The sequence below is a fragment of the Escherichia sp. WS1450 genome (assembly GCF_046487395.1).
In the GTDB taxonomy this organism is placed as follows: Bacteria; Pseudomonadota; Gammaproteobacteria; order Enterobacterales; family Enterobacteriaceae; genus Escherichia; species Escherichia coli.
Map to the genome: position 1 here is coordinate 114,699 of NZ_JBJQJO010000006.1, position 184,261 is coordinate 298,959.

Sequence of the window (184,261 nt, forward strand, 5' to 3'; positions counted from 1 at the left end):
GCGGTAAATCGGGGATCGTTAAGCACCCTTTACTCCTTGTCCTGGACTTCCGGCAGTTGCCAGAAATCGAAAAAATTAAACCAGTCGAGGGGCGACTGGAGCGCGTAATGTTCCAGACGCGCGGCGTAATGATCGATAGCGTTTTGCAGCGCCTGCTGGCGTTCGCCACGCGGCAACAGCAGCGGGTCGGCAAAGGTTTCGCAGTGAATATGCAGCTTGCCGTGCTGGCGCAGGGCGAAAATCAGATTCACCGGGCAGCGCAAAATAGACGCAAGAATAAACGGCCCCTGTGGGAAAGGCGCAGGCTGGCCCATAAACGGACTCCAGCAGACGCGCCAGTCGCCGCCGCGTTGCGGGTTGACGGCGATGCGGTCACCGACAATCGCCACCCATTCGCCGTTATCCAGCTTCTCTTTCAGCAGGATGGCGGTTTCCGGGCCGATATCTGTTACCGGGAGCAGGTTGATGCCTGCCTGCGGGGCCATCTCCTGCATTATCTGTTTAAAGCGTTGGGCGTTTTCGCTAAACACCAGCGCGTTAATGGTTTTGTAGCCCTGAATTTTTGCCAGCGCCCGGCACACTTCCACATCGCCAAGATGCGAGGCCAGCAGCAATTTGCCGCGCGGATCGCTGACGTTAAGTGCCGCTTCTGCGCCTGGTGCAAACAGCACATCACGCCCGAGTTGCAGCTCGCCGCGCCAGCTGGCGATTTTGTCGAGCATGGCGTTGCCGAAACGTAGAAAATGCTGATAGCTGTTGAGTTTTGCTGCCTGTGGTTGTTGTTGGCGCACACGGGCGAGCCAGTCTTGCGACGCTTTACGTGCACGAGCAGCGGTGAGCCAGTAGACGCCCACCACCGGGTAAAGCAGCGCGGTAAACGCAGTTCTTCCCAGCAGACGCCAGACCAGCAGCATCAGGCGCATTCCCCATAACCCTTTCACTTCGCTCTGCCGCGCCCAGTGGCTGGAAGAGTGGCGCATCAGCAGTGAAGGAATACGCGGCAACATGCCGAAAAACAGACGTGTGTGCATCAGCGAGATGCGGACGTTATCTTTCAGGGCATCAAAATGCGAAAGCCCGTCCAGCGGATAGGTGACGCGGGTCGGCACGAAATAACTGGTATTTCCCTGCCAGTAGAGGCGCACCATCACTTCGGTGTCAAAATCCATCCGCTTGCCGATGGTAGCGTATTTTGCCAGTTGCAGCGTTGGCGCAACCGGATAAACGCGAAAGCCGCACATACTGTCTTTCAGTTGCAGGGAGAGCGTTTCGATCCATACCCACACGTGGGTGACCCAGCGCCCGTACAGCCGTGAGCGGGGGATGGAGTCATCGTAAATCGGCTGGCCGGAGATCAGCGCCGCAGGCTGCTGTTCAGCGAGTGCCAGCAGTTTAGGGATGTCTTCAATCGAGTGCTGACCGTCAGCATCCACCTGCACCGCATGGCTGAAGCCCGCGTCTGCCGCTGCCTGTAAGCCACGCATCACTGCCGCGCCTTTGCCTGCGTTTTCTGCCAGGCGAATTAAGGTCACGCCAGGCTGTTCGGCAACCAGATTATCCAGTTGCTGTTGCGTGGCGGCATCGCTGCCGTCATCCACTACAATACAGGGCAGATTAAATGGCTTAAGACGCGCCAGCACGCCCGGCATCATCGCGCCGTGGTTGTAGCAGGGGATCAACACGCAGGGAGAAAAGTTTACCGACATAGGCGGATCTTACCGCTACTGGCGGTGTGGCGGGCGTCACCGTCGTGACGCTGATAGCTAAAGCTCAGAATCTGGCGTTCTTCCTGCCAGTTAAGCGTGAGCGTGACGCGGTTGTCCGGCAGCAACGGGGACTGGAATTTGATGTTCTGAATAGAGTGAAAACGCCAGCCAGGCGCGAGCAGAGTGAGCGCGTAGCTCATCGCCCAGTCGATTTGTGCAACTCCTGGGAGTAACGGCTGCACGGCAAAATGGCCGCGAAACCAGAACAGATCTGCCCTGAGATGCAAAACAATCTCAAGGTGATTCGCTTGTGCCTGATGGCGCTCGATTTCATGGGGCTTCATGAAATAACTCCTGTAATTGCGCATAGACACGCTTGTTCATACTGTTTACTGGCATTTCATCAATAACGCGCCAGTAACGCGGAATAGCAACTGGCTCCAGCGTCGGGCGCAGTAATCGCCGCCAGGTCATTTCCTGGCTATGCCCGCCGCCGTTCTGCCATTGCAGGCGAGCTTCGTCATCCAGCACCAGCAAAACGCCGATGCTCTGACGCCCGCCGCGCGTAACGGGAACTGCCGCCGCCTCGCGAATGCCGTCCAGCGCCAGCAGACGTTGTTCTACTTCCTGCAGAGAAATACGTTTTTCTTCAATCTTAACGATGCGCCCACGACGCCCCATCAGATGGAACTGACCGTCCTGGCTAAACTGCAAGAGATCATCGAGTAACAGGCCGTTATCTTCCGCTATCAGCGGTGAAAAGAGACGAAATGCTTCACCTTCGGCCTGGAAGTGCATACCTGGAAAGGGCAGCCAGCGGCGTTGCTCTTGTTCGCGGTAACGCCAGGCAATGACGCCGGTTTCCGTGCTGCCGTAGATTTCATCAGGCCAGACGCGCAGCCAGCTCGCGGTGTGTTTTACGTCCTGCCACGGCAGCTCACCGCCAGCAGAGAGAAGCACCTGAACGGGCGGCGGAGAAAGCTGGGTATCCAGCCGTTTCAAAAATGCCGGGCTGCTGATGAAGATATAGCGATGCTGGTGACTCAATGCGGCAAACTGTTCGACATACCAGAGCATGGCGGCGTGCAGCGGTAATCCCAGCGCCATTGGCAGGAAAACGCGAAAAGTCAGGCCGTACAGATGCTGCGGCAATACGGAACCGACGACACGACATCCGGCAAGACGTGCGCCTAATCGTTCAGCCAGCAGTTCTGCTTCACGGTCCAGCAAATGAACAGGTTTAATTACCCGCTTTGGCTGCCCCGTAGAACCGGAGGTAAATAGCTCGATATAAGCGTCTGGCGCTATAGCGGCAAAGGTGAATGATTGTGTCGCGACTTGTGGGGAACTTGCTACCAACAGCAATGAACCTTGCCAGTTAAGATCGCTGTCGCTAAGTACACCATCGAACAGTTCACGTTGTTCATTAAGCTGGATGACACGGTTATGCCCCGGAAGCACCGGCGTTTTTCCGGCGTGTAGCGTGGCAAGCAGGGCAACGATAAACAAATAACTGTTCTCAAAGCACAGCGCCCAGCGTTCACCCGGCTGTTGCTGCAAGCGGCAGATAAGTTGCGCGACATCGTGACGCAAATCGCCCAGTGTCCACGAGCTTTCGTCCAGCCACGCAATGGGCGTGTCATCAGGGCGTGGCGCAGTCAGCCAGCGTGCAAGCGGTAAGGTCTGCTTCATGAGCGATCTCTTTTTATCACCTGACGGCGCACCAGCCATTCACCTGCCATTAACGTTCCCATCAAAAAATAAGCAATCATGCCGTTCCAGGCGGTCCATAACGACATATCGCCATAAAGCGCGGTAAAGAGGGCAATTCCGCCGTTAATGATGAAAAAGCCGCACCAGATTTGCGTGACACGGCGGGTATAGCGCACGCCCTTTTCCGGGAGGTCTGGCTCCTGCAAACGTGCCAGCCGCTCAACTATCGGCATTGTCGACCACAGCGAACCGCCAAAAACCGCCAGCATGATCGCGTTAACCACTACCGGGTAAAACAGCAGTAGCTGGTGCGTTTTCAACAGAAAGCTGGCGACACACAATGCGATGCCCACGACAGCGACGATTTGTGTGACGGCTTGTAGCGGCCCCGCCCGGCGACGGGTCTGGCGCAGGCGCAACAATAGCAGCAACGCTATTAGCGGCAACAACCAGTGCAGGCCGTTATGCGCCAGGCCAAACCAAATCACAAACGGCCAGGCGAGCAGCAATAATCCAGTCAGCAGCTTAATCATCGGTAGCGAGCGAATGCCCGACATCAGATCAGGCTTCTTGTAGCAGGCGTTCTACAGCCTCTACGACATCCTGAACTGTGCGCACTGCTTTAAACTCTTCCGGCTTGATTTTCTTACCGGTTTTCTTTTGCAGGTGCACAATCATGTCAACGGCGTCGATGCTGTCCAGTTCCAGATCTTCGTACAGGCGCGCTTCAGGTTTGATGTCCTGCGGATCGATTTCAAACAGCTTAACCAGCAGGGCTGAGACTTCCTGATAGACGGTTTGTTGTTCTGTCATGATGGCTTTCCTCAGGCGCGTTGCGCAGCAATGAAAGAGGCCAGAGTGGCGACGGAGAAAAAGTGCTGACGCATCTCTTCGCTTTCGGCTGAGAGCACCACGCCGTACTCATTTTTTACTGCCAGTCCCAGTTCCAGGGCATCGATGGAATCCAGTCCTAAACCGTCGCCGAACAGCGGCGCATCGGTCTCGATATCATCAGGAGTCAACTCGTCCAGATTGAGGGTGCTGATGATGAGGTTTTTAATTTCCAGATAAAGCGCTTGCATTATTTATTCCTGAGAGAGGTAAACAACCTTGTTGTAATAGAAGCAAAAGATGCCGGTTTAACTGCCTTGCTGTCAGCGCCGGTTCTTGTGAAGTTGCATCGTAAAATTTATTGATTTCAACCCGACCATGGACTTCAACCGTAAAAAACGGCCGGTCAGGTGGAACGTCATACCATTTACTTTGTTTATCCAGCAGATGCTCGCTACAGCCGATCGTCACGATGCGTAAATCGCTGGCACAGCGCACGGCAATATTCGCCGCCCCGCGCTGCAGCGTCATTTTTTCACCGGGCTTCGTTCGCGTGCCTTCGGGGAAAATCAGGATAGTGTCACCCTGTGCCAGTCGCTGTTGGCAGCGGGGTAACAGGGTTTCAGCTTCGCTGTTGATTAAATAATCTGCCGCCCGCACGACGCCGCCAAGAAAAGGATTTTTTAACAGCGCGCTTTTCACCAGGCAGTCAGTTTCTGGCATGACTGACGCCAGCAGCACGTAATCGATCAGCGTGGGATGATTGGCTACGACGAGGCAACCGCGTTCCTGACGTAAAATTTCAGCGCCATCAATACGATAATCCAGCACGCCAAGCCCTTTCGCGACAGTTAAAAACAGGCGAAAACTGGCGGCAATGCTGCGACGCGCCAAACGACGGCGGCGGGAAGTATCCCACACCAAAACTAACAATATGTTAAACCACACGACAGAAAGCAGCAGGCCGCCGAGACCAAACAGGGCAAAACATAACCCGGTCATGACCAGTCGCCAGGTCCACTCCAGACGTGACATCAGCTTACTCATCTGCGGCTCCAGCGCCATTGCACGCGCTCGCCAGGCAGTGAAAATGCGTCTGCATTTTGTAAATAATGCTGTAAAAACAACATGCTTTGCGGCAGTGATGTTTCATTGCCCGCAATGGCTGACTGCGTTTCACATTGCCAGTCATCGCCAGATTCAATCACCAGCGCGACGGCGTACGGCCAGGTCGGCATTTCTGATGGCAGTTGTGGGTGATAAAACTCGGGCAGAAAACCGTCAAAATCGACCATCAACACGCGCTGGTATCCCGCTTGTAACAGGCTAAGCACTTCACACAAACCTTGCTGGAAAGTGTCGCGACCAGCAGAAAGCGATGACGAAACTATCGGCTGTTTGGCCGCAATGGTCAGGTTACCCACGGAAGAGTTGTGTACGGAGAGCGCGAAGTCGGTCGGAGAAAGCGCCTGTTCGGTTGCCAGTGCATGAACAATGCGGTAATTGCGCTCCAGTTCGCCATGACGACTGGTATACAAAACGGCGTCTGGCTGATGGCGGCGTAGCATTGCCAGACCGCATTCAACAGCCAGTTTGCTGCCTGAACTAAGGCGGCGGGCGGTCATCATTGGCAGTTCACTTAATTTTGCCAACGGCGCGGCAGGGTCAATCGCCCACGGCTGGCGCGACCATGCTTGCCATTGCTGCGCTTCGCTAAGTCCAGGCGCCAGTGCCTGCCAGTCGGTAATATTTAATGTAAATTTCATCAACGCGCGCCCGCGGTAAACCAAAATTATTAAGTGACGATTATTTCTTTTGGCATATCAAAAGTGTATGCCCAACGCCTAAATTATCGTGGCGCTCTGCTACCTGGAATCCTGCTTTATTCAGATAGTCGTAAAATTTCTCTGCACTATAGAAACGGCTGTTACCGTTTGCCATGCAGGTAAAATAAAGTGAGGACGCGTTCAGGCTAAATGATGCTGCTTCAAACCGCTGCGCATCCCAGAACAACTCCATGATGCAAACTTTTGCGCCAGGCTTCATTACGCTGGCGATTTTGCTGAGTATGCTAATTATTTGTTCGGGTGAAAAACAGTCTAAAAATTGGCTCATCCACCAGATATCAGCCTCGCCCGGTAATGGGGCATCGCTTAGCATATCCACCGCATGGAAATCTATGCGATCAGAAAAACCTGCATTCGCGATATTTTCTTTCGCTAGTACGATTTGTTGTGGCAGATCTAATAACGTCACGGCGATGTTTTCATTGTATTTGCAGCAACGCAAAGCCCACTTACCCGTATTGCCGCCTACATCGTACAATGTTGTGGGGTTGTTGGCGAATACATAAGGCAGTGCGGCGTTAAATGCGCCATCTGAATAGTAATGATCAAACGCAAACCAGCTTTCACGAGCGGCGTCTGGTAATTGTGAAAGTGCCGGATATATCGTCGACCAGTCGCCAAATACTTTTAACCCGGACGGTTTTCCTTCATTGAGTGAATCGGCGAGGAAGAAGAGCCCCTGGTAACAGACATCCTGGGTGAAATCCATATTCACGCGAGTCATAGTGTCATGCAGGAGGTAATGACCGATTTTCGCCAGGTAATACATTCCCTCTTTACAGGTAATAATTCGCCCGCTTAAGCCCATATCTAACAGAACGCTGGCCGCATATTCGTTGATATGGCTATGTTCGGTGATATCAGCCAGCGTTGCGCCATGTTTGCCTTGCCGATCCAGATATGAAAGTACACCCGCATTACGTAGGCAGAGTGCTGTTTGAAAAAGCATAGGGGCAAAGGCAATGCGTTGAGCTTCGGTAATCGCATCCAGTGCGCTAAGAGAATCCTGTTCGTACATGTTGGGCACAACCTGTTAAGAGGGAATTAAATTATTATCGGACCGCAGCGGCCCGACTTTAGGAAGAATTATAAATCTGCGCCCGCTGACAAATTCAGTTGAATATCTTTGTCGAGATTGCGGACCCAGCGATTGTAGTTTTTATGAATTTGTCCGCCTGACGCTTGTAGGTTCTGGCTATTTTCATAATTGATATCGTAGCTGGATGCCGTGTAGTTAATGCGAATTTCGGCTGAATGATCGCGTGACTGTTGACGTGCTTTAATTACGCCTTGTCCGGCTTCGGACATAATCCATTTGCGTTCAACGCCAGCTTTCAGAATCGCTTTTTTCACTTGTTCCTGGGTATGACCAGCGCTGACGGTTGAGTGAACCTGATCAATTGGCGCAGTACGCGCGCAACCCGCTAAAGCACCCACAACAGCAATAGCCGCAAACCATTTCATGTAATGTCTCATTAGAACCCCATTAAAGTATTGTTTTTACGAGTAAAGCAAGATTTAACTGTAATTGCTGGCATCACTATTCTTTATTTAGCGAAAAAATTACTTGTGAGATAAGTCAGTAAGTGCACATCAGAGTAAAAATTTCTGAAATGACTAAATTACTGCCAGCGGGGACCAACTATAAGTGAGTGAGAAAAATGAGGCAATAAAAATAACACAATGTTATCAGTGCATTCTTTGAGAAGGATTTAATCGCTATTCGGCGTTTATATATATTTGACTTAAGGAATGGTTTTTATAAATTAATTGTCTGAATAATGTTTCTTCATTTCCTCAAATCAAATGGCCACTGTTAGATAAACGGTGGCCATTGCCTGCTCAGGAGGTGCTATTAACCCGGTAATCGACTTTTCGGTCTGCCCGGTCCCAGTAAAATCGCCAGTTTGCTACCGCCTTTGGTGGTTTCCATCCAGATTTTACACACGCTGGTTAATGGTACCGAAAGTAGCATCCCTACCGGGCCGAGCAGCCATCCCCAAATTAACAATGAAAGAAATACCACCATGGTGGACATCCCCAGGCGATGGCCCATCATCCGTGGTTCTAAAATATTGCCGATGACCATATGGACCACTAAAAACAATGCGCCGACCAGAATACATTCGTAAACGCCATTAAACAGCAGCACCTGAATCATTGGCGGTACGGCGGAAATTACCGCGCCGATATTGGGCACGTAGTTGAGCAAAAACGCCAGTACTGCCCACATCAGCGCAAACTGTACGCCCATTAGCGCCAGCCCCAGCCAGACGATTACGCCTGTCCATAAACTTAGCAGCGTCTTTAACGCCAGATAATGCGAAACACCTTTTAAGGCGCGGTGTAGTCCGGCGATGTGAATCTGTGGATTATTCAACGCAAAACGCATTTTGTAAGGGACGTGGCGCACTTCAAACAGCATGAAAACTACGGTCATCACCAGCAAAAGCACGCTCGCCATTGCCCCGGAAAGCCCGGTCATTAGCGCCGTGGTGAAGGTAACCACTTTTTCCGAGTCCATCCGCTGCAGCATTCGCTCCGGTGACATATGCAAATTAAGAAAAGGCAACATCTCCTGCAATTTAAAAAGTTTGCGCGTTAGCTCTTTATTAAACTTCGGCAGCATAGAGATAAATTCGTTAAACGATGCCGCCAGTACGCCGACCAGCGCAGTTAGTGCGATCAGCATCACCACCACCACAATCGTAATGGCAACGGGGCGTTGTACTCCCCGACGAATAAACCAGGTGACGAGCGGGTTGAGGACGATGGCAAAAAACAGCGCCAGTAACAGCTGCACAATGATATCTGCCGCTGCGTGAATGCCCGCGAGGATCACTACCAGCGAGGCCAGCTTGAGCAGAATGTGCATGCCCGTTTTATCGGGTTGAGGGGTTTCCATTGGGGCTTCCTTGTGACTTTTTGTATTAAGTGTAGCGGGAGTCACGCCAGCAATATTCTGATTCTTACTGCTGATTTTCACGTCAGCACGTGGTAAAAATGAAACACTGTTGTAAAAATGTGGTGATCCTCATGCCCGAACCCGTAGCCGAACCCGCGCTAAACGGATTGCGCCTGAATTTGCGCATTGTCTCTATAGTCATGTTTAACTTCGCCAGCTACCTCACCATCGGGTTACCGCTCGCTGTATTACCGGGCTATGTCCATGATGTGATGGGCTTTAGCGCTTTCTGGGCAGGATTGGTTATCAGCCTGCAATATTTCGCCACCTTGCTGAGCCGTCCTCATGCCGGACGTTACGCCGATTTGCTGGGGCCCAAAAAGATTGTCGTCTTCGGTTTGTGCGGCTGCTTTTTGAGCGGTCTGGGGTATCTGACGGCAGGATTAACCGCCAGTCTGCCCGTCATCAGCCTGTTATTACTTTGCCTGGGGCGCGTCATCCTTGGGATTGGGCAAAGTTTTGCCGGAACGGGATCGACCCTGTGGGGCGTTGGCGTGGTTGGCTCGCTGCATATCGGACGGGTGATTTCGTGGAACGGCATTGTCACTTACGGGGCGATGGCGATGGGTGCGCCGTTAGGTGTCGTGTTTTATCACTGGGGCGGCTTGCAGGCGTTAGCGTTAATCATTATGGGCGTGGCGCTGGTGGCCATTTTGTTGGCGATCCCGCGTCCGACGGTAAAAGCCAGTAAAGGCAAACCGCTGCCGTTTCGCGCGGTGCTTGGGCGCGTCTGGCTGTACGGTATGGCGCTGGCACTGGCTTCCGCCGGATTTGGCGTTATTGCCACCTTTATCACGCTGTTTTATGACGCTAAAGGTTGGGACGGTGCGGCTTTCGCGCTGACGCTGTTTAGCTGTGCGTTTGTCGGTACGCGTTTGTTATTCCCTAACGGCATTAACCGTATCGGCGGCTTAAACGTAGCGATGATTTGCTTTAGCGTTGAGATAATCGGCCTGCTACTGGTTGGCGTGGCGACTATGCCGTGGATGGCGAAAATCGGCGTCTTGCTGGCGGGGGCCGGGTTTTCACTGGTGTTCCCGGCATTGGGCGTAGTGGCGGTAAAAGCGGTTCCGCAGCAAAATCAGGGGGCGGCGCTGGCAACTTACACCGTATTTATGGATTTATCGCTTGGCGTGACCGGACCACTGGCTGGGCTGGTGATGAGCTGGGCGGGCGTCCCGGTGATTTATCTGGCGGCGGCGGGACTGGTCGCAATCGCGTTATTACTGACGTGGCGATTAAAAAAACGGCCTCCGGTGGAAGTTCCTGAGGCCATCTCATCATCTTAAAACTTACTGAATAACCAGCGTATTAATGATGTTTTCTGCGGTGGTCTGTGCTTTTTGCTGATCGTCAGCTGGCAGCGTAATTTGCATGGTCAGCAGTTGATTACCCACGTTACCCAGAATAACGGAAGAGTACGCCGTCTGGCCTTTCGCGGAGATAATGCTGTCTAACTGCTGCATTTTGTGACCTTTCAGCTCAATGGCTTTATTGGTTACCACTTGCAGCTGCGGATCGCGGCTACGTTGCTGATCTTCCAGGCGCTTCGCCAGCACCGCCAGATCTTCTTTCGGATCATCGCCCATGATGACGATGACTGCTTTTTGCCCGGTGGCGTCGGACCAGACATGCATGTTATTAGCCTGCGTTCCCAGCTTACCGCTCTGGTCGGTCATATCCGCTGGCAGCGAGAAACTTAACTTGCCATCAAGCAGGTTGACGGGATTCCCGGTAGCGTTACTTTCCGCGACCGAACCCTGCGCCGTAGCGTTAGTGTCTTTATCATCACAGGCCGCAAGCCCCATAACCAGCAGGCCAATTCCGACATATTTAACCAGATTGCGCATTGACTTCTTCCTTTCGATAAACGGCCATAACGGCTCATTCATCCATCTTATCACAACTCTGATAACGAACCTTTAACTCGCCTGCAAAGCGTTGATTTCGGATTTATCTGCCAGTCTTTTCAACAGCATATTGAGTAATACGCCATACATTGGTAGGAAGAAAACGATACTGATTAACACTTTGAAACAGTAATCGACCAGCGCGATTTCCATCCAGTGTTCAGCCATAAAGGCATCCGGGCTACGCCAGAAGGCAATGAAGAAAAAGGCCAGCGTGTCGCTGACGTTACCGAACAGTGTGGAAGCCGTCGGTGCCAGCCACCAGCGGCGACTCTGACGCAGGCGGTTAAAAACGTGCACGTCGAGGATTTGCCCCAGCGCGTAGGCCATGAAACTGGCGGTGGCGATACGGGCGACAAACAGGTTGAAGTGGGCGAGCGCGCCGAATCCCTGCCAGGAACCCATATAGAACAGCGACGAGATGACGTAGGAGATCAGTAACGCCGGGATCATCACCGCAAAGATGATACGACGGGCCAGCGGTGCGCCAAAAATACGCACGGTCAGGTCGGTAGCAAGGAAAATAAACGGAAAGCTAAACGCGCCCCAGGTGGTATGGAAACCAAAAATGGAGACGGGAAGCTGAACCAGATAGTTACTGGAGGTGATCACCAAAAGATGAAATAACGATAACCAGAACAACGCCTTATAGCGTTGAGTTTGCGAGAAAACGTTCATATTGTACCTTTTTGATTAACCATTGGGGTGAGGGAACCCAATACGTACGACACGTCTGTTACCTTAACATAATAACGTGCTGACCCTTTTTTCGAGCCGCCGCATGATACTGCTTTACGTTGACAATGCAATGGTTAATTTTCACGCAATCGTTAACCTGGTTTGCTTACGGACTCACAGGGCGTAAACTAGCGCCGTTTTTTTATGTGATGAGAAGAAAATGACCGATCTCTTTTCCAGCCCTGACCACACACTCGACGCGCTTGGCCTGCGCTGCCCGGAACCAGTAATGATGGTGCGCAAAACTGTGCGCAATATGCAGCCAGGTGAAACGTTGCTGATTATTGCTGACGATCCGGCGACGACCCGCGATATTCCTGGGTTTTGTACCTTTATGGAACATGAGCTGGTTGCTAAAGAGACGGATGAACTGCCTTATCGTTATTTGATTCGCAAATCGGGGTAAGGTGGATCAGGCTAGCGGACCGATCGCGCTCAATTTTGCGGCTTGCAACCGGTTTGTAGGACGGATAAAACGTTCAAGCTGCATCTGGCGATACGGTGCGCAATGCCTGATGCGACGCTGTCGCGTTTTATCATGGCTACGAGTTCGATGCCCTGTGTAGGCTGGATAAGGCGTTTACGCCGCATCCGGCAAGCAAGTGTAATGGAATGCACAAATGGATTATTTAATTCCAGTTTGTCTGGCATTGCTGGGATTACTCGCGATCTTCACCCCCAATTGGCTGATCCCTGTTTTTATCGTCGTGGGGGGATGGCTGGGGGTACTTGCCTGGGGTTGGCTCTGGCTAATGATTTTTTTACCTTTACTTAACGGTGTCGGGCTTGCTTATGCCCTGTGGTTGATGTTCAAAAGGCCATCTATAGCATCCCGCCTGGTTGCTGCATGCTGTGTTGTCTCTGTCATTCTGATGTTAGCGCTTTATTATGCTTTCCTGACTATGCCGCCGTTCCCGCCTCAGCACTAAGCCTGATAGCCAGAGGCTATCAGGCAACACTTTTACTTCCTGCGCAACAGCCTTAACGCATTCGCTGTCACCAGCACCGTCGCACCCGTATCTGCCAGCACCGCCAGCCATAGTCCGGTCATCCCTAACAGCGTGGTGACGAGGAAGATCCCTTTCAGCCCCAGCGCAATGGTGATGTTCTGGCGGATATTGGCGTGAGTGGCGCGTGCCAGTTCAATCATTTGCACCAGGCCGCGCAGGTGGTTATGGGTTAATGCTGCATCGGCGGTTTCCAGCGCCACGTCTGTGCCACTGCCCATTGCAATCCCAATGGTGGCGGCTTTCATCGCTGGCGCGTCGTTAATACCGTCACCGACCATCGCCAGCGGCGCATGTTGATTCAGCTCGGTCACCGCTTTGACTTTATCTTCCGGCAACAGGCCCGCTTTAAACTCCAGCCCCAGTTCCCCGGCAATTGCCGCCGCTGCGCGTGGATTATCGCCGGTGAGGATCACCCCTTTGACGCCCAGCGCGTTCAGTTCACTGATGGCAGTTGCAGCATCGGCGCGCAGGGTATCCTGCAATGCAATTACGCCAAGCACGTCATCGTTACGCACTACCAGCACTACCGTTTGCCCGGCGCTTTCCAGTTCATTAATCAAACCAGCAAATGCAACAGCCGGATGTTTTCCGGCAGCGCATATCAACACGCGCTCACCGTTAACCTGCGCTTCAATGCCAGACCCGACCAGCGCCCGCTGTGATTCGGCGGCGGGAATGGCGAGTTCAGCAACCTGTGCTTCGCGTACGATGGCTTGCGCCAGTGGATGCGTCGCGCCTTGCTCGACCGCCGCTGCCAGTGTCAGCAGTTCAGATTCACTAATACCCGTTGCCGGATGAATCGCGGTAACGCGCGGTTTACCGACGGTCAGCGTACCGGTTTTATCAAACGCCACCTGGGTAACACGACCTAGTTGTTCCAGCGCCGCACCGCCTTTAATCAACGCCCCACGACGCGCTGCTGCTGCCAGCCCGGAGGTTATCGCCGCAGGCGTTGAGATAACTAACGCACACGGGCAACCAATCAGCAGCAGCGTCAGCCCTTTATAAATCCACTCTTGCCAGCTGGCCGCAAACAGCAGCGGCGGCACCAGCGTTACCAGCAGGGCGACGGCCATAATCGCGGGCGTGTAGATACGGCTGAAACGGTCGATAAACCGCTCAATGGGTGCGCGACGCTCTTCGGCTTCTTCGATCAGTTTCAGAATCCGGTCAATGGCGCTGGCACCCGGTTCTGACAGCACTTCCAGCGTTACCAGACGGTCTACGCTGGTGGCTCCTGCAGGAACTTTATCACCCGTCGCGCGCTCCACCGGAATGGATTCGCCGGTCAGGGCGCTTTCATCAAAACTGGCAAACGGTGAGAGCAGTTTACCGTCGGCAGGCAAACGCCCGCCTGCGGCAACTTCAATCACATCGCCAGGGCGCAGGCTGTTAATCGCCACCTCTTCACGCTCACCGTTACGCAGGCGCGTGGCGGTTTCTGGTTTCAGTGCCATTAACGCGCTAACGCCCTGACGCGCGCGGCTGGCGGCCCAGCCTTCCAGTCGTTCACCAATCAAAAACAGCAGCAACACCATCGCAGCTTCAGCCGTTGCGCCAATAAACAGCGCACCAATAGCGGCTACGCTCATTAAGGTTTCAATAGCGAAGTAGCTGCCGGATTTGATCAGCCGTAATGCCTGACGAGCAATCGGGTACAGTCCAACCAGCGTGGTCGCGATAAACGCCAGTTGCCCGAACGGATGATTAAACTGCTCCAGTCCCCAACTTACCGCCATCATCACGATAAGCGTAATCAGCGGCAAATTCTCTTTCAGGCGTGATGCTTGCGGTTCGTCGGCGGCCTGTTCATCGCGCAGGGAATAGCCCGCTTTTTGCACCGCAGATTCAACCTGGGCACGGATGTCATTGTCGGCATCGACCACCAGTTTTTCGGTGGCGAACAACACCTGCACCTGATTCACGCCTGCAAGCTGGCGCACGGCATTTTCTACCTTGCGCGCACAGGCGGCGCAGTCCATGCCGCTGACTTTCCAGCTATAGCGGGTGCCGGAGACGTTTTCAGAGAGCGTTGGCGTGCTGGAACATGCGCCGTCGCAGCAACAGTCGTTGGCGTTCTGTGCCGTGGTTAGCGGTTTGAACGCAGCAAAGTGAGGGGCTTTCTTGCCGTGATTGTCAGGAGTCGACATGGCATCCTCCGGTTAAGTTTTTTCTCATTAACCGAAGGATACACTCTGGAGTCGACTCCAGAGTCAAGTTTTATCAGAGATACAGCGAGCGAACGATGAGGAAATGACCGGCAAAGTAGCAGGCCGCAGCAATAGCGTTGTCCGCACGGAAGCGTCGGCGATAGTGACTACCCAGCCAGACAAAGTTACTGATAAACAGCAACGAAGCGCCGACAAACGCAGAGAGCGCCGGAGCGGTCGGACGGAAGAACCACAGTTCACCTGCCAGCCACACCATCACCAGCGTCATGCCGATAAACGTGCAGATAGGCCAACGATACTCTTCCAGACGCGTCCAGATAATCGCCAGTAACAGCGCGCCCAGAACCAGCAACACCAGTGGCAGAGGCCAGAAGAAAGAGAGCGTCATCTGACTGGCGAAATAGATGGTGTACAGCAGGTGCGAGAGGAAAAACGCGCCGATGGCGTACATCAGACGTTGACGTGGCAACAGGGTTAGCGCATCGCCCAGCAGTGAGGCGCACAGCCCCGCCAGCACCAGATAGCTAATGGCGTCGAACATTGGCGCTTGCCAGGCCAGTAACAGCAGGAGAAGAAGGGTTAACGGTTTAAACACCCAGCGTTGCCAGGTTGGCCCACGATACGATGCATCCACAGATAGCCATGCGGAAAGACAGACAGCGATAAACGACCAAAGCATCTTAGTTCCTTGAATTCGTTATTTTTTCGTAAGCGGAATGCCTACGGTCTTGCTTCCAGTTTAGTGGCGAGGGTGGACGGATGACAACACCATAACTGGCAGGGTATGCTTAATTCCGCATTTTCCGATGAGGGATAAAGATGAGCAAACCACCTCTTTTCTTTATTGTTATCATTGGCTTAATCATCGTCGCCGCATCGTTTCGTTTTATGCAACAACGACGGGAAAAAGCTGATAATGATATGGCACCGCTCCAGCAAAAGCTGGTGGTGGTGAGCAACAAGCGGGAAAAACCGATTAACGATCGCCGTTCGCGCCAGCAGGAAGTGACTCCGGCAGGCACCAGTATGCGCTATGAGGCAAGCTTCAAACCGCAAAGCGGAGGAATGGAGCAGACGTTTCGCCTCGACGCCCAGCAGTACCACGCCCTGACAATGGGCGATAAAGGTACGCTGAGCTATAAAGGAACGCGCTTTGTCAGCTTTGTTGGCGAACAATAAGGTTATTTTTTAACTTTAAATTTCTTCTGCCAGACCAGCAGTTCAAACACGCCGAAAAGGAAAATCCGCACCTTTTCGGCGGTGGTCATCTGCGGGCCATCTTTCGGTAAAGTGGATTTCAATAGCGCCAGTTGCATACCATGCATCAGCACGGTAAAAATCAGCGCCACGTTAACGAAAATATTCAGCGGACGCGGGAAGGGATGCACCAGGTTGAGGATTAAAAATCCCCAAACGCAGAGCATTAACAAACGTCCAATATTAATCAACATCACTTTCTCCTTGTGCTTCGCGTTGATACAGCCGATAAGCCACCTGACCCGCCACTTTTTCCCGATGTAATGACCAGTTTGCCGGAACAGTGGGCAGACCGTTTTCGACTTCGCTTTCGACATAAATCAGGGCTTCGTCAGCCAGCCAGCCGTTATCTTCCAGTAAATTTATCGTCTCTTCTAACAAGCCACGGCGGAACGGTGGATCGACAAACACGATATTATGCGGTGTGCCTTTTTGCGCCAGGAATGACATCGCGTTGCTGTTCACCACGCGTGCATTGCCTGCTTTTAGTGTCGCCAGATTCTTAATTAACTGCTGAGAAACCGCGCGATCCATTTCAATCAATGTGGCCCCCGCAGCGTAGCGCGATAACGCTTCCAGCCCCAGCGCGCCGCTCCCGGCGAAGCAATCCAGACATTGGGCGTCAACAATGACCGGAGCCAGCCAGTTAAACAACGTTTCGCGTACGCGGTCTGTGGTGGGGCGCAGACCTGGGCTCTCAGGAACCGGGAGTTTACGGCCTCGCCACTGCCCGCCAATAATGCGGATCTGGCCGCTGCCGGAATGATTCGGTTTTTTCATGATAAATTGCTCAATCCGCCAGATAACACATACTTGCAGGCGGTGATGTGAATTAAGTTAAGTGATAGACTATTTCATCATTTTTTTAGCTGCTATGTACATAGCGTTAACGCTGTGCCATGAAGCAACAGCGAGGAGTGTAGTCGCAAATGGCGAAAGAAAAAAAACGTGGCTTTTTTTCCTGGCTGGGCTTTGGTCAAAAAGAGCAGACCCCGGAAAAAGAGACAGAAGTTCAGAATGAACAACCGGTTGTAGAAGAAATCGTTCCGGCGCAAGAGCCTGCGAAGGCTTCTGAACAAGCCGTTGAAGAGCAGCCGCAGGCGCATACTGAAGCCGAGGCGGAAACTTTTGCTGCCGACGTTGTGGAAGTCACTGAACAGGTTGCTGAAAGTGAAAAAGCGCAGCCTGAAGCGGAAGTCGTTGCACAGCCGGAACCGGTCGTAGAAGAAACGCCGGAGCCAGTGGTTATCGAGCGTGAAGAGCTGCCGTTGCCGGAAGACGTCAACGCCGAAGAGGTTTCGCCAGAAGAGTGGCAGGCCGAAGCGGAAACCGTAGAGATTGTCGAAGCGGCGGAAGAAGAAGCGGCTAAAGAAGAAATCACCGACGAAGAGCTGGAAGCACAGGCGCTGGCTGCCGAAGCGGCAGAAGAGGCGGTGATGGTGGTTCCTCCGGCAGAAGAAGAGCAGCCGGTGGAAGAAATCGCTCAGGAGCAGGAAAAACCGACCAAAGAAGGTTTCTTCGCGCGCCTGAAACGCAGCCTGTTAAAAACCAAAGAAAACCTCGGTTCCGGATTTATCAGCCTGTTCCGCGGTAAAAAAATCGACGATGATCTGTTTGAAGAGCTGGAAGAGCAGCTGTTGATCGCCGATGTGGGCGTGGAAACCACACGTAAAATTATCACCAATCTGACGGAAGGCGCATCCCGCAAGCAGCTTCGTGATGCCGAGGCGCTCTATGGCCTGCTGAAAGAAGAGATGGGCGAGATTCTGGCGAAAGTCGATGAGCCGCTGAATGTTGAAGGTAAAACGCCGTTCGTGATCCTGATGGTAGGCGTCAACGGTGTGGGTAAAACCACGACGATTGGTAAGCTGGCGCGTCAGTTTGAGCAGCAGGGTAAATCGGTGATGCTGGCGGCGGGCGATACTTTCCGTGCGGCAGCGGTTGAACAGCTTCAGGTCTGGGGTCAGCGCAACAATATTCCGGTGATTGCCCAGCATACCGGTGCGGATTCCGCCTCTGTTATCTTCGACGCCATTCAGGCCGCTAAAGCGCGTAATATCGACGTCCTGATTGCCGATACCGCCGGACGCCTGCAGAACAAATCGCACCTGATGGAAGAGTTGAAGAAAATCGTCCGCGTGATGAAGAAACTCGACGTTGAAGCGCCGCATGAGGTTATGCTGACTATTGATGCCAGCACCGGGCAGAACGCGGTAAGCCAGGCCAAACTGTTTCACGAAGCCGTTGGCTTAACCGGCATCACGCTAACGAAACTGGACGGCACGGCGAAAGGCGGGGTAATTTTCTCGGTGGCTGACCAGTTTGGTATCCCTATCCGCTACATTGGTGTCGGCGAACGTATTGAGGATTTGCGTCCGTTTAAGGCGGACGACTTTATAGAGGCACTTTTTGCCCGAGAGGATTAACAATGATTCGCTTTGAACATGTCAGCAAGGCTTATCTCGGTGGGAGACAGGCGCTGCAGGGCGTTACGTTCCATATGCAGCCGGGTGAGATGGCGTTTCTGACCGGTCATTCCGGCGCAGGGAAAAGTACCCTCCTGAAGCTGATCTGTGGGATTGAGCGGCCCAGCGCCGGGAAAATCTGGTTTAGCGGCCATGACATCACGCGTCTGAAAAACCGTGAAGTTCCGTTTCTGCGCCGCCAGATTGGCATGATTTTCCAGGATCACCATCTACTGATGGACCGTACTGTCTACGATAACGTGGCGATCCCGCTGATTATCGCCGGTGCCAGCGGTGACGATATTCGTCGCCGGGTGTCGGCGGCACTGGATAAAGTCGGGCTACTGGACAAAGCGAAGAACTTTCCTATTCAGCTTTCCGGCGGTGAACAACAACGTGTTGGCATTGCCCGCGCGGTGGTGAACAAGCCCGCGGTACTGCTGGCGGACGAACCAACTGGTAACCTGGACGACGCGTTGTCGGAAGGGATTCTACGTCTGTTTGAAGAGTTTAACCGCGTTGGGGTAACCGTATTGATGGCAACGCACGACATCAACCTGATCTCGCGGCGTTCCTATCGCATGCTCACCCTGAGCGATGGTCACTTGCATGGAGGCGTGGGCCATGAATAAGCGCGATGCAATCAATCATATTCGGCAGTTTGGCGGGCGTCTGGATCGCTTCCGTAAATCGGTCGGTGGCTCTGGCGACGGCGGTCGTAACGCGCCGAAACGCGCGAAATCCTCGCCAAAACCGGTAAATCGCAAAACCAACGTTTTCAACGAACAGGTGCGCTATGCCTTCCACGGCGCATTGCAGGATCTGAAAAGCAAACCGTTCGCCACGTTTTTAACGGTGATGGTTATCGCCATCTCCCTGACGCTGCCCAGCGTCTGCTATATGGTTTACAAAAACGTTAACCAGGCGGCGACGCAGTATTATCCGTCACCGCAAATCACCGTTTATCTCCAAAAAACGCTGGACGATGATGCCGCAGCAGGCGTGGTGGCGCAGCTACAGGCCGAGCAGGGCGTGGAGAAAGTGAACTATCTTTCTCGTGAAGACGCGCTGGGCGAGTTCCGTAACTGGTCTGGTTTTGGTGGTGCGCTGGATATGCTGGAAGAAAACCCGCTTCCGGCAGTGGCGGTGGTGATCCCGAAACTCGATTTTCAGGGGACGGAATCACTGAATACGCTGCGTGATCGTATCACCCAGATCAACGGCATTGACGAAGTGCGGATGGATGACAGCTGGTTTGCCCGTCTGGCGGCGTTAACCGGGCTGGTCGGGCGCGTTTCCGCGATGATCGGCGTGTTGATGGTGGCAGCAGTGTTCCTCGTCATCGGCAACAGTGTGCGTCTGAGCATCTTTGCTCGCCGTGACTCCATTAACGTACAAAAACTGATTGGTGCGACGGATGGTTTCATCCTGCGCCCGTTCCTGTACGGAGGCGCATTGCTGGGATTTTCTGGCGCATTGCTGTCATTAATTTTGTCAGAAATTCTGGTACTGCGTTTGTCATCGGCGGTTGCAGAAGTGGCACAGGTTTTCGGAACGAAGTTTGATATCAATGGCTTATCGTTCGATGAATGCCTGCTGTTGCTGCTGGTATGCTCGATGATTGGCTGGGTGGCAGCGTGGCTTGCCACGGTACAACATTTACGCCACTTTACGCCTGAATAATAAAAGCGTGTTATACTCTTTCCCTGCAATGGGTTCCGTAGCAGGGAAAGAGACCCCGTTGTCTCTTCCCGGTATTTCATCTCTATGTCACATTTTGTGCGTAATTTATTCACAAGCTTGCATTGAACTTGTGGATAAAATCACGGTCTGATAAAACAGTGAATGATAACCTCGTTGCTCTTAAGCTCTGGCACAGTTGTTGCTACCACTGAAGCGCCAGAAGATATCGATTGAGAGGATTTGAATGACTGACAAAATGCAAAGTTTAGCTTTAGCCCCAGTTGGCAACCTGGATTCCTACATCCGGGCAGCTAACGCGTGGCCGATGTTGTCGGCTGACGAGGAGCGGGCGCTGGCTGAAAAGCTGCATTACCATGGCGATCTGGAAGCAGCTAAAACGCTGATCCTGTCTCACCTGCGGTTTGTTGTTCATATTGCTCGTAATTATGCGGGCTATGGCCTGCCACAGGCGGATTTGATTCAGGAAGGTAACATCGGCCTGATGAAAGCAGTGCGCCGTTTTAACCCGGAAGTGGGTGTGCGCCTGGTCTCCTTCGCCGTCCACTGGATCAAAGCAGAGATCCACGAATACGTTCTGCGTAACTGGCGTATCGTCAAAGTTGCGACCACCAAAGCGCAGCGCAAACTGTTCTTCAACCTGCGTAAAACCAAGCAGCGTCTGGGCTGGTTTAACCAGGATGAAGTTGAAATGGTGGCCCGTGAACTGGGCGTAACCAGCAAAGACGTACGTGAGATGGAGTCGCGTATGGCGGCACAGGACATGACCTTTGACCTGTCTTCCGACGACGATTCCGACAGCCAGCCGATGGCTCCGGTGCTCTATCTGCAGGATAAATCATCTAACTTTGCTGACGGCATTGAAGATGATAACTGGGAAGAGCAGGCGGCAAACCGTCTGACCGACGCGATGCAAGGTCTGGACGAGCGTAGCCAGGATATCATCCGCGCGCGCTGGCTGGACGAAGACAACAAGTCCACGTTGCAGGAACTGGCTGACCGTTACGGTGTTTCCGCTGAGCGTGTGCGCCAGCTGGAAAAGAACGCGATGAAAAAATTGCGTGCTGCCATTGAAGCGTAATTTCCGCTATTAAGCAGAGAACCCTGGATGAGAATCCGGGGTTTTTGTTTTTTGGGCCTCTGCAATAATCAGTTTCCCCCTCCGGCAAAACGCCAATCCCCACGCAGATTGTTAATAAACTGTCAAAATAGCTATTCCAATATCATAAAAATCGGGTATGTTTTAGCAGAGTATGCTGCTAAAGCACGGGTAGTCATGCATAAAACGAAATAAAGTGCTGAACAACAACATCACAACACACGTAATAACCAGAAGAATGGGGATTCTCAGGATGAATATAAAGGGTAAAGCGTTACTGGCAGGATGTATCGCGCTGGCATTCAGCAATATGGCTCTGGCAGAAGATATTAAAGTCGCGGTCGTGGGCGCAATGTCCGGTCCGGTGGCCCAGTACGGTGACCAGGAGTTTACTGGTGCTGAGCAGGCGGTTGCGGATATCAATGCTAAAGGTGGTATCAAAGGCAACAAACTGCAAATCGTGAAATATGACGATGCCTGTGACCCGAAACAGGCGGTTGCGGTGGCGAACAAAGTCGTTAACGACGGCATTAAATATGTGATTGGTCACCTCTGTTCTTCATCAACGCAGCCAGCGTCAGACATCTATGAAGATGAAGGCATTTTAATGATCACCCCAGCGGCAACCGCGCCAGAGCTGACCGCTCGTGGCTATCAGCTGATCCTGCGCACTACCGGCCTGGACTCCGACCAGGGGCCGACGGCGGCGAAATATATTCTTGATAAAGTGAAACCGCAGCGTATTGCTATCGTCCACGACAAACAGCAATACGGCGAAGGTCTGGCGCGTGCGGTGCAGGACGGCCTGAAGAAAGGCAATGCTAACGTGGTGTTCTTTGATGGCATCACCGCCGGGGAAAAAGATTTCTCTACGCTGGTGGCGCGTCTGAAAAAAGAGAATATCGACTTCGTTTACTACGGCGGTTATCACCCGGAAATGGGGCAAATCCTGCGTCAGGCACGCGCGGCGGGGCTGAAAACTCAGTTTATGGGGCCGGAAGGCGTGGCTAACGTCTCGCTGTCTAACATTGCGGGCGAATCAGCGGAAGGGCTGCTGGTGACTAAGCCGAAGAACTACGATCAGGTTCCGGCGAACAAACCAATTGTTGACGCGATCAAAGCGAAGAAACAGGACCCAAGCGGCGCGTTCGTCTGGACCACCTACGCCGCGCTGCAATCTTTGCAGGCGGGTCTGAATCAGTCTGACGATCCGGCTGAAATCGCCAAATACCTGAAAGCGAACTCCGTGGATACGGTGATGGGGCCGCTGACCTGGGATGAGAAAGGCGATCTGAAAGGCTTTGAGTTCGGCGTATTTGACTGGCACGCCAACGGCACGGCGACCGATGCGAAGTAATCATTAATCGGCAACTTGGAGTTGCCGCCAAATTGCTAATATCGAGTACGTTGCTTCATGCCGGATGCGGCGTATACGCCTTATCCGGCCTACAAGATCCAAAGAAATCAGTAAATTGCAGCACACATTGTAGGCCTGATAAGCGTAGCGCATCAGGCAATTTCTCGTTGGTCGTCACTTTTGAAATCAAACTTGACGATTAACGCTTCTCCCAGCCGCCCTGTTGTGCCGTAAATCCCAGAGCCTGCATAAACGCTGTCATCACACCGCGATCTTCCACGCCAGCATCCGCCATCCACCAGCCTAAAACGCCAGGATTGGTACGCAAAACCTCTTCCAGCAGATATTGCCCCACACCGCGACGGCGGGTGACTTCCCGCACACGTAGAGAATCCAGTGCCCCCTCGGTGCCGCTTAAGGTTACCCGCACGGCCGCTAGGAGGCGCTCGTTAAAACGCGCGGCGTAGATACGGTGGTTATCGTCAACCTGTAAAGAGGAAGGGGAATACTCCGGCCAGATCTTTTGCAGGTCAATCCGGTCCTGGTCGCTAAAGTTTTCTAATCGAATGATGGTCAGCTTCATGGGTAACCCGTGTAAATCACAAAAGAGGAACCAGTGTAGCGAAATAATTTAATCGGAGGCTTTCTCTTTTTTATTTCTTTTGGCAGGTGATTAATTTTTTTTCAGCAATAATTACAAAGTTAAAACATTAGAGAATGAAAAATGTCCAGCATAATCCCCTGAATGGTAGTGAATTATTCTGCCCTTTGTTCCGTTATTTTATGCTGACAACGGTGCTTTTTTCTGTTTATCTATCAATTAATTCAGAATATTATCTGTTCTTAATCGACTGAAAAATAGGGATTTTAATCGCTATTATCACAAAATACTGCGCTAAACCCTTAATCAGACAGGTAAAAACAGCGCAGTATAAAAAAAGAACAGCCTGATTTGTTAACACATAAAAACAAAGCAACACAACATTACGAGTGGGGATTTTTGACTATGAAACGGAATGCGAAAACTATCATCGCAGGGATGATTGCACTGGCAATTTCACACACCGCTTTAGCCGACGATATTAAAGTTGCCGTTGTCGGCGCGATGTCCGGTCCGATTGCTCAGTGGGGCGATATGGAATTTAACGGCGCGCGTCAGGCCATTAAAGACATTAATGCCAAAGGGGGAATTAAGGGCGATAAGCTGGTGGGCGTGGAATATGACGACGCCTGCGATCCGAAACAAGCCGTTGCGGTCGCCAACAAAATCGTTAACGACGGCATTAAATACGTCATCGGCCATCTGTGTTCCTCCTCTACCCAGCCTGCTTCAGATATCTACGAAGACGAAGGTATTCTGATGATCTCGCCGGGAGCGACCAACCCGGAGCTGACCCAACGCGGTTATCAACACATCATGCGCACTGCCGGGCTGGACTCTTCCCAGGGGCCAACGGCGGCAAAATACATTCTTGAGACGGTGAAGCCCCAGCGCATCGCGATCATTCACGACAAACAACAGTATGGTGAAGGGCTGGCGCGTTCGGTGCAGGACGGATTGAAAGCAGCCAATGCCAACGTCGTTTTCTTCGACGGTATTACCGCCGGGGAGAAAGATTTCTCCGCGCTGATCGCCCGCCTGAAAAAAGAAAACATCGACTTCGTTTACTACGGCGGTTACTACCCGGAAATGGGGCAGATGCTGCGCCAGGCCCGTTCCGTTGGCCTGAAAACTCAGTTTATGGGGCCGGAAGGTGTGGGTAATGCGTCGTTGTCGAATATTGCTGGCGATGCTGCCGAAGGCATGTTGGTCACTATGCCAAAACGCTATGACCAGGATCCGGCAAACCAGGGCATTGTTGATGCGTTGAAAGCAGACAAGAAAGATCCGTCCGGGCCTTATGTCTGGATCACTTACGCGGCGGTGCAATCTCTGGCGACTGCCCTTGAGCGTACCGGCAGCGATGAGCCGCTGGCACTGGTGAAAGATTTAAAAGCTAACGGTGCGAACACCGTGATTGGGCCGCTGAACTGGGATGAAAAAGGCGATCTTAAGGGATTTGATTTTGGTGTCTTCCAGTGGCACGCCGACGGTTCATCCACGGCAGCCAAGTGATCATCCCACCGCCCGTGAAAAACGGGCGGGTTTAGAAAGGTTACCTTATGTCTGAGCAGTTTTTGTATTTCTTGCAGCAGATGTTTAACGGCGTCACGCTGGGCAGTACCTACGCGCTGATAGCCATCGGCTACACCATGGTTTACGGCATTATCGGCATGATCAACTTCGCCCACGGCGAGGTTTATATGATTGGTAGCTATGTCTCCTTTATGATCATCGCCGCACTGATGATGCTGGGCATTGATACCGGCTGGCTACTGGTGGCGGCGGGATTCGTCGGCGCAATCGTCATTGCCAGCGCCTACGGCTGGAGTATCGAACGGGTGGCCTATCGCCCGGTGCGTAACTCTAAGCGCCTGATTGCGCTCATTTCCGCAATCGGCATGTCCATCTTCCTGCAAAACTATGTCAGTCTGACCGAAGGTTCGCGCGACGTGGCGCTGCCCAGTCTGTTTAACGGTCAGTGGGTGGTGGGCCATAGCGAAAACTTCTCTGCCTCTATTACCACCATGCAGGCGGTGATATGGATTGTTACTTTCCTCGCCATGCTGGCGCTGACGATTTTCATTCGCTATTCCCGTATGGGGCGCGCCTGCCGTGCCTGCGCGGAAGATCTGAAAATGGCGAGCCTGCTTGGCATCAACACCGATCGGGTGATTGCGCTGACCTTTGTGATTGGCGCGGCGATGGCGGCGGTGGCGGGTGTGCTACTCGGTCAGTTCTACGGCGTCATTAACCCCTACATCGGCTTTATGGCCGGGATGAAAGCCTTTACCGCTGCGGTGCTCGGTGGGATTGGCAGCATTCCGGGAGCGATGATTGGCGGGCTGATCCTGGGGATTGCGGAGGCGCTCTCTTCTGCCTATCTGAGTACGGAATATAAAGATGTGGTCTCATTCGCCCTGCTGATTCTTGTGTTGCTGGTGATGCCGACCGGTATTCTGGGTCGCCCGGAGGTAGAGAAAGTATGAAACCGATGCATATTGCAATGGCGTTGCTCTCTGCCGCGATGTTCTTTGTCCTCGCTGGCGTCTTTATGGGCGTGCAACTGGAGCTGGATGGCACCAAACTGGTGGTCGACACGGCTTCAGACATCCGTTGGCAGTGGGTGTTTATCGGCACGGCGGTGGTCTTTTTCTTCCAGCTTTTGCGACCGGCTTTCCAGAAAGGGCTGAAAAGCGTTTCCGGACCGAAGTTTATTCTGCCCGCGATTGATGGCTCCACGGTGAAACAGAAACTGTTCCTCGTGGCGCTGTTGGTGCTTGCGGTGGCGTGGCCGTTTATGGTTTCACGCGGGACGGTGGATATTGCCACCCTGACCATGATCTACATTATCCTTGGCCTCGGGCTGAACGTGGTGGTAGGTCTTTCTGGTCTGCTGGTGCTGGGGTACGGCGGCTTTTACGCCATCGGCGCTTACACTTTTGCGCTGCTCAATCACTATTACGGTCTGGGCTTCTGGACCTGTCTGCCGATTGCCGGGTTAATGGCGGCGGCGGCGGGCTTCCTGCTCGGCTTTCCGGTGCTGCGTCTGCGCGGTGACTATCTGGCGATCGTTACCCTCGGTTTCGGCGAAATTGTGCGCATATTGCTGCTCAATAACACTGAAATCACTGGTGGCCCGAACGGAATTAGTCAGATCCCGAAACCGACTTTCTTCGGCCTCGAGTTCAGCCGTACCGCCCGCGAAGGCGGCTGGGACACGTTCAGTAATTTCTTTGGCCTGAAATACGATCCCTCCGATCGCGTTATCTTCCTGTACCTGGTGGCGTTGCTGCTGGTGGTATTAAGCCTGTTTGTCATTAACCGCCTGCTGCGGATGCCGCTGGGCCGTGCGTGGGAAGCGTTGCGTGAAGACGAGATCGCCTGCCGTTCGCTGGGCTTAAGCCCGCGTCGTATCAAGCTGACTGCCTTTACCATTAGCGCTGCGTTTGCCGGTTTTGCCGGAACGCTGTTTGCTGCGCGTCAGGGCTTTGTCAGCCCGGAATCCTTCACCTTTGCCGAATCGGCGTTTGTGCTGGCGATAGTGGTGCTTGGCGGTATGGGCTCGCAATTTGCGGTAATTCTGGCGGCAATTTTGCTGGTGGTGTCGCGCGAATTGATGCGTGATTTCAACGAATACAGCATGTTAATGCTCGGTGGTTTGATGGTGCTGATGATGATCTGGCGTCCGCAGGGCTTGCTGCCCATGACGCGCCCGCAACTGAAGCTGAAAAACGGCGCAGCGAAAGGAGAGCAGGCATGAGTCAGCCATTATTATCCGTTAACGGCCTGATGATGCGCTTCGGCGGCCTGCTGGCGGTGAACAACGTCAATCTTGAACTGTACCCGCAGGAGATCGTCTCGTTAATCGGACCTAACGGTGCCGGAAAAACCACGGTCTTCAACTGCCTGACTGGATTCTATAAACCCACCGGCGGCACTATTTTACTGCGCGATCAGCATCTGGAAGGTTTACCGGGGCAGCAAATTGCCCGCATGGGCGTGGTGCGTACCTTCCAGCATGTGCGTCTGTTCCGTGAAATGACGGTAATTGAAAACCTGCTGGTGGCACAGCATCAGCAACTGAAAACCGGGCTGTTCTCCGGCCTGTTGAAAACGCCTTCTTTCCGTCGCGCCCAGAGCGAAGCGCTCGACCGCGCCGCTACCTGGCTTGAGCGCATTGGTTTGCTGGAACATGCCAACCGTCAGGCGAGTAACCTGGCCTATGGTGACCAGCGTCGTCTGGAGATTGCCCGCTGCATGGTGACGCAGCCGGAGATTTTAATGCTCGACGAACCTGCGGCAGGTCTTAACCCGAAAGAGACGAAAGAGCTGGATGAGCTGATTGCCGAACTGCGCAATCATCACAACACCACTATCTTGTTAATTGAACACGATATGAAGCTGGTGATGGGAATTTCGGACCGAATTTACGTGGTCAATCAGGGGACGCCACTGGCAAACGGTACGCCGGAGCAAATCCGTAATAACCCGGACGTGATCCGTGCCTATTTAGGTGAGGCATAAGATGGAAAAAGTCATGTTGTCCTTTGACAAAGTCAGCGCCCACTACGGCAAAATCCAGGCGCTGCATGAGGTGAGCCTGCATATCAATCAGGGCGAGATTGTCACCCTTATTGGCGCGAACGGGGCGGGGAAAACCACCTTGCTCGGCACATTATGCGGCGACCCGCGCGCCACCAGCGGGCGAATTGTGTTTGATGATAAAGACATTACCGACTGGCAGACGGCGAAAATCATGCGCGAAGCGGTGGCGATTGTCCCGGAAGGGCGTCGTGTTTTCTCGCGGATGACGGTGGAAGAGAACCTGGCGATGGGCGGTTTTTTTGCTGAACGTGACCAGTTCCAGGAACGCATAAAGTGGGTGTATGAACTGTTTCCGCGTCTCCATGAACGCCGTGTTCAGCGGGCGGGCACCATGTCCGGCGGTGAGCAGCAGATGCTGGCGATTGGTCGCGCGCTGATGAGCAACCCGCGTTTATTGTTGCTTGATGAGCCATCGCTCGGTCTTGCGCCGATTATCATCCAGCAAATTTTCGACACCATCGAGCAGCTGCGTGAGCAGGGGATGACCATCTTCCTCGTCGAGCAGAACGCCAACCAGGCGCTAAAGCTGGCGGATCGCGGCTACGTGCTGGAAAACGGTCATGTAGTGCTCTCCGATACCGGCGACGCGCTGCTGGCGAATGAAGCGGTGAGAAGTGCGTATTTAGGCGGGTAATAACACGTTGATTGATAAGGAGTCAAAAGACTCCTTTGAGACAGGTTACAAATGTAAAATTGCCTGATGCGCTGCGCTTATCAGGCCTACTGGGTGAGTTGCAATATATTGAATTTGCACGATCTTGTAGGCCGGATAAGGCGTTTACGCCGCATCCGGCATGAAACGATGAGCAATCTGTAGAGTTTGATTCAGACCTTCTATTTTTCCCGCTTATCCGTGCCCCATCTCCCATTTTCCCTCACCCGTACCGTCACCGCCTTGTCATCTTTCTGACACCTTACTATCTTACAAATGTAACAAAAAAGTTATTTTTCTGTAATTCGAGCATGTCATGTTACCCCGCGAGCATAAAACGCGTGAATTCGCGCATTCGGTACAACAAGAGAGATAAACGATGAAACCGTTACATTATACAGCTTCAGCACTGGCGCTCGGACTGGCGTTAATGGGGAATGCACAGGCAGTGACGACCATTCCGTTCTGGCATTCTATGGAAGGGGAACTGGGTAAAGAGGTGGATTCTCTGGCCCAACGTTTTAACGCCGAAAACCCGGATTACAAAATTGTACCGACCTATAAAGGCAACTACGAACAGAATTTAAGCGCGGGGATTGCCGCATTTCGTACCGGCAACGCGCCTGCTATTTTGCAGGTTTATGAAGTTGGCACCGCCACCATGATGGCGTCGAAAGCCATTAAACCAGTATATGACGTGTTTAAAGAGGCGGGGATTCAGTTCGATGAGTCGCAGTTTGTGCCGACGGTTTCAGGTTACTACTCCGACAGCAAAACCGGCCACTTACTCTCCCAGCCGTTCAACAGCTCGACTCCCGTTCTCTATTACAACAAAGACGCCTTCAAGAAAGCCGGTTTAGACCCGGAACAGCCGCCGAAAACCTGGCAGGATCTGGCGGACTATGCCGCGAAACTGAAAGCCTCCGGTATGAAGTGCGGCTACGCCAGCGGCTGGCAGGGCTGGATCCAACTGGAAAACTTTAGCGCCTGGAACGGTCTGCCGTTTGCCAGCAAAAACAACGGCTTTGACGGCACAGACGCGGTGCTGGAGTTCAACAAGCCGGAGCAGGTGAAACACATCACTATGCTCGAAGAGATGAACAAGAAGGGCGATTTCAGCTACGTCGGGCGTAAGGATGAATCCACTGAGAAGTTCTATAACGGTGATTGCGCGATGACCACTGCCTCTTCCGGTTCTCTTGCCAACATTCGCGAGTACGCCAAATTTAACTACGGCGTAGGCATGATGCCTTACGACGCCGATGCGAAAGATGCACCGCAAAATGCCATTATCGGTGGAGCCAGCCTGTGGGTAATGCAGGGTAAAGATAAAGAAACTTATACGGGTGTGGCGAAGTTCCTCGACTTCCTCGCGAAGCCAGAAAACGCTGCCGAGTGGCATCAGAAAACTGGTTATCTGCCAATCACCAAAGCGGCGTATGACCTGACCCGTGAGCAGGGCTTTTATGAGAAAAACCCAGGGGCGGATACCGCGACGCGTCAGATGCTGAACAAGCCGCCGTTGCCGTTCACCAAAGGGTTGCGTCTGGGCAATATGCCGCAGATCCGCGTGATTGTGGATGAAGAGCTGGAGAGCGTGTGGACCGGTAAGAAGACGCCACAGCAGGCGCTGGATACTGCCGTTGAGCGTGGAAATCAGTTGCTGCGCCGTTTTGAGAAATCGACGAAGTCTTAATCAGTGTAATGTCGGATGCGTTTCGCTTATCTGACCTGGCATCGCGTGTAGGCCGGATAAGCGAAGCGCATCCGGCACAGTTCAGGAATTAACCGTAATGTCATCATCCCGTCCGGTGTTCCGCTCGCGCTGGCTGCCTTATTTGCTGGTCGCGCCGCAGCTCATCATCACCGTTATCTTTTTTATCTGGCCTGCGGGCGAAGCGTTGTGGTACTCGCTACAAAGCGTCGATCCGTTTGGTTTCTCCAGCCAGTTTGTCGGCCTGGATAACTTCGTCACGTTGTTTCATGACAGCTACTATCTCGACTCCTTCTGGACGACGATAAAATTCAGCACCTTTGTCACCGTCAGCGGTTTGCTGGTATCGCTGTTCTTCGCAGCGCTGGTGGAGTACATCGTGCGCGGCAGCCGTTTATATCAAACCTTAATGCTGCTGCCGTATGCCGTGGCTCCCGCCGTTGCCGCCGTATTATGGATCTTCCTGTTTAACCCCGGTCGCGGGCTGATCACCCATTTTCTCGCTGAGTTCGGCTACGACTGGAACCACGCGCAAAACAGCGGTCAGGCGATGTTTCTGGTGGTGTTTGCCTCGGTGTGGAAGCAAATTAGCTACAACTTCCTGTTCTTCTATGCCGCGCTGCAATCCATACCCCGTTCGTTGATCGAAGCCGCAGCCATCGACGGTGCAGGCCCGATTCGCCGCTTCTTTAAGATTGCGCTGCCGCTTATCGCTCCGGTGAGTTTCTTCCTGCTGGTGGTGAACCTGGTATACGCCTTCTTCGACACCTTCCCGGTGATCGACGCCGCCACGTCCGGCGGGCCGGTTCAGGCCACCACGACGCTGATTTATAAGATTTACCGCGAAGGCTTTACCGGACTGGATCTGGCTTCGTCTGCCGCGCAGTCGGTGGTGTTGATGTTCCTCGTCATCGTGCTGACGGTGGTGCAGTTCCGCTATGTTGAAAGCAAGGTGCGTTACCAATGATTGAGAACCGTCCGTGGCTGACAATATTCAGCCATACCATGCTGATCCTCGGGATCGCGGTGATCCTCTTCCCGCTGTACGTGGCGTTTGTCGCGGCGACGCTGGATAAACAGGCCGTCTACGCCGCGCCGATGACGCTCATCCCCGGCACGCATCTGCTGGAAAATATCCACAACATCTGGGTAAACGGGGTAGGTACGAATAGCGCGCCGTTCTGGCGGATGTTGCTTAACAGCTTTGTGATGGCGTTCAGCATTACGCTCGGCAAAATTACCGTCTCGATGCTCTCGGCATTTGCCATTGTCTGGTTTCGTTTTCCGCTGCGTAACCTCTTCTTCTGGATGATTTTTATCACTCTGATGTTGCCGGTTGAAGTGCGTATTTTCCCGACGGTGGAAGTCATCGCCAATCTGAAGATGCTCGACAGCTACGCCGGCTTAACGCTGCCGCTGATGGCCTCGGCGACCGCCACCTTCCTGTTCCGCCAGTTCTTTATGACGCTGCCGGATGAGCTGGTGGAAGCCGCGCGGATCGACGGCGCATCACCCATGCGTTTCTTTTGCGACATCGTTTTTCCGCTGTCCAAAACCAATCTGGCGGCGCTGTTTGTGATCACCTTTATCTACGGCTGGAACCAGTATTTGTGGCCGTTGTTGATTATTACCGATGTGGATCTCGGCACCACCGTGGCAGGGATTAAAGGGATGATCGCCACTGGCGAAGGCACCACGGAATGGAACTCGGTGATGGCGGCGATGTTGTTAACGCTGATCCCTCCGGTGGTGATTGTTTTAGTGATGCAGCGTGCCTTCGTGCGCGGCCTGGTCGATAGTGAGAAATAAGATGGCAGGACTGAAATTACAGGCAGTAACCAAAAGCTGGGATGGCAAAACCCAGGTCATTAAACCGCTGACCCTTGATGTGGCGGATGGCGAATTTATCGTGATGGTCGGGCCGTCTGGCTGCGGGAAATCGACGTTATTGCGAATGGTGGCCGGACTGGAGCGGGTAACGACGGGCGATATCTGGATCGACCGCAAGCGTGTCACCGAAATGGAGCCGAAAGATCGCGGGATTGCGATGGTGTTCCAGAACTACGCGCTCTATCCGCATATGAGCGTAGAGGAGAATATGGCGTGGGGGCTGAAAATTCGCGGCATGGGCAAGCAACAAATTGCCGAACGTGTTAAAGAAGCGGCGCGCATTCTGGAGCTGGACGGCCTGCTTAAGCGCCGCCCGCGTGAGCTATCTGGCGGTCAGCGTCAGCGTGTGGCGATGGGGCGTGCGATTGTGCGTGAGCCGGCAGTGTTCCTGTTTGATGAGCCGCTCTCTAACCTCGATGCCAAGTTGCGTGTGCAGATGCGTCTTGAACTGCAACAGCTGCACCGTCGCCTGAAAACGACTTCACTCTACGTTACCCACGATCAGGTTGAGGCGATGACGCTCGCCCAGCGAGTAATGGTGATGAACGGCGGCGTTGCCGAACAGATTGGCACGCCAGTTGAAGTGTACGAAAAGCCCGCCAGCCTGTTTGTGGCGAGTTTTATCGGCAGTCCGGCGATGAATCTGCTGGCAGGGCGTGTGAATAACGAAGGTACGCATTTCGAACTGGACGGCGGTATCGCGCTGCCGCTAAACGGTGGCTACCGTCAGTATGCTGGACGTAAAATGACTCTCGGCATTCGCCCGGAACATATTACGCTACGTTCGCAGGCTGAAGGTGGCGTGCCGCTGGTGATGGACACGCTGGAGATCCTCGGCGCAGATAACCTGGCGCACGGACGCTGGGGCGAACAGAAGCTGGTGGTGCGACTGGCGCATCAGGAGCGCCCGACGGCAGGCAGCACGCTGTGGCTGCATCTGCCGGAAAATCAGCTACATCTTTTTGATGGTGAAACAGGACAACGAGTATGAGTAACTGGCCTTATCCCCGCATCGTCGCCCATCGTGGCGGCGGTAAACTGGCCCCGGAGAACACCCTGGCAGCAATCGACGTCGGGGCAAAATACGGTCATAAGATGATCGAATTTGACGCGAAGTTATCGAAAGATGGCGAGATCTTCCTGCTCCATGACGACAATCTTGAACGCACCAGCAACGGCTGGGGCGTCGCGGGCGATCTGAACTGGCAGGATTTACTGCGCGTGGATGCAGGCAGTTGGTACAGCAAAGCGTTTAAAGGTGAGCCGCTACCGTTGCTTTCGCAGGTGGCGGAACGCTGTCGCGAACACGGGATGATGGCGAATATCGAAATCAAACCCACCACTGGCACCGGGCCATTAACGGGCAAAATGGTGGCGCTGGCGGCACGCGAACTGTGGGCCGATATGACGCCGCCGCTGCTGTCATCGTTTGAGATTGATGCTTTAGAAGCTGCACAACAGGCTGCACCGGAACTGCCGCGCGGTTTGTTGTTGGATGAGTGGCGCGACGACTGGCGAGAACTGACCGCGCGACTGGGCTGCGTCTCTATTCATCTCAATCATAAGTTGCTTGATAAAGCGCGAGTGATGCAGTTGAAAGACGCCGGATTACGGATTCTGGTTTATACCGTCAATAAACCCCAGCGCGCGGCAGAGTTGCTGCGCTGGGGCGTGGATTGCATCTGCACCGATGCGATTGACGTGATTGGTCCGAACTTTACGGCCCAATAGTTTTCAACGGTATATCAGGCTGCGGCGTGCTGGGCTGATTCAGCATGTCGCCGTTTCTCCTCTCCGGCAACATATGCTGCTGATTCAACGAACTATCCGGATTACGGTTGCTGTTTAACATCCCGCCGTTGGTATTGGGCAGCATTTGCTGCCGGGCGGGATTTCGCTCCCCCGGCTGTGACTGCAACACCCGCTGAGAATTATTGTTTATCTGGTTTTCTAAATGCTGTTGTTGCAACTGAGTTTGCGTTTTCAGTTGCTGATTCAGCATCCCTTTTTGCTGGATTTGCTGCGTCTGCATTTGAGTCTGCATCCGCTGCTGACTGGGGATCTGATACCCCGGCTGGTTAGGGTTGTTCAGAGTATTAATGGGCTGTGCAAAGCCGACAAACGGCAGGAGTGCCGTAAGAATCAGAAGTCGTTTCATCGCGTATCCTCCTCTGAAGATATTCTTTAAGTTTACTCCTTTCCTGCAATCATCAGGATTAATTCAGAGTTATATACCAGGCTTAGCTGGGGTCGCCCCTTAATCTCTGGAGAATAACGATGATAAAACCGACGTTTTTACGCCGGGTGGCCATTGCTGCTCTGCTCTCAGGAAGTTGTTTTAGCGCCGCCGCCGCGCCTCCTCCGCCACCTGTTTCTTATGGCGTGGAGGACGATGTCTTTCATCCGGTACGCGCGAAACAGGGGATGGTGGCGTCTGTAGATGCTACTGCCACTCAGGTGGGGGTGGATATCCTCAAGGAGGGTGGGAATGCCGTTGATGCCGCCGTGGCGGTGGGCTACGCGCTGGCGGTAACGCATCCGCAGGCAGGGAATCTGGGCGGTGGTGGTTTTATGCTGATCCGCTCGAAAAATGGCAATACCACCGCTATCGATTTCCGCGAAATGGCACCCGCCAAAGCGACCCGCGATATGTTCCTCGATGACCAGGGCAACCCGGACAGCAAAAAATCACTCACTTCGCATCTGGCCTCCGGTACGCCAGGTACGGTCGCAGGTTTCTCGCTGGCGCTGGAGAAGTACGGCACCATGCCGTTAAATAAAGTGGTGCAGCCGGCGTTTAAACTGGCACGCGATGGTTTTATCGTTAATGACGCGCTGGCTGACGATCTCAAAACCTACGGTAGCGAAGTGTTGCCGAATCACGAAAACAGCAAGGCTATCTTCTGGAAAGAGGGCGCGCCGCTGAAAAAGGGCGACAAGCTGGTGCAGGCGAACCTGGCAAAGAGCCTGGAGATGATTGCCGAAAACGGCCCGGACGAATTCTACAAAGGCACGATAGCGGAACAGATTGCCCAGGAGATGCAGAAAAACGGTGGCTTGATCACTAAAGAAGATTTAGCGGCGTATAAAGCGGTCGAACGTACACCGATTAGCGGCGATTATCGCGGGTATCAGGTTTACTCCATGCCACCGCCATCTTCCGGCGGGATCCATATCGTACAAATCCTCAATATTCTGGAAAACTTCGATATGAAGAAATACGGCTTTGGCAGCGCCGACGCGATGCAAATCATGGCAGAAGCTGAGAAATATGCCTACGCCGACCGCTCGGAATATCTTGGCGACCCGGATTTTGTCAAAGTTCCGTGGCAGGCGCTGACCAATAAAGCCTATGCCAAATCTATTGCCGATCAAATCGATATCAATAAAGCGAAGCCATCCAGCGAAATTCGCCCCGGCAAGCTTGCGCCTTATGAGAGTAATCAAACTACCCATTACTCAGTGGTGGATAAAGACGGCAACGCGGTAGCGGTGACCTATACGCTGAACACCACCTTCGGGACGGGCATTGTCGCGGGCGAGAGCGGTATTCTGCTTAATAACCAGATGGATGATTTCTCCGCCAAACCTGGCGTACCGAACGTTTACGGGCTGGTGGGTGGTGACGCCAACGCGGTCGGGCCGAATAAACGCCCGCTGTCGTCGATGTCCCCAACCATTGTGGTGAAAGACGGTAAAACCTGGTTAGTGACTGGTAGCCCAGGCGGTAGCCGGATCATCACTACCGTGCTGCAAATGGTGGTGAACAGCATCGATTATGGTATGAATGTCGCCGAAGCGACCAATGCACCGCGTTTCCACCATCAGTGGTTGCCGGACGAACTGCGCGTCGAGAAAGGATTTAGCCCGGATACGCTCAAGCTGCTGGAAGAAAAAGGTCAGAAAGTAGCGCTGAAAGAGGCGATGGGCAGCACACAAAGCATTATGGTTGGGCCGGACGGCGAGTTGTACGGCGCATCCGATCCGCGCTCGGTGGATGATTTAACGGCGGGGTATTAAGGTTAGCGGCCCTCTTCGTGGGAAGAGGGCCGTATTGTCAGGGCAAGCCGAAGGTAGCCTTTTTTATTTCATAATCCTGTAGATATTCTTCCAGCGGCTTTGCCGTTCCAAGGGAATGAATTTCACCACTGTCTTTATCAATAATAAAAGGTGCGTTACCGGCTAAGCGCGCGGCCTCATCACCAGATTCAAGAAATTCTTGTGATTCGAAACAGAAATACCAGCCCTGGCTAAAACGTCCATGCAGAGTGATGACGACAGGGAGATCTGCATCATCAAGGTAATGGTTCGCTTTCGCGAATGCGTCGTGATAAGTAATCATAATTATAATAAATATTATTGTTGAACGTTATATTATTATTCTTGCGTTATACTTTGAGAAAAGGCGTGTTCATCTTCGTCAAAGATATTATTAAATGCTGGTTTTGAAAAAAGTTCATCGGATAATATACAGTCACGAAATAAGTATCTGCTAATATTTTGTGATTTCTTTTTCAGAACGTCGAACGGGATTTTCTTATTTAAGATATCAGAATCTTATGATTCGGGTGAAATTCTAACTAAATCAACATGTCACTAAAATCATCATAGCCATTAGCTATTTCGGCTAAAATAGAGATTACATGTCTTCGGTCCATCTCACTTAAGGAGTGTAGTTCCGTTGTAAGTTTTTCCATAGCTTGCATTGCTAAGTTTCGAACAAGGAATTTTCTGCTGGTAATCTCTAAAAAGATGGCATGGTTTACAATGATTTTTGTTATCTTTTGATTATTATGAACAACTGTCCATGATTTCGTTTAAGAATGAAGAGAAATCACTAAACGAACTGAATATATTTTCGGTGTCAATATTATCTCTAATTTCAAAAAAGTTATTTTTAATGTCATAAGTAAATATTGAAATGCTATCATCCCCGATCACTAACCGTTCTTGTAGATCAGGGTTTATGAAATCATCATTATTTCTATAAAATTCATTTACGGTAAAAAGGTTTTTAACTGAAGGTTCTGGAATCGAGAGGCTAAATAATCGTAATCCATTAACTTCGAATCCATCCATTGCTCTTAAAAAAGTAAGATAATCAGGTTGATTCTTAAAAAGAATACTAACTTCATTACATAACTTCTCCAGGCAATTAGTTGAATTAGAATTAAATTCTATTTGGATTATACTTTCAATAAATGATTCCTTGAGCGGTGCTTCAAATGGATAGTCTAAATCATTCATCATTTTTTTTAATTTATTTATTTGGGTTTTAGTCATCATTTTGTGGGTTCCATAATATTTTTCATGGGAGGATAAATTGAGCCAGATGGAATGGCCCAGGGAGTGATTTTGCTTTCACCTACTAATATTCCCTTAGCTATTCGTGATTGCATGTTAGTAAAAACTTTATGATATGGTTCGTTTTCGATTAATACTAAATTTTCGAAATCATTAGTACCACCATCATCTAGAGATAGTTTATGGTGAACATTATAATTTAGAGGAACATTGCCCTTTCTCATTCTTAAAAGGTCTTCGGCGTTGAATCTTCCAGATGCTTCGGAGGTTTTTGCAAGTTTGATAAGAAAATTTTTTCTTACAGTTTTATTAAACTCCTTTCGTAAGTTAGCTAAGTCTTTTGAAGGTCTCTTAATGTATATTATTTCTATTATGTCTATACCATCAAGAAGTTTTTGTTGACCTCTAAGTTTGCCTAAATAACTATTTATTTCTGTATATGTATCAACATTAGAACGCTTTGTTAAAAGAATAGATGCTGTTGCTATCGCTATGCCCGCTGTTTTTTCATTTAGTATTTGATCATAGCCTTTTATTGCATCTCCACCCAGTTTTTCCGCAGTATCTCTGAATCCTTCAATGTTCCCATTGTATACGCCACCAGCAGCAAGTAGCCTGCCAATAGCTTTGCTGTTTAACGTTTTGAAACGATTATTTGTTTGGTTTTTTGAATTTGGTAAAAACAAACGGTTATAATTTTCAGGGAGTGCCAAATAGCTGAACTCGGTATTTGCGATAAGATGTTGACAGAGGATAAATTCATAACTAACAGTTATTGTTTCTGTATCCAGTTGATTTTCAATGATCTGATGATGAATAGCCGATAAAAAAGCGCCTCTTAGTTGTATATAATAATACTTTTCCCATCTACCAAATCTATTGATTCTATAAAAGTCAAATTCCATAAATAATTGCTCATTATTGTTAATGGAATTAATAAGTAATGGAGTGCTTTTATCAATTAATTTACAAAATGTCATACCCTGTAACTGTGAACCAAGTCCCGTATTAGTAATTCTATTTGCGAGTGAGAATGTAAATATTTCATCCTCATGCCCACTCTGCCAGCGATTACCTATAGATTCAGTAGTCCCACAACCTGCGGAGATGTTTCCTTGTTGTTCTCCCGTTACTGTCAGGTAAACAATATTACTCATCCCTGAAAAGTCCTTTTATGGCATGCTATTTTATTAATGGCACTATTATGCTTGTTAATTGTTATTTATTTACTCCAGGAAATTGTAGGCGTATATATTAATAATAAAATATTACACTTTAGGACGTAATTATGAGGTAAATCTCAATATATTTATTGGGCAAATAAATACATTAAAGGAAGATATGCCGATTTTGAATGACGCCCTTTTTCCATCTCAGAAAAAGGGCACTATCTTACTTCACCCGTGCCATATAATACGCATCGACATATTCACCATTACGTAATGCGTACTTTTTGCCAGTCCCTTCAATCTCAAAGCCGAATTTTTTATAGACCTTAATTGCTGGCGCGTTATCGACGAACACCGTTAGCTCAATACGATCTACCCGCAACCAGTTGTCGCACATTTCAATCATCTCTCGCATCAGGGCGCTGGCGACGCCGTGATTCTTCCAGCGGGCGTCGACACAGATACCAAAATCGGCAACATGACTGCGGCGCGGGCGTTGTTGCACGTCAATGGTGAGATGTCCTACGACGATTCCATCAATACAGGCGACTAACTGCTTGATGCCGGGACGATCGGCGAGTCGCTCCTGCCACATATGATCGGAAGGATGAGGCACCTGTAGTGTGTTGCAATACACCTCCGGCTGGGCGTGAATCTGCCTGATGGCCTCGTAATCGCGCGTTTCAGCATGGCGTATCACTATCTCACTCATTCCTTTGTCCTCTTTGGGGTAAATGTCCCTTTCAACATCATTGACTTTCAAATGCGAGTCAAATGCATTTTTTTGCAAAAAGTGTTGGACAAGTGCGAATGAGAATGATTATTATTGTCTCGCGATCAGGAAGACCCTCGCGGAGAACCTGAAAGCACGACATTGCTCACATTGCTTCCAGTATTACTTAGCCAGCCGGGTGCTGGCTTTTTTTTTGATCTTTCGTTTTCAATTTATCCACGGGAAGTGCTTGTGTTCGTTATGCGCACTCCAGTAGGAACCACGTCCGCTTTGCGCTAAGGTATAAATAACCACCTTAAAAAGGACGAAATCATGGTCATCAACTGCGCCTTTATTGGCTTCGGCAAAAGCACCACCCGTTACCATCTGCCGTATGTACTTAACCGCAAGGATAGCTGGCATGTCGCGCATATTTTTCGCCGCCATGCGAAGCCGGAAGAACAGGCTCCCATTTACTCTCATATCCATTTCACCAGCGATCTCGACGAAGTGCTAAACGATCCCGATGTTAAGCTGGTTGTCGTCTGCACCCACGCGGATAGTCATTTCGAATACGCGAAACGCGCGCTGGAAGCCGGGAAAAATGTGCTGGTCGAAAAACCGTTTACTCCGACAATTGCGCAGGCGAAAGAGCTGTTTGCGCTGGCGAAAAGCAAAGGGCTGACCGTCACGCCGTATCAGAATCGTCGCTTTGATTCCTGCTTCCTGACGGCGAAAAGAGCGATTGAAAGCGGTAAGCTGGGAGAGATTGTTGAAGTGGAAAGCCATTTTGACTATTACCGCCCGGTGGCAGAAACCAAACCTGGGTTGCCGCAGGATGGCGCGTTCTATGGCCTTGGTGTGCATACGATGGACCAGATTATTTCTCTGTTCGGTCGCCCGGATCACGTCGCTTATGACATCCGCAGCCTGCGCAATAAAGCCAATCCTGACGACACCTTTGAAGCGCAACTGTTTTATGGCGACCTGAAAGCCATCGTCAAAACCAGCCATCTGGTGAAAATCGATTATCCGAAATTTATCGTTCACGGTAAGAAAGGTTCGTTTATTAAATACGGTATCGACCAGCAGGAAACCAGCCTCAAGGCTAATATTATGCCGGGCGAACCGGGATTCGCGGCGGATGATTCGGTCGGTGTGCTGGAGTATGTCAATGACGAGGGTGTGACGGTCAGAGAAGAGATGAAGCCGGAGATGGGCGATTACGGGCGCGTTTATGATGCGTTGTATCAAACCATCACCAACGGTGCGCCAAATTACGTCAAGGAATCTGAAGTTCTTACCAATCTGGAAATCCTTGAACGAGGATTTGAGCAAGCCTCTCCCTCCACAGTGACTCTCGCGAAGTAAGTTTGATGGCCCCTCGAATAGTTCAATTTTTTTGAACAGAGGGGGCAATTTTCACCCTCTATCATCCCAGGCGGATCGGGTCCACACTAAGCCCATCGAAATCATTCAGGGGGCGAATAAAAATGATCTACTTACGCAAAGCAAATGAACGTGGTCATGCAAATCATGGCTGGCTGGACTCCTGGCATACTTTCTCTTTTGCCAACTATTACGATCCGAACTTTATGGGCTTCTCCGCGCTGCGCGTGATTAACGACGACGTGATTGAAGCAGGGCAGGGCTTCGGCACTCACCCGCATAAAGATATGGAAATTTTGACCTACGTGCTGGAAGGTACTGTTGAGCATCAGGACAGCATGGGCAATAAAGAGCAGGTTCCGGCGGGTGAGTTCCAGATTATGAGTGCGGGTACGGGTATTCGTCACTCAGAGTACAACCCAAGCAGCACCGAGCGTCTGCATCTGTATCAGATCTGGATCATGCCTGAAGAAAACGGTATTACGCCGCGTTATGAACAGCGTCGCTTCGATGCCGTACAGGGCAAACAGCTGGTGCTCTCGCCGGATGCGCGTGATGGTTCGCTGAAAGTGTATCAGGATATGGAACTGTACCGCTGGGCGCTGGTAAAAGATGAGCAGTCGGTGCATCAGATTGCCGCTGAACGCCGCGTCTGGATTCAGGTGGTGAAAGGCAATGTCACCATTAACGGCGTGAAAGCCTCGACCAGCGATGGTCTGGCAATCTGGGATGAGCAGGCAATCTCCATTCATGCGGATAGCGACAGCGAAGTGTTACTGTTCGATCTGCCGCCGGTTTAAAACTCAACGGCATCTTTGAAGCCTGCCTTTTTGCAGGCTTCCTCACTCGCTCCGGTCGCGTGCTGATGTACGCTTCCGGGGTTTTGCCGCGTCGTTAGCACAATGCGATGCAATTGATTTAGTGTATATCTAATAATTGTAAACAAGCACTGTTTTCCCCGGGAAGGTTCTGATGCGTCCGTGTTAAACTAAGAGAATCTATCTCTTTTGTACCTTCAGGACGATGAAAAAGAAAAGACCCGTACTTCAGGATGTGGCTGACCGTGTAGGCGTGACCAAAATGACGGTCAGCCGTTTTTTACGCAACCCGGAGCAGGTTTCCGTCGCTCTACGCGGCAAGATTGCCGCCGCTCTTGATGAACTGGGTTATATTCCCAATCGCGCGCCCGATATCCTCTCTAATGCCACCAGCCGGGCGATTGGCGTCCTGTTACCTTCTCTCACCAACCAGGTTTTCGCGGAAGTATTACGCGGAATCGAAAGCGTCACCGACGCGCACGGTTATCAAACTATGCTGGCGCACTACGGTTATAAACCGGAAATGGAGCAAGAACGCCTCGAATCAATGCTCTCATGGAATATCGATGGACTGATCCTCACCGAACGTACCCACACGCCACGCACCTTAAAGATGATTGAAGTGGCGGGGATTCCGGTGGTGGAGTTGATGGACAGCAAGTCGCCGTGCCTCGATATTGCCGTCGGTTTTGATAACTTTGAAGCGGCACGCCAGATGACCACCGCCATTATTGCTCGCGGGCATCGCCACATTGCCTATCTCGGCGCACGTCTCGACGAACGTACTATCATCAAACAGAAGGGATACGAACAGGCGATGCTGGATGCAGGCCTGGTGCCGTATAGCGTGATGGTTGAGCAATCTTCTTCTTACTCTTCCGGTATTGAACTGATTCGCCAGGCGAGGCGGGAATATCCGCAGCTGGATGGCGTGTTCTGTACTAATGATGACCTGGCGGTCGGCGCGGCGTTTGAATGCCAGCGTCTGGGGTTGAAAGTTCCTGACGATATGGCGATTGCCGGTTTCCACGGTCATGATATTGGTCAGGTGATGGAGCCACGACTGGCGAGCGTGCTGACGCCGCGTGAGCGGATGGGCAGTATTGGCGCTGAACGCCTGCTGGCGCGTATTCGTGGCGAATCTGTGACACCGAAAATGTTAGATTTAGGTTTCACCTTGTCACCGGGCGGATCTATTTAAGCCCACAAATTTGAAGTAGCTCACACTTATACACTTAAGGCACGGATGGATATTGCTTCTGATATTGTCCGGCCGGACAATGTTACCGATAACAGTTACCCGTAACATTTTTATTTCTTGTATTGTGGGGGCACCACTTTGAGCACGACTAACCATGATCACCACATTTACGTCTTGATGGGCGTATCGGGCAGCGGCAAATCTGCGGTCGCCAGTGAAGTGGCGCATCAACTTCATGCCGCGTTTCTTGATGGCGATTTCCTCCATCCGCGCTGCAATATCGAAAAAATGGCGTCTGGCGAACCGCTGAATGACGACGATCGCAAACCGTGGTTGCAGGCGCTGAACGACGCCGCGTTTGCTATGCAGCGCACTAATAAAGTGTCGCTGATTGTCTGTTCTGCACTGAAAAAACACTATCGCGACCTGCTACGCGCGGGTAATCCGAATCTCTCTTTCATCTACCTGAAAGGCGATTTTGATGTGATTGAAAGCCGCCTGAAAGCGCGCAAAGGCCATTTCTTTAAAACCCAAATGTTGGTGACGCAGTTTGAAACGCTGCAGGAGCCGGGTGCGGACGAAACCGATGTACTGGTGGTAGATATCGATCAACCGCTGGAAGGTGTTGTGGCAAGCACCATTGAGGTTATTAAAAAAGGCAAATAAGTAGTGACTACATTAACGCTTGTTTTAACAGCAGTAGGGTCTGTTTTACTGCTGCTGTTTTTAGTCATGAAGGCGCGTATGCACGCTTTCCTGGCTTTGATGGTGGTGTCCATGGGGGCTGGCCTTTTTTCCGGTATGCCGCTCGATAAAATCGCAGCGACGATGGAAAAAGGGATGGGAGGCACCCTCGGCTTCCTGGCGGTGGTTGTCGCCCTGGGAGCTATGTTTGGCAAGATCTTACATGAAACTGGCGCAGTCGATCAGATTGCCGTCAAAATGCTCAAATCCTTCGGTCACAGCCGAGCACATTATGCCATCGGCCTTGCGGGGCTGGTTTGTGCGCTACCGCTGTTCTTTGAAGTGGCGATTGTTCTGCTGATTAGCGTTGCTTTCTCAATGGCGCGCCACACCGGTACGAACCTGGTGAAACTGGTAATCCCATTATTCGCAGGCGTGGCGGCCGCGGCTGCGTTCCTGGTACCGGGGCCAGCGCCAATGCTGCTGGCATCGCAGATGAACGCCGACTTTGGCTGGATGATCCTGATTGGCCTGTGTGCGGCAATTCCGGGAATGATTATTGCCGGGCCGCTGTGGGGTAATTTCATCAGCCGCTACGTGGAGTTGCATATTCCTGACGACATCAGCGAACCGCATCTCGGCGAAGGCAAAATGCCATCTTTCGGATTCAGCCTGTCGCTGATCCTGTTGCCGCTGGTGCTGGTAGGGCTGAAAACCATTGCCGCGCGTTTTGTGCCAGAAGGCTCTACCGCTTACGAATGGTTCGAGTTTATTGGTCATCCGTTTACCGCGATTCTGGTTGCTTGTCTGGTAGCGATTTATGGCCTGGCAATGCGTCAGGGCATGCCAAAAGACAAAGTGATGGAGATTTGCGGTCACGCGCTGCAACCGGCGGGGATCATTCTGCTGGTGATTGGTGCAGGCGGCGTGTTCAAACAGGTGCTGGTTGACTCTGGCGTAGGTCCGGCACTGGGCGAAGCGTTAACCGGCATGGGCCTGCCGATTGCCATCACCTGCTTTGTGCTGGCTGCGGCGGTGCGTATCATTCAGGGTTCTGCCACCGTTGCCTGTTTAACGGCGGTGGGACTGGTGATGCCGGTTATTGAACAACTGAACTACTCCGGTGCGCAAATGGCGGCGCTGTCGATTTGTATCGCCGGTGGTTCGATTGTTGTCAGCCACGTTAACGACGCCGGTTTCTGGTTGTTCGGTAAATTTACCGGCGCGACCGAAGCCGAAACGCTGAAAACCTGGACCATGATGGAAACCATCCTCGGCACTGTTGGTGCCATCGTTGGGATGATTGCTTTCCAGCTGTTGAGTTAAGTTTGTTCGCCCGGTAGTTGTGACGCTACCGGGCTCTTTTCGAAAAACTCTCCTCGTTACCCCTTCATCCACATTCGAATGCCGTCGAGGAACATCTGAGTTGCCATCATCACCAGAATCAATCCCATCAGGCGTTCAAGTGCGTTCACCCCTTTCTCGCCCAGCAGACGTAAAAATAGCGAAGACTGTAGCAGGATGACAAAGGTGCCGCCCCAGGCCAGTAGCAGAGCAATTACCAGATGTCCCATCTGATTCGGGTACTGATGAGACAACAACATCAGCGTGGCGAGAATAGTCGGCCCGGCGACTAACGGAATTGCCAACGGCACGATAAACGGCTCTTCACCTGCCGGAAGCCCGCTGCTATTTCCTGAAGCACTGGGGAAAATCATCTTAATGGCGATCAGAAACAGAATGATGCCGCCAGAAATGGAGACGGTTTCTGCCCGCAGGCTAAGAAATGCCAGAATTTTCTCACCCGCAAACAGGAACACCAGCATCACCAGGAGAGCAATAAGCAACTCTCGCACCATGATTGCCCGCCGTCTTTTCGGTTCAGTATGTTTCAGTACGGACATGAAAATAGGTAGGTTTCCGAGCGGATCCATAATCAGGATCAATAAAACTGCTGCAGAAATGATTTCATTCATAACTCAAATTCCCTGATAATTGCCGCGGACTTTCTGCGTGCTAACAAAGCAGGATAAGTCGCATTACTGATGGCTTCGCTATCATTGATTAATTTCACTTGCGACTTTGGCTGCTTTTTGTATGGTGAAAGATGTGCCAAGAGGAGACCGGCACATTTATACAGCACACATCTTTGCAGGAAAAAACGCTTATGAAAAATGTTGGTTTTATCGGCTGGCGCGGTATGGTCGGCTCCGTTCTCATGCAACGCATGGTTGAAGAGCGCGACTTCGACGCCATTCGCCCTGTCTTCTTTTCTACTTCTCAGCTTGGTCAGGCTGCGCCGTCTTTTGGCGGAACCACTGGCACACTTCAGGATGCCTTTGATCTGGAGGCGCTAAAGGCCCTCGATATCATTGTGACCTGTCAGGGCGGCGATTATACCAACGAAATCTATCCAAAGCTTCGTGAAAGCGGATGGCAAGGTTACTGGATTGACGCAGCATCGTCTCTGCGCATGAAAGATGACGCCATCATCATTCTTGACCCCGTCAATCAGGACGTCATTACCGACGGATTAAATAATGGCATCAGGACTTTTGTTGGCGGTAACTGTACCGTAAGCCTGATGTTGATGTCGTTGGGTGGTTTATTCGCCAATGATCTTGTTGATTGGGTGTCCGTTGCCACCTACCAGGCCGCTTCCGGCGGTGGTGCGCGACATATGCGTGAGTTATTAACCCAGATGGGCCATCTGTATGGCCATGTGGCAGATGAACTCGCGACCCCGTCCTCTGCTATTCTCGATATCGAACGCAAAGTCACAACTTTAACCCGTAGCGGTGAGCTGCCGGTGGATAACTTTGGCGTGCCGCTGGCGGGTAGCCTGATTCCGTGGATCGACAAACAGCTCGATAACGGTCAGAGCCGCGAAGAATGGAAAGGGCAGGCGGAAACCAACAAGATCCTCAACACATCTTCCGTAATTCCGGTAGATGGTTTATGTGTGCGTGTCGGGGCATTGCGCTGCCACAGCCAGGCATTCACTATTAAATTGAAAAAAGATGTGTCTATTCCGACCGTGGAAGAACTGCTGGCTGCGCACAATCCGTGGGCGAAAGTCGTTCCGAACGATCGGGAAATCACTATGCGTGAGCTAACCCCAGCTGCCGTTACCGGCACGCTGACCACGCCGGTAGGCCGCCTGCGTAAGCTGAATATGGGACCAGAGTTCCTGTCAGCCTTTACCGTGGGCGACCAGCTGCTGTGGGGGGCCGCGGAGCCGCTGCGTCGGATGCTTCGTCAACTGGCGTAATCTTTATTCATTAAATCTGGGGCGCGATGCCGCCCTGTTAGTGCGTAATACAGGAGTAAGCGCAGATGTTTCATGATTTACCGGGAGTTAAATAGAGCATTGGCTATTCTTTAAGGGTGGCGGAATACATGAGTATTCACAGCCTTACCTGAAGTGAGGACGACGCAGAGAGGATGCACAGAGTGCTGCGCCGTTCAGGTCAAAAAAATGTCACAACCAGAAGTCAAAAATCCAGTTGGATGGGGTGACACAATAAAACAGGAAGACAAGCATGTCCGATCGTATCGATAGAGACGTGATTAACGCGCTAATTGCAGGCCATTTTGCGGATCCTTTTTCCGTACTGGGGATGCATAAAACCACCGCGGGACTGGAAGTCCGTGCCCTTTTACCCGACGCTACCGATGTGTGGGTGATTGAACCGAAAACCGGGCGCAAACTCGCAAAACTGGAGTGTCTCGACTCCCGTGGATTCTTTAGCGGTGTCATTCCGCGACGTAAGAATTTTTTCCGCTATCAGTTGGCTGTTGTCTGGCATGGTCAGCAAAACCTGATAGATGATCCTTACCGTTTTGGTCCGCTAATCCAGGAAATGGATGCCTGGCTATTATCTGAAGGTACTCACCTGCGCCCGTATGAAACCTTAGGCGCGCATGCAGATACTATGGATGGCGTCACAGGTACGCGTTTTTCTGTCTGGGCTCCAAACGCCCGTCGGGTCTCGGTGGTTGGGCAATTCAACTACTGGGACGGTCGCCGTCATCCGATGCGCCTGCGTAAAGAGAGCGGCATCTGGGAACTGTTTATCCCTGGGGCGCATAACGGTCAGCTCTATAAATACGAGATGATTGATGCCAATGGCAACTTGCGTCTGAAGTCCGACCCTTATGCCTTCGAAGCGCAAATGCGCCCGGAAACCGCGTCTCTTATTTGCGGGCTACCGGAAAAGGTTGTGCAGACTGAAGAGCGCAAAAAAGCGAATCAGTTTGATGCGCCAATCTCTATTTATGAAGTTCACCTGGGCTCCTGGCGTCGCCACACCGACAACAATTTCTGGTTAAGCTACCGCGAGCTGGCCGATCAACTGGTGCCTTATGCTAAATGGATGGGCTTTACCCACCTCGAACTGCTGCCCATTAACGAGCATCCGTTCGATGGCAGTTGGGGTTATCAGCCAACCGGCCTGTATGCACCGACCCGCCGTTTTGGTACCCGCGACGACTTCCGTTATTTCATTGATGCCGCACACGCAGCTGGTCTGAACGTGATTCTCGACTGGGTGCCAGGCCACTTCCCGACCGATGACTTTGCGCTTGCCGAATTTGATGGCACGAACTTGTATGAACACAGCGATCCGCGCGAAGGCTATCATCAGGACTGGAATACGCTGATCTACAACTATGGTCGCCGTGAAGTCAGTAACTTCCTTGTCGGTAACGCGCTTTACTGGATCGAACGTTTTGGTATTGATGCGCTGCGCGTCGATGCGGTGGCGTCAATGATTTATCGCGACTACAGCCGTAAAGAGGGGGAGTGGATCCCGAACGAATTTGGCGGGCGCGAGAATCTTGAAGCGATTGAATTCTTGCGTAATACCAACCGTATTCTTGGTGAGCAGGTTTCCGGTGCGGTGACAATGGCGGAGGAGTCTACCGATTTCCCTGGCGTTTCTCGTCCGCAGGACATGGGCGGTCTGGGCTTCTGGTACAAGTGGAACCTAGGCTGGATGCATGACACCCTGGACTACATGAAGCTCGACCCGGTTTATCGTCAGTATCATCACGATAAACTGACCTTCGGGATGCTCTACAACTACACTGAAAACTTCGTCCTGCCGTTGTCGCATGATGAAGTGGTCCACGGTAAAAAATCGATTCTCGACCGGATGCCGGGCGACGCATGGCAGAAATTCGCTAACCTGCGCGCCTACTACGGCTGGATGTGGGCATTCCCGGGCAAGAAACTGCTGTTCATGGGGAACGAATTTGCCCAGGGCCGCGAGTGGAACCATGACGCCAGCCTCGACTGGCATCTGTTGGAAGGCGGCGATAACTGGCACCACGGTGTCCAGCGTCTGGTGCGCGATCTGAACCTCACCTACCGCCACCATAAAGCGATGCATGAACTGGATTTTGACCCGTACGGTTTTGAATGGCTGGTAGTGGATGACAAAGAACGCTCGGTGCTGATCTTTGTGCGTCGCGATAAAGAGGGTAACGAAATCATCGTTGCCAGTAACTTTACTCCGGTGCCGCGTCATGATTATCGCTTCGGCATTAACCAGCCGGGCAAATGGCGTGAAATCCTCAATACCGATTCCATGCACTATCACGGCAGTAATGCCGGCAATGGCGGCACGGTACACAGCGATGAGATTGCCAGCCACGGTCGTCAGCATTCATTAAGCCTGACACTACCACCGCTGGCCACTATCTGGCTGGTTCGGGAGGCAGAATGACACAACTCGCCATTGGCAAACCCGCACCCCTCGGCGCGCATTACGACGGTCAGGGCGTCAACTTCACACTTTTCTCCGCTCATGCCGAGCGGGTAGAACTGTGTATCTTTGACGCCAATGGCCAGGAACATCGCTATGACTTGCCAGGGCACAGTGGCGACATTTGGCACGGTTATCTGCCGGATGCGCGTCCGGGTTTGCGTTATGGTTATCGCGTTCATGGCCCCTGGCAACCCGCCGAGGGGCATCGCTTTAACCCGGCGAAGTTGTTGATTGATCCTTGCGCGCGGCAAATTGACGGGGAATTTAAAGATAACCCGCTGCTGCACGCCGGTCATAATGAACCTGACTATCGCGACAACGCCGCCATTGCGCCGAAATGCGTAGTGGTGGTTGATCACTATGACTGGGAAGATGATGCCCCGCCGCGCACGCCGTGGGGCAGCACCATCATTTATGAAGCCCATGTCAAAGGATTAACGTACCTGCATCCGGAGATCCCGGTCGAGATCCGTGGCACTTATAAAGCCCTGGGGCATCCGGTGATGATCAACTATTTGAAACAGTTGGGCATTACCGCGCTGGAACTGCTGCCGGTGGCGCAGTTTGCCAGCGAACCACGCCTGCAACGTATGGGTCTAAGTAACTACTGGGGTTATAACCCGGTGGCGATGTTTGCGCTGCATCCGGCGTATGCCTGCTCCCCAGAAACGGCGCTGGATGAGTTTCGCGATGCAATCAAAGCACTGCATAAAGCGGGTATCGAAGTCATTCTTGATATCGTGCTCAACCATAGTGCGGAACTGGACCTCGACGGCCCGTTATTCTCTCTGCGTGGGATCGACAACCGTAGCTATTATTGGATAAGAGAAGACGGCGATTATCACAACTGGACCGGTTGTGGCAACACGCTCAATTTGAGTCATCCGGCGGTAGTGGATTATGCCAGCGCTTGCCTGCGTTATTGGGTAGAAACCTGCCACGTCGATGGTTTCCGCTTTGATCTGGCGGCAGTCATGGGCCGTACGCCAGAGTTCCGTCAGGATGCGCCGTTGTTTACCGCTATCCAGAACTGCCCGGTGCTCTCGCAGGTGAAGTTAATTGCTGAACCGTGGGATATTGCTCCTGGTGGTTATCAGGTGGGAAATTTCCCGCCGCTGTTTGCCGAGTGGAACGATCATTTCCGCGATGCTGCCCGTCGTTTCTGGCTTCATTATGATTTGCCTCTGGGGGCGTTTGCCGGGCGTTTTGCTGCCTCCAGCGATGTTTTTAAACGTAATGGTCGTCTGCCGAGTGCCGCGATTAATCTCGTCACCGCGCATGACGGTTTTACGCTTCGCGACTGCGTTTGCTTCAACCATAAACATAATGAAGCAAACGGAGAAGAAAATCGCGACGGGACCAACAACAATTACAGTAACAATCATGGTAAAGAAGGGTTAGGCGGTACTCTTGACCTGGTTGAACGGCGTCGCGACAGCATTCACGCCCTGTTAACAACGTTGTTGCTCTCCCAGGGTACGCCGATGTTACTGGCCGGTGACGAACATGGTCACAGCCAGCATGGCAATAACAATGCCTACTGTCAGGATAACCAATTAACCTGGTTGGACTGGTCGCAGGCAAGCAGTGGTTTAACCGCATTTACCGCCGCGTTAATCCATCTGCGCAAGCGCATTCCCGCTTTGGTGGAGAATCGCTGGTGGGAAGAAGGCGACGGCAATGTCCGTTGGCTAAATCGATATGCTCAACCTTTAAGCACGGATGAGTGGCAAAACGGGCCGAAACAGCTGCAAATTCTGCTCTCGGATCGCTTTTTGATCGCAATTAACGCCACGCTTGAGGTAACAGAGATTGTTTTACCTGCTGGGGAGTGGCACGCCATTCCCCCATTCGCTGGAGAGGATAACCCAGTGATTACGGCTGTCTGGCAGGGACCTGCACACGGATTGTGTGTGTTCCAGAGATGATAAAAAAGGAGTTAGTCATGGTTAGTTTAGAGAAGAACGATCACTTAATGTTGGCGCGCCAGCTGCCATTGAAATCTGTTGCCCTGATACTGGCGGGAGGACGTGGTACCCGCCTGAAGGATTTAACCAATAAGCGAGCAAAACCGGCCGTACACTTCGGCGGTAAGTTCCGCATTATCGACTTTGCGCTGTCTAACTGCATCAACTCCGGGATCCGTCGTATGGGCGTAATCACCCAGTACCAGTCCCACACTCTGGTGCAGCACATTCAGCGCGGCTGGTCATTCTTCAATGAAGAAATGAACGAGTTTGTCGATCTGCTGCCAGCACAGCAGAGAATGAAAGGGGAAAACTGGTATCGCGGCACCGCAGATGCAGTTACCCAAAACCTCGACATTATCCGCCGTTATAAAGCGGAATACGTGGTGATCCTGGCGGGCGACCATATCTACAAGCAAGACTACTCGCGTATGCTTATTGACCACGTCGAAAAAGGCGCACGTTGCACCGTTGCTTGTATGCCAGTACCGATTGAAGAAGCCTCCGCATTTGGCGTTATGGCGGTTGATGAGAACGATAAAATTATCGAATTCGTTGAAAAACCTGCTAACCCACCGTCAATGCCGAACGATCCGAGCAAATCTCTGGCGAGTATGGGTATCTACGTCTTTGACGCCGACTATCTGTATGAACTGCTGGAAGAAGACGATCGCGATGAGAACTCCAGCCACGACTTTGGCAAAGATTTGATTCCCAAGATCACCGAAGCCGGTCTGGCCTATGCACACCCATTCCCGCTCTCTTGCGTACAATCCGACCCGGATGCCGAGCCGTACTGGCGCGATGTGGGTACGCTGGAAGCTTACTGGAAAGCGAACCTCGATCTGGCCTCTGTGGTGCCGGAACTGGATATGTACGATCGCAATTGGCCAATTCGCACCTACAATGAATCATTACCGCCAGCGAAATTCGTGCAGGATCGCTCCGGTAGCCACGGGATGACCCTTAACTCACTGGTATCCGGCGGTTGTGTGATCTCCGGTTCGGTGGTGGTGCAGTCCGTTCTGTTCTCGCGCGTTCGCGTGAATTCATTCTGCAACATTGATTCCGCCGTATTGTTACCGGAAGTATGGGTAGGTCGCTCGTGCCGTCTGCGCCGCTGCGTCATCGATCGTGCTTGTGTTATTCCGGAAGGCATGGTGATTGGTGAAAACGCAGAGGAAGATGCACGTCGTTTCTATCGTTCAGAAGAAGGCATCGTGCTGGTAACGCGCGAAATGCTACGGAAGTTAGGGCATAAACAGGAGCGATAATGCAGGTTTTACATGTATGTTCAGAGATGTTCCCGCTGCTTAAAACCGGCGGTCTGGCTGATGTTATTGGGGCATTACCCGCAGCACAAATCGCAGATGGCGTTGACGCTCGCGTACTGTTGCCTGCATTTCCCGATATTCGCCGTGGCGTGACCGATGCGCAGGTAGTATCCCGACGTGATACCTTCGCCGGACATATCACGCTGTTGTTCGGTCATTACAACGGGGTTGGCATTTACCTGATTGACGCGCCGCATCTCTATGATCGTCCGGGAAGCCCGTATCACGATACCAACTTATTTGCCTATACCGACAACGTATTGCGTTTTGCGCTGCTGGGGTGGGTTGGGGCAGAAATGGCCAGCGGGCTTGACCCATTCTGGCGTCCTGATGTGGTGCATGCGCACGACTGGCATGCAGGCCTTGCGCCTGCGTATCTGGCGGCGCGCGGGCGTCCGGCGAAGTCGGTGTTTACTGTGCACAACCTGGCCTATCAAGGCATGTTTTATGCACATCACATGAATGACATCCAATTGCCATGGTCATTCTTTAATATTCATGGGCTGGAATTCAACGGACAAATCTCTTTTCTGAAGGCCGGTCTGTACTATGCCGATCACATTACGGCAGTCAGTCCAACCTACGCTCGCGAGATCACCGAACCGCAGTTTGCCTACGGTATGGAAGGTCTGTTGCAACAGCGTCACCGTGAAGGGCGTCTTTCCGGCGTACTGAACGGCGTGGACGAGAAAATCTGGAGTCCAGAGACGGACTTACTGTTGGCCTCGCGTTACACCCGCGATACGTTGGAAGATAAAGCGGAAAATAAGCGCCAGTTACAAATCGCAATGGGGCTTAAGGTTGACGATAAAGTGCCGCTTTTTGCAGTGGTGAGCCGTCTGACCAGCCAGAAAGGTCTCGACCTGGTGCTGGAGGCCTTACCGGGTCTTCTGGAGCAGGGCGGGCAACTGGCGCTACTCGGCGCGGGCGATCCTGTGCTGCAGGAAGGTTTCCTTGCGGCGGCAGCGGAATACCCCGGCCAGGTGGGCGTTCAGATTGGCTATCACGAAGCATTTTCGCATCGCATTATGGGCGGCGCGGACGTCATTCTGGTGCCCAGCCGTTTTGAACCGTGCGGCTTAACGCAACTTTATGGATTGAAGTACGGTACGCTGCCGTTAGTGCGGCGCACCGGTGGGCTTGCTGATACGGTTTCTGATTGTTCTCTTGAGAACCTTGCAGATGGCGTCGCCAGTGGGTTTGTCTTTGAAGATAGTAATGCCTGGTCGCTGTTACGGGCTATTCGACGTGCTTTTGTACTGTGGTCCCGTCCTTCACTGTGGCGGTTTGTGCAACGTCAGGCTATGGCAATGGATTTTAGCTGGCAGGTCGCGGCGAAGTCGTACCGTGAGCTTTACTATCGCTTGAAATAGTTTTCAGGAAACGCCTATATGAATGCTCCGTTTACATATTCATCGCCCACGCTTAGCGTAGAAGCTCTTAAGCACTCTATCGCTTACAAGCTGATGTTTACGATTGGAAAGGACCCGGTCGTCGCCAATAAACATGAATGGCTGAACGCAACGTTATTTGCTGTGCGCGATCGTCTCGTGGAGCGCTGGTTACGTTCAAACCGTGCCCAGTTGTCGCAAGAAACTCGTCAGGTTTACTACCTGTCGATGGAGTTTTTGATTGGCCGTACGCTTTCCAACGCCATGTTGTCGCTAGGAATTTACGAAGATGTACAGGGCGCACTGGAAGCGATGGGGTTAAATCTCGAAGAGCTGATTGATGAAGAAAATGACCCGGGCCTCGGTAACGGTGGCCTGGGACGTCTGGCGGCTTGCTTCCTCGATTCTCTGGCGACGTTAGGGTTGCCGGGGCGCGGTTACGGCATCCGCTATGACTACGGTATGTTCAAGCAGAACATCGTTAACGGTAGCCAGAAAGAGTCGCCAGACTACTGGCTGGAATACGGTAACCCGTGGGAATTCAAACGCCACAACACGCGCTATAAAGTCCGTTTTGGCGGTCGCATTCAGCAGGAAGGTAAAAAAACGCGCTGGATTGAAACCGAAGAGATTCTGGGCGTGGCTTACGATCAGATTATCCCGGGTTACGACACTGACGCGACCAACACGCTGCGTTTGTGGAGTGCGCAAGCCAGTAGCGAAATTAACCTCGGTAAATTCAACCAGGGTGACTACTTCGCGGCAGTGGAAGATAAAAACCACTCCGAGAACGTATCTCGCGTACTGTATCCGGACGACTCCACCTACTCCGGGCGTGAGCTGCGCCTGCGTCAGGAATACTTCCTGGTTTCCTCGACCATTCAGGACATTTTAAGCCGCCATTATCAGTTGCATAAAACCTACGATAACCTGGCGGATAAAATCGCGATTCATCTCAACGATACCCATCCGGTGTTGTCGATTCCTGAGTTGATGCGCCTGCTGATTGATGAGCACCAATTTAGTTGGGACGACGCGTTTGGGGTCTGTTGCGAGGTTTTCTCTTACACCAACCACACGCTGATGAGCGAGGCGCTGGAAACCTGGCCGGTTGATATGCTGGGTAAAATTCTGCCGCGTCATCTGCAGATCATCTTTGAAATTAATGACTATTTCCTGAAAACCTTGCAGGAACAGTATCCGAACGATACCGATCTGCTGGGACGGGCGTCGATCATTGATGAATCCAACGGTCGTCGTGTGCGTATGGCCTGGCTGGCGGTTGTGGTGAGCCACAAAGTTAACGGTGTATCGGAACTGCACTCTAACCTGATGGTGCAATCGTTGTTTGCCGACTTTGCGAAAATCTTCCCGGGTCGTTTCACCAACGTTACCAACGGTGTGACCCCGCGTCGCTGGCTGGCGGTAGCGAACCCATCGCTTTCAGCTGTGCTGGACGAACACCTGGGCCGTAACTGGCGCACCGACCTTAGCCTGCTTAATGAGCTGCAACAACACTGTGATTTCCCAATGGTTAATCACGCGGTGCATCAGGCGAAGCTGGAGAACAAAAAGCGTCTGGCGGAGTATATCGCCCAGCAGCTGAATGTGGTGGTGAATCCAAAGGCGTTGTTCGATGTGCAAATCAAACGTATTCACGAATACAAACGTCAATTGATGAATGTGTTGCACGTGATCACCCGCTATAACCGCATCAAGGCCGACCCGGATGCGAAGTGGGTACCGCGCGTGAATATTTTTGGCGGTAAGGCGGCTTCAGCCTATTACATGGCGAAGCACATTATTCATTTGATCAATGACGTAGCGAAAGTGATCAACAACGATCCGCAGATTGGCGACAAGCTGAAAGTCGTGTTCATCCCGAACTACAGCGTTAGCCTGGCGCAGTTGATCATTCCGGCGGCCGATCTGTCTGAACAGATTTCGCTGGCGGGGACGGAAGCTTCCGGCACCAGTAACATGAAGTTTGCGCTTAACGGCGCGCTGACCATCGGTACGCTGGACGGTGCGAATGTCGAGATGCTGGATCATGTCGGTGCTGACAATATCTTTATCTTTGGTAATACAGCGGAAGAAGTGGAAGAACTGCGTCGTCAGGGCTACAAACCGCGTGAATACTACGAGAAAGATGAGGAGCTGCATCAGGTGCTGACGCAAATCGGCAGCGGTGTATTCAGTCCGGAAGATCCGGGTCGCTATCGCGATCTGGTTGATTCGCTGATCAACTTCGGCGATCACTACCAGGTACTGGCGGATTATCGCAGCTATGTCGATTGTCAGGATAAAGTCGACGAACTCTACGAGCTTCAGGAAGAGTGGACCGCAAAAGCGATGCTAAACATTGCCAATATGGGCTACTTCTCTTCTGACCGTACGATCAAAGAGTACGCCGATCATATCTGGCATATTGATCCAGTGAGATTGTAAGTTCGCAAAGTGGTAACTGCCGTGTGTTCTCTTAAAGCTATCGTTAATGGGCACACGGCATTTTTATATCAGATAAACGATATGTCATGACAATTTACAGACAGTATCGATATATAATTCATATTTATTAATTTTTAATAATGATTCTCATCTGAGTATGTATCATACAATAAGCATTATAAATAACTAATAAATTATTTATTATATTTATATATTGCCCCACTCTTCAGTTATCCTGTCTAAAATAAATCTCTTTGTTTTCAAATGACTGTATTTTTATATAAAGTCAATCATTGCGAGCATGGATTCTTTTAGTTATATTACCAAGCAGCTCATATAATATTTTCAAGCCATTCTATCTCTTATTTTTTCTGTGGTTAACTACACCAGCTTTATTCATTTAAATAATTTGACTTATTAAAGCTGAATGTAAAAATAATCGCCAATATTGCTTGGATTTTTTAACAAAAGGAAAGGTATAAATGAAATTCAATCTATCTAATTTATCCGCAGTTTTACTCGCATCAGGTATGCTGATGTCAACTGTAGTAACCGCTGCGCCAGGCGATGCATCACAATTTGGTGGTGCGGATACAGACTGGAGCACCGTTGATTATCCAAAACTCACCGATATGGATAACAACACCGATGCGATGGGCGGAAACATCCGCTTTACTGGTCGTGTGGTTAAAGCGACGTGTAAGGTTGCTACAGAATCGAAACAGATTGAAGTGGTACTGCCAGTCGTACCTTCTAACGCTTTCACGGGCATTGATACCGAAGCAACGGGTGCCAGTAACCAGACTGACTTCAACATTAAACTGACTGATTGTAGCAATACGGACAGTCAAAATATTGAATTTCGTTTTACTGGCGTAGCAGACGGTGCCAACCAGACGCTTGCCAATGAAGTGGAAGGAGCTGCTGATGCTGATGGTACTGGCGAAGCGGGAGCTACGGGTGTAGGGATTCGTATTTATTCTAAAAACACGACAACTGATGGCCTGATTAAGCTGAACACACAAACTCCCCAGGGGAGTAGTTCTTCCGCAGCCTACGTGATTCCTGGCGATGCTGCCACTCATGATTTTACTGCGGCATTTACCGCGGGCTATGCTCAGAACGGTAGTACCGTTGCACCAGGTCTGGTGAAATCGACGGCAAGTTTCGTCGTGCTGTACGAATAATTACAGCAAGATAATTTCAGGTTACAGTTACTTGTAACCTGAAATTAATATTACATGTTTATTGTAATAAATAGACACGTATCAGTAATTAAAAATTAGTTTCATCTACAAGGATGCAGTATGAGATGGATTTCAAAAAATAAATGTTTTTCGAATAGAAACATTAATTCTTTGCTGAAGACCCAATATGTCATAAGGGCCGGTGCTCTATTTTTACTATCCGCCATATCTATCAATGCTATTGCTGCGGGTGGCTTCGGTCTTGGTTCTACGCGTCTGGTTTATCCATCTGACAGTCAGCAAATTACGCTAAGTGTACAGAATGGTGGGGCTAACACCAGCTATTTAATCCAGTCATGGATTGATGACAATCAAAGCAGTAAAAAAAGTCAGGATTTTGTGGTTACGCCTCCTTTATTTATGTTACCAACGCGAAAAGAAGCCTCATTGAGGATAATGTTTATTGGTAAATCACAGTTACCGACTGATCGCGAAACATTATTCTGGATGAATGTGAAAGCGATTCCGCCAACGGATGAGAAGAATACCCAGAAAAACACGTTACAACTGGCGTTACAAAACAGAATTAAATTATTTTACCGTCCGACTAATTTACCCGTTCAAGCTGGTAAAGCACGGGATATGCTGCGATTTAAATACGAAGGTAAACAGCTGAGAGTCATTAACCCTTCTCCCTATTATCTGACGGTGACTGGAATCAGGGTGCAAGGGGCAAAATTACCTAATGCGTTTGTTCCACCGAAAAGTGACGTAACAGTGTCTTCACCAGTGACGTTAGCCGGTGAAATTACTTATCAAACTATCAATGATTACGGTGCCACAACGGCCAGGCAAAAGGGAACGTTGCAATAAACCTGGAAGATTAGAACGTTAAAGCAACTCAGGTCAGGGATATGAACCTAAAGCTCAAAAAACTCGAACACTGGATAGCAAGGCACAAGCAGATGGGACGGAGTATACCGCTCCTGCTCACACTTTTGCCTGCGTGTTCAGTGGCGGGTATGCGCTTTAACCCTGCATTCCTGTCGGGTGATACAGAAGCTGTTGCTGATTTATCTCGTTTTGAGAAAGGGATGACATATCTACCTGGTAGTTATGAGGTTGAAATATGGGTCAATGATTCGCCTTTGACATCACGTAAGGTTACTTTCAAAGCTGATGAGCAGAATCAGTTGATCCCCTGTTTTTCGCTCGATGAGTTAGTTACTTTAGGAATTAACAAAAGTGCATTGCCGGAACAGGCGCAAGCAGAGGGAAATAATTGTCTCGATTTACGTATATGGTTCGCAGAAGTTCAATACACTCCTGAACTGGATGCGCAACGACTCAAACTGACCTTTCCGCAGGCAATATTAAAGCATGAAGCCCGTGGTTATATTCCACCTGAGGAATGGGATAATGGTATCCCGGCCATTCTTATTAATTATGATTTTTCTGGCAACAGTGATCGTGGAGACTATGCGTCTGATAGTTATTATTTAAATCTCCGTTCAGGTTTAAATTTAGGGGCGTGGCGTTTTCGCGATTATTCTACATGGAGTCGTTCAGGTAATTCACCGGGTAAAATTGCACATGTGAGTAGTACGTTACAACGAGTAATTATTCCTTTTAAAAGTGAATTAACACTAGGTGATACCTGGTCTTCATCGGATGTTTTCGACAGTGTGAGTATTCGTGGTGCTAAACTTGAATCCGATGAAAACATGCTACCCGATAGCCAAAGTGGTTTTGCCCCCACTGTGCGCGGTATTGCTAAAAGCAATGCTCAGGTAACGATCAAACAAAATGGCTATGTTATTTATCAGACATATACTCCACCGGGACCCTTTGAAATCAACGATCTGAACCCTACGTCTTCCGCTGGGGATTTGGAAGTTACGATCAAAGAGTCTGATAATTCCGAAACTATCTATACCATTCCTTACGCCGCTGTTCCCATTCTTCAACGCGAAGGGCATATTAAATATTCGGCAACTGCCGGTAAATATCGTAGCAATAGCTATAATCAAAACAGTCCGAATGTCTTTCAAGGAGATTTGATTTGGGGGTTACCCTGGGATATTACCGCCTACGGAGGGATGCAATACTCAAATAATTATCGGGCAATAGCACTCGGGCTTGGGTTCAACCTTGGTATGTTTGGTGCGACGTCATTTGATTTAACGCAAGCCAATAGCACGCTTGCCGATGGCAGTAAACATCAAGGGCAATCGTACCGTTTCCTATATTCAAAATCGTTAGTGCAGACAGGTACGGCTTTTCAGATTATTGGTTATCGCTATTCGACGGAGGGATTTTATTCGTTGAGTGATACCACATACAAACAAATGTCGGGTACGGTTATCGATCCAGATACCCTTAATGAAAAAGACTATGTTTATAACTGGAATGATTTTTATAATTTACGTTATAACAAAAGAGGAAAGTTTCAGGCAAATATATCGCAACCATTGGGCGAATATGGCTCTATGTATTTGGCGGCAAGTCAACAAACTTACTGGAATACGAATAATAAAGATACCTTGTATCAGGTCGGCTATAATACGAGTGTACATGGGATTTATTTAAATATTGCTTATAATTATAGTAAGTCACCAGGTTCAGATGCGGACAGAATCTTATCCGTAAATGTCTCATTGCCGATCAGCAATTGGTTATCACTAGCTGTCGATGGGCGTACTGCGACAAATTCTATGACAGCAACTTATGGTTATAGTCAGGATAATAGCGGTCATGTAAATCAGTATGCCGGAGTATCTGGATCGCTGCTGGAACAACATAATCTCAACTATAATATTCAACAAAATTTTGCCAACCAGAATAATGGCGAAAATGGCTCGGTAGGGATAAATTACCGTGGTACATATGGTTCACTAAATTCTGGATACAGCTACGATAATAATGGTAACCAGCAATTTAACTATGGTTTAAGTGGTGCCCTGGTTATTCACGAAAATGGTCTCACGTTAAGCCAGCCGTTAGGAGAAACAAATATACTGATAAAAGCACCTGGGGCAAACAATGTAAATGTGGAACGCGGAACGGGGGTTAAAACAGACTGGCGTGGCTATGCTGTCGTACCTTATGCCACGGAATATCGGCGTAATAATATCTCTTTAGACCCTATGTCTATGAGTATGCATACAGAATTAGATGCTACTACTATGGAAGTGATACCCAGCAAAGGTGCTTTAGTTCGTGCTGAGTTTAATGCACATGTCGGTATTCGAGGTTTATTTAATGTTCACTATCGTAATAAACCAGTTCCATTTGGTGCGACGGTCAGTGTACCCACTGAGGGGACAACTCAGATTACAGGAATAGTGGGTGACAGTGGGCAGGTTTATCTCTCCGGTTTGCCTTTACAAGGCATAATAAATATACAGTGGGGAGAAAGTGCTTATCAGCAATGTCGGGCAAGTTATCAATTACCGAAAAGCGAACTGGATAATGCCATTAGCTATGCAAATCTGGAGTGCCGCTAATGAATATATTACAAAAATTTATTCTATTAATGTTTAGATCATTGTTCATGATGGTGATTTCATATAACGCACTGGCTAACGATACTGTAGTGGTCACATTTACAGGACAATTATTAGCAAAAACGTGTGATATTACAACTGGAAGTAAAGACCAGCCAGTAAACATGGGAACTTATGACGTCAATGATTTTTTGAATGTAGGGGATGTTTCTGGCAGCCATACATTTACGATCAATCTGGAAGGATGTCCTACAACAACCAGTACTGTTTATAGTTCAGGAGTAAGTGCTAATGTGCAGTTAGCCGGGGATGCTGATGCTATAAATACCACTTTATTACGCCTTACTTCCAGCGCGGATAGTGCAACTGGAGTGGGCATCGAAATTTTAGACAGTAATGATAAAATTATAGCAATTAATAGTGAGTCAGGATTCAAAGAGTTAATTTTAAATAATAATGGCGATGCCAGTTTAACCTTTAAACTCCGCTATAAGTCAACTCAGCAAAACGTACATGCGGGACAGGCGAACGCACTATTGTACTTTGATATAGACTATCAGTGAGGTTAATATGACACGATATTGGAATTTAATTGCCCTATTATTCTCTGTGATATCTATGTCATCCATTGCTGATGATACAACACATACAGGTGTTGTACGTATAGAAGGAATCATAACGGCAAAGACTTGTATTGTTGCCGATGAATCTAAAAATTTCACAGTTAACATGCCTGATGTTCCCAGCTATATGGTGAGAAATTCAGGGAGTGTTACTGAAAAAATTGGTTTCTCTGTAAAGTTAACCCGTTGTGGCAGTGATGTCAGTCATGCCAATGTCACGTTTGATGGAATACCAGTTAGTGAAGACGCAGCCCTATATAAACTGGAAGAGGGCTCAGTCGATGGGTTAGCACTGGCTATTTTTGATAACAACAGACAAAGTATTAGTAATGGTATAAAGAGTACAAGTTATGCCCTTACACCATTGGTAGATAATACATTGCATTTCTTTGCTGCTTATAAAGCTATAAAAAATGATGTACAACCAGGAGATGCGAATGCATCAGTTTCCTTTATCGTCACTTATGATTAACGTGCTGATATGCATTTTAATATGTTGCACAAATGCGCAGGCAGGAGTTGTTGTTGGCGGTACTCGTTTTGTTTACCCAGAAAAGCAGTCATCAATTTCGGTCGAGCTTAAAAATACTGCCAGTAAAGATATGCTGGTTAAAATTTCCGTGACACCTGATGATGGACGTCAGTTAAAAGGGACACTGGAATCCCAGCCTTTACTTCCAGATAAGGCGTTTATTGCCACACCACCATTATTGGTACTTAAACAAGATAAAAATACCAAAATAAGAATCAATCGCGTGGGGGGCAGTTACCTATAGATCGTGAGAGTTTATTTATACTGAATATTGCAGCGTTACCTGCTCAGGAACAAAACTCACAGCTTAAGAATGAAAATCAACTCCAGGTGGCTGTACGTAATAGGATGAAAATATTTTACCGCCCAGAGACGTTATCAGGTAATCCACTTGACGCTTATCAACAGTTACGCTGGTCGCGAAAGAATGAAGCTGTCACCGTTTTTAACCCTACGCCCTGGTATGTGACACTCTATAATTTATCTATTGATGGTAAAAGCATAAATGGTGGCATGGTTGCACCGTTTAGTCATCGCCAACAGGATTGGTGTCAGCGGCAAGGATATTGTGAGATTAACTGGCAAACACTAGATCTTTACAATAATGCCTTACCCGTATGGAGCGTAAAATTAAATGTTTTACAAAATAATGTGATGAGTGCAGTAGCGATACATGGATAACTGGAGAAGCATGATGCTTACTTATTTTTGGGGAAATATAAAAGCAATTTGTATATTGTTTGTTCTTTTAGTCAGTAGCTGCTATAACATAGTATATGCTGAAGATATGGGACGGGATCGCGCCTTTTGTTATCCTGGTGCACCAGGTAATAATACTACTCCTGCGACATTTTCTTATAATTTTGGTACGGTAATTGTCTCAGATGTTAATAATAATTCGCCTGGGACAGTATTACCCTCGCAGGACTGGAAAATAGGGCATTATAAGGCTTATTGTAATTCTCTGGATGATTATGAGGTTTATTTTTCTGGTGTTTCTGGGATTGATCCGTCAGGAGCGTCTGGTGATCATCAGGGGAGCGATATATTTATTCCTTTGACTCATGAAATATCTGTCTCGACACATGTAAAGCTCTATAATAAAAATGGCACAATGACAGATAAGGCAGTACCTTTTGACAACTATAGCACCAATTATCCAGCAGACAGAAGTAAACCATCAAGTTGGGCCTCAGGAACAGAAGGTTATATAAAAATCAGACTTGATAAAAAAATAATATCCGATATATCAATAAATAACGTATTGCTGGTTTCTTTGTATGTCAGCCAGTTTCCAACAGAGCACGGACCAATTCCAGTATTTAATGCTTATATTGGCAACTTAAATATTGAAGTTCCACAAGGTTGCACAATTAATGAGGGAACTAGTTTTACCGTTAATATGCCGGATGTCTGGGCCAGCGAATTAAGTCGGGCTGGTGCTGGAGTGAAGCCCACGGGCGTTTCTCCAGTGGCAACCACTATTCCGATAAACTGTACGAACAAAGATATTGATGCCGTAATGACGCTGGTTTTTGATGGCAATATTTCATCAACGAGAGATGTTAATGGTCGGCAAAGCATTATTCAGGCGGAGGATAACCCCGACGTTGGTATTATGATTATGGATAGCCAACAGGAATCCGTAGACTTGAACGCTCTTGCTGCGCATGTTGGTGTGCCATTTAAGTTAGTTGAAAACCGGGCTGAGTCAGCTCAGACGGCAGATGTGACTTTTCTGTCTCTCCCTGTAAGTACCACAGGGCGACGCCCTGCTGCGGGTCGTTATAATGCCCTGGCTGTTTTGCGGGTGGAATACCAGTGATGTGTGAGTCAGTGCAGAATCGGATTAGCCCGTTTTTAGCCATCGGTAGGGTAAAGTTTGATGGAAAATATGGGTTATGTGCCGATGTATCCCACAATGAAATAACCCTCGAGGGAAAGGAATCAGCGCGATGAACAAATTCACGGTGTTTTGCTGCTAGGTGTGGTATTTCTCGGCTTTATTATTGTACCGTTCTTGATATGGCCGACGGTGGTTGCGCTGGCTGCTTGTATTATTACGCTGAGTTTTCTGGGGAGATACTGTTCTCTATCCCGCTCATGATCAGGCGTATTTCACTTCTGGAATTACAACTTTGGTTATCGGTTGTATATGCGCTTTGTCCATGCCGGATGCGACGTGAACGTCTTATTGGTCTACAAAATCATGCAAATTCAATATATTGCATAAACCACGTAGGCCTGATAAGCGTAGCGCATCAGGCAGTTTTTTTGTTTATCATCAGTCTCAGGTCAGATTGAAATCTGACCTGACCACCTTACGTTAAATCACGAAGCCAGCGATAACCTCTGCTGCGTATACTCCACTAGCCACTGACTCACACGAGATTGTTGATCCGCATTCAGCCACATGCCTTGTTTTGTGCGACGCCACAGGGCATCGTCGGCGCGACGGACCCATTCGTGATCCACCAGGTATTTCAGTTCCGCTTCGTAGAACTCATGACCGAAATCCTCCCCGAGGTCGCTTATCGCTCCCGCATTGCAGAGCAGCAGCTCGCTGTTGCTGCCGTAAGTGCGCGCGTAGTGACGTGCCAGCGATTCGGTCAGGAATGGGTAACGACGGCGCAGACGAGCTGCGTAATCGTCGCGGTCGCCTTCAATGGCACCACCCGGCAGCACGCTCTCTTTCGTCCATGCCGGGCCAATGCCCTGATAATACGGCGTCAGTTTTTCCAGCGCATGTTCCGCCAGTTTGCGGTAGGTGGTCAACTTACCGCCGAATACCGACAGCAGCGGCGCTTTGCCGTTTTCATCATGGATATCAAGGGTGTAATCACGAGTGATAGCCTGCGGCGAATCGGACTCATCATCACACAGCGGACGCACGCCGGAGTAGGTCCAGACGATATCGTCCCGGCTTAACTGCTTTTTAAAGTGCGTGTTATACACTTTCAGCAGGTAATTGATTTCACTCTCTTCAATTTTTACTGCTTTTGGATCACCTTTGTATTCCACATCGGTGGTGCCGATGATGGAAAACTCGTCCATCCACGGGATCACGAAGACAATACGTTTATCTTCGTTTTGCAGAATGTAGGCCTGCTTTTGTGTATGCACACGCGGCACCACAATATGGCTGCCTTTGATCAGGCGAATGCCATAAGGTGAGGGTAGATGCATCCCGTCGTCGAAGAACTGCTTCACCCACGGGCCGGTGGCGTTCACGAGGCCGCGCGCTTGCCAGCTATATTTTTTGCCGGTATCGATATCTTCCGCTTCCACAATCCACAGGCCGTTTTCGCGGCGAGCAGAAGTGGCACGAGTACGGGTAAGCACTTCACCGCCTTTACGCACCACCATCTGGGCGTTGGCGAGTACCAGACGGGCGTCGTCTACCCAACAGTCGGAATATTCGAATCCGCGCTTAATTTCCGGTTTTAACACTGAATTTGCGCCAAAACGCAAACCGGTTGATCCCGGTAGGCTGGTGCGTTTACCCAGATGATCGTACATAAACAGACCAATCCGAATCATCCACGCCGGGCGCAGATGCGGACGATGCGGCAGGCGAAAACGCATCGGGAAGGCGATATGCGGGGCCATTTTCAGTAGCACTTCACGTTCAGCCAGCGCCTCGCTGACCAGGCGGAATTCATAGTGCTCAAGGTAGCGCAGGCCACCGTGAATGAGTTTTGAACTGGCGGAAGAGGTCGCGCAAGCGAGATCCTGCGCCTCCAGCATCAGCACGGATAAACCGCGTCCAGCGGCGTCTGCCGCGATACCAGCACCATTGATGCCGCCACCTATCACAATCAGATCTTTGGTTTCCATGCTGCCCTCATTCACTTTCGTTAAAGCTCATAAATGTTCGTTATCGAACATATTAGCAAAGAATCGCGCTTTAGGTAACATTGAAAAAACATTTTAGAGTGATATGTATAACATTATGGCGTTTATCTTCCGCTTCGACGTAAACTGTGCGGTAAATTTGCCCACTTGTTTGTAAATAAAGAGAGACGCATGGATCAGTTCGAATGTATTAACGTTGCCGACGCGCACCAGAAGTTGCAGGAAAAAGAGGCGGTGCTGGTCGATATTCGCGATCCACAGAGTTTCGCAATGGGGCATGCGGTGCAGGCTTTCCATTTAACCAACGACACACTGGGCGCGTTTATGCGTGATAACGACTTTGACACTCCGGTGATGGTGATGTGTTACCACGGCAATAGCAGCAAAGGCGCGGCGCAGTATCTGCTGCAACAGGGCTACGATGTGGTCTATAGCATTGACGGCGGCTTTGAAGCCTGGCAGCGTCAGTTTCCTGCAGAGGTGGCGTACGGCGCGTAACGCTTTATACTGTCCCCTTTTGTGTGGAATAAGCGACAGCAACGATGTTGATGATTACCTCTTTTGCTAACCCCCGCGTGGCGCAGGCGTTTGTTGATTACATGGCGACGCAGGGTGTTATCCTCACGATTCAACAACATAACCAAAGCGATGTCTGGCTGGCGGATGAGTCCCAGGCCGAGCGCGTGCGGGCGGAGCTGGCGCGTTTTCTCGAAAACCCGGCAGATCCGCGTTATCTGGCGGCCAGCTGGCAGGCGGGCCATACCGGCAGTGGCCTGCATTATCGCCGTTATCCTTTCTTTGCTGCCTTGCGTGAACGCGCAGGTCCGGTAACCTGGGTGATGATGATCGCCTGCGTGGTGGTGTTTATTGCCATGCAAATTCTCGGCGATCAGGAAGTGATGTTATGGCTGGCCTGGCCATTCGACCCAACACTGAAATTTGAGTTCTGGCGTTACTTCACCCACGCGTTAATGCACTTCTCGCTGATGCATATCCTCTTTAACCTGCTCTGGTGGTGGTATCTCGGCGGTGCGGTGGAAAAACGCCTCGGTAGCGGTAAGCTAATTGTCATTACTCTCATTAGCGCCCTGTTAAGCGGCTATGTGCAGCAAAAATTCAGCGGGCCGTGGTTTGGCGGGCTTTCTGGCGTGGTGTATGCGCTGATGGGCTACGTCTGGCTACGTGGCGAACGCGATCCGCAAAGTGGCATTTACCTGCAACGTGGGTTAATTATCTTTGCGCTGATCTGGATTGTCGCCGGATGGTTTGATTTGTTTGGGATGTCGATGGCGAACGGAGCACACATCGCCGGGTTAGCCGTGGGTTTAGCGATGGCTTTTGTTGATTCGCTCAATGCGCGAAAACGAAAATAATTCCAGGGATTTATAAATGAAACAAACACAACGTCACAACGGTATAATCGAACTGGTTAAACAGCAGGGTTATGTCAGTACCGAGGAACTGGTGGAGCACTTCTCCGTCAGCCCGCAGACTATTCGCCGCGACCTCAACGAACTGGCGGAGCAAAACCTGATCCTGCGCCATCATGGCGGCGCGGCGCTGCCTTCCAGTTCGGTTAACACGCCGTGGCACGATCGCAAGGCCACCCAGACCGAAGAAAAAGAGCGCATCGCCCGCAAAGTGGCGGAGCAAATCCCCAACGGCTCGACGCTGTTTATCGATATCGGCACCACCCCGGAAGCGGTGGCGCACGCGCTGCTTAATCACAGCAATTTGCGCATTGTGACTAACAATCTCAACGTTGCTAACACGCTGATGGTAAAAGAGGATTTCCGTATTATTCTCGCCGGTGGCGAATTACGCAGCCGCGATGGCGGGATCATAGGCGAAGCGACGCTCGATTTTATCTCCCAGTTCCGCCTTGATTTCGGCATTCTGGGGATCAGCGGCATCGATAGCGACGGCTCGTTGCTGGAATTCGATTACCACGAAGTTCGCACCAAACGCGCTATTATTGAGAACTCGCGCCACGTTATGCTGGTTGTCGATCACTCGAAATTTGGCCGTAATGCGATGGTCAATATGGGGAGCATCAGCATGGTTGATGCTGTCTACACCGACGCCCCGCCGCCAGTAAGCGTCATGCAGGTGCTGACGGACCATCATATTCAACTGGAGCTGTGCTGATCCTGCAAGGCTTCCCACGTCAGACCAAAACGCGCCAGGTATTTGCGTAGCCGATCCGCGTCATTGACGCTGGCTTTGCCCTGGCGCGAAACGTCAAAAAGCTGGCGTCCGGCAGCAGAAAGTGACTTTGCCTGGCGGCAGATGGCTATTACGTGTTCCAGTTGCAGTCGATCAAAGAGGTCGATGTTTTCTGCCTCAGCGCCCAGCAACGCCGGAAGCGCGGAGGGGCGACTCTCCTGCCAGTTATAGCGCAGACGGTTTATCTCATCTTCTACGGTTTCCAGAGTAATGCGCCCGCTATCGGCAAAGGTTGCCATCCGCGTGACGCTGGCAGAAAGTTCTCGAAAGTTACCGCGCCATGTTGCCTGGGGAGATGTCGCAAAAGCCAGCCAGGCGCGCCGTGCTTCGGTGTTCAAACGCACGCTGTCGCCAGTAAGCGCGGCGTGGCGCTCCACTTCATAATCCAGGTTCGGTTCGATATCTTCCTGGCGCTGGCGCAGCCCCGGCAGGGTGAAGGTCCAGAGATTAATGCGTGCGTACAGGTCTTCGCGAAATTTGCCTTCGGCAACCAGCTGGCGCAAATCGCGCACCGTTCCGGCGATCAGCTGAAAATCACTGCTCACCTGGCGATCGCTGCCAAATGGGTAAAAGGTTTTCTCTTCAATGGCTTTCAGCAACATCGCCTGTTCGTCTGCGCCCAGTTCGCCAATCTCATCAAGAAATAACATCCCGCCGTTGGCGCTGCGTAATAATCCTTCCCGCGACTCCCGCGCCCCGGTAAACGCGCCTTTCACATGACCAAACAGCGTCGACATGGCGGTATCGCCACGCAGGGTGGCGCAGTTCACTTCCACAAACGCGCCGCTAAACTGATGCCGCGCCTGTTTCAATTCAAAGATGCGTCGCGCCAGAAATGACTTACCCGCCCCGGTCGGGCCGTTGAGCAGGATCGGTGCGCGGGATTTAATCGCCACTTTTTCGATCTGCTCAATCATGCGGTTGAAGTGGGGGTTACGCGTGGCAATGCCGGATTTGAGGAAATCGAGGGTTTGCTGGCGTTCCTCGGCAAAGCGGCTGGCGATGGCGTTATAACGGCTTAAATCGAGATCGATAATCGTCACTTCACCTGCGCCGCGCGGTTGTTCTTTTTTGCGCGGTGGTGAAGATTGTATCAACCGGGCGGGTAGATAACGCGCTTCTGCCAGCAGAAACCAGCAAATCTGCGCGACGTGGGTACCGGTGGTGATGTGAATTAAATAGTCTTCTTTTTCTGGCTGGAACGCGTAACCACGGGCGAAATCATGCAGGCAGGCGTAGACCTCTTCGAAATCCCACGGGTTATGCAGTTCTATCTCAACGCCCACCACTTCTGTTTCTGGCGAAACGCTGGCGATATCGCGTTTAAGCGTTTCAAATAGCGAGCGCGAGCGGGCGTCATGCAATAATTCCAGTCGATCGATGACCAACGATTCTTGCTGGCATAAACAAAGCGTCGGACGCCATTTCGACCAGCGCTGACTGCCGCGCCCGGCATAATCCAGCACCGTTCCGACAAAACCAAAAGCCACTGTTTTACGCATCTCTAGATATCCTTATAAAAGACGATATTTCATTATCGGTAAATTGGCTTTGCGGGAAATCTCCGTTTACGGACGTAAAGATTTAATCTATTAAAAACAATAAATTAAAAAATTAAGCTGCTTATTTAATTTTCTGGCACGACGGTTGCAATTATCAGGACAGCAAACAACGAAAAGAGAAAAACAAAATGAATTACGAATTACTGACCACTGAAAATGCCCCGGTAAAAATGTGGACCAAAGGCGTGCCGGTAGAGGCCGATGCGCGTCAGCAACTTATTAATACGGCGAAGATGCCGTTTATTTTCAAACATATTGCGGTAATGCCTGATGTACACCTGGGTAAAGGTTCCACCATTGGTAGCGTGATCCCAACCAAAGGGGCGATTATTCCGGCGGCGGTGGGCGTGGATATCGGTTGTGGAATGAACGCGCTGCGTACCGCGTTAACGGCGGCAGACCTGCCGGAAAACCTGGCGGAGCTGCGTCAGGCAATTGAAACTGCCGTGCCGCACGGGCGTACTACCGGGCGTTGTAAACGTGATAAAGGCGCATGGGAAAACCCGCCTGTTAACGTCGATGCGAAATGGGCTGAGCTTGAAGCCGGTTATCAGTGGTTAACGCAAAAATATCCCCGTTTCCTTAACACTAACAACTATAAACACCTGGGAACGCTGGGAACGGGTAACCACTTTATTGAAATCTGCCTTGATGAGTCGGACCAGGTGTGGATTATGCTGCACTCCGGTTCACGCGGAATCGGTAATGCCATCGGAACTTACTTTATCGATCTGGCGCAAAAAGAGATGCAGGAAACGCTTGAAACATTGCCGTCGCGTGATCTGGCGTACTTTATGGAAGGTACGGAATACTTTGATGATTACCTGAAAGCCGTGGCCTGGGCGCAGCTTTTTGCCAGCCTTAACCGCGATGCGATGATGGAAAACGTGGTAACGGCGTTGCAGAGCATTACGCAGAAAACGGTCAGACAGCCACAAACGCTGGCGATGGAAGAGATCAACTGTCACCACAACTATGTGCAAAAAGAACAGCACTTTGGTGAAGAGATCTACGTGACGCGTAAAGGCGCGGTGTCTGCGCGTGCTGGTCAATATGGAATTATTCCCGGTTCGATGGGGGCGAAGAGCTTTATCGTCCGTGGGCTGGGAAATGAAGAGTCGTTCTGTTCGTGCAGCCACGGTGCCGGGCGGGTTATGAGCCGTACTAAAGCGAAAAAAATGTTCAGCGTGGAAGATCAAATTCGTGCCACCGCGCATGTGGAATGCCGTAAAGATGCCGAAGTGATCGACGAAATCCCGATGGCGTATAAAGATATTGATGCGGTGATGGCGGCACAAAGCGATCTGGTGGAAGTTATCTATACCCTGCGTCAGGTGGTGTGCGTAAAAGGATAAATGATGAAAAGGATGATTGCGCTGGATGGCGCACAGGGCGAAGGCGGCGGGCAGATCCTGCGCTCGGCGCTGAGCCTGTCGATGATAACTGGCCAGCCATTTACCATCACTGACATTCGTGCCGGGCGGGCGAAACCGGGGCTGTTGCGCCAGCATCTGACCGCGGTTAAGGCGGCGACGGAAATTTGCCGAGCAACGGTGGAAGGCGCGGAGCTGAGGGCGCAGCGTCTGATCTTCCGGCCCGGCACCGTGCGCGGCGGCGATTACCGCTTTGCTATCGGAAGCGCCGGAAGCAGCACGCTGGTGCTGCAAACGGTGCTACCCGCGCTGTGGTTTGCTGATGGGCCTTCGCGTGTTGAAGTGAGCGGCGGCACCGATAACCCGTCGGCACCGCCTGCGGATTTTATCCGCCGGGTGCTGGAGCCGCTGCTGGCGAAAATGGGCATTCATCAGCAAACCACATTATTACGCCACGGTTTTTATCCTGCTGGAGGCGGGGTGGTGGCAACGGAAGTCTCGCCCGTGGCATTGTTTAACACCTTGCAACTTGGCGAGCGCGGGAACATTGTGCAGATGCGTGGAGAGGTGCTATTAGCTGGCGTGCCGAGGCATGTTGCTGAGCGTGAAATCGCTACGCTGGCGGGTAGTTTTTCCCTGCATGAGCAGAATATTCATAACCTGCCGCGTGACCAGGGGCCGGGTAATACCGTCTCGCTTGAAGTCGAAAGTGAAAATATCACCGAACGCTTTTTTGTCGTCGGTGAAAAGCGCATCAGTGCCGAAGTGGTCGCGGCACAGTTGGTGAAAGAGGTGAAACGCTACCTGGCAAGCCCGGCGGCGGTGGGGGAATATCTCGCCGACCAGCTGGTACTGCCGATGGCGCTGGCGGGCGCGGGAGAATTTACGGTCGCCCATCCCTCATGCCATCTGCTGACCAATATTGCGGTGGTGGAGCGTTTCTTGCCAGTGCGGTTTAGTCTGGTGGAGGCGGATGGCGTAACGCGGGTGAGCATTGAATGATATAAAGATGTAAGCCGGATCCGACGTATTATCCGGCTAAACTCACACTCCATATCCCATCATCTTCAGCAGTTTTTGCGCGTGCTGCACGGCAGCCTGACGGTGGGCGACGCCGAGTTTTTGGTACAGATTGCGGATATGCGTCTTGATGGTGGTTGCCGCCACTTCCAGTTCGCCTGCAATTTGTTCGTTGCTGTAACCGGAGTAAATCAGCCCCAGGACCTGCCATTCACGTTGGGTCAGCGGGCTGGTGCGGATCAGTTCTGGCACTTCCGGATGATTTAGCAGACGTTCAACGAAATTCTCATCGAAATGGGCGAATTTATGCCGATGATGTTGATTGATTTCTCGCAGAATACGCTGCGCACGATGCTGTTCCAGTTCCGGCAGCGTATTGAGTTGAATCAGCTGGCGCAGTTGTTGCGCCATCGCTTCGCCTTCGATGACAAAATGACTGATAAATCCGGTGCGATTCGCCAGTTTTAATGCGTCCAGCAACACACGCTGGGCGTCACTTTTACGTCCGGCCTGCCAGTACAGTTGATTAAGCAGCAACAGGTTACGGTTGAGATCGCTCATCAACCGCAGACTGCGGGCGTTTTCATTGAGTTCTTCGAGAACAATTTCTGCCGGTTCAAACTCGCCCAGCAAGATTTGTGCACGGGCAATGTTGCGCCATTGACCTTGCAGGAAGTGGTTGTTCGCAAACTCTGGTTTAGCCGTATGACGCAACCAGTTGGCAGCGGCGGCTTTATCGCCGGTCATTTGCCAGTAAATCACCCGGACTTTGTTGGCGTTAGAGATCCAGTCGCTGTGATATTTGCCATTTCCCAGCAGGTTTTCCAGACGGTTCAGCTGGCTACGGGCGTTATCTAAATCACCACGGGCCAGCGAGCATTGAATCAACATTGCCAGGCACTGAAGCTGTTGCTGTGGCTGATAAGACGACAAGACTTCAATCCCGCTACGCGCCGACGCTTCGGCTTCATCCAGCCGCGCCCAGGCCCATAACAGCTGCGCACGAATGCGCACCAGAAACTCATGCATTGGCAGCTGTTCCAGATGCTGCTCGTTGATCAGCTGGAACGCTTTTTCCTGCGTTTCCCACGCGGTTTGCAGGAACCCTTGGGCAAACAGAATTTCACTTTGCTGGATTAAACTCCATAAGGCGTAGTGCCAGACATCGTGCTGGCGCGCCATCTGTTCGGTTTGCTGCATTAACGCCAGTGAGCGGGTCAATTCGCCTTTGCAGTGCAATACTTCACCCAGCACTGAGGTTGCTACAATGCGGCTATAGAACCAGCCCGGAGGCAGTTCTTCCAGTGCCAGTTTTGCCAGCCGTTCCGCTTCATCCGGATTACCATCGTTAATCGCTACCTGGGCGCGCAGAGCGTTAAATTCTGCGTGCATGGTGCCTTCTCTGATGTCCTTGATTTCATGTTCAGCACGGGCTAGCAGGGTGTTAACTTCGCCGTAGCGATGTTGGCTTTGCATCAGCCACGCCTGCAATAACACTAACTGCGGATTTTCCAGCAAACTGTCCCACGGCAGGGCCTTAAGCGACTCTTCCAGCAGCGACAGTTCGCTATGGTTGAACAGACTCCAGGCGTGATTAAGCAGAATATCGCGCAGCATCAGCGCATCGCCTGCCGCCAACGCATGATGAATCGCTTCGCTGGGAAATCCCTGGGCCATCCAGCTTTCTGCGGCGGCACGGTGGATTTCCGGCAGCTCCGCCGCCAGTTCCCACTGGCAGCGCTGGCGCAGGAAGTTACCAAACAGCGGGTGATAGCAGAACCACTCGCCGGTATCATCCATCCGCTGTAAAAACAGCCCCTGACGCTCAATCTCTTCGAGGCGCATTTGCCCGTTTTCTTCGCCGGTCACACGGGGGATGAGTGCATCGTTCATTGAGCGCAAAATGGCGCTTTTCAACAGAAAATGGCGCGTTGCGAGATCGACGTTATCCAAAACCTCATCGACCAGATAATCCGAAAGATGGCTGGCATTGATTCCCGCCAGGCGGCGTGCCGACTTATGGGCTGAGTGGGTATTCTGCCGGGCGGAGAGGGCGATTAGCTGCAGTGCCGTCGCCCAACCGGAAACGTCATCACAAATCCGACTGCTTTCTGCGGCTTCAATCGGCGATGACAGACGGCAATCAAAAAACTGCTTCGCTTCCTGATGGGTAAATGCCAGTTGCTGACTGCCAATTTCCAGCAGTTGATCACGAACACGCAGATTGGCAATGCCCAGTTGCGGAAGGTTGCGTGACAACACCACCAGGGTGAGATTTTCTGGTTGATGGCGAATAAAGAAGCGCATTGACTCGTGGATCACTGGATTAGTGATCAGATGATAGTCATCGATGACCAGATAAAGTGGGCTATGCCATTCCGCCAGCTCAATGAAAAGCTGGGCGAAGAGTGACGTCAGACTGGCATATTGCCGTTTTTGCGCCATCGTCTCACATATCGCACAGTGACCGTTGGTTGCCTGCTGCACGGCGGCAATGAGATAGCTGGCGAAACGCTCTTGCTGGTTATCACCTTCATCCAGCGAGTACCAGCCGATATCGTTTTTGCCTGCCGCCCACTGGGAAATGAGCGTGGTCTTTCCGTAGCCCGCAGGACTTGTGATCAGCGCCAGCCGGAAGTTGTTCGCGCCGGAAAGTTTAGCCAGCAGGCGCTCACGAACCACGGTATGGTCGAGTCGAACCGGACGACTTAATTTTGACGGAATCAGCATAGTTAATCACTTCACTGTGGAAAATGAGGAAATATTATTTTTTTTGCGCTTCGTAATTAATGGTTATAAGGTCGGCCAGAAACCTTTCTAATGCAAGCGATGACGTTTTTTTATGTGTCTGAATTTGCACTCTGTCACAATTCCAAATCTTTATTAATGACTCACCTAAAACGACGCTGATACAGCGTGAATGCTGGGTTGTACGGTATTTCCCTTATGTTCATCAGATTCATTTAAGCAAGGGTTTCTTCTTCATTCCTGATGAAAGTGCTATCTAAAAAGATGATCTTAATAAATCTATTAAGAATGAGATGGAGCACACTGGATATTTTACTTATGAAACTGTTTCACTCCTTTACTTAATTTATAGAGTTACCTTCCGCTTTTTGAAAATACGCAACGGCCATTTTTTGCACTTAGATACAGATTTTCTGCGCTGTATGGCATTGATTTGCTGCTAATCCTGTGGTTTGCACTAGCTTTAAGTGGTCGAGATCACATTTCCTTGCTCATCCCCGCAACTCCTCCCTGCCTAATCCCCCGCAGGATGAGGAAGGTCAACATCGAGCCTGGCAAACTAGCGATAACGTTGTGTTGAAAATCTAAGAAAAGTGGAACTCCTATGTCACAACCTATTTTTAACGATAAGCAATTTCAGGAAGCGCTTTCACGTCAGTGGCAGCGTTATGGCTTAAATTCTGCGGCTGAAATGACTCCTCGCCAGTGGTGGCTGGCAGTGAGTGAAGCACTGGCCGAAATGCTGCGTGCTCAGCCATTCGCCAAACCGGTGGCGAATCAGCGACATGTTAACTACATCTCAATGGAGTTTTTGATTGGTCGTCTGACGGGCAACAACCTGTTGAATCTCGGCTGGTATCAGGATGTACAGGATTCGTTGAAGGCTTATGACATCAACCTGACTGACTTGCTGGAAGAAGAGATCGACCCGGCGCTGGGTAACGGTGGTCTGGGACGTCTGGCGGCGTGCTTCCTCGACTCAATGGCAACTGTCGGGCAGTCAGCTACTGGCTACGGCCTTAATTATCAATATGGCTTGTTCCGCCAGTCATTTGTCGATGGCAAACAGGTTGAAGCGCCGGATGACTGGCATCGCAGTAACTACCCGTGGTTCCGCCACAATGAAGCACTGGATGTGCAGGTAGGAATTGGCGGTAAAGTGACGAAAGACGGACGCTGGGAGCCGGAATTTACCATTACCGGTCAAGCGTGGGATCTCCCCGTTGTCGGCTATCGTAATGGCGTGGCGCAGCCGCTGCGTCTGTGGCAGGCGACGCATGCACATCCGTTTGATCTGACTAAATTTAACGACGGTGATTTCCTGCGCGCCGAACAGCTGGGTATCAACGCGGAAAAACTGACCAAAGTTCTCTATCCAAACGACAACCATACTGCCGGTAAAAAGCTGCGCCTGATGCAGCAATACTTCCAGTGTGCCTGCTCGGTAGCGGATATTTTGCGTCGCCATCATCTGGCGGGGCGTAAACTGCACGAACTGGCGGATTATGAAGTTATTCAGCTGAACGATACCCACCCAACTATCGCGATTCCAGAACTGCTGCGCGTGCTGATCGATGAGCACCAGATGAGCTGGGATGACGCCTGGGCCATCACCAGTAAAACTTTTGCTTACACTAACCATACCCTGATGCCAGAAGCGCTGGAACGCTGGGATGTGAAACTGGTGAAAGGCTTACTGCCGCGCCACATGCAGATTATTAAAGAAATTAATACACGCTTTAAAACGCTGGTGGAAAAAACCTGGCCGGGCGATGAAAAAGTGTGGGCCAAACTGGCGGTGGTACACGACAAACAAGTGCATATGGCGAACCTGTGTGTGGTTGGCGGTTTCGCGGTAAACGGTGTTGCGGCGCTGCACTCGGATCTGGTAGTGAAAGATCTGTTCCCGGAATATCACCAGCTATGGCCGAACAAATTCCATAACGTCACCAACGGTATTACCCCACGTCGCTGGATCAAACAGTGCAACCCGGCACTGGCGGCTCTGTTGGATAAATCACTGAAAAAAGAGTGGGCTAACGATCTCGATCAACTGATCAATCTGGAAAAATTCGCTGATGATGCGAAATTCCGTCAGCAATATCGCGAGATCAAGCAGGCGAATAAAGTCCGTCTGGCAGAGTTTGTGAAAGTTCGTACCGGTATTGAGATCAATCCACAGGCGATTTTCGATATTCAGATTAAACGTCTGCATGAGTACAAACGCCAGCACCTGAATCTGCTGCATATTCTGGCGTTGTACAAAGAAATTCGTGAAAACCCGCAGGCTGATCGCGTACCGCGCGTCTTCCTCTTCGGCGCGAAAGCAGCACCGGGCTACTACCTGGCGAAAAACATTATCTTTGCGATCAACAAAGTGGCTGACGTGATCAACAACGATCCGCTGGTTGGCGACAAGTTGAAGGTGGTGTTCTTGCCGGATTATTGTGTTTCGGCGGCGGAAAAACTGATCCCGGCGGCGGATATCTCCGAACAAATTTCGACGGCAGGTAAAGAAGCTTCCGGTACCGGCAATATGAAACTGGCGCTCAATGGTGCGCTTACTGTCGGTACGCTGGATGGTGCGAACGTTGAAATCGCCGAGAAAGTTGGTGAAGAAAATATCTTTATTTTTGGTCATACCGTGGAACAAGTGAAGGCAATTCTGGCCAAAGGCTACGACCCGGTGAAATGGCGGAAGAAAGATAAGGTGCTGGACGCAGTATTGAAAGAGCTGGAAAGCGGCAAATACAGCGACGGCGATAAGCATGCCTTCGACCAGATGCTGCACAGTATCGGCAAACAGGGCGGCGATCCGTATCTGGTGATGGCGGATTTCGCAGCCTATGTAGAGGCACAAAAGCAGGTGGATGTGCTGTACCGCGACCAGGAGGCCTGGACTCGCGCGGCGATCCTCAATACCGCCCGCTGCGGTATGTTTAGCTCGGATCGCTCTATTCGCGATTATCAGGCTCGTATCTGGCAGGCAAAACGCTAAGGAAGCTCGATGGAAAGCAAACGTCTGGATAATGCCGCGCTGGCGGCGGGGATTAGCCCCAATTACATCAATGCCCACGGTAAACCGCAGTCGATTAGCGCCGAAACCAAACGGCGTTTGCTTGACGCGATGCATCAACGTACCGCCACGAAAGTGGCGGTAACGCCAGTCCCGAATGTCATGGTTTATACCAGCGGCAAAAAAATGCCGATGGTGGTGGAGGGCTGCGGCGAATATAGCTGGCTGCTGACCACCGAAGAAGGAACGCAGTACAAAGGCCATGTAACGGGGGGCAAAGCGTTCAATCTACCGACGAAGCTACCGGAAGGTTATCACACGCTGACACTCACCCAGGACGACCAGCGCGCGCATTGCCGGGTGATTGTCGCCCCGAAACGCTGTTACGAACCGCAGGCGTTGCTGAACAAACAAAAGCTGTGGGGTGCCTGCGTTCAGCTTTATACGCTGCGATCGGAAAAAAACTGGGGTATTGGGGATTTTGGCGATCTCAAAGCGATGCTGGTGGATGTGGCAAAACGTGGCGGGTCGTTCATCGGTCTGAACCCGATTCATGCCCTCTATCCGGCAAATCCGGAAAGTGCCAGCCCATACAGCCCGTCTTCTCGCCGTTGGCTGAATGTGATTTATATCGACGTTAACGCCGTCGAAGATTTCCATCTTAGCGAAGAGGCTCAGGCCTGGTGGAAGTTGCCGACCACGCAACAGACGCTGCAACAGGCGCGGGATGCCGACTGGGTCGATTACTCCACGGTTACCGCCCTAAAAATGACAGCATTACGAATGGCGTGGAAAGGTTTCGCGCAACGTGATGATGAACAGATGGCCGCGTTTCGCCAGTTTGTTGCAGAGCAAGGCGACAGCCTGTTCTGGCAGGCGGCGTTTGACGCACTACATGCCCAGCAAGTGAAAGAGGACGAAATGCGCTGGGGCTGGCCTGCATGGCCAGAGATGTATCAGAACGTGGATTCACCAGAAGTGCGCCAGTTCTGCGAAGAACATCGTGATGACGTCGATTTTTATCTCTGGTTGCAGTGGCTGGCTTACAGCCAGTTTGCCGACTGCTGGGAGATAAGCCAGGGCTATGAAATGCCGATTGGCTTGTATCGTGACCTGGCCGTTGGTGTAGCAGAGGGTGGAGCAGAAACCTGGTGCGACCGGGAGTTGTATTGCCTGAAAGCGTCGGTTGGCGCGCCGCCGGATATCCTCGGCCCGTTGGGGCAGAACTGGGGATTGCCGCCAATGGACCCGCATATTATCACCGCGCGTGCCTATGAACCGTTTATCGAGCTGTTGCGTGCCAATATGCAAAACTGCGGCGCATTACGAATTGACCATGTGATGTCGATGCTGCGTTTGTGGTGGATACCGTATGGCGAGACGGCGGATCAGGGCGCGTATGTACACTATCCGGTGGATGATCTGCTCTCGATTCTGGCACTCGAAAGTAAACGTCATCGCTGCATGGTGATTGGTGAAGATCTCGGCACGGTACCGGTAGAGATTGTCGGTAAGCTGCGCAGCAGTGGTGTGTACTCCTACAAAGTGCTCTATTTCGAAAACGACCACGAGAAGACGTTCCGTGCACCGAAAGCGTATCCGGAGCAGTCGATGGCGGTTGCGGCGACACACGACCTGCCAACGCTGCGTGGTTACTGGGAGAGCGGGGATCTAACGCTGGGTAAAACCCTGGGGTTGTATCCGGATGAAGTGGTACTGCGCGGTCTGTATCAGGATCGCGAACTGGCGAAGCAAGGACTACTGGATGCTCTGCATAAATATGGTTGTCTGCCAAAACGTGCCGGGCATAAGGCATCGTTGATGTCGATGACGCCGACGCTGAATCGTGGCTTACAGCGCTACATCGCCGATAGCAACAGCGCCCTGTTAGGACTACAGCCAGAAGACTGGCTGGATATGGCGGACCCGGTAAATATTCCCGGCACCAGTTACCAGTATAAAAACTGGCGGCGCAAGCTCTCCGCAACGCTTGAGGCGATGTTTGCCGATGATGGCGTGAACAAGTTGCTGAAGGATTTGGACAGACGGCGCAGAGCGGCAGCGAAGAAGTAGTAGGGTGCGGTTGATGCCGGATGCGATGCATCCGGCAGTCAGTGTTATTAAATCACCATATTCAGCAGCAGACAGCCTACCAGACCGCACACCGAGATAATGGTTTCCAGCATCGACCAGGATTTGATGGTCTCGCCGATAGTCAGGTTAAAGTACTCTTTGAACAGCCAGAAGCCCGGATCGTTCACGTGAGAGAAAATCACACTACCGGAACCAACCGCAATAACCATCAGCTCCGGGCTAACACCCGTCGTTGCAATCAGCGGTGCCGCGATACCACCCGCAGTGATTGCCGCAACGGTTGCGGAACCCAGCGCGATACGCAGTACGGCAGCAATCGACCAGGCCATCAGCAGCGGAGAAATGTTGGTTTCGTGCATCATGGAAGCAATGTATTTGTCCACGCCGCTGTCTACCAGCACCTGCTTGAACGCACCGCCACCACCGATAATCAACAGCATCATCGCAATGATTTTGATGGAAGAAACCAGCGTGTCGTTAATCTGATCCATTGAACGACCACGGTTCAGACCAAAGGTGAACATCGCAATCAGTACGGCAATCAGCGTTGCCATTACCGGGTCACCGAGGAACTCCGCTACCGGCAGGAAAGCGTGACCTTTCGGCAGGATCATTTCGGCAATCGCACGCATCGCCATCAGCACTACCGGCACCAGAGAGGTCCAGACGCTGACGCCAAAGCTCGGCATCTCTTCTTCGCTGAAGGTTTTCGCGCTGTACAGACCTTCCGGGATCGGCTTATCGATACCTTTCAGCACGCGAGCGTAAACCGGACCGGCGAGAATCACGGTCGGGATTGCCAGAATAGTACCGTACAGCAGGGTTTTACCCATATCGGCATTGAAAATGGTGGCAATCGCAGTCGGACCCGGATGCGGTGGCAGGAAGCCGTGGGTCACAGACAGTGCAGCCGCCATTGGTACACCAACATACAGCAGTGGAATATTCGCGGAAGCCGCGATGGTAAACACCAGCGGCAGCATCAGCACGAAACCCACTTCATAGAACAGGGCAAAACCAACGGTAAAACCGGTCAGTACCACCGCCCACTGGATGTGTTTTTTACCAAATTTAGCAATCAGCGTGGTGGCGATACGTTGTGCGCCACCACAGTCTGCCAGCATTTTGCCCAGCATTGCGCCAAAACCCATGATCAGGGCAAGGCTACCGAGCGTTCCGCCGACACCGGCTTTGATGGAGCCAATAACTTTATCCAGCGGCATTCCTTGCATTAATCCAACAGCAAGCGCCACGAGGACGAGAGCGATGAAGCCGTTCATTTTGAAACGGATCATCAGGAGCAACAACAAGATTACACCGATAGCAACAATGACTAATGGCATGATTTACCTGGCCTTTCATTTGTTATGGGTAACGTCAATTTTCTGACGACAAACTCTAATTATCCCAATCGGGAACAGAGATATTGCGGCACCACGACTGATACCCACTAAAACTAATTATTGTAGTCAGATGTCAGGAGTATGTTTGGTACCCACGTGAATGATACGGGTAACATCCGGCGTTTGAGAATCACCAGAGCGGGGTAAATTTAAATTATGAGAGGTTGGTCATATTATCGCGGGGAAACGAAGGGAGGGATTTGCCAAAGCAATGCTGCGCCAACGTCTGGCTCATGTTCAACGTAGGCCCGAAATGACGCTTTAGCGTCGCATCGGGCAATCTACAAAAGAGGGGATAACTTAGTAGTAGGAGTGCTCGCCGCGCTGGTGTTCGGTGAGATCGCGCACACCTTTCAGCTCCGGGAATTCGTTCAGCAGCTGCTTCTCGATCCCTTCTTTCAGCGTCACATCTACCATAGAACAACCGTTACAGCCGCCGCCAAATTGCAGAATGGCGTAACCGTCTTCGGTGATTTCCATCAGCGAAACGCGACCACCGTGACCAGCAAGCTGTGGGTTGATCTGCGACTGCAGCATATACTCCACGCGCTCCATCAGCGGTGCATCGTCTGCGACTTTACGCATTTTGGCGTTAGGCGCTTTCAGCGTTAACTGGGAACCCAACTGGTCTGTAACAAAGTCGATCTCTGCATCTTCCAGGTAAGGAGCGCTTAACTCATCAACATACGCGGTCAGCAGGTCAAATTTCAGGGCAGTGTCGGTGGCTTCCACAGCGTCCGGCGGACAATAAGAAACGCCACATTCAGCGTTAGGCGTGCCAGGGTTAATCACAAATACGCGGATTTGTGTCCCTTCTTCCTGATTTGCCAGCAGTTTGGCAAAGTGCGCTTGTGCAGCATCGGAAATACGGATCATAGTAATGGCCTAATAGTTGACTATTTTAGTTGGTTATAATACGCCCATCATCGAGGCTCTACAAGGTTCGACAAAGGCACCAGACCTGGACAGTCGCCGCACCATTGCGTAAAAGCAGCTGCGCAATCTCTGCGACGGTACTTCCGGTGGTGACGACATCATCCACTATCACCATATGGCGACCTTGCACAGGCAATTCAAGGCGAAAGGCATTTTTCAGGTTGCGCTTGCGCAGCCGGGCACTGAGAAAATGCTGGGTCGCAGTGGCCCGTGTTCGTGTGACGGCTTCGCTATCCCATCGGCAGTGCAACCAGCGTGATAACGGCTGACACAGCAAATCGCTCTGATTAAATCCCCGACGCCAGTGACGTCGCTGCCATAACGGAACGCTGATGATGCGATCCGGCAGTTGCAAGCCAGTGGTGCGACGAGCGTGTAAGACTTCCAATAGTAACAGACGTGCCAGGGCGCTGGCGATTTCGCTGCGCCGGGAAAACTTAAGCTGGTGGATAAGCGGACTTAACGGCGGCGCATAGTCGGCAACCGTGACCAGTCTTTGCCAGGGCGGCGGTTTTTGCAGGCAGCGGCCGCAGGGAAGATGGGCGTGTGTAGCGGGTAATCCACATTGTGGGCATAACGTTTTATCGCTACGGGCGGCGCGTGAGCAGACCGAACAAATCCCCCAATGACCTAACGCCAGCGGCATTCGGCATAGCCAGCATAATCCCGGTACTGTTAGCATATGTTCATCCTTGTAAGTCAAAAGAGAACAATAACGGATGAATAACATCTGGTGGCAGACCAAAGGTCAGGGGAATGTTCATCTTGTGCTGTTGCACGGATGGGGACTGAATGCCGAAGTGTGGCGTTGCATTGACGAGGAACTTAGCTCGCATTTTACGCTGCACCTTGTTGATCTGCCCGGTTTCGGGCGCAGCCGGGGATTTGGTGCGATGTCGCTTGCTGAAATGGCTAACGTCGTGTTGCAACAGGCACCTGATAAAGCCATTTGGTTAGGCTGGAGTCTGGGCGGGCTGGTGGCAAGCCAGATTGCGTTAACCCATCCCGAGCGTGTTCAGGCGCTGGTCACCGTGGCGTCGTCGCCTTGTTTTAGTGCTCGTGACGAGTGGCCGGGGATAAAACCGGACGTGCTGGCGGGATTTCAGCAGCAGCTGAGTGATGATTTTCAGCGTACAGTGGAGCGGTTCCTGGCGTTACAAACCATGGGTACTGAAACGGCGCGCCAGGATGCGCGGGCGTTGAAGAAAGCCGTACTGGCGTTACCGATGCCGGAGGTGGACGTGCTCAATGGTGGGCTGGAAATCCTCAAAACGGTCGATCTCCGTCTGCCGCTGCAAAACGTGTCCATGCCGTTTTTGCGATTGTATGGCTATCTCGATGGTCTGGTGCCGCGCAAAGTAGTGCCGATGCTGGATAAACTCTGGCCGCACAGCGAGTCGTACATTTTCGCCAAAGCGGCCCATGCGCCGTTTATTTCGCATCCGGTCGAGTTTCGTCACGTGCTGGTGGCGTTGAAGCAGAGGGTGTAGGTGGCTTTTGAAATGGCGAGACAGAACTTTACTGACTCGCCGCAGCCAACTCTTCTTCTGACACCCCGGTAAAACGCATGATGTCCGCAAGAGGGACTCCGGATTACAGCATTCTTTTGGCGATATCCGGGGCTTCCAGGCGTCGATCCAATAAATAACCAATCAGGTAACTAATAAGATATTCTCTTTCTGCATCTGTCATTAAAACCATCCTTTACGTTATTGATGATTTATTTCAGCAAGGTCTTCAACCGTCAGGCTGGTAAATCGCAGAACGTCCTCAAGAGAGACTCCGGCATCCAGCATGGTTTTGGCAATATTTAGGGCGTTGGTACGTATACCTTTCTGAAACCCCTCTTGCCGCAATCTTTCCGCAATAGTCATTAAACTCTCCTTGTGTTTCGGTGAACGTTCGGCAACACCGTCGATAAAATCGTTAAAACGTACCGCATCGCCAGTTTGCAGTATGTAATTAAACAGCCCTTTGATTTGTCTGTCATTAGCGTATCCACTACTTAATAAGCAGGCCATTTGCTCTACCAGCCCCATCAGGTCGCGTTGACGAATATGTTTTTGAATTAACTCCAGCAGCGCCATACGTCGGTGCTGCATGATTTCATCATCAGGCATGACGGTGACATCAATCAGCGGAAATGCAGAGGCATAAAGCTGCCTTGCCAGGTTGGGATCGGCGAAACAATCAAGCCAACACAGCGAATAGGGATAGGGGCTTTCAATACCGTGGTAAAACAACAATGGCACCACCATCGGCAACGTTTTGTATCCGGCATCAAGGTGATTTTGCATTGCGGCAATGGCGTAACGCATCATGCGAAATGCGATCAGTTTGTTTGAGGTGCTTTGATGTTCAATCAGACAATAGATGTATCCTGGCCCTTGTTCCGTTTTCACCGACCACAGCACGTCGGAATAGCTTTCACGCAGATCGTCATCAATAAAGCTGCTCGACTCCAGCTTGAGGGTTTTCATATCACAGAGCGCGTGAATAGGTGCCGGTAAATGGAACGCAAGAAAATCGCGCGCCGTCTCCGGTTGGCGTAAAAAGAGTTTGAACAGCGCATCGTGTGGGGTGGAACTCTGCTTTTTGCTCATGGCGTTCCTTCACCTGTTATTTGAATGCCGCGACTCTACGCGCCACTCCACACCTGTGCATTAGCCAGTTTTCATCCCTGCGAGACGCTTTCAGAGGAACTTACGTCGCGCTGCAAGAATTGCATTTTTATGGAAAGCCGCACGCAAAAAAGCCCGGATGCAAACGCATACCGGGCTTTTCAAAACAGGCGATGGAGTATGGTTAACGCAGCGCCCACCACTCGCGCAGACAGACTTTGCCTTCCGGGCAGCTTTTACAACTGCCAGAGAGGCAGCCGTCAGGTTCTTCCTGAATCCGCACGGCTTTGCCCATGCTTTCCAGCTGTTGCAGCATGGCGTTAATCATTGGCTGCGGCGTATTCAATGCCTGGCTTATCTGGGCCGCTTCCATACGGCCCCGTAACGCCAGCAAATCACGTACCTGAATAAGTGAAGCCATTAATGGCAATCACCGGTGGTGCTGGCTGCGCAGCAACTGCTTACCGATTTGCGCGTTGCCAGCAGTTCGATATTCACCCGGCTACGCGCGCGACGCAGCAAACCGATAACCACGATGTTAAACAGGATAACCGCCAGAATGCACACCAGGCTGTAAGTTGGATGCTGGCTGTAGCTGGCGACTTGATAGAACAATGTTGCCAGCGAGTAAGCGATATTCAGCCCCCACAAGATGGAGAAGCCCATCCAGCCACGGCTTGATTCACGGGCGATAGCACCCATCACCGAGATGCACGGTACGTACAGCAGGACGAAAATCAGGTAGCTGTATGCGGCAGCTGCGCTACCGAATTTCTGATCCATCACACCCATCGCCCCGGTACCCATTTCGCCGTCGCCTTTGCTCGCTTCAATCGGGTTCATCAGTACGCTAAGGCTGAAGGTGTCTTTCAGGCTCTGCCAGGTTTCATCTACCGCACTGAACAGCTCTTCACCGAGGTTAAATTCCGCCGGATTGAACTCTTCGTCCTGAATATTTTCTGCGGTGTAGAGGGTGTTGAGCGTACCCACCACCACTTCTTTCGCCATTGCGCCTGTAAACAGACCAACCGTTGCCTGCCAGTTATCTTCATGCACGCCAATCGGCTTGAAGACTGGGGTGATCACCCGGCTGACGGAAGCCAGCGCCGAGTCGTTGATGTTATCGACGATTTTCCCGCTCAGAGAGAAGCTGTTGAAAGCACTCAGGAAAATGCTGACGATGATAATCACTTTACCAGCACGCAGAACGAAGCCTTTCAGACGCTGCCAGGTCTGGATAATCAGGCTTTTAACGTGTGGTACATGGTAGACCGGCAGCTCCATGACAAACGGCGTCGCTTCACCGCGCATGATGGTGTACTTGAGCATCAGGCCAGTCAGCACCGCCATCACAATACCGAGCATATACAGCGAGAAGACCGCCAGCGCTCCGTTCTGCCCGAAGAAAGCAGCCGCAAATACTGCGAAGATAGCCAGACGCGCGCCGCAGGACATAAACGGTGCCATCATGATGGTCATCAGACGTTCACGCGGTGCATCAAGCGTACGTGCGCCCATTACCGACGGTACGTTACAACCGAAACCAACGATCAGCGGTACAAAGGATTTCCCCGGCAAGCCCAGCGCCTGCATCAGACGGTCCATCACAAACGCCGCACGCGCCATATATCCGGAGTCCTCAAGGAAGGAGAGGAACAGGTACATCATGCCGATCTGCGGCACCAGTGGCAGTACGGTGTTAATACCGCCGCCCAGGCCCTGGGCGAGGAAGATAGTCAGCCAGTCCGGGAAGTGGAGCGTGTAGCCAATCCACTGAATACCATGCACAAATAGCGCCACGGAGCCGACGTCAAACAGCGGCTGTAACGCCCCGCCGATGTTGATAGCCAGCAGGAACATCAGGTACATCACAAAGAGGAAAATCGGCAGACCGAGGAAACGGTTGAGCACGATTTTATCTACCGCAGTGGTGAAACGGCTGGGTTCTGCCGTCAGGGTGTTGCTTACCACATCACAGATGGCAGCAATGCACTGGTAACGCGCATCGGCAATGTGCAGCGCCGGATCATCCATCTCATTACGCAGACGGGCGAGGGCGGCATCAAGATGCTGCGACGCTTCACCGGCGTAGGCGCGGCTGTAGATATCGCCTTCCAGCATTTGCAAGCCCAGCCAGCGACGTTGTTTCAGCGGGATGTCGGAAGGCATCACTTTTGCCAGTGAATCTGCTTCGTTGAGCAGCGGCTGTGCGTAATGCACCAGTTCCACATTCTCGTTAGCTTTATAGCGATCAATCGCCAGCTTGAGCGCTTCAATACCGCGACCACGGGTTGAAACCAGCGGGATCACCGGGCAGCCAAGACGCGCCGACAGAGCATCAATTTCAATACGAATATTTTGCTTCTCGGCAATGTCGAGCATGTTCAGTGCCACGATGCAGGGAATGCCGAGTTCCAGCAGTTGCAGCGTCAGGTACAGGTTACGCTCAAGGTTAGACGCATCCACCACGTTAATCAGCAGGTCGGCGTCGCCACTCAGAATATAGTGACAGGCGATTTGCTCATCGAGCGAGGTCTGCGATGAGATGGTGGTCAGAGAATAGGTGCCGGGCAGGTCCACCAGCGTGACCTGATGATCGGTGGTGGAGAATTGCCCTTCTTTACGTTCGACGGTAACGCCAGCCCAGTTACCTACACGCTGACGTGCGCCAGTGAGCTGGTTAAATAAGGTTGTCTTGCCAGAATTTGGATTACCAATTAAGCCAATGGTTAATTTTTTCATTGTTGTTATCACCGTATTAACAGGAAACCGCTTCCACTTCTAATAAGGCCAGATCTTTTTTGCGTAATACCAGGCTCACTCGACGGGTTTCGATATGAATGGGGTCGCCAAGTGGAGCGACGCGCACCACATTAAAAGAGGAGCCAGGTAACATGCCAAGAGAAAGCAGTTTTTGGCGATATGCCGGGCTGATTTCACGGGAAAAGCCAGTGATTTTCCACGCAGTATCTGGAGTGTATTGCATAGGTGCCTACTTGTTTCTCATTAACTGGATAACTACCTCATGGGGCGTTTGACAGCGACATGAGACCAGATGATTTGCCAACGAAGGAGAGATTAAATAATCAACAACACAATGATAATGAGAATGGTTTCTATCAGCAATACTTAAAATGTGTGCGAATGTTGGTTTGAATAATAATCTGACTCAATGTTGATGTGGCTCAAGGTTATATCGCAGCGAAAATATAATTCGAATAGCGAATTACCAGGACTGGTTAATGTTTAATTAAGGTTTCAGTTGTTAATGAAGTGATAAATATTAACGAAATATATTGTGAGTTTGGCTGTGGAATAAAAAGGCCGGAGATATTCTCCGGCACTTTTATGTCAGGCAAGGCGTTCGTTGCCAGATGCGGCGTGAACGCCTTATCTGGCAGGTTTACGTTTGTCTATCAGGACGTTTAACGTTTTTTGCCCATTGCTGCCGCCAGCGCATCCATCATCGCGCTGTTACCGGCAGGCTGCGCTTCACGCCCACGCGGTTTGGCTGCCGGGCGGTTGTTTTGCGGGCGTTCATTACCGCTGCCGCGACGGGCGTTGGTTTCGCCAGGTTGCTCGTCCAGACGCATAGTCAGGGCGATACGTTTACGCTGAAGATCGACTTCGAGCACTTTCACCTTCACAATGTCGCCCGCTTTCACCACGGTATGCGGATCTTCCACAAACTTGTTCGACAATGAAGAGATGTGAACCAGGCCGTCCTGATGCACGCCAATATCGACAAACGCGCCAAAGTTGGTGACGTTGGTCACCGCGCCTTCGAGGATCATACCCGGTTGCAGGTCGTTCATTGTCTCGACGCCATCAGCAAACTGAGCGGTTTTAAATTCCGGACGCGGATCGCGACCCGGTTTTTCCAGCTCTTTGATGATGTCAGTTACTGTCGGCACACCGAATTTCTCATCAGTAAAGTCAGACGCTTTCAGGTTACGCAGCTCGCTGCTGTTACCCATCAGATCTTTCAGTGCCTGCTGTGTTGCTGCCAGAATGCGTTCCACCACCGGATAGGCTTCCGGGTGAACGGTAGAGGCGTCCAGCGGGTTATCGCCGTGGTTAATACGCAGGAAGCCCGCACACTGCTCGAAGGCTTTCGGCCCCAGACGGCTCACTTTCAGCAGTTGCTGACGGTTCTGGAACTGACCGTTCTCATCGCGCCAGGCCACGATGTTTTGCGCCATCATGCGCGTCAGGCCCGCCACGCGGGTTAACAGCGGAACAGAAGCGGTGTTGAGATCAACACCAACAGCGTTTACGCAGTCTTCTACTACTGCATCCAGTTTGCGTGCCAGCTGCGTCTGGCTGACGTCATGCTGATACTGACCTACGCCGATAGATTTCGGATCGATTTTCACCAGCTCCGCCAGCGGATCTTGCAAACGACGGGCGATAGATACCGCGCCACGCAGCGAAACGTCGAGATCCGGGAACTCCTGCGCTGCCAGCTCGGAAGCCGAGTAAACCGACGCGCCTGCTTCGCTGACGATCACTTTCTGCGCGGTCACTTTCGGGAACTGCTTCTGCACGTCGAGATAGAAACGCTCAGTTTCGCGGGAAGCTGTACCGTTGCCGATCGCCACCAGTTCAACATTATGCTTTTCACACAGGGCAGCAACGGTCATCGCTGCTTTTGCGGCTTGTCCGGTGTGCGGGTAAATGGTATCGGTCGCCACCAGTTTGCCAGTTGCATCGACCACCGCTACTTTTACCCCGGTACGCAGACCCGGATCGAGGCCCATCGTTGCACGCAGTCCGGCTGGGGCCGCCATCAGCAGATCGTGCAGGTTACGGGCAAAGACGTTGATTGCTTCATCTTCCGCGCGTTCGCGCACGGTGCCCATCAGTTCGGTTTCCAGATGCATCAGCACCTTGATGCGCCACGTCCAGCTCACCACGCCTTTGCGCCAGCTATCCGCCGGGGCATTGTTCAGGCGCAGGCCGAGATGATCCATAATGATTTGCTCGCAATAGCTCTCTTTTGGCGGCTCATCGAACTGCGGATCGGCATTCAGCGAAAGCTGAAGTACGCCTTCGTTACGACCACGGAACATCGCCAGCGCGCGGTGAGAAGGCACCGTGGACAGCGGTTCGTGATGATCGAAATAGTCGCGGAATTTCGCCCCTTCCTCTTCTTTACCGCTCACCACCGTAGAAACCAAATGCGCGTTCTTCCACAGATAATCACGCACTTTCGCCAGCAGCGCGGCATCTTCGGCAAACCGTTCCATCAGGATATAGCGCGCGCCGTCCAGCGCGGCTTTGGTATCTGCCACGCCTTTATCGGCATCAACATATTGTGCAGCGGCGACTTCTGGCGTGTGTGACGGATCGCTCCACAGCAGGTCAGCCAACGGCTCAAGCCCTGCTTCAATGGCGATTTGCCCGCGGGTGCGGCGTTTAGGTTTGTAGGGCAGGTAGAGGTCTTCGAGTTCGGTTTTGCTTAAGGTGGCGTTGATGGCATTCGCCAGCTCGTCAGTGAGTTTGCCTTGCTCGGAAATGGATTTGAGGATCGCCTGACGTCTCTCTTCCAGCTCGCGCAGATAGCTCAGACGCGTTTCCAGATTACGCAGCTGCGTGTCATCCAGACCGCCGGTGATTTCCTTACGATAACGTGCGATAAACGGCACGGTATTCCCTTCGTCAAGCAGGCGAACGGCAGCGTCAACCTGTTCCGGGCGCGCCTGAATTTCACCCGCAATAATGCGGCAGAACGAATCATTCATCATGGTTTGAGTTCATCTTTTCGGATCAAAAATCAGGGGATAGTTATACGGACTGGCTGGCAAAAATGCCAGCCATCGGCAGGAGGTTAAGACTCTTCCTTACGGTTTCACGTACTCGATAGCATTAACATACCAGCTCGCTTCCCCGGCAGGGGTATTCACCACCGCCAAATCGCCCACCTCTTTTTTCAACAATGCGCGAGCCATCGGGGAATCGATAGAGATGTAATCTTTACGGCCAAAAATTTCATCGTAGCCGACAATACGGAAACGGTGAGTCACGCCATCGTCGTTTTCAATCTCCACCCACGCGCCAAAAAAGACTTTGCCTTCCTGCTGCGGGGAGTAATCGACGATTTTGAGATTTTCCATGCATTTAGTGAGATAGCGCACGCGACGGTCGATTTCACGCAGGCGCTTTTTATTATACTGATAGTCAGCATTTTCGCTGCGGTCGCCCAGACTTGCGGCCCAGGTCACCTTTTTTGTGACCTCCGGGCGTTCTTCACGCCAGAGATAATTAAGCTCTTGTTTGAGTTTTTCATACCCTTCCCGGGTAACCAGGGGCGTTTTCATCTCGTTGATTCCCTTTGTCTGTTTGATAATGCGCACATTGGGTATAACGTGATCATATCAACAGAATCAATAATGTTTCGCCGAATAAATTGTATACTTAAGCTGCTGTTTAATATGCTTTGTAACAATTTAGGCTGAAATTCATACCAGATTTAGCTGGTGACGAACGTGAGCTTTTTTAAGAATACACGCTTACAAATTGTTGCGAACCTTTGGGAGTACAAACAATGCAAGAGAACTACAAGATTCTGGTGGTTGATGACGACATGCGCCTGCGCGCGCTGCTGGAACGTTATCTCACCGAACAAGGCTTCCAGGTTCGAAGCGTCGCTAATGCAGAACAGATGGATCGCCTGCTGACTCGTGAATCTTTCCATCTTATGGTACTGGATTTGATGTTACCTGGTGAAGATGGTTTGTCGATTTGCCGACGTCTTCGTAGCCAGAGCAATCCGATGCCGATCATTATGGTGACGGCGAAAGGGGAAGAAGTGGACCGTATCGTTGGCCTGGAGATTGGCGCTGACGATTACATTCCAAAACCGTTTAACCCGCGTGAATTGCTGGCCCGCATTCGTGCGGTGCTGCGTCGCCAGGCGAACGAACTGCCGGGCGCGCCGTCACAGGAAGAGGCGGTAATTGCTTTCGGTAAGTTCAAACTTAACCTCGGTACGCGCGAAATGTTCCGCGAAGACGAGCCGATGCCGCTCACCAGCGGTGAGTTTGCGGTACTGAAGGCACTGGTCAGCCATCCGCGTGAGCCGCTCTCCCGCGATAAGCTGATGAACCTTGCCCGTGGCCGTGAATACTCCGCAATGGAACGCTCCATCGACGTGCAGATTTCGCGTCTGCGCCGCATGGTGGAAGAAGATCCGGCGCATCCGCGTTACATTCAGACCGTCTGGGGTCTGGGCTACGTCTTTGTACCGGACGGTTCTAAAGCATGAGGCGATTGCGCTTCTCGCCACGAAGTTCATTTGCCCGTACGTTATTGCTCATCGTCACCTTGCTGTTCGTCAGCCTGGTGACGACTTATCTGGTGGTGCTGAACTTCGCGATTTTGCCGAGCCTCCAGCAGTTTAATAAAGTCCTCGCGTACGAAGTGCGTATGTTGATGACCGACAAACTGCAACTGGAGGACGGCACGCAGTTGGTTGTGCCTCCCGCTTTCCGTCGGGAGATCTACCGTGAGCTGGGGATCTCTCTCTATTCCAACGAAGCTGCCGAAGAGGCAGGTCTGCGTTGGGCACAACACTATGAATTCTTAAGCCATCAGATGGCGCAGCAACTGGGCGGCCCGACGGAAGTGCGCGTTGAGGTCAACAAAAGTTCGCCTGTTGTCTGGCTGAAAACCTGGCTGTCGCCCAATATCTGGGTGCGCGTGCCGCTGACCGAAATTCATCAGGGCGATTTTTCTCCGCTGTTCCGCTATACGCTGGCGATTATGCTATTGGCGATAGGCGGGGCGTGGTTGTTTATTCGTATCCAGAACCGACCGTTGGTCGATCTCGAACATGCTGCTTTGCAGGTCGGTAAAGGGATTATACCGCCGCCGCTGCGTGAATATGGCGCTTCGGAGGTGCGTTCCGTTACCCGCGCCTTTAACCATATGGCGGCTGGTGTTAAGCAACTGGCGGATGATCGCACGCTGCTGATGGCGGGGGTAAGTCATGATCTGCGCACGCCGCTGACGCGCATTCGTCTGGCTACCGAGATGATGAGCGAACAGGATGGCTACCTGGCAGAATCGATCAATAAAGATATCGAAGAGTGCAACGCCATCATTGAGCAGTTTATCGACTACCTGCGCACCGGGCAGGAGATGCCGATGGAAATGGCGGATCTCAACGCAGTGCTCGGTGAGGTGATTGCCGCCGAAAGTGGCTATGAGCGGGAAATTGAAACCGCGCTTTACCCCGGCAGCATTGAGGTGAAAATGCACCCGCTGTCGATCAAACGTGCGGTGGCGAATATGGTGGTCAACGCCGCCCGTTACGGCAATGGCTGGATCAAAGTCAGCAGCGGAACGGAGCCGAATCGCGCCTGGTTCCAGGTGGAAGACGACGGTCCGGGGATTGCGCCGGAACAGCGTAAGCACCTGTTCCAGCCGTTTGTTCGCGGCGACAGTGCGCGCACCATTAGCGGCACGGGATTAGGGCTGGCGATTGTGCAGCGTATCGTGGATAACCATAACGGGATGCTGGAGCTTGGTACCAGCGAACGGGGCGGGCTTTCCATTCGCGCCTGGCTGCCAGTGCCGGTAACGCGGGCGCAGGGCATGACAAAAGAAGGGTAAATAAAACGGGAGGCGAAGGTGCCTCCCGTTTTGCTTTCTATAAGATACTGGATAGATATTCTCCAGCTTCAAATCATTACAGCTTCGGACCAGCCGCTACCAGCGCGGCACCCGCTGGGGTGTCGGTGTATTTATCGAAGTTGTCGATAAACAGTTTCGCCAGGGTTTCGGCTTTTTCCTGCCACTGTTCCGGAGAAGCGTAGGTATTACGCGGATCGAGGATCCTGGTGTCTACGCCCGGCAGTTCGGTTGGGATCGCCAGGTTAAACATCGGCAGAGTGAAGGTTTCTGCGTTATCCAGGGAACCGTTGAGGATGGCGTCGATAATGGCGCGGGTATCTTTAATGGAGATACGTTTGCCAGTGCCGTTCCAGCCGGTGTTAACCAGATACGCCTGCGCGCCCGCCGCCTGCATACGTTTCACCAGCACTTCTGCGTATTGGGTCGGGTGCAGCGACAGGAATGCCGCGCCGAAGCAGGCGGAGAAGGTTGGCGTCGGTTCGGTGATGCCGCGCTCTGTACCAGCCAGTTTGGCGGTGAAGCCAGAGAGGAAGTGGTACTGGGTTTGATCGGCAGTCAGACGAGAAACCGGCGGCAGCACACCAAAAGCGTCTGCGGTCAGGAAGATAACTTTAGTTGCGTGGCCCGCTTTGGACACCGGCTTAACGATGTTTTCGATGTGATAGATCGGATAAGAAACGCGAGTGTTCTCGGTTTTTGAACCATCATCAAAGTCGATAGTGCCATCTTCACGCACGGTGACGTTTTCCAGCAGCGCATCACGACGGATAGCGTTGTAGATTTCAGGTTCCGCTTCTTTCGACAGCTTGATAGTTTTTGCGTAGCAGCCGCCTTCGAAGTTAAATACGCCGTCATCGTCCCAGCCGTGCTCGTCATCGCCAATCAGGCGACGTTTCGGGTCGGTGGAAAGGGTGGTTTTACCGGTGCCGGAAAGGCCGAAGAACACCGCAACATCGCCTTTCTCGCCAACGTTGGCGGAGCAGTGCATAGAAGCGATACCTTTCAGCGGTAGCAGGTAGTTCATCATTGAGAACATCCCTTTCTTCATTTCGCCGCCGTACCAGGTGCCGCCAATCAGCTGCATGCGCTCGGTCAGGTTAAACGCCACGAAGTTTTCGGAGTTCAGACCCTGTTCTTTCCACTGCGGGTTAGTGCACTTCGCGCCGTTCATAACGATAAAGTCTGGTTTGAAACCTGCCAGCTCTTCATCGCTCGGGCGAATAAACATGTTTTTGACGAAATGCGCCTGCCAGGCCACTTCGGTGATGAAACGGACGGAAAGACGAGTATCCGGGTTCGCACCACAGAAGGCGTCGACAACGAACAGACGTTTGCCGGAAAGCTGTTTGGTCACCAGGCCCTTCAGATGCTGCCAGGTTTCCGGAGAGAGAGGTTTGTTATCGTTCTTACCTTTGCCTTTGTCTGCCCACCAGAAAGTATCGCGAGTGGTATCGTCACGGACGATATACTTATCTTTTGGTGAACGACCGGTGAAGATCCCGGTATCGACGGCAACGGCACCCAGATTAGTTAACACCCCGCGCTCATAACCTGTCAGGCTCGGATCGAGCTCTTCCTGATACAGCAGGTCGTAGCTTGGGTTGTAAACGATATCATGTACGTCACTGATACCATAAGCCTCGAGTTCTTGCGGGGTCAAACCATTGTTAACGCGCATTTCACTGCTCCTTAGCCAATATGTATTGCCTGAATAGTAAAGTCTTTTTGGGGGTGTTAACCGCGACAAGGCTCATAGATTTACGTATCTGGAGAAATTCATATTTGACAAAAAACTCCGTGATTCCTGTCACGAAACGGTTGCTATTATCGCAGAAATAGCATTTTAGGTGTGGAAAATGTTCTCAAAAGGTTAAATCTTGGTTTATGTGGCGGGAATATTGTGAGTGGAATCGCATTCCTGAATGAAATTGATGCAAATTCAATCGGTAAAGTATCGATTCACCACGCTAACTTTTTTTGATTATTTTCTGAAAAAAGCAAAATACTACGGCCCGGATGCGATAATTAACCCACTTTTTGATTCTGGATAACTAACGTGGATAACGTTGAACTTTCACCCGCAACACGCTGGGGGATGATTGCTACCGGATTACTTCAGGGTCTGGTTTGCTACCTACTGATCGCCTGGCTTGCCGGAAAAAATCTCAGTTGGATTGTTTATGGCGTGCCTGCGACCGTCGCATTTTCATCCGTTTTACTCTTCTCCGTGATCTCCTTTAAACAGAAGCGCCTTTGGGGATGGCTGGCGCTGGTGTTTATTGCCACGCTAGGGATGAGCGGTTGGCTAAAGTGGCAAATTGATGGCATGAACCCCTGGAGAGCTGAAAAGGCGCTTTGGGATTTTGGCTGCTATCTGCTACTGATGGCAATGCTGTTGCTACCGTGGATACAACAAAGCCTTCGCATCCGCAATGACAGTAGCCGCTATCGCTATTTTTACCAGTCAGTATGGCATAACGCACTTATATTACTGGTGATTTTTCTCGCCAATGGCCTGACGTGGCTGGTGCTTTTACTGTGGGGTGAGTTGTTTAAACTTGTTGGCATCACGTTTTTCAATACGCTCTTTTTTGCAACCGACTGGTTTATGTATCTTACATTAGGTCTGGTTACCGCGCTGGCGGTGATCCTCGCGCGAACACAGTCACGTTTAATCGACTCTATTCAAAAGTTGTTCACGTTAATCGCCACGGGGTTGCTGCCGTTAGTATCATTGCTAACCCTGATGTTTATCATCACCCTGCCGTTTACGGGCCTGAGCGCGATTTCTCGCCACATCTCCGCCGCTGGGTTGCTGTTAACGCTGGCCTTTTTGCAATTGATCTTAATGGCTATTGTCCGCGATCCGCAAAAATCGTCACTTCCCTGGACGGGGCCGTTGCGTTGCCTGATTAAAACCGCTCTGCTGGCTGCTCCGCTGTATGTGTTCGTCGCCGCCTGGGCGTTATGGCTGCGGGTCGCTCAGTACGGCTGGACTGTCGACCGCTTGCAGGGCGCGCTGGCGGTGCTGGTGTTACTGGTATGGTCGCTGGGGTATTTTGTCAGTATCGTCTGGCGTAAAGGGCAAAACCCCCTTGTTCTTCAGGGCAAAGTGAACCTTGCGGTTTCGTTATTGGTGTTGGTGATACTGGTGCTTCTTAATTCGCCGGTGCTGGACAGTATGCGTATTAGCGTGAACAGTCATATGGCGCGTTATCAGAGCGGCAAAAACACGCCAGACCAGGTAAGTCTCTACATGCTCGAACAGAGCGGTCGCTATGGACGTGCGGCGCTTGAGTCGCTGAAAAGCGATGCCGGGTTTATGAAAGACCCGAAACGCGCGCGGGATCTGCTGATGGCGTTAGATGGAGAGCAACATCTTCAGGAACAGGTATCGGAAAAAGTATTAGCCGATAATGTGTTAATTGCCCCTGGTTCTGTTAAACCGGATGCGACATTCTGGTCGGCCTTAATCCAGGATCGCTATAACGTGATGACCTGCATTGAAAAAGACGCCTGCGTCCTGGTCGAGCAAGATCTGAATAGTGATGGTCAGGCGGAGCGGATCCTGTTTGCTTTTAATGATGACAGAGTCATTGTCTATGGCTTTGACTCAGACAGAAAAGAATGGGACGCGCTTGATATGAGTTTACTTCCGAACGAAATAACGAAAGAAAAATTACTCACAGCTGCGAAGGATGGAAAACTGGGGACGAGGCCGAAAGCGTGGCGCGATCTGACGGTAGATGGTGAAACGCTGGAAATAAACTTAAGTAAGTGACAACGCTTTTAACGGATACGACGCTGTATCTGACCAAAATAATTTGCGATTTATTTCATAGGCGCTGGTAAGCGCAGCACATCAGGCCATTACGTCGTAAAATCCGGCAGAGCCCTCTCTGCCGGACATACTCATTAATGAACTTGCGGATCTGCCGGAGACGCGTTGTTGCGGATTTCAGCAATATCCGTCGCATTGAACAGATAGTGGTTACCGCAGTAATCGCAATGCATGTCAATTTCGCCATCTTCCGCCAGGATGCTATCGACTTCTTCATCCGGCAGCGTTTTTAGCGCGTCGGCGCAACGTTCACGCGAGCAGGTGCATTTGAACTCCACATCCTGCGGATCGTAAACCGTCACCTCTTCTTCGTGATACAAACGCCACAACACTTCGTTTGCCGGTAAGGTCAACAGTTCTTCGGTTTTGATGGTTTCGGTTAGCGTCGCCAGGTGGTCAAAGTCGTCCTGCTGGGCATTTTGCGCAGGCATTACCTGCAACAACATACCGCCTGCAGCCGGTTTGCCGTCTACGTCGCCGGTGCGAATAAAAAGGCGCGTCGGCAGCTGTTCAGAACGCATAAAGTAATCTTCCAGGCAGGCCGCCAGAGTATCACCTTCCAGACCCACCACGCCCTGATAGCGTTCACCTTCGCTCGGGGTGATGGTGATCACCACGTAACCATTGCCGACCAGCGTTTTCAGGTCGGCATTTTCTGGAATTTCTCCCTGCACGCGCGCTACACCGCGCATCTGCTGGTTGTTGTTACCGTTAATAACCGCCAGATTCATCGGACCGTCGCCTTGCAGCTGTACGGTGATATCACCATCAAATTTCAGCGTAGCGGTTAACAGGCTGGTCGCAACCAGCAGTTCTGCCAGCACGTTTTTAACGGGTTGCGGATAATCGTGATTCTCAAGGATCTGTTGCAAGGTTTCCGAAACGGTTACCAGTTCGCCGCGCACGGCAAAGTTTTCAAACAGATAGCGATGTAATTGGTCATGTTGCGGCATAATCATCTCTCTTGCAGGTGACAGTTATTCACTGTCGCCGTGTTTAAATCGTAACAGGTCGCGGCGCTCTTTTTTGTCCGGGCGTCGGTCCGGGTGCGGCATGGTTAAGGCATTAAGTTTACGTGCCAGCGCCATTTTTTCGCGTTTCTCTACACTTTCCGCAGTCTCTTCATACAGCAAGGCTGCCTCGCTGGCGGGGCGACGCTGTTCAGTAATCGCCTTTACAATCACCGTGCGTTCGTCATTTCCCTGGCGCAGAGTGAGCGTGGCATTCAGCTCGACGATTTTGCTCGGCTTGCTGCGCTGCCCGTTGTAATGCACCTTACCGCCTTCAATCATTTCACGGGCCAGCGCGCGGGTTTTATAAAAACGGGCAGCCCATAGCCATTTATCCAGTCGAACCTCAACAGCAGGTTTTTCTTTCATGGCGTCTCCTTCACATTAGCGAGGGGATCAGGCGGCGGTAGTCATTCAGTGACGGATGGCGTTGATACTGTTTCTCGGCAATCCCGGAGTCAGGATTAGTCACGCCGAGGCAGTAACGAATACCAAATTGCGCGGCAGCATCGAGAATCGCTTCGCTGTCATCAATAAACAGCGTTCTTTCAGCTTTCAGACCCGTAGCTTCGGCCACCGCATGCCATAACCGCTGATCCTCTTTCGGATAACCAAATGTGTGGGTGGAAAGTAATAAATCAAGGTGTGCGTCCAGACCGGTATGCTCAAGTTTTACCGCCAGGTTGTGCGGATGAGCATTGGTGAGCAAAATTCGCTGCTTACCGCTGGCTTTCAGTGCCTCAAGAAACGGAATGGTATCTTCACGCAGTACGGCGCGCGGTCCCATCTCGGTGGTCATCGCACAGATATCCAGACCCAGTTGCTCACTCCAGTAATCAAGACAGTACCAGTTTAGCGTATGCTGTACGTCGTGATATTGCTGGCGCATATATTCCCTCGCTTCCTGTGGCGTAACCCCGTTTTTCGCGCCCCATGTTTCAGGCACCAGCTTTTGCCAGAAATAGTTATCGAAGGCGAGGTCGAGCAACGTGCCGTCCATATCCAGCAGAACGGTATCTACGTCCTGCCAGGCAATGTTGATATGCATGAGGGAAATCTCCAGAGTGAAGCAATTTGCGCGACAGGGTAGCATAACCTGCCGCGCAAACGTGTTATTCGATAAGGCTTTCTGAAGGGGTGATCAGTTGTGGGTTCAGGCAGCTTTCATAATAGGCCTGAATCTTCATCATGCGAGTACGATGACGCTGGTAACGACGCCAGGCCTGTACGCCATTATAAATGGCGCTACCCAGCATCGTCAGTAGCAGCAGCGTGGTGCTGAGATAGCGCCACAGGCCGGAACGATCCGGGATCGGATGAAGGCCAATATGCTGCGTACCATTGGCGTCAGTGAAGATTTTTGTGACGATACCTTCGGCGTTAAACGGCGTATGCATCAGCATTTGTGCCAGTTTCTGGAAAGCGTTCCACTGTTCTTGCGGCGGATAGTCGTAAAGTGATGCCGAAGGCCAGGGCTGATCAACAAAATCGCTGCCTTCGTCGCTGACAATCAGGAACCCGCCGGGGGCCGGACTGTTTAGTGATTGTGCCGCTCGCGCCGTTTCATGCGTGATAAACGGCGCGGTAGAGGTGGCCACCAGGTTATCCAGCGATTCCGCACTCACCGGGCGTAATAACACATTCACGCCATCGAGTTTCCCGGCGTTGGCGCGTTTTACCAGCGCGTCCCAGTCTTTACTGTTACCGAGATTGACCAGCGCATTTTTCAGTCGCACACAGTCATCTTTGGCAGAACACAGATCCGCTGTCTTCAGTACTATGTCGCCAAAATCATCAAGCAATACCATGCCGGATTTTTGAATTGCTGAACGTAATGAGGCGCTGACGCGAGATTCATCTTCCGGTTTAGGGTGCAGCTGGCGATTAACTGCTTCGGTCAATGCCGTCGCTTTGTTGACCAATTCAGATTCTGGTAATGGCAATGAGCGGGCGTCATTCCAGATGATCTGCGAGCAGTCAAACGGTAAAAAAGGTGAGTTGGTTTTCGCGCTCCAGGTACCGGAAGTGCGAATATTACACATTCCCGTACCGCTAATACGCAATGTATCGCCAACCCGCACGCCAGCGTCAGCCAGTTGTTTCACGCTGGTGGCTTCAATGGTCTGCGCGCCTTTCATCCACGAGAGGGTGAATTTCAGCGGCATATCCAGCGGGATCCAGAATAACAGCATAAACAGCACCAGTAGCGAGCCCGCAGCGATAATCGTACTGCGCAGCCAGTGCTGTAACGGAAAGTTTTTTACTTCATCATGGAGCGAAAGATATCGCCCCTGACGCACTACGTGGCGGTCGAGATAGATATCGATATCGGTTTGTTGACCGAGATCCTGAGCAATGTAGGGCTGCCAGTGTGCGGGGTAGACCAGGTCGATAATACCGAGTGAAATATTGTTGATCTGTTCCTGATCGTTTTCGCCAAACAATCCCCAACGACGGGGTGTACCGCGCAGACAATGAATTTCCCGCAGGGAGGATTTTGCCGGGGGCGCGAATAGCCCCCACAGTCCTGCGCCCAGCAGCAGTAACGCGCCGCCTGCCAGCCACGGAACAAATACATCCGGGGTAATCAGGCAGAAAAAGAACATCAGGAAGGAGGCGACAATCAGCAACGCTTCGCGCAGCCCGCGCGGACGACTTAGCGCATACTCTTCGTGCGTTTCTTTGCGAATATTGAGTAGCTCGATTTGCTCACTCTCTTCCCCGCGAATCGACGCCTGTGTTGACGGAACAGGTTGCAAGGCATAGCCGCGAGTTTCCTGCATGTACTCCTGCAGCGTATGACCGTTGAGTGAAATAACCAGCGGCAGCGAATCGGTATGAATCAGTTCAACGGTATTCTCATCGTTGATGTACTGCTCCCAGAAAGGGGGCAGGTGGACTTCTACCGAATCGAGGTAGTAACGCCATTTATTCGGATCGTCGGTAGAGATGCCGTAACGCGTGATAGCGTGTGTCAGCATCATGACGTTGTTGCTTTCGGCATTCAGCGCCAGAGAGATCGGTGCCGCGCTGGCTCCCGTTGGGCCAGGCACCTGTAATACCTGCGTCAGGCTCTCAAGATAATTTTCAACGGCGCTATGTTCTTCAGGTGTGAGTTTACGCGTTTGCGCATCCGCGAAGGCGTTGGTCCAGGGCAGCTGACGCCGTCTGGATCGCACTTTTATCAGCCATCCCGCAAGTAGTGAGCAGGCCAGCAAAGCAGCTAAAAAAATCACAATGGTGCTCATGCTTTCCCCATCTTACTTAGTCTGTCAGGCGTGGTCAGTCGCACCGGACACAATACATGATTCTGCGGTTGGCTATCGGCAAGCGTGGAGTTTAACTTGAGCATCATTAAGCACATCACAGTAACCGCTGATCATAGCAAACCCTCTGAAGGCGGAATATCAGCAAATTCCTGGAGTTATTTCAACCTATTGACTTTTAATTTGATTTGAGGACGATTATTTATTAAGTTACATAAATGTAAATAACATGCAATTCACATTGCCGAAAGCGTGTCCTATATCGCACAATAACCGCTGATTTCACAGCATAGATCCCACGATGAGCAAATCATTACAAAAACCCACCATTCTGAATGTTGAAACTGTAGCCCGTTCCCGACTGTTTACCGTCGAAAGCGTGGATCTGGAGTTCAGCAATGGCGTGCGGCGTGTTTATGAACGAATGCGTCCAACCAACCGGGAAGCAGTGATGATTGTGCCGATTGTGGACGATCACCTGATCCTGATCCGCGAATACGCAGTGGGAACTGAATCCTACGAATTAGGTTTTTCGAAAGGATTAATTGATCCGGGTGAAAGCGTCTTCGAAGCCGCGAACCGCGAGCTAAAAGAAGAGGTGGGATTTGGTGCGAACGATCTGACTTTTTTGAAGAAGCTCAGTATGGCACCGTCTTACTTTTCCAGCAAAATGAATATCGTGGTAGCGCAAGATCTCTACCCGGAATCGCTGGAAGGCGATGAGCCAGAGCCGCTACCACAGGTGCGCTGGCCGCTGGCGCATATGATGGATTTGCTGGAAGACCCTGACTTCAACGAAGCGCGTAATGTCAGCGCGCTGTTCCTCGTGCGCGAATGGTTGAAGGGGCAGGGGCGAGTGTAAATGCGTGAGGTTTGCCTGATGCACAATGCTTATCAGGCCTGTGCGGCTCCTGCAATATATTGATTTTTCTAGATGTTGCTAGACGGGTAAAGTGTTCACGCCGTATCCGGTATAAACAAAGTGCACTTTGTCAGCAAACTGAAAAAGGCGCTGAAGCGCCTTTTTAATCAGAACAATTCCTGTGCCTCGCCATTATCGATAATGGTCGTTCCCACCTCGTGCACCGCCTGTTGTGTCGGCTGCGTACCTTCGATGAAATACTCTTCGCGGCTGTTGCCACCATTAGCTAACTGCCCGGTGCTGCGATCGATATTCACCGTCACAATACCCGGCGGCGGCGTCAGCGGCTGCTCCGGCACACCTTCAAGAACGGCTTTCATATAAGCGTCCCATGCAGGCTGGGCACTCTTGGCACCGCCTTCGTAACCTGAGATCTGATCTTTAATCGCTCCGGAAGCCGTTGTATGACCGAGATTACGACGGTGATCATCAAAGCCAATCCAGACCGAGGTCACAACGCCCGGACCGTAACCCGAAAACCACGCATCTTTCGAACTGTTAGTGGTACCGGTTTTCCCGCCGATATCGCGACGCTGCAAATCACGACCTGCACGCCAGCCAGTACCCTGCCAGCCTGGCTCACCAAAGATATTGGTGTTCAAAGCACTCTTAATCAGGAATGCCAGCGGAGTGTTGATGACGTGCGGCGCGTACTCCTGTGCGCCAGTCTTCGCCACTAACGCCTGATTTGCCTGCTCCAGCTGCGGCATTGGCACAGAAACATTCTGCTGCTCGCGGGAGATAGCGACATCTTCAACATCGTTATTTTCCAGCACGTTCGATTTCTGCGTATCACCGTAAATCACCGGAATATCGCATTCCGGGCAGGCTACTTTCGGTTTCGCTTCGAAAATCACGCCGCCCTGATCGTTTTCAATTTTGCTGATAAACCACGGGTCCACCAGGAAGCCGCCGTTCGCCATGACCGCGTAGCCGCGCGCCACCTGCATTGGGGTGAAGGACGCTGAACCCAGCGCCAGCGATTCGGTGTGGACAATGTTTTGTGCCGGGAAGCCGAAGCGTTGCAGATATTCTGCAGCGTAGTCGACGCCCATCGCCCGCATTGCGCGTACCATCACCACGTTTTTCGACTGGCCCAGTCCCTGACGTAAGCGAATTGGGCCGGCATACTGCGGTGGTGAGTTCTTCGGCTGCCAGTCAGAACCGGCACCTGCATCCCAGCGGGAAATTGGCACATCGTTCAACATACTTGCCAGCGTCAGACCTTTATCCATCGCCGCGGTGTAGAGGAACGGTTTGATGTTGGAACCTACCTGACGCAGTGCCTGGGTGGCGCGGTTAAACTTGCTCTGATTGAAATCAAAGCCACCGACCAGCGCCATAACGGCACCGTTTTGCGGATTGATCGACACCAATGCCGAGTTCACTTCCGGCACTTGTGCCAGCCACCATGCATCGCCAACCTGACGAACCCAGATTTGCTGACCCGTTTGCAGAACATCGGTCACTTTACGCGGCGTCGGTCCCTGCTGAGTATCCGAACGGTAAGGACGCGCCCAGCGAACGCCTTCCATACTCAATGCGACGGTCGACCCGTCCGCCAGCATCGCCGTCGCTTCCTGAGGATTGGCGCTGGTGACTGCGGCAGGCAGCAGCGGACCATAGGTCGGCAGCGCCTTCAGCGTATCGGTAATTTTGTTGTTGTCCCACGCCGATTCGCCCACTTTCCACAGCACATTTGCCGGGCCGCGATAGCCGTGGCGCATGTCGTAGTCCAGCACGTTATTACGTACTGCCTGCTGTGCGGCCTGCTGTACTTTGCGGGTGATGGTGGTGTAAATGCGATAACCGTCTTCATAGGCACTTTCGCCATAACGGTTATACATCTCCTGGCGCACCATTTCGCTCAGGTACGGCGCAGAGAAAGCAATCTCCGGCGCGTGATAGTTAGCGTTAATCGCCTCAGTGCGTGTCTGATCGAACTGTTGTTGGGTGATATACCCTTCATCCAGCATCCGCGACAGCACGACGTTACGCCGCGCGACGGCACGATCCATTGAGTAGAGCGGGTTGAAGGTGGAAGGCGCTTTCGGCAGCCCGGCTATCACCGCCATTTCGTTCAGCGTCAGTTGGTCGACCGTTTTACCGAAATAGACTTGTGCCGCAGCACCGACACCATAGGCGCGGTAACCGAGGTAAATCTTGTTCAGATAAAGCTCGAGGATCTCGTCTTTCGTCAGCAACTGTTCAATGCGAATCGCGAGGAAGACTTCCTTAATCTTACGCATCAGCGTGCGTTCTGGACTGAGGAAGAAGTTTCTCGCCAGCTGCTGGGTAATGGTACTCGCCCCTTGTGACGCGTGACCGGAGAACAGCGCCACGCTTGCCGCACGGAAGATCCCCACCGGGTCAACGCCGTGATGCTCGTAGAAGCGGCTGTCTTCCGTCGCGATAAAGGCTTTCACCATCTCCGGCGGGATTTGATCCAACGTAACCGGAATACGACGTTTCTCACCGTATTGAGCAATCAGCTCGCCATCGGCGCTGTAAATCTGCATCGGAATTTGCAGGCGAACATCTTTTAATGTCGCCACATCCGGCAGTTGTGGCTCGATGTAGCGGTATAGGCCATAAATCGAGCCTGCTCCCAGCAGAATGCAACAGACTGCAAGGATCAAAAAATACTTTACGAACTTCACTGGAAATTTCCCATTTAGTTTCATTTGGGCAGTTTATAAACAAACGCGCGGTAGTATAAAGGCAAGCCAGACGCATTGATATACCCGTCAGAGTGACGGGTGATAAGGAGATCATCACAATGGCATTTAAGATCTGGCAAATTGGTTTGCATTTACAACAGCAAGAAGCGGTAGCGGTTGCTATCGTGCGGGGCACAAAAGAATGCTTTTTGCAACGCTGGTGGCGGTTGCCGCTGGAGAACGACATAATCAAAGATGGGCGGATTGTCGATGCACAGCGGCTGGCTAAAACGTTGTTACCGTGGAGTCGCGAACTGCCGCAGCGTCATCACATTATGTTGGCATTTCCCGCCAGTCGCACATTACAGCGGTCATTTCCACGCCCGTCGATGTCCCTTGGTGAGCGGGAGCAAACGGCCTGGCTGTCCGGGACGATGGCCCGCGAGCTGGATATGGATCCGGACTCCCTGCGCTTCGATTACAGCGAAGACTCACTCAGTCCCGCCTATAACGTGACTGCCGCGCAAAGCAAAGAGCTGGCAACGCTGCTTACTCTGGCAGAAAGGTTGCGTGTTCATGTTAGCGCGATCACCCCGGATGCCAGTGCATTACAGCGATTCCTGCCTTTTTTACCTTCTCATCAGCAATGTCTGGCCTGGCGTGATAACGAACAGTGGCTGTGGGCGACGCGCTATAGCTGGGGGCGCAAACTGGCGGTAGGGATGACTAGCGCGAAGGAGCTGGCGGCAGCGTTATGCGTTGATCCCGAAAGCGTCGCGCTATGTGGCGAAGGCGGATTTGACCCCTGGGAGGCGGTTTCTGTTCGTCAGCCGCCGCTACCTCCGCCAGGTGGAGACTTTGCCATCGCGCTGGGGCTGGCGCTTGGGAAGGTGTACTGATGAACCCGCCAATTAATTTTTTGCCCTGGCGACAGCAACGCCGGACCGCTTTTCTTCGTTTCTGGTTGCTGATGTTCGTTGCGCCTCTGCTGCTGGCTGTCGGGATAACGCTAATACTGCGTCTGACAAGCAACGCCGAAGCACGCGTAGACACCGTTTTGCTTCAGGCGGAACAACAACTCGCCCGCAGCTTACAGATAACGAAACCACGTTTGCTGGAACGCCAGCAGTTACGCGAACAGCGTTTGCAAAGGCAGCGCCAGCGACAATTTACCCGCGACTGGCAATCTGCGCTGGAAGCACTGGCGGCGCTTTTACCCGAACATGCCTGGCTGACAACGATAAGCTGGCAGCAGGGAACGCTGGAGATCAAGGGGCTGACAACAAGCATTACCGCGTTAAACTCGCTGGAAACGTCACTCCGCCAGGATGCTTCTTTTCATCTCAATCAGCGGGGGGCCACGCAGCAGGATGCGCAGGGACGCTGGCAATTTGAGTATCAGTTAACAAGGAAGGTTAGCGATGGACATGCTCTTTGACTGGTGGTTCGCCACATCACCCCGCCTCCGCCAGCTTTGCTGGGCATTCTGGTTGATGATGTTAGTTACGCTCATTTTTCTGTCATCGACACACCAGAAAGAGAGCGACGCATTAATTCGACTACGGGCGAGTCATCACCAGCAGTGGGCCGCACTGTATCGCCTGGTAGACACCACTCCCTTCAGCGAGGAAAAAACGCTGCCCTTTTCGCCACTGGATTTTCAGTTATCCGGCGCGCAACTGGTTTACTGGCATCCATCCGCGCAGGGAGGTGAGTTGGCGTTGAAAACGCTGTGGGAAGCAGTGCCGTCGGCATTTACACGGCTGGCAGAGCGCAACGTCAGCGTGAGCCGTTTTTCGTTAAGCGTGGAAGGTGATGACCTTTTGTTCACGCTACAACTGGAGACGCCGCATGAGGGTTAAACGCTGGTTGTTGGCAGGTATTGCATTGTGCCTTTTAACCGGTATGCGTGACCCTTTTAAACCGCCGGAAGATCTATGCCGGATTAGCGAACTTAGCCAGTGGCGCTATCAGGGGATGGTAGGGCGAGGCGAGCGCATCATCGGTGTAATAAAAGATGGGCAAAAAAAATGGCGACGGGTGCAGCAAAACGATGTGCTGGAAAACGGCTGGACGATCTTACAGCTGACGCCAGACGCACTAACGCTGGGAACCGGGACAAACTGCGAACCGCCACACTGGTTGTGGCAACGGCAAGGAGATACAAATGAAGCAATGGATAGCCGCACTACTGTTGATGCTGATACCCGGCGTACAGGCGGCAAAGCCGCAAAAAGTGACGCTGATGGTGGATGACGTTCCGGTAGCTCAGGTGTTGCAGGCGCTGGCTGAACAGGAGAAGTTGAACCTGGTGGTGTCGCCAGACGTCAGCGGTACGGTGTCGTTACATCTAACAGATGTTCCCTGGAAGCAAGCACTACAAACTGTAGTGAAAAGCGCCGGACTGATAACGCGTCAGGAGGGCAACATTCTCTCGGTGCATTCCGTTGCCTGGCAGAATGACAATATCGCCCGTCAGGAGGCGGAGCAGGCGCGGGCGCAGGCAAATCTGCCGCTGGAAAATCGCAATATTACTCTGCAATACGCCGACGCCGGAGAACTGGCGAAAGCGGGGGAGAAGCTACTGAGTGCCAAAGGGAGTATGACCGTCGATAAACGCACCAATCGCCTTTTGCTGCGAGATAACAAAACGGCGTTAAGCGCGCTTGAACAGTGGGTAGCGCAAATGGATCTGCCGGTCGGGCAGGTTGAGCTGTCGGCGCATATTGTCACCATTAATGAAAAAAGTTTGCGTGAGTTAGGCGTGAAATGGACGTTGGCTGATGCGCAACACGCTGGTGGCGTTGGGCAAGTCACCACGCTTGGCAGCGACCTCTCCGTAGCGACGGCGACAACGCATGTCGGTTTTAACATTGGACGCATCAACGGACGTTTACTGGATCTTGAGCTTTCCGCGCTCGAACAAAAACAGCAGCTGGATATTATCGCCAGTCCGCGTCTGCTGGCCTCACATCTTCAGCCTGCCAGCATTAAACAGGGGAGCGAAATTCCATATCAGGTTTCCAGCGGGGAAAGTGGCGCGACGTCGGTGGAATTTAAAGAGGCCGTCCTGGGGATGGAAGTTACGCCCACGGTGTTACAAAAAGGTCGCATCCGGCTGAAATTACACATCAGCCAGAACGTTCCGGGGCAGGTGCTACAGCAGGCCGATGGCGAAGTGCTGGCGATTGATAAGCAGGAGATCGAAACGCAGGTCGAGGTCAAAAGCGGAGAAACGTTGGCGCTGGGTGGCATTTTTACCCGTAAAAATAAATCGGGTCAGGATAGCGTACCGTTGCTTGGCGACATTCCCTGGTTCGGGCAATTATTTCGTCATGACGGAAAAGAAGATGAACGACGCGAGTTAGTGGTGTTTATCACGCCACGACTGGTTTCCAGTGAGTAAACAGCCGTAAAAGCGGTAATGTTTTTACGCTGAACGTGTTTCATCTATTTGACGCGCGCAGGTATTTAGCATACAAGGAGTACCGATTTGAGAGTTGGTGCTCTTCGCTGCCTGCGTTCCATGATGATGATTTATCATTCAGGCGGCATTTTGCTGTCTTTTTTACGCTAATCTTACCCGGTGATTTATCGCCAGAGCGGTGGTAGCAAGGCAGCGCGCTTGCAGCGACCAGATATGCAGAGGGATGGGTGATTTATTCAGTTGCCAAACCCGCTGGAGTATTGAGATAATTTTCAGTCTGACTCTCGCAATATCTTATGAGGTTTCAGTTCATGTCCTGCGGCGCTCTCTGAGCGAAGCGGGTTTATCATTAACGAATAGTCTTAGTAGTACCGAAAAAATGGCAGAGAAACGCAATATCTTTCTGGTTGGGCCTATGGGTGCCGGAAAAAGCACTATTGGGCGCCAGTTAGCTCAACAACTCAATATGGAATTTTACGATTCCGATCAAGAGATTGAGAAACGAACCGGAGCTGATGTGGGCTGGGTTTTCGATTTAGAAGGCGAAGAAGGCTTCCGCGATCGCGAAGAAAAGGTCATCAATGAGTTGACCGAGAAACAGGGTATTGTGCTGGCTACTGGCGGCGGCTCTGTGAAATCCCGCGAAACGCGTAACCGTCTTTCCGCACGTGGCGTTGTCGTTTATCTTGAAACGACCATCGAAAAGCAACTTGCACGCACGCAGCGTGATAAAAAACGCCCGTTGCTGCACGTTGAAACACCGCCGCGTGAAGTTCTGGAAGCGTTGGCCAATGAACGCAATCCGCTGTATGAAGAGATTGCCGACGTGACCATTCGTACTGATGATCAAAGCGCTAAAGTGGTCGCAAACCAGATTATTCACATGCTGGAAAGCAACTAATTCTGGCTTTATATACACTCGTCTGCGGGTACAGTAATTAAGGTGGATGTCGCGTTATGGAGAGGATTGTCGTTACTCTCGGGGAACGTAGTTACCCAATTACCATCGCATCTGGTTTGTTTAATGAACCAGCTTCATTCTTACCGCTGAAATCGGGCGAGCAGGTCATGTTGGTTACCAACGAAACCCTGGCTCCTCTGTATCTCGATAAGGTCCGCGGCGTACTTGAACAGGCGGGTGTTAACGTCGATAGCGTTATCCTCCCTGACGGCGAGCAGTATAAAAGCCTGGCTGTACTCGATACCGTCTTTACGGCGTTGTTACAAAAGCCGCATGGTCGCGATACTACGCTGGTGGCGCTTGGCGGCGGCGTAGTGGGCGATCTGACCGGCTTTGCGGCGGCGAGTTATCAGCGCGGTGTACGTTTCATTCAAGTCCCGACGACGTTGCTGTCGCAGGTCGATTCCTCCGTTGGCGGCAAAACTGCGGTCAACCATCCCCTCGGTAAAAACATGATTGGCGCGTTCTACCAGCCTGCTTCAGTGGTGGTGGATCTCGACTGTCTGAAAACGCTTCCCCCGCGTGAGTTAGCGTCGGGGCTGGCAGAAGTCATCAAATACGGCATTATTCTTGACGGTGCGTTTTTCAACTGGCTGGAAGAGAATCTGGATGCGTTGTTGCGTCTGGACGGTCCGGCAATGGCGTACTGTATTCGCCGTTGTTGTGAACTGAAGGCAGAAGTTGTCGCCGCCGACGAGCGCGAAACCGGGTTACGTGCTTTACTGAATCTGGGACATACCTTTGGTCATGCCATTGAAGCTGAAATGGGGTATGGCAATTGGTTACACGGTGAAGCGGTTGCTGCGGGTATGGTGATGGCGGCGCGGACGTCGGAACGTCTCGGGCAGTTTAGTTCTGCCGAAACGCAGCGTATTATAACCCTGCTCACGCGGGCTGGGTTACCGGTCAATGGGCCGCGCGAAATGTCCGCGCAGGCGTATTTACCGCATATGCTGCGTGACAAGAAAGTCCTTGCGGGAGAGATGCGCTTAATTCTTCCGTTGGCAATTGGTAAGAGTGAAGTTCGCAGCGGCGTTTCGCACGAGCTTGTTCTTAACGCCATTGCCGATTGTCAATCAGCGTAACAACAAGAAAGGTCAGGCCGCTTATCAAGCGGTCTATTAGCTTCAGGTTAATTGCAACGTGGTAAGCATTAACCTTTTAGTGGGGTGTTAAATGGATGAATTCAAACCAGAAGACGAGCTGAAACCCGATCCCAGCGATCGTCGTACTGGTCGTTCTCGTCAATCTTCTGAACGTTCTGAGCGTACTGAACGTGGCGAACCGCAGATCAATTTTGATGATATTGAACTTGATGACACTGACGATCGCCGTCCGACTCGTGTGCAAAAAGAGCGCAATGAGGAACCGGAACTCGAAGAAGAAATTGACGAATCCGAAGATGAAACCGTGGATGAAGAGCGCGTAGAGCGTCGTCCGCGTAAGCGCAAAAAAGTAGCCAGTAAACCCGCTTCTCGTCAGTATATGATGATGGGCGTCGGCATTCTGGTTCTCCTGCTGTTGATCATCGGTATCGGTTCTGCGCTAAAAGCCCCCTCGACCTCTTCCAGCGATCAAACCGCGTCTGGCGAGAAGAGTATTGATCTTGCTGGCAATGCGACCGATCAGGCGAATGGCGTGCAGCCAGCGCCGGGAACCACGTCTGCGGAAAATACTCAGCAGGATGTTTCTCTGCCGCCGATCTCTTCTACGCCGACTCAAGGGCAAACCCCAGCGGCAACGGATGGTCAACAACGTGTTGAAGTGCAGGGTGACCTGAACAATGCGCTGACCCAGCCACAAAATCAGCAACAGTTGAATAATGTGGCGGTCAATTCCACGTTGCCGACTGAACCCGCGACGGTCGCGCCTGTTCGCAATGGCAATGCATCGCGTGACACGGCGAAAACGCAAACCGCTGAACGTCCGGCCACTACGCGTCCAGCTCGCCAGCAGGCGGTGATTGAACCGAAAAAACCGCAAGCAACCGTGAAAACGGAGCCGAAGCCGGTAGCACAGACGCCGAAGCGTACTGAACCAGCTGCTCCAGTGGCAAGCACGAAGGCACCGGCTGCGACCTCTACGCCAGCACCAAAAGAGACCGCAACTACGGCTCCAGTACAGACGGCATCCCCGGCGCAAACCACGGCAACACCAGCCGCTGGAGGGAAGACCGCAGGTAATGTTGGTTCGTTGAAATCGGCACCGTCCAGCCATTACACTCTGCAGCTGAGCAGTTCCTCTAACTACGACAACCTGAACGGTTGGGCGAAGAAAGAGAATCTGAAAAACTACGTTGTCTATGAAACGACGCGTAATGGTCAGCCGTGGTATGTCCTGGTTTCTGGCGTGTACGCTTCGAAAGAAGAGGCGAAAAAAGCGGTATCTACCTTGCCAGCCGATGTCCAGGCCAAAAACCCGTGGGCGAAACCGCTGCGTCAGGTACAGGCCGATCTGAAGTAATCAAGGTTATCTCCTGCAATGGTTTATCATCGCGGGAGTTGCCTGAAGCGCTGGATGCTGTCGGAGCTTTCTCCACAGCCGGAGAAGGTGTAATTAGTTAGTCAGCATGAAGAAAAATCGCGCTTTTTTGAAGTGGGCAGGGGGCAAGTATCCCCTGCTTGATGATATTAAACGGCATTTGCCCAAGGGCGAATGTCTGGTTGAGCCTTTTGTAGGTGCCGGGTCGGTGTTTCTCAACACCGACTTTTCTCGTTATATCCTTGCCGATATCAATAGCGACCTGATCAGTCTCTATAACATTGTGAAGATGCGTACTGATGAGTATGTACAGGCCGCACGTGAGCTGTTTGTTCCCGAAACAAATTGCGCCGAGGTTTACTATCAGTTCCGCGAAGAGTTCAACAAAAGCAAGGATCCGTTCCGTCGGGCGGTACTGTTTTTATATTTGAACCGCTACGGTTACAACGGCCTGTGTCGTTACAATCTGCGCGGTGAGTTTAACGTGCCGTTCGGCCGCTACAAAAAACCCTATTTCCCGGAAGCAGAGTTGTATCACTTCGCTGAAAAAGCGCAGAATGCCTTTTTCTATTGTGAGTCTTACGCCGATAGCATGGCGCGCGCAGATGATGCATCCGTCGTCTATTGCGATCCGCCTTATGCGCCGCTGTCTGCGACCGCCAACTTTACGGCGTATCACACAAACAGTTTTACGCTTGAACAACAAGCGCATCTGGCGGAGATCGCCGAAGGTCTGGTTGATCGCCATATTCCAGTGCTGATCTCCAATCACGATACGATGTTAACGCGTGAGTGGTATCAGCGCGCAAAATTGCATGTCGTCAAAGTTCGACGCAGTATAAGCAGCAACGGCGGCACACGTAAAAAGGTGGACGAACTGCTGGCTTTGTACAAACCAGGAGTCGTTTCACCCGCGAAAAAATAATTCTCAAGGAGAAGCGGATGAAACAGTATTTGATTGCCCCCTCAATTCTGTCGGCTGATTTTGCCCGCCTGGGTGAAGATACCGCAAAAGCCCTGGCAGCTGGCGCTGATGTCGTGCATTTTGACGTCATGGATAACCACTATGTTCCCAATCTGACGATTGGGCCAATGGTGCTGAAATCCTTGCGTAACTACGGCATTACCGCCCCTATCGACGTACACCTGATGGTGAAACCGGTCGATCGCATTGTGCCTGATTTCGCTGCCGCTGGTGCCAGCATCATTACCTTTCATCCAGAAGCCTCCGAGCATGTTGACCGCACGCTGCAACTGATTAAAGAAAATGGCTGTAAAGCGGGTCTGGTATTTAACCCGGCGACACCTCTGAGCTATCTGGATTACGTGATGGATAAGCTGGATGTGATCCTGCTGATGTCCGTCAACCCTGGTTTCGGCGGTCAGTCTTTCATTCCGCAAACACTGGATAAACTGCGCGAAGTACGTCGTCGTATCGACGAGTCTGGCTTTGACATTCGACTGGAAGTGGACGGTGGCGTGAAGGTGAACAACATTGGCGAAATCGCTGCGGCGGGCGCGGATATGTTCGTCGCCGGTTCGGCAATCTTCGACCAGCCAGACTACAAAAAAGTCATTGATGAAATGCGCAGTGAACTGGCAAAGGTAAGTCATGAATAAGTTTGAAGATATTCGCGGCGTCGCTTTTGATCTCGATGGTACGCTGGTGGACAGTGCTCCTGGCTTGGCTACCGCAGTAGATATGGCGCTGTATGCGCTGGAGTTGCCCGTCGCAGGTGAAGAACGCGTTATAACCTGGATTGGTAACGGCGCAGATGTTCTGATGGAGCGCGCATTGACCTGGGCGCGTCAGGAACGTGCGACTCTGCGTAAAACAATGGGTAAACCGCCCGTTGATGACGACATTCCGGCAGAAGAACAAGTACGTATTCTGCGTAAACTGTTCGATCGCTACTATGGCGAGGTTGCCGAAGAGGGGACGTTTTTGTTCCCGCACGTTGCCGATACGCTGGGCGCATTGCAGGCTAAAGGCCTGCCGCTAGGTCTGGTCACCAACAAACCGACGCCGTTCGTCGCGCCGCTGCTCGAAGCCTTAGATATCGCCAAATACTTCAGCGTGGTGATTGGTGGTGATGATGTGCAAAACAAAAAACCGCATCCGGATCCGCTGTTACTGGTGGCTGAGCGGATGGGAATTGCTCCACAACAGATGCTGTTTGTTGGCGACTCACGCAATGATATTCAGGCAGCAAAAGCGGCAGGTTGCCCATCAGTTGGCTTAACCTACGGATATAACTACGGCGAGGCTATCGATCTCAGCCAGCCTGATGTAATTTATCAGTCTATAAATGACCTTCTGCCCGTATTAGGGCTTCCGCATAGCGAAAATCAGGAATCGAAAAATGACTAAGCCCATCGTTTTTAGTGGCGCACAGCCCTCAGGTGAATTGACCATTGGTAACTACATGGGTGCGCTGCGTCAGTGGGTAAACATGCAGGATGACTACCATTGCATTTACTGTATCGTTGACCAACACGCGATCACCGTGCGCCAGGATGCACAGAAGCTGCGTAAAGCGACGCTGGATACGCTGGCCTTGTATCTGGCTTGTGGTATCGATCCTGAGAAAAGCACCATTTTTGTTCAGTCCCACGTGCCGGAACATGCGCAGTTAGGCTGGGCACTGAACTGCTATACCTACTTCGGCGAACTGAGCCGCATGACGCAGTTTAAAGATAAATCTGCGCGTTATGCCGAGAACATCAATGCTGGTCTGTTTGACTATCCGGTGCTGATGGCAGCGGACATCCTGCTGTATCAAACTAATCTGGTACCGGTGGGTGAAGACCAGAAACAGCACCTGGAACTGAGCCGCGATATCGCCCAGCGTTTTAACGCGCTGTATGGCGAGATCTTTAAAGTGCCGGAGCCGTTTATTCCGAAATCTGGCGCGCGCGTAATGTCGCTGCTGGAGCCGACCAAAAAGATGTCCAAGTCTGACGATAACCGCAATAACGTTATCGGCCTGCTGGAAGATCCGAAATCGGTGGTGAAGAAAATCAAACGCGCGGTCACCGACTCCGACGAGCCGCCGGTAGTTCGCTACGATGTGCAGAACAAAGCGGGCGTTTCCAACCTGCTGGATATCCTTTCTGCGGTAACGGGCCAGAGCATCCCGGAACTGGAAAAACAGTTCGAAGGCAAGATGTATGGTCATCTGAAAGGCGAAGTGGCTGATGCCGTTTCCGGTATGCTGACTGAATTGCAGGAACGCTATCACCGTTTCCGCAATGACGAAGCCTTCCTGCAACAGGTGATGAAAGATGGCGCGGAAAAAGCCAGCGCACACGCTTCCCGTACGCTAAAAGCGGTGTACGAAGCGATTGGTTTTGTGGCGAAGCCGTAATTTAACATTAATGCCAAAAACCGGGGAAACCCGGTTTTTTTATCCTCTTTTTGTAATAATCCGAAAAAATGTGAAGCGCCTCGCCGTTTCCACATCTCGCAGTTGCCACTTATCTTCATTTTTATGAAGATATAAATATTCATTTTATTGAAAATTTACTATGCGTCGAACGTTTATCAAAAAAGAAGGCGTCGTCATCACGACACTGGCCCGTTATTTGTTGGGTGAAAAGTGCGGTAATCGACTGAAAACCATAGATGAGCTGGCAACTGAATGCCGTTCATCCGTTGGCCTGACGCAGGCCGCGTTGAAAACGCTGGAATCAAGCGGAGCGATACGGATTGAACGCCGTGGGCGCAATGGCAGTTATCTGGTCGAGATGGATAACAAAGCATTGCTGACTCATGTGGATATCAACAACGTGGTATGTGCGATGCCCTTGCCCTATACCCGTTTGTACGAAGGCCTGGCGAGCGGATTGAAAGCCCAGTTCGATGGCATTCCTTTTTACTATGCGCATATGCGCGGCGCGGATATTCGCGTGGAGTGTTTACTTAACGGCGTGTATGACATGGCGGTTGTTTCCCGACTGGCGGCGGAAAGTTATCTCACGCAAAAAGGCTTATGCCTCGCGCTGGAGTTGGGGCCGCACACCTACGTTGGCGAGCACCAGTTGATTTGCCGTAAAAGCGAGTCCGCAAACGTGAAGCGCGTGGGGCTGGATAACCGTTCGGCGGATCAGAAAATCATGACCGATGTCTTTTTTGGCGATAGTGATGTGGAACGTGTCGATCTCTCTTATCACGAGAGTTTACAACGCATTGTTAAAGGCGATGTCGATGCGGTGATCTGGAACGTGGTGGCGGAAAACGAACTGACCATGCTGGGATTAGAAGCGACGCCGCTCACAGACGATCCGCGATTTTTACAGGCCACCGAAGCCGTGATCCTGACGCGAGTCGATGATTACCCAATGCAACAATTGCTGCGTGCAGTTGTTGATAAACACGCCCTGCTTGCCCATCAACAACGAGTGGTCAGTGGGGAACAGGAACCCAGTTATTAAACGAAAGGCATCTGAAATGGAAACCAGACTCAACCTGCTTTGCGATACAGGCGTTATTGATAAGGACATCTGCAAAGGCATGATGCAGGTCGTCAACGTACTGGAAACAGAGTGTCATCTACCGGTGCGCAGCGAGCAAGGAATGATGGCGATGACACATATGGCGAGCGCACTGATGCGCAGTCGCCGTGGTGAAGAAATAGAGCCGCTGGACGCCGAATTGCTGGTAGAGCTGGCGCAATCCAGCCACTGGCAAGCCGTTGTGCAATTGCATCAGGTGTTGTTGAAGGAATTCGCACTGGAAGTTAACCCGTGTGAAGAAGGCTATTTGCTGGCTAATCTTTATGGATTATGGATGGCTGCTAACGAAGAGGTTTGAAGCTCCCGACAAATCCACGTCGCACAACCTAAATATTCAAAAAAATGAATATTTAATTCAAGGAACAGAAACGAGGCAACAAGATGTTTGTAGAAGCATTGAAACGCCAGAACCCGGCGCTAATTTCCGCCGCACTAAGCTTGTGGCAAAAGGGCAAGATCGCCCCGGACAGCTGGGTGATCGACGTGGATCAGATACTGGAAAACGGTAAGCGGCTGATTGAGACGGCGCGGCTTTACGGCATTGAACTGTATCTGATGACCAAGCAGTTTGGTCGTAATCCGTGGCTGGCGAAAAAACTGCTGGCATTGGGCTACAGCGGCATTGTGGCGGTGGATTACAAAGAGGCGCGGGTCATGCGCCGCGCTGGTTTGCCAGTGGCGCATCAGGGGCATCTGGTACAAATCCCTTGTCACCAGGTTGCTGATGCCGTTGAACAGGGCACCGACGTCATCACCGTGTTTACCCTTGCCAAAGCGCGGGAAGTGTCTGCGGCAGCGGTGAAAGCGGGGCGGGTCCAGTCTGTGCTGCTCAAAGTTTATAGCGACGATGATTTTCTTTATCCGGGGCAGGAGAGCGGTTTTGTACAGCATTCGCTGCACGAGGTGGTTGCTGAAATTAAGAAACTGCCGGGGCTGCATTTAGCCGGACTAACCCATTTCCCTTGCCTGCTTTGGGATGAGGCTGCCGGGAAAGTTTTGCCGACACCGAATCTTCACACGCTGATACAGGCACGGGATCAACTGGCGAAATCTGGTATTGCGATTGAGCAACTGAACGCACCTTCTGCGACCAGCTGCACTTCGCTGCCATTGCTGGCGGAATACGGTGTGACTCATGCCGAACCCGGTCATGCGCTGACGGGCACTATTCCGGCAAACCAGCAGGGCGATCAGCCTGAACGTATCGCGATGCTCTGGTTAAGTGAAATCTCCCATCATTTCCGTGGCGACAGCTACTGCTACGGCGGCGGTTACTACCGTCGTGGTCATGCGCAACATGCGCTGGTGTTTACGCCAGAAAATCAAAAGATTACTGAAACCAATCTCAAAACTGTGGATGACAGCAGTATCGACTACACCCTGCCGCTGGCAGGCGAGTTTCCGGTAAGCAGTGCAGTAGTGCTCTGTTTTCGCACGCAGATTTTTGTCACCCGTAGCGATGTGGTGTTGCTGTCCGGTATTCACCGTGGCGAACCAGAAATCGTCGGTCGTTATGACAGTCTTGGAAACTCTCTGGGGGCGTAATGGCGCGATTTGTGGTGTTAGTGATTGATAGCTTTGGCGTAGGCGCAATGAAAGATGTCACGCTGGTGCGTCCACAGGATGCCGGGGCGAATACCTGTGGTCACATCCTGAGCCAGCTGCCGCATTTGCAGCTACCAACGCTGGAGAAAATGGGGCTAATCAACGCATTAGGTTATGCGCCTGGAGATATGCAGCCGTCAGACTCCGCAACCTGGGGCGTGGCAGAGCTGCAACATGAAGGTGGCGATACCTTTATGGGGCATCAGGAAATTTTAGGCACGCGCCCGTTACCGCCGCTGCGGATGCCCTTTCGCGATGTGATTGACCGTGTTGAGCAGGTATTAGTATCCGCCGGTTGGCAGGTGGAGCGCCGTGGCGATGATCTGCAATTTCTGTGGGTCAATCAGGCGGTTGCGATTGGCGATAATCTCGAGGCGGATTTAGGCCAAGTCTATAACATTACCGCCAATCTCTCTGTGATCTCTTTTGACGACGCAATCAAAATTGGTCGTATCGTGCGTGACCAGGTACAGGTCGGTCGGGTCATTACATTTGGCGGCCTGTTAACTGACAGTCAACGCATTCTCGATGCCGCAGAAAGTAAAGAAGGGCGCTTTATTGGCATTAATGCGCCGCGTTCAGGCGCTTATGACAACGGCTTCCAGGTCGTGCATATGGGCTACGGTGTTGATGAAAAAGTGCAGGTGCCGCAAAAACTGTATGAAGCGGGCGTGCCAACCGTGCTGGTGGGTAAGGTGGCGGATATCGTCAGCAATCCTTATGGCGTGAGCTGGCAAAACCTGGTGGATAGCCAGCGGATTATGGATATCACCCTCAACGAATTTAACACCCATCCGACGGCGTTTATTTGTACCAATATCCAGGAAACCGACCTCGCTGGTCATGCAGAAGACGTCGCACGTTATGCCGAACGTTTGCAGGTCGTTGACCGAAACCTTGTCCGGCTTGTTGAGGCGATGCAGCCAGATGATTGCCTGGTCGTGATGGCGGATCACGGTAACGATCCGACCATTGGTCACAGCCACCATACCCGCGAAGTGGTGCCAGTGCTGGTTTATCAGCAAGGGATGGTCGCTACGCAGCTTGGTGTGCGCACCACGCTTTCTGATGTGGGGGCTACCGTATGTGAATTTTTCCGCGCGCCACCGCCACAAAATGGTCGCTCTTTTCTTTCCTCCCTCCGGTTTGCAGGAGACACCCTATGAGTTTTGACCCGACGGGCTACACCCTCGCCCATGAGCATCTGCATATTGATCTCTCCGGCTTTAAAAACAACGTGGACTGCCGCCTTGATCAGTATGCGTTCATTTGCCAGGAGATGAACGACCTGATGGCCCGGGGCGTGCGTAATGTGATTGAGATGACCAACCGTTACATGGGGCGCAATGCGCAATTTATGCTCGATGTAATGCACGCGACGGGGATCAACGTGGTGGCCTGCACCGGTTATTACCAGGACGCGTTTTTCCCGGAACATGTGGCGACCCGCAGCGTGCAGGAACTGGCGCAGGAGATGATCGATGAAATTGAACAGGGTATCGATGGCACGGAACTGAAAGCCGGGATTATCGCGGAGATTGGTTCCAGCGAAGGGAAGATTACGCCGCTGGAAGAGAAGGTATTTATTGCCGCCGCGCTGGCACATAACCAGACCGGACGCCCGATCTCCACACATACCTCTTTTAGCACGATGGGGCTGGAACAACTGGCTCTGTTGCAAGCCCACGGAGTTGATCTTTCGCGCGTCACCGTTGGTCACTGCGATCTGAAAGACAACCTCGACAACATTTTGAAGATGATCGATCTCGGCGCGTATGTGCAGTTCGACACCATCGGCAAGAACAGTTACTACCCGGACGAAAAGCGCATTGCGATGCTCCATGCGCTACGTGACCGTGGGTTGCTGAACCGCGTCATGCTGTCGATGGATATTACGCGCCGCTCCCATTTAAAAGCCAACGGTGGTTATGGCTATGACTATTTATTGACCACCTTTATTCCGCAATTGCGCCAGTCAGGATTCAGTCAGGCCGATGTGGATGTGATGTTACGTGAAACTCCCTCTCAATTTTTCCAATAAGGACAGACTCATGAAAAAGATTGGTGTTGCAGGCTTACAGCGTGAGCAGATTAAAAAAACCATTGAAGCGACGGCTCCTGGCTGTTTTGAAGTTTTCATTCACAACGACATGGAAGCGGCAATGAAAGTGAAATCCGGACAACTGGATTACTACATCGGCGCGTGTAATACCGGTGCGGGCGCGGCATTGTCGATTGCCATCGCGGTGATTGGCTATAACAAAAGTTGCACCATTGCCAAACCAGGCATTAAAGCGAAAGACGAACATATCGCCAAAATGATCGCTGAAGGAAAAGTGGCGTTTGGGCTTTCCGTTGAGCATGTCGAACACGCGATTCCGATGCTGATTAACCATCTGAAATAAAAGGCACGACTATGGATCTGTATATTCAGATTATCGTGGTGGCGTGCCTGACGGGTATGACATCGCTTCTGGCGCATCGCTCGGCGGCTGTTTTTCATGACGGTATCCGCCCGATCCTGCCGCAACTGATTGAAGGCTATATGAACCGTCGCGAGGCGGGGAGTATCGCTTTTGGTCTGAGCATTGGTTTTGTGGCCTCGGTGGGGATCTCTTTTACCCTGAAAACCGGGCTGCTCAACGCATGGTTACTCTTTCTTCCTACCGATATCCTCGGCGTACTGGCGATAAACAGCCTGATGGCGTTTGGTCTTGGCGCTATCTGGGGCGTGTTGATCCTCACCTGTCTGTTGCCAGTAAACCAGCTGCTGACCGCGCTAACGGTGGATGTATTAGGTAGTCTGGGGGAATTAAGCTCGCCGGTGGTTTCAGCTTTTGCACTGTTCCCTCTGGTGGCGATTTTCTACCAGTTTGGCTGGAAGCAAAGTCTGATCGCCGCCGTGGTGGTACTGATGACCCGTGTGGTCGTCGTGCGCTATTTCCCACATCTTAACCCTGAATCCATCGAAATCTTTATTGGCATGGTGATGCTGCTGGGGATCGCGATAACTCACGACTTGCGTCATCGTGATGAAAATGACATTGATGCCAGCGGGCTTTCGGTGTTTGAAGAACGCACGTCACGGATTATCAAAAACTTACCGTATATCGCCATCGTGGGAGCATTGATTGCCGCCGTTGCCAGCATGAAGATTTTCGCCGGTAGTGAAGTGTCGATCTTCACTCTGGAGAAAGCGTACTCCGCAGGCGTAACGCCGGAACAATCGCAAACACTAATCAACCAGGCAGCTCTGGCGGAATTTATGCGCGGACTGGGTTTTGTGCCGTTGATTGCCACCACCGCGTTAGCCACCGGCGTATATGCAGTTGCGGGCTTTACCTTTGTTTATGCGGTGGGCTATCTCTCGCCGAATCCGATGGTTGCAGCGGTATTAGGCGCAGTGGTTATTTCGGCGGAAGTCTTGCTGCTTCGTTCGATCGGCAAATGGCTGGGGCGCTACCCGTCGGTGCGTAATGCGTCGGATAACATCCGTAACGCCATGAATATGCTGATGGAAGTGGCGTTGCTGGTCGGTTCGATTTTCGCAGCAATTAAAATGGCGGGTTATACCGGATTTTCTATCGCAGGTGCCATTTACTTCCTCAACGAATCCCTGGGCCGTCCGGTACAGAAAATGGCGGCACCGGTCGTGGCAGTAATGATCACCGGTATTCTGCTGAATGTTCTTTACTGGTTTGGCTTGTTCGTTCCGGCTTAAGGAAGGCACCTATGAAGACGTTTCCTCTGCAAAGCCTGACGCTTATTGAGGCGCAGCAAAAGCAGTTTGCGCTGGTGGACACGATTTGCCGCCATTTTCCCGGCAGCGAGTTTCTTACCCGCGGGGATTTGGGCTTAACGCCGGGGCTGAATCAACCGCGCATTACCCAGCGAGTGGAACAGGTGCTGGCTGATGCATTTCACGCACAGGCTGCGGCGCTGGTACAGGGGGCGGGTACTGGCGCGATCCGTGCGGCGTTGGCGGCTTTGCTCAAACCGGGGCAGCGTCTTCTGGTGCATGACGCGCCTGTTTACCCGACGACTCAGGTCATTATTGAGCAGATGGGGCTGACGCTTATTACTGCTAATTTCAATGACCTGTCGGCACTTAAGCAGGTCGTCGAAGAGCAACAACCGGATGCGGCTCTGGTGCAGCATACGCGCCAGCAGCCGCAGGACGGGTACATTCTGGCAGATGTGCTGGCAACGTTGCGCTCGGCTGGCGTTCCTGCATTAACCGATGACAACTATGCGGTGATGAAAGTGGCGCGAATTGGCTGCGAATGCGGGGCAAATGTCTCGACTTTTTCCTGCTTCAAGCTGTTTGGGCCGGAGGGGGTTGGCGCGGTGGTAGGCGATGCCGATGTTATTAGTCGGATTCGCTCCACGCTCTACTCCGGCGGCAGCCAGATTCAGGGCGCTCAGGCGTTGGAAGTCTTGCGTGGGTTGGTGTTTGCGCCAGTGATGCACGCGGTGCAGGCGGGGGTATCTGAACGGTTGCTGGCTTTACTTAACGGTGGCGCAGTGGCGGAAGTGAAAAGCGCGGTGATTGCCAATGCGCAGTCGAAGGTGTTGATTGTGGAGTTTCATCAGCCGATTGCCGCCAGAGTACTGGAAGAGGCGCAAAAGCTCGGTGCCTTGCCTTACCCGGTCGGTGCAGAGTCGAAATATGAAATCCCGCCGCTCTTTTACCGTCTTTCCGGAACGTTTCGCCAGGCGAATCCGCAACTCGAACATTACGCGATTCGTATTAACCCAAATCGCAGCGGTGAAGAGACGGTGCTGCGGATTTTGCGTGAGAGTATTGCCAGTATTTAATGCTGGATAGCCCCGTTCGGCAATCAAGCTAAATTCAGCGCCGGACGGTCCCCTCAACGCGCCAGCATCGCCGGATGCGATGCTGGCGCATCTTATCCGGCCTACGGTTAATGTCTTTTATTATCAATCGTTAAGGTGATGCGGTTGGCGCGGCAGAAGAGTTCGGAGACGTGCACCGGTTTGTCATTCTGATCAAAGGCGATTTTGCTGATGCGAAACAGCGGTTCGCCCAGTTCGCATTTCAGCCATTTTGCCTGCGGGCGGGTGGCGGCAAAAATATCGATAGTCTTTTTATCGCTGACCACTCGCGTGTCAAAACGCTCCTGAAATAACTGATAGGTGGAGCTTCCTTCGACGTAAATCTCATCAAAGTCAGGATAACGCGACAGCGGGATCCATGAACTATCAATAAACAGTGGCTCTTTATCGAGATACATCACCCGGCAAAGATGGAACACTTCGCTGTTACCGGGGATGTTCAGCTTTTCGCAAAACGGCGCGGCGCTGACCCGTTCCTGTTCGATCACTTTCTCTTTCGTCGCCTTGCCTTGTGAGACGCCAAAATCGGTAAAACCACTGACAGTAAGCAGGGCGTTTTCAACTTTCTGGCTTTGTACAAAGGTGCCTTTGCCCTGCCAGCGGATCAGTACGCCGTCTGCCACTAAGTCGCTGATGGCTTTGCGAATGGTAATGCGGCTGACGTTATATTGCGTACAAAGCTCGTTTTCGGTAGGGATCTGTTGCCCGGCCTGGTAAACCCCCTGCGCGATATCATCCAGCAACCGCTGGCGGACGGTAGCGTAGAGGAGTTGATGAGAGTAGCGGTCCGTAGCTGACATAATCGACCCTGAAATAAAGAATGAATTACACGGATTATAGGGTCGTTTTCCGGCAAGTAACAGTACGTTGGCGTGAAGATGCTCACGCCAACGTTATGCCTACCAGGCACCGTGGTACTGAATAGTTTGTGCCGCGCACGCCGTTCCCTGCGCCATCGCCTGCGGTAATGTCATCCCCGCAGACCAGCCGCAAAGGAATCCGGCAATGAACGAATCTCCGGCACCCATGGTGTCGATAACCGTCACCGGTTCAGGAGCCTGACGCCAGAACTGCGCGCCATCCCAGGCAATACTGCCGTTTTCACCCAGCGTGACAATCACCACGCCTGCGCCACGGGCAACAATCGCCTTCATCTTCAGACGTAGAGCTTCGTCTTCTTGCGGCGCGGAGGCAAAGGCAAAATCGAGATGCGGCACCAGTGTCTGCCAGAGCGGGCTGTCCCACTTGTCGGAGAAGTCGAAAGCGGTAAGTTTGCCCGCTGCGTGCAGGTGCGGGAATGCGTCCTCCGCATGTCCCCAGATTGCCGCGTGCACAATGTCATATTGCGCCAGCCAGGCGTAATCCTCTTCGCTCAGGGCAAAGTCGGCCATCACGCCTTCGGTGTAGTCGCCAAAAACGCGATCGTTGTCGTGCAGTTCCACCTGAGTTTGTGCGGTAACGCCGTGTTTCGTATGGACATGGCTGATATCGACGTCCATGCGGGCAAGATCCTGCTTCAGCTTTGTGCCGTAGTCATCATCTCCCACCCAGGTAATGCATCCCGGCTTTATGCCGTAGCGAGTGCAGTACACCGCCACGTTCACCGCATTACCGCCAGAAAACGCTTTATTCAGTTGCGGGTAGATATCGACGCAGTTATCGCCGATTGTCGCCAGGGTTTTCATCACGCCCCCTCCGGCAGCAGCGCGCGAAAGCGTTCCAGCGCCTGGCGAGCGTAGAGTCTGGGTTCGTTCATATACATCGTTACCAGTTCCACTGTGCAGTACCCCTCATAACCCCGGTCGATAATATCGCGCATCAACTCCCGCAGCGGCATTTTGCCTTCGCCGGGAATGTAATGCGTGTCGCTGGCCCCGTCGCTGTCGACAATATGCAAATGACGCAATTTATCGCCCAGTTTGTCGAAATAACTCATCACCGGTTCCGCCTGGACATACGGCGCACAAATGTCGACCATGCTGAACAGACGCGGCGAAGGCACCAGCGTCAGCGCATGGAGCACATCATTGGCATTACACACGACGTTCGATTCATACGGCGTTAACGGTTCGAGGATCAGATCCATGCCGATGTTTTCCGCGTACTCACACAGTTCGCTTAGGTTCTCTGCCAGCCGCCCCCAGATAACGTTAGGCGGCGTGAGATAACCCGCGTGGGCCGCGGAAATCAGCGTATAACCGGCGTTCATCTCTTTTGCCATATCCATCGCCAGCTTGATCATGTCGAGGCTTTCGCGACGCATATGTTCATCGCCCAACATCATGTTATACGGATAGCCATTAGTTTCTGGCGTATAACCGATAATCGGCATCTGATACGTCTGCGCCAGCGCTTTAATGTGTTTGATGCCGCCCGCTTTTAAGTCCGGCGCGAACGCGTGCGGGCGACCGCCCCAAATTTCAATGCCGTCGTAACCCAGCTCGCTTGCATCACGGAATGCGTGTTCAATAGGCAGCCGCTGGTGGCCGCAGGTAAACATACCTGTTTTCATCGGGTAACTCCTTGCGTAAATCCGGCCCGTTGCCGGGCCGGGAGAGGGATTAATATTCCACCAGACCACCGTAATAGCGGCGTTCATCCGGGTTGTGATCTTTATAAATAGACAGGTAGTAGCAGAGCCACTCCATCGGCACAAACATCAGGAACGGTGCCAGCCACGGGTGCAGCCCTTGCGAAATTTCGGCGTAATCAATGACGATTACGTTGTCAGTACGCTGTTTAACAAAGTTAATGGCGCGTTCGGTGGTGTGGCGACTTTCGTCAATGCCGAGCAGGAACAGGAACGGAACGCCCGGCTCGACAATTTCCAGTGGGCCGTGGCGGAACTCTCCGCTTTCGATCACGCAGCCGTGCGTCCAGGTAAATTCCATTAGCGTTACAATGCCTTCTTTGTAACCCAGCGGGCGCAGCGGACCTGCAGCAACCGTATAAATCATCGGCCACTGGCTGGCCTGTTCACCAAGCTGGCGGCCTTTTTCTTCCCAGGTGCGTACCAGATGACCGAGTGCATTCGGCAGCTGTTTGAGATCGTTTTTGATCTTGCCGATTTCCGCGTTCGGCGCGAGGCGGGTGATCATCTCCAGCACCACGCTGTAGCAGAGCAGCAGATGAATTTCCCAAATACAGTCGGCCTGATAATCAATGCTAAATTCCGCCGCCGAGGTAATCGGGCTATCCGCGCGTTTGGTGAATGCCGCAGTAAGCGCGCCGCAGGCCCGCCCCAGCTCCAGCGCTTTGATTACCTCTTCTGTTTTACCGTAGTCAGAAACGCCAATTACTGCGCAACGATCGTCGAGGCGATACGGGGTGTTATCGCAGAACTCCCAGCCGGAAATGGCGTAGACCTGAAGATCGGAAAAGCGATCCGCCAGATGTTTCGCCGTTTGCGCCGCGTTGAGTGGCGATCCGCAGGCAACGAAATAAATACGATCAATGTCGCGCTTCACCATCTCTTCCACGATGGCATGCACCAGCGGAACGTCATGGCTGAGAACTTTTTCCACTTCCTGAACCATATTTTCGGTGACCAGAAAGTCCACGGTGCTTTTATCAATATCCAACATTTTATTTTCTCCAGATAACATTACGACAAAGCGTTGAGCTGGCGGCTACGCTTCGCCCAGAAGGCGTAAGCAGGCAGACCAGTGGCAATAACGATGACGGCGCAGATAAGGCCGGGAATCGGTGCCCAGACAAAGGTCGAGGCGACCAGAATGAGGCTTGATGCAATGGCGAGGGTGGTCATCAGTCCGAAAGCCGGAGTCCGCCACAGCGGTTTGTAATCGTCGCGTTTACGACACCAGATGATGGAGCCGAAGGTGAGGGTATTTTTGAAACACATCACCAGGGTGAAATAACCCAGCAGGCTGGTGAGATCGGAAACGAAGATGAAGAAGATCCCCAGCGCCCCTTGCAGGATGATGGAGACATCCGGCGTGTTGTATTTCGGGTGCACATGGCCGAAGCATTTGAAGAACAGATTGTCTTTTGCCATCGCATATTCCAGCCGCGGCTGGTACATCACGCAGCTGGAAAGCGAGCCAAGAATGACGATCATCGCCGTGATAGCCACGAAGATCCCGGCGGTGCTGCCGAGTGCGGGGATCCAGGTCAGGGCGTCGGAAATCGGCGTTTCAGAATTGGCGAGTTTGTCGAAGGGCATCAGGCCGGAAATTACCAGCGCCAGCAGGGTGTAGAGCACCAGAACCAGCAGACAGGAACCAATCAGCGCTCGTGGCATGGTTTTACCGGGGTTTTTGATTTCGCCGGTCATATAACAGATGGAGGCCATGCCGGTATACGACCAACTGGTGGCAGAGATCCCCGCCAGCAGCGCCATAAAGCTGCCCGTTGCGCCAATCGCAGTGGTGGTAGGCGCGGCAAAATTCTCCGCTTTAAACCAGAAGATCCCAAGGCCAATGACGATAGTGAACGGGATAATTTTGGCGATGGTGATCAGCGTCTGAAACGCTGCGCCACCTTCGACGGAGCGCAGGTGCAGCAGCATAAAGGCGATAATTAATCCGGCGGCGATAAATTTACCGAGCAGAGGATCGATAGGCGTTAAAAAGCCAAGATTGCTGACAATCGCCAGCGCCATGATTGACAGCGAAGGCGCATCGTTGGCCCAGAAGCTGGCCCAGCCGGAGAGGAAAGCCAGCGGTCGGCTTCCGGCATTTTTCAGATAAACATAATCTGCGCCATTTTCCGGATAAGCGGTTGATAGCTCCGCATAGACGCACATTTGCGGGATCACAATTAATCCGCCGATGACAAACGCGAGCACCGTCAGCCACGGCGTGCCCGCCGCTTTTGCCACTTCACCCACAGATACAAAAATACCGGAGCCGACGGTTGTCCCGACGGCGATTGCAAGAACGGCCCAAAATCCGAGCTTGCGTTGGAGTTCCTGGCTTCCCATAGCGATACCTTTTTCTTGTCCAACACGTTGTAGGGGAGAGTTTGCAGTCATTTAAAAGGTAACATGACAATGCATGATGAATATAACAACATATAATGTTATGTAATGTGGAGGAAGATCACAAAATTTCGCACAGGATTGCGCTGTGGCTAATGGGTGTAGTTATCCAATTGAAATTAAAGTGAAAATATTTTTACGGGCGGGAGCAAGAAGGACGTAGAAACAAATACGCCCTCGGAAAATCCAGAGGGCGTCGGGCAATTAAACCGGCGTTAGCCGATTTCTGTCATAGACTTACTGTGCAGTAGGACCGCAACCGCCAATGATTTTAGAAATAGAAATTGCCGGGTGCAGCAGGTAGTCGTAAGAGCAGTTCTTATCACGGTTTTCAATATGACCAGTACATGCAGTTAACGTAGCCAGTACTGCACCTACCAGTGCAACTTTAATAAATTTGTTCATTTACATTCCCTATGTATTATATATTGATTAATATTCATTGATTATATGAATATAAGCAGACTACTCATTAAGAACGATACAGGAATATTTAATCGGCGTCAGTGAGTGAATGACTTAATTTTGTAAGTCGCTGTAACGTTGAATATAACGAGTCAAAAATAAATGATGTTTGTTAATGAGTTATATTTTTATCTGCTGAATATATAAAGAGACTTGTAAACAAAAAGGCCAGAATTCTCTGGCCCTGGTTAAATTAATGGTTGGAGAACCAGTTCAATTTATCGCGCAGGCCAACGACCCGACCAATAATAATTAATGATGGGCTGTTCATTTGCTGCGCCAGTTCGCCCAGCTGCGAGAGTGTACCGTCAATCACGCGCTGCGTGACTGCCGTTCCGTTTTCGACAATCGCCACCGGCATATCGCCAGGCATACCGTGTTCAATCAGCTTTTGCTGAATAGTCGCGGCCTGATTCAACCCCATATAGAACACCAGCGTCTGTTTTTCTGCCGCCAGGTTTTCCCAGTCCAGTTCGCCACCGGTTTTTAAGTGTCCGGTAATTAAGCGTACGCTCTGGGCATAATCGCGATGCGTGAGCGGAATACCCGAATAGGCAGAGCAACCAGAAGCTGCGGTAATACCCGGAACCACCGAGAACGGAATGCCCGCGTTGCACAGTGTTTCCAGCTCTTCGCCACCACGACCAAAAATAAACGGATCGCCGCCTTTCAGCCGCACCACGCGTTTGCCTTTTTGCGCTTCCCGCAGCAGGATCTGGTTAATCTCTTCTTGCGGTACGCAGTGGTATCCCGCGCGTTTGCCGACGAAAACGCGATCCGCATCGCGGCGTACCAGATTCATAATATCGTCAGAAACCAGACGGTCGTAGACCACCACATCTGCCTGCTGAATTTGTTGCAGACCTTTCAGCGTCAGTAGTCCTGCATCGCCTGGACCTGCACCAACCAGCACCACTTCACCGCGATGATCGAGCGGTTCATTGATTAACTGTTCGGTCGTTTCGGTAATGGCTTTCTGATCGTTGTTTGCCAGCGACTGCGCCAGACGGTCATTAACGAACAGTTTTTCCCAGAAACGGCGACGTTCACCCATTGTAGCGAACTGCTGTTTTACCCGACCACGTAACTGCCCGGCATATTTCGCCACCTGACCCAGATGCAGCGGCAGCAGTGATTCGAGTTTTTCGCGCAACAGGCGCGCCAGAACCGGTGAGGTGCCGCCAGAGGAGACCGCTACCATGAGCGGTGAGCGGTCAATAATTGACGGCATAATAAAGCTGGCGGCTTTCGGCGCATCGACCACGTTACAGAAGATGCGACGAGCTTCAGCGGCTTCACTGACGCGCTGGTTAAGCGCGTCATCATCCGTCGCAGCAATCGCCAGCCAGCAGGTGTCGAGAAGGCTTTCATCAAATGGCCCTTCGACGAGGGTTAACATGCCTGCATCTGCCCATGCGGTGAACTGTGGAATAAACGCTAATGCATTCACCGTTAAGCGAGCACCCGCGTCTAACAGCAACCTTGCTTTGCGTTCCGCGACATCACCACCGCCGACAATCAGACAGTCGCGATCGCGTAATTGGCAAAATATAGGCAAATGATCCACGTAAAAACCCCTTAGTAATTAACCGGCAGCTGTTTCAGTTTGATTAAATTTGTCCGCAACCGGACGATTCGCTTTCGGCGTAGCATACCAATAACCCAATCCCATGAATACGGCACCCGATAAAGTATTACCCAGCGTCACCCACAGCAGGTTATGACCAATACCCGCCAGCGTGTAGGCTTCGCTGTGGTTGCCAAACCAGGAGAGGGCGAACAGCGTCATGTTAGCGATGGAGTGCTCGTAGCCGGACGCGATAAATGCCAGCAGACACCACCAGATAGCGATAAATTTCGCCGCCCCTTCAGTGCGCAGCGCCATCCAGATTGCCAGGCAAACCAGCCAGTTACACAATGCACCTTTGAAGAACAGTACCATTGCCGGTGCAGTGGTTTTTGCCAGCGCGACGGAGTGAACGATGCTGGTATCTACCGGCAGCAGGCTACCGCCGCCCCAGCTATAGAGCATGGCAACGAAGACGGAACCGACCAGGTTACCCAGCCAGGTTTGCGGCAGGATTGCCCACATTTGCCCGTGGCTGATAGTGCCCGCTTTCACCCCAAAGGTGAGGAACATGGTGTGTCCGGTGAACAGTTCAGAACCGGCGATAATCACCAGCGTTAAGGCTATACCAAAGGTCGCGCCCATCACCAGCGGACGTATGGACGGATCGAGCAAATTACCGAGCGTGAAAATCAGGATGATCCCAAGACCCACATACGCCCCCGCCATTGCGGAGCTGACCCAGAAGCCGAGCGGGTTATTTGCCGACAGGCGTGCAATGCGCGCAGCGTTAGCCGCACACTTATTAATAGTGTCTGTAAACATTTGATTATCCTTTAAAAAATAAAAACAAAAAATAAAACAAAAAGTTTAAAAAATGTCCTGCAATATACCGAAGGTCATTACAGGACCATGCAAAAAGGGGAGGCATTGCGCCTCCCGTTAAAACATTAACCGCGCAGCTGCACCACGCCGTCTTTCACACGTGCTTCGTAGTGTTTGACGGAAAACTGTTCGTCTTCCATGCACAAGCCATCACTTAAGCGAAAACGCTGTTTTTTCAGCGGGCTGGCGACCCACAGCTCGCCCTGGTGTTCCGCAATCAGCCCGCGTGACAGCACGCTGGACTCGAAGAACGGATCAATGTTGCTGATCGCAAACACCTGGTCGCTGTGATACGGGCGGAAAATCGCTACCTGCTCGTCACCTAACAGCGCGCAGACGCCGGTTTCAGGCAGGATGTCATCGATTTTGCAGATGTCTTTCCACTGGCTCATGCGTTGTCCTCCACCAGAGTTACCGGGATACGTTCATACGGCGTTGCCGGACGGTGCTGTTCGCGCTCTGGCACCATCTGCACGTTCGGGTCACGCTTGTCGCTGTTGATGAAGTGTTTGAAGCGAGTCTGCGCAGACGGCGTATTGACCGTTTCAGTCCACTCACACACTACCGCTTCACGCAGGCGCGCCATCTCTTCTTCCAGATGAGCGTTCAGCCCCAGTTTGTCGTCAATGATCACCGCTTTCAGGTAATCGATGCCGCCTTCGAGGTTTTCTAACCACGGCGCGGTACGCGTCAGTTTGTCGGCGGTACGGATGTAGAACATCATGAAGCGGTCGAGATATTTGATCAGCGTTTCGCGATCGATATCCGCTGCCAGCAGATCCGCATGACGCGGTTTCATGCCGCCGTTACCGCAAACATACAGGTTCCAGCCTTTTTCGGTGGCGATGATACCCACGTCTTTACCCTGGGCTTCTGAACATTCACGGGTACAGCCGGAGACACCGAACTTCATTTTGTGCGGCGTACGGATGCCTTTGTAGCGGTTTTCCAGTTCCACGCCGAGGCCGACGCTGTCGCCAACGCCGTAGCGGCACCAGGTGCTACCCACGCAGGTTTTCGCCATACGCAGTGCTTTCGCATAGGCATGACCGGTTTCGAAGCCAGCTTCAATCAGTTGACGCCAGATCTCCGGCAGATCGTCTTTCTGTGCGCCAAACATCGCCAGGCGCTGAGAGCCGGTGATTTTGGTGTAGAGATTAAATTCACGCGCGATACGACCCACTGCCATCAGCCCTTCCGGGGTGATTTCACCGCCCGGAGAACGCGGGATCACCGAGTAGGTGCCGTCTTTCTGGATGTTAGCGAGGAAGTTGTCGTTAGAATCCTGCAGCGGAGTATGTTCCGGCTTCAGAATGTATTCGTTCCAGCAGGAGGCCAGCAGCGAACCGACGGTTGGTTTACAAACTTCACAACCGTAGCCTTTGCCGTGTTTCGCCAGCAGTTCTTCGAAGGTTTTAATGCCTTCAACGCGGATCAAATGGAACAGTTCCTGACGCGAATAAGCAAAGTGTTCGCACAGGTTGTTGTTAACTTCGATGCCCTGTTTCGCCAGTTCCGCGTTCAGTACCTGAGTGACCAGCGGGATACAGCCACCGCAGCCAGTACCCGCTTTGGTTTCAGCTTTCAGCGCCGCAACTGTGTGGCAGCCTTTGTTGATAGCAGCAATCAGGTCGCCTTTGGTGACGTCGAAGCAGGAGCAGATTTGCGCGCTGTCCGGCAGTTTATCAACACCGATAGACGGCTTACCGCTACCCGAGTGCGCCGGCAGGATCAGAGAATCCGGGTTTTCCGGCAGCTCGATAGCGTTCAGCACCAGTTGCAGCAGGTTACCGTAGTCGCTGGTATCGCCCACCAGTACCGCACCGAGCAGGGTTTTGTTGTCTTCGCTGACAATCAGGCGTTTGTAGATCTCTTTGCTTTCGTCGAGGTAAACGTAGCTACGTGCGCCAGGCGTGCGACCGTGCGCATCACCAATACCGCCTACGTCTACGCCCAGCAGTTTCAGCTTGGCGCTAAGGTCAGCACCTTCAAAGGCGTTTTCGCTGCCAAGAATATGGTCAACGGCGACCTGCGCCATTTTGTAGCCTGGTGCTACCAGACCAAATACACGGTTGTTCCAGCTTGCGCATTCACCGATGGCGTAGATATCCGGATCGGAAGTCTGGCAGGAATCATTTATGACGATACCCCCACGCGGAGCAACGTCCAGACCACACTGGGTTGCCAGCTTATCGCGCGGACGGATACCGGTAGAGAAGACGATAAAGTCGACTTCCAGTTCGCTGCCGTCGGCAAAACGCATGGTTTTACGCGCTTCAACACCTTCCTGCACAATCTCAAGGGTGTTTTTGCTGGTGTGAACGCGCACGCCCATACTTTCGATTTTGCGACGCAGCTGCTCGCCGCCCATCTGATCAAGCTGTTCCGCCATCAGCATAGGGGCAAATTCGATAACGTGGGTTTCAATACCTAAGTTTTTCAGCGCGCCAGCGGCTTCCAGACCTAACAGGCCGCCGCCAACAACGGCACCGCGTTTGCTGCGACGGGCGCAGGATTCAATGGCGTTGAGGTCTTCAATGGTGCGATAGACAAAGCAGTCCTGGGTATCAGAACCTTTGATTGGCGGGATCCACGGGTAGGAACCGGTCGCCATGATCAGCTTGTCATAAAAAACGGTGCGCCCGGCGCTGGAGTGAATCACCTTCTCCTGACGGTTGATGGTGATAGCGCGTTCGCCGACCAGAACTTTGATGCCGTGTTTCTCGTAGAAGCCTTCGCGCACCAGCGACAGCTCTTCGGCGGTGTGGTGAGAGAAGTAAGACGAGAGGTGTACGCGGTCATAAGCGATGCGCGGTTCTTCACAGAAAACGGTAATATCAAAGTTGGCCGCATCAGATTTATCAAGAAGATCTTCGATAAAGCGATGGCCGACCATACCGTTACCGATAATTGCGAGTCTGACTTTGCTCATTTTTGCCTCGATTTCTTTTCTATTACCGCCTACCTTAACGATTCAGCAACCCCGCTTATTGATGTAAATCAAATTCACCTTTATATACTCCTTAAGGGGTATGTTGCTGATTTGTATAAATTTTCTTAAGTCACGGAATTGTCTGACATTTCATGTTTGTGCAAAAAACAGACAAATTGAACGGGTTTATAGAAATAGATGCACGTAGCGGGGTTAGAGAGGAAAAGGCCGGACGACGATAGTGCCGTCCGGCATGAGCAATTAATGAGAGGTCAGGGTGTTATGCTGACGGTGACGGCTGACGAAACCTAACAGGAAGCACATCACAAAGACGACAGCGTACAGACCGTTTGCTGTAAGCAGTGCCGCCTGCGGACCGCTATGTTCAACAATCGGCCCGGTAACCACAAAGGTCAACATAGTACCGATGGTCCCGCAGGTCAGGACAAAGTTAACCAGTTTTGGCGACGGTACTTTGGTCTGCTGTGAACCCAGGGTGATGATGGTGGTATAGATCGCGCTGGAGAAGAAGCCCAGGGCGAGAATTGACCACGCCATATGTGCCGGTGTTCCGGTGTTAAAGACGTACATCAGAATCGCGGCCAGACCCGCCAGTACGGTCAGGATACGTTGCAAATCAAAGAAGCGAAGAATAAAGCTGAACGCCCACATGCCGACCATGTATGACATCCAGAAGTTACTCACCAGCGTACCAGCATCATTCAGGCTCATGCCCAGGCCTTTGGCATACTCAGGCACCCAGGAGATAAAACCTAACTGACCGAGGATGTAGCACAGTGCCGCAATGGAGAGAAACAGCACGCCGATCCCCCACTTTTCTTTCTCTACCGGAGCATCCGTTTTTGGTGCATGTTTGCCCAGTGCCGGGAACTCACAGCCGAAGGTCAGAATAAAAATAGCGACATACACCAGCCCGATGCAGGCATAAACCCAGTACCACTCAATGCTGCGCGCCAGTAGAAACGCGGCGATCATTGGGAAAATCATCCCAGCCATACTGAAGAAGGAGTCGGTAAATAACAGGCGGGAACCGCGCTGACGCCCTTCATACATTTGTGTTATCAGGAATGTACCAATCGACATGGTGATGCCGCTGACCACCCCGAGAATGAACATCGCCGCCGAGAACAGCGCCAGGCTGTGGCTGAACATCAAACCGGCAACCGCCAGCACCATCAGGAGAAAGCCAAAACGTAACTGCGTTTTCAACGGGACGATTTCCATCAGCCAGGCGTTGAGGAAGATAGAGATTAAAATGCCGGCGTTGAGGAAGGTGAAGGTATTACTCATACTGGAAACAGGCAGATTGAAATAATCGGCGATATTTCCCATCACCATCCCGGTGACAATAACCAACGCACCGGTCAGTGCGTAGGAGAGAAAGCTAATCCATGTGAGCTTGATGCGATTGCTGTTAGTCATGATTGGCCTGCGTTCAAAAATAAAATGGCATAGCGGGCTATGCCGCGAGCGGGCGATTTTAGGTGATTTTGTGATCTGATTAAATGTTTTATTGCAATCGGTTGCTAAATTGCATTTTAAGAGGTGATTTTTATCACAGAATAAAAAGTGATCGTCAGGTTACATATATTTCAGATACGTAAAATTAGGTAAAGGGATGGCCTTGTTCTTGAAGGCTATTTAGAATCTCTTCACTTGCTTTTTTTCTGCTCTGTTTGTTAAGGAAATCTCATGTTCAAATCGACCCTGGCGGCGATGGCTGCTGTTTTCGCTCTTTCTGCTCTTTCTCCCGCAGCAATGGCAGCGAAAGGGGACCCGCACGTATTGTTGACAACCTCAGCTGGTAACATCGAACTGGAACTGGATAAACAAAAAGCGCCAGTGTCTGTGCAAAACTTTGTCGATTATGTGAACAGCGGTTTTTATAACAACACTACCTTTCACCGCGTCATTCCTGGCTTTATGATTCAGGGCGGCGGTTTCACCGAGCAGATGCAGCAGAAAAAACCAAACCCGCCAATCAAAAATGAAGCCGATAACGGCCTGCGCAACACGCGTGGCACCATCGCGATGGCGCGTACCGCTGACAAAGACAGCGCCACCAGCCAGTTCTTTATCAACGTTGCCGATAACGCCTTCCTTGACCACGGTCAGCGTGATTTCGGTTACGCGGTATTTGGTAAAGTGGTGAAAGGCATGGACGTTGCCGATAAGATTTCCCAGGTGCCGACTCATGACGTTGGTCCGTACCAGAATGTGCCGTCAAAACCGGTAGTTATCCTTTCCGCTAAAGTCCTGCCGTAATGATTTCTCGCGCGGGCAATCTTGCCCGCGCTTCTGCTCTCCCGGCGTAACCCAGATTTGCCGCTTATACTTGTGGCAAATGGACACGTTCAGGGAGGCATCAAGTGAAGAAACTCACCGATAAGCAAAAGTCCCGTCTCTGGGAGCTTCAGCGTAATCGTAATTTCCAGGCCAGTCGCCGTCTTGAAGGCGTCGAGATGCCTTTAGTCACTCTTACTGCCGCAGAGGCTTTAGCGCGCCTTGAAGAGCTGAGGAGGCACTATGAGCGATAAATTCGGCGAAGGGCGCGATCCGTATCTTTATCCTGGCCTTGATATCATGCGTAACCGGCTGAACATCCGCCAGCAGCAGCGGCTGGAACAGGCCGCTTACGAAATGACGGCGCTGCGTGCTGCGACCATTGAGCTTGGTCCGCTGGTGCGCGGTTTACCGCATTTGCGCACTATCCATCGCCAGCTGTATCAGGATATTTTCGACTGGGCGGGGCAATTGCGTGAAGTTGATATTTATCAGGGTGATACGCCGTTCTGCCACTTTGCCTATATCGAAAAAGAGGGCAATGCCCTGATGCAGGATCTGGAGGAAGAAGGTTATCTGGTTGGCCTGGAGAAAGAGAAGTTCGTCGAGCGGCTGGCACATTACTATTGTGAAATCAACGTGCTGCATCCCTTCCGTGTGGGAAGCGGACTGGCACAGCGGATCTTCTTCGAGCAACTGGCGATTCATGCGGGCTACCAACTGAGCTGGCAGGGTATCGAAAAAGAGGCCTGGAATCAGGCAAATCAGAGTGGGGCAATGGGGGATCTCACCGCACTGCAGATGATATTTAGCAAAGTGGTAAGCGAAGCCGGGGAATCTGAGTAAAATAGCGCGGTTCTTTCGTACCGGAGCCGCCATGATCCTGCTTATAGATAACTACGATTCTTTTACCTGGAACCTCTACCAGTACTTTTGTGAACTGGGGGCGGATGTGCTGGTTAAGCGCAACGATGCGTTGACGCTGGCGGATATCGACGCCCTTAAACCACAAAAAATTGTCATCTCACCCGGACCCTGTACGCCAGATGAAGCCGGGATCTCGCTTGACGTTATTCGCCACTATGCCGGGCGCTTGCCGATTCTTGGCGTTTGCCTCGGTCATCAGGCAATGGCACAGGCATTTGGCGGCAAAGTTGTGCGCGCAGCAAAGGTCATGCACGGCAAAACCTCGCCGATTACACATAGCGGTGAGGGCGTATTTCGGGGGCTGGCAAATCCACTTACCGTGACACGCTACCATTCGCTGGTGGTGGAACCTGACTCATTACCAGCGTGCTTTGAAGTGACGGCCTGGAGCGAAACCCGCGAGATTATGGGGATTCGCCATCGCCAGTGGGATCTGGAAGGTGTGCAGTTCCACCCGGAAAGTATTCTCAGCGAACAAGGACATCAACTGCTGGCTAATTTCCTGCATCGCTGATTTCTGATTGCTATTAAGTGATTTTTTATGCATATTTTGTGATTATAATTTCACATTGGTTTATGCGTAACAGGGTGATCATGAGATGGCAATTGAACAAACAGCAATTACACGCGCGACTTTCGATGAAGTGATCCTGCCGATTTATGCTCCGGCAGAGTTTATTCCGGTAAAAGGTCAGGGGAGCAGAATCTGGGATCAGCAAGGCAAGGAGTATGTCGATTTCGCGGGTGGCATTGCAGTTACGGCGTTGGGCCATTGCCATCCTGCGCTGGTGAATGCGTTAAAAACCCAGGGCGAAACTCTGTGGCATATCAGTAACGTTTTCACCAATGAACCGGCGCTGCGTCTTGGGCGTAAACTGATTGAGGCGACGTTTGCCGAACGCGTGGTGTTTATGAACTCCGGCACGGAAGCTAACGAAACCGCCTTCAAACTGGCGCGTCATTACGCCTGTGTGCGTCATAGCCCGTTCAAAACCAAAATTATTGCCTTCCATAACGCTTTTCATGGTCGCTCGCTGTTTACCGTTTCGGTGGGTGGGCAGCCAAAATATTCCGACGGCTTTGGGCCAAAACCGGCAGACATCATCCACGTGCCTTTTAACGATATCCACGCAGTGAAAGCGGTGATGGATGATCACACCTGTGCGGTGGTGGTTGAGCCGATCCAGGGCGAGGGCGGCGTGACGGCAGCGACGCCAGAGTTTTTGCAGGGCTTGCGCGAGCTGTGCGATCAACATCAGGCATTATTGGTGTTTGATGAAGTGCAGTGCGGGATGGGGCGGACCGGCGATCTGTTTGCTTACATGCACTACGGCGTGACGCCGGATATTCTGACCTCTGCGAAAGCGTTAGGCGGCGGCTTCCCGATTAGCGCCATGCTGACCACGGCGGAAATTGCTTCTGCATTTCATCCTGGTTCTCACGGTTCCACCTACGGCGGTAATCCTCTGGCCTGTGCAGTAGCGGGCGCGGCGTTTGATATCATCAATACCCCTGAAGTGCTGGAAGGCATTCAGGCGAAACGCCAGCGTTTTGTTGACCATTTGCAGAAGATCGATCAGCAGTACGATGTGTTTAGCGATATTCGCGGTATGGGGCTGTTAATTGGCGCGGAGCTGAAACCACAGTACAAAGGTCGGGCGCGTGATTTCCTGTATGCGGGCGCAGAGGCTGGCGTAATGGTGCTGAATGCCGGACCGGATGTGATGCGTTTTGCACCGTCGCTGGTGGTGGAAGATGCGGATATCGATGAAGGGATGCAACGTTTCGCCCACGCGGTGGCGAAGGTAATTGGGGCGTAAATACGACGCATCAGGCAAAAGATGTCGGATGCGGCGCGAACGCTGTATCCGATGGTTTAGCCTGCATTACGCCTTCGAATCCCGCAACTTGCGACTCAGCCAAATCCCGTGATGCGGTCGCTGACGCCATGCCATCGACGAAATGGTGTGCATGGTGTTCAGATGACCAATAACCCGCTGTAAATGCTGCTCCAGCGTACCTGCCGCGCCTTCGTGCGGCTGCATCTCCGGCGCATCCATGATATTGGCATCGCCAGAACTACCCGGTTCGTCATACTCCAGTCGCTGCTGACAACGCTGAATGGCGATTTCACAAGACTGTAAATACTCTTGTGCCAGTTCAGGTGGCAATGCCCGGTGTTCCCGCGCCAGCGTGGTCATGGCATTAATATGCTCAACAATAAACTGGCTGTGCGTTACCCACAGTTTCATATCTGCCAGATAATGGCTGTTAAACGCCGGTTCCTGCATCGCCTGATTCAATGAGTTATACAGAGTGTTATGCGCCTGATTTACCCGCATTCGCTGCCAGGCCAGTGGCGTAGGTTGCGGGTCCTCGCTCAGAATCAAGCGAATCGCTTCCTGATAGGCTTCTAAAGCGTCATGGGCGTTCTTACGCAATAACCCGCTCTGCCACTGCGGCCACAGCCAGACAGTACCGCCGAAAGCAATTAAACAACCAATAATGGTATCGATAAGACGTGGAAGGATGTACTGCTCACCGTTCAGCCACAACAGTTGCAGGGTATACACTGCGGTAATGGTAAAACCGACCGTCGCCCAGCCGTAGTTTTTGCGCAATATCAGGTAGCTGGCGAGGGTGGTAATCAGCATCAAGGTCAGAGTGTAACCTTCGGGAATTTTAAAGTGCAGGGCAACGCCCGCAATGATTAACCCGACCACGGTTCCCACGGAGCGATTCACAATCCTCAGACGGGTTGCGCCATAGCCATTTTGCGTCACCAGCAATACCGTCATCAGGATCCAGTACGACTTCGGCAGATGCAGCGCGGTGCCCATCAGGCTGGCAACGCTTAACATCACACTGAGTCGTCCGGCATTGCGTAGCGCCGGAGACTTTAGTGACAGATAACTTTTCAGCGCCGGAAGTAATGGCATTCGCCGCTGTTTATCGGCCAGTAAGTCACGCGCATAGAGCGGTTTTTGGGTGCGCAGCACGCGGGCAATGCGGCTGAAGTGCCAATAGCAGAATTGCCCAACCGGATTATCCGAATGCTGGCGGGCGATTTTTTCCAGTGCGCCAATTTGCTTTTCCATCGTAAAACGCGTCGGCAGGCGATGGTAAAGAATGTCATCAGCCAGCACGCGCAGGCGAGCGGCGACGGTTTGCGCATTCCAGCGGATAACTTCTTCTGCATGGCTACGCTCGACCAGCTTTTGCACCTCTTCCGGCTGATGCAAACTGACCGAAATATGTTCCTGCAAATCCAGTGCCTCCTGGAAAATACGCAGCATCCGCTTGTAATCGGTATTATTTTGCGCGGAAAGCATATGCATTTGCTGATAGCACTGGGTAATTAAATCGACCGCTTTTTGCTGGCGCACCAGCAGCGGCGGCAGCGCTTTTTCAGGGTCGGTGTGCTGGGTAAGCAGGCTGTATTTGGCTTCACAATAATCTGCCAGTTCACGGTACAGCAGACTTAGTGACTCGCGCAGCGGTTGTTCGCGCCAGATCCAGAACCAAAACCAGTTAAACAATCCGTACCAGAGAGTGCCCAACGCATAGATGAGCAACGGTTCCCAGACCGGCATGTATCCCGCCAGACTGAGGGTAAAAATGGCGGCGAGCAGCGATGCGGGAAGCAATTTTGCGTGCAATGGCCCCAGCTCAGCAGTGACGCCAAGTACCAGCGTTAATCCGGTCAGCAAAAAGGGCAGGGGAACATCTTTTGCCAGTAGTAGCTGTGTCAGCAAGCTACAGGCTGCAAACAGCGACGCACCAATGATTAAGCGTTTGAAAAAACGTTTATGAGGCGTATCAAGGCCCGCAATATTGCAACAGGCAGGAACGAGGGAGAAGAGCAGACCGAATCGTAATTCGCCAAGCATTAACCCAACGGCCACGGGCAAACATAGCACCAGCGTTTGTCGCAGTGCATAGTTGATATCGGGGTGATAAATCAGTCTGCGCCACATCGGGGGAAACAAAATGGCGCGCTACCAGGTAACGCGCCACTCCGACGGGATTAACGAGTGCCGTAAACGACGATGGTTTTACCGTGTGCGGAGATCAGGTTCTGATCTTCCAGCATCTTCAGAATGCGTCCCACGGTTTCACGAGAACAGCCGACAATCTGACCAATTTCCTGACGGGTAATTTTGATTTGCATACCGTCCGGGTGAGTCATAGCATCCGGTTGTTTTGCCAGGTTCAGCAGAGTCTGTGCAATGCGGCCCGTCACATCGAGGAACGCCAGGTTGCCCACTTTCTCTGAAGTGACTTGCAGACGACGCGCCATCTGTGCAGACAGACGCATCAGAATGTCCGGGTTTACCTGAATCAATTGGCGAAATTTTTTGTACGAAATTTCAGCCACTTCACAGGCGGTTTTCGCACGTACCCATGCGCTACGTTCCTGGCCCTCTTCAAACAGGCCCAGTTCGCCAATAAAATCACCCTGATTCAGATAGGAGAGGATCATTTCTTTACCCTCTTCGTCTTTGATCAGCACTGCCACAGAGCCTTTAACGATGTAGTACAGCGTTTCCGCTTTTTCACCCTGGTGAATAAGCGTGCTCTTGGATGGGTACTTATGAATGTGGCAATGAGACAAGAACCATTCGAGAGTCGGGTCTGTTTGCGGTTTGCCAAGCACCATGCGCGGTTATCCTCTGTTATAAGCTTTCTCCAGAGCCAGATAACGCCGCTGTCTCTGGATTGCCGAAATATGCTTCCCGCTACCTGGGAAGGGGCTATCAACTGTACTGCACGGTAATGTGACGTCCTTTGCATACATGCAGTACATCAATGTATTACTGTAGCATCCTGACTGTTTTAGCATAGCTTTCGCTTTGTGTCTCCTGGTGTCTCGCTTCAGCATGACCCAGGTCGCCTTCCGTTGCGCGATTTGGTTAGTACGCGTACTCTGTCAGGAAAATTGACGCAGTGGAGTAGCAAAAATGCAAGCGCGAGTGAAGTGGGTCGAAGGGTTAACTTTTCTGGGCGAATCCGCCTCTGGTCACCAGATTTTAATGGACGGCAACTCAGGCGATAAAGCACCAAGTCCGATGGAAATGGTGTTGATGGCGGCGGGTGGTTGCAGTGCCATCGATGTGGTTTCTATTCTGCAAAAAGGGCGTCAGGATGTGGTCGATTGTGAAGTAAAATTGACCTCTGAACGCCGCGAAGAGGCACCACGCCTGTTTACGCACATTAATCTGCATTTTATCGTCACCGGTCGCGACCTGAAAGACGCAGCGGTTGCGCGTGCGGTAGATCTCTCTGCCGAGAAATATTGTTCAGTAGCGTTGATGCTGGAAAAAGCGGTGAATATTACTCACTCGTATGAAGTGGTTGCCGCGTGATTTAACTATCCCGTTGTGAAGCCGGATAGTATTTTATCCGGCGTAATAGCAGAGTTACTCGATTTTCTTTCCCTCCATCAATCGTTGCACCAGTGGCAGCATAATTAATTCCATTGCCAGACCCATTTTGCCGCCGGGCACCACTAACGTATTGATGTGGGAAATGAATGAGCCTTGCAACATCGCCAGCAGCCAGGGGAAATCGATCCCTTCCAGATTACGAAAATGGATCACCACAAAGCTTTCATCCAGCGACGGGATACCTTTTGCCGCGAACGGGTTTGAAGTGTCGACGGTGGGAACGCGCTGGAAGTTAAGATGGGTGCGGGAAAACTGCGGTGTGATGTAGTTGATATAGTCTTCCATTGAACGCACTACTGAGTCCATCACTGCTTCTCGTGAGTGCCCGCGCTCGCTGGTGTCGCGGATCAGTTTTTGAATCCACTCAAGGTTAACGATAGGCACCACGCCGACCAGTAAGTCCACATGCTGCGCAACGTTATGCTGTGGCGTGACTACGCCGCCGTGTAAACCTTCATAAAACAGTACATCCGTGGGTTCCGGTAAAGATTGCCAGGGGGTGAATGTCCCCGGTACCTGATTCCACGGTACGGCTTCATCGTAGGTATGCAGATATTTGCGAGATTTCCCTTTGCCGCTCTGACCATATTCAATGAAGGTTTGTTCCAGCAGGCCAAAGTCGTTCGCTTCGGGGCCGAAGTAGCTGATATGCCGCCCGGCGTCGCGCGCTTTGCGGATCGCCATGTCCATTTCCGGGCGGGTGTAACGGTGAAAACTGTCGCCTTCCACCTCAGCTGCATGCAGATTTAACTGCGCGAATATTTTACGAAACGCGAGGCTGGTGGTGGTGGTCCCCGCGCCGCTGGATCCTGTTACCGCAATGACCGGATGTTTGGCAGACATAGTAACTCCATGACTTAGCTATCATTATTATCTCGTCCGCCGACGGTTGCAGGTTATTCGCGAAACTGACTGCGCGGCATGATATTGACCGTTTCGTGCAGCTCCGACCATACCAGCACCGCTTCTCCGCACTGTAGCTGGCGTTTGACGTCGGCGACTTTCTGTTCAAGTGTACGCTCATGTTCACCATAATCGGTGCCTTCACGTAACACAAAGCTTTCAATTAAATTTTCCAGCGTTTCGGGGGAGAGGTCTTGCCACGGAATCAACATGATTTCGCCTCCAGATACGTTGTTAACCAGTCAGGAATGCGTGACTCCAGCCACATTTTCGGATGAAGTAATGTACCGCCAATAAAGCCAACATGACCGCCATGTTCAGTCAGCTGATACTCCACCTGCGGGGGGAGACTTTCCGGTTTCGGGATCACCTGATGATCCATAAACGGATCGTCTTTGGCGTGAATAATCAGCGTCGGTTTGGCGATCTGGTTCAGCATCGGCATGGCGCTACACTGACGATAATAGTCGATAGCGTCAGCGTAGCCGTGAATTCTGGCGGTGATTAGATCGTCAAATTCACGGATGCGACGTACCGATTTTAACTGCGCGAGATTAATCGGCAGTGTTCCGGGGTAGGCTGCCAGCTTGCGCGCGGCATTGGCTTTTAACAGGTTCAGCAAGTAACGCTGATAAACGCGGGAAAAGCCCTTTTCCATATGGTAACTACAGGCCTCCAGCATAAATGGCGCTGAGACAATCACCGCCGCATCAATCGGGAGATCATTGCCTTCTTTTGCCAGCAAACAGGCCAGCATATTACCGCCGAGCGAATAGCCGACGGCAGCCGTTGGCGCATGACCAGACTCGCGTTGCAGCCAGCGTAAAAACCAACTGGCGTCTTCGGTTTCGCCCGAATGGTAAATGCGGTGCATACGGTTTGGTTCACCGCTGCATCCGCGAAAATGCATCACCACGCCCAGCCAGCCGCGCTTTTGCGCCGCCTCAACCAGACCGTGGGCGTAAGGGCTATTGAGACTGCCTTCCAGCCCGTGAAATACCACTAAACGCGGTTTATGACGCGCCTGTGCAGGGTCTTCACTCCACGCGAGATCGACAAAATCGCCGTCGGGCAACTCCAGTCGCTGCCAGTGCGGGGTGAATTTCACCTTGCGACGAAACAGACGCGGCAGCATGGTTTGTAGATGACAATTGCTAAAGCCGCGCATAGGGGCGAATTCAGCACTGCTGCTGAATTCATTGGCATCGGTCGTCGTTATCTGCGCCATCAGTTGCTTTGGCCTTCCAGCAGCATCTGCTCAAGCTGCTCCTGGGCTTCCAGCCACGCCATTTCGCACTCTTCCAGGCCGGATTTGGCGCTGGCTTGCTGTTGCAGGCAGGCGGTCAACTCCGCTTTACGGCTTTGATCGTACAGTTCGCTGTCGCCGAGTTTCTCTTCCGCCTGCGCCAGCTGTGCGTTCAGCTTTTCCATCTCTTTTTCCAGACGGGCGATCTCTTTACGCAGCGGTTGGGTTTGCGCACGCAACTCCGCTTCCCGACGCTTCTGATCTTTACGTGCCTGGGCGCTGTTCGCGTTCTCTTTTGGCGCTTCGTCGGTCTGGTTTTCCTGCTTTTGTACGTCGCTCAACCACTGTTGATAATCTTCCAGATCGCCGTCGAACGGTTCGACTTTACGATCGTGAACCAGGTAGAGATCGTCAGTGGTGGAACGCAGCAAATGACGGTCGTGCGAGACGACAACCAGCGCACCTTCAAACTCGATCAATGCTTCGGTGAGTGCCTGACGCATGTCGAGGTCAAGGTGGTTAGTCGGTTCGTCGAGCAGCAGCAGATTCGGACGCTGCCAGACGATTAATGCCAGCACCAGGCGGGCTTTTTCCCCACCGGAAAAGCGGCGCGTTTCTTCCGTCACTTTATCGCCCTGGAAACCAAAGCCGCCGAGGTAGTCACGCAGTTTTTGTTCCAGTTCCTGCGGCGCTAAACGTGCCAGATGTTGAATAGGCGATTCGTCGGCACGCAGGTATTCCAGTTGATGCTGGGCGAAGTAGCCGAGCTTGATCCCTTTCGCCAGACCAATTTCACCGCTGACTGGCGCAAGTTCACCGGCTAACAGTTTGATTAATGTCGATTTACCCGCGCCGTTGCGGCCTAGCAAACCAATGCGCGAGCCGGGGACCAGATTCAGTTTAATCGAGTCGAGAATAATGCGATCACCATAGCCTGCGCTGACTTTTTCCATCTTTAATAACGGATTAGGCAGGCTTTCCGGCGCGCGGAAGCTAAAACGAAACGGGTTGTCAACGTGCGCCGGGGCAATCAGCTCCATACGCTCGAGCATCTTAATGCGGCTCTGGGCCTGCTTCGCTTTGGTGGCTTTGGCACGGAAACGGTCGATATAACTTTGCAGATGCGCCACGCGTTCCTGCTGGCTTTCGTACATCGCTTGTTGCTGCGCCAGACGGGTGGCGCGCTGTACTTCAAACGAACTGTAGTTGCCGGTGTACTCGAACATGCTTTGTTGTTCGATATGAATAATTTTATCGACGATCGGATCGAGGAAATCGCGGTCGTGAGAGATCAGGATCAGCGTGCCCTGATAGCTCTTCAGCCATTTTTCCAGCCAGATAACGGCATCGAGATCGAGGTGGTTAGTCGGTTCGTCGAGCAGCAGCAAGTCTGAACGGCAAATCAGCGCCTGGGCAAGGTTAAGACGCATACGCCAGCCACCGGAGAAATCACTTACCGGACGCTCGAGTTGTTCATTGCTGAAACCGAGGCCGTGCAACAGACTTGCGGCGCGGGAGCGAATACTCCATGCGTCAATAGCATCCAGCTTGCCATGAATGGTCGCAATGGCGTGCCCGTCGTTACGTTCGTTGGCGTCGTGTAGCTGCGCTTCCAGTTGACGATATTCACGGTCGCCGTCAATGACATATTCCAGCGCCGCTTGCGGTAACGCCGGCGTTTCCTGATTCACCCACGCCAGTTGCCAGCTTCCCGGAAAGGTGTAGCTGCCGCCGTCGGCGCTGAGTTCATTTTTCAGAAATGCCAGCAGGGTAGATTTACCACAGCCGTTTTTACCCACCAGGCCGACTTTCTGCCCGGGGTTGATGGTGGCGGTGGCATTATCCAGCAGGACGCGCACGCCGCGACGAATTTGTAACGAGGAGAAAACAATCATAAGGCGCCGTATGTTCAGACTATGTTAACTTATCATTATGATAATGTAATGTATGGGCGAGCTGCCGCACCGGGCGCAATGGTAGCCCAAAACAGCGACTATACACAAAAACCATACCGGGAGGGGGATGATGTCTCAGCCAGCGAAAGTTTTGCTGCTGTATGCCCATCCGGAATCTCAGGACTCGGTGGCAAACCGGGTACTGCTTAAACCGGCCACGCAGCTCAGCAATGTTACCGTGCACGACCTTTACGCGCACTATCCCGATTTTTTTATTGATATCTCCCGTGAGCAGGCATTACTGCGCGAGCACGAGGTGATTGTCTTTCAGCATCCTCTTTATACCTATAGCTGCCCGGCGCTACTGAAAGAGTGGCTGGACCGGGTATTAAGCCGTGGTTTTGCCAGCGGGCCGGGAGGAAACCAACTGGCGGGAAAGTACTGGCGTAGCGTGATTACCACCGGCGAGCCGGAAAGTGCTTACCGTTATGACGCCTTGAATCGCTACCCGATGAGCGATGTTCTGCGCCCCTTTGAACTGGCGGCGGGCATGTGCCGGATGCATTGGTTGAGTCCCATCATTATTTACTGGGCGAGACGGCAAAGCGCACAGGAGCTGGCGAGTCACGCCAGAGCCTACGGTGACTGGCTGGCAAATCCGCTGTCTCCAGGAGGCCGCTGATGGAAGGTTCCGATTTTTTACTCGCAGGAGTGTTGTTTCTCTTCGCGGCGGTGGCTGCGGTGCCGCTGGCATCGCGGCTGGGTATTGGCGCTGTGTTGGGATATTTGCTGGCAGGGATTGCAATTGGCCCGTGGGGGCTGGGTTTTATTAGCGACGTCGATGAGATCCTCCACTTTTCGGAACTCGGCGTGGTGTTCCTGATGTTTATCATCGGCCTGGAGTTGAATCCCTCCAAGCTTTGGCAATTGCGGCGTTCGATTTTTGGCGTAGGTGCGGCACAGGTGCTGTTAAGCGCGGCGTTGCTGGCGGGATTATTGATGCTGACGGATTTCGCCTGGCAGGCGGCGGTGGTCGGTGGCATTGGCCTTGCGATGTCTTCAACTGCAATGGCGTTGCAATTGATGCGTGAGAAAGGGATGAATCGCAGCGAATCCGGGCAGTTAGGTTTTTCGGTTCTGCTGTTTCAGGATCTGGCGGTGATCCCGGCGCTGGCGTTAGTACCGTTACTGGCGGGTTCGGCAGACGAACATTTCGACTGGATGAAGATCGGCATGAAGGTGCTGGCGTTTGTCGGCATGCTGATTGGGGGACGCTATTTACTGCGTCCGGTATTCCGTTTTATTGCAGCTTCTGGCGTGCGGGAAGTGTTCACCGCCGCGACGCTACTGCTGGTGTTGGGTTCCGCGATGTTTATGGATGCGCTGGGGCTGTCGATGGCGCTCGGTACGTTTATTGCGGGCGTGTTGCTGGCAGAAAGCGAATATCGCCACGAACTGGAAACAGCTATCGACCCGTTTAAGGGGTTGCTGCTCGGTTTGTTCTTTATCTCTGTCGGCATGTCGCTCAATCTCGGGGTGCTTTATACCCATCTGTTGTGGGTAGTGATAAGCGTGGTTGTGCTGGTGGCGGTGAAAATTCTCGTGTTGTATCTGCTGGCGCGATTGTATGGCGTGCGTAGCTCAGAGCGGATGCAGTTTGCTGGCGTGTTGAGTCAGGGCGGCGAGTTTGCCTTTGTCCTCTTTTCTACCGCTTCTTCGCAACGCTTATTCCAGGGCGACCAGATGGCGCTGTTGCTGGTGACGGTGACGCTTTCCATGATGACCACGCCGTTGCTGATGAAGCTGGTGGATAAATGGCTATCCCGCCAGTTTAACGGACCGGAAGAAGAAGACGAAAAACCGTGGGTCAACGATGATAAACCCCAGGTCATTGTCGTGGGCTTCGGGCGTTTTGGTCAGGTGATTGGTCGTTTGCTGATGGCAAATAAAATGCGCATTACTGTGCTGGAGCGGGATATCAGTGCCGTTAACCTGATGCGTAAATATGGCTACAAAGTTTATTACGGCGACGCCACGCAGGTCGATCTGTTACGTTCTGCGGGAGCAGAGGCCGCTGAGTCTATCGTCATTACCTGTAACGAGCCGGAAGACACCATGAAGCTGGTGGAAATATGCCAGCAGCACTTTCCGCATTTGCATATTCTTGCGCGAGCGCGCGGACGTGTGGAAGCGCATGAGTTATTACAGGCAGGGGTGACGCAGTTTTCCCGTGAAACATTCTCCAGTGCGTTAGAGCTGGGGCGCAAGACGCTGGTCACGCTTGGCATGCATCCGCATCAGGCACAGCGGGCGCAACTGCATTTTCGCCGCCTGGATATGCGGATGTTGCGAGAGCTCATCCCAATGCATGCCGATACCGTACAAATTTCTCGCGCCAGGGAAGCCCGACGCGAACTGGAAGAGATTTTCCAGCGTGAAATGCAACAAGAACGACGCCAGCTGGACGGCTGGGATGAATTTGAGTAGAGGGTAAAGATGGCAATCCGAAAACGTTTTATTGCGGGCGCAAAATGCCCGGCCTGTCAGGCACAGGATTCAATGGCGATGTGGCGCGAAAATAATATTGATATTGTTGAATGTGTTAAGTGTGGACATCAGATGCGAGAAGCAGACAAAGAAGCCCGCGATCACGTTCGCAAAGATGAGCAAGTGATCGGGATTTTTCATCCGGACTAGCGATATGCGCCGAGTTTTTTTAAGCTAGTGAGTACACGGCTGCAGAATTCCGCTACAATCTGCGCCACTATTCTTCCCATGCTCAGGAGATATCATGAAAGTAGCAAAAGACCTGGTGGTCAGCCTGGCCTATCAGGTACGTACAGAAGACGGTGTGTTGGTTGATGAGTCTCCGGTGAGTGCGCCGCTGGACTACCTGCATGGTCACGGTTCCCTGATCTCTGGCCTGGAAACGGCGCTGGAAGGTCACGAAGTTGGCGACAAATTTGATGTCGCTGTTGGCGCGAACGACGCTTACGGTCAGTACGACGAAAACCTGGTGCAACGCGTTCCTAAAGACGTATTTATGGGCGTTGATGAACTGCAGGTTGGTATGCGTTTCCTGGCTGAAACCGACCAGGGTCCGGTACCGGTTGAAATCACTGCGGTTGAAGACGATCACGTCGTGGTTGATGGTAACCACATGCTGGCCGGTCAGAACCTGAAATTCAACGTTGAAGTTGTGGCGATTCGCGAAGCGACTGAAGAAGAACTGGCTCATGGCCACGTTCACGGTGCGCACGATCATCACCACGATCACGACCACGACGGTTGCTGCGGTGGTCATGGCCACGATCACGGTCATGAACACGGTGGCGAAGGCTGCTGCGGCGGTAAAGGTAACGGCGGTTGCGGTTGCCACTAATACCGAAAACGTGACAAAAAAGCGGGGAATCCCCGCTTTTTTTACGCCTCAATAATGTGGCGGTGGCGTTTCTTCAGCCTGCGACGCGATGTTCGACGGCTGGCTGGCTTTTAGCTTCTCGGTCAGCAGACGCAGATGATCGCGCAGTTTCGCCATCTCCATTTCATGAGCGGTCACCGTGACGTTCAGTTCTTCAATGGTGATTTCCTGAAAAGCCAGTCGGCTCTCCAGCTCTGCCAGGCGTGCTTCCAATGATAAATCCTGCATGATTCACCTCTTTTGTCGAATGGTCGCCGCGGATTCTACTTAACTTTGCTGCCCGAGACAGCACTCATTTCGCGGTCATCGAAACTAATTTAAACAAAAAGAGTCTGAAAATAGATGATAATAGGGCGTGTCTGTATGTAGATTTGTTCGACAACGCTTTATAGTACCCTTCTGATAATAGTTAACCCTGGGGTGAGATGCCCCGATCCTGGAGATATGGATGAAATCACTGTTTAAAGTAACGCTGCTGGCGACCACAATGGCCGTTGCCCTGCATGCACCGATCACTTTTGCTGCTGAAGCTGCAAAACCTGCTACAACTGCTGACAGCAAAGCAGCGTTCAAAAATGACGATCAGAAATCAGCTTATGCACTGGGTGCTTCGCTGGGTCGTTACATGGAAAACTCTCTTAAAGAACAAGAAAAACTGGGCATCAAACTGGATAAAGAGCAGCTGATCGCTGGTGTTCAGGATGCATTTGCTGATAAGAGCAAACTCTCCGACCAAGAGATCGAACAGACACTGCAAGCATTCGAAGCTCGCGTGAAGTCTTCTGCTCAGGCGAAGATGGAAAAAGACGCGGCAGATAACGAAGCGAAAGGTAAAGAGTACCGCGAGAAATTTGCCAAAGAGAAAGGTGTGAAAACCTCTTCAACTGGTCTGGTTTATCAGGTAGTCGAAGCCGGTAAAGGCGAAGCACCGAAAGACAGCGATACTGTTGTCGTGAACTACAAAGGTACGCTGATCGACGGTAAAGAGTTCGACAACTCTTACACCCGTGGTGAACCGCTCTCTTTCCGTCTGGACGGTGTTATTCCGGGTTGGACAGAAGGTCTGAAGAACATCAAGAAAGGCGGTAAGATCAAACTGGTTATTCCACCAGAACTGGCTTACGGCAAAGCGGGTGTTCCGGGGATCCCACCGAATTCTACCCTGGTGTTTGACGTAGAACTGCTGGATGTGAAACCAGCGCCGAAGGCTGATGCAAAGCCGGAAGCTGATGCGAAAGCCGCAGATTCTGCTAAAAAATAAGCATTAAGAACCGCCGCCTGACCAGGCGGCGGTTTTTTTATTACAGGCCGGATATAATTAGTGCTGGAAAGCGGAACCTCCGCTGTATTAATTTAGTTACCCGCATCATTAATGAGCCTGCCCTGAAAAGTTAACGACAGGCTCCTGAAAAGGAGTGTTTTTTTTCATGTCCAGGTCGCTTTTAACCAACGAAACCAGTGAGTTGGATTTACTGGATCAACGTCCTTTCGACCAGACCGATTTTGATATTCTGAAATCCTACGAAGCGGTGGTGGACGGGTTAGCGATGCTTATTGGCTCCCACTGTGAAATCGTTTTGCACTCTTTGCAGGATCTAAAATGTTCAGCCATTCGCATTGCTAACGGTGAACATACAGGCCGGAAGATTGGTTCGCCAATTACCGACCTGGCGCTACGTATGCTGCACGATATGACGGGAGCGGATAGCAGCGTTTCTAAATGCTACTTTACTCGCGCCAAAAGCGGCGTATTAATGAAGTCCCTGACTATCGCGATTCGTAACCGCGAACAGCGTGTAATTGGTCTGCTGTGCATCAATATGAATCTTGATGTTCCCTTCTCGCAGATTATGAGCACCTTTGTGCCTCCAGAAACCCCGGATGTCGGTTCAAGCGTCAACTTTGCCTCTTCTGTTGAAGATCTGGTTACCCAAACGCTGGAGTTCACCATCGAAGAAGTGAATGCCGATCGCAATGTTTCTAATAACGCCAAAAATCGTCAGATCGTGCTGAATCTCTACGAGAAAGGGATCTTCGATATTAAAGACGCGATCAACCAGGTTGCTGACCGCCTGAACATCTCCAAACACACTGTCTATCTCTACATCCGCCAGTTCAAGAGCGGTGATTTCCAGGGGCAAGATAAGTAATGCGTTTTGCCATCGTGGTGACCGGGCCAGCATACGGTACGCAACAGGCGAGTAGTGCTTTTCAGTTTGCGCAGGCGCTGATTGCAGAAGGCCATGAGTTAAGCAGCGTCTTTTTTTATCGGGAAGGGGTCTATAACGCTAACCAATTGACCTCACCGGCAAGCGATGAATTTGACCTTGTGCGCGGCTGGCAACAGTTGAATGCGCAACATGGTGTGGCTCTGAATATCTGCGTAGCGGCAGCGTTACGCCGCGGTATCGTCGATGAAACTGAAGCAGGAAGGCTGGGGCTGGCTTCGTCAAATCTTCAGTCGGGATTTACCTTAAGCGGACTTGGCGCGCTGGCGGAAGCCTCGCTGACCTGTGACAGGGTGGTACAGTTCTGATGAAACGAATTGCGTTTGTTTTTTCTACTGCACCTCATGGTACAGCTGCTGGTCGGGAAGGTTTAGATGCTTTACTGGCAACTTCCGCATTAACTGACGATCTGGCCGTCTTCTTTATTGCTGATGGCGTTTTTCAGCTGCTGCCAGGACAAAAGCCCGATGCAGTGCTGGCGCGTGATTACATTGCCACTTTTAAATTGTTGGGTCTGTACGACATTGAACAGTGCTGGGTTTGTGCGGCTTCACTGCGCGAACGCGGGTTAGATCCGCAGACACCCTTTGTTGTCGAAGCCACGCCGCTCGAAGCAGATGCCTTACGCCGCGAACTCGCCAACTACGATGTTATTTTGAGGTTTTGAGGCGTTTATGCTGCACACATTACATCGTTCACCCTGGCTGACGGATTTTGCTGCGCTGTTGCGTCTACTCAGTGAAGGCGACGAACTGCTATTATTGCAAGATGGTGTAACTGCCGCAGTTGACGGTAACCGCTACCTTGAAAGTCTGCGTAATGCCCCCATTAAGGTCTATGCCCTGAACGAAGACCTTATTGCCCGCGGTTTGACTGGTCAAATTTCGAACGACATCATTCCCATTGACTATACTGATTTCGTCAGACTTACGGTTAAGCACTCCAGCCAGATGGCCTGGTGATGGCGGGATCGTTGTATATTTCTTGACACCTTTTCGGCATCGCCCTAAAATTCGGCGTCCTCATATTGTGTGAGGACGTTTTATTACGTGTTTACGAAGCAAAAGCTAAAACCAGGAGCTATTTAATGGCAACAGTTAACCAGCTGGTACGCAAACCACGTGCTCGCAAAGTTGCGAAAAGCAACGTGCCTGCGCTGGAAGCATGCCCGCAAAAACGTGGCGTATGTACTCGTGTATATACTACCACTCCTAAAAAACCGAACTCCGCGCTGCGTAAAGTATGCCGTGTTCGTCTGACTAACGGTTTCGAAGTGACTTCCTACATCGGTGGTGAAGGTCACAACCTGCAGGAGCACTCCGTGATCCTGATCCGTGGCGGTCGTGTTAAAGACCTCCCGGGTGTTCGTTACCACACCGTACGTGGTGCGCTTGACTGCTCCGGCGTTAAAGACCGTAAGCAGGCTCGTTCCAAGTATGGCGTGAAGCGTCCTAAGGCTTAATGGTTCTCCGTTAAGTAAGGCCAAACGTTTTAACTTAAATGTCAAACTAAACTCGTAGAGTTTTGGACAATCCTGAATTAACAACGGAGTATTTCCATGCCACGTCGTCGCGTCATTGGTCAGCGTAAAATTCTGCCGGATCCGAAGTTCGGATCAGAACTGCTGGCTAAATTTGTAAATATCCTGATGGTAGATGGTAAAAAATCTACTGCCGAATCTATCGTATACAGCGCGCTGGAGACCCTGGCTCAGCGCTCTGGTAAATCTGAACTGGAAGCATTCGAAGTAGCTCTCGAAAACGTGCGCCCGACTGTAGAAGTTAAGTCTCGCCGCGTTGGTGGTTCTACTTATCAGGTACCAGTTGAAGTCCGTCCGGTTCGTCGTAATGCTCTGGCAATGCGTTGGATCGTTGAAGCTGCTCGTAAACGCGGTGATAAATCCATGGCTCTGCGCCTGGCGAACGAACTTTCTGATGCTGCAGAAAACAAAGGTACTGCAGTTAAGAAACGTGAAGACGTTCACCGTATGGCCGAAGCCAACAAGGCGTTCGCACACTACCGTTGGTAATCCCTTCGGAGTTTTAGTCACCAGGCGGGCGCTTCCAGTAAGCAGCCCGCTTTGGGCTACTTAAATTGAACGCCTAAAAGATAAACGAGGAAACAAATGGCTCGTACAACACCCATCGCACGCTACCGTAACATCGGTATCAGTGCGCACATCGACGCCGGTAAAACCACTACTACCGAACGTATTCTGTTCTACACCGGTGTAAACCATAAAATCGGTGAAGTTCATGACGGCGCTGCAACCATGGACTGGATGGAGCAGGAGCAGGAACGTGGTATTACCATCACTTCCGCTGCGACTACTGCATTCTGGTCTGGTATGGCTAAGCAGTATGAGCCGCATCGCATCAACATCATCGACACCCCGGGGCACGTTGACTTCACAATCGAAGTAGAACGTTCCATGCGTGTTCTCGATGGTGCGGTAATGGTTTACTGCGCAGTTGGTGGTGTTCAGCCGCAGTCTGAAACCGTATGGCGTCAGGCAAACAAATATAAAGTTCCGCGCATTGCGTTCGTTAACAAAATGGACCGCATGGGTGCGAACTTCCTGAAAGTTGTTAACCAGATCAAAACCCGTCTGGGCGCGAACCCGGTTCCGCTGCAGCTGGCGATTGGTGCTGAAGAACATTTCACCGGTGTTGTTGACCTGGTGAAAATGAAAGCTATCAACTGGAATGACGCTGACCAGGGCGTAACCTTCGAATACGAAGATATCCCGGCAGACATGGTTGAACTGGCTAACGAATGGCACCAGAACCTGATCGAATCCGCAGCTGAAGCTTCTGAAGAGCTGATGGAAAAATACCTGGGTGGTGAAGAACTGACTGAAGAAGAGATTAAAGGTGCTCTGCGTCAGCGCGTTCTGAACAACGAAATCATCCTGGTAACCTGTGGTTCTGCGTTCAAGAACAAAGGTGTTCAGGCGATGCTGGATGCGGTAATCGATTACCTGCCATCCCCGGTTGACGTACCTGCGATCAACGGTATCCTGGACGACGGTAAAGACACTCCGGCTGAACGTCACGCAAGTGATGACGAGCCGTTCTCTGCACTGGCGTTCAAAATCGCTACCGACCCGTTTGTTGGTAACCTGACCTTCTTCCGTGTTTACTCCGGTGTGGTTAACTCTGGTGATACCGTACTGAACTCCGTGAAAGCTGCACGTGAGCGTTTCGGTCGTATCGTTCAGATGCACGCTAACAAACGTGAAGAGATCAAAGAAGTTCGCGCGGGCGACATCGCTGCTGCTATCGGTCTGAAAGACGTAACCACTGGTGACACCCTGTGTGACCCGGATGCGCCGATCATTCTGGAACGTATGGAATTCCCTGAGCCGGTAATCTCCATCGCAGTTGAACCGAAAACCAAAGCTGACCAGGAAAAAATGGGTCTGGCTCTGGGCCGTCTGGCTAAAGAAGACCCGTCTTTCCGTGTATGGACTGACGAAGAATCTAACCAGACCATCATCGCGGGTATGGGCGAACTGCACCTCGACATCATCGTTGACCGTATGAAGCGTGAATTCAACGTTGAAGCGAACGTAGGTAAACCGCAGGTTGCTTACCGTGAAACTATCCGCCAGAAAGTTACCGATGTTGAAGGTAAACACGCGAAACAGTCTGGTGGTCGTGGTCAGTATGGTCATGTTGTTATCGACATGTACCCGCTGGAGCCGGGTTCAAACCCGAAAGGCTACGAGTTCATCAACGACATTAAAGGTGGTGTAATCCCTGGCGAATACATCCCGGCCGTTGATAAAGGTATCCAGGAACAGCTGAAAGCAGGTCCGCTGGCAGGCTACCCGGTAGTAGACATGGGTATTCGTCTGCACTTCGGTTCTTACCATGACGTTGACTCCTCTGAACTGGCGTTTAAACTGGCTGCTTCTATCGCCTTTAAAGAAGGCTTTAAGAAAGCGAAACCAGTTCTGCTTGAGCCGATCATGAAGGTTGAAGTAGAAACTCCGGAAGAGAACACCGGTGACGTTATCGGTGACTTGAGCCGTCGTCGTGGTATGCTCAAAGGTCAGGAATCTGAAGTTACTGGCGTTAAGATCCACGCTGAAGTACCGCTGTCTGAAATGTTCGGATATGCAACTCAGCTGCGTTCTCTGACCAAAGGTCGTGCATCATACACCATGGAATTCCTGAAGTATGATGAAGCGCCGAGTAACGTTGCTCAGGCCGTAATTGAAGCCCGTGGTAAATAAGCCTAAGGGTTAATACCAAAGTCCCGTGCTCTCTCCTGAAGGGGAGAGCACTATAGTAAGGAATATAGCCGTGTCTAAAGAAAAATTTGAACGTACAAAACCGCACGTTAACGTTGGTACTATCGGCCACGTTGACCACGGTAAAACTACTCTGACCGCTGCAATCACCACCGTACTGGCTAAAACCTACGGCGGTGCTGCTCGTGCATTCGACCAGATCGATAACGCGCCGGAAGAAAAAGCTCGTGGTATCACCATCAACACTTCTCACGTTGAATATGACACCCCGACCCGTCACTACGCACACGTAGACTGCCCGGGGCACGCCGACTATGTTAAAAACATGATCACCGGTGCTGCTCAGATGGACGGCGCGATCCTGGTAGTTGCTGCGACTGACGGCCCGATGCCGCAGACTCGTGAGCACATCCTGCTGGGTCGTCAGGTAGGCGTTCCGTACATCATCGTGTTCCTGAACAAATGCGACATGGTTGATGACGAAGAGCTGCTGGAACTGGTTGAAATGGAAGTTCGTGAACTTCTGTCTCAGTACGACTTCCCGGGCGACGACACTCCGATCGTTCGTGGTTCTGCTCTGAAAGCGCTGGAAGGCGACGCAGAGTGGGAAGCGAAAATCCTGGAACTGGCTGGCTTCCTGGATTCTTACATTCCGGAACCAGAGCGTGCGATTGACAAGCCGTTCCTGCTGCCGATCGAAGACGTATTCTCCATCTCCGGTCGTGGTACCGTTGTTACTGGTCGTGTAGAACGCGGTATCATCAAAGTTGGTGAAGAAGTTGAAATCGTTGGTATCAAAGAGACTCAGAAGTCTACCTGTACTGGCGTTGAAATGTTCCGCAAACTGCTGGACGAAGGCCGTGCTGGTGAGAACGTAGGTGTTCTGCTGCGTGGTATCAAACGTGAAGAAATCGAACGTGGTCAGGTACTGGCTAAGCCGGGCACCATCAAGCCGCACACCAAGTTCGAATCTGAAGTGTACATTCTGTCCAAAGATGAAGGCGGTCGTCATACTCCGTTCTTCAAAGGCTACCGTCCGCAGTTCTACTTCCGTACTACTGACGTGACTGGTACCATCGAACTGCCGGAAGGCGTAGAGATGGTAATGCCGGGCGACAACATCAAAATGGTTGTTACCCTGATCCACCCGATCGCGATGGACGACGGTCTGCGTTTCGCAATCCGTGAAGGCGGCCGTACCGTTGGCGCGGGCGTTGTTGCTAAAGTTCTGGGCTAATTACACGTTAATTAGTTTCGAATTAAAAAGGGCGCTTCGGCGCCCTTTTTGCTGCCCGTAATTTGAGCTCGAAATATTTAGTCGCAATTTCACTCGCTGAACTATGGCGCAAATAAAACTGTGCTATTGTAATCATAACCATTCTCATTTACACTTTGCGCAGAATTTGAACGGGAGCAATCATGTACGTTTGTTTGTGTAATGGTGTAAGTGACAAAAAAATTCGCCAGGCAGTCCGTCAGTTTCATCCGCAATCTTTCCAACAATTGCGTAAGTTTATTCCTGTGGGAAATCAATGCGGTAAGTGCATTCGCGCCGCGCGCGAAGTGATGCAGGACGAGTTGATGCAGATGCCAGAATTTAAAGAGATTGCCTGAAGCCCACGCTTATTTTTTGACATCCCGCTAGCCCCATCTACGCTCTAATAGTGGAAGCGGAGGGACTATAAAATGAAAGGTGATGTTAAAATCATAAATTATCTCAATAAACTATTGGGAAATGAGCTTGTCGCAATCAATCAGTATTTTCTCCATGCCCGGATGTTTAAAAACTGGGGCCTGATGCGTCTTAATGACGTCGAATACCATGAATCTATCGATGAGATGAAACACGCTGATAAATATATCGAGCGTATTTTGTTTTTAGAAGGAATCCCCAACTTACAGGATTTAGGCAAACTGGGGATTGGTGAAGATGTCGAGGAGATGCTGCAATCCGACCTGCGATTAGAACTGGAAGGCGCGAAGGATCTCCGTGAGGCTATCGCGTATGCCGACAGCGTTCATGACTATGTTAGCCGTGATATGATGATCGAGATCCTTGCCGATGAAGAAGGTCATATTGACTGGCTCGAAACTGAGTTGGATCTCATCGGTAAAATCGGTCTACAAAATTACCTGCAATCACAAATAAAAGTTAAAGATTAACGGCCTGCCAGCAAACTATCCCAGCCTACAACGAAACCCGCAGCCGCCAGAAATGGACCAAACGGCAGCGGGTTTTTTAATGACTCTTTTCCTCTCATAAGCAAACCAATAACTACGGCTCCGCAAGCGAATGAGGCAGCAAGGAAAACCAGTCGTGGCAAGAAGGTCCATGTATGCCAGGCACCAAGGGCGGCGAGAAACTTCACATCACCATAGCCTAATCCTTCTTTATGGCGCAGTATGCGATACCCCCAGTAAATGACAGCGAATGTGCCGTAACCAATAATCGCCCCCCATAACGCATCGGCTAAACCGTCAGGATTACAAACTTGATAGAACAAAAGACCTGACCAGAGTAACGGGCAGGTAAACCTGTCAGGTAACAAGCCATGCTTTGCATCCCAGAAAAAAAGTAGGGTTGATAAACAAGCGTACAAAATCAGAAAGGGAAGGGCAGCGTCCATAAAATATCCTCTGTAATTGGAGTATCACCATCGAATAACTCCGGATGCTCAGCAACAGAGAAATCGCTGATTTGTTAACCTGGTTCCGGTGAAAAACGCTATCTTCACAACCTTACAAATTTCGTGGAATGCAGCTCGCAATCTGCGCGTTGCGATTAATTTCTACCCGATGCTTGCGTCAGGCTCAGATTTGCGTATAATGCGCGGGCTTGTCGTAGTTGACAGCAGGTTCAATCTGAACCTCAGTTAGCCGAATTTGGCTACCTAACAATGCTCCCAATCGGGGAGCTACGTAAGAACGGTTACACTCTCCCATCAATCGTAATGGGTCTGAGGAGTAATCATTTTCGTTTATAAAATAATTGGAGCTCTGGTCTCATGCAGAACCAAAGAATCCGTATCCGCCTGAAAGCGTTTGATCATCGTCTGATCGATCAAGCAACCGCGGAAATCGTCGAGACTGCCAAGCGCACTGGTGCGCAGGTCCGTGGTCCGATCCCGCTGCCGACACGCAAAGAGCGCTTCACTGTTCTGATCTCCCCGCACGTCAACAAAGACGCGCGCGATCAGTACGAAATCCGTACTCACTTGCGTCTGGTTGACATCGTTGAGCCAACCGAGAAAACCGTTGATGCTCTGATGCGTCTGGATCTGGCTGCCGGTGTAGACGTGCAGATCAGCCTGGGTTAATCAGGTCATTGAGCGATTGAGAGGTTGAAACAATGATTGGTTTAGTCGGTAAAAAAGTGGGTATGACCCGTATCTTCACAGAAGACGGCGTTTCTATCCCAGTAACCGTAATCGAAGTTGAAGCAAACCGCGTTACTCAGGTTAAAGACCTGGCTAACGATGGCTACCGTGCTATTCAGGTAACCACCGGTGCTAAAAAAGCTAACCGTGTGACCAAGCCTGAAGCTGGCCACTTCGCTAAAGCTGGCGTAGAAGCTGGCCGTGGTCTGTGGGAATTCCGCCTGGCTGAAGGCGAAGAGTTCACTGTAGGTCAGAGCATTAGCGTTGAACTGTTTGCTGACGTTAAAAAAGTTGACGTAACTGGCACCTCTAAAGGTAAAGGTTTCGCAGGTACCGTTAAGCGCTGGAACTTCCGTACCCAGGACGCTACTCACGGTAACTCCTTGTCTCACCGCGTTCCGGGTTCTATCGGTCAGAACCAGACTCCGGGCAAAGTGTTCAAAGGCAAGAAAATGGCAGGTCAGATGGGTAACGAACGTGTAACCGTTCAGAGCCTTGACGTAGTACGCGTTGACGCTGAGCGCAACCTGCTGCTGGTTAAAGGTGCTGTCCCGGGTGCAACCGGTAGCGACCTGATCGTTAAACCAGCTGTGAAGGCGTAAGGAGATAGCAATGGAATTAGTATTGAAAGACGCGCAGAGCGCGCTGACTGTTTCCGAAACTACCTTCGGTCGTGATTTCAACGAAGCGCTGGTTCACCAGGTTGTTGTTGCTTATGCAGCTGGTGCTCGTCAGGGTACTCGTGCTCAGAAGACTCGTGCTGAAGTAACTGGTTCCGGTAAAAAACCGTGGCGCCAGAAAGGCACCGGCCGTGCGCGTTCTGGTTCTATCAAGAGCCCGATCTGGCGTTCTGGTGGCGTGACCTTTGCTGCTCGTCCGCAGGACCACAGTCAAAAAGTTAACAAGAAGATGTACCGCGGCGCGCTGAAAAGCATCCTGTCCGAACTGGTACGTCAGGATCGTCTGATCGTTGTCGAGAAGTTCTCTGTAGAAGCGCCGAAAACTAAGCTGCTGGCACAGAAACTGAAAGACATGGCTCTGGAAGATGTGCTGATCATCACCGGTGAGCTGGACGAAAACCTGTTCCTGGCTGCGCGCAACCTGCACAAGGTTGACGTACGCGATGCAACTGGTATCGACCCGGTTAGCCTGATCGCCTTCGACAAAGTCGTAATGACTGCTGATGCTGTTAAGCAAGTTGAGGAGATGCTGGCATGATTCGTGAAGAACGTCTGCTGAAGGTGCTGCGTGCACCGCACGTTTCTGAAAAAGCGTCTACTGCGATGGAAAAATCCAACACCATCGTACTCAAAGTTGCTAAAGACGCGACCAAAGCAGAAATCAAAGCTGCTGTGCAGAAACTGTTTGAAGTCGAAGTCGAAGTCGTTAACACCCTGGTAGTTAAAGGGAAAGTTAAACGTCACGGACAGCGTATCGGTCGTCGTAGCGACTGGAAAAAAGCTTACGTCACCCTGAAAGAAGGCCAGAATCTGGACTTCGTTGGCGGCGCTGAGTAAGTCGGAGGAGTAATACAATGGCAGTTGTTAAATGTAAACCGACATCTCCGGGTCGTCGCCACGTTGTTAAAGTGGTTAACCCTGAGCTGCACAAGGGCAAACCTTTTGCTCCGTTGCTGGAAAAAAACAGCAAATCCGGTGGTCGTAACAACAATGGCCGTATCACCACTCGTCATATCGGTGGTGGCCACAAGCAGGCTTACCGTATTGTTGACTTCAAACGCAACAAAGACGGTATCCCGGCAGTTGTTGAACGTCTTGAGTACGATCCGAACCGTTCCGCGAACATCGCGCTGGTTCTGTACAAAGACGGTGAACGCCGTTACATCCTGGCCCCTAAAGGCCTGAAAGCTGGCGACCAGATTCAGTCTGGCGTTGATGCTGCAATCAAACCAGGTAACACCCTGCCGATGCGCAACATCCCGGTTGGTTCTACTGTTCATAACGTAGAAATGAAACCAGGTAAAGGCGGTCAGCTGGCACGTTCCGCTGGTACTTACGTTCAGATCGTTGCTCGTGATGGTGCTTATGTCACCCTGCGTCTGCGTTCTGGTGAAATGCGTAAAGTAGAAGCAGACTGCCGTGCAACTCTGGGCGAAGTTGGCAATGCTGAGCATATGCTGCGCGTTCTGGGTAAAGCAGGTGCTGCACGCTGGCGTGGTGTTCGTCCGACCGTTCGCGGTACCGCGATGAACCCGGTAGACCACCCACATGGTGGTGGTGAAGGTCGTAACTTTGGTAAGCACCCGGTAACTCCGTGGGGCGTTCAGACCAAAGGTAAGAAGACCCGCAGCAACAAGCGTACTGATAAATTCATCGTACGTCGCCGTAGCAAATAATTTTAGAGGATAAGCCATGCCACGTTCTCTCAAGAAAGGTCCTTTTATTGACCTGCACTTGCTGAAGAAGGTAGAGAAAGCGGTGGAAAGCGGAGACAAGAAGCCCCTGCGCACTTGGTCCCGTCGTTCAACGATCTTTCCTAACATGATCGGTTTGACCATCGCTGTCCATAATGGTCGTCAGCACGTTCCGGTATTTGTAACCGATGAAATGGTCGGTCACAAACTGGGTGAATTCGCACCGACTCGTACTTATCGCGGCCACGCTGCTGATAAAAAAGCGAAGAAGAAATAAGGTAGGAGGAAGAGATGGAAACTATCGCTAAACATCGCCATGCTCGTTCTTCTGCTCAGAAGGTTCGCCTTGTTGCTGACCTGATTCGCGGTAAGAAAGTGTCGCAGGCTCTGGATATTTTGACCTACACCAACAAGAAAGCGGCTGTACTGGTCAAGAAAGTTCTGGAATCTGCCATTGCTAACGCTGAACACAACGATGGCGCTGACATTGACGATCTGAAAGTTACGAAAATTTTCGTAGACGAAGGCCCGAGCATGAAGCGCATTATGCCGCGTGCAAAAGGTCGTGCAGATCGCATCCTGAAGCGCACCAGCCACATCACTGTGGTTGTGTCCGATCGCTGAGACTCTGGAGACTAGCAATGGGTCAGAAAGTACATCCTAATGGTATTCGCCTGGGTATTGTAAAACCATGGAACTCTACCTGGTTTGCGAACACCAAAGAATTCGCTGACAACCTGGACAGCGATTTTAAAGTACGTCAGTACCTGACTAAGGAACTGGCTAAAGCGTCCGTATCTCGTATCGTTATCGAGCGTCCGGCTAAGAGCATCCGTGTAACCATTCACACTGCTCGCCCGGGTATCGTTATCGGTAAAAAAGGTGAAGACGTAGAAAAACTGCGTAAGGTCGTAGCGGACATCGCTGGCGTTCCTGCACAGATCAACATCGCCGAAGTTCGTAAGCCTGAACTGGACGCAAAACTGGTTGCTGACAGCATCACTTCTCAGCTGGAACGTCGCGTTATGTTCCGTCGTGCTATGAAGCGTGCTGTACAGAACGCAATGCGTCTGGGCGCTAAAGGTATTAAAGTTGAAGTTAGCGGCCGTCTGGGCGGCGCGGAAATCGCACGTACCGAATGGTACCGCGAAGGTCGCGTACCGCTGCACACTCTGCGTGCTGACATCGACTACAACACCTCTGAAGCGCACACCACTTACGGTGTAATCGGCGTTAAAGTGTGGATCTTCAAAGGCGAGATCCTGGGTGGTATGGCTGCTGTTGAACAACCGGAAAAACCGGCTGCTCAGCCTAAAAAGCAGCAGCGTAAAGGCCGTAAATAAGGAGCGTCGCTGATGTTACAACCAAAGCGTACAAAATTCCGTAAAATGCACAAAGGCCGTAACCGCGGTCTGGCGCAGGGTACGGATGTTAGCTTCGGCAGCTTCGGTCTGAAAGCTGTTGGCCGTGGTCGTCTGACTGCACGTCAGATCGAAGCAGCACGTCGTGCTATGACCCGTGCAGTTAAGCGTCAAGGTAAGATCTGGATCCGTGTGTTCCCGGACAAACCGATCACTGAAAAGCCGCTGGCAGTGCGTATGGGTAAAGGTAAAGGTAACGTGGAGTATTGGGTTGCCTTGATTCAGCCGGGTAAAGTCCTGTATGAAATGGACGGTGTTCCGGAAGAGCTGGCCCGTGAAGCATTCAAGCTGGCAGCAGCGAAACTGCCGATTAAAACCACCTTTGTAACTAAGACGGTGATGTAATGAAAGCAAAAGAGCTGCGTGAGAAGAGCGTTGAAGAGCTGAACACCGAGCTGCTGAACCTGCTGCGTGAGCAGTTCAACCTGCGTATGCAGGCTGCAAGTGGCCAGCTGCAACAGTCTCACCTGTTGAAGCAAGTGCGTCGCGATGTCGCACGCGTTAAGACTTTACTGAACGAGAAGGCGGGTGCGTAATGACCGATAAAATCCGTACTCTGCAAGGTCGCGTTGTTAGCGACAAAATGGAGAAATCCATTGTTGTTGCTATCGAACGTTTTGTGAAACACCCGATCTACGGTAAATTCATCAAGCGTACGACCAAACTGCACGTACATGACGAGAACAACGAATGCGGTATCGGTGACGTGGTTGAAATCCGCGAATGCCGTCCGCTGTCCAAGACTAAATCCTGGACGCTGGTTCGCGTTGTAGAGAAAGCGGTTCTGTAATACAGTACACTCTCTCGATACGAATAAACGGCTCAGAAATGAGCCGTTTATTTTTTCTACCCATATCCTTGAAGCGGTGTTATAATGCCGCGCCCTCGATATGGGGATTTTTAACGACCTGATTTTCGGGTCTCAGTAGTAGTTGACATTAGCGGAGCACTAAAATGATCCAAGAACAGACTATGCTGAACGTCGCCGACAACTCCGGTGCACGTCGCGTAATGTGTATCAAGGTTCTGGGTGGCTCGCACCGTCGCTACGCAGGCGTAGGCGACATCATCAAGATCACCATCAAAGAAGCAATTCCGCGTGGTAAGGTCAAAAAAGGTGATGTGCTGAAGGCGGTAGTGGTGCGCACCAAGAAGGGTGTTCGTCGCCCGGACGGTTCTGTCATTCGCTTCGATGGTAATGCTTGTGTTCTTCTGAACAACAACAGCGAGCAGCCTATCGGTACGCGTATTTTTGGGCCGGTAACTCGTGAGCTTCGTAGTGAGAAGTTCATGAAAATTATCTCTCTGGCACCAGAAGTACTCTAAGGAGCGAATCATGGCAGCGAAAATCCGTCGTGATGACGAAGTTATCGTGTTAACCGGTAAAGATAAAGGTAAACGCGGTAAAGTTAAGAATGTCCTGTCTTCCGGCAAGGTCATTGTTGAAGGTATCAACCTGGTTAAGAAACATCAGAAGCCGGTTCCGGCCCTGAACCAACCGGGTGGCATCGTTGAAAAAGAAGCCGCTATTCAGGTTTCCAACGTAGCAATCTTCAATGCGGCAACCGGCAAGGCTGACCGTGTAGGCTTTAGATTCGAAGACGGTAAAAAAGTCCGTTTCTTCAAGTCTAACAGCGAAACTATCAAGTAATTTGGAGTAGTACGATGGCGAAACTGCATGATTACTACAAAGACGAAGTAGTTAAAAAACTCATGACTGAGTTTAACTACAATTCTGTCATGCAAGTCCCTCGGGTCGAGAAGATCACCCTGAACATGGGTGTTGGTGAAGCGATCGCTGACAAAAAACTGCTGGATAACGCAGCAGCAGACCTGGCAGCAATCTCCGGTCAAAAACCGCTGATCACCAAAGCACGCAAATCTGTTGCAGGCTTCAAAATCCGTCAGGGCTATCCGATCGGCTGTAAAGTAACTCTGCGTGGCGAACGCATGTGGGAGTTCTTTGAGCGCCTGATCACTATTGCTGTACCTCGTATCCGTGACTTCCGTGGCCTGTCCGCTAAGTCTTTCGACGGTCGTGGTAACTACAGCATGGGTGTCCGTGAGCAGATCATCTTCCCAGAAATCGACTACGATAAAGTCGACCGCGTTCGTGGTTTGGATATTACCATTACCACTACTGCGAAATCTGACGAAGAAGGCCGCGCTCTGCTGGCTGCCTTTGACTTCCCGTTCCGCAAGTAAGGTAGGGTTACTAAATGGCTAAGCAATCAATGAAAGCACGCGAAGTAAAACGCGTAGCTTTAGCTGATAAATACTTCGCGAAACGCGCTGAACTGAAAGCGATCATCTCTGATGTGAACGCTTCCGACGAAGATCGTTGGAACGCTGTTCTCAAGCTGCAGACTCTGCCGCGTGATTCCAGCCCGTCTCGTCAGCGTAACCGCTGCCGTCAAACAGGTCGTCCGCATGGTTTCCTGCGGAAGTTCGGGTTGAGCCGTATTAAGGTCCGTGAAGCCGCTATGCGCGGTGAAATCCCGGGTCTGAAAAAGGCTAGCTGGTAATTGTCACCAATTGAATCACGGGAGTAAAGACAGATGAGCATGCAAGATCCGATCGCGGATATGCTGACCCGTATCCGTAACGGTCAGGCCGCGAACAAAGCTGCGGTCACCATGCCTTCCTCCAAGCTGAAAGTGGCAATCGCCAACGTGCTGAAGGAAGAAGGTTTTATTGAAGATTTTAAAGTTGAAGGCGACACCAAGCCTGAACTGGAACTTACTCTGAAGTATTTCCAGGGCAAAGCTGTTGTAGAAAGCATTCAGCGTGTCAGCCGCCCAGGTCTGCGCATCTACAAACGTAAAGATGAGCTGCCGAAAGTTATGGCGGGTCTGGGTATCGCAGTTGTTTCTACCTCTAAAGGTGTTATGACTGATCGTGCAGCGCGCCAGGCTGGTCTTGGTGGCGAAATTATCTGCTACGTAGCCTAATCGGAGGAAAAAATGTCTCGTGTTGCTAAAGCACCGGTCGTTGTTCCTGCCGGCGTTGACGTAAAAATCAACGGTCAGGTTATTACGATCAAAGGTAAAAACGGCGAGCTGACTCGTACTCTCAACGATGCTGTTGAAGTTAAACATGCAGATAATACCCTGACCTTCGGTCCGCGTGATGGTTACGCAGACGGTTGGGCACAGGCTGGTACCGCGCGTGCCCTGCTGAACTCAATGGTTATCGGTGTTACCGAAGGCTTCACTAAGAAGCTGCAGCTGGTTGGTGTAGGTTACCGTGCAGCGGTTAAAGGCAATGTGATTAACCTGTCTCTGGGTTTCTCTCATCCTGTTGACCATCAGCTGCCTGCGGGTATCACTGCTGAATGTCCGACTCAGACTGAAATCGTGCTGAAAGGCGCTGATAAGCAGGTGATCGGCCAGGTTGCAGCGGATCTGCGCGCCTACCGTCGTCCTGAGCCTTACAAAGGCAAGGGTGTTCGTTACGCCGACGAAGTCGTGCGTACCAAAGAGGCTAAGAAGAAGTAAGGTAACACTATGGATAAGAAATCTGCTCGTATCCGTCGTGCGACCCGCGCACGCCGCAAGCTCCAGGAGCTGGGCGCAACTCGCCTGGTGGTACATCGTACCCCGCGTCACATTTACGCACAGGTAATTGCACCGAACGGTTCTGAAGTTCTGGTAGCTGCTTCTACTGTAGAAAAAGCTATCGCTGAACAACTGAAGTACACCGGTAACAAAGACGCGGCTGCAGCTGTGGGTAAAGCTGTCGCTGAACGCGCTCTGGAAAAAGGCATCAAAGATGTATCCTTTGACCGTTCCGGGTTCCAATATCATGGTCGTGTCCAGGCACTGGCAGATGCTGCCCGTGAAGCTGGCCTTCAGTTCTAAGGTAGAGGTGTAAGATGGCTCACATCGAAAAACAAGCTGGCGAACTGCAGGAAAAGCTGATCGCGGTAAACCGCGTATCTAAAACCGTTAAAGGTGGTCGTATTTTCTCCTTCACAGCTCTGACTGTAGTTGGCGATGGTAACGGTCGCGTTGGTTTTGGTTACGGTAAAGCGCGTGAAGTTCCAGCAGCGATCCAGAAAGCGATGGAAAAAGCCCGTCGCAATATGATTAACGTCGCGCTGAATAACGGCACTCTGCAACACCCTGTTAAAGGTGTTCATACGGGTTCTCGCGTATTCATGCAGCCGGCTTCCGAAGGTACCGGTATCATCGCCGGTGGTGCAATGCGCGCCGTTCTGGAAGTCGCTGGGGTTCATAACGTTCTGGCTAAAGCATATGGTTCCACCAACCCGATCAACGTGGTTCGTGCAACTATTGATGGCCTGGAAAATATGAATTCTCCAGAAATGGTCGCTGCCAAGCGTGGTAAATCCGTTGAAGAAATTCTGGGGAAATAAACCATGGCAAAGACTATTAAAATTACTCAAACCCGCAGTGCAATCGGTCGTCTGCCGAAACACAAGGCAACGCTGCTTGGCCTGGGTCTGCGTCGTATTGGTCACACCGTAGAGCGCGAGGATACTCCTGCTATTCGCGGTATGATCAACGCGGTTTCCTTCATGGTTAAAGTTGAGGAGTAAGAGATGCGTTTAAATACTCTGTCTCCGGCCGAAGGCTCCAAAAAGGCGGGTAAACGCCTGGGTCGTGGTATCGGTTCTGGCCTCGGTAAAACCGGTGGTCGTGGTCACAAAGGTCAGAAGTCTCGTTCTGGCGGTGGCGTACGTCGCGGTTTCGAGGGTGGTCAGATGCCTCTGTACCGTCGTCTGCCGAAATTCGGCTTCACTTCTCGTAAAGCAGCGATTACAGCCGAAGTTCGTCTGTCTGACCTGGCTAAAGTAGAAGGCGGTGTTGTAGACCTGAACACGCTGAAAGCGGCTAACATTATCGGTATCCAGATCGAGTTCGCGAAAGTGATCCTGGCTGGCGAAGTAACTACTCCGGTAACTGTTCGTGGCCTGCGTGTTACTAAAGGCGCTCGTGCTGCTATCGAAGCTGCTGGCGGTAAAATCGAGGAATAAGTAGCAGATGGCTAAACAACCGGGATTAGATTTTCAAAGTGCCAAAGGTGGCTTAGGCGAGCTGAAACGCAGACTGCTGTTTGTTATCGGTGCGCTGATTGTGTTCCGTATTGGCTCTTTTATTCCGATCCCTGGTATTGATGCCGCTGTACTTGCCAAACTGCTTGAGCAACAGCGAGGCACCATCATTGAAATGTTTAACATGTTCTCTGGTGGTGCTCTCAGCCGTGCTTCTATCTTTGCTCTGGGGATCATGCCGTATATTTCGGCATCGATCATTATCCAGCTGCTGACGGTGGTTCACCCAACGTTGGCAGAAATTAAGAAAGAAGGGGAGTCTGGTCGTCGTAAGATCAGCCAGTACACCCGCTACGGTACTCTGGTGCTGGCAATATTCCAGTCGATCGGTATTGCTACCGGTCTGCCGAATATGCCTGGTATGCAAGGCCTGGTCATTAACCCGGGCTTTGCATTCTACTTCACCGCTGTTGTAAGTCTGGTCACAGGAACCATGTTCCTGATGTGGTTGGGCGAACAGATTACTGAACGAGGTATCGGCAACGGTATTTCAATCATTATCTTCGCCGGTATTGTCGCGGGACTCCCGCCAGCCATTGCCCATACTATCGAGCAAGCGCGTCAAGGCGACCTGCACTTCCTCGTGTTGCTGTTGGTTGCAGTATTAGTATTTGCAGTGACGTTCTTTGTTGTATTTGTTGAGCGTGGTCAACGCCGCATTGTGGTAAACTACGCGAAACGTCAGCAAGGTCGTCGTGTCTATGCTGCACAGAGCACACATTTACCGCTGAAAGTGAATATGGCGGGGGTAATCCCGGCAATCTTCGCTTCCAGTATTATTCTGTTCCCGGCGACCATCGCGTCATGGTTCGGGGGCGGTACTGGTTGGAACTGGCTGACAACAATTTCGCTGTATTTGCAGCCTGGGCAACCGCTTTATGTGTTACTCTATGCGTCTGCAATCATCTTCTTCTGTTTCTTCTACACGGCGTTGGTTTTCAACCCGCGTGAAACAGCAGATAACCTGAAGAAGTCCGGTGCATTTGTACCAGGAATTCGTCCGGGAGAGCAAACGGCGAAGTATATCGATAAAGTAATGACCCGCCTGACCTTGGTTGGTGCGCTGTACATTACCTTTATCTGCCTGATCCCGGAGTTCATGCGTGATGCAATGAAAGTACCGTTCTACTTCGGTGGGACCTCACTGCTTATCGTTGTTGTCGTGATTATGGACTTTATGGCTCAAGTGCAAACTCTGATGATGTCCAGTCAGTATGAGTCTGCATTGAAGAAGGCGAACCTGAAAGGCTACGGCCGATAATTGGTCGCCCGAGAAGTTACGGAGAGTAAAAATGAAAGTTCGTGCTTCCGTCAAGAAATTATGCCGTAACTGCAAAATCGTTAAGCGTGATGGTGTCATCCGTGTGATTTGCAGTGCCGAGCCGAAGCATAAACAGCGCCAAGGCTGATTTTTTCGCATATTTTTCTTGCAAAGTTGGGTTGAGCTGGCTAGATTAGCCAGCCAATCTTTTGTATGTCTGTGCGTTTCCATTTGAGTATCCTGAAAACGGGCTTTTCAGCATGGAACGTACATATTAAATAGTAGGAGTGCATAGTGGCCCGTATAGCAGGCATTAACATTCCTGATCATAAGCATGCCGTAATCGCATTAACTTCGATTTATGGCGTCGGCAAGACCCGTTCTAAAGCCATCCTGGCTGCAGCGGGTATCGCTGAAGATGTTAAGATCAGTGAGCTGTCTGAAGGACAAATCGACACGCTGCGTGACGAAGTTGCCAAATTTGTCGTTGAAGGTGATCTGCGCCGTGAAATCAGCATGAGCATCAAGCGCCTGATGGATCTTGGTTGCTATCGCGGTTTGCGTCATCGTCGTGGTCTCCCGGTTCGCGGTCAGCGTACCAAGACCAACGCACGTACCCGTAAGGGTCCGCGCAAACCGATCAAGAAATAATCGGGGTGATTGAATAATGGCAAAGGCACCAATTCGTGCACGTAAACGTGTAAGAAAACAAGTCTCTGACGGCGTGGCTCATATCCATGCTTCTTTCAACAACACCATCGTGACTATCACTGATCGTCAGGGTAACGCGTTGGGTTGGGCAACAGCCGGTGGTTCCGGTTTCCGTGGTTCTCGCAAATCCACTCCGTTTGCAGCTCAGGTTGCAGCAGAGCGTTGCGCTGACGCCGTGAAAGAATACGGCATCAAGAATCTGGAAGTTATGGTTAAAGGTCCGGGTCCAGGCCGCGAATCTACTATTCGTGCTCTGAACGCCGCAGGTTTCCGCATCACTAACATTACTGATGTGACTCCGATCCCTCATAACGGTTGTCGTCCGCCGAAAAAACGTCGCGTATAACGCTTCGTTTTCCAGGTTTGTTGGAGAAAGAAAATGGCAAGATATTTGGGTCCTAAGCTCAAGCTGAGCCGTCGTGAGGGCACCGACTTATTCCTTAAGTCTGGCGTTCGCGCGATCGATACCAAGTGTAAAATTGAACAAGCTCCTGGCCAGCACGGTGCGCGTAAACCGCGTCTGTCTGACTATGGTGTGCAGTTGCGTGAAAAGCAAAAAGTTCGCCGTATCTATGGTGTGCTGGAGCGTCAGTTCCGTAACTACTACAAAGAAGCAGCACGTCTGAAAGGCAACACCGGTGAAAACCTGTTGGCTCTGCTGGAAGGTCGTCTGGACAACGTTGTATACCGTATGGGCTTCGGTGCCACTCGTGCAGAAGCACGTCAGCTGGTTAGCCATAAAGCAATTATGGTAAACGGTCGTGTTGTTAACATCGCTTCTTATCAGGTTAGTCCGAATGACGTTGTAAGCATTCGTGAGAAAGCGAAGAAGCAGTCTCGCGTGAAAGCCGCTCTGGAGCTGGCTGAGCAGCGTGAAAAGCCAACCTGGCTGGAAGTTGATGCTGGCAAGATGGAAGGTACGTTTAAGCGTAAGCCGGAGCGTTCTGATCTGTCTGCGGACATTAACGAACACCTGATCGTCGAGCTTTACTCCAAGTAAAGCTTAGTACCAAAGAGAGGACACAATGCAGGGTTCTGTGACAGAGTTTCTAAAACCGCGCCTGGTTGATATCGAGCAAGTGAGTTCGACGCACGCCAAGGTGACCCTTGAGCCTTTAGAGCGTGGCTTTGGCCATACTCTGGGTAACGCACTGCGCCGTATTCTGCTCTCATCGATGCCGGGTTGCGCGGTGACCGAGGTTGAGATTGATGGTGTACTACATGAGTACAGCACCAAAGAAGGCGTTCAGGAAGATATCCTGGAAATCCTGCTCAACCTGAAAGGGCTGGCGGTGAGAGTTCAGGGCAAAGATGAAGTTATTCTTACCTTGAATAAATCTGGCATTGGCCCTGTGACTGCAGCCGATATCACCCACGACGGTGATGTCGAAATCGTCAAGCCGCAGCACGTGATCTGCCACCTGACCGATGAGAACGCGTCTATTAGCATGCGTATCAAAGTTCAGCGCGGTCGTGGTTATGTGCCGGCTTCTACCCGAATTCATTCGGAAGAAGATGAGCGCCCAATCGGCCGTCTGCTGGTCGACGCATGCTACAGCCCTGTGGAGCGTATTGCCTACAATGTTGAAGCAGCGCGTGTAGAACAGCGTACCGACCTGGACAAGCTGGTCATCGAAATGGAAACCAACGGCACAATCGATCCTGAAGAGGCGATTCGTCGTGCGGCAACCATTCTGGCTGAACAACTGGAAGCTTTCGTTGACTTACGTGATGTACGTCAGCCTGAAGTGAAAGAAGAGAAACCAGAGTTCGATCCGATCCTGCTGCGCCCTGTTGACGATCTGGAATTGACTGTCCGCTCTGCTAACTGCCTTAAAGCAGAAGCTATCCACTATATCGGTGATCTGGTACAGCGTACCGAGGTTGAGCTCCTTAAAACGCCTAACCTTGGTAAAAAATCTCTTACTGAGATTAAAGACGTGCTGGCTTCCCGTGGACTGTCTCTGGGCATGCGCCTGGAAAACTGGCCACCGGCAAGCATCGCTGACGAGTAACCGGATCACAGGTTAAGGTTTTACTGAGAAGGATAAGGTCATGCGCCATCGTAAGAGTGGTCGTCAACTGAACCGCAACAGCAGCCATCGCCAGGCTATGTTCCGCAATATGGCAGGTTCACTGGTTCGTCATGAAATCATCAAGACGACTCTGCCTAAAGCGAAAGAGCTGCGCCGCGTAGTTGAGCCGCTGATTACTCTTGCCAAGACTGATAGCGTTGCTAATCGTCGTCTGGCATTCGCCCGTACTCGTGATAACGAGATCGTGGCAAAACTGTTTAACGAACTGGGCCCGCGTTTCGCGAGCCGTGCCGGTGGTTACACTCGTATTCTGAAGTGTGGCTTCCGTGCAGGCGACAACGCGCCGATGGCTTACATCGAGCTGGTTGATCGTTCAGAGAAAGCAGAAGCTGCTGCAGAGTAATCTGAAGCAACGTAAAAAAACCCGCCCCGGCGGGTTTTTTTATACCCTTAGTATCCCCACTTATCTACAATAGCTGTACTCTTTTTGTTCATCCCCTGGAGTATTTATGTGGTTACTTGACCAGTGGGCAGAGCGTCATATTACTGAGGCACAATCCAAAGGTGAGTTTGATAATCTTCCGGGAAGTGGCGAGCCATTGATTCTGGATGATGATTCACACGTGCCACCAGAATTACGTGCGGGGTATCGCTTGCTGAAGAATGCCGGTTGCTTACCGCCAGAACTTGAGCAGCGGAGGGAAGCAATACAGCTTCTGGATATCCTCAAAGGTATCCGTCATGATGATCCGCAATATAAAGAGGTTAGTCGTCGATTGTCATTACTGGAATTGAAGCTGCGACAAGCTGGATTGAGTACCGATTTTTTACGCGGCGATTATGCTGACAAGTTGTTGAACAAAATCAACGATAACTAGTGGAGTATGTATGTATCGCATTGGCGAGCTGGCAAAAATGGCGGAAGTAACACCCGACACGATTCGTTATTACGAAAAGCAGCAGATGATGGAGCATGAAGTACGCACCGAAGGTGGGTTTCGCCTGTACACCGAAAGCGATCTCCAGCGATTGAAATTTATCCGCCATGCCAGACAACTTGGTTTCAGTCTGGAGTCGATCCGCGAGTTGCTGTCGATCCGTATCGATCCTGAACACCATACCTGTCAGGAGTCAAAAGGCATTGTGCAGGAAAGATTGCAGGAAGTCGAAGCACGGATAGCCGAGTTGCAGAGTATGCAGCGTTCCCTCCAACGCCTTAACGATGCCTGTTGTGGGACCGCCCATAGCAGTGTTTATTGCTCGATTCTTGAAGCTCTTGAACAAGGGGCGAGTGGCGTTAAGAGTGGCTGTTGATTTTTTACACTGGCAGGATTACACTCGCGCCGTTAAATAACCAATTGGAGTTTTTATGAGCCGATATCAGCATACTAAAGGGCAGATAAAGGATAATGCGATAGAAGCATTACTACATGATCCCTTATTCCGACAGCGCGTAGAGAAAAATAAGAAAGGGAAAGGCAGTTACATGCGAAAAGGAAAACATGGCAATCGGGGGAACTGGGAGGCCAGTGGCAAGAAAGTAAATCACTTTTTTACCACTGGCCTTCTGCTTTCAGGCGCTTGTTAAGAGCGGTTATTCTGCTCTTTCAGCAAATCACGAATTTCTGTCAGTAATACTTCTTCTTTAGTTGGTGCAGGCGCGGCTGCTGGTTCTTCTTTTTTCCGATTCAGTTTGTTGATTAGCTTAATCGCCATAAAGATGGCAAAGGCTACAATCAGAAAATCAAAGACGTTTTGAATGAAGACACCGTAATGCATCACAACAGCAGGGATATCCCCCTGCGCATCGCGTAGCGTGACAGCAAACTGTTTGAAATCGATCCCGCCAATTAATAAGCCCAGAGGTGGCATAATGATATCGGCAACCAATGAAGATACAATCTTCCCGAATGCCGCACCGATAATGACACCCACCGCCAAATCCACCACGTTCCCGCGCATCGCAAATTCGCGAAATTCTTTAATAATGCTCATGTTATTCTCCCTATGAAGCCGACAATCATAAGTCTAACAAATGTTAAGCTATTTTCCTGCCAGGAATGGATTTAATTAATCCTTGATAATCAAAGGGAAATAATAAGGCGTCATTAGACGCCTTATTAATTACAAGAAGAAAGGACTTGGCTGGAAGAGTCTTTCGACGTCGGTAATAAACTTTTTATCTGTGAGGAACATAATTACGTGATCGCCTTGCTCAATGCGCAGATTGTCATTGGCAATCATCACGTCGTTTCCACGTACCACCGCTCCAATAATCGTTCCTGGCGGTAGCTTGATTTCATCAATGACTCTGCCGACAACGCGTGAGGTGCTTTCATCACCGTGAGCAACGGCTTCAATAGCTTCTGCTACGCCGCGGCGTAATGAGGAAACACCAACAATATCTGCTTTTCGCACATGGCTAAGCAACGCAGAAATAGTTGCTTGTTGCGGTGAAATCGCAATATCGATCACGCTCCCCTGAACCAGATCCACATAAGCGCGACGCTGGATCAATACCATCACCTTTTTCGCACCCATACGTTTGGCAAGCATGGCGGACATGATATTGGCTTCGTCATCGTTGGTGACGGCAATAAACAGATCAACTTGATCGATATGTTCTTCGGCCAGCAGTTCTTGATCCGACGCATCACCAAAAAAGACGATCGTATTCTGCAACTTTTCCGCCAGTTCGGCAGCGCGTTGCTGATTACGTTCGATGAGTTTAACGCTGTAATCTTTTTCCAGACGACGCGCCAGCCCTGCACCGATATTACCGCCACCAACCAGCATGATCCGCTTATACGGTTTTTCCAGTCGCTGTAATTCACTCATCACCGCGCGGATATGCTGTGAAGCGGCAATAAAGAACACTTCATCACCAGCTTCAACAATGGTCGAACCTTGCGGACGAATGGGGCGATCGTGGCGGAAAATTGCTGCCACACGAGTATCGATATGTGGCATATGTTCGCGCATGGTCGAAAGTGCATTACCAATCAGCGGGCCGCCATAATAGGCTTTAACCACAGCGAGGCTGACTTTACCCTCAGCGAAGTTCACCACCTGCAATGCGCCGGGATACTCAATCAATCGGTAAATATTATCGATAACCAACTGCTCTGGTGCGATCAGATGATCAATCGGTACAGCATCTGAATGAAATAGCTTATCGGCATCGCGCACGTAGTCTGGTGAGCGGATACGAGCGATGCGATTAGGGGTGTTGAAAAGTGAGTAGGCTACCTGGCAGGCAACCATATTGGTTTCATCTGAACTGGTTACAGCAACCAGCATATCGGCGTCGTCGGCACCTGCCTCCCGCAATACGCGTGGATGAGAGCCATGCCCCTGCACGACTCGCAGGTCAAATTTATCCTGCAAGGTCCGCAGACGCTCACCGTTGGTATCGACAACAGTAATATCGTTGTTCTCGCCAACCAGGTTTTCCGCCAGTGTGCCGCCAACCTGGCCGGCACCCAGAATGATAATTTTCATCAGTCGCGACCCGTTATCTCATCACTTTTTGATTAGCTTAGCGTAAAAGAAGCCGTCGCCCTCTTCGGCACTAGGTAGATTTTGTTTACCCGGTTGCTCTGGTGTTCCTGTTTCGCAAAGTTCGGCATCAGCGGTACGTTGCAAAAAGGCTTTAATCTGCAGGCTATTCTCTTCCGGTAACACCGAACAGGTGGCATAGACCAGGGTTCCACCGGATTTTAAATGCGGCCAAATGGCGTCGAGAATTTCAGACTGCAATTGCGCGAGTTCCGGGATATCGCGATCGCGACGTAACCATTTAATATCCGGATGGCGACGAATCACACCGGTTGCTGAACAAGGCGCATCTAATAAAATGCGATCAAACTGTTGCTCGCCACACCATTGAGAAGGGTAACGGCCATCACCTTGTTTCACGGTCGCCTTCATACCAAGGCGTTTTAAATTGTCGTAAACCCGAGAGAGGCGCTGTTCGTCGATATCAACCGCAACAACCTGCGCTTCGGGTGCCACCTCAAGGATATGCGTTGTTTTACCGCCGGGGGCAGCGCAAAGATCCAGAATGTGTTCACCGTTTTGTGGCGCAAGCCAGGCCATGCAACCTTGTGCTGATGCATCCTGAACGGTAACCCATCCTTCTTCAAAACCTGGTAGCACATGAACAGGTGCAGGTGTTTCCAGCCGTACAGCATCAGGGTAATCCGCATGCGGGAAACCTTTCATTCCTGCTTCATCCAGCAATGCAAGCCAGCTGTCGCGGGAATGATGCGTACGATTAACGCGCAGCCACATTGGCGGACGCTGGTCATTGGCTTCTACGATGGATTGCCACTGCTCTGGATACGCTTTTTGCAGACGTTTCAGCAACCAGGAAGGATGCAGATAACGTGCATCACTGGCATTAAACTCGGCTAATAACTCTTCTTGCTGACGTTGGAACTGGCGTAATACACCGTTTATCAACCCTTTAAGTTGCGGGCGCTTAATTGCGATAGCGCCTTCAACCGTTTCAGCCAGCGCAGCATGAGGTGGTATGCGGGTATAAAGCAGTTGATACAAACCAACCATAATCAGGTAATGCACGGTCCGCTGTTTGCCGGTCATCGGACGGGCCATTAACTTATTAATCAGCCACTCTAACTGTGAAAGCGTACGCAGTACGCCAAAGCACAACTCTTGAAGAAGTGCTTTGTCTTTATCGGAAACTTTTTGCTGGAGCGGTGGCAGAATGTTGCTTAATGATTGCCCTTGCTCGACGACTTGTTCAACGGCCTGGGCCGCCATGCTACGTAAATTACGTTGTTTTTTCATAAGTATAAAAATGCCCGGCAAGACCGGGCTTAGAAGAGTGGACTATCAGACCAGACGGTTGCCCGGAACAAACCATTCCCGACGAGAGTTCAGGAGGTCTTGCGCGCTCATCGCTTTCTTACCCGCAGGTTGTAACGAGAGCAGGTTCAGGATGCCATCACCAGTCGCAACCTGAATGCCTTGTTTGTTGGCTTCAAGGATCGTTCCTGGTGCAGCGTTGGTTGTCGTATCAATGACCGATGCTTTCCAGACTTTAACCGGCTGTCCTTCAATTTCCAGCCAGCTCATTGGCCATGGATTGAAAGCGCGAATGCAGCGTTCAAGCTGTGCTGCCGAAAGTGACCAGTCAATACGCGCTTCTTCTTTACTCAACTTTTCGGCGTAAGTGACAAGAGTTTCGTCCTGAACTTCTGGTTTCGCCGTGCCGTCTGCCAATTGTTTCAACGTGGTGATAAGCCCTTGTGGGCCAAGCTCTGCCAGCTTGTCGTACAGCGTACCACTGGTATCTTCTGCAGTAATCGGGCAGGAGAGCTTATAGAGCATGTCACCGGTGTCTAAACCAACATCCATTTGCATAATGGTCACACCAGTTTCTGCATCACCCGCCCATAGTGAGCGTTGGATTGGTGCAGCACCGCGCCAGCGTGGCAGCAGTGAACCATGAACGTTGATACAGCCAAGACGCGGCATCTCCAGCACTGCTTTAGGCAGAATTAAGCCATAGGCGACGACAACCATAACATCAGCCTGTAGATCGGCGACCAGTTGCTGGTTTTCTTGTGGACGCAGGGAAACCGGTTGAAAAACGGGCAGACCTTTTTCCTCAGCCAGAACTTTAACCGGGCTGGGCATCAGTTTTTTACCGCGTCCTGCCGGTCGGTCTGGCTGGGTGAACACGCCAACGACGTTATGACCAGAAGACAACAGCGCGTCGAGATGACGCGCTGCAAAGTCAGGTGTACCCGCAAAAATAATACGTAGTGATTCTGACACGTTAGTTCTTATCCTTAAGCCCGGGCTTTCAGACGATCCAGTTTTTCAACTTTCTGACGAATACGTTGTTGTTTCAGCGGTGACAGATAATCCATAAACAGTTTGCCGACCAGGTGATCCATCTCATGCTGAATACAGATGGCTAACAGACCCTCTGCTTCCAGTTCAAATGGTTTACCGTCGCGGTCCAGGGCGCGAATTTTAACTTTCTCTGCGCGTGGCACTAAAGCACGTTGTTCAGGGATCGACAGGCATCCTTCTTCAATGCCTGTTTCGCCGCTTTTTTCTAAAAGCTCCGGATTGATTAACACCAGCCGTTCGTCACGGTTTTCCGAAACATCAATAACAATGATACGTTGATGGATATCGACCTGGGTTGCCGCCAGGCCAATACCTTCTTCTGCGTACATCGTTTCGAACATATCATCGACGATACGCTGAATTTCTGCATTCACTTCTTCTACCGGTTTAGCAACTTTGCGAAGCCGCTCGTCCGGAATATGTAACACTTGCAAAACTGACATAAATCTCCAGAGATGTGTTCAGGAGTTAGAAAGATTATTTCTTCTATTCTAGACAAATCCCCCTCTGATTGACAGCATCACTGACCAATCGCAAAGATTGCTAAGGCTGCTTATGGCAGGGAGATAAGGATGGTCGATACAGAAATTTGGCTGCGTTTAATGAGCATCAGCAGCTTGTACGGCGATGATATGGTCCGTATAGCTCACTGGCTGGCAAAACAGTCGCATATTGATGCGGTTGTATTGCAGCAAACTGGGCTTACATTGCGGCAGGCACAACGCTTTCTTTCATTTCCGCGAAAGAGTATCGAAAGCTCACTTTCTTGGTTGAAGCAACCCAACCATCATTTAATTCCTGCGGACAGCGAATTTTATCCTCCTCAACTTCTTGCGACGACAGATTACCCCGGCGCACTGTTTGTTGAAGGAGAACTGCACGCGCTGCATTCATTTCAGCTTGCCGTAGTGGGGAGTCGGGCGCATTCATGGTATGGCGAGCGATGGGGACGATTATTTTGCGAAACTCTGGCGACGCGTGGAGTGACAATTACGAGTGGACTGGCGCGTGGAATCGATGGTGTGGCGCATAAAGCGGCCTTACAGGTAAATGGCGTCAGCATTGCTGTATTAGGGAATGGACTTAATACCATTCATCCGCGTCGCCATGCCCGACTGGCTACCAGTTTGCTTGAACATGGTGGGGCTCTTGTCTCGGAATTTCCCCTCGATGTTCCTCCCCTTGCTTACAATTTCCCACGAAGAAATCGCATTATCAGTGGTCTAAGTAAAGGTGTACTGGTGGTGGAAGCGGCTTTGCGCAGTGGTTCGCTGGTGACAGCACGTTGTGCGCTTGAGCAGGGGCGTGAAGTTTTTGCCTTGCCGGGTCCATTAGGGAATCCGGGAAGCGAAGGGCCTCACTGGTTAATAAAACAAGGTGCGATTCTTGTGACGGAACCGGAAGAAATTCTGGAAAACTTGCAATTTGGATTGCACTGGTTGCCAGACGCCCCTGAAAATTCATTTTATTCACCAGATCAGGAAGACGTGGCATTGCCATTTCCTGAGCTCCTGGCTAACGTAGGAGATGAGGTAACACCTGTTGACGTCGTCGCTGAACGTGCCGGCCAACCTGTGCCAGAGGTAGTAACTCAACTACTCGAACTGGAGTTAGCAGGATGGATCGCAGCTGTACCCGGCGGCTATGTCCGATTGAGGAGGGCATGCCATGTTCGACGTACTAATGTATTTGTTTGAAACCTATATTCACACAGAAGCTGAGTTGCGTGTGGATCAAGACAAACTTGAACAGGATCTTACCGACGCAGGATTTGATCGAGAAGATATCTACAATGCCCTGCTTTGGCTGGAAAAGCTTGCGGATTATCAGGAAGGACTGGCAGAACCGATGCAACTGGCCTCTGATCCACTCTCCATGCGTATTTATACCCCTGAAGAGTGTGAAAGACTGGATGCCAGCTGTCGTGGTTTTTTGCTTTTCCTTGAGCAAATTCAGGTGCTTAACCTTGAAACCCGTGAAATGGTGATAGAGCGAGTGCTCGCGCTGGATACCGCAGAGTTCGACCTGGAAGACCTGAAATGGGTAATCCTGATGGTGTTGTTCAATATTCCGGGCTGCGAAAATGCGTACCAGCAAATGGAAGAATTACTCTTTGAAGTGAATGAAGGTATGCTGCATTAATCATTTCTTTAATTCAGCATAAGTTGTTATGGCGAAATCAGCACTGTTCACGGTGCGTAATAATGAGTCCTGCCCAAAGTGCGGGGCTGAACTGGTTATTCGATCCGGGAAACACGGTCCGTTTCTTGGATGCTCACAGTATCCGGCGTGTGACTACGTCCGTCCTCTGAAATCTTCAGCGGATGGACATATTGTCAAAGTTCTGGAGGGGCAGGTTTGCCCTGCATGTGGCGCAAATCTGGTATTACGGCAGGGACGCTTTGGTATGTTTATTGGTTGCAGTAACTACCCTGAATGCGAACATACCGAACTTATCGATAAACCGGACGAAACAGCAATTACATGCCCCCAATGCCGGACGGGCCATCTGGTCCAGCGCCGCTCCCGTTATGGCAAAACGTTTCACTCCTGTGATCGCTACCCGGAGTGTCAATTTGCCATTAACTTCAAACCCATAGCTGGAGAATGCCCTGAGTGTCATTATCCGCTACTCATCGAAAAGAAAACCGCGCAGGGTGTAAAACACTTTTGTGCCAGTAAACAATGTGGAAAGCCGGTTTCGGCGGAATAATAACGTGAATAATAACCTGCAAGGAGACGCTATCGCAGCTGCGATAGATGTCCTCAATGAAGAACGTGTCATCGCCTATCCAACGGAAGCCGTTTTCGGTGTCGGGTGCGATCCTGATAGCGAAACAGCAGTGATGCGACTGTTGGAGTTAAAACAGCGTCCGGTTGATAAGGGGCTGATTCTAATCGCCGCAAATTACGAGCAGCTTAAACCCTATATTGATGACACCATGCTGACTGATGCGCAGCGTGAAACCATTTTTTCCCGCTGGCCAGGTCCTGTCACCTTTGTCTTTCCCGCGCCTGCGACAACACCGCGCTGGTTGACGGGCCGCTTTGATTCGCTTGCTGTACGAGTCACCGACCATCCGTTGGTGGTTGCTTTGTGCCAGGCTTATGGTAAACCGCTGGTTTCTACCAGTGCCAACTTGAGTGGATTGCCACCTTGTCGAACAGTAGACGAAGTTCGCGCACAATTTGGCGCGGCGTTCCCGGTTGTGCCTGGTGAAACGGGGGGGCGTTTAAATCCTTCAGAAATCCGCGATGCCCTGACGGGTGAACTGTTTCGACAGGGGTAACATAATGGAAACCTATGCTGTTTTTGGTAATCCGATAGCCCACAGCAAATCGCCATTCATTCATCAGCAATTTGCTCAGCAACTGAATATTGAACATCCCTATGGGCGCGTGTTGGCACCCATCAATGATTTCATCAACACACTGAACGCTTTCTTTAGTGCTGGTGGTAAAGGTGCGAATGTGACGGTACCTTTTAAAGAAGAGGCTTTTGCCAGAGCGGATGAGCTTACTGAACGGGCAGCGTTGGTTGGTGCTGTTAATACCCTCAAGCGGTTAGAAGATGGACGCCTGCTGGGTGACAATACCGATGGTATAGGTTTGTTAAGCGATCTGGAACGTCTGTCTTTTATCCGTCCTAGTTTACGTATTCTGCTCATTGGCGCTGGTGGAGCATCTCGCGGCGTACTACTGCCACTCCTTTCCCTGGACTGTGCGGTGACAATCACTAATCGGACGGTATCTCGCGCGGAAGAGTTGACTAAATTGTTTGCGCACACTGGCAGTATTCAGGCGTTGGGTATGGACAAACTGGAAGGTCATGAGTTTGATCTCATTATTAATGCAACATCCAGTGGCATCAGTGGTGATATTCCGGCGATCCCGTCATCGCTCATTCATCCAGGCATTTATTGCTATGACATGTTCTATCAGAAAGGAAAAACTCCTTTTCTGGCATGGTGTGAGCAGCGAGGCTCAAAGCGTAATGCTGATGGTTTAGGAATGCTGGTGGCACAGGCGGCTCATGCCTTCCTTCTTTGGCATGGCGTTCTGCCTGATGTAGAACCGGTCATCAAACTATTGCAACAGGAGTTGTCAGCGTGAATCAGGCCATTCAGTTTCCGGATAGGGAAGAGTGGGACGAGAATAAAAAATGTGTATGTTTTCCCGCTCTCGTGAATGGTATGAAACTGACATGTGCGATCTCTGGCGAGAGTCTGGCGTATCGCTTTACTGGAGATACGCCAGAACAGTGGTTAGCGAGTTTTCGTCAGCATCGCTGGGACCTGGAAGAAGAAGCGGAAAACTTAATTCAGGAACAAAGTGAAGATGATCAAGGTTGGGTCTGGTTACTCTGATCCAGATATTCGTCCTTCCATTTCACGTAGTTATTTGCGGAATAGCGTAACCCAGCCTTCTCTTCATCACTTAACGGGCGGATCTGTTTGACGGGGCTACCGAGATACAGATATCCGCTCTCCAGCCGTTTATTTTGTGGGACCAGACTACCCGCACCAATCATCACATCATCTTCTACTATTGCGCCATCAAGTAAAATTGAGCCCATCCCAACCAAAACTCGATTGCCAATGGTGCAGCCGTGGAGCATCACCTTGTGACCAACAGTGACATCTTCGCCAATGGTTAATGGGTTGCCATCTGGGTTGTACGAGGATTTATGAGTGACATGCAACATACTGCCATCCTGGATATTGGTGCGTGCTCCGATCTGTACATAATGTACATCTCCACGAATCACAACGAGCGGCCAGATCCCCACATCATCAGCCAGACGAACGTCACCAATCACGACGCTGCTATCGTCGATCATTACGCGCTGACCGATTTGTGGAAAAAGATCGCGGTATGGGCGTAAAACATCAGACATACTCACCTCAACAATAAATGATTTCCTAATGACTTTGGGTGCATTATTGGCCTTGTGCAAGTCTTTTAGTATGCAAAAAAGCACCGTTTTGTGTGCGAATGCAGCAAAAAGGGTGAAAAAACAACAAACAGAAAAAAAGATCAAAAAAGTACTTGTGCAAAAAATTGGGATCCCTATAATGCGCCTCCGTTGAGACGACAACGTGAAACACTTCACAAGATGGTCGTAACAACGAAGAGAAAAAATCCTGAAATTCAGGGTTGACTCTGAAAGAGGAAAGCGTAATATACGCCACCTCGCGACAGTGAGCTGAAAGCTGCGTCGCAACTGCTCTTTAACAATTTATCAGACAATCTGTGTGGGCACTCGAAGATACGGATTCTTAACGTCGCAAGACGAAAAATGAATACCAAGTCTCAAGAGTGAACACGTAATTC

General features: G+C 51.5%; 195 protein-coding genes and 3 pseudogenes (1 of these 198 running past the window's edge). 129 read left to right on the forward strand and 69 right to left on the reverse strand.

The window, feature by feature from the left end:
- The 12 genes from ACJHYR_RS09315 to ACJHYR_RS09370 all read right to left on the reverse strand — a co-directional run.
- On the reverse strand, positions 1 to 26 hold the start of the coding sequence (locus ACJHYR_RS09315) for an acyl-CoA thioesterase (RefSeq protein ID WP_000930891.1). It extends 397 nt beyond the left edge of the window; 26 of the gene's 423 nt are visible here — the first part of the coding sequence; the start codon lies at positions 24 to 26; its stop codon lies beyond the left edge, outside the window.
- A gap of 3 nt (positions 27 to 29) precedes the next feature.
- Positions 30 to 1,706 (reverse strand): glycosyltransferase family 2 protein, encoded by a 1,677-nt coding sequence (locus tag ACJHYR_RS09320; protein WP_059327883.1) that lies wholly within the window; start codon positions 1,704 to 1,706, stop codon positions 30 to 32.
- A complete protein-coding gene (locus ACJHYR_RS09325) occupies positions 1,697 to 2,050 on the reverse strand; it encodes a 3-hydroxyacyl-ACP dehydratase FabZ family protein (RefSeq protein WP_001306337.1) in 354 nt (117 codons plus the stop codon). Before ACJHYR_RS09325 ends, ACJHYR_RS09320 begins: the two co-directional genes overlap by 10 nt.
- On the reverse strand, positions 2,037 to 3,398 hold the full coding sequence (locus tag ACJHYR_RS09330; protein ID WP_000815047.1) for an AMP-binding protein: 1,362 nt from the start codon (positions 3,396 to 3,398) through the stop codon (positions 2,037 to 2,039). The genes ACJHYR_RS09325 and ACJHYR_RS09330 overlap by 14 nt, the downstream gene beginning before the upstream one ends.
- Positions 3,395 to 3,976, reverse strand: coding sequence for a hypothetical protein (locus ACJHYR_RS09335; protein ID WP_000014366.1), 582 nt, complete (start codon positions 3,974 to 3,976; stop codon positions 3,395 to 3,397). Before ACJHYR_RS09335 ends, ACJHYR_RS09330 begins: the two co-directional genes overlap by 4 nt.
- 4 nt (positions 3,977 to 3,980) lie before the next feature.
- Positions 3,981 to 4,232, reverse strand: coding sequence for an acyl carrier protein (locus ACJHYR_RS09340; protein WP_000139646.1), 252 nt, complete (start codon positions 4,230 to 4,232; stop codon positions 3,981 to 3,983).
- Positions 4,233 to 4,243: 11 nt separating this feature from the next.
- A complete protein-coding gene (locus ACJHYR_RS09345; RefSeq protein ID WP_001148686.1) occupies positions 4,244 to 4,501 on the reverse strand; it encodes a phosphopantetheine-binding protein in 258 nt (85 codons plus the stop codon).
- Entirely contained in the window at positions 4,476 to 5,297 is an 822-nt protein-coding gene (locus tag ACJHYR_RS09350) for a lysophospholipid acyltransferase family protein (protein ID WP_141011288.1), read from the reverse strand. Before ACJHYR_RS09350 ends, ACJHYR_RS09345 begins: the two co-directional genes overlap by 26 nt.
- Positions 5,294 to 6,016 (reverse strand): beta-ketoacyl synthase chain length factor, encoded by a 723-nt coding sequence (locus ACJHYR_RS09355; protein WP_001306336.1) that lies wholly within the window; start codon positions 6,014 to 6,016, stop codon positions 5,294 to 5,296. Before ACJHYR_RS09355 ends, ACJHYR_RS09350 begins: the two co-directional genes overlap by 4 nt.
- Before the next feature lie 40 nt (positions 6,017 to 6,056).
- Positions 6,057 to 7,115, reverse strand: a complete 1,059-nt coding sequence (locus tag ACJHYR_RS09360) for a methyltransferase (RefSeq protein ID WP_000273198.1) — start codon at positions 7,113 to 7,115, stop codon at positions 6,057 to 6,059.
- A 68-nt stretch (positions 7,116 to 7,183) separates the two neighbouring features.
- Positions 7,184 to 7,561 (reverse strand): hypothetical protein, encoded by a 378-nt coding sequence (locus tag ACJHYR_RS09365; protein WP_001306335.1) that lies wholly within the window; start codon positions 7,559 to 7,561, stop codon positions 7,184 to 7,186.
- A gap of 391 nt (positions 7,562 to 7,952) precedes the next feature.
- The gene (locus ACJHYR_RS09370) at positions 7,953 to 9,002 is read right to left on the reverse strand and encodes an AI-2E family transporter (RefSeq protein WP_000449758.1); all 1,050 of its coding nucleotides are present in this window, start codon (positions 9,000 to 9,002) and stop codon (positions 7,953 to 7,955) included.
- 98 nt (positions 9,003 to 9,100) lie between these two features.
- Here ACJHYR_RS09370 and ACJHYR_RS09375 point away from each other — a divergent pair, with 98 nt between their 5' ends.
- On the forward strand, positions 9,101 to 10,351 hold the full coding sequence (locus ACJHYR_RS09375) for an MFS transporter (RefSeq protein ID WP_001322923.1): 1,251 nt from the start codon (positions 9,101 to 9,103) through the stop codon (positions 10,349 to 10,351).
- 3 nt (positions 10,352 to 10,354) lie between these two features.
- On the opposite strand, the gene dcrB is transcribed toward ACJHYR_RS09375, so the two are convergent.
- The gene (dcrB, locus tag ACJHYR_RS09380) at positions 10,355 to 10,912 is read right to left on the reverse strand and encodes a phage sensitivity protein DcrB (protein ID WP_001245295.1); all 558 of its coding nucleotides are present in this window, start codon (positions 10,910 to 10,912) and stop codon (positions 10,355 to 10,357) included.
- A gap of 72 nt (positions 10,913 to 10,984) precedes the next feature.
- On the reverse strand, positions 10,985 to 11,650 hold the full coding sequence (locus tag ACJHYR_RS09385; RefSeq protein ID WP_001100467.1) for a 7-cyano-7-deazaguanine/7-aminomethyl-7-deazaguanine transporter: 666 nt from the start codon (positions 11,648 to 11,650) through the stop codon (positions 10,985 to 10,987).
- 220 nt (positions 11,651 to 11,870) lie between these two features.
- Between ACJHYR_RS09385 and tusA the strand changes: the two genes are divergently transcribed.
- Positions 11,871 to 12,116: a sulfurtransferase TusA gene (gene tusA, locus ACJHYR_RS09390; RefSeq protein WP_000130620.1), complete on the forward strand. Its 246-nt coding sequence runs from the start codon at positions 11,871 to 11,873 to the stop codon at positions 12,114 to 12,116.
- A 214-nt stretch (positions 12,117 to 12,330) separates the two neighbouring features.
- Positions 12,331 to 12,639, forward strand: coding sequence for a hypothetical protein (locus ACJHYR_RS09395; protein ID WP_000385056.1), 309 nt, complete (start codon positions 12,331 to 12,333; stop codon positions 12,637 to 12,639).
- Positions 12,640 to 12,671: 32 nt separating this feature from the next.
- On the opposite strand, the gene zntA is transcribed toward ACJHYR_RS09395, so the two are convergent.
- Complete coding sequence (zntA, locus tag ACJHYR_RS09400; protein ID WP_000106497.1) at positions 12,672 to 14,870, reverse strand: Zn(II)/Cd(II)/Pb(II) translocating P-type ATPase ZntA; 2,199 nt, start codon at positions 14,868 to 14,870, stop codon at positions 12,672 to 12,674.
- Positions 14,871 to 14,943: 73 nt separating this feature from the next.
- A complete protein-coding gene (locus tag ACJHYR_RS09405) occupies positions 14,944 to 15,570 on the reverse strand; it encodes a lysoplasmalogenase (protein ID WP_000964718.1) in 627 nt (208 codons plus the stop codon).
- Positions 15,571 to 15,710: 140 nt separating this feature from the next.
- On the opposite strand from ACJHYR_RS09405, the gene ACJHYR_RS09410 reads away from it, so the two are divergent.
- On the forward strand, positions 15,711 to 16,070 hold the full coding sequence (locus ACJHYR_RS09410) for a DUF2500 domain-containing protein (protein ID WP_000042883.1): 360 nt from the start codon (positions 15,711 to 15,713) through the stop codon (positions 16,068 to 16,070).
- A 2-nt stretch (positions 16,071 to 16,072) separates the two neighbouring features.
- Here ACJHYR_RS09410 and ACJHYR_RS09415 read toward each other — a convergent pair whose 3' ends face one another.
- Both ACJHYR_RS09415 and rsmD read right to left on the reverse strand, forming a co-directional pair.
- The gene (locus ACJHYR_RS09415) at positions 16,073 to 16,342 is read right to left on the reverse strand and encodes a DUF1145 family protein (RefSeq protein ID WP_001295207.1); all 270 of its coding nucleotides are present in this window, start codon (positions 16,340 to 16,342) and stop codon (positions 16,073 to 16,075) included.
- A complete protein-coding gene (rsmD, locus tag ACJHYR_RS09420; RefSeq protein ID WP_072837411.1) occupies positions 16,332 to 16,928 on the reverse strand; it encodes a 16S rRNA (guanine(966)-N(2))-methyltransferase in 597 nt (198 codons plus the stop codon). Before rsmD ends, ACJHYR_RS09415 begins: the two co-directional genes overlap by 11 nt.
- Before the next feature lie 149 nt (positions 16,929 to 17,077).
- Between rsmD and ftsY the strand changes: the two genes are divergently transcribed.
- From ftsY to livJ, 5 genes are all read left to right on the forward strand, one after another.
- A complete protein-coding gene (gene ftsY, locus ACJHYR_RS09425) occupies positions 17,078 to 18,574 on the forward strand; it encodes a signal recognition particle-docking protein FtsY (protein ID WP_001040619.1) in 1,497 nt (498 codons plus the stop codon).
- A 2-nt stretch (positions 18,575 to 18,576) separates the two neighbouring features.
- Positions 18,577 to 19,245 carry a cell division ATP-binding protein FtsE gene (gene ftsE / locus ACJHYR_RS09430; protein ID WP_000617723.1) on the forward strand — a complete coding sequence of 223 codons (669 nt, stop codon included), beginning with the start codon at positions 18,577 to 18,579 and terminating at the stop codon, positions 19,243 to 19,245.
- Positions 19,238 to 20,296 (forward strand): permease-like cell division protein FtsX, encoded by a 1,059-nt coding sequence (gene ftsX / locus ACJHYR_RS09435; RefSeq protein ID WP_001042003.1) that lies wholly within the window; start codon positions 19,238 to 19,240, stop codon positions 20,294 to 20,296. The genes ftsE and ftsX overlap by 8 nt, the downstream gene beginning before the upstream one ends.
- A 244-nt stretch (positions 20,297 to 20,540) precedes the next feature.
- Complete coding sequence (gene rpoH, locus ACJHYR_RS09440) at positions 20,541 to 21,395, forward strand: RNA polymerase sigma factor RpoH (RefSeq protein WP_000130217.1); 855 nt, start codon at positions 20,541 to 20,543, stop codon at positions 21,393 to 21,395.
- A 271-nt stretch (positions 21,396 to 21,666) separates the two neighbouring features.
- Positions 21,667 to 22,770, forward strand: a complete 1,104-nt coding sequence (gene livJ / locus ACJHYR_RS09445; protein WP_001021986.1) for a branched chain amino acid ABC transporter substrate-binding protein LivJ — start codon at positions 21,667 to 21,669, stop codon at positions 22,768 to 22,770.
- A gap of 199 nt (positions 22,771 to 22,969) precedes the next feature.
- Here the strand turns inward: livJ and panM are convergent, their stop codons facing one another.
- Positions 22,970 to 23,353, reverse strand: coding sequence for an aspartate 1-decarboxylase autocleavage activator PanM (gene panM, locus ACJHYR_RS09450; RefSeq protein ID WP_000778800.1), 384 nt, complete (start codon positions 23,351 to 23,353; stop codon positions 22,970 to 22,972).
- A 423-nt stretch (positions 23,354 to 23,776) separates the two neighbouring features.
- Here panM and livK point away from each other — a divergent pair, with 423 nt between their 5' ends.
- The 10 genes from livK to ugpQ all read left to right on the forward strand — a co-directional run bounded on the left by livK (position 23,777) and on the right by ugpQ (position 33,966).
- Positions 23,777 to 24,886, forward strand: a complete 1,110-nt coding sequence (gene livK / locus ACJHYR_RS09455) for a high-affinity branched-chain amino acid ABC transporter substrate-binding protein LivK (RefSeq protein WP_001301528.1) — start codon at positions 23,777 to 23,779, stop codon at positions 24,884 to 24,886.
- Positions 24,887 to 24,933: 47 nt separating this feature from the next.
- Positions 24,934 to 25,860: a high-affinity branched-chain amino acid ABC transporter permease LivH gene (livH, locus tag ACJHYR_RS09460; RefSeq protein WP_001295097.1), complete on the forward strand. Its 927-nt coding sequence runs from the start codon at positions 24,934 to 24,936 to the stop codon at positions 25,858 to 25,860.
- Positions 25,857 to 27,134, forward strand: a complete 1,278-nt coding sequence (livM, locus tag ACJHYR_RS09465) for a branched chain amino acid ABC transporter permease LivM (protein ID WP_000803797.1) — start codon at positions 25,857 to 25,859, stop codon at positions 27,132 to 27,134. The genes livH and livM overlap by 4 nt, the downstream gene beginning before the upstream one ends.
- Positions 27,131 to 27,898, forward strand: a complete 768-nt coding sequence (gene livG / locus ACJHYR_RS09470) for a high-affinity branched-chain amino acid ABC transporter ATP-binding protein LivG (protein WP_000082101.1) — start codon at positions 27,131 to 27,133, stop codon at positions 27,896 to 27,898. The genes livM and livG overlap by 4 nt, the downstream gene beginning before the upstream one ends.
- Before the next feature lies 1 nt (position 27,899).
- On the forward strand, positions 27,900 to 28,613 hold the full coding sequence (gene livF / locus ACJHYR_RS09475; protein ID WP_000416895.1) for a high-affinity branched-chain amino acid ABC transporter ATP-binding protein LivF: 714 nt from the start codon (positions 27,900 to 27,902) through the stop codon (positions 28,611 to 28,613).
- A 397-nt stretch (positions 28,614 to 29,010) separates the two neighbouring features.
- Positions 29,011 to 30,327 (forward strand): sn-glycerol-3-phosphate ABC transporter substrate-binding protein UgpB, encoded by a 1,317-nt coding sequence (ugpB, locus tag ACJHYR_RS09480; RefSeq protein WP_000803197.1) that lies wholly within the window; start codon positions 29,011 to 29,013, stop codon positions 30,325 to 30,327.
- A gap of 97 nt (positions 30,328 to 30,424) precedes the next feature.
- Positions 30,425 to 31,312, forward strand: coding sequence for a sn-glycerol-3-phosphate ABC transporter permease UgpA (ugpA, locus tag ACJHYR_RS09485; RefSeq protein WP_000099292.1), 888 nt, complete (start codon positions 30,425 to 30,427; stop codon positions 31,310 to 31,312).
- Entirely contained in the window at positions 31,309 to 32,154 is an 846-nt protein-coding gene (gene ugpE, locus ACJHYR_RS09490) for a sn-glycerol-3-phosphate ABC transporter permease UgpE (RefSeq protein ID WP_000572164.1), read from the forward strand. The genes ugpA and ugpE overlap by 4 nt, the downstream gene beginning before the upstream one ends.
- Before the next feature lies 1 nt (position 32,155).
- Positions 32,156 to 33,226, forward strand: a complete 1,071-nt coding sequence (ugpC, locus tag ACJHYR_RS09495) for a sn-glycerol 3-phosphate ABC transporter ATP binding protein UgpC (RefSeq protein WP_000907822.1) — start codon at positions 32,156 to 32,158, stop codon at positions 33,224 to 33,226.
- Positions 33,223 to 33,966 carry a glycerophosphodiester phosphodiesterase gene (gene ugpQ / locus ACJHYR_RS09500; RefSeq protein ID WP_000073563.1) on the forward strand — a complete coding sequence of 248 codons (744 nt, stop codon included), beginning with the start codon at positions 33,223 to 33,225 and terminating at the stop codon, positions 33,964 to 33,966. Before ugpC ends, ugpQ begins: the two co-directional genes overlap by 4 nt.
- Here ugpQ and ACJHYR_RS09505 read toward each other — a convergent pair.
- On the reverse strand, positions 33,953 to 34,393 hold the full coding sequence (locus ACJHYR_RS09505; protein WP_000825996.1) for a DUF2756 family protein: 441 nt from the start codon (positions 34,391 to 34,393) through the stop codon (positions 33,953 to 33,955). The genes ugpQ and ACJHYR_RS09505 overlap by 14 nt on opposite strands.
- A 119-nt stretch (positions 34,394 to 34,512) precedes the next feature.
- Between ACJHYR_RS09505 and ggt the strand changes: the two genes are divergently transcribed.
- Positions 34,513 to 36,255, forward strand: coding sequence for a gamma-glutamyltransferase (ggt, locus tag ACJHYR_RS09510; RefSeq protein ID WP_059327743.1), 1,743 nt, complete (start codon positions 34,513 to 34,515; stop codon positions 36,253 to 36,255).
- A 37-nt stretch (positions 36,256 to 36,292) separates the two neighbouring features.
- On the opposite strand, the gene ACJHYR_RS09515 is transcribed toward ggt, so the two are convergent.
- The 5 genes and pseudogenes from ACJHYR_RS09515 to yhhY all read right to left on the reverse strand — a co-directional run bounded on the left by ACJHYR_RS09515 (position 36,293) and on the right by yhhY (position 39,420).
- Positions 36,293 to 36,577, reverse strand: coding sequence for a YrhB family protein (locus ACJHYR_RS09515; protein ID WP_000634162.1), 285 nt, complete (start codon positions 36,575 to 36,577; stop codon positions 36,293 to 36,295).
- A 241-nt stretch (positions 36,578 to 36,818) separates the two neighbouring features.
- Positions 36,819 to 36,932: pseudogene (locus ACJHYR_RS09520) on the reverse strand (hypothetical protein); the annotation flags it as partial.
- Positions 36,933 to 37,026: 94 nt separating this feature from the next.
- Positions 37,027 to 37,521 carry a protein YrhA gene (gene yrhA / locus ACJHYR_RS09525; protein ID WP_059327744.1) on the reverse strand — a complete coding sequence of 165 codons (495 nt, stop codon included), beginning with the start codon at positions 37,519 to 37,521 and terminating at the stop codon, positions 37,027 to 37,029.
- Entirely contained in the window at positions 37,518 to 38,696 is a 1,179-nt protein-coding gene (gene tssD, locus ACJHYR_RS09530; protein ID WP_059327745.1) for an Hcp1 family type VI secretion system effector, read from the reverse strand. Before tssD ends, yrhA begins: the two co-directional genes overlap by 4 nt.
- Before the next feature lie 235 nt (positions 38,697 to 38,931).
- Positions 38,932 to 39,420 carry an N-acetyltransferase gene (gene yhhY, locus ACJHYR_RS09535; RefSeq protein ID WP_024211798.1) on the reverse strand — a complete coding sequence of 163 codons (489 nt, stop codon included), beginning with the start codon at positions 39,418 to 39,420 and terminating at the stop codon, positions 38,932 to 38,934.
- Positions 39,421 to 39,753: 333 nt separating this feature from the next.
- Here yhhY and ACJHYR_RS09540 point away from each other — a divergent pair, with 333 nt between their 5' ends.
- The 5 genes from ACJHYR_RS09540 (at position 39,754) to gntU (ending at position 44,838) form a co-directional block, all read left to right on the forward strand.
- The gene (locus ACJHYR_RS09540; RefSeq protein WP_001586360.1) at positions 39,754 to 40,791 is read left to right on the forward strand and encodes an oxidoreductase; all 1,038 of its coding nucleotides are present in this window, start codon (positions 39,754 to 39,756) and stop codon (positions 40,789 to 40,791) included.
- A 122-nt stretch (positions 40,792 to 40,913) separates the two neighbouring features.
- Positions 40,914 to 41,609 carry a quercetin 2,3-dioxygenase gene (gene yhhW / locus ACJHYR_RS09545; protein WP_000639821.1) on the forward strand — a complete coding sequence of 232 codons (696 nt, stop codon included), beginning with the start codon at positions 40,914 to 40,916 and terminating at the stop codon, positions 41,607 to 41,609.
- Between the two features lie 223 nt (positions 41,610 to 41,832).
- The gene (gene gntR, locus ACJHYR_RS09550) at positions 41,833 to 42,828 is read left to right on the forward strand and encodes a gluconate operon transcriptional repressor GntR (RefSeq protein WP_000730252.1); all 996 of its coding nucleotides are present in this window, start codon (positions 41,833 to 41,835) and stop codon (positions 42,826 to 42,828) included.
- Positions 42,829 to 42,966: 138 nt separating this feature from the next.
- Entirely contained in the window at positions 42,967 to 43,494 is a 528-nt protein-coding gene (gene gntK, locus ACJHYR_RS09555) for a gluconokinase (protein WP_000108319.1), read from the forward strand.
- A gap of 3 nt (positions 43,495 to 43,497) precedes the next feature.
- Positions 43,498 to 44,838, forward strand: a complete 1,341-nt coding sequence (gene gntU / locus ACJHYR_RS09560; RefSeq protein ID WP_000210111.1) for a gluconate transporter — start codon at positions 43,498 to 43,500, stop codon at positions 44,836 to 44,838.
- Between the two features lie 56 nt (positions 44,839 to 44,894).
- Here gntU and yhgN read toward each other — a convergent pair whose 3' ends face one another.
- Positions 44,895 to 45,488 carry an NAAT family transporter YhgN gene (yhgN, locus tag ACJHYR_RS09565; protein ID WP_001002544.1) on the reverse strand — a complete coding sequence of 198 codons (594 nt, stop codon included), beginning with the start codon at positions 45,486 to 45,488 and terminating at the stop codon, positions 44,895 to 44,897.
- Between the two features lie 191 nt (positions 45,489 to 45,679).
- Here yhgN and asd point away from each other — a divergent pair, with 191 nt between their 5' ends.
- The 14 genes and pseudogenes from asd to ACJHYR_RS09635 form a co-directional block, all read left to right on the forward strand.
- Positions 45,680 to 46,783, forward strand: a complete 1,104-nt coding sequence (gene asd / locus ACJHYR_RS09570) for an aspartate-semialdehyde dehydrogenase (RefSeq protein ID WP_000799956.1) — start codon at positions 45,680 to 45,682, stop codon at positions 46,781 to 46,783.
- 271 nt (positions 46,784 to 47,054) lie between these two features.
- On the forward strand, positions 47,055 to 49,241 hold the full coding sequence (gene glgB / locus ACJHYR_RS09575; RefSeq protein WP_001283726.1) for a 1,4-alpha-glucan branching enzyme: 2,187 nt from the start codon (positions 47,055 to 47,057) through the stop codon (positions 49,239 to 49,241).
- Positions 49,238 to 51,211: a glycogen debranching protein GlgX gene (gene glgX, locus ACJHYR_RS09580; protein WP_000192508.1), complete on the forward strand. Its 1,974-nt coding sequence runs from the start codon at positions 49,238 to 49,240 to the stop codon at positions 51,209 to 51,211. Before glgB ends, glgX begins: the two co-directional genes overlap by 4 nt.
- 17 nt (positions 51,212 to 51,228) lie before the next feature.
- On the forward strand, positions 51,229 to 52,524 hold the full coding sequence (gene glgC, locus ACJHYR_RS09585) for a glucose-1-phosphate adenylyltransferase (RefSeq protein ID WP_000253975.1): 1,296 nt from the start codon (positions 51,229 to 51,231) through the stop codon (positions 52,522 to 52,524).
- Positions 52,524 to 53,957 (forward strand): glycogen synthase GlgA, encoded by a 1,434-nt coding sequence (gene glgA / locus ACJHYR_RS09590; protein WP_001197646.1) that lies wholly within the window; start codon positions 52,524 to 52,526, stop codon positions 53,955 to 53,957. The genes glgC and glgA overlap by 1 nt, the downstream gene beginning before the upstream one ends.
- Before the next feature lie 18 nt (positions 53,958 to 53,975).
- Positions 53,976 to 56,423, forward strand: coding sequence for a glycogen phosphorylase (gene glgP / locus ACJHYR_RS09595; protein WP_000993440.1), 2,448 nt, complete (start codon positions 53,976 to 53,978; stop codon positions 56,421 to 56,423).
- Between the two features lie 482 nt (positions 56,424 to 56,905).
- Entirely contained in the window at positions 56,906 to 57,610 is a 705-nt protein-coding gene (locus tag ACJHYR_RS09600) for a fimbrial protein (RefSeq protein ID WP_000671319.1), read from the forward strand.
- A 120-nt stretch (positions 57,611 to 57,730) separates the two neighbouring features.
- Positions 57,731 to 58,483 (forward strand): fimbria/pilus periplasmic chaperone, encoded by a 753-nt coding sequence (locus tag ACJHYR_RS09605; RefSeq protein ID WP_052686605.1) that lies wholly within the window; start codon positions 57,731 to 57,733, stop codon positions 58,481 to 58,483.
- A gap of 41 nt (positions 58,484 to 58,524) precedes the next feature.
- The gene (locus ACJHYR_RS09610; protein ID WP_059327746.1) at positions 58,525 to 61,116 is read left to right on the forward strand and encodes a fimbrial biogenesis usher protein; all 2,592 of its coding nucleotides are present in this window, start codon (positions 58,525 to 58,527) and stop codon (positions 61,114 to 61,116) included.
- The gene (locus tag ACJHYR_RS09615) at positions 61,116 to 61,679 is read left to right on the forward strand and encodes a fimbrial protein (protein ID WP_059327747.1); all 564 of its coding nucleotides are present in this window, start codon (positions 61,116 to 61,118) and stop codon (positions 61,677 to 61,679) included. The genes ACJHYR_RS09610 and ACJHYR_RS09615 overlap by 1 nt, the downstream gene beginning before the upstream one ends.
- 7 nt (positions 61,680 to 61,686) lie before the next feature.
- The gene (locus tag ACJHYR_RS09620; RefSeq protein WP_000199430.1) at positions 61,687 to 62,211 is read left to right on the forward strand and encodes a fimbrial protein; all 525 of its coding nucleotides are present in this window, start codon (positions 61,687 to 61,689) and stop codon (positions 62,209 to 62,211) included.
- Positions 62,177 to 62,952, forward strand: a pseudogene (locus ACJHYR_RS09625) (molecular chaperone). Before ACJHYR_RS09620 ends, ACJHYR_RS09625 begins: the two are co-directional and overlap by 35 nt.
- A gap of 13 nt (positions 62,953 to 62,965) precedes the next feature.
- On the forward strand, positions 62,966 to 64,096 hold the full coding sequence (locus ACJHYR_RS09630; protein WP_000959044.1) for a fimbrial protein: 1,131 nt from the start codon (positions 62,966 to 62,968) through the stop codon (positions 64,094 to 64,096).
- 138 nt (positions 64,097 to 64,234) lie between these two features.
- Positions 64,235 to 64,449 (forward strand): annotated as a pseudogene (locus tag ACJHYR_RS09635) (hypothetical protein); the annotation flags it as partial.
- A 153-nt stretch (positions 64,450 to 64,602) separates the two neighbouring features.
- Here ACJHYR_RS09635 and glpD read toward each other — a convergent pair.
- The gene (gene glpD / locus ACJHYR_RS09640; protein ID WP_059327748.1) at positions 64,603 to 66,108 is read right to left on the reverse strand and encodes a glycerol-3-phosphate dehydrogenase; all 1,506 of its coding nucleotides are present in this window, start codon (positions 66,106 to 66,108) and stop codon (positions 64,603 to 64,605) included.
- Between the two features lie 189 nt (positions 66,109 to 66,297).
- Here glpD and glpE point away from each other — a divergent pair, with 189 nt between their 5' ends.
- The 3 genes from glpE to ACJHYR_RS09655 are packed head-to-tail and all read left to right on the forward strand — an operon-like array spanning position 66,298 to position 68,274.
- On the forward strand, positions 66,298 to 66,624 hold the full coding sequence (glpE, locus tag ACJHYR_RS09645; RefSeq protein WP_000371928.1) for a thiosulfate sulfurtransferase GlpE: 327 nt from the start codon (positions 66,298 to 66,300) through the stop codon (positions 66,622 to 66,624).
- Positions 66,625 to 66,668: 44 nt separating this feature from the next.
- Positions 66,669 to 67,499, forward strand: coding sequence for a rhomboid family intramembrane serine protease GlpG (gene glpG, locus ACJHYR_RS09650; protein WP_000928723.1), 831 nt, complete (start codon positions 66,669 to 66,671; stop codon positions 67,497 to 67,499).
- A 16-nt stretch (positions 67,500 to 67,515) separates the two neighbouring features.
- Positions 67,516 to 68,274 carry a DeoR/GlpR family transcriptional regulator gene (locus ACJHYR_RS09655; protein WP_000815099.1) on the forward strand — a complete coding sequence of 253 codons (759 nt, stop codon included), beginning with the start codon at positions 67,516 to 67,518 and terminating at the stop codon, positions 68,272 to 68,274.
- Here the strand turns inward: ACJHYR_RS09655 and rtcR are convergent.
- Entirely contained in the window at positions 68,256 to 69,854 is a 1,599-nt protein-coding gene (rtcR, locus tag ACJHYR_RS09660; protein ID WP_059327749.1) for a DNA-binding transcriptional regulator RtcR, read from the reverse strand. The two genes, ACJHYR_RS09655 and rtcR, sit on opposite strands and share 19 nt — an antisense overlap.
- Positions 69,855 to 70,042: 188 nt before the next feature.
- On the opposite strand from rtcR, the gene rtcB reads away from it, so the two are divergent.
- Complete coding sequence (gene rtcB / locus ACJHYR_RS09665; RefSeq protein WP_001105467.1) at positions 70,043 to 71,269, forward strand: RNA-splicing ligase RtcB; 1,227 nt, start codon at positions 70,043 to 70,045, stop codon at positions 71,267 to 71,269.
- A 3-nt stretch (positions 71,270 to 71,272) separates the two neighbouring features.
- Positions 71,273 to 72,289, forward strand: coding sequence for an RNA 3'-terminal phosphate cyclase (rtcA, locus tag ACJHYR_RS09670; protein ID WP_001306323.1), 1,017 nt, complete (start codon positions 71,273 to 71,275; stop codon positions 72,287 to 72,289).
- 42 nt (positions 72,290 to 72,331) lie between these two features.
- Here the strand turns inward: rtcA and malT are convergent, their stop codons facing one another.
- The gene (gene malT / locus ACJHYR_RS09675) at positions 72,332 to 75,037 is read right to left on the reverse strand and encodes an HTH-type transcriptional regulator MalT (RefSeq protein WP_072837412.1); all 2,706 of its coding nucleotides are present in this window, start codon (positions 75,035 to 75,037) and stop codon (positions 72,332 to 72,334) included.
- A 622-nt stretch (positions 75,038 to 75,659) separates the two neighbouring features.
- Here malT and malP point away from each other — a divergent pair.
- Together malP and malQ are read left to right on the forward strand one after the other, a co-directional pair.
- The gene (gene malP / locus ACJHYR_RS09680; protein ID WP_059327750.1) at positions 75,660 to 78,053 is read left to right on the forward strand and encodes a maltodextrin phosphorylase; all 2,394 of its coding nucleotides are present in this window, start codon (positions 75,660 to 75,662) and stop codon (positions 78,051 to 78,053) included.
- Positions 78,054 to 78,062: 9 nt separating this feature from the next.
- On the forward strand, positions 78,063 to 80,144 hold the full coding sequence (malQ, locus tag ACJHYR_RS09685) for a 4-alpha-glucanotransferase (protein ID WP_059327751.1): 2,082 nt from the start codon (positions 78,063 to 78,065) through the stop codon (positions 80,142 to 80,144).
- 47 nt (positions 80,145 to 80,191) lie between these two features.
- Here malQ and gntT read toward each other — a convergent pair whose 3' ends face one another.
- From gntT to gntX, 3 genes are all read right to left on the reverse strand, one after another.
- On the reverse strand, positions 80,192 to 81,508 hold the full coding sequence (gntT, locus tag ACJHYR_RS09690; protein ID WP_001131758.1) for a gluconate transporter: 1,317 nt from the start codon (positions 81,506 to 81,508) through the stop codon (positions 80,192 to 80,194).
- Positions 81,509 to 81,868: 360 nt separating this feature from the next.
- Positions 81,869 to 82,444, reverse strand: coding sequence for a Fe-S biogenesis protein NfuA (gene nfuA / locus ACJHYR_RS09695; RefSeq protein WP_000619389.1), 576 nt, complete (start codon positions 82,442 to 82,444; stop codon positions 81,869 to 81,871).
- Positions 82,445 to 82,502: 58 nt separating this feature from the next.
- Positions 82,503 to 83,186, reverse strand: coding sequence for a DNA utilization protein GntX (gene gntX, locus ACJHYR_RS09700; protein ID WP_032341157.1), 684 nt, complete (start codon positions 83,184 to 83,186; stop codon positions 82,503 to 82,505).
- A gap of 37 nt (positions 83,187 to 83,223) precedes the next feature.
- On the opposite strand from gntX, the gene bioH reads away from it, so the two are divergent.
- Complete coding sequence (gene bioH / locus ACJHYR_RS09705; protein WP_059327752.1) at positions 83,224 to 83,994, forward strand: pimeloyl-ACP methyl ester esterase BioH; 771 nt, start codon at positions 83,224 to 83,226, stop codon at positions 83,992 to 83,994.
- Positions 83,995 to 84,213: 219 nt separating this feature from the next.
- On the opposite strand, the gene rpnA is transcribed toward bioH, so the two are convergent.
- The 6 genes from rpnA to greB form a co-directional block, all read right to left on the reverse strand.
- Positions 84,214 to 85,107 carry a recombination-promoting nuclease RpnA gene (rpnA, locus tag ACJHYR_RS09710; RefSeq protein WP_000039100.1) on the reverse strand — a complete coding sequence of 298 codons (894 nt, stop codon included), beginning with the start codon at positions 85,105 to 85,107 and terminating at the stop codon, positions 84,214 to 84,216.
- Positions 85,108 to 85,309: 202 nt separating this feature from the next.
- The gene (gene feoC, locus ACJHYR_RS09715) at positions 85,310 to 85,546 is read right to left on the reverse strand and encodes a [Fe-S]-dependent transcriptional repressor FeoC (RefSeq protein WP_001551764.1); all 237 of its coding nucleotides are present in this window, start codon (positions 85,544 to 85,546) and stop codon (positions 85,310 to 85,312) included.
- Positions 85,546 to 87,867, reverse strand: coding sequence for a Fe(2+) transporter permease subunit FeoB (feoB, locus tag ACJHYR_RS09720; RefSeq protein WP_000737015.1), 2,322 nt, complete (start codon positions 87,865 to 87,867; stop codon positions 85,546 to 85,548). The genes feoC and feoB overlap by 1 nt, the downstream gene beginning before the upstream one ends.
- Before the next feature lie 16 nt (positions 87,868 to 87,883).
- Positions 87,884 to 88,111 carry a ferrous iron transporter A gene (gene feoA, locus ACJHYR_RS09725; RefSeq protein WP_001200455.1) on the reverse strand — a complete coding sequence of 76 codons (228 nt, stop codon included), beginning with the start codon at positions 88,109 to 88,111 and terminating at the stop codon, positions 87,884 to 87,886.
- A 439-nt stretch (positions 88,112 to 88,550) separates the two neighbouring features.
- A complete protein-coding gene (locus tag ACJHYR_RS09730) occupies positions 88,551 to 90,872 on the reverse strand; it encodes a Tex family protein (RefSeq protein ID WP_059327753.1) in 2,322 nt (773 codons plus the stop codon).
- A 96-nt stretch (positions 90,873 to 90,968) separates the two neighbouring features.
- Complete coding sequence (gene greB, locus ACJHYR_RS09735) at positions 90,969 to 91,445, reverse strand: transcription elongation factor GreB (RefSeq protein WP_000856744.1); 477 nt, start codon at positions 91,443 to 91,445, stop codon at positions 90,969 to 90,971.
- A 227-nt stretch (positions 91,446 to 91,672) separates the two neighbouring features.
- On the opposite strand from greB, the gene ompR reads away from it, so the two are divergent.
- Positions 91,673 to 92,392, forward strand: coding sequence for a two-component system response regulator OmpR (ompR, locus tag ACJHYR_RS09740; RefSeq protein WP_001157751.1), 720 nt, complete (start codon positions 91,673 to 91,675; stop codon positions 92,390 to 92,392).
- Positions 92,389 to 93,741: a two-component system sensor histidine kinase EnvZ gene (gene envZ / locus ACJHYR_RS09745; protein WP_001253708.1), complete on the forward strand. Its 1,353-nt coding sequence runs from the start codon at positions 92,389 to 92,391 to the stop codon at positions 93,739 to 93,741. The genes ompR and envZ overlap by 4 nt, the downstream gene beginning before the upstream one ends.
- Before the next feature lie 76 nt (positions 93,742 to 93,817).
- On the opposite strand, the gene pckA is transcribed toward envZ, so the two are convergent.
- Entirely contained in the window at positions 93,818 to 95,440 is a 1,623-nt protein-coding gene (gene pckA, locus ACJHYR_RS09750) for a phosphoenolpyruvate carboxykinase (ATP) (protein WP_001521469.1), read from the reverse strand.
- A 378-nt stretch (positions 95,441 to 95,818) separates the two neighbouring features.
- Here pckA and ACJHYR_RS09755 point away from each other — a divergent pair, with 378 nt between their 5' ends.
- Entirely contained in the window at positions 95,819 to 97,543 is a 1,725-nt protein-coding gene (locus ACJHYR_RS09755) for a DUF4153 domain-containing protein (protein ID WP_000370855.1), read from the forward strand.
- Positions 97,544 to 97,677: 134 nt separating this feature from the next.
- On the opposite strand, the gene hslO is transcribed toward ACJHYR_RS09755, so the two are convergent.
- From hslO to igaA, 4 genes are all read right to left on the reverse strand, one after another.
- A complete protein-coding gene (hslO, locus tag ACJHYR_RS09760) occupies positions 97,678 to 98,556 on the reverse strand; it encodes an Hsp33 family molecular chaperone HslO (protein WP_042002856.1) in 879 nt (292 codons plus the stop codon).
- A 24-nt stretch (positions 98,557 to 98,580) separates the two neighbouring features.
- On the reverse strand, positions 98,581 to 98,982 hold the full coding sequence (hslR, locus tag ACJHYR_RS09765) for a ribosome-associated heat shock protein Hsp15 (protein ID WP_000660483.1): 402 nt from the start codon (positions 98,980 to 98,982) through the stop codon (positions 98,581 to 98,583).
- Between the two features lie 10 nt (positions 98,983 to 98,992).
- Entirely contained in the window at positions 98,993 to 99,661 is a 669-nt protein-coding gene (yrfG, locus tag ACJHYR_RS09770; RefSeq protein ID WP_001309802.1) for a GMP/IMP nucleotidase, read from the reverse strand.
- A 64-nt stretch (positions 99,662 to 99,725) separates the two neighbouring features.
- Positions 99,726 to 101,861: an intracellular growth attenuator protein IgaA gene (gene igaA, locus ACJHYR_RS09775; RefSeq protein WP_000104509.1), complete on the reverse strand. Its 2,136-nt coding sequence runs from the start codon at positions 101,859 to 101,861 to the stop codon at positions 99,726 to 99,728.
- Positions 101,862 to 102,180: 319 nt separating this feature from the next.
- Here igaA and nudE point away from each other — a divergent pair, with 319 nt between their 5' ends.
- Complete coding sequence (gene nudE / locus ACJHYR_RS09780; protein ID WP_000045739.1) at positions 102,181 to 102,741, forward strand: ADP compounds hydrolase NudE; 561 nt, start codon at positions 102,181 to 102,183, stop codon at positions 102,739 to 102,741.
- Between the two features lie 167 nt (positions 102,742 to 102,908).
- On the opposite strand, the gene mrcA is transcribed toward nudE, so the two are convergent.
- A complete protein-coding gene (mrcA, locus tag ACJHYR_RS09785; RefSeq protein WP_001301905.1) occupies positions 102,909 to 105,461 on the reverse strand; it encodes a peptidoglycan glycosyltransferase/peptidoglycan DD-transpeptidase MrcA in 2,553 nt (850 codons plus the stop codon).
- Positions 105,462 to 105,580: 119 nt separating this feature from the next.
- Here mrcA and hofM point away from each other — a divergent pair, with 119 nt between their 5' ends.
- From hofM to ACJHYR_RS09885, 20 genes are all read left to right on the forward strand, one after another.
- Entirely contained in the window at positions 105,581 to 106,360 is a 780-nt protein-coding gene (gene hofM / locus ACJHYR_RS09790) for a DNA utilization protein HofM (RefSeq protein WP_001306315.1), read from the forward strand.
- On the forward strand, positions 106,360 to 106,899 hold the full coding sequence (hofN, locus tag ACJHYR_RS09795; protein ID WP_001069326.1) for a DNA utilization protein HofN: 540 nt from the start codon (positions 106,360 to 106,362) through the stop codon (positions 106,897 to 106,899). The genes hofM and hofN overlap by 1 nt, the downstream gene beginning before the upstream one ends.
- A complete protein-coding gene (hofO, locus tag ACJHYR_RS09800; RefSeq protein WP_000367370.1) occupies positions 106,883 to 107,323 on the forward strand; it encodes a DNA utilization protein HofO in 441 nt (146 codons plus the stop codon). The genes hofN and hofO overlap by 17 nt, the downstream gene beginning before the upstream one ends.
- Entirely contained in the window at positions 107,313 to 107,717 is a 405-nt protein-coding gene (gene hofP, locus ACJHYR_RS09805) for a DNA utilization protein HofP (protein ID WP_001264137.1), read from the forward strand. Before hofO ends, hofP begins: the two co-directional genes overlap by 11 nt.
- Positions 107,629 to 108,867: a DNA uptake porin HofQ gene (gene hofQ / locus ACJHYR_RS09810; protein ID WP_000815995.1), complete on the forward strand. Its 1,239-nt coding sequence runs from the start codon at positions 107,629 to 107,631 to the stop codon at positions 108,865 to 108,867. The genes hofP and hofQ overlap by 89 nt, the downstream gene beginning before the upstream one ends.
- A gap of 400 nt (positions 108,868 to 109,267) precedes the next feature.
- Entirely contained in the window at positions 109,268 to 109,789 is a 522-nt protein-coding gene (aroK, locus tag ACJHYR_RS09815) for a shikimate kinase AroK (protein ID WP_000818618.1), read from the forward strand.
- 56 nt (positions 109,790 to 109,845) lie between these two features.
- On the forward strand, positions 109,846 to 110,934 hold the full coding sequence (gene aroB / locus ACJHYR_RS09820; RefSeq protein WP_000439850.1) for a 3-dehydroquinate synthase: 1,089 nt from the start codon (positions 109,846 to 109,848) through the stop codon (positions 110,932 to 110,934).
- A gap of 91 nt (positions 110,935 to 111,025) precedes the next feature.
- The gene (gene damX, locus ACJHYR_RS09825) at positions 111,026 to 112,312 is read left to right on the forward strand and encodes a cell division protein DamX (protein WP_000343227.1); all 1,287 of its coding nucleotides are present in this window, start codon (positions 111,026 to 111,028) and stop codon (positions 112,310 to 112,312) included.
- A 106-nt stretch (positions 112,313 to 112,418) separates the two neighbouring features.
- Positions 112,419 to 113,255, forward strand: coding sequence for an adenine-specific DNA-methyltransferase (gene dam / locus ACJHYR_RS09830; RefSeq protein WP_000742139.1), 837 nt, complete (start codon positions 112,419 to 112,421; stop codon positions 113,253 to 113,255).
- Between the two features lie 17 nt (positions 113,256 to 113,272).
- A complete protein-coding gene (rpe, locus tag ACJHYR_RS09835) occupies positions 113,273 to 113,950 on the forward strand; it encodes a ribulose-phosphate 3-epimerase (RefSeq protein WP_000816280.1) in 678 nt (225 codons plus the stop codon).
- Positions 113,943 to 114,701: a phosphoglycolate phosphatase gene (gene gph, locus ACJHYR_RS09840; protein WP_059327754.1), complete on the forward strand. Its 759-nt coding sequence runs from the start codon at positions 113,943 to 113,945 to the stop codon at positions 114,699 to 114,701. The genes rpe and gph overlap by 8 nt, the downstream gene beginning before the upstream one ends.
- On the forward strand, positions 114,694 to 115,698 hold the full coding sequence (trpS, locus tag ACJHYR_RS09845; RefSeq protein WP_000165552.1) for a tryptophan--tRNA ligase: 1,005 nt from the start codon (positions 114,694 to 114,696) through the stop codon (positions 115,696 to 115,698). Before gph ends, trpS begins: the two co-directional genes overlap by 8 nt.
- 160 nt (positions 115,699 to 115,858) lie before the next feature.
- Positions 115,859 to 116,764, forward strand: a complete 906-nt coding sequence (gene yhfZ, locus ACJHYR_RS09850; protein ID WP_072837413.1) for a GntR family transcriptional regulator YhfZ — start codon at positions 115,859 to 115,861, stop codon at positions 116,762 to 116,764.
- A gap of 16 nt (positions 116,765 to 116,780) precedes the next feature.
- Positions 116,781 to 117,143, forward strand: coding sequence for a hypothetical protein (locus tag ACJHYR_RS09855; RefSeq protein WP_001586336.1), 363 nt, complete (start codon positions 116,781 to 116,783; stop codon positions 117,141 to 117,143).
- 83 nt (positions 117,144 to 117,226) lie between these two features.
- Positions 117,227 to 118,390, forward strand: a complete 1,164-nt coding sequence (locus ACJHYR_RS09860) for a YhfX family PLP-dependent enzyme (protein WP_000497323.1) — start codon at positions 117,227 to 117,229, stop codon at positions 118,388 to 118,390.
- Positions 118,390 to 119,616 carry a phosphopentomutase gene (locus ACJHYR_RS09865; RefSeq protein ID WP_000090641.1) on the forward strand — a complete coding sequence of 409 codons (1,227 nt, stop codon included), beginning with the start codon at positions 118,390 to 118,392 and terminating at the stop codon, positions 119,614 to 119,616. Before ACJHYR_RS09860 ends, ACJHYR_RS09865 begins: the two co-directional genes overlap by 1 nt.
- Positions 119,613 to 120,491, forward strand: coding sequence for a phosphotriesterase-related protein (locus ACJHYR_RS09870; RefSeq protein ID WP_000006979.1), 879 nt, complete (start codon positions 119,613 to 119,615; stop codon positions 120,489 to 120,491). The genes ACJHYR_RS09865 and ACJHYR_RS09870 overlap by 4 nt, the downstream gene beginning before the upstream one ends.
- Positions 120,492 to 120,501: 10 nt before the next feature.
- Positions 120,502 to 120,855, forward strand: coding sequence for a DUF2620 domain-containing protein (locus tag ACJHYR_RS09875; protein WP_000719728.1), 354 nt, complete (start codon positions 120,502 to 120,504; stop codon positions 120,853 to 120,855).
- An 11-nt stretch (positions 120,856 to 120,866) separates the two neighbouring features.
- Positions 120,867 to 122,171: a YhfT family protein gene (locus ACJHYR_RS09880; protein WP_072837414.1), complete on the forward strand. Its 1,305-nt coding sequence runs from the start codon at positions 120,867 to 120,869 to the stop codon at positions 122,169 to 122,171.
- 11 nt (positions 122,172 to 122,182) lie between these two features.
- Entirely contained in the window at positions 122,183 to 123,268 is a 1,086-nt protein-coding gene (locus ACJHYR_RS09885) for an aminotransferase class I/II-fold pyridoxal phosphate-dependent enzyme (RefSeq protein ID WP_000847202.1), read from the forward strand.
- 107 nt (positions 123,269 to 123,375) lie between these two features.
- Here ACJHYR_RS09885 and frlR read toward each other — a convergent pair whose 3' ends face one another.
- The 11 genes from frlR to tsgA all read right to left on the reverse strand — a co-directional run bounded on the left by frlR (position 123,376) and on the right by tsgA (position 135,598).
- Positions 123,376 to 124,107 carry a DNA-binding transcriptional regulator FrlR gene (gene frlR / locus ACJHYR_RS09890; protein ID WP_001276847.1) on the reverse strand — a complete coding sequence of 244 codons (732 nt, stop codon included), beginning with the start codon at positions 124,105 to 124,107 and terminating at the stop codon, positions 123,376 to 123,378.
- Between the two features lie 99 nt (positions 124,108 to 124,206).
- Entirely contained in the window at positions 124,207 to 124,992 is a 786-nt protein-coding gene (gene frlD, locus ACJHYR_RS09895; protein ID WP_000853334.1) for a fructoselysine 6-kinase, read from the reverse strand.
- Entirely contained in the window at positions 124,992 to 125,819 is an 828-nt protein-coding gene (gene frlC / locus ACJHYR_RS09900; RefSeq protein WP_000847816.1) for a fructoselysine 3-epimerase, read from the reverse strand. The genes frlD and frlC overlap by 1 nt, the downstream gene beginning before the upstream one ends.
- 49 nt (positions 125,820 to 125,868) lie before the next feature.
- Positions 125,869 to 126,891, reverse strand: a complete 1,023-nt coding sequence (gene frlB, locus ACJHYR_RS09905) for a fructoselysine 6-phosphate deglycase (protein WP_001306312.1) — start codon at positions 126,889 to 126,891, stop codon at positions 125,869 to 125,871.
- Positions 126,892 to 126,911: 20 nt separating this feature from the next.
- Positions 126,912 to 128,249, reverse strand: a complete 1,338-nt coding sequence (gene frlA, locus ACJHYR_RS09910; protein ID WP_000535505.1) for a fructoselysine/psicoselysine transporter — start codon at positions 128,247 to 128,249, stop codon at positions 126,912 to 126,914.
- Between the two features lie 294 nt (positions 128,250 to 128,543).
- Positions 128,544 to 128,711 carry a YhfL family protein gene (locus ACJHYR_RS09915; protein ID WP_001031834.1) on the reverse strand — a complete coding sequence of 56 codons (168 nt, stop codon included), beginning with the start codon at positions 128,709 to 128,711 and terminating at the stop codon, positions 128,544 to 128,546.
- A 253-nt stretch (positions 128,712 to 128,964) separates the two neighbouring features.
- Positions 128,965 to 130,338 (reverse strand): siroheme synthase CysG, encoded by a 1,374-nt coding sequence (cysG, locus tag ACJHYR_RS09920; protein ID WP_000349854.1) that lies wholly within the window; start codon positions 130,336 to 130,338, stop codon positions 128,965 to 128,967.
- A gap of 18 nt (positions 130,339 to 130,356) precedes the next feature.
- Positions 130,357 to 131,163: a nitrite transporter NirC gene (nirC, locus tag ACJHYR_RS09925; protein WP_000493550.1), complete on the reverse strand. Its 807-nt coding sequence runs from the start codon at positions 131,161 to 131,163 to the stop codon at positions 130,357 to 130,359.
- Between the two features lie 125 nt (positions 131,164 to 131,288).
- The gene (nirD, locus tag ACJHYR_RS09930) at positions 131,289 to 131,615 is read right to left on the reverse strand and encodes a nitrite reductase small subunit NirD (protein ID WP_000084764.1); all 327 of its coding nucleotides are present in this window, start codon (positions 131,613 to 131,615) and stop codon (positions 131,289 to 131,291) included.
- Positions 131,612 to 134,155 (reverse strand): NADPH-nitrite reductase large subunit, encoded by a 2,544-nt coding sequence (nirB, locus tag ACJHYR_RS09935; protein WP_000049213.1) that lies wholly within the window; start codon positions 134,153 to 134,155, stop codon positions 131,612 to 131,614. The genes nirD and nirB overlap by 4 nt, the downstream gene beginning before the upstream one ends.
- Before the next feature lie 261 nt (positions 134,156 to 134,416).
- Positions 134,417 to 135,598 carry an MFS transporter TsgA gene (tsgA, locus tag ACJHYR_RS09940; RefSeq protein WP_000185232.1) on the reverse strand — a complete coding sequence of 394 codons (1,182 nt, stop codon included), beginning with the start codon at positions 135,596 to 135,598 and terminating at the stop codon, positions 134,417 to 134,419.
- 270 nt (positions 135,599 to 135,868) lie between these two features.
- On the opposite strand from tsgA, the gene ppiA reads away from it, so the two are divergent.
- The 5 genes from ppiA to argD all read left to right on the forward strand — a co-directional run bounded on the left by ppiA (position 135,869) and on the right by argD (position 139,206).
- Complete coding sequence (gene ppiA, locus ACJHYR_RS09945) at positions 135,869 to 136,441, forward strand: peptidylprolyl isomerase A (RefSeq protein WP_000477225.1); 573 nt, start codon at positions 135,869 to 135,871, stop codon at positions 136,439 to 136,441.
- Between the two features lie 104 nt (positions 136,442 to 136,545).
- A complete protein-coding gene (locus ACJHYR_RS09950; RefSeq protein WP_000736860.1) occupies positions 136,546 to 136,713 on the forward strand; it encodes a YhfG family protein in 168 nt (55 codons plus the stop codon).
- Positions 136,703 to 137,305 carry a putative adenosine monophosphate-protein transferase Fic gene (locus ACJHYR_RS09955; protein ID WP_001280645.1) on the forward strand — a complete coding sequence of 201 codons (603 nt, stop codon included), beginning with the start codon at positions 136,703 to 136,705 and terminating at the stop codon, positions 137,303 to 137,305. Before ACJHYR_RS09950 ends, ACJHYR_RS09955 begins: the two co-directional genes overlap by 11 nt.
- A 31-nt stretch (positions 137,306 to 137,336) precedes the next feature.
- The gene (pabA, locus tag ACJHYR_RS09960) at positions 137,337 to 137,900 is read left to right on the forward strand and encodes an aminodeoxychorismate synthase component 2 (RefSeq protein ID WP_000601857.1); all 564 of its coding nucleotides are present in this window, start codon (positions 137,337 to 137,339) and stop codon (positions 137,898 to 137,900) included.
- An 85-nt stretch (positions 137,901 to 137,985) separates the two neighbouring features.
- Positions 137,986 to 139,206, forward strand: coding sequence for a bifunctional acetylornithine/succinyldiaminopimelate transaminase (argD, locus tag ACJHYR_RS09965; protein ID WP_000963771.1), 1,221 nt, complete (start codon positions 137,986 to 137,988; stop codon positions 139,204 to 139,206).
- A 66-nt stretch (positions 139,207 to 139,272) separates the two neighbouring features.
- Here argD and ACJHYR_RS09970 read toward each other — a convergent pair whose 3' ends face one another.
- Both ACJHYR_RS09970 and crp read right to left on the reverse strand, forming a co-directional pair.
- Entirely contained in the window at positions 139,273 to 141,363 is a 2,091-nt protein-coding gene (locus ACJHYR_RS09970) for a YccS/YhfK family putative transporter (RefSeq protein ID WP_001306309.1), read from the reverse strand.
- 50 nt (positions 141,364 to 141,413) lie between these two features.
- Positions 141,414 to 142,046, reverse strand: a complete 633-nt coding sequence (crp, locus tag ACJHYR_RS09975) for a cAMP-activated global transcriptional regulator CRP (RefSeq protein ID WP_000242755.1) — start codon at positions 142,044 to 142,046, stop codon at positions 141,414 to 141,416.
- Between the two features lie 301 nt (positions 142,047 to 142,347).
- Here crp and ACJHYR_RS09980 point away from each other — a divergent pair, with 301 nt between their 5' ends.
- The gene (locus tag ACJHYR_RS09980) at positions 142,348 to 142,752 is read left to right on the forward strand and encodes an OsmC family protein (protein WP_001148908.1); all 405 of its coding nucleotides are present in this window, start codon (positions 142,348 to 142,350) and stop codon (positions 142,750 to 142,752) included.
- A gap of 54 nt (positions 142,753 to 142,806) precedes the next feature.
- Here the strand turns inward: ACJHYR_RS09980 and ACJHYR_RS09985 are convergent, their stop codons facing one another.
- The 4 genes from ACJHYR_RS09985 to ACJHYR_RS10000 are packed head-to-tail and all read right to left on the reverse strand — an operon-like array spanning position 142,807 to position 146,877.
- Complete coding sequence (locus ACJHYR_RS09985) at positions 142,807 to 143,676, reverse strand: phosphoribulokinase (protein ID WP_001274684.1); 870 nt, start codon at positions 143,674 to 143,676, stop codon at positions 142,807 to 142,809.
- Positions 143,677 to 143,729: 53 nt separating this feature from the next.
- Positions 143,730 to 143,948: a YheU family protein gene (locus ACJHYR_RS09990; RefSeq protein WP_000907085.1), complete on the reverse strand. Its 219-nt coding sequence runs from the start codon at positions 143,946 to 143,948 to the stop codon at positions 143,730 to 143,732.
- Positions 143,942 to 144,964 (reverse strand): hydrolase, encoded by a 1,023-nt coding sequence (locus tag ACJHYR_RS09995; protein WP_001586325.1) that lies wholly within the window; start codon positions 144,962 to 144,964, stop codon positions 143,942 to 143,944. The genes ACJHYR_RS09990 and ACJHYR_RS09995 overlap by 7 nt, the downstream gene beginning before the upstream one ends.
- Entirely contained in the window at positions 144,964 to 146,877 is a 1,914-nt protein-coding gene (locus tag ACJHYR_RS10000) for an ABC transporter ATP-binding protein (RefSeq protein WP_072837415.1), read from the reverse strand. The genes ACJHYR_RS09995 and ACJHYR_RS10000 overlap by 1 nt, the downstream gene beginning before the upstream one ends.
- A gap of 130 nt (positions 146,878 to 147,007) precedes the next feature.
- On the opposite strand from ACJHYR_RS10000, the gene kefG reads away from it, so the two are divergent.
- The 4 genes from kefG to slyD all read left to right on the forward strand — a co-directional run bounded on the left by kefG (position 147,008) and on the right by slyD (position 150,259).
- Positions 147,008 to 147,559 (forward strand): glutathione-regulated potassium-efflux system ancillary protein KefG, encoded by a 552-nt coding sequence (kefG, locus tag ACJHYR_RS10005; RefSeq protein ID WP_001306307.1) that lies wholly within the window; start codon positions 147,008 to 147,010, stop codon positions 147,557 to 147,559.
- On the forward strand, positions 147,559 to 149,364 hold the full coding sequence (gene kefB / locus ACJHYR_RS10010; RefSeq protein ID WP_000399142.1) for a glutathione-regulated potassium-efflux system protein KefB: 1,806 nt from the start codon (positions 147,559 to 147,561) through the stop codon (positions 149,362 to 149,364). Before kefG ends, kefB begins: the two co-directional genes overlap by 1 nt.
- Before the next feature lie 9 nt (positions 149,365 to 149,373).
- Positions 149,374 to 149,574: a YheV family putative zinc ribbon protein gene (locus ACJHYR_RS10015; RefSeq protein ID WP_001007730.1), complete on the forward strand. Its 201-nt coding sequence runs from the start codon at positions 149,374 to 149,376 to the stop codon at positions 149,572 to 149,574.
- Between the two features lie 94 nt (positions 149,575 to 149,668).
- A complete protein-coding gene (slyD, locus tag ACJHYR_RS10020) occupies positions 149,669 to 150,259 on the forward strand; it encodes a peptidylprolyl isomerase (RefSeq protein ID WP_000861334.1) in 591 nt (196 codons plus the stop codon).
- Between the two features lie 48 nt (positions 150,260 to 150,307).
- On the opposite strand, the gene ACJHYR_RS10025 is transcribed toward slyD, so the two are convergent.
- Positions 150,308 to 150,526 (reverse strand): protein SlyX, encoded by a 219-nt coding sequence (locus tag ACJHYR_RS10025; RefSeq protein ID WP_001153615.1) that lies wholly within the window; start codon positions 150,524 to 150,526, stop codon positions 150,308 to 150,310.
- 220 nt (positions 150,527 to 150,746) lie between these two features.
- Here ACJHYR_RS10025 and fkpA point away from each other — a divergent pair, with 220 nt between their 5' ends.
- The 11 genes from fkpA (at position 150,747) to bfr (ending at position 158,947) form a co-directional block, all read left to right on the forward strand.
- Positions 150,747 to 151,559, forward strand: a complete 813-nt coding sequence (fkpA, locus tag ACJHYR_RS10030) for an FKBP-type peptidyl-prolyl cis-trans isomerase (RefSeq protein WP_000838270.1) — start codon at positions 150,747 to 150,749, stop codon at positions 151,557 to 151,559.
- Between the two features lie 166 nt (positions 151,560 to 151,725).
- Positions 151,726 to 152,448: a transcriptional regulator gene (locus ACJHYR_RS10035; RefSeq protein WP_000091466.1), complete on the forward strand. Its 723-nt coding sequence runs from the start codon at positions 151,726 to 151,728 to the stop codon at positions 152,446 to 152,448.
- Positions 152,448 to 152,834 (forward strand): sulfurtransferase complex subunit TusD, encoded by a 387-nt coding sequence (tusD, locus tag ACJHYR_RS10040; protein WP_001209690.1) that lies wholly within the window; start codon positions 152,448 to 152,450, stop codon positions 152,832 to 152,834. The genes ACJHYR_RS10035 and tusD overlap by 1 nt, the downstream gene beginning before the upstream one ends.
- Complete coding sequence (gene tusC, locus ACJHYR_RS10045) at positions 152,834 to 153,193, forward strand: sulfurtransferase complex subunit TusC (RefSeq protein ID WP_000820714.1); 360 nt, start codon at positions 152,834 to 152,836, stop codon at positions 153,191 to 153,193. The genes tusD and tusC overlap by 1 nt, the downstream gene beginning before the upstream one ends.
- A gap of 7 nt (positions 153,194 to 153,200) precedes the next feature.
- Positions 153,201 to 153,488: a sulfurtransferase complex subunit TusB gene (gene tusB, locus ACJHYR_RS10050; RefSeq protein WP_000903377.1), complete on the forward strand. Its 288-nt coding sequence runs from the start codon at positions 153,201 to 153,203 to the stop codon at positions 153,486 to 153,488.
- A gap of 125 nt (positions 153,489 to 153,613) precedes the next feature.
- Positions 153,614 to 153,988 (forward strand): 30S ribosomal protein S12, encoded by a 375-nt coding sequence (gene rpsL / locus ACJHYR_RS10055; protein ID WP_000246815.1) that lies wholly within the window; start codon positions 153,614 to 153,616, stop codon positions 153,986 to 153,988.
- A gap of 96 nt (positions 153,989 to 154,084) precedes the next feature.
- On the forward strand, positions 154,085 to 154,555 hold the full coding sequence (gene rpsG, locus ACJHYR_RS10060) for a 30S ribosomal protein S7 (RefSeq protein WP_001138043.1): 471 nt from the start codon (positions 154,085 to 154,087) through the stop codon (positions 154,553 to 154,555).
- A gap of 96 nt (positions 154,556 to 154,651) precedes the next feature.
- On the forward strand, positions 154,652 to 156,766 hold the full coding sequence (gene fusA / locus ACJHYR_RS10065; RefSeq protein WP_000124703.1) for an elongation factor G: 2,115 nt from the start codon (positions 154,652 to 154,654) through the stop codon (positions 156,764 to 156,766).
- Between the two features lie 70 nt (positions 156,767 to 156,836).
- Positions 156,837 to 158,021, forward strand: coding sequence for an elongation factor Tu (gene tuf, locus ACJHYR_RS10070; RefSeq protein ID WP_000031783.1), 1,185 nt, complete (start codon positions 156,837 to 156,839; stop codon positions 158,019 to 158,021).
- Between the two features lie 182 nt (positions 158,022 to 158,203).
- Complete coding sequence (bfd, locus tag ACJHYR_RS10075) at positions 158,204 to 158,398, forward strand: bacterioferritin-associated ferredoxin (RefSeq protein WP_000289090.1); 195 nt, start codon at positions 158,204 to 158,206, stop codon at positions 158,396 to 158,398.
- Positions 158,399 to 158,470: 72 nt separating this feature from the next.
- Complete coding sequence (gene bfr / locus ACJHYR_RS10080) at positions 158,471 to 158,947, forward strand: bacterioferritin (protein WP_000675515.1); 477 nt, start codon at positions 158,471 to 158,473, stop codon at positions 158,945 to 158,947.
- On the opposite strand, the gene ACJHYR_RS10085 is transcribed toward bfr, so the two are convergent.
- Positions 158,944 to 159,411, reverse strand: coding sequence for a prepilin peptidase (locus ACJHYR_RS10085; RefSeq protein ID WP_000338336.1), 468 nt, complete (start codon positions 159,409 to 159,411; stop codon positions 158,944 to 158,946). The genes bfr and ACJHYR_RS10085 overlap by 4 nt on opposite strands.
- Positions 159,412 to 159,789: 378 nt before the next feature.
- On the opposite strand from ACJHYR_RS10085, the gene rpsJ reads away from it, so the two are divergent.
- The 31 genes from rpsJ to arfA all read left to right on the forward strand — a co-directional run bounded on the left by rpsJ (position 159,790) and on the right by arfA (position 174,629).
- Entirely contained in the window at positions 159,790 to 160,101 is a 312-nt protein-coding gene (rpsJ, locus tag ACJHYR_RS10090) for a 30S ribosomal protein S10 (protein WP_001181004.1), read from the forward strand.
- Positions 160,102 to 160,133: 32 nt separating this feature from the next.
- A complete protein-coding gene (gene rplC, locus ACJHYR_RS10095) occupies positions 160,134 to 160,763 on the forward strand; it encodes a 50S ribosomal protein L3 (RefSeq protein ID WP_000579833.1) in 630 nt (209 codons plus the stop codon).
- A gap of 10 nt (positions 160,764 to 160,773) precedes the next feature.
- Complete coding sequence (gene rplD, locus ACJHYR_RS10100) at positions 160,774 to 161,379, forward strand: 50S ribosomal protein L4 (protein WP_000424395.1); 606 nt, start codon at positions 160,774 to 160,776, stop codon at positions 161,377 to 161,379.
- Positions 161,376 to 161,678 carry a 50S ribosomal protein L23 gene (rplW, locus tag ACJHYR_RS10105; RefSeq protein WP_000617544.1) on the forward strand — a complete coding sequence of 101 codons (303 nt, stop codon included), beginning with the start codon at positions 161,376 to 161,378 and terminating at the stop codon, positions 161,676 to 161,678. The genes rplD and rplW overlap by 4 nt, the downstream gene beginning before the upstream one ends.
- A 17-nt stretch (positions 161,679 to 161,695) precedes the next feature.
- Complete coding sequence (rplB, locus tag ACJHYR_RS10110) at positions 161,696 to 162,517, forward strand: 50S ribosomal protein L2 (protein WP_000301864.1); 822 nt, start codon at positions 161,696 to 161,698, stop codon at positions 162,515 to 162,517.
- A 16-nt stretch (positions 162,518 to 162,533) separates the two neighbouring features.
- The gene (rpsS, locus tag ACJHYR_RS10115; RefSeq protein WP_001138117.1) at positions 162,534 to 162,812 is read left to right on the forward strand and encodes a 30S ribosomal protein S19; all 279 of its coding nucleotides are present in this window, start codon (positions 162,534 to 162,536) and stop codon (positions 162,810 to 162,812) included.
- 14 nt (positions 162,813 to 162,826) lie between these two features.
- The gene (gene rplV / locus ACJHYR_RS10120) at positions 162,827 to 163,159 is read left to right on the forward strand and encodes a 50S ribosomal protein L22 (protein ID WP_000447529.1); all 333 of its coding nucleotides are present in this window, start codon (positions 162,827 to 162,829) and stop codon (positions 163,157 to 163,159) included.
- A gap of 17 nt (positions 163,160 to 163,176) precedes the next feature.
- Positions 163,177 to 163,878 (forward strand): 30S ribosomal protein S3, encoded by a 702-nt coding sequence (gene rpsC, locus ACJHYR_RS10125; RefSeq protein WP_000529945.1) that lies wholly within the window; start codon positions 163,177 to 163,179, stop codon positions 163,876 to 163,878.
- A gap of 12 nt (positions 163,879 to 163,890) precedes the next feature.
- Positions 163,891 to 164,301: a 50S ribosomal protein L16 gene (gene rplP, locus ACJHYR_RS10130; RefSeq protein ID WP_000941212.1), complete on the forward strand. Its 411-nt coding sequence runs from the start codon at positions 163,891 to 163,893 to the stop codon at positions 164,299 to 164,301.
- The gene (gene rpmC / locus ACJHYR_RS10135; protein ID WP_000644741.1) at positions 164,301 to 164,492 is read left to right on the forward strand and encodes a 50S ribosomal protein L29; all 192 of its coding nucleotides are present in this window, start codon (positions 164,301 to 164,303) and stop codon (positions 164,490 to 164,492) included. Before rplP ends, rpmC begins: the two co-directional genes overlap by 1 nt.
- The gene (gene rpsQ / locus ACJHYR_RS10140) at positions 164,492 to 164,746 is read left to right on the forward strand and encodes a 30S ribosomal protein S17 (RefSeq protein ID WP_000130100.1); all 255 of its coding nucleotides are present in this window, start codon (positions 164,492 to 164,494) and stop codon (positions 164,744 to 164,746) included. Before rpmC ends, rpsQ begins: the two co-directional genes overlap by 1 nt.
- Positions 164,747 to 164,910: 164 nt before the next feature.
- A complete protein-coding gene (gene rplN, locus ACJHYR_RS10145; protein WP_000613955.1) occupies positions 164,911 to 165,282 on the forward strand; it encodes a 50S ribosomal protein L14 in 372 nt (123 codons plus the stop codon).
- 10 nt (positions 165,283 to 165,292) lie between these two features.
- The gene (gene rplX, locus ACJHYR_RS10150) at positions 165,293 to 165,607 is read left to right on the forward strand and encodes a 50S ribosomal protein L24 (protein WP_000729185.1); all 315 of its coding nucleotides are present in this window, start codon (positions 165,293 to 165,295) and stop codon (positions 165,605 to 165,607) included.
- A 14-nt stretch (positions 165,608 to 165,621) separates the two neighbouring features.
- Positions 165,622 to 166,161, forward strand: coding sequence for a 50S ribosomal protein L5 (rplE, locus tag ACJHYR_RS10155; protein ID WP_001096200.1), 540 nt, complete (start codon positions 165,622 to 165,624; stop codon positions 166,159 to 166,161).
- A gap of 14 nt (positions 166,162 to 166,175) precedes the next feature.
- Positions 166,176 to 166,481: a 30S ribosomal protein S14 gene (rpsN, locus tag ACJHYR_RS10160; protein ID WP_001118930.1), complete on the forward strand. Its 306-nt coding sequence runs from the start codon at positions 166,176 to 166,178 to the stop codon at positions 166,479 to 166,481.
- A gap of 33 nt (positions 166,482 to 166,514) precedes the next feature.
- Positions 166,515 to 166,907, forward strand: a complete 393-nt coding sequence (rpsH, locus tag ACJHYR_RS10165) for a 30S ribosomal protein S8 (RefSeq protein ID WP_000062611.1) — start codon at positions 166,515 to 166,517, stop codon at positions 166,905 to 166,907.
- A gap of 12 nt (positions 166,908 to 166,919) precedes the next feature.
- Complete coding sequence (gene rplF, locus ACJHYR_RS10170; protein WP_000091945.1) at positions 166,920 to 167,453, forward strand: 50S ribosomal protein L6; 534 nt, start codon at positions 166,920 to 166,922, stop codon at positions 167,451 to 167,453.
- A 9-nt stretch (positions 167,454 to 167,462) separates the two neighbouring features.
- Positions 167,463 to 167,816, forward strand: coding sequence for a 50S ribosomal protein L18 (gene rplR / locus ACJHYR_RS10175; protein WP_000358960.1), 354 nt, complete (start codon positions 167,463 to 167,465; stop codon positions 167,814 to 167,816).
- 14 nt (positions 167,817 to 167,830) lie between these two features.
- Positions 167,831 to 168,334 carry a 30S ribosomal protein S5 gene (rpsE, locus tag ACJHYR_RS10180; RefSeq protein WP_000940121.1) on the forward strand — a complete coding sequence of 168 codons (504 nt, stop codon included), beginning with the start codon at positions 167,831 to 167,833 and terminating at the stop codon, positions 168,332 to 168,334.
- A gap of 3 nt (positions 168,335 to 168,337) precedes the next feature.
- Positions 168,338 to 168,517, forward strand: coding sequence for a 50S ribosomal protein L30 (gene rpmD / locus ACJHYR_RS10185; RefSeq protein WP_001140433.1), 180 nt, complete (start codon positions 168,338 to 168,340; stop codon positions 168,515 to 168,517).
- A 3-nt stretch (positions 168,518 to 168,520) separates the two neighbouring features.
- A complete protein-coding gene (gene rplO / locus ACJHYR_RS10190) occupies positions 168,521 to 168,955 on the forward strand; it encodes a 50S ribosomal protein L15 (protein ID WP_001238917.1) in 435 nt (144 codons plus the stop codon).
- 7 nt (positions 168,956 to 168,962) lie between these two features.
- The gene (secY, locus tag ACJHYR_RS10195) at positions 168,963 to 170,294 is read left to right on the forward strand and encodes a preprotein translocase subunit SecY (RefSeq protein ID WP_001118861.1); all 1,332 of its coding nucleotides are present in this window, start codon (positions 168,963 to 168,965) and stop codon (positions 170,292 to 170,294) included.
- 31 nt (positions 170,295 to 170,325) lie between these two features.
- Positions 170,326 to 170,442: a 50S ribosomal protein L36 gene (rpmJ, locus tag ACJHYR_RS10200; RefSeq protein ID WP_000868187.1), complete on the forward strand. Its 117-nt coding sequence runs from the start codon at positions 170,326 to 170,328 to the stop codon at positions 170,440 to 170,442.
- 146 nt (positions 170,443 to 170,588) lie between these two features.
- Positions 170,589 to 170,945, forward strand: a complete 357-nt coding sequence (gene rpsM / locus ACJHYR_RS10205; RefSeq protein WP_000090775.1) for a 30S ribosomal protein S13 — start codon at positions 170,589 to 170,591, stop codon at positions 170,943 to 170,945.
- A gap of 16 nt (positions 170,946 to 170,961) precedes the next feature.
- Entirely contained in the window at positions 170,962 to 171,351 is a 390-nt protein-coding gene (rpsK, locus tag ACJHYR_RS10210; protein WP_001029684.1) for a 30S ribosomal protein S11, read from the forward strand.
- A 33-nt stretch (positions 171,352 to 171,384) separates the two neighbouring features.
- Positions 171,385 to 172,005 carry a 30S ribosomal protein S4 gene (gene rpsD / locus ACJHYR_RS10215; RefSeq protein ID WP_000135224.1) on the forward strand — a complete coding sequence of 207 codons (621 nt, stop codon included), beginning with the start codon at positions 171,385 to 171,387 and terminating at the stop codon, positions 172,003 to 172,005.
- Between the two features lie 25 nt (positions 172,006 to 172,030).
- The gene (locus ACJHYR_RS10220) at positions 172,031 to 173,020 is read left to right on the forward strand and encodes a DNA-directed RNA polymerase subunit alpha (RefSeq protein WP_001162094.1); all 990 of its coding nucleotides are present in this window, start codon (positions 172,031 to 172,033) and stop codon (positions 173,018 to 173,020) included.
- Positions 173,021 to 173,060: 40 nt separating this feature from the next.
- Complete coding sequence (gene rplQ / locus ACJHYR_RS10225) at positions 173,061 to 173,444, forward strand: 50S ribosomal protein L17 (RefSeq protein WP_001216368.1); 384 nt, start codon at positions 173,061 to 173,063, stop codon at positions 173,442 to 173,444.
- A 106-nt stretch (positions 173,445 to 173,550) separates the two neighbouring features.
- Complete coding sequence (locus tag ACJHYR_RS10230; protein WP_000266531.1) at positions 173,551 to 173,919, forward strand: DUF1992 domain-containing protein; 369 nt, start codon at positions 173,551 to 173,553, stop codon at positions 173,917 to 173,919.
- Between the two features lie 10 nt (positions 173,920 to 173,929).
- Positions 173,930 to 174,355, forward strand: a complete 426-nt coding sequence (gene zntR, locus ACJHYR_RS10235; protein WP_000285607.1) for a Zn(2+)-responsive transcriptional regulator — start codon at positions 173,930 to 173,932, stop codon at positions 174,353 to 174,355.
- 55 nt (positions 174,356 to 174,410) lie between these two features.
- On the forward strand, positions 174,411 to 174,629 hold the full coding sequence (gene arfA / locus ACJHYR_RS10240; protein WP_000092696.1) for an alternative ribosome-rescue factor ArfA: 219 nt from the start codon (positions 174,411 to 174,413) through the stop codon (positions 174,627 to 174,629).
- On the opposite strand, the gene mscL is transcribed toward arfA, so the two are convergent.
- The 5 genes from mscL to def all read right to left on the reverse strand — a co-directional run bounded on the left by mscL (position 174,626) and on the right by def (position 179,370).
- Complete coding sequence (gene mscL / locus ACJHYR_RS10245; protein ID WP_000022442.1) at positions 174,626 to 175,036, reverse strand: large-conductance mechanosensitive channel protein MscL; 411 nt, start codon at positions 175,034 to 175,036, stop codon at positions 174,626 to 174,628. The two genes, arfA and mscL, sit on opposite strands and share 4 nt — an antisense overlap.
- A 129-nt stretch (positions 175,037 to 175,165) precedes the next feature.
- Entirely contained in the window at positions 175,166 to 176,542 is a 1,377-nt protein-coding gene (gene trkA / locus ACJHYR_RS10250) for a Trk system potassium transporter TrkA (RefSeq protein WP_000691382.1), read from the reverse strand.
- A 21-nt stretch (positions 176,543 to 176,563) separates the two neighbouring features.
- A complete protein-coding gene (rsmB, locus tag ACJHYR_RS10255) occupies positions 176,564 to 177,853 on the reverse strand; it encodes a 16S rRNA (cytosine(967)-C(5))-methyltransferase RsmB (protein WP_059328120.1) in 1,290 nt (429 codons plus the stop codon).
- A gap of 45 nt (positions 177,854 to 177,898) precedes the next feature.
- Positions 177,899 to 178,846, reverse strand: coding sequence for a methionyl-tRNA formyltransferase (fmt, locus tag ACJHYR_RS10260; protein ID WP_000004456.1), 948 nt, complete (start codon positions 178,844 to 178,846; stop codon positions 177,899 to 177,901).
- Positions 178,847 to 178,860: 14 nt separating this feature from the next.
- Positions 178,861 to 179,370, reverse strand: a complete 510-nt coding sequence (gene def / locus ACJHYR_RS10265; RefSeq protein WP_000114986.1) for a peptide deformylase — start codon at positions 179,368 to 179,370, stop codon at positions 178,861 to 178,863.
- Positions 179,371 to 179,499: 129 nt separating this feature from the next.
- Between def and dprA the strand changes: the two genes are divergently transcribed.
- Genes dprA through ACJHYR_RS10295 form a run of 6 tightly spaced genes read left to right on the forward strand, consistent with a single transcriptional unit; the run spans position 179,500 to position 183,294 of the window.
- On the forward strand, positions 179,500 to 180,624 hold the full coding sequence (gene dprA / locus ACJHYR_RS10270) for a DNA-protecting protein DprA (protein ID WP_059328121.1): 1,125 nt from the start codon (positions 179,500 to 179,502) through the stop codon (positions 180,622 to 180,624).
- Positions 180,596 to 181,069, forward strand: a complete 474-nt coding sequence (gene smg, locus ACJHYR_RS10275; RefSeq protein ID WP_000460672.1) for a DUF494 family protein Smg — start codon at positions 180,596 to 180,598, stop codon at positions 181,067 to 181,069. The genes dprA and smg overlap by 29 nt, the downstream gene beginning before the upstream one ends.
- 28 nt (positions 181,070 to 181,097) lie before the next feature.
- A complete protein-coding gene (locus ACJHYR_RS10280; RefSeq protein ID WP_001129723.1) occupies positions 181,098 to 181,640 on the forward strand; it encodes a type I DNA topoisomerase in 543 nt (180 codons plus the stop codon).
- A 4-nt stretch (positions 181,641 to 181,644) separates the two neighbouring features.
- The gene (gene tsaC, locus ACJHYR_RS10285; protein ID WP_001297709.1) at positions 181,645 to 182,217 is read left to right on the forward strand and encodes an L-threonylcarbamoyladenylate synthase type 1 TsaC; all 573 of its coding nucleotides are present in this window, start codon (positions 181,645 to 181,647) and stop codon (positions 182,215 to 182,217) included.
- A gap of 4 nt (positions 182,218 to 182,221) precedes the next feature.
- Entirely contained in the window at positions 182,222 to 183,040 is an 819-nt protein-coding gene (aroE, locus tag ACJHYR_RS10290; RefSeq protein ID WP_059328122.1) for a shikimate dehydrogenase, read from the forward strand.
- Entirely contained in the window at positions 183,037 to 183,294 is a 258-nt protein-coding gene (locus ACJHYR_RS10295) for a DUF1488 domain-containing protein (protein ID WP_059328123.1), read from the forward strand. Before aroE ends, ACJHYR_RS10295 begins: the two co-directional genes overlap by 4 nt.
- Here ACJHYR_RS10295 and ACJHYR_RS10300 read toward each other — a convergent pair.
- Positions 183,270 to 183,824 carry a gamma carbonic anhydrase family protein gene (locus ACJHYR_RS10300; RefSeq protein ID WP_001286217.1) on the reverse strand — a complete coding sequence of 185 codons (555 nt, stop codon included), beginning with the start codon at positions 183,822 to 183,824 and terminating at the stop codon, positions 183,270 to 183,272. The genes ACJHYR_RS10295 and ACJHYR_RS10300 overlap by 25 nt on opposite strands.
- Positions 183,825 to 184,261: the final 437 nt, after the last annotated feature.

What these genes read in the sequence shown, in the direction of transcription:
- ACJHYR_RS09320 (WP_059327883.1), bottom strand. Translation starts at nt 1,706, where the DNA reads ATGTCGGTAAACTTTTCTCCCTGCGTGTTGATCCCCTGCTACAACCAC.
- ACJHYR_RS09325 (WP_001306337.1), bottom strand. Translation starts at nt 2,050, where the DNA reads ATGAAGCCCCATGAAATCGAGCGCCATCAGGCACAAGCGAATCACCTT.
- ACJHYR_RS09330 (WP_000815047.1), bottom strand. Translation starts at nt 3,398, where the DNA reads ATGAAGCAGACCTTACCGCTTGCACGCTGGCTGACTGCGCCACGCCCT.
- ACJHYR_RS09335 (WP_000014366.1), bottom strand. Translation starts at nt 3,976, where the DNA reads ATGTCGGGCATTCGCTCGCTACCGATGATTAAGCTGCTGACTGGATTA.
- ACJHYR_RS09340 (WP_000139646.1), bottom strand. Translation starts at nt 4,232, where the DNA reads ATGACAGAACAACAAACCGTCTATCAGGAAGTCTCAGCCCTGCTGGTT.
- ACJHYR_RS09345 (WP_001148686.1), bottom strand. Translation starts at nt 4,501, where the DNA reads ATGCAAGCGCTTTATCTGGAAATTAAAAACCTCATCATCAGCACCCTC.
- ACJHYR_RS09350 (WP_141011288.1), bottom strand. Translation starts at nt 5,297, where the DNA reads ATGAGTAAGCTGATGTCACGTCTGGAGTGGACCTGGCGACTGGTCATG.
- ACJHYR_RS09355 (WP_001306336.1), bottom strand. Translation starts at nt 6,016, where the DNA reads ATGAAATTTACATTAAATATTACCGACTGGCAGGCACTGGCGCCTGGA.
- ACJHYR_RS09360 (WP_000273198.1), bottom strand. Translation starts at nt 7,115, where the DNA reads ATGTACGAACAGGATTCTCTTAGCGCACTGGATGCGATTACCGAAGCT.
- ACJHYR_RS09365 (WP_001306335.1), bottom strand. Translation starts at nt 7,561, where the DNA reads ATGAAATGGTTTGCGGCTATTGCTGTTGTGGGTGCTTTAGCGGGTTGC.
- ACJHYR_RS09370 (WP_000449758.1), bottom strand. Translation starts at nt 9,002, where the DNA reads ATGGAAACCCCTCAACCCGATAAAACGGGCATGCACATTCTGCTCAAG.
- ACJHYR_RS09375 (WP_001322923.1), top strand. Translation starts at nt 9,101, where the DNA reads ATGAAACACTGTTGTAAAAATGTGGTGATCCTCATGCCCGAACCCGTA.
- dcrB (WP_001245295.1), bottom strand. Translation starts at nt 10,912, where the DNA reads ATGCGCAATCTGGTTAAATATGTCGGAATTGGCCTGCTGGTTATGGGG.
- ACJHYR_RS09385 (WP_001100467.1), bottom strand. Translation starts at nt 11,650, where the DNA reads ATGAACGTTTTCTCGCAAACTCAACGCTATAAGGCGTTGTTCTGGTTA.
- tusA (WP_000130620.1), top strand. Translation starts at nt 11,871, where the DNA reads ATGACCGATCTCTTTTCCAGCCCTGACCACACACTCGACGCGCTTGGC.
- ACJHYR_RS09395 (WP_000385056.1), top strand. Translation starts at nt 12,331, where the DNA reads ATGGATTATTTAATTCCAGTTTGTCTGGCATTGCTGGGATTACTCGCG.
- zntA (WP_000106497.1), bottom strand. Translation starts at nt 14,870, where the DNA reads ATGTCGACTCCTGACAATCACGGCAAGAAAGCCCCTCACTTTGCTGCG.
- ACJHYR_RS09405 (WP_000964718.1), bottom strand. Translation starts at nt 15,570, where the DNA reads ATGCTTTGGTCGTTTATCGCTGTCTGTCTTTCCGCATGGCTATCTGTG.
- ACJHYR_RS09410 (WP_000042883.1), top strand. Translation starts at nt 15,711, where the DNA reads ATGAGCAAACCACCTCTTTTCTTTATTGTTATCATTGGCTTAATCATC.
- ACJHYR_RS09415 (WP_001295207.1), bottom strand. Translation starts at nt 16,342, where the DNA reads ATGTTGATTAATATTGGACGTTTGTTAATGCTCTGCGTTTGGGGATTT.
- rsmD (WP_072837411.1), bottom strand. Translation starts at nt 16,928, where the DNA reads ATGAAAAAACCGAATCATTCCGGCAGCGGCCAGATCCGCATTATTGGC.
- ftsY (WP_001040619.1), top strand. Translation starts at nt 17,078, where the DNA reads ATGGCGAAAGAAAAAAAACGTGGCTTTTTTTCCTGGCTGGGCTTTGGT.
- ftsE (WP_000617723.1), top strand. Translation starts at nt 18,577, where the DNA reads ATGATTCGCTTTGAACATGTCAGCAAGGCTTATCTCGGTGGGAGACAG.
- ftsX (WP_001042003.1), top strand. Translation starts at nt 19,238, where the DNA reads ATGAATAAGCGCGATGCAATCAATCATATTCGGCAGTTTGGCGGGCGT.
- rpoH (WP_000130217.1), top strand. Translation starts at nt 20,541, where the DNA reads ATGACTGACAAAATGCAAAGTTTAGCTTTAGCCCCAGTTGGCAACCTG.
- livJ (WP_001021986.1), top strand. Translation starts at nt 21,667, where the DNA reads ATGAATATAAAGGGTAAAGCGTTACTGGCAGGATGTATCGCGCTGGCA.
- panM (WP_000778800.1), bottom strand. Translation starts at nt 23,353, where the DNA reads ATGAAGCTGACCATCATTCGATTAGAAAACTTTAGCGACCAGGACCGG.
- livK (WP_001301528.1), top strand. Translation starts at nt 23,777, where the DNA reads ATGAAACGGAATGCGAAAACTATCATCGCAGGGATGATTGCACTGGCA.
- livH (WP_001295097.1), top strand. Translation starts at nt 24,934, where the DNA reads ATGTCTGAGCAGTTTTTGTATTTCTTGCAGCAGATGTTTAACGGCGTC.
- livM (WP_000803797.1), top strand. Translation starts at nt 25,857, where the DNA reads ATGAAACCGATGCATATTGCAATGGCGTTGCTCTCTGCCGCGATGTTC.
- livG (WP_000082101.1), top strand. Translation starts at nt 27,131, where the DNA reads ATGAGTCAGCCATTATTATCCGTTAACGGCCTGATGATGCGCTTCGGC.
- livF (WP_000416895.1), top strand. Translation starts at nt 27,900, where the DNA reads ATGGAAAAAGTCATGTTGTCCTTTGACAAAGTCAGCGCCCACTACGGC.
- ugpB (WP_000803197.1), top strand. Translation starts at nt 29,011, where the DNA reads ATGAAACCGTTACATTATACAGCTTCAGCACTGGCGCTCGGACTGGCG.
- ugpA (WP_000099292.1), top strand. Translation starts at nt 30,425, where the DNA reads ATGTCATCATCCCGTCCGGTGTTCCGCTCGCGCTGGCTGCCTTATTTG.
- ugpE (WP_000572164.1), top strand. Translation starts at nt 31,309, where the DNA reads ATGATTGAGAACCGTCCGTGGCTGACAATATTCAGCCATACCATGCTG.
- ugpC (WP_000907822.1), top strand. Translation starts at nt 32,156, where the DNA reads ATGGCAGGACTGAAATTACAGGCAGTAACCAAAAGCTGGGATGGCAAA.
- ugpQ (WP_000073563.1), top strand. Translation starts at nt 33,223, where the DNA reads ATGAGTAACTGGCCTTATCCCCGCATCGTCGCCCATCGTGGCGGCGGT.
- ACJHYR_RS09505 (WP_000825996.1), bottom strand. Translation starts at nt 34,393, where the DNA reads ATGAAACGACTTCTGATTCTTACGGCACTCCTGCCGTTTGTCGGCTTT.
- ggt (WP_059327743.1), top strand. Translation starts at nt 34,513, where the DNA reads ATGATAAAACCGACGTTTTTACGCCGGGTGGCCATTGCTGCTCTGCTC.
- ACJHYR_RS09515 (WP_000634162.1), bottom strand. Translation starts at nt 36,577, where the DNA reads ATGATTACTTATCACGACGCATTCGCGAAAGCGAACCATTACCTTGAT.
- yrhA (WP_059327744.1), bottom strand. Translation starts at nt 37,521, where the DNA reads ATGATGACTAAAACCCAAATAAATAAATTAAAAAAAATGATGAATGAT.
- tssD (WP_059327745.1), bottom strand. Translation starts at nt 38,696, where the DNA reads ATGAGTAATATTGTTTACCTGACAGTAACGGGAGAACAACAAGGAAAC.
- yhhY (WP_024211798.1), bottom strand. Translation starts at nt 39,420, where the DNA reads ATGAGTGAGATAGTGATACGCCATGCTGAAACGCGCGATTACGAGGCC.
- ACJHYR_RS09540 (WP_001586360.1), top strand. Translation starts at nt 39,754, where the DNA reads ATGGTCATCAACTGCGCCTTTATTGGCTTCGGCAAAAGCACCACCCGT.
- yhhW (WP_000639821.1), top strand. Translation starts at nt 40,914, where the DNA reads ATGATCTACTTACGCAAAGCAAATGAACGTGGTCATGCAAATCATGGC.
- gntR (WP_000730252.1), top strand. Translation starts at nt 41,833, where the DNA reads ATGAAAAAGAAAAGACCCGTACTTCAGGATGTGGCTGACCGTGTAGGC.
- yhgN (WP_001002544.1), bottom strand. Translation starts at nt 45,488, where the DNA reads ATGAATGAAATCATTTCTGCAGCAGTTTTATTGATCCTGATTATGGAT.
- asd (WP_000799956.1), top strand. Translation starts at nt 45,680, where the DNA reads ATGAAAAATGTTGGTTTTATCGGCTGGCGCGGTATGGTCGGCTCCGTT.
- glgB (WP_001283726.1), top strand. Translation starts at nt 47,055, where the DNA reads ATGTCCGATCGTATCGATAGAGACGTGATTAACGCGCTAATTGCAGGC.
- glgX (WP_000192508.1), top strand. Translation starts at nt 49,238, where the DNA reads ATGACACAACTCGCCATTGGCAAACCCGCACCCCTCGGCGCGCATTAC.
- glgC (WP_000253975.1), top strand. Translation starts at nt 51,229, where the DNA reads ATGGTTAGTTTAGAGAAGAACGATCACTTAATGTTGGCGCGCCAGCTG.
- glgA (WP_001197646.1), top strand. Translation starts at nt 52,524, where the DNA reads ATGCAGGTTTTACATGTATGTTCAGAGATGTTCCCGCTGCTTAAAACC.
- glgP (WP_000993440.1), top strand. Translation starts at nt 53,976, where the DNA reads ATGAATGCTCCGTTTACATATTCATCGCCCACGCTTAGCGTAGAAGCT.
- ACJHYR_RS09600 (WP_000671319.1), top strand. Translation starts at nt 56,906, where the DNA reads ATGAAATTCAATCTATCTAATTTATCCGCAGTTTTACTCGCATCAGGT.
- ACJHYR_RS09605 (WP_052686605.1), top strand. Translation starts at nt 57,731, where the DNA reads ATGAGATGGATTTCAAAAAATAAATGTTTTTCGAATAGAAACATTAAT.
- ACJHYR_RS09610 (WP_059327746.1), top strand. Translation starts at nt 58,525, where the DNA reads ATGAACCTAAAGCTCAAAAAACTCGAACACTGGATAGCAAGGCACAAG.
- ACJHYR_RS09615 (WP_059327747.1), top strand. Translation starts at nt 61,116, where the DNA reads ATGAATATATTACAAAAATTTATTCTATTAATGTTTAGATCATTGTTC.
- ACJHYR_RS09620 (WP_000199430.1), top strand. Translation starts at nt 61,687, where the DNA reads ATGACACGATATTGGAATTTAATTGCCCTATTATTCTCTGTGATATCT.
- ACJHYR_RS09630 (WP_000959044.1), top strand. Translation starts at nt 62,966, where the DNA reads ATGCTTACTTATTTTTGGGGAAATATAAAAGCAATTTGTATATTGTTT.
- glpD (WP_059327748.1), bottom strand. Translation starts at nt 66,108, where the DNA reads ATGGAAACCAAAGATCTGATTGTGATAGGTGGCGGCATCAATGGTGCT.
- glpE (WP_000371928.1), top strand. Translation starts at nt 66,298, where the DNA reads ATGGATCAGTTCGAATGTATTAACGTTGCCGACGCGCACCAGAAGTTG.
- glpG (WP_000928723.1), top strand. Translation starts at nt 66,669, where the DNA reads ATGTTGATGATTACCTCTTTTGCTAACCCCCGCGTGGCGCAGGCGTTT.
- ACJHYR_RS09655 (WP_000815099.1), top strand. Translation starts at nt 67,516, where the DNA reads ATGAAACAAACACAACGTCACAACGGTATAATCGAACTGGTTAAACAG.
- rtcR (WP_059327749.1), bottom strand. Translation starts at nt 69,854, where the DNA reads ATGCGTAAAACAGTGGCTTTTGGTTTTGTCGGAACGGTGCTGGATTAT.
- rtcB (WP_001105467.1), top strand. Translation starts at nt 70,043, where the DNA reads ATGAATTACGAATTACTGACCACTGAAAATGCCCCGGTAAAAATGTGG.
- rtcA (WP_001306323.1), top strand. Translation starts at nt 71,273, where the DNA reads ATGAAAAGGATGATTGCGCTGGATGGCGCACAGGGCGAAGGCGGCGGG.
- malT (WP_072837412.1), bottom strand. Translation starts at nt 75,037, where the DNA reads ATGCTGATTCCGTCAAAATTAAGTCGTCCGGTTCGACTCGACCATACC.
- malP (WP_059327750.1), top strand. Translation starts at nt 75,660, where the DNA reads ATGTCACAACCTATTTTTAACGATAAGCAATTTCAGGAAGCGCTTTCA.
- malQ (WP_059327751.1), top strand. Translation starts at nt 78,063, where the DNA reads ATGGAAAGCAAACGTCTGGATAATGCCGCGCTGGCGGCGGGGATTAGC.
- gntT (WP_001131758.1), bottom strand. Translation starts at nt 81,508, where the DNA reads ATGCCATTAGTCATTGTTGCTATCGGTGTAATCTTGTTGTTGCTCCTG.
- nfuA (WP_000619389.1), bottom strand. Translation starts at nt 82,444, where the DNA reads ATGATCCGTATTTCCGATGCTGCACAAGCGCACTTTGCCAAACTGCTG.
- gntX (WP_032341157.1), bottom strand. Translation starts at nt 83,186, where the DNA reads ATGCTAACAGTACCGGGATTATGCTGGCTATGCCGAATGCCGCTGGCG.
- bioH (WP_059327752.1), top strand. Translation starts at nt 83,224, where the DNA reads ATGAATAACATCTGGTGGCAGACCAAAGGTCAGGGGAATGTTCATCTT.
- rpnA (WP_000039100.1), bottom strand. Translation starts at nt 85,107, where the DNA reads ATGAGCAAAAAGCAGAGTTCCACCCCACACGATGCGCTGTTCAAACTC.
- feoC (WP_001551764.1), bottom strand. Translation starts at nt 85,546, where the DNA reads ATGGCTTCACTTATTCAGGTACGTGATTTGCTGGCGTTACGGGGCCGT.
- feoB (WP_000737015.1), bottom strand. Translation starts at nt 87,867, where the DNA reads ATGAAAAAATTAACCATTGGCTTAATTGGTAATCCAAATTCTGGCAAG.
- feoA (WP_001200455.1), bottom strand. Translation starts at nt 88,111, where the DNA reads ATGCAATACACTCCAGATACTGCGTGGAAAATCACTGGCTTTTCCCGT.
- ACJHYR_RS09730 (WP_059327753.1), bottom strand. Translation starts at nt 90,872, where the DNA reads ATGATGAATGATTCGTTCTGCCGCATTATTGCGGGTGAAATTCAGGCG.
- greB (WP_000856744.1), bottom strand. Translation starts at nt 91,445, where the DNA reads ATGAAAACGCCCCTGGTTACCCGGGAAGGGTATGAAAAACTCAAACAA.
- ompR (WP_001157751.1), top strand. Translation starts at nt 91,673, where the DNA reads ATGCAAGAGAACTACAAGATTCTGGTGGTTGATGACGACATGCGCCTG.
- envZ (WP_001253708.1), top strand. Translation starts at nt 92,389, where the DNA reads ATGAGGCGATTGCGCTTCTCGCCACGAAGTTCATTTGCCCGTACGTTA.
- pckA (WP_001521469.1), bottom strand. Translation starts at nt 95,440, where the DNA reads ATGCGCGTTAACAATGGTTTGACCCCGCAAGAACTCGAGGCTTATGGT.
- hslO (WP_042002856.1), bottom strand. Translation starts at nt 98,556, where the DNA reads ATGCCGCAACATGACCAATTACATCGCTATCTGTTTGAAAACTTTGCC.
- hslR (WP_000660483.1), bottom strand. Translation starts at nt 98,982, where the DNA reads ATGAAAGAAAAACCTGCTGTTGAGGTTCGACTGGATAAATGGCTATGG.
- yrfG (WP_001309802.1), bottom strand. Translation starts at nt 99,661, where the DNA reads ATGCATATCAACATTGCCTGGCAGGACGTAGATACCGTTCTGCTGGAT.
- igaA (WP_000104509.1), bottom strand. Translation starts at nt 101,861, where the DNA reads ATGAGCACCATTGTGATTTTTTTAGCTGCTTTGCTGGCCTGCTCACTA.
- nudE (WP_000045739.1), top strand. Translation starts at nt 102,181, where the DNA reads ATGAGCAAATCATTACAAAAACCCACCATTCTGAATGTTGAAACTGTA.
- hofM (WP_001306315.1), top strand. Translation starts at nt 105,581, where the DNA reads ATGGCATTTAAGATCTGGCAAATTGGTTTGCATTTACAACAGCAAGAA.
- hofN (WP_001069326.1), top strand. Translation starts at nt 106,360, where the DNA reads ATGAACCCGCCAATTAATTTTTTGCCCTGGCGACAGCAACGCCGGACC.
- hofO (WP_000367370.1), top strand. Translation starts at nt 106,883, where the DNA reads ATGGACATGCTCTTTGACTGGTGGTTCGCCACATCACCCCGCCTCCGC.
- hofP (WP_001264137.1), top strand. Translation starts at nt 107,313, where the DNA reads ATGAGGGTTAAACGCTGGTTGTTGGCAGGTATTGCATTGTGCCTTTTA.
- hofQ (WP_000815995.1), top strand. Translation starts at nt 107,629, where the DNA reads ATGAAGCAATGGATAGCCGCACTACTGTTGATGCTGATACCCGGCGTA.
- aroK (WP_000818618.1), top strand. Translation starts at nt 109,268, where the DNA reads ATGGCAGAGAAACGCAATATCTTTCTGGTTGGGCCTATGGGTGCCGGA.
- aroB (WP_000439850.1), top strand. Translation starts at nt 109,846, where the DNA reads ATGGAGAGGATTGTCGTTACTCTCGGGGAACGTAGTTACCCAATTACC.
- damX (WP_000343227.1), top strand. Translation starts at nt 111,026, where the DNA reads ATGGATGAATTCAAACCAGAAGACGAGCTGAAACCCGATCCCAGCGAT.
- dam (WP_000742139.1), top strand. Translation starts at nt 112,419, where the DNA reads ATGAAGAAAAATCGCGCTTTTTTGAAGTGGGCAGGGGGCAAGTATCCC.
- rpe (WP_000816280.1), top strand. Translation starts at nt 113,273, where the DNA reads ATGAAACAGTATTTGATTGCCCCCTCAATTCTGTCGGCTGATTTTGCC.
- gph (WP_059327754.1), top strand. Translation starts at nt 113,943, where the DNA reads ATGAATAAGTTTGAAGATATTCGCGGCGTCGCTTTTGATCTCGATGGT.
- trpS (WP_000165552.1), top strand. Translation starts at nt 114,694, where the DNA reads ATGACTAAGCCCATCGTTTTTAGTGGCGCACAGCCCTCAGGTGAATTG.
- yhfZ (WP_072837413.1), top strand. Translation starts at nt 115,859, where the DNA reads ATGCGTCGAACGTTTATCAAAAAAGAAGGCGTCGTCATCACGACACTG.
- ACJHYR_RS09855 (WP_001586336.1), top strand. Translation starts at nt 116,781, where the DNA reads ATGGAAACCAGACTCAACCTGCTTTGCGATACAGGCGTTATTGATAAG.
- ACJHYR_RS09860 (WP_000497323.1), top strand. Translation starts at nt 117,227, where the DNA reads ATGTTTGTAGAAGCATTGAAACGCCAGAACCCGGCGCTAATTTCCGCC.
- ACJHYR_RS09865 (WP_000090641.1), top strand. Translation starts at nt 118,390, where the DNA reads ATGGCGCGATTTGTGGTGTTAGTGATTGATAGCTTTGGCGTAGGCGCA.
- ACJHYR_RS09870 (WP_000006979.1), top strand. Translation starts at nt 119,613, where the DNA reads ATGAGTTTTGACCCGACGGGCTACACCCTCGCCCATGAGCATCTGCAT.
- ACJHYR_RS09875 (WP_000719728.1), top strand. Translation starts at nt 120,502, where the DNA reads ATGAAAAAGATTGGTGTTGCAGGCTTACAGCGTGAGCAGATTAAAAAA.
- ACJHYR_RS09880 (WP_072837414.1), top strand. Translation starts at nt 120,867, where the DNA reads ATGGATCTGTATATTCAGATTATCGTGGTGGCGTGCCTGACGGGTATG.
- ACJHYR_RS09885 (WP_000847202.1), top strand. Translation starts at nt 122,183, where the DNA reads ATGAAGACGTTTCCTCTGCAAAGCCTGACGCTTATTGAGGCGCAGCAA.
- frlR (WP_001276847.1), bottom strand. Translation starts at nt 124,107, where the DNA reads ATGTCAGCTACGGACCGCTACTCTCATCAACTCCTCTACGCTACCGTC.
- frlD (WP_000853334.1), bottom strand. Translation starts at nt 124,992, where the DNA reads ATGAAAACCCTGGCGACAATCGGCGATAACTGCGTCGATATCTACCCG.
- frlC (WP_000847816.1), bottom strand. Translation starts at nt 125,819, where the DNA reads ATGAAAACAGGTATGTTTACCTGCGGCCACCAGCGGCTGCCTATTGAA.
- frlB (WP_001306312.1), bottom strand. Translation starts at nt 126,891, where the DNA reads ATGTTGGATATTGATAAAAGCACCGTGGACTTTCTGGTCACCGAAAAT.
- frlA (WP_000535505.1), bottom strand. Translation starts at nt 128,249, where the DNA reads ATGGGAAGCCAGGAACTCCAACGCAAGCTCGGATTTTGGGCCGTTCTT.
- ACJHYR_RS09915 (WP_001031834.1), bottom strand. Translation starts at nt 128,711, where the DNA reads ATGAACAAATTTATTAAAGTTGCACTGGTAGGTGCAGTACTGGCTACG.
- nirC (WP_000493550.1), bottom strand. Translation starts at nt 131,163, where the DNA reads ATGTTTACAGACACTATTAATAAGTGTGCGGCTAACGCTGCGCGCATT.
- nirD (WP_000084764.1), bottom strand. Translation starts at nt 131,615, where the DNA reads ATGAGCCAGTGGAAAGACATCTGCAAAATCGATGACATCCTGCCTGAA.
- nirB (WP_000049213.1), bottom strand. Translation starts at nt 134,155, where the DNA reads ATGAGCAAAGTCAGACTCGCAATTATCGGTAACGGTATGGTCGGCCAT.
- tsgA (WP_000185232.1), bottom strand. Translation starts at nt 135,598, where the DNA reads ATGACTAACAGCAATCGCATCAAGCTCACATGGATTAGCTTTCTCTCC.
- ppiA (WP_000477225.1), top strand. Translation starts at nt 135,869, where the DNA reads ATGTTCAAATCGACCCTGGCGGCGATGGCTGCTGTTTTCGCTCTTTCT.
- ACJHYR_RS09955 (WP_001280645.1), top strand. Translation starts at nt 136,703, where the DNA reads ATGAGCGATAAATTCGGCGAAGGGCGCGATCCGTATCTTTATCCTGGC.
- pabA (WP_000601857.1), top strand. Translation starts at nt 137,337, where the DNA reads ATGATCCTGCTTATAGATAACTACGATTCTTTTACCTGGAACCTCTAC.
- argD (WP_000963771.1), top strand. Translation starts at nt 137,986, where the DNA reads ATGGCAATTGAACAAACAGCAATTACACGCGCGACTTTCGATGAAGTG.
- ACJHYR_RS09970 (WP_001306309.1), bottom strand. Translation starts at nt 141,363, where the DNA reads ATGTGGCGCAGACTGATTTATCACCCCGATATCAACTATGCACTGCGA.
- crp (WP_000242755.1), bottom strand. Translation starts at nt 142,046, where the DNA reads ATGGTGCTTGGCAAACCGCAAACAGACCCGACTCTCGAATGGTTCTTG.
- ACJHYR_RS09980 (WP_001148908.1), top strand. Translation starts at nt 142,348, where the DNA reads ATGCAAGCGCGAGTGAAGTGGGTCGAAGGGTTAACTTTTCTGGGCGAA.
- ACJHYR_RS09985 (WP_001274684.1), bottom strand. Translation starts at nt 143,676, where the DNA reads ATGTCTGCCAAACATCCGGTCATTGCGGTAACAGGATCCAGCGGCGCG.
- ACJHYR_RS09990 (WP_000907085.1), bottom strand. Translation starts at nt 143,948, where the DNA reads ATGTTGATTCCGTGGCAAGACCTCTCCCCCGAAACGCTGGAAAATTTA.
- ACJHYR_RS09995 (WP_001586325.1), bottom strand. Translation starts at nt 144,964, where the DNA reads ATGGCGCAGATAACGACGACCGATGCCAATGAATTCAGCAGCAGTGCT.
- ACJHYR_RS10000 (WP_072837415.1), bottom strand. Translation starts at nt 146,877, where the DNA reads ATGATTGTTTTCTCCTCGTTACAAATTCGTCGCGGCGTGCGCGTCCTG.
- kefG (WP_001306307.1), top strand. Translation starts at nt 147,008, where the DNA reads ATGTCTCAGCCAGCGAAAGTTTTGCTGCTGTATGCCCATCCGGAATCT.
- kefB (WP_000399142.1), top strand. Translation starts at nt 147,559, where the DNA reads ATGGAAGGTTCCGATTTTTTACTCGCAGGAGTGTTGTTTCTCTTCGCG.
- ACJHYR_RS10015 (WP_001007730.1), top strand. Translation starts at nt 149,374, where the DNA reads ATGGCAATCCGAAAACGTTTTATTGCGGGCGCAAAATGCCCGGCCTGT.
- slyD (WP_000861334.1), top strand. Translation starts at nt 149,669, where the DNA reads ATGAAAGTAGCAAAAGACCTGGTGGTCAGCCTGGCCTATCAGGTACGT.
- ACJHYR_RS10025 (WP_001153615.1), bottom strand. Translation starts at nt 150,526, where the DNA reads ATGCAGGATTTATCATTGGAAGCACGCCTGGCAGAGCTGGAGAGCCGA.
- fkpA (WP_000838270.1), top strand. Translation starts at nt 150,747, where the DNA reads ATGAAATCACTGTTTAAAGTAACGCTGCTGGCGACCACAATGGCCGTT.
- ACJHYR_RS10035 (WP_000091466.1), top strand. Translation starts at nt 151,726, where the DNA reads ATGTCCAGGTCGCTTTTAACCAACGAAACCAGTGAGTTGGATTTACTG.
- tusD (WP_001209690.1), top strand. Translation starts at nt 152,448, where the DNA reads ATGCGTTTTGCCATCGTGGTGACCGGGCCAGCATACGGTACGCAACAG.
- tusC (WP_000820714.1), top strand. Translation starts at nt 152,834, where the DNA reads ATGAAACGAATTGCGTTTGTTTTTTCTACTGCACCTCATGGTACAGCT.
- tusB (WP_000903377.1), top strand. Translation starts at nt 153,201, where the DNA reads ATGCTGCACACATTACATCGTTCACCCTGGCTGACGGATTTTGCTGCG.
- rpsL (WP_000246815.1), top strand. Translation starts at nt 153,614, where the DNA reads ATGGCAACAGTTAACCAGCTGGTACGCAAACCACGTGCTCGCAAAGTT.
- rpsG (WP_001138043.1), top strand. Translation starts at nt 154,085, where the DNA reads ATGCCACGTCGTCGCGTCATTGGTCAGCGTAAAATTCTGCCGGATCCG.
- fusA (WP_000124703.1), top strand. Translation starts at nt 154,652, where the DNA reads ATGGCTCGTACAACACCCATCGCACGCTACCGTAACATCGGTATCAGT.
- bfd (WP_000289090.1), top strand. Translation starts at nt 158,204, where the DNA reads ATGTACGTTTGTTTGTGTAATGGTGTAAGTGACAAAAAAATTCGCCAG.
- bfr (WP_000675515.1), top strand. Translation starts at nt 158,471, where the DNA reads ATGAAAGGTGATGTTAAAATCATAAATTATCTCAATAAACTATTGGGA.
- ACJHYR_RS10085 (WP_000338336.1), bottom strand. Translation starts at nt 159,411, where the DNA reads ATGGACGCTGCCCTTCCCTTTCTGATTTTGTACGCTTGTTTATCAACC.
- rpsJ (WP_001181004.1), top strand. Translation starts at nt 159,790, where the DNA reads ATGCAGAACCAAAGAATCCGTATCCGCCTGAAAGCGTTTGATCATCGT.
- rplC (WP_000579833.1), top strand. Translation starts at nt 160,134, where the DNA reads ATGATTGGTTTAGTCGGTAAAAAAGTGGGTATGACCCGTATCTTCACA.
- rplD (WP_000424395.1), top strand. Translation starts at nt 160,774, where the DNA reads ATGGAATTAGTATTGAAAGACGCGCAGAGCGCGCTGACTGTTTCCGAA.
- rplW (WP_000617544.1), top strand. Translation starts at nt 161,376, where the DNA reads ATGATTCGTGAAGAACGTCTGCTGAAGGTGCTGCGTGCACCGCACGTT.
- rplB (WP_000301864.1), top strand. Translation starts at nt 161,696, where the DNA reads ATGGCAGTTGTTAAATGTAAACCGACATCTCCGGGTCGTCGCCACGTT.
- rpsS (WP_001138117.1), top strand. Translation starts at nt 162,534, where the DNA reads ATGCCACGTTCTCTCAAGAAAGGTCCTTTTATTGACCTGCACTTGCTG.
- rplV (WP_000447529.1), top strand. Translation starts at nt 162,827, where the DNA reads ATGGAAACTATCGCTAAACATCGCCATGCTCGTTCTTCTGCTCAGAAG.
- rpsC (WP_000529945.1), top strand. Translation starts at nt 163,177, where the DNA reads ATGGGTCAGAAAGTACATCCTAATGGTATTCGCCTGGGTATTGTAAAA.
- rplP (WP_000941212.1), top strand. Translation starts at nt 163,891, where the DNA reads ATGTTACAACCAAAGCGTACAAAATTCCGTAAAATGCACAAAGGCCGT.
- rpmC (WP_000644741.1), top strand. Translation starts at nt 164,301, where the DNA reads ATGAAAGCAAAAGAGCTGCGTGAGAAGAGCGTTGAAGAGCTGAACACC.
- rpsQ (WP_000130100.1), top strand. Translation starts at nt 164,492, where the DNA reads ATGACCGATAAAATCCGTACTCTGCAAGGTCGCGTTGTTAGCGACAAA.
- rplN (WP_000613955.1), top strand. Translation starts at nt 164,911, where the DNA reads ATGATCCAAGAACAGACTATGCTGAACGTCGCCGACAACTCCGGTGCA.
- rplX (WP_000729185.1), top strand. Translation starts at nt 165,293, where the DNA reads ATGGCAGCGAAAATCCGTCGTGATGACGAAGTTATCGTGTTAACCGGT.
- rplE (WP_001096200.1), top strand. Translation starts at nt 165,622, where the DNA reads ATGGCGAAACTGCATGATTACTACAAAGACGAAGTAGTTAAAAAACTC.
- rpsN (WP_001118930.1), top strand. Translation starts at nt 166,176, where the DNA reads ATGGCTAAGCAATCAATGAAAGCACGCGAAGTAAAACGCGTAGCTTTA.
- rpsH (WP_000062611.1), top strand. Translation starts at nt 166,515, where the DNA reads ATGAGCATGCAAGATCCGATCGCGGATATGCTGACCCGTATCCGTAAC.
- rplF (WP_000091945.1), top strand. Translation starts at nt 166,920, where the DNA reads ATGTCTCGTGTTGCTAAAGCACCGGTCGTTGTTCCTGCCGGCGTTGAC.
- rplR (WP_000358960.1), top strand. Translation starts at nt 167,463, where the DNA reads ATGGATAAGAAATCTGCTCGTATCCGTCGTGCGACCCGCGCACGCCGC.
- rpsE (WP_000940121.1), top strand. Translation starts at nt 167,831, where the DNA reads ATGGCTCACATCGAAAAACAAGCTGGCGAACTGCAGGAAAAGCTGATC.
- rpmD (WP_001140433.1), top strand. Translation starts at nt 168,338, where the DNA reads ATGGCAAAGACTATTAAAATTACTCAAACCCGCAGTGCAATCGGTCGT.
- rplO (WP_001238917.1), top strand. Translation starts at nt 168,521, where the DNA reads ATGCGTTTAAATACTCTGTCTCCGGCCGAAGGCTCCAAAAAGGCGGGT.
- secY (WP_001118861.1), top strand. Translation starts at nt 168,963, where the DNA reads ATGGCTAAACAACCGGGATTAGATTTTCAAAGTGCCAAAGGTGGCTTA.
- rpmJ (WP_000868187.1), top strand. Translation starts at nt 170,326, where the DNA reads ATGAAAGTTCGTGCTTCCGTCAAGAAATTATGCCGTAACTGCAAAATC.
- rpsK (WP_001029684.1), top strand. Translation starts at nt 170,962, where the DNA reads ATGGCAAAGGCACCAATTCGTGCACGTAAACGTGTAAGAAAACAAGTC.
- rpsD (WP_000135224.1), top strand. Translation starts at nt 171,385, where the DNA reads ATGGCAAGATATTTGGGTCCTAAGCTCAAGCTGAGCCGTCGTGAGGGC.
- ACJHYR_RS10220 (WP_001162094.1), top strand. Translation starts at nt 172,031, where the DNA reads ATGCAGGGTTCTGTGACAGAGTTTCTAAAACCGCGCCTGGTTGATATC.
- rplQ (WP_001216368.1), top strand. Translation starts at nt 173,061, where the DNA reads ATGCGCCATCGTAAGAGTGGTCGTCAACTGAACCGCAACAGCAGCCAT.
- ACJHYR_RS10230 (WP_000266531.1), top strand. Translation starts at nt 173,551, where the DNA reads ATGTGGTTACTTGACCAGTGGGCAGAGCGTCATATTACTGAGGCACAA.
- zntR (WP_000285607.1), top strand. Translation starts at nt 173,930, where the DNA reads ATGTATCGCATTGGCGAGCTGGCAAAAATGGCGGAAGTAACACCCGAC.
- arfA (WP_000092696.1), top strand. Translation starts at nt 174,411, where the DNA reads ATGAGCCGATATCAGCATACTAAAGGGCAGATAAAGGATAATGCGATA.
- mscL (WP_000022442.1), bottom strand. Translation starts at nt 175,036, where the DNA reads ATGAGCATTATTAAAGAATTTCGCGAATTTGCGATGCGCGGGAACGTG.
- trkA (WP_000691382.1), bottom strand. Translation starts at nt 176,542, where the DNA reads ATGAAAATTATCATTCTGGGTGCCGGCCAGGTTGGCGGCACACTGGCG.
- rsmB (WP_059328120.1), bottom strand. Translation starts at nt 177,853, where the DNA reads ATGAAAAAACAACGTAATTTACGTAGCATGGCGGCCCAGGCCGTTGAA.
- def (WP_000114986.1), bottom strand. Translation starts at nt 179,370, where the DNA reads ATGTCAGTTTTGCAAGTGTTACATATTCCGGACGAGCGGCTTCGCAAA.
- dprA (WP_059328121.1), top strand. Translation starts at nt 179,500, where the DNA reads ATGGTCGATACAGAAATTTGGCTGCGTTTAATGAGCATCAGCAGCTTG.
- smg (WP_000460672.1), top strand. Translation starts at nt 180,596, where the DNA reads ATGTTCGACGTACTAATGTATTTGTTTGAAACCTATATTCACACAGAA.
- ACJHYR_RS10280 (WP_001129723.1), top strand. Translation starts at nt 181,098, where the DNA reads ATGGCGAAATCAGCACTGTTCACGGTGCGTAATAATGAGTCCTGCCCA.
- aroE (WP_059328122.1), top strand. Translation starts at nt 182,222, where the DNA reads ATGGAAACCTATGCTGTTTTTGGTAATCCGATAGCCCACAGCAAATCG.
- ACJHYR_RS10300 (WP_001286217.1), bottom strand. Translation starts at nt 183,824, where the DNA reads ATGTCTGATGTTTTACGCCCATACCGCGATCTTTTTCCACAAATCGGT.